The organism is Hymenobacter edaphi (assembly GCF_003258365.1).
Lineage (GTDB): Bacteria > Bacteroidota > Bacteroidia > Cytophagales > Hymenobacteraceae > Solirubrum > Solirubrum edaphi.
The window spans coordinates 288,358-517,337 of the sequence record NZ_QHKM01000001.1; the positions used below are offsets into that span (position 1 = coordinate 288,358).

General features: G+C 66.3%; 187 protein-coding genes, 1 tRNA gene, 2 other RNA genes and 1 riboswitch (2 of these 191 only partly in view). Of the genes, 85 read left to right on the forward strand and 105 right to left on the reverse strand.

What is annotated here, in order from left to right; translation table 11 throughout:
- On the forward strand, positions 1-1,021 hold the 3' portion of the coding sequence (locus tag DLM85_RS01065) for an oligosaccharide flippase family protein (protein WP_165821961.1). Its footprint begins 371 nt before the window's first position; the window shows 1,021 of its 1,392 coding nt (coding positions 372-1,392); its start codon lies beyond the left edge, outside the window; the stop codon is at positions 1,019-1,021.
- Between the two features lie 115 nt (positions 1,022-1,136).
- Positions 1,137-2,279: a glycosyltransferase family 4 protein gene (locus DLM85_RS01070; protein WP_111476223.1), complete on the forward strand. Its 1,143-nt coding sequence runs from the start codon at positions 1,137-1,139 to the stop codon at positions 2,277-2,279.
- 35 nt (positions 2,280-2,314) lie between these two features.
- On the opposite strand, the gene DLM85_RS01075 is transcribed toward DLM85_RS01070, so the two are convergent.
- Positions 2,315-2,812 (reverse strand): hypothetical protein, encoded by a 498-nt coding sequence (locus DLM85_RS01075; RefSeq protein WP_111476224.1) that lies wholly within the window; start codon positions 2,810-2,812, stop codon positions 2,315-2,317.
- 107 nt (positions 2,813-2,919) lie between these two features.
- Here DLM85_RS01075 and DLM85_RS01080 point away from each other — a divergent pair, with 107 nt between their 5' ends.
- The 5 genes from DLM85_RS01080 (at position 2,920) to DLM85_RS01100 (ending at position 7,237) form a co-directional block, all read left to right on the forward strand.
- The gene (locus DLM85_RS01080; protein WP_165821962.1) at positions 2,920-3,549 is read left to right on the forward strand and encodes a polysaccharide deacetylase family protein; all 630 of its coding nucleotides are present in this window, start codon (positions 2,920-2,922) and stop codon (positions 3,547-3,549) included.
- 216 nt (positions 3,550-3,765) lie between these two features.
- The gene (locus DLM85_RS01085) at positions 3,766-4,869 is read left to right on the forward strand and encodes a glycosyltransferase (RefSeq protein ID WP_165821963.1); all 1,104 of its coding nucleotides are present in this window, start codon (positions 3,766-3,768) and stop codon (positions 4,867-4,869) included.
- Between the two features lie 267 nt (positions 4,870-5,136).
- Entirely contained in the window at positions 5,137-5,904 is a 768-nt protein-coding gene (locus DLM85_RS01090) for a TatD family hydrolase (RefSeq protein ID WP_111476226.1), read from the forward strand.
- 88 nt (positions 5,905-5,992) lie between these two features.
- Positions 5,993-7,096 carry an asparaginase gene (locus tag DLM85_RS01095; RefSeq protein WP_243635836.1) on the forward strand — a complete coding sequence of 368 codons (1,104 nt, stop codon included), beginning with the start codon at positions 5,993-5,995 and terminating at the stop codon, positions 7,094-7,096.
- Positions 7,097-7,149: 53 nt separating this feature from the next.
- Positions 7,150-7,237: transfer RNA gene (locus tag DLM85_RS01100), tRNA-Ser, on the forward strand.
- 243 nt (positions 7,238-7,480) lie between these two features.
- Here DLM85_RS01100 and DLM85_RS01105 read toward each other — a convergent pair.
- Positions 7,481-8,443, reverse strand: a complete 963-nt coding sequence (locus tag DLM85_RS01105; protein ID WP_111476227.1) for an RCC1 domain-containing protein — start codon at positions 8,441-8,443, stop codon at positions 7,481-7,483.
- Positions 8,444-8,991: 548 nt separating this feature from the next.
- On the opposite strand from DLM85_RS01105, the gene DLM85_RS01110 reads away from it, so the two are divergent.
- Positions 8,992-11,706 carry an ATP-binding protein gene (locus DLM85_RS01110; RefSeq protein WP_207890938.1) on the forward strand — a complete coding sequence of 905 codons (2,715 nt, stop codon included), beginning with the start codon at positions 8,992-8,994 and terminating at the stop codon, positions 11,704-11,706.
- A 551-nt stretch (positions 11,707-12,257) separates the two neighbouring features.
- Here DLM85_RS01110 and DLM85_RS01115 read toward each other — a convergent pair.
- From DLM85_RS01115 to DLM85_RS01145, 7 genes are all read right to left on the reverse strand, one after another.
- Positions 12,258-13,082: a universal stress protein gene (locus DLM85_RS01115; RefSeq protein WP_111476229.1), complete on the reverse strand. Its 825-nt coding sequence runs from the start codon at positions 13,080-13,082 to the stop codon at positions 12,258-12,260.
- 74 nt (positions 13,083-13,156) lie between these two features.
- Complete coding sequence (locus DLM85_RS01120; RefSeq protein ID WP_111476230.1) at positions 13,157-13,372, reverse strand: YgaP family membrane protein; 216 nt, start codon at positions 13,370-13,372, stop codon at positions 13,157-13,159.
- 75 nt (positions 13,373-13,447) lie between these two features.
- Positions 13,448-14,659, reverse strand: coding sequence for a BON domain-containing protein (locus DLM85_RS01125; protein WP_111476231.1), 1,212 nt, complete (start codon positions 14,657-14,659; stop codon positions 13,448-13,450).
- A gap of 85 nt (positions 14,660-14,744) precedes the next feature.
- The gene (locus DLM85_RS01130; RefSeq protein WP_111476232.1) at positions 14,745-15,620 is read right to left on the reverse strand and encodes a universal stress protein; all 876 of its coding nucleotides are present in this window, start codon (positions 15,618-15,620) and stop codon (positions 14,745-14,747) included.
- Between the two features lie 30 nt (positions 15,621-15,650).
- Positions 15,651-16,511, reverse strand: coding sequence for a universal stress protein (locus tag DLM85_RS01135; protein ID WP_165821964.1), 861 nt, complete (start codon positions 16,509-16,511; stop codon positions 15,651-15,653).
- Between the two features lie 145 nt (positions 16,512-16,656).
- Positions 16,657-18,177 carry a L,D-transpeptidase scaffold domain-containing protein gene (locus DLM85_RS01140; RefSeq protein ID WP_133256824.1) on the reverse strand — a complete coding sequence of 507 codons (1,521 nt, stop codon included), beginning with the start codon at positions 18,175-18,177 and terminating at the stop codon, positions 16,657-16,659.
- Complete coding sequence (locus DLM85_RS01145; RefSeq protein WP_111476235.1) at positions 18,174-19,199, reverse strand: 2-hydroxyacid dehydrogenase; 1,026 nt, start codon at positions 19,197-19,199, stop codon at positions 18,174-18,176. The genes DLM85_RS01140 and DLM85_RS01145 overlap by 4 nt, the downstream gene beginning before the upstream one ends.
- A 589-nt stretch (positions 19,200-19,788) precedes the next feature.
- Here DLM85_RS01145 and DLM85_RS25290 point away from each other — a divergent pair.
- Entirely contained in the window at positions 19,789-20,142 is a 354-nt protein-coding gene (locus DLM85_RS25290; protein ID WP_165821965.1) for a hypothetical protein, read from the forward strand.
- Between the two features lie 70 nt (positions 20,143-20,212).
- Here the strand turns inward: DLM85_RS25290 and DLM85_RS01155 are convergent, their stop codons facing one another.
- Together DLM85_RS01155 and DLM85_RS01160 are read right to left on the reverse strand one after the other, a co-directional pair.
- Positions 20,213-20,806: a glutathione peroxidase gene (locus tag DLM85_RS01155; RefSeq protein WP_111476236.1), complete on the reverse strand. Its 594-nt coding sequence runs from the start codon at positions 20,804-20,806 to the stop codon at positions 20,213-20,215.
- A 69-nt stretch (positions 20,807-20,875) separates the two neighbouring features.
- A complete protein-coding gene (locus DLM85_RS01160; protein ID WP_133256825.1) occupies positions 20,876-21,997 on the reverse strand; it encodes a hypothetical protein in 1,122 nt (373 codons plus the stop codon).
- A 136-nt stretch (positions 21,998-22,133) separates the two neighbouring features.
- On the opposite strand from DLM85_RS01160, the gene DLM85_RS01165 reads away from it, so the two are divergent.
- From DLM85_RS01165 to DLM85_RS01175, 3 genes are all read left to right on the forward strand, one after another.
- Positions 22,134-22,847 carry a 3'-5' exonuclease gene (locus DLM85_RS01165; protein WP_165821966.1) on the forward strand — a complete coding sequence of 238 codons (714 nt, stop codon included), beginning with the start codon at positions 22,134-22,136 and terminating at the stop codon, positions 22,845-22,847.
- Complete coding sequence (locus tag DLM85_RS01170; RefSeq protein ID WP_111476239.1) at positions 22,832-24,739, forward strand: DUF294 nucleotidyltransferase-like domain-containing protein; 1,908 nt, start codon at positions 22,832-22,834, stop codon at positions 24,737-24,739. The genes DLM85_RS01165 and DLM85_RS01170 overlap by 16 nt, the downstream gene beginning before the upstream one ends.
- 669 nt (positions 24,740-25,408) lie before the next feature.
- Positions 25,409-26,599, forward strand: a complete 1,191-nt coding sequence (locus DLM85_RS01175) for a galactokinase (RefSeq protein ID WP_133256827.1) — start codon at positions 25,409-25,411, stop codon at positions 26,597-26,599.
- A 45-nt stretch (positions 26,600-26,644) separates the two neighbouring features.
- Here the strand turns inward: DLM85_RS01175 and DLM85_RS01180 are convergent, their stop codons facing one another.
- The gene (locus DLM85_RS01180; protein WP_111476241.1) at positions 26,645-27,061 is read right to left on the reverse strand and encodes an EamA family transporter; all 417 of its coding nucleotides are present in this window, start codon (positions 27,059-27,061) and stop codon (positions 26,645-26,647) included.
- A 60-nt stretch (positions 27,062-27,121) separates the two neighbouring features.
- A complete protein-coding gene (locus DLM85_RS01185) occupies positions 27,122-27,721 on the reverse strand; it encodes an HD domain-containing protein (RefSeq protein WP_111476242.1) in 600 nt (199 codons plus the stop codon).
- A gap of 121 nt (positions 27,722-27,842) precedes the next feature.
- On the opposite strand from DLM85_RS01185, the gene DLM85_RS01190 reads away from it, so the two are divergent.
- On the forward strand, positions 27,843-30,590 hold the full coding sequence (locus DLM85_RS01190; RefSeq protein ID WP_111476243.1) for a cyclic nucleotide-binding domain-containing protein: 2,748 nt from the start codon (positions 27,843-27,845) through the stop codon (positions 30,588-30,590).
- A gap of 178 nt (positions 30,591-30,768) precedes the next feature.
- On the opposite strand, the gene DLM85_RS01195 is transcribed toward DLM85_RS01190, so the two are convergent.
- The 4 genes from DLM85_RS01195 to DLM85_RS01210 form a co-directional block, all read right to left on the reverse strand.
- Positions 30,769-31,815, reverse strand: coding sequence for an adenylate/guanylate cyclase domain-containing protein (locus DLM85_RS01195; protein ID WP_111476244.1), 1,047 nt, complete (start codon positions 31,813-31,815; stop codon positions 30,769-30,771).
- On the reverse strand, positions 31,805-32,194 hold the full coding sequence (locus DLM85_RS01200) for a response regulator (RefSeq protein ID WP_207890977.1): 390 nt from the start codon (positions 32,192-32,194) through the stop codon (positions 31,805-31,807). The genes DLM85_RS01195 and DLM85_RS01200 overlap by 11 nt, the downstream gene beginning before the upstream one ends.
- A 153-nt stretch (positions 32,195-32,347) precedes the next feature.
- Positions 32,348-33,718 (reverse strand): ATP-binding protein, encoded by a 1,371-nt coding sequence (locus DLM85_RS01205; protein WP_111476246.1) that lies wholly within the window; start codon positions 33,716-33,718, stop codon positions 32,348-32,350.
- 18 nt (positions 33,719-33,736) lie between these two features.
- Positions 33,737-34,048, reverse strand: a complete 312-nt coding sequence (locus tag DLM85_RS01210; RefSeq protein ID WP_133256829.1) for a hypothetical protein — start codon at positions 34,046-34,048, stop codon at positions 33,737-33,739.
- 190 nt (positions 34,049-34,238) lie between these two features.
- On the opposite strand from DLM85_RS01210, the gene DLM85_RS01215 reads away from it, so the two are divergent.
- Positions 34,239-34,976 carry a hypothetical protein gene (locus DLM85_RS01215; protein WP_133256830.1) on the forward strand — a complete coding sequence of 246 codons (738 nt, stop codon included), beginning with the start codon at positions 34,239-34,241 and terminating at the stop codon, positions 34,974-34,976.
- Between the two features lie 12 nt (positions 34,977-34,988).
- On the opposite strand, the gene DLM85_RS01220 is transcribed toward DLM85_RS01215, so the two are convergent.
- Both DLM85_RS01220 and gltB read right to left on the reverse strand, forming a co-directional pair.
- Positions 34,989-36,458, reverse strand: a complete 1,470-nt coding sequence (locus tag DLM85_RS01220; protein ID WP_111476249.1) for a glutamate synthase subunit beta — start codon at positions 36,456-36,458, stop codon at positions 34,989-34,991.
- A gap of 209 nt (positions 36,459-36,667) precedes the next feature.
- Positions 36,668-41,188: a glutamate synthase large subunit gene (gltB, locus tag DLM85_RS01225; protein WP_111476250.1), complete on the reverse strand. Its 4,521-nt coding sequence runs from the start codon at positions 41,186-41,188 to the stop codon at positions 36,668-36,670.
- 224 nt (positions 41,189-41,412) lie between these two features.
- On the opposite strand from gltB, the gene DLM85_RS01230 reads away from it, so the two are divergent.
- The 8 genes from DLM85_RS01230 to preA all read left to right on the forward strand — a co-directional run bounded on the left by DLM85_RS01230 (position 41,413) and on the right by preA (position 50,989).
- Positions 41,413-41,919 (forward strand): hypothetical protein, encoded by a 507-nt coding sequence (locus DLM85_RS01230; RefSeq protein ID WP_111476251.1) that lies wholly within the window; start codon positions 41,413-41,415, stop codon positions 41,917-41,919.
- 100 nt (positions 41,920-42,019) lie between these two features.
- On the forward strand, positions 42,020-43,492 hold the full coding sequence (locus DLM85_RS01235; RefSeq protein WP_243635837.1) for a CoA-acylating methylmalonate-semialdehyde dehydrogenase: 1,473 nt from the start codon (positions 42,020-42,022) through the stop codon (positions 43,490-43,492).
- Between the two features lie 220 nt (positions 43,493-43,712).
- A complete protein-coding gene (locus DLM85_RS01240; RefSeq protein ID WP_111476253.1) occupies positions 43,713-45,065 on the forward strand; it encodes an aminotransferase class III-fold pyridoxal phosphate-dependent enzyme in 1,353 nt (450 codons plus the stop codon).
- Between the two features lie 206 nt (positions 45,066-45,271).
- Positions 45,272-46,648: a dihydropyrimidinase gene (hydA, locus tag DLM85_RS01245; RefSeq protein ID WP_111476254.1), complete on the forward strand. Its 1,377-nt coding sequence runs from the start codon at positions 45,272-45,274 to the stop codon at positions 46,646-46,648.
- Between the two features lie 259 nt (positions 46,649-46,907).
- Positions 46,908-47,765 (forward strand): nitrilase-related carbon-nitrogen hydrolase, encoded by an 858-nt coding sequence (locus DLM85_RS01250; RefSeq protein WP_243635838.1) that lies wholly within the window; start codon positions 46,908-46,910, stop codon positions 47,763-47,765.
- A 9-nt stretch (positions 47,766-47,774) separates the two neighbouring features.
- Positions 47,775-48,092, forward strand: coding sequence for a hypothetical protein (locus tag DLM85_RS01255; protein ID WP_133256831.1), 318 nt, complete (start codon positions 47,775-47,777; stop codon positions 48,090-48,092).
- Positions 48,093-48,186: 94 nt separating this feature from the next.
- Positions 48,187-49,515 (forward strand): FAD-dependent oxidoreductase, encoded by a 1,329-nt coding sequence (locus DLM85_RS01260; protein ID WP_111476256.1) that lies wholly within the window; start codon positions 48,187-48,189, stop codon positions 49,513-49,515.
- A gap of 61 nt (positions 49,516-49,576) precedes the next feature.
- A complete protein-coding gene (gene preA, locus DLM85_RS01265) occupies positions 49,577-50,989 on the forward strand; it encodes an NAD-dependent dihydropyrimidine dehydrogenase subunit PreA (RefSeq protein ID WP_111476257.1) in 1,413 nt (470 codons plus the stop codon).
- 63 nt (positions 50,990-51,052) lie between these two features.
- Here preA and DLM85_RS01270 read toward each other — a convergent pair whose 3' ends face one another.
- From DLM85_RS01270 to DLM85_RS01310, 10 genes are all read right to left on the reverse strand, one after another.
- A complete protein-coding gene (locus DLM85_RS01270) occupies positions 51,053-51,583 on the reverse strand; it encodes a hypothetical protein (RefSeq protein ID WP_111476258.1) in 531 nt (176 codons plus the stop codon).
- 64 nt (positions 51,584-51,647) lie between these two features.
- The gene (locus tag DLM85_RS01275; RefSeq protein ID WP_133256832.1) at positions 51,648-53,588 is read right to left on the reverse strand and encodes a T9SS type B sorting domain-containing protein; all 1,941 of its coding nucleotides are present in this window, start codon (positions 53,586-53,588) and stop codon (positions 51,648-51,650) included.
- Positions 53,589-53,739: 151 nt separating this feature from the next.
- Positions 53,740-53,904: a hypothetical protein gene (locus tag DLM85_RS25295; protein ID WP_165821967.1), complete on the reverse strand. Its 165-nt coding sequence runs from the start codon at positions 53,902-53,904 to the stop codon at positions 53,740-53,742.
- A gap of 427 nt (positions 53,905-54,331) precedes the next feature.
- The gene (locus DLM85_RS01280; protein WP_111476260.1) at positions 54,332-54,943 is read right to left on the reverse strand and encodes a tetratricopeptide repeat protein; all 612 of its coding nucleotides are present in this window, start codon (positions 54,941-54,943) and stop codon (positions 54,332-54,334) included.
- Complete coding sequence (locus tag DLM85_RS01285; RefSeq protein WP_111476261.1) at positions 54,931-56,307, reverse strand: hypothetical protein; 1,377 nt, start codon at positions 56,305-56,307, stop codon at positions 54,931-54,933. Before DLM85_RS01285 ends, DLM85_RS01280 begins: the two co-directional genes overlap by 13 nt.
- The gene (locus DLM85_RS01290; RefSeq protein WP_111476262.1) at positions 56,289-58,496 is read right to left on the reverse strand and encodes an urea transporter; all 2,208 of its coding nucleotides are present in this window, start codon (positions 58,494-58,496) and stop codon (positions 56,289-56,291) included. Before DLM85_RS01290 ends, DLM85_RS01285 begins: the two co-directional genes overlap by 19 nt.
- A 137-nt stretch (positions 58,497-58,633) precedes the next feature.
- Entirely contained in the window at positions 58,634-60,043 is a 1,410-nt protein-coding gene (locus tag DLM85_RS01295) for a type III PLP-dependent enzyme domain-containing protein (RefSeq protein WP_111476263.1), read from the reverse strand.
- 169 nt (positions 60,044-60,212) lie between these two features.
- A complete protein-coding gene (locus DLM85_RS01300; RefSeq protein ID WP_243635839.1) occupies positions 60,213-61,283 on the reverse strand; it encodes an ATP-grasp domain-containing protein in 1,071 nt (356 codons plus the stop codon).
- A gap of 142 nt (positions 61,284-61,425) precedes the next feature.
- Positions 61,426-61,665, reverse strand: a complete 240-nt coding sequence (locus DLM85_RS01305) for an HPr-rel-A system PqqD family peptide chaperone (RefSeq protein WP_111476264.1) — start codon at positions 61,663-61,665, stop codon at positions 61,426-61,428.
- 403 nt (positions 61,666-62,068) lie between these two features.
- Positions 62,069-63,235, reverse strand: coding sequence for a glycosyltransferase (locus DLM85_RS01310; protein WP_111476265.1), 1,167 nt, complete (start codon positions 63,233-63,235; stop codon positions 62,069-62,071).
- Between the two features lie 685 nt (positions 63,236-63,920).
- Between DLM85_RS01310 and DLM85_RS01315 the strand changes: the two genes are divergently transcribed.
- Together DLM85_RS01315 and DLM85_RS01320 are read left to right on the forward strand one after the other, a co-directional pair.
- Positions 63,921-65,030 (forward strand): sensor histidine kinase, encoded by a 1,110-nt coding sequence (locus DLM85_RS01315; protein ID WP_111476266.1) that lies wholly within the window; start codon positions 63,921-63,923, stop codon positions 65,028-65,030.
- The gene (locus tag DLM85_RS01320) at positions 65,027-65,791 is read left to right on the forward strand and encodes a LytR/AlgR family response regulator transcription factor (protein WP_111476267.1); all 765 of its coding nucleotides are present in this window, start codon (positions 65,027-65,029) and stop codon (positions 65,789-65,791) included. Before DLM85_RS01315 ends, DLM85_RS01320 begins: the two co-directional genes overlap by 4 nt.
- A gap of 135 nt (positions 65,792-65,926) precedes the next feature.
- Here DLM85_RS01320 and DLM85_RS01325 read toward each other — a convergent pair whose 3' ends face one another.
- From DLM85_RS01325 to DLM85_RS01355, 7 genes are all read right to left on the reverse strand, one after another.
- Positions 65,927-66,115, reverse strand: coding sequence for a PID-CTERM protein-sorting domain-containing protein (locus tag DLM85_RS01325; protein WP_111476268.1), 189 nt, complete (start codon positions 66,113-66,115; stop codon positions 65,927-65,929).
- 15 nt (positions 66,116-66,130) lie between these two features.
- Complete coding sequence (locus DLM85_RS01330) at positions 66,131-69,670, reverse strand: LamG-like jellyroll fold domain-containing protein (protein WP_111476269.1); 3,540 nt, start codon at positions 69,668-69,670, stop codon at positions 66,131-66,133.
- A 198-nt stretch (positions 69,671-69,868) separates the two neighbouring features.
- Positions 69,869-70,504: an NUDIX hydrolase gene (locus DLM85_RS01335; RefSeq protein ID WP_111476270.1), complete on the reverse strand. Its 636-nt coding sequence runs from the start codon at positions 70,502-70,504 to the stop codon at positions 69,869-69,871.
- Between the two features lie 208 nt (positions 70,505-70,712).
- On the reverse strand, positions 70,713-72,962 hold the full coding sequence (locus DLM85_RS01340) for a xanthine dehydrogenase family protein molybdopterin-binding subunit (protein ID WP_111476271.1): 2,250 nt from the start codon (positions 72,960-72,962) through the stop codon (positions 70,713-70,715).
- Positions 72,963-72,968: 6 nt separating this feature from the next.
- On the reverse strand, positions 72,969-73,952 hold the full coding sequence (locus tag DLM85_RS01345) for an FAD binding domain-containing protein (protein ID WP_111476272.1): 984 nt from the start codon (positions 73,950-73,952) through the stop codon (positions 72,969-72,971).
- A 112-nt stretch (positions 73,953-74,064) separates the two neighbouring features.
- On the reverse strand, positions 74,065-74,703 hold the full coding sequence (locus tag DLM85_RS01350; RefSeq protein WP_111476273.1) for a (2Fe-2S)-binding protein: 639 nt from the start codon (positions 74,701-74,703) through the stop codon (positions 74,065-74,067).
- Between the two features lie 174 nt (positions 74,704-74,877).
- Positions 74,878-76,218 carry a chloride channel protein gene (locus DLM85_RS01355; RefSeq protein WP_207890939.1) on the reverse strand — a complete coding sequence of 447 codons (1,341 nt, stop codon included), beginning with the start codon at positions 76,216-76,218 and terminating at the stop codon, positions 74,878-74,880.
- Between the two features lie 163 nt (positions 76,219-76,381).
- Between DLM85_RS01355 and DLM85_RS01360 the strand changes: the two genes are divergently transcribed.
- The gene (locus DLM85_RS01360) at positions 76,382-76,987 is read left to right on the forward strand and encodes a nucleotidyltransferase family protein (RefSeq protein WP_111476274.1); all 606 of its coding nucleotides are present in this window, start codon (positions 76,382-76,384) and stop codon (positions 76,985-76,987) included.
- A gap of 236 nt (positions 76,988-77,223) precedes the next feature.
- Here DLM85_RS01360 and DLM85_RS01365 read toward each other — a convergent pair whose 3' ends face one another.
- Positions 77,224-78,435: a PAS domain-containing sensor histidine kinase gene (locus DLM85_RS01365; protein ID WP_165821968.1), complete on the reverse strand. Its 1,212-nt coding sequence runs from the start codon at positions 78,433-78,435 to the stop codon at positions 77,224-77,226.
- A gap of 579 nt (positions 78,436-79,014) precedes the next feature.
- On the opposite strand from DLM85_RS01365, the gene DLM85_RS01370 reads away from it, so the two are divergent.
- The 3 genes from DLM85_RS01370 (at position 79,015) to DLM85_RS01380 (ending at position 81,919) form a co-directional block, all read left to right on the forward strand.
- Positions 79,015-80,439: an MFS transporter gene (locus tag DLM85_RS01370; protein WP_111476276.1), complete on the forward strand. Its 1,425-nt coding sequence runs from the start codon at positions 79,015-79,017 to the stop codon at positions 80,437-80,439.
- A 129-nt stretch (positions 80,440-80,568) separates the two neighbouring features.
- On the forward strand, positions 80,569-81,081 hold the full coding sequence (locus DLM85_RS01375) for a DinB family protein (protein WP_165821969.1): 513 nt from the start codon (positions 80,569-80,571) through the stop codon (positions 81,079-81,081).
- Between the two features lie 265 nt (positions 81,082-81,346).
- Positions 81,347-81,919 carry a hypothetical protein gene (locus DLM85_RS01380; RefSeq protein ID WP_133256833.1) on the forward strand — a complete coding sequence of 191 codons (573 nt, stop codon included), beginning with the start codon at positions 81,347-81,349 and terminating at the stop codon, positions 81,917-81,919.
- Positions 81,920-81,979: 60 nt separating this feature from the next.
- On the opposite strand, the gene DLM85_RS01385 is transcribed toward DLM85_RS01380, so the two are convergent.
- The 3 genes from DLM85_RS01385 to DLM85_RS01395 form a co-directional block, all read right to left on the reverse strand.
- Positions 81,980-83,659 carry an amidohydrolase gene (locus DLM85_RS01385; RefSeq protein WP_111476279.1) on the reverse strand — a complete coding sequence of 560 codons (1,680 nt, stop codon included), beginning with the start codon at positions 83,657-83,659 and terminating at the stop codon, positions 81,980-81,982.
- Between the two features lie 33 nt (positions 83,660-83,692).
- On the reverse strand, positions 83,693-84,121 hold the full coding sequence (locus tag DLM85_RS01390; protein ID WP_111476280.1) for a hypothetical protein: 429 nt from the start codon (positions 84,119-84,121) through the stop codon (positions 83,693-83,695).
- A 119-nt stretch (positions 84,122-84,240) separates the two neighbouring features.
- Complete coding sequence (locus DLM85_RS01395) at positions 84,241-85,014, reverse strand: AMP nucleosidase (protein ID WP_111476281.1); 774 nt, start codon at positions 85,012-85,014, stop codon at positions 84,241-84,243.
- A 226-nt stretch (positions 85,015-85,240) separates the two neighbouring features.
- On the opposite strand from DLM85_RS01395, the gene DLM85_RS01400 reads away from it, so the two are divergent.
- From DLM85_RS01400 to DLM85_RS01415, 4 genes are all read left to right on the forward strand, one after another.
- Positions 85,241-85,720, forward strand: a complete 480-nt coding sequence (locus DLM85_RS01400) for a type I restriction enzyme HsdR N-terminal domain-containing protein (RefSeq protein ID WP_111477467.1) — start codon at positions 85,241-85,243, stop codon at positions 85,718-85,720.
- A gap of 3 nt (positions 85,721-85,723) precedes the next feature.
- On the forward strand, positions 85,724-86,308 hold the full coding sequence (locus DLM85_RS01405; protein WP_207890940.1) for an archaemetzincin: 585 nt from the start codon (positions 85,724-85,726) through the stop codon (positions 86,306-86,308).
- A gap of 121 nt (positions 86,309-86,429) precedes the next feature.
- Positions 86,430-88,277 (forward strand): sensor histidine kinase, encoded by a 1,848-nt coding sequence (locus DLM85_RS01410; protein WP_111476282.1) that lies wholly within the window; start codon positions 86,430-86,432, stop codon positions 88,275-88,277.
- Positions 88,274-88,666 carry a response regulator gene (locus DLM85_RS01415; RefSeq protein WP_111476283.1) on the forward strand — a complete coding sequence of 131 codons (393 nt, stop codon included), beginning with the start codon at positions 88,274-88,276 and terminating at the stop codon, positions 88,664-88,666. Before DLM85_RS01410 ends, DLM85_RS01415 begins: the two co-directional genes overlap by 4 nt.
- A 9-nt stretch (positions 88,667-88,675) precedes the next feature.
- Here the strand turns inward: DLM85_RS01415 and DLM85_RS01420 are convergent, their stop codons facing one another.
- The 5 genes from DLM85_RS01420 to DLM85_RS01440 form a co-directional block, all read right to left on the reverse strand.
- Positions 88,676-90,589, reverse strand: coding sequence for an LTA synthase family protein (locus DLM85_RS01420; protein ID WP_111476284.1), 1,914 nt, complete (start codon positions 90,587-90,589; stop codon positions 88,676-88,678).
- A gap of 91 nt (positions 90,590-90,680) precedes the next feature.
- Positions 90,681-91,280: an SMI1/KNR4 family protein gene (locus DLM85_RS01425; protein WP_111476285.1), complete on the reverse strand. Its 600-nt coding sequence runs from the start codon at positions 91,278-91,280 to the stop codon at positions 90,681-90,683.
- A 157-nt stretch (positions 91,281-91,437) separates the two neighbouring features.
- A complete protein-coding gene (ald, locus tag DLM85_RS01430; RefSeq protein ID WP_111476286.1) occupies positions 91,438-92,568 on the reverse strand; it encodes an alanine dehydrogenase in 1,131 nt (376 codons plus the stop codon).
- A gap of 345 nt (positions 92,569-92,913) precedes the next feature.
- Positions 92,914-93,405 carry a hypothetical protein gene (locus tag DLM85_RS01435; RefSeq protein ID WP_111476287.1) on the reverse strand — a complete coding sequence of 164 codons (492 nt, stop codon included), beginning with the start codon at positions 93,403-93,405 and terminating at the stop codon, positions 92,914-92,916.
- A 218-nt stretch (positions 93,406-93,623) separates the two neighbouring features.
- Positions 93,624-94,418, reverse strand: a complete 795-nt coding sequence (locus DLM85_RS01440) for a DUF1573 domain-containing protein (RefSeq protein ID WP_111476288.1) — start codon at positions 94,416-94,418, stop codon at positions 93,624-93,626.
- Between the two features lie 248 nt (positions 94,419-94,666).
- Here DLM85_RS01440 and DLM85_RS01445 point away from each other — a divergent pair, with 248 nt between their 5' ends.
- Positions 94,667-97,087, forward strand: coding sequence for an alpha-ketoacid dehydrogenase subunit alpha/beta (locus DLM85_RS01445; RefSeq protein ID WP_111476289.1), 2,421 nt, complete (start codon positions 94,667-94,669; stop codon positions 97,085-97,087).
- 84 nt (positions 97,088-97,171) lie between these two features.
- Here the strand turns inward: DLM85_RS01445 and DLM85_RS01450 are convergent, their stop codons facing one another.
- On the reverse strand, positions 97,172-97,711 hold the full coding sequence (locus DLM85_RS01450; RefSeq protein ID WP_111476290.1) for a hypothetical protein: 540 nt from the start codon (positions 97,709-97,711) through the stop codon (positions 97,172-97,174).
- 115 nt (positions 97,712-97,826) lie between these two features.
- Here DLM85_RS01450 and DLM85_RS01455 point away from each other — a divergent pair, with 115 nt between their 5' ends.
- Positions 97,827-98,846 carry an acyl-CoA synthetase family protein gene (locus DLM85_RS01455; RefSeq protein WP_111476291.1) on the forward strand — a complete coding sequence of 340 codons (1,020 nt, stop codon included), beginning with the start codon at positions 97,827-97,829 and terminating at the stop codon, positions 98,844-98,846.
- A gap of 87 nt (positions 98,847-98,933) precedes the next feature.
- Here the strand turns inward: DLM85_RS01455 and DLM85_RS01460 are convergent, their stop codons facing one another.
- The 7 genes from DLM85_RS01460 to DLM85_RS01490 form a co-directional block, all read right to left on the reverse strand.
- On the reverse strand, positions 98,934-100,091 hold the full coding sequence (locus DLM85_RS01460; RefSeq protein ID WP_111476292.1) for a sigma-54-dependent transcriptional regulator: 1,158 nt from the start codon (positions 100,089-100,091) through the stop codon (positions 98,934-98,936).
- Positions 100,092-100,255: 164 nt separating this feature from the next.
- Positions 100,256-100,716, reverse strand: an RNA gene (gene rnpB, locus DLM85_RS01465) — RNase P RNA component class A.
- Between the two features lie 45 nt (positions 100,717-100,761).
- Positions 100,762-101,064 carry a MafI2 family immunity protein gene (locus DLM85_RS01470; RefSeq protein ID WP_133256834.1) on the reverse strand — a complete coding sequence of 101 codons (303 nt, stop codon included), beginning with the start codon at positions 101,062-101,064 and terminating at the stop codon, positions 100,762-100,764.
- A gap of 5 nt (positions 101,065-101,069) precedes the next feature.
- Complete coding sequence (locus DLM85_RS01475; RefSeq protein WP_111476294.1) at positions 101,070-102,950, reverse strand: M1 family metallopeptidase; 1,881 nt, start codon at positions 102,948-102,950, stop codon at positions 101,070-101,072.
- Positions 102,951-103,142: 192 nt separating this feature from the next.
- Positions 103,143-105,713: a tail fiber domain-containing protein gene (locus DLM85_RS01480; protein ID WP_111476295.1), complete on the reverse strand. Its 2,571-nt coding sequence runs from the start codon at positions 105,711-105,713 to the stop codon at positions 103,143-103,145.
- Positions 105,714-105,910: 197 nt separating this feature from the next.
- Positions 105,911-107,038: a Smr/MutS family protein gene (locus DLM85_RS01485; RefSeq protein ID WP_111476296.1), complete on the reverse strand. Its 1,128-nt coding sequence runs from the start codon at positions 107,036-107,038 to the stop codon at positions 105,911-105,913.
- 366 nt (positions 107,039-107,404) lie between these two features.
- Positions 107,405-108,379 (reverse strand): YfiM family lipoprotein, encoded by a 975-nt coding sequence (locus DLM85_RS01490; protein WP_207890941.1) that lies wholly within the window; start codon positions 108,377-108,379, stop codon positions 107,405-107,407.
- Between the two features lie 178 nt (positions 108,380-108,557).
- On the opposite strand from DLM85_RS01490, the gene DLM85_RS01495 reads away from it, so the two are divergent.
- Positions 108,558-111,389, forward strand: a complete 2,832-nt coding sequence (locus DLM85_RS01495) for an alpha-amylase family glycosyl hydrolase (protein ID WP_111476297.1) — start codon at positions 108,558-108,560, stop codon at positions 111,387-111,389.
- A 399-nt stretch (positions 111,390-111,788) separates the two neighbouring features.
- Here the strand turns inward: DLM85_RS01495 and DLM85_RS01500 are convergent, their stop codons facing one another.
- Positions 111,789-112,649, reverse strand: a complete 861-nt coding sequence (locus DLM85_RS01500) for an N-acetylglucosamine kinase (protein WP_111476298.1) — start codon at positions 112,647-112,649, stop codon at positions 111,789-111,791.
- Positions 112,650-112,934: 285 nt separating this feature from the next.
- Here DLM85_RS01500 and DLM85_RS25300 point away from each other — a divergent pair, with 285 nt between their 5' ends.
- Complete coding sequence (locus DLM85_RS25300; protein WP_165821970.1) at positions 112,935-114,125, forward strand: T9SS type A sorting domain-containing protein; 1,191 nt, start codon at positions 112,935-112,937, stop codon at positions 114,123-114,125.
- A 370-nt stretch (positions 114,126-114,495) separates the two neighbouring features.
- On the opposite strand, the gene DLM85_RS01510 is transcribed toward DLM85_RS25300, so the two are convergent.
- The 3 genes from DLM85_RS01510 to DLM85_RS01520 form a co-directional block, all read right to left on the reverse strand.
- Positions 114,496-115,623: a SusE domain-containing protein gene (locus tag DLM85_RS01510; RefSeq protein WP_111476300.1), complete on the reverse strand. Its 1,128-nt coding sequence runs from the start codon at positions 115,621-115,623 to the stop codon at positions 114,496-114,498.
- Between the two features lie 80 nt (positions 115,624-115,703).
- Positions 115,704-117,341: a RagB/SusD family nutrient uptake outer membrane protein gene (locus DLM85_RS01515; RefSeq protein ID WP_111476301.1), complete on the reverse strand. Its 1,638-nt coding sequence runs from the start codon at positions 117,339-117,341 to the stop codon at positions 115,704-115,706.
- A gap of 11 nt (positions 117,342-117,352) precedes the next feature.
- The gene (locus tag DLM85_RS01520) at positions 117,353-120,361 is read right to left on the reverse strand and encodes a SusC/RagA family TonB-linked outer membrane protein (protein WP_111476302.1); all 3,009 of its coding nucleotides are present in this window, start codon (positions 120,359-120,361) and stop codon (positions 117,353-117,355) included.
- Between the two features lie 369 nt (positions 120,362-120,730).
- Between DLM85_RS01520 and DLM85_RS01525 the strand changes: the two genes are divergently transcribed.
- The 12 genes from DLM85_RS01525 (at position 120,731) to DLM85_RS01580 (ending at position 134,412) form a co-directional block, all read left to right on the forward strand.
- Positions 120,731-122,155, forward strand: a complete 1,425-nt coding sequence (locus DLM85_RS01525) for an alpha/beta hydrolase-fold protein (protein WP_111476303.1) — start codon at positions 120,731-120,733, stop codon at positions 122,153-122,155.
- A gap of 484 nt (positions 122,156-122,639) precedes the next feature.
- Positions 122,640-124,121, forward strand: a complete 1,482-nt coding sequence (locus DLM85_RS01530) for an anthranilate synthase component I family protein (protein ID WP_111476304.1) — start codon at positions 122,640-122,642, stop codon at positions 124,119-124,121.
- 50 nt (positions 124,122-124,171) lie between these two features.
- Entirely contained in the window at positions 124,172-124,756 is a 585-nt protein-coding gene (locus DLM85_RS01535; protein ID WP_111476305.1) for an anthranilate synthase component II, read from the forward strand.
- 91 nt (positions 124,757-124,847) lie between these two features.
- Positions 124,848-125,843: an anthranilate phosphoribosyltransferase gene (gene trpD / locus DLM85_RS01540; RefSeq protein WP_111476306.1), complete on the forward strand. Its 996-nt coding sequence runs from the start codon at positions 124,848-124,850 to the stop codon at positions 125,841-125,843.
- 185 nt (positions 125,844-126,028) lie between these two features.
- Positions 126,029-126,862, forward strand: a complete 834-nt coding sequence (gene trpC / locus DLM85_RS01545; RefSeq protein ID WP_111476307.1) for an indole-3-glycerol phosphate synthase TrpC — start codon at positions 126,029-126,031, stop codon at positions 126,860-126,862.
- A gap of 14 nt (positions 126,863-126,876) precedes the next feature.
- Positions 126,877-127,551, forward strand: coding sequence for a phosphoribosylanthranilate isomerase (locus DLM85_RS01550; RefSeq protein WP_111476308.1), 675 nt, complete (start codon positions 126,877-126,879; stop codon positions 127,549-127,551).
- Positions 127,552-127,616: 65 nt separating this feature from the next.
- On the forward strand, positions 127,617-128,804 hold the full coding sequence (gene trpB, locus DLM85_RS01555; RefSeq protein WP_111476309.1) for a tryptophan synthase subunit beta: 1,188 nt from the start codon (positions 127,617-127,619) through the stop codon (positions 128,802-128,804).
- A 160-nt stretch (positions 128,805-128,964) separates the two neighbouring features.
- Positions 128,965-129,774: a tryptophan synthase subunit alpha gene (gene trpA / locus DLM85_RS01560; protein ID WP_111476310.1), complete on the forward strand. Its 810-nt coding sequence runs from the start codon at positions 128,965-128,967 to the stop codon at positions 129,772-129,774.
- A gap of 80 nt (positions 129,775-129,854) precedes the next feature.
- Positions 129,855-130,883, forward strand: coding sequence for a bifunctional 3-deoxy-7-phosphoheptulonate synthase/chorismate mutase (locus tag DLM85_RS01565; protein ID WP_111476311.1), 1,029 nt, complete (start codon positions 129,855-129,857; stop codon positions 130,881-130,883).
- A 42-nt stretch (positions 130,884-130,925) separates the two neighbouring features.
- Positions 130,926-132,260 carry a helix-turn-helix domain-containing protein gene (locus DLM85_RS01570; protein WP_111476312.1) on the forward strand — a complete coding sequence of 445 codons (1,335 nt, stop codon included), beginning with the start codon at positions 130,926-130,928 and terminating at the stop codon, positions 132,258-132,260.
- Positions 132,261-132,350: 90 nt separating this feature from the next.
- On the forward strand, positions 132,351-133,391 hold the full coding sequence (locus tag DLM85_RS24870; RefSeq protein WP_133256835.1) for a DoxX family protein: 1,041 nt from the start codon (positions 132,351-132,353) through the stop codon (positions 133,389-133,391).
- 262 nt (positions 133,392-133,653) lie between these two features.
- Positions 133,654-134,412 (forward strand): phenylalanine-4-hydroxylase, encoded by a 759-nt coding sequence (locus DLM85_RS01580; RefSeq protein WP_111476313.1) that lies wholly within the window; start codon positions 133,654-133,656, stop codon positions 134,410-134,412.
- Between the two features lie 313 nt (positions 134,413-134,725).
- Here DLM85_RS01580 and DLM85_RS01585 read toward each other — a convergent pair whose 3' ends face one another.
- The 3 genes from DLM85_RS01585 to DLM85_RS01595 form a co-directional block, all read right to left on the reverse strand.
- Positions 134,726-135,586, reverse strand: a complete 861-nt coding sequence (locus tag DLM85_RS01585; RefSeq protein ID WP_111476314.1) for a dienelactone hydrolase family protein — start codon at positions 135,584-135,586, stop codon at positions 134,726-134,728.
- A gap of 153 nt (positions 135,587-135,739) precedes the next feature.
- A complete protein-coding gene (locus DLM85_RS01590) occupies positions 135,740-137,092 on the reverse strand; it encodes an ABC1 kinase family protein (protein WP_111476315.1) in 1,353 nt (450 codons plus the stop codon).
- On the reverse strand, positions 137,089-137,730 hold the full coding sequence (locus tag DLM85_RS01595) for a TetR family transcriptional regulator C-terminal domain-containing protein (RefSeq protein ID WP_111476316.1): 642 nt from the start codon (positions 137,728-137,730) through the stop codon (positions 137,089-137,091). Before DLM85_RS01595 ends, DLM85_RS01590 begins: the two co-directional genes overlap by 4 nt.
- Positions 137,731-137,884: 154 nt before the next feature.
- Between DLM85_RS01595 and DLM85_RS01600 the strand changes: the two genes are divergently transcribed.
- The gene (locus tag DLM85_RS01600; protein WP_111476317.1) at positions 137,885-138,976 is read left to right on the forward strand and encodes an OmpA family protein; all 1,092 of its coding nucleotides are present in this window, start codon (positions 137,885-137,887) and stop codon (positions 138,974-138,976) included.
- A gap of 81 nt (positions 138,977-139,057) precedes the next feature.
- On the opposite strand, the gene DLM85_RS01605 is transcribed toward DLM85_RS01600, so the two are convergent.
- The gene (locus DLM85_RS01605) at positions 139,058-140,380 is read right to left on the reverse strand and encodes a cryptochrome/photolyase family protein (protein WP_111476318.1); all 1,323 of its coding nucleotides are present in this window, start codon (positions 140,378-140,380) and stop codon (positions 139,058-139,060) included.
- Positions 140,381-140,464: 84 nt separating this feature from the next.
- Positions 140,465-141,178 (reverse strand): SDR family NAD(P)-dependent oxidoreductase, encoded by a 714-nt coding sequence (locus DLM85_RS01610; protein ID WP_111476319.1) that lies wholly within the window; start codon positions 141,176-141,178, stop codon positions 140,465-140,467.
- A 287-nt stretch (positions 141,179-141,465) separates the two neighbouring features.
- Between DLM85_RS01610 and DLM85_RS01615 the strand changes: the two genes are divergently transcribed.
- Positions 141,466-144,912, forward strand: coding sequence for a pyruvate carboxylase (locus DLM85_RS01615; RefSeq protein WP_111476320.1), 3,447 nt, complete (start codon positions 141,466-141,468; stop codon positions 144,910-144,912).
- Between the two features lie 116 nt (positions 144,913-145,028).
- Complete coding sequence (locus tag DLM85_RS01620) at positions 145,029-145,772, forward strand: hypothetical protein (RefSeq protein ID WP_111476321.1); 744 nt, start codon at positions 145,029-145,031, stop codon at positions 145,770-145,772.
- A 78-nt stretch (positions 145,773-145,850) separates the two neighbouring features.
- On the opposite strand, the gene DLM85_RS01625 is transcribed toward DLM85_RS01620, so the two are convergent.
- The 3 genes from DLM85_RS01625 to DLM85_RS01635 form a co-directional block, all read right to left on the reverse strand.
- Positions 145,851-146,315, reverse strand: a complete 465-nt coding sequence (locus DLM85_RS01625; RefSeq protein WP_111476322.1) for an META domain-containing protein — start codon at positions 146,313-146,315, stop codon at positions 145,851-145,853.
- A 205-nt stretch (positions 146,316-146,520) separates the two neighbouring features.
- Positions 146,521-146,853, reverse strand: coding sequence for a hypothetical protein (locus tag DLM85_RS01630; protein ID WP_111476323.1), 333 nt, complete (start codon positions 146,851-146,853; stop codon positions 146,521-146,523).
- Between the two features lie 110 nt (positions 146,854-146,963).
- Positions 146,964-147,779 (reverse strand): transporter, encoded by an 816-nt coding sequence (locus tag DLM85_RS01635; protein ID WP_111476324.1) that lies wholly within the window; start codon positions 147,777-147,779, stop codon positions 146,964-146,966.
- A gap of 184 nt (positions 147,780-147,963) precedes the next feature.
- Here DLM85_RS01635 and DLM85_RS01640 point away from each other — a divergent pair, with 184 nt between their 5' ends.
- Entirely contained in the window at positions 147,964-148,884 is a 921-nt protein-coding gene (locus DLM85_RS01640) for a DUF3078 domain-containing protein (protein WP_111476325.1), read from the forward strand.
- A 35-nt stretch (positions 148,885-148,919) separates the two neighbouring features.
- On the opposite strand, the gene DLM85_RS01645 is transcribed toward DLM85_RS01640, so the two are convergent.
- The 8 genes from DLM85_RS01645 to DLM85_RS01680 all read right to left on the reverse strand — a co-directional run bounded on the left by DLM85_RS01645 (position 148,920) and on the right by DLM85_RS01680 (position 159,158).
- A complete protein-coding gene (locus DLM85_RS01645) occupies positions 148,920-149,132 on the reverse strand; it encodes a hypothetical protein (protein WP_111476326.1) in 213 nt (70 codons plus the stop codon).
- 164 nt (positions 149,133-149,296) lie between these two features.
- Complete coding sequence (locus tag DLM85_RS01650; RefSeq protein ID WP_111476327.1) at positions 149,297-150,133, reverse strand: hypothetical protein; 837 nt, start codon at positions 150,131-150,133, stop codon at positions 149,297-149,299.
- A gap of 348 nt (positions 150,134-150,481) precedes the next feature.
- Entirely contained in the window at positions 150,482-153,643 is a 3,162-nt protein-coding gene (locus DLM85_RS01655; RefSeq protein WP_111476328.1) for an efflux RND transporter permease subunit, read from the reverse strand.
- Positions 153,644-153,784: 141 nt separating this feature from the next.
- Complete coding sequence (locus DLM85_RS01660; protein ID WP_111476329.1) at positions 153,785-154,891, reverse strand: efflux RND transporter periplasmic adaptor subunit; 1,107 nt, start codon at positions 154,889-154,891, stop codon at positions 153,785-153,787.
- 48 nt (positions 154,892-154,939) lie between these two features.
- Positions 154,940-156,247: a TolC family protein gene (locus tag DLM85_RS01665; protein ID WP_111476330.1), complete on the reverse strand. Its 1,308-nt coding sequence runs from the start codon at positions 156,245-156,247 to the stop codon at positions 154,940-154,942.
- A gap of 178 nt (positions 156,248-156,425) precedes the next feature.
- Entirely contained in the window at positions 156,426-157,796 is a 1,371-nt protein-coding gene (locus DLM85_RS01670) for a sensor histidine kinase (protein WP_111476331.1), read from the reverse strand.
- A gap of 127 nt (positions 157,797-157,923) precedes the next feature.
- On the reverse strand, positions 157,924-158,604 hold the full coding sequence (locus DLM85_RS01675) for a response regulator (RefSeq protein WP_111476332.1): 681 nt from the start codon (positions 158,602-158,604) through the stop codon (positions 157,924-157,926).
- A 212-nt stretch (positions 158,605-158,816) separates the two neighbouring features.
- Positions 158,817-159,158: a tetratricopeptide repeat protein gene (locus DLM85_RS01680; RefSeq protein WP_111476333.1), complete on the reverse strand. Its 342-nt coding sequence runs from the start codon at positions 159,156-159,158 to the stop codon at positions 158,817-158,819.
- Positions 159,159-159,231: 73 nt separating this feature from the next.
- Here DLM85_RS01680 and DLM85_RS01685 point away from each other — a divergent pair, with 73 nt between their 5' ends.
- The 4 genes from DLM85_RS01685 (at position 159,232) to DLM85_RS01700 (ending at position 162,624) form a co-directional block, all read left to right on the forward strand.
- Positions 159,232-159,972 (forward strand): electron transfer flavoprotein subunit beta/FixA family protein, encoded by a 741-nt coding sequence (locus DLM85_RS01685; RefSeq protein WP_111476334.1) that lies wholly within the window; start codon positions 159,232-159,234, stop codon positions 159,970-159,972.
- 126 nt (positions 159,973-160,098) lie between these two features.
- Positions 160,099-161,076 (forward strand): electron transfer flavoprotein subunit alpha/FixB family protein, encoded by a 978-nt coding sequence (locus DLM85_RS01690; RefSeq protein ID WP_111476335.1) that lies wholly within the window; start codon positions 160,099-160,101, stop codon positions 161,074-161,076.
- A gap of 119 nt (positions 161,077-161,195) precedes the next feature.
- A complete protein-coding gene (locus tag DLM85_RS01695) occupies positions 161,196-161,837 on the forward strand; it encodes a bifunctional nuclease family protein (RefSeq protein ID WP_111476336.1) in 642 nt (213 codons plus the stop codon).
- A 211-nt stretch (positions 161,838-162,048) separates the two neighbouring features.
- Complete coding sequence (locus tag DLM85_RS01700; protein WP_111476337.1) at positions 162,049-162,624, forward strand: YfiT family bacillithiol transferase; 576 nt, start codon at positions 162,049-162,051, stop codon at positions 162,622-162,624.
- A gap of 259 nt (positions 162,625-162,883) precedes the next feature.
- Here the strand turns inward: DLM85_RS01700 and DLM85_RS01705 are convergent, their stop codons facing one another.
- Together DLM85_RS01705 and DLM85_RS01710 are read right to left on the reverse strand one after the other, a co-directional pair.
- Positions 162,884-163,690 carry an ABC transporter ATP-binding protein gene (locus DLM85_RS01705; protein ID WP_111476338.1) on the reverse strand — a complete coding sequence of 269 codons (807 nt, stop codon included), beginning with the start codon at positions 163,688-163,690 and terminating at the stop codon, positions 162,884-162,886.
- A gap of 119 nt (positions 163,691-163,809) precedes the next feature.
- Positions 163,810-164,541 (reverse strand): MlaE family ABC transporter permease, encoded by a 732-nt coding sequence (locus DLM85_RS01710; RefSeq protein WP_111476339.1) that lies wholly within the window; start codon positions 164,539-164,541, stop codon positions 163,810-163,812.
- Between the two features lie 84 nt (positions 164,542-164,625).
- Between DLM85_RS01710 and DLM85_RS01715 the strand changes: the two genes are divergently transcribed.
- The gene (locus DLM85_RS01715) at positions 164,626-165,339 is read left to right on the forward strand and encodes an SDR family oxidoreductase (RefSeq protein WP_111476340.1); all 714 of its coding nucleotides are present in this window, start codon (positions 164,626-164,628) and stop codon (positions 165,337-165,339) included.
- Between the two features lie 76 nt (positions 165,340-165,415).
- Here DLM85_RS01715 and DLM85_RS01720 read toward each other — a convergent pair whose 3' ends face one another.
- The gene (locus DLM85_RS01720; protein ID WP_133256836.1) at positions 165,416-166,198 is read right to left on the reverse strand and encodes a head GIN domain-containing protein; all 783 of its coding nucleotides are present in this window, start codon (positions 166,196-166,198) and stop codon (positions 165,416-165,418) included.
- Between the two features lie 27 nt (positions 166,199-166,225).
- Here DLM85_RS01720 and DLM85_RS01725 point away from each other — a divergent pair, with 27 nt between their 5' ends.
- From DLM85_RS01725 to gldG, 6 genes are all read left to right on the forward strand, one after another.
- Positions 166,226-166,924: an SDR family oxidoreductase gene (locus DLM85_RS01725; protein WP_111476342.1), complete on the forward strand. Its 699-nt coding sequence runs from the start codon at positions 166,226-166,228 to the stop codon at positions 166,922-166,924.
- A gap of 3 nt (positions 166,925-166,927) precedes the next feature.
- Entirely contained in the window at positions 166,928-167,125 is a 198-nt protein-coding gene (locus tag DLM85_RS01730; RefSeq protein WP_133256837.1) for a hypothetical protein, read from the forward strand.
- A gap of 29 nt (positions 167,126-167,154) precedes the next feature.
- Entirely contained in the window at positions 167,155-167,388 is a 234-nt protein-coding gene (locus DLM85_RS01735; RefSeq protein ID WP_111476344.1) for a hypothetical protein, read from the forward strand.
- Positions 167,389-167,408: 20 nt separating this feature from the next.
- Positions 167,409-168,335: a gliding motility-associated ABC transporter ATP-binding subunit GldA gene (gene gldA / locus DLM85_RS01740; protein WP_111476345.1), complete on the forward strand. Its 927-nt coding sequence runs from the start codon at positions 167,409-167,411 to the stop codon at positions 168,333-168,335.
- Between the two features lie 181 nt (positions 168,336-168,516).
- Entirely contained in the window at positions 168,517-169,242 is a 726-nt protein-coding gene (gldF, locus tag DLM85_RS01745; protein ID WP_111476346.1) for a gliding motility-associated ABC transporter permease subunit GldF, read from the forward strand.
- Positions 169,243-169,259: 17 nt separating this feature from the next.
- On the forward strand, positions 169,260-170,999 hold the full coding sequence (gene gldG / locus DLM85_RS01750) for a gliding motility-associated ABC transporter substrate-binding protein GldG (RefSeq protein WP_111476347.1): 1,740 nt from the start codon (positions 169,260-169,262) through the stop codon (positions 170,997-170,999).
- 3 nt (positions 171,000-171,002) lie between these two features.
- On the opposite strand, the gene DLM85_RS01755 is transcribed toward gldG, so the two are convergent.
- Together DLM85_RS01755 and DLM85_RS25690 are read right to left on the reverse strand one after the other, a co-directional pair.
- Entirely contained in the window at positions 171,003-171,869 is an 867-nt protein-coding gene (locus DLM85_RS01755; RefSeq protein WP_111476348.1) for a DUF7003 family protein, read from the reverse strand.
- A 261-nt stretch (positions 171,870-172,130) separates the two neighbouring features.
- Positions 172,131-172,325, reverse strand: a complete 195-nt coding sequence (locus DLM85_RS25690; protein ID WP_207890942.1) for a cyclic-phosphate processing receiver domain-containing protein — start codon at positions 172,323-172,325, stop codon at positions 172,131-172,133.
- A 431-nt stretch (positions 172,326-172,756) separates the two neighbouring features.
- Here DLM85_RS25690 and dnaN point away from each other — a divergent pair, with 431 nt between their 5' ends.
- On the forward strand, positions 172,757-173,881 hold the full coding sequence (gene dnaN, locus DLM85_RS01765; RefSeq protein ID WP_111476349.1) for a DNA polymerase III subunit beta: 1,125 nt from the start codon (positions 172,757-172,759) through the stop codon (positions 173,879-173,881).
- 98 nt (positions 173,882-173,979) lie between these two features.
- Complete coding sequence (gldC, locus tag DLM85_RS01770; protein ID WP_111476350.1) at positions 173,980-174,318, forward strand: gliding motility protein GldC; 339 nt, start codon at positions 173,980-173,982, stop codon at positions 174,316-174,318.
- Between the two features lie 140 nt (positions 174,319-174,458).
- On the opposite strand, the gene DLM85_RS01775 is transcribed toward gldC, so the two are convergent.
- The 8 genes from DLM85_RS01775 to DLM85_RS01810 all read right to left on the reverse strand — a co-directional run bounded on the left by DLM85_RS01775 (position 174,459) and on the right by DLM85_RS01810 (position 181,866).
- Positions 174,459-174,941 carry a hypothetical protein gene (locus DLM85_RS01775; RefSeq protein ID WP_111476351.1) on the reverse strand — a complete coding sequence of 161 codons (483 nt, stop codon included), beginning with the start codon at positions 174,939-174,941 and terminating at the stop codon, positions 174,459-174,461.
- 207 nt (positions 174,942-175,148) lie between these two features.
- Positions 175,149-175,685: a dCTP deaminase gene (dcd, locus tag DLM85_RS01780; protein ID WP_111476352.1), complete on the reverse strand. Its 537-nt coding sequence runs from the start codon at positions 175,683-175,685 to the stop codon at positions 175,149-175,151.
- Positions 175,686-175,798: 113 nt separating this feature from the next.
- On the reverse strand, positions 175,799-176,680 hold the full coding sequence (locus DLM85_RS01785) for a hypothetical protein (protein ID WP_111476353.1): 882 nt from the start codon (positions 176,678-176,680) through the stop codon (positions 175,799-175,801).
- 361 nt (positions 176,681-177,041) lie between these two features.
- Positions 177,042-178,364 carry a glutamate-1-semialdehyde 2,1-aminomutase gene (gene hemL, locus DLM85_RS01790; RefSeq protein ID WP_111476354.1) on the reverse strand — a complete coding sequence of 441 codons (1,323 nt, stop codon included), beginning with the start codon at positions 178,362-178,364 and terminating at the stop codon, positions 177,042-177,044.
- Between the two features lie 233 nt (positions 178,365-178,597).
- The gene (locus DLM85_RS01795) at positions 178,598-179,050 is read right to left on the reverse strand and encodes a hypothetical protein (protein ID WP_133256838.1); all 453 of its coding nucleotides are present in this window, start codon (positions 179,048-179,050) and stop codon (positions 178,598-178,600) included.
- Positions 179,051-179,367: 317 nt separating this feature from the next.
- Positions 179,368-180,768, reverse strand: coding sequence for a dGTP triphosphohydrolase (gene dgt / locus DLM85_RS01800; protein WP_111476356.1), 1,401 nt, complete (start codon positions 180,766-180,768; stop codon positions 179,368-179,370).
- 88 nt (positions 180,769-180,856) lie between these two features.
- Positions 180,857-181,153: a hypothetical protein gene (locus DLM85_RS01805; protein ID WP_111476357.1), complete on the reverse strand. Its 297-nt coding sequence runs from the start codon at positions 181,151-181,153 to the stop codon at positions 180,857-180,859.
- A 23-nt stretch (positions 181,154-181,176) separates the two neighbouring features.
- On the reverse strand, positions 181,177-181,866 hold the full coding sequence (locus DLM85_RS01810; RefSeq protein ID WP_111476358.1) for a DUF1361 domain-containing protein: 690 nt from the start codon (positions 181,864-181,866) through the stop codon (positions 181,177-181,179).
- A gap of 383 nt (positions 181,867-182,249) precedes the next feature.
- On the opposite strand from DLM85_RS01810, the gene DLM85_RS01815 reads away from it, so the two are divergent.
- Positions 182,250-184,232 carry an ABC transporter substrate-binding protein gene (locus tag DLM85_RS01815; protein WP_133256839.1) on the forward strand — a complete coding sequence of 661 codons (1,983 nt, stop codon included), beginning with the start codon at positions 182,250-182,252 and terminating at the stop codon, positions 184,230-184,232.
- 362 nt (positions 184,233-184,594) lie between these two features.
- Here DLM85_RS01815 and DLM85_RS01820 read toward each other — a convergent pair whose 3' ends face one another.
- Together DLM85_RS01820 and guaA are read right to left on the reverse strand one after the other, a co-directional pair.
- A complete protein-coding gene (locus tag DLM85_RS01820; protein ID WP_111476360.1) occupies positions 184,595-184,843 on the reverse strand; it encodes a hypothetical protein in 249 nt (82 codons plus the stop codon).
- A gap of 100 nt (positions 184,844-184,943) precedes the next feature.
- Entirely contained in the window at positions 184,944-186,476 is a 1,533-nt protein-coding gene (gene guaA, locus DLM85_RS01825; protein ID WP_111476361.1) for a glutamine-hydrolyzing GMP synthase, read from the reverse strand.
- A 222-nt stretch (positions 186,477-186,698) separates the two neighbouring features.
- Here guaA and DLM85_RS01830 point away from each other — a divergent pair, with 222 nt between their 5' ends.
- From DLM85_RS01830 to DLM85_RS01855, 6 genes are all read left to right on the forward strand, one after another.
- A complete protein-coding gene (locus DLM85_RS01830) occupies positions 186,699-187,484 on the forward strand; it encodes a hypothetical protein (protein WP_111476362.1) in 786 nt (261 codons plus the stop codon).
- Between the two features lie 133 nt (positions 187,485-187,617).
- Positions 187,618-187,715: signal recognition particle sRNA small type (gene ffs / locus DLM85_RS01835), an RNA gene on the forward strand.
- Positions 187,716-187,870: 155 nt separating this feature from the next.
- Positions 187,871-188,527: a fructose-6-phosphate aldolase gene (fsa, locus tag DLM85_RS01840; RefSeq protein ID WP_111476363.1), complete on the forward strand. Its 657-nt coding sequence runs from the start codon at positions 187,871-187,873 to the stop codon at positions 188,525-188,527.
- 99 nt (positions 188,528-188,626) lie between these two features.
- On the forward strand, positions 188,627-188,830 hold the full coding sequence (locus tag DLM85_RS01845) for a fructose-6-phosphate aldolase (protein WP_111476364.1): 204 nt from the start codon (positions 188,627-188,629) through the stop codon (positions 188,828-188,830).
- A 102-nt stretch (positions 188,831-188,932) separates the two neighbouring features.
- Positions 188,933-189,643: a cell division ATP-binding protein FtsE gene (locus tag DLM85_RS01850; RefSeq protein WP_111476365.1), complete on the forward strand. Its 711-nt coding sequence runs from the start codon at positions 188,933-188,935 to the stop codon at positions 189,641-189,643.
- 90 nt (positions 189,644-189,733) lie between these two features.
- Entirely contained in the window at positions 189,734-190,630 is an 897-nt protein-coding gene (locus DLM85_RS01855; RefSeq protein ID WP_111476366.1) for a glycosyltransferase, read from the forward strand.
- A 138-nt stretch (positions 190,631-190,768) separates the two neighbouring features.
- On the opposite strand, the gene DLM85_RS01860 is transcribed toward DLM85_RS01855, so the two are convergent.
- Positions 190,769-191,680, reverse strand: a complete 912-nt coding sequence (locus DLM85_RS01860) for a hypothetical protein (RefSeq protein WP_111476367.1) — start codon at positions 191,678-191,680, stop codon at positions 190,769-190,771.
- 203 nt (positions 191,681-191,883) lie between these two features.
- Between DLM85_RS01860 and DLM85_RS01865 the strand changes: the two genes are divergently transcribed.
- The 5 genes from DLM85_RS01865 to DLM85_RS01885 all read left to right on the forward strand — a co-directional run bounded on the left by DLM85_RS01865 (position 191,884) and on the right by DLM85_RS01885 (position 196,629).
- Positions 191,884-193,041 (forward strand): DegT/DnrJ/EryC1/StrS family aminotransferase, encoded by a 1,158-nt coding sequence (locus DLM85_RS01865; protein WP_243635840.1) that lies wholly within the window; start codon positions 191,884-191,886, stop codon positions 193,039-193,041.
- 78 nt (positions 193,042-193,119) lie between these two features.
- Positions 193,120-193,947, forward strand: coding sequence for a M48 family metalloprotease (locus tag DLM85_RS01870; RefSeq protein ID WP_111476369.1), 828 nt, complete (start codon positions 193,120-193,122; stop codon positions 193,945-193,947).
- A gap of 336 nt (positions 193,948-194,283) precedes the next feature.
- Entirely contained in the window at positions 194,284-195,327 is a 1,044-nt protein-coding gene (locus DLM85_RS01875; protein ID WP_243635841.1) for a Gfo/Idh/MocA family protein, read from the forward strand.
- A gap of 9 nt (positions 195,328-195,336) precedes the next feature.
- Positions 195,337-195,867 carry a hypothetical protein gene (locus DLM85_RS01880; RefSeq protein WP_111476370.1) on the forward strand — a complete coding sequence of 177 codons (531 nt, stop codon included), beginning with the start codon at positions 195,337-195,339 and terminating at the stop codon, positions 195,865-195,867.
- 18 nt (positions 195,868-195,885) lie between these two features.
- Positions 195,886-196,629, forward strand: a complete 744-nt coding sequence (locus DLM85_RS01885; RefSeq protein WP_111476371.1) for an EcsC family protein — start codon at positions 195,886-195,888, stop codon at positions 196,627-196,629.
- Between the two features lie 321 nt (positions 196,630-196,950).
- Here DLM85_RS01885 and DLM85_RS01890 read toward each other — a convergent pair whose 3' ends face one another.
- The gene (locus DLM85_RS01890; protein WP_111476372.1) at positions 196,951-198,495 is read right to left on the reverse strand and encodes an alpha/beta hydrolase family protein; all 1,545 of its coding nucleotides are present in this window, start codon (positions 198,493-198,495) and stop codon (positions 196,951-196,953) included.
- Positions 198,496-198,590: 95 nt separating this feature from the next.
- Complete coding sequence (locus DLM85_RS01895) at positions 198,591-199,592, reverse strand: fasciclin domain-containing protein (RefSeq protein WP_111476373.1); 1,002 nt, start codon at positions 199,590-199,592, stop codon at positions 198,591-198,593.
- Between the two features lie 228 nt (positions 199,593-199,820).
- Here DLM85_RS01895 and DLM85_RS01900 point away from each other — a divergent pair, with 228 nt between their 5' ends.
- The 3 genes from DLM85_RS01900 (at position 199,821) to DLM85_RS25695 (ending at position 203,864) form a co-directional block, all read left to right on the forward strand.
- Complete coding sequence (locus DLM85_RS01900) at positions 199,821-200,717, forward strand: hypothetical protein (protein ID WP_133256840.1); 897 nt, start codon at positions 199,821-199,823, stop codon at positions 200,715-200,717.
- Positions 200,718-200,895: 178 nt separating this feature from the next.
- Positions 200,896-200,988, forward strand: a riboswitch (SAM riboswitch).
- A gap of 300 nt (positions 200,989-201,288) precedes the next feature.
- The gene (locus DLM85_RS01905) at positions 201,289-202,758 is read left to right on the forward strand and encodes an amino acid permease (RefSeq protein WP_111476375.1); all 1,470 of its coding nucleotides are present in this window, start codon (positions 201,289-201,291) and stop codon (positions 202,756-202,758) included.
- A 179-nt stretch (positions 202,759-202,937) separates the two neighbouring features.
- A complete protein-coding gene (locus tag DLM85_RS25695) occupies positions 202,938-203,864 on the forward strand; it encodes a CPBP family intramembrane glutamic endopeptidase (protein WP_207890943.1) in 927 nt (308 codons plus the stop codon).
- On the opposite strand, the gene DLM85_RS01915 is transcribed toward DLM85_RS25695, so the two are convergent.
- The 9 genes from DLM85_RS01915 to DLM85_RS01955 all read right to left on the reverse strand — a co-directional run bounded on the left by DLM85_RS01915 (position 203,800) and on the right by DLM85_RS01955 (position 214,187).
- The gene (locus tag DLM85_RS01915; protein WP_111476376.1) at positions 203,800-205,278 is read right to left on the reverse strand and encodes a lipopolysaccharide biosynthesis protein; all 1,479 of its coding nucleotides are present in this window, start codon (positions 205,276-205,278) and stop codon (positions 203,800-203,802) included. The genes DLM85_RS25695 and DLM85_RS01915 overlap by 65 nt on opposite strands.
- Before the next feature lie 82 nt (positions 205,279-205,360).
- A complete protein-coding gene (locus tag DLM85_RS01920) occupies positions 205,361-206,758 on the reverse strand; it encodes a DUF7033 domain-containing protein (protein WP_133256841.1) in 1,398 nt (465 codons plus the stop codon).
- 9 nt (positions 206,759-206,767) lie between these two features.
- Positions 206,768-208,084 carry a glycosyltransferase family protein gene (locus DLM85_RS01925; RefSeq protein WP_243635842.1) on the reverse strand — a complete coding sequence of 439 codons (1,317 nt, stop codon included), beginning with the start codon at positions 208,082-208,084 and terminating at the stop codon, positions 206,768-206,770.
- Between the two features lie 128 nt (positions 208,085-208,212).
- Entirely contained in the window at positions 208,213-208,923 is a 711-nt protein-coding gene (locus DLM85_RS01930) for a PIG-L deacetylase family protein (protein WP_111476378.1), read from the reverse strand.
- On the reverse strand, positions 208,913-209,851 hold the full coding sequence (locus tag DLM85_RS01935; RefSeq protein WP_111476379.1) for a hypothetical protein: 939 nt from the start codon (positions 209,849-209,851) through the stop codon (positions 208,913-208,915). The genes DLM85_RS01930 and DLM85_RS01935 overlap by 11 nt, the downstream gene beginning before the upstream one ends.
- A 182-nt stretch (positions 209,852-210,033) precedes the next feature.
- A complete protein-coding gene (gene pseI, locus DLM85_RS01940) occupies positions 210,034-211,083 on the reverse strand; it encodes a pseudaminic acid synthase (protein WP_111476380.1) in 1,050 nt (349 codons plus the stop codon).
- A 10-nt stretch (positions 211,084-211,093) separates the two neighbouring features.
- Positions 211,094-212,677: a UDP-2,4-diacetamido-2,4,6-trideoxy-beta-L-altropyranose hydrolase gene (gene pseG / locus DLM85_RS01945; RefSeq protein ID WP_111476381.1), complete on the reverse strand. Its 1,584-nt coding sequence runs from the start codon at positions 212,675-212,677 to the stop codon at positions 211,094-211,096.
- Positions 212,674-213,411, reverse strand: a complete 738-nt coding sequence (locus DLM85_RS01950) for a cytidylyltransferase domain-containing protein (protein ID WP_111476382.1) — start codon at positions 213,409-213,411, stop codon at positions 212,674-212,676. The genes pseG and DLM85_RS01950 overlap by 4 nt, the downstream gene beginning before the upstream one ends.
- Positions 213,396-214,187 (reverse strand): SDR family NAD(P)-dependent oxidoreductase, encoded by a 792-nt coding sequence (locus tag DLM85_RS01955; RefSeq protein ID WP_111476383.1) that lies wholly within the window; start codon positions 214,185-214,187, stop codon positions 213,396-213,398. The genes DLM85_RS01950 and DLM85_RS01955 overlap by 16 nt, the downstream gene beginning before the upstream one ends.
- A 167-nt stretch (positions 214,188-214,354) precedes the next feature.
- On the opposite strand from DLM85_RS01955, the gene DLM85_RS01960 reads away from it, so the two are divergent.
- Positions 214,355-217,411: a T9SS type A sorting domain-containing protein gene (locus DLM85_RS01960; RefSeq protein ID WP_111476384.1), complete on the forward strand. Its 3,057-nt coding sequence runs from the start codon at positions 214,355-214,357 to the stop codon at positions 217,409-217,411.
- A gap of 78 nt (positions 217,412-217,489) precedes the next feature.
- On the opposite strand, the gene DLM85_RS01965 is transcribed toward DLM85_RS01960, so the two are convergent.
- The gene (locus tag DLM85_RS01965; RefSeq protein ID WP_111476385.1) at positions 217,490-218,392 is read right to left on the reverse strand and encodes an aldo/keto reductase; all 903 of its coding nucleotides are present in this window, start codon (positions 218,390-218,392) and stop codon (positions 217,490-217,492) included.
- A complete protein-coding gene (pseC, locus tag DLM85_RS01970; RefSeq protein WP_111476386.1) occupies positions 218,389-219,561 on the reverse strand; it encodes a UDP-4-amino-4,6-dideoxy-N-acetyl-beta-L-altrosamine transaminase in 1,173 nt (390 codons plus the stop codon). The genes DLM85_RS01965 and pseC overlap by 4 nt, the downstream gene beginning before the upstream one ends.
- Before the next feature lie 246 nt (positions 219,562-219,807).
- Between pseC and DLM85_RS01975 the strand changes: the two genes are divergently transcribed.
- A complete protein-coding gene (locus DLM85_RS01975; RefSeq protein WP_133256842.1) occupies positions 219,808-221,757 on the forward strand; it encodes a T9SS type B sorting domain-containing protein in 1,950 nt (649 codons plus the stop codon).
- A 74-nt stretch (positions 221,758-221,831) separates the two neighbouring features.
- On the opposite strand, the gene pseB is transcribed toward DLM85_RS01975, so the two are convergent.
- Positions 221,832-222,851 carry a UDP-N-acetylglucosamine 4,6-dehydratase (inverting) gene (pseB, locus tag DLM85_RS01980; protein WP_111476388.1) on the reverse strand — a complete coding sequence of 340 codons (1,020 nt, stop codon included), beginning with the start codon at positions 222,849-222,851 and terminating at the stop codon, positions 221,832-221,834.
- A 170-nt stretch (positions 222,852-223,021) separates the two neighbouring features.
- On the opposite strand from pseB, the gene DLM85_RS01985 reads away from it, so the two are divergent.
- Complete coding sequence (locus DLM85_RS01985) at positions 223,022-224,908, forward strand: hypothetical protein (RefSeq protein ID WP_111476389.1); 1,887 nt, start codon at positions 223,022-223,024, stop codon at positions 224,906-224,908.
- A gap of 120 nt (positions 224,909-225,028) precedes the next feature.
- Here the strand turns inward: DLM85_RS01985 and DLM85_RS01990 are convergent, their stop codons facing one another.
- Complete coding sequence (locus tag DLM85_RS01990) at positions 225,029-226,333, reverse strand: glycosyltransferase family 4 protein (RefSeq protein WP_243635843.1); 1,305 nt, start codon at positions 226,331-226,333, stop codon at positions 225,029-225,031.
- A gap of 164 nt (positions 226,334-226,497) precedes the next feature.
- Here DLM85_RS01990 and ffh point away from each other — a divergent pair, with 164 nt between their 5' ends.
- Both ffh and DLM85_RS02000 read left to right on the forward strand, forming a co-directional pair.
- The gene (gene ffh / locus DLM85_RS01995) at positions 226,498-227,838 is read left to right on the forward strand and encodes a signal recognition particle protein (protein ID WP_111476390.1); all 1,341 of its coding nucleotides are present in this window, start codon (positions 226,498-226,500) and stop codon (positions 227,836-227,838) included.
- A gap of 218 nt (positions 227,839-228,056) precedes the next feature.
- Positions 228,057-228,605: a hypothetical protein gene (locus DLM85_RS02000; RefSeq protein WP_133256843.1), complete on the forward strand. Its 549-nt coding sequence runs from the start codon at positions 228,057-228,059 to the stop codon at positions 228,603-228,605.
- Between the two features lie 212 nt (positions 228,606-228,817).
- On the opposite strand, the gene DLM85_RS02005 is transcribed toward DLM85_RS02000, so the two are convergent.
- Positions 228,818-228,980: the final stretch of a nucleoside deaminase gene (locus DLM85_RS02005; protein ID WP_111477473.1), read on the reverse strand. 314 nt of this gene lie beyond the right edge of the window; only the last 163 of its 477 coding nucleotides appear in the window; its start codon lies off the right edge, out of view; its stop codon occupies positions 228,818-228,820.

Genomic DNA, 228,980 nt, shown 5'->3' on the forward strand with positions numbered 1-228,980 from the left:
CCAGCACTTCCGCACCGACGCCTGGCTGTCGGTGCTGGAAAAGGCCCTGATGCTCGGGCTGGTGCTGGCCCTGCTGCCCATTGGCATCACCCTGGACCGCTACGTGACGGTGCGCACCGCCGCCGCGGGCTTCACCTTCGTGCTGCTCTACGCGCTGGTCACGCGGCTGTTCGGGCGGGTGCCCTGGCGGCCGCGCCGCGCCCAGGCCGGCGAGCTGCTGCGCGGCAGCCTGCCCTTCGCCCTCATCACCCTGCTCTACGGTATGAATGAGCGCATCGACATGCTGATGATCGAGCGGCTGGCTTCGCCCCAGGAAGCGGGCTACTACGCCGGCGCCTACCGCTGGGTCGACGCCATCATGATGTACCTCTGGACGGTGCTGCCGCTGTTCTTCGCCAAGTTTGCCCACTCCTTGCACCGCCGCGAAGAGCAGCGCGAGCTGCTCTGGTTCGGGCAGCGGGTGGCCACCGTGCCGCTGCTGTTCGTGGTGGCCTTCGTGCTCTTTCACGGCGAGTTGCTCTTTTTCCAGTTCCGGCACAGCACCCCCGCCGAGCTGGCCCGCATGACCTTGTGCGCCCAGTTGCTGTTTCTGAACGTGCTGGTGCACGCCTTTTTCGCCATCTACAGCACCCTGCTCACCAGCACCTCGCACGAGCGGCCGGTGAGCTGGCTGGTGGCCCTGAGCATCGCGCTGAACATCGGGCTGAACGTGCTGCTGCTGCCGCGCTACGGGGCCGTGGCCGGGGCCCTGAACACGCTGATCTGCGCCATTATCGTGTCGGGCGGCTACGTGTGGCTGGTGCGCCAGCGCGCCGGCGTGGCCGTGCCCTGGAGCCTGCTGGCCCGGCTCGGGCTGACCTTCGGCGGCCTCTGCGCCCTGTGGTACGCCCTGCAAGCCTACGCCGGCCTGCCCTGGCTGGCGGAAAGCATTCTGGCGGGCCTGGCCTTCGTGGCGCTGCTGTTTCTGACGGGCGTGCTGCGGGTAGGGGAGTTGCGTGGGGCATTGAAATCCAGGAGCTGATGCCGTTCTCAGACGTTATTAGCCCGCAGAGGACGCCGAAGTTTGCGCAAAAGACGCGAAGGTCGTTCGGCATTCATTCGGCACATTCCATCACATTCGGCCACATTCCCGCACCTTGAATATCGCCGTCAACACCCGCTTCCTGCTGCCCGGCGACCAGCTCGAAGGCATCGGGCGCTTCACCTACGAAACGCTGCGGCGCCTGGTGCAGCAGCACCCGGAGCACACGTTTCACTTCCTGTTCGACCGCGCCTACGACCCGCGCTACTTGTTCGGGCCGAACGTGGTGCCGCACGTGCTCGGCCCGCCGGCCCGGCACCCGCTGCTGTTCGTGGCCTGGTTTGAGGGCGCGGTGGCCGCGTGGCTGCGCCGCCACCGCCCGGCTGTGCTGCTGAGCCCGGACGGCTTCACCACGCTCCGCACCGCGGTGCCGCGCGTGACGGTGGTGCACGACCTGGCCTTTGAGCACTTTCCGCAGGACGTGAGCTGGCTGGTGCGCCGGTACTACCACTTCTTTTTCCCGCGCTTCGTGCGCGCCTCGCGGCGCCTCGTGGCCGTGTCGGAAGCCACCCGGCAGGACGTGGTGCAGACCTACGGCATCGATCCGCAGCGCATCGACATCGTGTACAACGCGGCCGACGCGCACTTCCGGCCCCTGCCCGCGGCGGCGCAGCCGGCGGTGCGCCAGCAGTTCAGCGGCGGGCGGCCCTACATCCTGTTTGTGGGGGCCCTGCAGCCGCGCAAGAACCTGGTGAACCTGCTGCGCGCCTTCGACCAGTTCAAAACCCAGACCGGCTCCGACACCCAGCTGCTCATCGTGGGGCGCAAGGCCTGGAAAGCCGGCCCCATCTTCGACGTGTACCAGCAGATGCAGCACCAGCCGGCCGTGCACCTCACCGGCCGCGTGTCCGACCAGGAGCTGGTGCAGCTCTACGGGGCCGCCCGCGCCTGCGCCTACGTGCCGTATTTCGAGGGTTTTGGCATCCCGATAGTGGAAGCTCAACAGAGCGGCTGCCCCGTGCTGACCTCTGACCGCAGCTCCATGCCCGAGGTGGCCGGCCCCGGCGGCGCGCTATTGGCCGATCCGTTTTCCGTCGATGAGCTGGCTGCCGCCCTCGCCCGCCTGGATGCCGACGAGCCGCTGCGGGCCCAGCTGATTCGGCAGGGGTTTGCAAACGTGCGCCGCTTCAGCTGGGAGGAAAGCGCCCGGCGGCTGTGGGCGAGTATCGAAGCCGCTGTCGGTGAAGGTGGTAAATAAGCTTACTGATTTGATAAACTATCTTAATAAATGGCTTAATGCTCGCTCATAAAGCCAGCTAGAAAGCAATCCTCCTCGATTAGGCGTTGTTCTAGTAATAGGAGCAACTGCAATACGCTCTGTTCCGGTGCTTCCAGCCCGCGCCTGAAAGCCTGTAACTCCGGCAGCGGCATCGAAAAATACTGGCGCAGCTCCCGGAGCATGAGGGGCTGCCGGTCCCGTTCCGCGACCCGCTGCTCAAAGTACTGCAGCCGCTGCTGTAGCTTTCGGAGCGCGGAAAAATCAGCCCAGCCAATTTCCTGAACCCTCTGGCTGCGCTTGTCGATGACGTAGCCCGGCGCGCCGGCAAACTGCATACCCCGTTCCGCGAAGGGAAGGCCCGGACGAGACGCTATGCAGTTGTCAAAGTACCACCAGTGGCGGTACTCCACCGGTTGGCCCACTACCCAGTAGTAATCAGGATGCAGCGGTGTTTCGGCGTTGCATTGCGCAATGTGGCGTTGGGCCGCGCCAAGAGCCTCTTCTCGAGTCATGGAGCCGAAGATGGGGGAGCAGCCATGAAGATGCACGAAATTCGGCTACCGGCCAGTCTGCGCGGGTGGCCTTACCTTCGCGCCGCCACCATTCTTCCTCCTGCTTCATGCGCCTGCACCGCCTGCCCGACGTGATGCACCGCTGGCTGCCCGGCGCCGTCTGGCAGGGCCCGGCCGCCGCGCAGCCCACCGTGTACCTCACCTTCGACGACGGCCCCATTCCCGAGGAAACGCCCTGGGTACTGGAGCAGCTGGCGCGCTTCGATGCGAAAGGGCTGTTTTTCTGCGTGGGCGACAATGTGGAGCGGCACCCCGAGGTGGCCCGGCAGGTGCTGGCCGGCGGCCACCAGCTCGGCAACCACACCCACCACCACCGCAGCGGCTGGAGCACCCCGCGCCCCGAGTACCTGCGGGAGGTAGCCCGCTGCCAGCAGGCCCTCGACGCGCTGCAGCCCGGCGCCCGGCGCTTTTTCCGCCCGCCCTACGGCCGCATCACGCCCCGCCTGCACCGCACCCTGCACCCCGAGTACCAGGTAGTGATGTGGGACCTGCTCACCTGCGACTACGACCGCGCCTACGCCCCCGAGCGCTGCCTGCACGACGCGCTGCGCTTCACCCGCCCCGGCGCGGTGGTCGTATTTCACGATAGCCTCAAGGCCAGCCCCAACCTGCGCTACGTGCTGCCGCGCTACCTCGAAGCCCTGAGCGAGCAGGGCTACCGCTTCGGCGCGCTGTAGCATGCCGCGCCTGCTGAACGTGAGGTCTGAGCGAAGCCGAGACATCTTGCGGGATGGTAATTCCAATCGTCAGGCCCCCTGCGGGCATCAGCCCGCGAGATGCCTGGGCCTTGCCTGATGCGCGGCACGACGTTCAACGACGCCCGCAAGATGCCTCGGCTTCGCTCGACCTGACGTTTTACTAGTTTGATAATCAAAAACTCCTTTTAATTGCCCTTGGTCCTCCTGCTCGCCTTCTTTCTCGGCTGGTTTGCCGTGCTGTTGGGCTCCTGGCTGCTGTTTAGCCGCCGCCGGGCGCCGCAGGGCGGGCCGCTGCCCGGTCCGCCGCCGCGGGTGAGCATCCTCATTGCGGCCCGCAACGAAGAAGCCGCCATCGGCCGCTGCCTGCAGAGCGTCCGGGCCCTCGATTACCCGCCCGAGTGCCTGGAAGTGCTGCTCGGCGACGACGCCAGCACCGACCAGACGGCCGCCGTGGCCCAGGCGGCCATGCAGGGCTTCGCCGGCAGCTTCCGCATCCTGAGTATCACCGACACGCTGGGCTCGGCCCGCGGCAAGGCCAACGTGCTGGCCCACCTGGCCCGCGCCGCCTCCACCGACGTGTTCCTCATCACCGATGCCGACATCAGCCTGCCCGCCAGCTGGGTGCGGGGCCTGGTGGGCCACCTGCGCCCGGGCCTGGGCACCGTCACGGGCCTCACGCTGGTGGCGGGTCCGCGCCTGTTCGACCGGCTGCAGGGCCTCGACTGGCTGATGTCGCTGGCTTTGGTGCAGATGGTATCGGACCGCGGGCAGCCGGTCACGGCCATGGGCAACAACATGCTCATCACCCGCGACGCCTACGAGGCCGTGGGCGGCTACGAAAGCCTGCCGTTTTCCGTGACGGAGGACTACGAGCTATTCCGGGCCGTGCTGGCCAAGGGCTTCGGCTGGCTGAACCTGTTCGAGCCCGCCGTGCTGGCCGAGTCCTTGCCGGTGGCCACCTGGCGCGGGCTGCTGCACCAGCGGCGGCGCTGGCTGCGCGGGGTAGAGGGGCTGCCCTGGCACATTCAGCTCGGCCTGATTTACTACGCCGGCTACTACCCCGCGCTGCTGCTGGCCGCCGGGCTCTGGGGCGGGGCGGCCGTGCTGGGCATCCTCGCCGCCAAAATGCTGGCCCAGGGCCTGCTGGCCGGCAGCGCCTACCGCAAAGTGGGCCGCCGCGCCCCGCTGCACCTGCTGCCGCTGTTCGAGCTCTACACGCTGGCCGTCACTGCCGGCCTCACCGGCTTCCGCTTCAGCCGCCGCCCCTTCGAGTGGAAAGGCCGCCGGTATTCGCGGTGACACGTGACTTATAACACGTAACAGGTTTTGGGGAATGAACGGTGGCACGGGTGACGGGCTGCCGGCCATTTCCAGTGCCGACCTGCCCGGGGCTGAACCGCGCCACGCGGTATGCCTACCCGCAACCGGTCCCACGTCACCCCGCTCCTGCATCACCCCGTCACCTGATTACCCAAAACCCGTCACCTGTTACTTGTCACGTGTTACCCACTAGCTTTGCCCAATCGTCCACAACATCCGGGAAATCCGGAAAATTCGTCTAAATCCGTGGTCCTGACCGATTCCCACGCCCACATCTACGCCGAGCAGTTCAAGCCGGACCGCGACGCGGCGCTGGAGCGGGCCTACGCCGCCGGCGTGCGCACCATCCTGATGCCCAACATCGACCACACCAGCATCGACGTGATGCTGGAGACGGAGGCGCGGCACCCCGGCCACTGCCGGGCCATGATGGGCCTGCACCCCTGCCACGTGCTCAAAGGCTTCGAGCAGGAGCTGTACCGGGTGGAAGACTGGCTCTCGAAGCGCCCGTTCGTGGCGGTGGGGGAGTGCGGCGTGGATCTGTACTGGGACAAAACCACCCTGGCCTGGCAGCAGGAGGCGCTGAAAGTGCAGCTGGACCTGGCCAAAAAGCACCAGCTGCCCATCGTGCTGCACACCCGCGACGCCTTCGACGAAACCGCCGCGCTGGTGGAAGCCGCTCAGGATGGCACGCTCACCGGCGTGTTCCACTGCTTTTCGGGCACGAAGGAGGAAGCCGAGCGAGCCGTCAGGCTGGGCTTCAAGCTCGGCATCGGCGGGGTGGCCACGTTCAAGAACGGCGGCCTCGATAAGGTGCTGCCCCACGTCGGGCTGGAGCACCTGCTGCTGGAAACCGACTGCCCCTACCTGGCGCCCGTGCCCCACCGCGGCAAGCGCAACGAGCCCAGCTACCTGCCCCTCATTGCCCAGCGCGTGGCCGATTTGCTGCAGCGCGACGTAGCCGAAATAGCCGAAGCCACCACCCGCAACGCCGCGGCGCTGTTCAAGCTGTGAGCTGGTGAAATGGCGAACTGGTGCGTTGACGTGCAGCTTGCCCCGCCAGAACAGCAACTCACCAGTTCACCCTCTCACAAACTCACTTTTGGAGCCTCAGATAATTGTTGAAGCCCCGGCCACAGCGGCCGCGGAGCGGCCCGCCTCGGTGCTGGTGGTGTACACCGGCGGCACGGTGGGCATGTCGGTCAATAAGCGCGGCGAGCTGGTGCCGATGAACTTCAGCCAGATCCAGAAGCTGGTGCCCGAAATGCGCCAGCTCACCATGCAGGTGTCGGTGCTGAGCTTGCCCGAGCCCATCGACTCGAGCAACGTGACGCCCGCCGAGTGGCTGCTGCTGGCCGGCATCCTGCAGCAGCACTACGCGCACTACGACGGCTTCGTGGTGCTGCACGGCACCGATACCATGGCCTACTCGGCCGCGGCGCTGAGCTACCTGCTGGAGAACCTGGGCAAGCCCGTCATCTTCACCGGGGCGCAGGTGCCGGTGGGCCGCATCCGCACCGATGCCCGCCGCAACCTGGTGACGGCCCTGGAAATTGCCGCCGCCCGCCACCCCCGCGCCGGCACCGTGCGCGTGCCCGAGGTGTGCGTGTTCTTCAACGACGTGCTCATCCGCGGCTGCCGGGCCAAGAAGGTGGAAAGCCAGCGCTACTCGGCCTTCAAGAGCGAGAATTACCCGCCGCTGGCCCACGCCGGCATCGAGCTGGAATTCGACGACAGCCTGGTGCGCCTGCTGCCCGGCGGCCCCCTGCGCGTACACCCGCAGCTCGAAGACCGCGTGGTCGTGCTCAAGCTCTTCCCCGGTATCACCGAGCGCACCGTGCGCTGCATCCTCGGTGCCGACGACCTGCGCGGCTGCGTGCTCGAAACCTACGGCTCGGGCAACGCACCCACCAGCCCGTGGTTTCTGGAGTGCCTGCGCGAAGCCACCGAGCGGGGCGTGTTCATCCTCAACGTGAGCCAGTGCGAGGAGGGCCGCGTCATCCAGGGCCGCTACGAAACCAGCGCCCACCTCACCGACCTCGGCGTCATCGGCGGCGAGGACATTACCACCGAGGCGGCCATCACCAAGCTCATGTATGTGCTCGGTTTGGGCCGCGACGCGCACACCACGCGCCAGCTGCTACTGAGCGACTTGCGCGGCGAAATCTCGCTCGGCCAGGCCACCAGCACCAGGATCCGCTTCTAGCGGCTTGCAGATGTGCCAAATGCCGCGTTACTTTGCGCAGCTTTCCGCAACCTAGAGAGGTGTCCGAGTGGTCGAAGGAGCACGCCTGGAAAGTGTGTATGGCCCAAAAGGTCATCGTGGGTTCGAATCCCATCCTCTCTGCAGCAAAGCCCGTTCCTACTTCAGGAACGGGCTTTTTGCTTGCGCAGCGTGCCGCAAAAAGGGCATCGGCGGCGGTTCTGCCCGCCGGCTGACCCCGGGCGGGCGGCACGGCGGCGGCTCACCGGTGGGCGGCGAAGTCCCCGGTTGATAGCTTGCCGGGAAGGATGGCGCGGCCTTAAACGGCCGCGGCCGCTCCCCCTGGAGCGGCCGCGGCGGTGAAATAAACAAGACAAACCCACGGCCTTACTCGCGCACGAGCCGGACGCTTGCCCGCTGGCGCCCTTGCTGCACGCGCAGCAGGTAGACGCCGGCGGGCAGCGCCGCTGCCGCCGACCACCCCAGCTCCGCTGAGCCCGGCAGTTGCCGCTGCAGGCGCACGCGGCCCGTGGCGTCGACCACGCTGAGCGTGAGCGGCCCGGCCGGAGGCGCCGTTACGCGCAGCCGCGGGCCCGCGGCGCCGAAGCGCGTGGGCCAGGCCGTCAGTTGCAGCCCGGCGGCCGCGCCGGGCGCCGCCGCGCGCACCGGCAGCGCCATGCCGGCAAACAGCAGCAGGGGCTCCACGCTGAACTTCGGGGCCCCGAGCTGCCCGTACTGGTTGTCGCCCCAGGCCCAGAGCGTGCCGTCGGTGCGCAGGGCCAGGGTGGAGTTCCACCCGGCGCTTACGCTTTGCCAGCCGGCGCTGGTGCCGACCTGCGCCGGCGTGTCCCGGCCGCTGCTGGCCGCCCCGTCGCCGAGCTGGCCCAGGCCGTTGTAGCCCCAGGTCCAGAGCGTGCCGTCCGATTTAAGGGCCACCGTGTGGGTGCCGCCGGCACTCACTTTCAGCCAGGTGGTAGCCGTGCCGATTTGCTGGGGAGTGGTCTGGCCGAGGCTGGTGCCGTTGCCGAGCTGGCCGAAGCGGTTGTGGCCCCAGGTCCAGAGCGTGCCGTCCTGGCGCAGGGCCACGGTGTGGTAGCTCCCGACGGCCACGCTGCGCCAGGCGCGGCCAGTGCCGACCTGCACCGGCGTGACTTTGTCGCCGACTGTCCCGTCGCCGAGCTGGCCGTATTGATTGCGGCCCCAGGCCCAGAGCGTGCCGTCGGCCTTGACCACCGCTGAGTGGGAGGTAGCCATGGCCTGCGCGTGGGCTTGACCAGCCAGCAGCACCAGAAAGCAGGAAATCAGCAGCCCGCGTAACAACGCCGGCCAACCGGGTAGAGGTACTCGCATAGAAGATGGGTTGCGGCGCCCCGAACCGGCCTTGGGGTGATGATAAAGTACCCGAGTCGGGCGGCTTGCTCGTGATTAATCAGGGCAAGGTAAAGGACGGTCGGCAAACCGCCATGCGTCGGAGCAGCACCGCCGGCCCCGGTCGGCCGGGAGCAAATCCGCTCCTCGCCTGACGCCCCGGCCCCCGCCGTCCTGCCCGGTGCACGTCCGGTTGTGGCGGGGAATGAATGGCCGCGCAGGGGCACCGCACCGGTTGCGCAACGCGCCGGCGGGCGGGGTGGGCTTCGGGCTTCCCGGCGGCGGGCGCCGGGCCCGGGCGCCCGAAAGAAGGTATCTTACCCGGGTCGTGGCGGTGGGGGCGGCTTCCGGCCGGCCGTGGCGAAACAGGCCGGCTGCGGTTCCGCACCCGGAGCCCCGCTTTTCGAATACCCGGACGCAGGACCGCTGCCCCGGCCACCAAGTCAACGCCGGCCCGCGCGGCCGGCCCACTCCGCACCATGACGGAAAGCGAAACAAATGATTCGGGCCGCACGAAGGCCCGGCCGGATATGGAAGTTGCCGTCGGCCTGCAGGGCCGCATCCTGGCCTGCAACGAGGCGGCGCTGACGCTCACGGGCGCGGCCCGCGACACCTTGGTGGGGGCCGAGTTCTTTGGCTTGTTTACCGAGCCCGACGCCGTGCGCGAGCTGCACCAGCAGGTCGTGACCCGGGGGGCGGTCAGCGACGTGCCGTTCGTGCTGCGCCCGGCCCAAAACACGCCGGCCCCGGTGCTCATCAGCGGCGCAGCAACCAGGGACGAGGCGGGCCAGGCCGCGGGCGCGGTGTACCAGGTCCGCAATGCGGCCGAGCCAAACTGGGCTACGGCGCTGGGGCTGGCCAACCAGGAGCTGGCATTTCAGCAGCGCGAAAAGGCCAAACGGGCCGATGAGCTCAGCCTGGCCAACGAGGAACTGGCCTTTCAAAACGCGGAAAAGGAGAAGCGCGCCCAGGAATTGCGCGCCGCGAACCGGGAGTTGGCCTTTCAAAACGACGAAAAGGAAAAGCGGGCGGCCGAGCTTAGCATTGCCAACCGGGAGCTGGCGTTTCAGAACGACGAGAAGGAAAAGCGCGCCCAGGAGCTGCTCATTGCCAACCGGGAGCTGGCCTTCCAGAACGCGGAAAAGGAAAAGCGGGCCCAGGAGCTGGTGGTGGCCAACCGGGAGCTGGCCTTTCAGAACGAGGAGAAGGTGAAGCGGGCGGCCGAGCTGCGCGTGGCCAACTACGCCCGCGGCCTGATCGAGGCCAGCCGCGACCCGCTGGTGACCATCAGCCCGGAAGGCAAAATCACGGACATGAACCAGGCCACCGTGAACATCACCGGGCTGGCGCGGGACCAGCTCATCGGCTCCGACTTTTTCGTCTACTTCACCGATCCGCAGATGGCGCGCGAGGTGTACCAGGAGGTGTTTGCCCGGGGCACGGTGGCCGACGCGCCCCTGACCCTGCGCCACCAGGGCGGCAAGCTCACGGACGTGCTCTTCAACGGCTCGGTGTACCGCAACGACGAAGGGCGGGTGCTGGGCGTGGTGATTGTGGCCCGCGACGTGACCGAGCAGAAGCGCATTGCCACGGAGCTGATCGAGGCCCGGTTTGCGGCCGAGCGCGCCACCGTGCTGGCCGAAGAGGCCCGGGCCAAAGCCGAAAGCGCGGTGAAGGCCAAGCAGCAGTTTCTGAGCAACATGAGCCACGAAATCCGCACGCCCATGAACGCCATCATCGGCTTCACGAAGGTGGTGCTGAAAACCGACCTGACCGACAAGCAGCGCGAGTACCTGACGGCCATCAAGCTCAGCGGCGACACGCTCATCGTGCTCATCAACGACATCCTGGACCTGGCCAAGGTGGACGCGGGCAAGATGACCTTCGAGCAGATTCCGTTCCGGCTGGCCGCCTCGGTGGCGGCCATGGTACACCTGTTCGAAGCCAAGTGCCAGGAAAAAAACCTGGCCCTGGTGCTCGACTACGACCCGCGCATTCCGGACGTGCTGCTGGGCGACCCGGTGCGCCTGCACCAGATCATCCTCAACCTGGTGAGCAACGCCGTCAAGTTTACCAGCGCCGGCAGCATCACCGTGAGCGTGCGGCGGCTGGTGCAGGACCAGGACCACGTCATCCTGGAGTTTGCCGTCACCGACACCGGCATCGGCATCGAGCAGGCCCAGCTGAGCGCCGTGTTCGACGACTTTCAGCAGGCCAGCAGCGGCACCGCCCGCCTGTACGGCGGCACGGGGCTGGGGCTGGCCATTGTGAAAAACCTGGTGGAGGCGCAGGGCGGCACCGTCCACGTAAAAAGCACGGTGGGCGCGGGCTCGACCTTCGGCTTCGTGCTGCGCTTCGGCAAAACCACCGCCCTGCCGGAGGCCGACTCGCCCCCGGCCATCGAGCTGGAAACGGGGCTGCAGCACGTGCGCATCCTGGTGGTGGAGGACATTGCCCTGAACCAGCTGCTGATGAAAACCCTGCTGGAAGACTTCGGCTTTCACATGGACGTGGCCGCCGACGGAAGCCAGGCCCTGGAAATGCTGCGCGCCGCCTCCTACGACCTGGTGCTCATGGACCTGCAGATGCCGGTCATGAACGGGTTCGAGGCCACGGCCTATATCCGGCAGGAGCTGCGCCTGACCGTCCCCATCATTGCCCTCACGGCCGATGTGACGTCGGTGGACGTGGAGAAATGCAAGGCCGTGGGCATGAACGACTACATCACCAAACCCATCGACGACCGGCTGCTCTACAGCAAAATCATCAAGTTTCTGAAGCAGGGAGCCCCGGCGGCTCCGGCCGCAGCCACCCCGGCCGCCGAGGCCCCGCCGCAGCCCCGCCCGTGCGTCAACCTGGATTACCTGAAACGCATCACCAAAAGCGACGCGCGCCTGGCGGAAATGATTGGCCTCTACCTGCAGGAAATTCCGCAGCTGGTGCAGGCCGTGAAAAAGGCCTTGGCCGACAAGGACTGGCCGGGCCTGAAGCTCGCCGCGCATTCGCTCATTCCCACCTTTGCCACCGTGGGCATGCCGCCGGAATTCGAGCTCATCACCAAATCCATGCAGGGCACGGCCGAGCAGCTGCTGGCCAGCGGCACCGGCCCCAGCCAGGACACCATGATTGAGCTCCTCGCCGCGTTTTCCAAAATCGAAGCCGTCTGCGCCCTGGCCGCCCGCGAGCTGGAGGAAAAGCTGCGGGCACTAACCCCGCCCGCCCCCCCGGCACCGGAGGCGCAGTAGCCCCGCCGGCCGGGCCGTTGTTGGTGCGCTCAACGGGAGGCTGCCACGCGCCTCGCGGCAGTGCCAGCGGCCGGGCTGGCGCAGGTGGCCCCGGCACCGAGCGCGGCGCGCACCGCCAACCGGCTCCGGCCGCCAGGACCTTGCCTGACCACCGGAGCCGGATGCACGAGCCGTAGCGGCGCCAGCCGCTCCGCGTAGCCGGGCCAAACTCCTCGCAGTGAATGGCTTCGCGGAGCACGCCCAGGGTCGTCGGGTCCGGCACCTGCTTGCGGATAAAGGGCGCCGGGCCGCACACGTAGTAGTCGGCTGCGGGCGGCCAGATACCGCCGTTGAGCGGCTGCCGATAGATCCACGATGCCCGCGTAGTGCCCGGCGCCGGCGCGTCGGAGAAGAGGTGCTGCTGCGGGTTGCCGTAGCGGGCGGCCCAGTCGGCCACCGGCCCGCAGCGGGCGTGCACCGCGGCGTTGCGGCCGCCGGGCACCCACACGATGTCGCGGGGCTGCCGCTGCGCCCAGGATGACCGGCGGCTTATCGGCCCAAGCTGGCCGGCGTCAGTGCATGGTGGGAAGCACCAGCACGGGCACGGGGCTGTGCTGCAGCAGCTGGGCCGTGACGCTGCGGTGAAACAGCCCGTCGAGGAAGGTATGCGGGCGGGCCAGCACCACCAGCAGGTCGGCCTGCAGCTCGGCCACCGCGTGCACGATGCCGGCGGCGGTGGCTTCCTCGCGCACTTCGTAGAGGCTGTTGTCGGAAAGCGGGCCGAACAGCTCGCAGCGGCGCACGGCCTCGAAGCCCACCGTGGCCCGCGAGGGACCGTGCGCCGGGCCCACGTGGACCACCGTAGTACGGGGCTGCCAGCGGGCAATCAGCTCGCCCAGGGCCAGCGACTCGGGCGTGAGCCAGAAGCCGTGGCCGTCGGCGGCCACCACGAGGCGGCGCGGCGGGGCGTCGGCGGGCCAGCTTTCGGGCACCAGCAGCAGGGGGTAGCGGGCCGTTTGCAGAATGGGGCCGGCCTGGAGGCGCAGCAGGCGCTCCACCAGCGTGCTGTGCTGCTCGCGGCCCAGCGCCAGCAGCAGGGGGTGGTGCTGGGCTACCACCTCGGCCACGGCGTCGCTGAGCATATCGACGGAGAGGTGGGTTTCGGTGGGCAGTTCCAGCTGCCGGGCGCGGGCGGCCAGCTCGGCCAGCACCCGCTTGCGGCTTTGCAGCACCAGGGGCAGCGTCACCATGGCGGCCTCGGGCTCCAGCAGCGGGTCTTGGTACACGTGCAGCAGCACCAGGCGGCCATCGACCTGCCCGGCCAGCTGAATGGTGTAGCGCAGCGCCCGCTCGGCGGCGGGCGAAAAATCGGTGAGAACAACGAAGGCGGGGTGCATGGCGGCAGGGGGATGGGAAGGAGGAGGGCGGTGGAGCGGGGCAGGCGCCAGCGGGCAGGCGCCGGGGGGCGGGGTCAGCGCTGCCAGGGGCGGTGGGTGCTCAGGCCCAGCAGGCCGTAGAGCGGGCAGTAGCCGGTGGCGCCGGTCAGCAGCAGAAACAGGGGAATGAGCAGCCACGCCAGCATTTCGGGGCCGCTGAACTGGTTGCCGAGCACCAGCAGGCCGGCGGCAATTGCCGCCGCCAGCGCGATGCGAATCACCCGGTCGTAGGAGCCAATGTTCTGAGTCATGACGGAAAGCGAAAAAAGGTTGGACACAAGCCGGAGGGAAAAGCCGGGGCGCCGTGCGCGTTGCCGGGGCGGCGCTCAGGCCACTAGGGGCGGCGGAACATCGGCCGCCGCGGCTGGCCGCGGCGGCCGGCTGGTATGCGCCTGCACCAGCAGCGCGTTGACGACGCTGAGCACGCCGGCCGTGCCGACGGCCAGCTCCTGCAGGCGGGCTTTCTCGAAGTGCCCGGGCACGGTGCCGTGCAGGATGGCGCGGCCGTGCTCGACCGCCCAGTTCACCGGCAGGGCCTGCACGTAGGCATCGTGGGCCTGCGCCCGGTGCAGGCTGTGGAGCAGCTCCGCATCGTCGGGCAGGCGGCGCGGCCACACGCGCAGGTGGTTGTTGACGTGCCAGATGCCGGTGGCATTGCGGGCGTCCTGCTCGGCGGCCTGGCGGGCGCGCACGGTGCTCACGGCCCCGTTCAGCGTAGCCACGCCGTTGACGACCTCCACGGCGGGCAGGTCGGTGCCCAGGCGCTCATCCAGCTGCCAGGCGTCGTGAATGGCCTGCGCGCTGTCGCCGTCGGGCACGCGCAGGCGCGGGGCCCGGGGCTGGGCGGCCGGTCGCGCCCATACGCCCACGGCCAGCTGCCCGGCGTCGACGGCGGTGGCGCCGGCGGCCCAGGCCGTGGCCACCAGCCGGCTGCGGGTGCAGTCCGAGTCGACGGCCCCGCGCAGGCGCACCCGGCCGCGCTGCACCTGCACGTCCACGCCGTCGGCGCGCAGGTAGGCGTCCCAGGTGAGCTGCTCGTCGAGGTAAAGGCTCAGGTCGGCGTCGCTGATGCCCTGCGCGGCGGTGCAGGTCAGGCGGTCCTGCACGTGCCAGATGCCCACCACCTGCTTCACCACGCGCAGCAGCCACTGCTTGACTACCCACGAATCGACCACGCCGCTCAGGGTGGCGGTGGCGTGCTGCACCGCGAGCTGCACGGCGGGGTGGGGGCCGCATTCCGCCGCCAGCAGGGCCGCGGCCCGTTGCTGCAGCAGCTCGTCGGGCAGGTCGGCCGTGCGCATCTGCAGCTCGTTGACGACGCCGCGCACGCCGCCGACGGCCCGGGCCAGCTCCTCGGCGCGCTCCAGCGACAGAAGGTTGTCGGTGAAGCCCGTCAGGCGCACGATGCCCCGCACCACGGCCACCTGAATGCGGGTGTCGTGCACGCCGGGCTTGAGGGTGTATTGCCGGTGGACGGCGGCGGCCAGCTCCGCATCAGCGGGCGGCGGCAGGGAAAGGGTGTCGAGCAGGTGATTCATGGGGCAACAGGCTGTGGAGTAAGTGAATATCCATGTTTGCTGGTCCTGATTCCATGACGTGCGTTACCCGAATTCGTGACTTATATCATGCCGTCGACCGGTCGAAATCGGCGGCCAGGGGCACGGCATCGGCTTCGACGACCGGCAGCAGCAGCACCGGCACGGGGCTGCGCTCCACCACCGCGGCCGTCACGCTGCGGTGAAACAGCTCGCCGAGGTAGCTGCGCGAGCGGGCCAGCAAGACCAGCAGGTCGGCGCCGACTTGCGCGGCCGCGCTCAGCAGGCCGGTGGGCGCATCGGGGGCCAGGCAGCCGCGCAGCTCCACGGCGGCCGCGGGGGCCAGCAGGCCGCTGTCCTGCACCGCCCGCAAGGCCCGGGCGCAGCCCGCGTCGTCCTCCACCGCCGACACGTAGGCGACGGTGAAATCGGCCCCCAGCGACTGGAGCAGCCCGGTGGCGGCTTCGCTGGTCGGGGCCAGGCCAAAGGCTTCGGGGTCGGCGGCGATGAGCACGCGCTGCGGCAGGTCGGCCGCGGCGGCGGCTTCGGGCACGAGCAGCACCGGAAACTGGGCGGCCCGCAGCAGCTCCAGCGCGGCCGTGCTCAGCGGCCCGGCGTCGGCGAGGCCGGGGGCGGGCAGGCCCAGCACAAACAGGGCCGGGGCGTAGCGCTGCGTCAGGGCCGGGAGCATGGCCGGGAGCAGGTCGGTCACCAGCTCCACCGTGGCGGGGGCCCGGAGCTGCCCGGCCAGCTGGCGCAGCAGCGCCGCCGCGTCGGCATCCTGGGCCAGCTCCTGGCGGCGCCAGGCTTCCCCGGCAAACATGTAGGGGTCGTAGAGCGAGGCGCGGTGGGCGTGCAGCAGCAGCAGCTGGCCGCCCTGGGCGCTGGCCAGGGCGTCGGCGTAGCGCAGGGCCCGCTGCCCGGCCGGGTAAAAGCTGGCGAGAACAAGGAAGGTAAAGGCCATGGCGGCAGGGAAAAAACGATGGCGGAGAGCTTAGTCGGCGGCGGGCAGCAGCAGCAGCGGCACGGGGCAGGAGCGCAGCAGGCGGCTGGTGACGCTGCGGTGAAACAGCGCGCTCAGGAAGCTGTGGCGCCGGGCAATGAGCACCAGCAGGTCGGCGCGGGTGAGGGCCACGGCCTGCAGCAGGCCGGCCACCGGCGAGTGGTGCCGGATGGCTTCGACGTGGAGGTGGCCGGCAGCGGCCAGCCCGGCGGCCTGCACCTGCTGCCGGGCCGTGGCGCACACCGCGTCTTCCGCCGCCGCCGACACGGTGGCCACCGTCAGGCGCGGGGCCAGCTGCCGGAGCAGCTGTAGGGCCGGGCCGGGGTGCTCCAGGCTGAACGGGTCCCCGTCGGCCCCCACCAGCGCGTGCGTGGGCAGGGCCGCGCCCCGGTAGGCCTCCGGCACGATGAGCAGCGGAAACTCGCCGCTGCGCAGCACGTCCAGCACGGCCTGGCTGACGGGCACGTCCTGCACGGCCTCGGTCGCCAGGCCGAGCACGAACACGGCCGGGGCATAGCGGTGGAGCAGGGCGGCGGCCGTGCTCAGCTGCAGATCGGGCACCAGCTCGATGCTGGTGGGCACGTACACCTCGTCGGCCAGGGTTTGCACGGCCGTGCGCAGCTCCCCGTCGCGCTCCTTGCCGGGCTGGTCGAGCAGCTCTCCCTCGAGCACCGAAACCTCCCGCACGTGCAGCAGCACGAGCTGGGCCCCCAGCGGGGCAGCCAGCTCGGCCGCGTAGCGCACGGCCCGGTGCGCGGCGGGGAAGAAATTGGTCAGCACAATAAACGACAGGGGCTTAAGCTCGCCCGCCGGCGGCGCCGAGGGTGCGTTTTGGATCTGGTTCAGGGTCATGGCCAAAGCAGGTAAGGTGAACGGGTGTTGACGAGGACGAGCATTGCCCGGCCGCATCGGCCGGCTGCCTGGTAAAGGTGGCTCCGTGCCCAGGTTGTCAGCAATGATTTATGTCAGCCAGGAAATTGCCGCAAGCAGTGCGGGTTCAGGGTTGAGGCGGGGCCGTGGCCAGGGCCCGGCGCAGGGCGGCGTCGCGCCGGTAGATATCGGGGTAGAAGCGCAGCCGGCCCTGCGCCACGCCGCAAGTAGCGTAGCACACGTGCAGGGGCATGGGCCGGCGCAGCCACACGTTGCGGGCGCGGGCGTCGCGGGCGCAGGTGGCCTCGTCGGGGAGCTGCACCGGGCGGTCCTCGCGGCGCAGCAGGTAGGCGGCCAGGCGCATGGGCTCGGCCACCCGCATGCAGCCGTGGCTGAGGGCCCGCTGCGGCTGCTCGAAAAGCTGGCGCGCGGGCGTGTCGTGCAGGTACACGGCATAGGGGTTCGGGAAGCGGAACACGATGTTGCCCAGGGCGTTGTCGCAGCCCGCCGTCTGGCGGATGATGTAGGCGAAGTTGCGGGCCGTCACCCGCGACCAGGCCACCCGCCACGGGTCGAGCAGCCGGCCGCGGCGGTCGTAGAGCGCGTAGTGGTTGCGGGCCAGGTAGCCGGGGTCGGTCTGCACGCGCGGCAGGATTTCCTTGGTGGCAATGGAGCGCGGCACGTACCAGTCGGGGGCCAGGGTGAAGTACAGAATCTGGCTGCTGAGCGTGGGCGAGGGCGTCTGGGGCTTGCCCACCACCACGCGGTGCTGCTGCCGCACGGAGTCGGCGCGCACCACCAGCAGCTCGAAGGCGGGCAGGTTGACGAGCACGTACTCCGAGTCGGGCAGCGCCTGCCAGCGCCAGCGTTCCAGGTTCAGGGCCACCTGCTCGTAGCGGGCCTGCCAGCGGGCCGCCGAATCGGGGGAAACCGGCTCGCGCAGCCACCGGGCCAGGGCCGCCTGCAGCCGGCGGTACTCGCGGTGCCGGGGCTGGCAGCCGAGCACCGCCGCCCGCACGTCGGCGGCGGCCAGGGCCTGGCGCAGGGTATCGGCGGGGCTGAACGGGGTGCCGCTGGCGCGCTCCGCGGGCGAGGGTGTGGCGGGGCGCAGCCGGCCGCGGTGCAGGTCGCGCATCAAGCTCAGGGCGGCGTCGCTCAAATACACCTCGAAGCGGGCCTGCCGCGCCGGCCGCTGCGCATCGGCGGGGCCGGCCAGCGAGTCGCGCAGGGCCTGCAGGCGCGGCAGCTCGTAGTACGCCGGCTGCAGCCCGTAGGCCGGCGCCTGCTCCAGCAGGGTCAGCAGGGCCCCGGCCGCGGGCGCGGGCGCGCCGCCGGCGCGCGTCCAGACGGGTGTCGGTACCGGCCCGTAGAGCGCCCGCACGGCCTCCGCGCTCTGCAGGCGGGGCCGGCCGGCGGTCCGCACCGTGTCCAGCAGTACCCGCAGCCAGTGCGCCACCGGCGTTTCGCCCGGCAGCACGGCGTCCACCGCCACGGCCCGCACGGGCAGCCCGGGGGATACCGCCAACGGCGCCGCTACGGGCTCATCGGGGCGCCGCGGCGCCGCCAGCCACCAGCCGATCAGCAGCAGCCCGGCGGCGTACAGGGCCGGGCGCGTCAGGTGGCTGAGCAGGGAGTCGAAGGTTTTCACGGCGAGCAAACGGGCTGCAGCACCGGCGGGGCCGGCTGCAATTCGTGGGCGGCGGGCTGACCCTGCGCCCAGGCGTCGAGGTGGTCGACGGTGGTGGTGGCAATGTTGCCCAGCGCCTCCCGGGTGAGGAAGGCCTGGTGGCCAGTCACCAGCACGTTGGGCTGTTGCAGCAGCTTGTCCAGCAGCGGGTCGGGGGTGGCTTCCTGGCGGTGGTCTTCGAAGAAAAGGCCGCGCTCATGCTCGTACACATCGAGGCCCAGGTAGCCGAGCCGGCCCGACTGCAGGGCGGCCAGCGCGGCGGCCGTGTCGAGCACCGCCCCGCGCCCGGTGTTGATGAGCATGGCCCCGGGCTTGAACTGGGCCAGCAGGTCGGCATCGATCAGGTGGCGCGTTTCAGCGCTAAGCGGGGCGTGCACCGAAATGATGTCGGAAGCCGCGCACAGCTCGGGCAATGACACGTAGCGCAGGCCGGTGCGCTGGCTCAGGGCCGGGTCGGGCTGCACGTCGTAGCCCAGCAGGCGGCAGCCGAAGCCGTGCAGGATACCCGCCAGCACCCCGCCGATGCGCCCGCAGCCGATGAGGCCCACGGTTTTGCCGTGCAGGTCGAAGCCCACCAGTCCGTCGAGGCGGTAGTCGTGGCGGCGCAGCTGCTGGTCGGCCTGGCGCAGGCGGCGGTTCAGGGCCAGCATCAGGGCCACGGCGTGCTCGGCCACGGCGTAGGGCGAGTAGGCGGGCACGTTGGCCACGCGCAGGCCCAGGCGGGCGGCAGCCGGCAGGTCTACCTGGTCGTGGCCGGCGGCGCGCACGGCCACGTAGCGCACGCCCAGTTCGGCCAGGCGCGCCAGCACCGGGGCCGAGGCATCGTCGCTGGTAAAGAGGGCCACGGCCTGGCTGCCGGCGGCCTGGGCCGCGGTGCCGAGGGAAAGCGGCGTTTCCACAAAGCGCAGCGCATGCCGCCCGGCCGCCGCGGCGGTGAGGTGGGGCTGCTCGTAGGCGTGGGCGCTGAAAACGGTGACGTGCATGAGCAAGGGGAAGTTAGTTGATTGGGATGTAAGGTGTTTTGAATGAGCTGCTTGAATGGTTTTGCTTAAACAATGACAGCAGATTTGGCGTCAGCCCGGACGTAGCCGTCACAGCCCGGTGAACAGCACGTCGGACGCGCCGTATTCGGGCACTGTTACGTTGGGCCAGCCCCGTTCCAGGCGCAGCGCCTGGGCCAGGCAGGCGGCGGCCGGCAACGGGTAACAAGTATACCGGAGCCCACGCAGAAAAAAGATGACATAAATCATTGAATAACACGATACTTGTGCTGGTTTTGGGCGGCAGGAGCTGCGTGCTGGACGGCTGATCGGTACGGAGCCCGCGGGGCCGGCCCCGACCGGACCCGGCGGGTTTCCGCGGGCCGCCAGCCGGGTGCTGGGTGGCCGCGTCGTAAGCGTAAGTGCCTGCTTGACAACGCACCGCTTTGCCCCGGCAGCAGCCGGGCGCCGCGGCCGGGGCCGAATCGGCAGCCAAGCTCGGCCTTGTGCCGTATGAGGAAGCACCAGCCGGCCGGCTGCGCGTGCAGGCCGCCGGCACCGTTTTCGTCCCATTCCTTTACTACCCAGCAGCATGGCTACCACGCCCGACCCCGCTCAGTCCTCCTCGCCCAATGCCGCCGAGGAGCCGAAGCGCCCCAACCCCAGCAACAGCGGCGCCAACGATAACCCCGACGAGTTCAGCGAATTCCGCAAGCCCAACGCGCCCGGCACCGAAGACTACAGCTCGGAAAGCCGCCGGGCCGACCCCCGCGAGCAGCCCGGCCACGTGGAGCAAAACCAGGACCCCGACGCCGTAGCCGCCGCCCAGAACGCCGGCAACGACGAGCAGCGCGCCGCCTGGAAGGCCGACGACCCGCGCTACGGCAGCGGCCACCGCCCCGGCACCCAGCGCAGCCCCGCCGACGGCGGCGAAGACGCCGACTAAGCACCCGGCCGAACGCAAAAGGCCCGCCGACACTGCGTCGGCGGGCCTTTTGCGTTAATGGAAAGCGAGGTTAGCGGGGGCCGAGCTGGCTGGTCACCTCCGGGCTCAGCGGCGACACGGCCGGGCCGAAGTAGTGCGTCAGGCGGCCGTCGGGCCCGACGAGGTACTTGGCGAAGTTCCAGTCGGGGGCCTGCTCGTTCCAGCCGTTGCGGCGGGCGTCGCTGAGCCACTGGTACACGGTGTTTTGCTGGGGCTGCTTCACCACCACGCTCTTCTTCATCAGCGGGAAGGACACGCCGAAATTCACCTGGCAGAACTGGCTGATGGCGTGGTCGTCGGCCTGTTCCTGCTCGCGGAAGTCGTTGGCCGGAAAGCCGAGCACCACCAGCTGGTCGCCGTACTGCTCCTGCAGCTGCTGCAACTCGGCGTACTGGTTGGTGTAGCCGCAGTTCGAGGCCGTGTTCACCAGCAGCACCTGCTTGCCCTTCAGGTCCCGGAAGGGCAGGGGCTGGCCCGAGTTCAGGGTGCCCGCCAGGTCGTAGAACGAGGCCGGGGCGGCGGCGCGCTGTTTGTTTTCCAGCACCTTGCCCCGCTGGCCCGATTTGCTCAGGCGCATGATCAGGGGGTACAGCAGCTTAAGTAAGGTTTGGCGGAAGGAGGCCATAGGCAGAAGTCAGGCGTGAATGAACGCTGCAAGGTACTCTGCCCGCGCGGCCCGGGTTGCGGGGCGGGGCTACTGCCCGCCTTTGGGCGTGTGGAAGCTGGCCGTGTCGCGGTAGTAAAAGCCGGCCAGCGTGGTCACGAAGGCGTACCGGCCGCAGGTGTTGACGGAGGTAATCTGGTTGGTGGCCAGCCCATCGTTGTCCAGCTCCGTGAACACCAGGTCGTTGTTGCGGAAGCGCACGCGCCACAGCTGCGCCTGAAACGTGGCGTAGAGGGCGGCCCCCACGTTGTGAAAGGTGAGCAGCGCGTAGTCGGTGCCGGCCAGGCTGCGCAGCGGCGCCCAGGTTTCGCCCTGGTCGTCGGACACGACCAGCGTGGTCCCGCTCAGCGCGCAGAGGCGGTTTTGCAGGGTAAACATCTGCGTGACGAAGCCGTTGACGCCCGGCGCGGGGCCGTGGCCAAAGGCCTTGACGCTGCCCGTGGTATCGACCCGGAAAAACTGCCCGCCCAGCGACACGAAAAACTTGTGGTGATAAGCCGCCGCGAAGTAGCCCGCCTGCACAAACCCGGTCCCGGCCGGCGCCGGCCGCAGGACCAGCGGGCGGGTGCTTTTCAGCTCCAGCGACTCGCCGGGGCGGAAGCCGGCTATGGGCCCCACCCGCAGCAGGCTGCACTGCTGCCAGGCGCTGGTGCCCTCGGTGGGGGCCAGCACGTAGCGCCCGTCGACGACCGGGTAGCCCGAGTTGCCGAGCTGCGGCAGCGGAAAGGCCTTGTTCGTGGCCGGGTCGGTGGAATAGGTGGGGCGGAAGGTAAACCGGGCAATGTTGGACACCGGCGAGGCGGTGAGAAACACCGCCAGCAGGTTGTAATCCTGCAGCAGGACCCCGACGGTGGGGGTAATGGTCGGGGGCACCAGGTAGCCGTAGGTCGGCAGTCCGTTCAGAAAAGCGCCGTTGAGGCCGCGGTTGAGCCGGCGGGGCTTCACGTACCAGAGCGCCGTGTTGCTGGCCACCACCAGCGTCGAGTCGTTTTGGCGGGCCGAGGTCAGCAGCAGGCGGTTGTAGCTCGTCAGCGACGAGTCCAGCGTCCAGGACCGGGCCGGGGCGGGCTCCGCCACAAGCTTGATCCGTTCCTTGGTGCAGGCGCCGGTCAGCAGGGCCAGCAGGAGCAATAAACACGACAAACGGGACATGCGAATCGGCGTTAAGGCAGGATAGAAACCGCCGCAATATCGGATGCGCCCGGCATTTTCGGGCCGCGGCCGACGCGGGGCCGGCGCGCGGCCCGTACCTTTAGCGGGCCTGCCCCCCGATTACCCCAGCCCCTGCGTGGACGATTACCTGCTCTTCGTGGACACCGAAACCACCGGCCTGCCGCGCCGCTGGGACCAGCCCTACGCCTCGGGCCAGTGGCCCCACGTGGCGCAGCTGGCCTGGCAGCTCTACACCGCCGCGGGCGACTTTGTGAAGGAAGAAAACCACTTCCTGCAGATTCCGGTGGGCACCATGCCCGCCGCCGCCGTGGCCGTGCACGGCATCACGCCGGCGTTTCTGCACCAGCACGGGCAGGCGCCCGGCCCGGTGCTGCAGCGCCTGCTGGCCGATCTGGCGCGGTTTCAGCCGCGCGTCGTCGGCTACTTTCTGCAGCTCGATTTTCACGTCATCGGGGCGGCGCTGCACCGCGCCGGGCTGCCCAACCCGCTGCCCGCCCTGCCGCAGTTTTGCACCATGAAAGTCAGCGGCCGCCCCGACGACGGCACCCACCGCCGCTACCGCCGCCTGGCCGAGCTGCACGAGCTGCTGCTGGGCCAGGCGCTGCCCCGCCTGCACGACGCGCGCGAGGACGCCGCCGCCACCGCCCGCTGCTTTTTTGAGCTGCAGCGCCTCGGCCGCATCCCGCCCGCCGTACTCCGCGGGCAGCCGCCGCTGAGCCCGCCTACCGGCCCGCCGCCCGCCGTTTGGCCGCCCCGCTCCTTGCTGCTCGTGGGCGGTGCCCTGCTTCTCGTTCTGCTTTTTCTAGCCCTGCTATGGATACTCGTTTAGCCTTTCTGCGCACCGTGGAGCCCTTTGCCTTCCTGCCCGACGAGGTGCTGGCCGGCGTGGTGGAGCTGCTGGAGGAAGTGAAGCACCCCAAGGAAACCCTGCTCTACCAGCAGGACGTGTCGAAGCTGCGCCACCTCGACATCGTGGTAGAGGGCGCCTACGACACGTTTTTCCTCGACAGCGAGCAGCGCCAGCGCCTGCCCGAGGTGTACGGCCCGGGCACCAGCTACGGGGGCATGTCCATTTTGCTCAACAAGAAGCGCAGCCTGCGCACCGTGGTGGCCCGCGCCGGCACCCGGGTGCTGCAGCTGCCGCGCCGCGACTTCCGGGCCCTGTGCCTGGCCTACGAGCCGTTCTTTCAGTACTTCACCCACCGCTTCGGCCAGCGCATGCTCGACGACGAGTACGCGCACTTCGTCAAGCCCGCCTCGCCGCCGGAGGAGAATTTCCTCGTCGCCGACCAGCTCTTCTCTCGCCGCATCGACTCGCTGGAAGTGCGGCCCATTGTGGCCTGCCCGGCCAGCACGCCCATTTTTCAGGTGGCCCGGCGCATGGCCACCACCAAGGTCAGCTGCCTGTTCGTGACCGACGAGAGCGGCGACAACCTCACGGGCTACTGCACCGACATCACCCTGCGCGACGCGGTGGTGGCCAAGTGCCTCGACGCCCAGCGGCCGGTGGGCGAGGTGGCGGCCACCCCGCTGGTGTCCATTGCCAGCGCGGCCTACGTGCACGAGGCCATCCTGCTCATGTTTCAGACCAAGACGCGCTACCTGCTGGTGGAGCGCGCGGGGCGCTACGTGGGCTTTCTGAGCCGCAACAAGCTGCTCTCCGACCTGGCCCAGTCGCCGTTTATGTTCATTCAGGCCGTGAAGCTGGCCCAGAGCACCCGCGAGCTGAAGCGCCGCTGGGACATGGTGCCCGAGATGGTGAACCAGCTGCTCACCCGCGGCGTCCGGCCCGAAATCGTCAACCAGGTCATCAGCACCGTAGCCGACACCATTGCCCTCAAGGTCATCGAGCACGTGCTGGAAGCCCACGGCCCGGCCCCGGCGCGCTTCGCCTTCATGGTGCTCGGCAGCGAGGGCCGGCAGGAGCAGACGCTCGTCACCGACCAGGACAACGCCATCATCTACGAGGACAAGGCCAACGAGCAGCGCGAGCTGGTGCGGGCCTACTTTCTGCGCTTCGCCACGGCCGTATCCGACGAGCTGAACCACATCGGGCTGCACTACTGCACGGGCGGCTTCATGGCCAAAAACCCGAAGTGGACGCACTCCCTCTCGCACTGGAAGCGCAATTACCAGGCGTGGATTCGCGAGTCGGTGCCCGAGACGGTGATGCAGTTCGCCACCTTCTTCGACTGCCGCCACCTCTACGGCGACGCCTCGCTGGTGCAGGAGCTGCAGGCCTTCGTGCGCGACGAGCTGCAGGCCGGCAAGTCGGAGCGCTTCCTGTTTTTCCTGGCCAAGAACGCCCTGCAGTACGAGCCCCCGCTGACGTTTTTCCGCGGCTTCCGCACCTTCGCCCAGGAAGGCCAGCAGGTGTTCGACCTGAAGAAAGCCATGACGCCCATCGTGGACCTGGTGCGCGTGTACGCCCTGCAGCAGCAGGTGCCGGGCACCAACACCGGCGAGCGGCTGGCCCGCCTGCGCGAGCTGGGCGTGTTCAAGGAGCGTGAGTACGAGGAACTGCTGCAGGCCTACTACTACCTGATGGGCATGCGCCTCAAGAAGCAGGCCCGCCAGCTGATATCGGACCGCCGCGCCGCCACCAACTACCTCGACCCCAAGACGCTGACCCAGGTGGAGCAGGTCACGCTCAAGGAAATCTTCAAGGTCATCAGCGACTTCCAGGTGAAAATCAAGGTGGCGTTTACCAAGGCGCTGTAAAGGGGAGAGTTGAACGGAAGAATTAGAACGTCAGGCCGAGCATGTTGCGCATCAAGCAAGGGACCGAGGCATCTCGCGTGCTTCGTTGAACGGCCAGCAGTACGACCTACAAAGAACGTCATGCTGAGCCCCGCGAACCGAAGGTCGACGCAGTCAAGCAGCTCTCCCGCTTCGTCAGGTTGTCACTTCGAGCGAAGCCGAGGAACCGAAGGAAGGCGTAGCAAACCTGGCGGGCTAATGGCAGGTAGCCTGCTTCGGGTTGGAGTTACTCTTGGATGTCAGCGCGCGAGATGCCTCGGCTTCGCTCGATACAACGTCCTGCCGTTGTTGCCCCTAACAGCCCGCCAAACAATTCTTTTCCGCAACGCACGCTTGGCACCGAGCCACTAGCTGCCAGCCGGTTGCAGCGCAGCCGATTGCAAAACTCATCGGCTTTCGGCCGTTAGGCTGGGCAGGCTATATCGTCGGCTACTGATTTTCTTGTTATTTTTCCCCGGAAGAGTCTAGCCAGCAGCCAGCAGGGCCCGGCCAGACCTTCCCGCGCGCCCCTTCGTCCGAGCCCACCCCCGAAGGTTGTTACCGTCCCTGTTTCGGCTTTCAACTCCTTCCGCCCGCTGAGCAGCTGCGCCTTGCGTGCTGCCCGGCGCCGGCTTCGACTCCGACTTATTTATGGGTGCCTCTTCGTTGGCCGCCGACCTCGCGGCCGATTTTCAACTGCACTTCGGGGCTGCGCCCGTGGTGGTGCGCGCCCCGGCCCGCGTCACCCTGCTCGGCAAGCACCTGGAGCACTACGAGGGCTGGGTGCTGCCCGCCGCCCTCGACCGCGAAGCCGTGGTGGCCGTGGCCCTGAACCACACGGGCCGGGTGCGCCTCTATTCCTACGACTCCGATGTGATGGTGGAAGCCCCGCTGGCCGCCACCGGTCCGCCCGGCGCCAAGTCGTGGATGTACCGCCTGCTGGGCGTAGCCGCTGGCTTTCAGCAGCTGGGCTTCGCGCTGCCGGGCTTCGACTGCATGTTCGGCGGCAACATCCCGGTGGGGGCGGGGCTCTCGCCGGCCGCCGCCGTGGCCAGCGGCCTGGCCTACGCCCTCAATCACCTGCTGGGGGCCTGCCTCGATGGCCTGGCCCTGGCCCGCTTGGCCCAGCGCGCCGAGTACCTCGAAGCCGACCACCCCGCCGGCCTCATCGACTACGTGGCCGCGCTCTGCGGCAGCCCCGGCCACCTGCCCCGCCTCGACTGCCGCACCCTGCAGGTGGAGCTGCTGCCCTTCGACGCCGCGCAGTACCGCTTCGTGCTCTGCGACGCGGGCATTTCGCGCAGCCGGGCCAGCGCGGGCTACGCCGTGCGCCACCAGGAATGCGCCGCCGGGCTGGCCGTGCTGCGCCGCCACTACCCCGAGCTGCGCGGCCTGCGCGACGTGACGCCCATGCAGCTGCACCGCTACCGCCAGGAAATGGGGGAGTCGGTGTACCGGCGCTGCGCCTTCGTGCTGGCCGAACACCAGCGCGTGGAGCTGGCCGCCATGCACCTGCAGGCCGGCAACGTGCGCGCCCTGGGCCAGCACATGTACGCCGCCCACGCCGGCCTGCGCAACGACTACGCCGTGAGCTGCCCCGAGCTGGACGAGCTGGTGCTCATTGCCCAGGAATTCGCCGGCACGCTGGGGGCCTGCATGCTCGGCGGCCTGAGCAGCTGCACCCTGAACCTGCTGCCCGCCGCCGCCGCCGATGCCTTCGTGCGCCACGTGGCCGCCGCCTACCAGCAGCGCCGCGACGGGGCCCTGGTCACCTACCAGGCCGGCATCAGCCCCGGCGTAGGGCTGATCGACGAAGCCGCGCTGGCCGCCGTGGCGCGCTGAGCCGGGGCGGCGGCCGACTTGGGCTAAACCATGCCGGCTACCTGATTAGCCCCAGATCAGCACCAGGGTGCCCCCGATGATGAGTGCTGCGCCCAGGCCGGTCTGCCAGCTCAGCCGCTCCCCCAGAAACAGCACCGACAACCCGATGGCCAGGGCCACGCTTAGCTTATCCACCGGGGCCACCTGCGAGACGTTGCCCAGCTGCAGCGCCCGGAAGTAGCACAGCCACGACAGCCCCGTCGCCAGGCCCGACAGCCCCAGAAACAGCAGATTGGTGCGGGTGAGCAGCTGCAGCTGCCCCAGTCCGCCCCGCACGTACACCACGGCCCAGGCCAGCACCAGCACGACGGCCGTGCGCACGGCCGTAGCCAGGTTGGAGTCGACGCCCTTGATGCCGATTTTGGCCAGCACGGCCGTCAGGGCGGCGAAGAAAGCGGAGAGCAGCGCGTATATCCACCACATAGGTCGGGGCTGAAAAGGCCGGCCCGCTGTCCGGCACGGGCCTCGGCGGGAAAATGGGTATCAGCCGGCTGCTGCCAACTCGGCCAGGGCGGCCCGCACTTCGGCCAGCCGGAGCTGCTTCTGCGGCTCGCGCAGGCGGGTGGCGGCCGCGGTCCAGTAGCGGTGCTGGCTCAGAAACTCCTGCTGCAGCTCCAGCCAGCCCCGCTTGTCGTAGGCCTGGCCCCGGGCGGCCAGCTCCTGGCGCAGGGTCTGGCTGATGGGCCAGTAGTCGGGGCGGCCGAGGTAGTCCAGGTCGGCGTCGCAGAGCAGGCGGGCCAGCGGCTCGGGGCCGGGCGACTGGGGCATCTGCGTGGCCATGATCAGCCGGCAGATCAGCTCGATGTGGACCTCGGAAAAGCCGAAACCGGGCAGCATCTGGCGGGCCAGCTGGCAGCCGGCGGCCTCGTGGCCCTGGTAAGTAGTGAGGAAGCCCGCGTCGTGGTAGTGGGCGGCGGTGCCGAGCAGGGCCAGCAGCTCGGGGTCGGTCAGGCCCTCGGCGGCGGCCAGCGTTTGGACGGCCGTTACCACGTCGAGGGTGTGGTGCCGGCCGTGGTAGCTAAGGTCGGCGGGCAGGTGGCGGAGCTGGTCGAGCACGTAGGCTTCGGCGCGCGGGCAATCCATCGGCGGCAGCGGGGAAGTAAAGCGGGGGCGTAATTACCGGAAAAATCCGCGTCGGGCCGCGCCGGCCGCTATCTTGCGGTTTCAAATCCGGGCGGCCCGCCGCCCGCTTCACGTATCCGGAATGACACTACTTGCACGCTGGCGCCAGTTGCTGGGCATTCGCGCCGAGGAAGGGCGCACGGTGGGCTTGTTTTTCCTGCACAACTTCCTGCTGGGCATCGGCACCATCCTGGTGTACGTGTCGGCCAACGTCATCCTGCTCGAAAACCACCCCGAGCGCAACCTCCCGCTGGCCTACCTGGCCGCCGCCGGGGCCATGATCGGGGCCGGCCGGATCTACTCCCGCTACGAGCACCACCTGGGCCTGCAACGCGTGGCCGTGCGGGTGCTGCTGGCCAGCCTGGTGCTGACCGGCGTGCTGGCCGCGCTGGTCGCCTGGGGCCACTCGGCCGCTACGGCCGTGGCCATCATGGCCGGCTACCGCGTCATCTACCTGCTCACCAACCTGGAGTTCTGGGGCGTGTCGGCGGTGGTGTTCGACGTGCGCCAGGGCCGGCGGCTGTTCAGCGTCATCAGTTCCGGCGACATGCCCGCCAAGGCCCTGGGCGCCGTGCTGGCCATTCTCATCCATCACCACTCCGACCTGCTCTGGCTGCTGCTCACCGCCTTCGGGGCCTACCTCGGGGCCCTGCTGGTGCTACGCGCCACCGGCCGCGGCCACGCGGTGGAAGTGCGCGAGGCGGCCCGCGCCGCCCGGCAGCAGGCCGTGGCCCCGGCCCTGCAGCGCTGGTTTGGCAGCAGCCGCCTGGTGCTGACGATGTGCCTGGGCATGCTCAGCATTGCCGCCGTCACGGCCGGCATCGAGTACTCGTTTTTTGTCAACGTCAAGCACCGCTTCCACGACCAGGCCACGGTGATGCAGTACGTGGGCTCGGTGCTGGTGGCCGCCTACCTGCTGGCCCTGCTCTTCAAGCTCCTCTTCTCCCGCGCCGCCACCGACCAGGTAGGCGTGCGCCGGATGCTGGTGCTGCTGCCCGGCGTGCTGGCCGCCGCCATGCTGCTGGCCGTCTGGCTCTGGTACGCGCAGGCCGATGAAGGCACCCGGCTGCTGTACTTCTGCGGGGTGTTCGTGACCCTGGAAGTGCTGCGTCGGGCCGTGTTCGACCCGCTGTTTCTCACCCTGTTTCAGCCCCTCTCGCCGCCCGAGCGCCTGCAGGCCCACACCCTGGCCAAGGGCGTGTACGAGCCGCTGGGCCTGGGCCTGGGCGGCCTGCTGCTGCTGGGCCAGCACCTGCGGCCGGGCTTGTCGGCCTGGGCGCCGTTTGTCTGGATGAGCCTGTTCGTGGCCCTGGCCTGGTACTGCCTCTACCGCACCCACGGGCACTACCTGGCCGAGCTGCAGCACGCCCTGCGCCGCCGCTTCTCCGCCGGCCCCGACACGGCCACCACCCTGCGCTGGGCCGCTGCCGCCGATGAGGGCGGCAGCGCCGACCCCGCCTTCGACCCCACCAACTTCGTACCGGCCGAAACCAGCCAGCTCATTGCCGCCCTGCGCGACAAAACCACCCGCCCGGCCGCCACCCAGGCCCTGCTGCAGGGCGGCCCCGCCGTGGTGCCGGCCCTGGCCGAAACCCTGGAAAGTCCCGAGGCCGATGACGCGCTGGTGCGTCGCGTGGCCCTGCTCTGCGCCCGGCTGCCCCTGTCGGCCAGCCACCAGGCCCTCGTCACGCTGGCCTGGCAGCCCAACCTCTTCCGCCGCGAAGCCGCCCTGCGCGCCCTACGCGGCTACACCCCGCAGCCCTCGGAGGCGCCGGTGTTCGAGGCCCTGGTGCAGGAGGAGCTGACGCTGGCCCGGCACCTGCTCACCGGCCTCACCGAGCTGGCCCCCGCCGAGCCGCTGGCCCTGAGCCTGGAGTACGAGCTGATGCGGGTGCAGCAGCGTTTGTTCGGGCTGCTGGGCCAGCTCTACCCGCCCCAGCTCATTGCCGATGCCCAGCGCGGCGTGGCCCAGGCGGCCCGGGAGCGGCAGGCCAACGCCCTCGAAATCCTCGACAACCTGATTCCGCAGCCGGTGTACCAGGCCCTGCAGGCCCTGCTGGAAGTGGCCCCGCCCGCCGCCCGCCTGCGCACCTTCGAGCGGCTGCTCACCTACGACGAGCCCCTGGCCGCCATCGTGCCCACGGTGGTGCGCCGCGGCGAGACGGTCTTTACCGACTGGACCATTGCCCTGGCCCTGGGCCAGTGGCAGCCCACCGCCGCCCTGGCCGATGCCGCCGCCCTGCTCGCCCGCCTTGGCAGCAGTAGCCCGCTGGTGCAGGAGGCCGCCAAGGCCCTGACCCGGCGCGTGCAGCAGCAGGAGCCCGCGCTGTTTGGGCAGCTGCTGGCCCACCAACCCACCCTCGAAACCGTTCTTATGAGCCATTCTGCGCCCGAATCCCGCATTTCCGCCGCCGAGCGGGTGGCCCTGCTCAAGCACACCGCCCTCTTCGCCGCCACCCCCGAAAACGTGCTCAGCAGCATCGTGCCCATCATGAAGGAAGTCAGCTTCGGGGCCGGGGAGCAGATTTTCGCCAAGGGCGACCTGGGCACCTCGCTCTTCATCGTGCAGACGGGCGAGGTGGGCATCTTCTCCGGGGCGCAGCAGCTGGCCACCTTCGGCCCCGGCGACTTTTTCGGCGAGCTGGCCCTGCTCGACGCCGAGCCGCGCTCCGCCTCGGCCGTCACCCAGGGCCCCGTGCTGGCCTTCCGCCTCGACCAGGACGACTTCTACGACGTGATGGAGGAGCGCCCCGAAGTGCTGCGCAACATCCTGCGCGTGCTCTGCCAGCGCCTGCGCCGCCAGAACGAGAAGTCGGTAGCGGCGGGGTAGAGGTTCGTTTTTCGTTGTTGGTTGTTCGTTTTTCGACGAACGGCCCGGCTCCGACGCAAAAGCCCCCGACCGTGCTGGTCGGGGGCTTTTGCGTCGGAGCCGGGCCGATAGGAAGCGTGGTACGTCGTTCGTGAGTCGTCCGACGAAAAGCGAACAACCAACAACGAAAAACGCTCCCCTACGCCACCACCTCGTAAATCATCACCGGCTGGGTCTTGTTTTTCAGCGTCACCTCGTGCAGCGGGCGGCACTGAAACGACTCCTTCACCAGCTCGTAGGTGGCCTCGGTGATGATGACCTGCCCGGGCTGGGCTACCGACTGCAGGCGCTGGCTCACGTTCACCGTGTCGCCGATGACGGTGTAATCCAGGCGCTTGAGCGAGGCCGAGCCGATGTTGCCCGATACCATTTCGCCGGTATTCACCCCGATGCTCACCTGCGGCTGGTACTTGCTGCCGTCGGGCAGGGTGTACTCGTTGGCCTGCACCACCGCGCGCACCGCCAGGGCCGCGTCGATGGCGCGGTCGAGGTGGTACTCGCCGCGGAAGACGGCCATCACCGCGTCGCCCATGAACTTGTCGACGTGGCCGTGCTGGGCAATGATTTCCCGCACCATCTGGTCGAAGTAGGTATTGAGCATGCCCACGATGTCGCCGGCGGGCAGTACTTCCGAGAGGCTGGTGAAGCCGCAGATGTCGATGAACACCACGCTGGCCTGCACCGTCTCGCTCACCATCAGCGTGTGCTCAAACTCGGGCCGGGCCATCACGTTCAGCACCGTCTCGTCGACGTACATGCGCAGGATGTTGTTTTCCTGGATGGCGCGCAACGTGTCGCGCAGCTGCTGCACGTGCTGGGCGGTCTTGTCCATGGTGGTTTCCAGGTCGGCGAAGTCCACCGGCTTGGTCACGAAGTCGAAGGCGCCGCGGTTCATGGCGGTGCGGATGTTCTGCATGTCGCCGTAGGCCGAGACCATCACCGTTTTCACCACCGGGTTGGCCTCCTGCAGCTTGGTGAGCAGCGTGAGGCCGTCCATCACCGGCATGTTGATGTCGGAGAGGATAATGTCGGTATCGGGGTGCTGGGTGAGGGCGCGGAGGGCTTCCTGCCCATTGGCGGCAAATATGAACTCGTAGACGTTTTCGCGGATTTTGCGCCGGAACTTCTGCTTGATGAGCAGCTCCAGGTCCGCCTCGTCGTCGACGACCAGAATCTTAGTTTTCATGCGGTTCCATGGCGGCCAGCTTGGCCTTGAGGGCGGCAAAATCGACGGGTTTGGTCAGGAAGTCATTGGCCCCGAGGCGCAGGGCCTGGTCGTGGCTTTCCTGGTCGCCGTAGGCCGTAATCATCATCACCTGCGGGGGCGGCGGGGCGGGGTACTCCTCGCGGATGTGGCGCAGCAGCTCCAGCCCGCTCATGCCGGGCATGTTGATATCGGAGAGGATCAGCACGACTTCCGAGGCGTGGGCGTGCAGGTAATCCAGGGCTTCTTCGCCGGAGTAGGCAAAGGAAAAGGCGAACTGCCCGCTGCGGATTTCGCGCCGGAACCGCTGCTCAAACAGCGTGCGGACGTCCGCCTCGTCGTCGACCACCAGTATCTTCATCATAGCAAGCAAAGCTAGGGCAATTCGATGTAGCGCGAACTTTTAGTTCGCGTTTTCTGAAACGACCTCTTGAACCGCTAACGCAACAACATCAGCAACGATACGCGAACTGAAAGTTGGCTTCGCCGACCTTCGGTTCGCGCTACACTCGCGCTACGCCGGCAGGGTGATGATAAACTCGGTGCCCTGGCCGGCGGCGCTTTCCACCTCGATGGTGCCGCCGTGGCCCTTCGTGACGATGTCGTAGCTCAGGGAGAGGCCCAGGCCGGTGCCTTCGCCGGTGGGCTTGGTGGTGAAGAAGGGCTGGAAAATCTTCTGCCGCACGTCCTCCGGGATACCCGTGCCGTTGTCCTGCACCCGGATTTCGATGTCGCCCTGCGCGTTGCGGCGGGTGGCCACGCTCACGGTGGGCACGAAGCCGGCGCCGGCGGCTTCCTGGCGCTTCTGCACGGCGTAAAAGGCGTTGGTAAACAAATTCAGCAGCACCCGCCCCAGGTCCTGCGACACGGCCTCGATGCTGCCCACGGCCGGGTCGAAGAAGGTGGTGATGGTGGCGTTGAAGGCCTTGTTTTTGGCCCGCAGGCCGTGGTAGGCCAGGCGCAGGTACTCGTCGGCCAGCTGGTTGAGGTCGGTGGGCTGCCGCTCGCCGGTGCTCTGCCGGGAGTGCTCCAGCATGCCGCGCACGATGCTGGCGGCCCGCTGCCCGTGGTGGTGAATCTTCTCCAGGTTCTGCTTGAGGTCCTGCAGCAGCTCGGCCTCCAGGTCCGGGTCGCGGTCGGGGCGCTGCTGCTCCTCCAGCAGCTCCTGCACCAGCTCGGCCGACACGTCGGAGAAGTTGGTGACGAAGTTGAGCGGGTTCTGGATTTCGTGGGCAATGCCGGCGGTCAGCTCGCCCAGCGAGGCCATCTTCTCGCTCTGAATCAGCTGGTCCTGGGTGATTTTTAGCTCGTCGAGGGCGTGCTGCAGCTCCTGGGTCTGCTGGGTAAGCGTGGCGGTGCGCTCGGCCACCATGCGCTCCAGCTGGCTGTTTTCGGCCTCGATGCGCCGCTTATCCTCAGCCTCTTTTTCCCGCTCCAGCCGCTCCCGCTCCAAGTGCTTTTTCTGGTTGCGGGCGATGAGCACGAAGGTCACCAGCCAGATGATGGTGAAGCCCTGGGAGGTTTCGAATACATCGTCGTAGCTCTTGAGCAGGCTTTTGCCGAAGGCGGCCACCAGCAGCTCCACCAGCGAGTAGGCCACGAACGGGGCCAGGGCCAGCACCAGGGTGCGGGCGGGGCGGTGGTCCTGGCAGCGCAGCAGCACGTAGAGCACCACCCCGAAGATGAACAGCTGGTACACTTCGTCGAGCAGGTGGGAGTCCCAGCCCACCGACAGGGCCAGCAGGGCCACGCCCGGCGCCCAGATCCAGTCGAGCAGGCGGTTGAGGCGGGGCAGGCGGGTGGGCAGATCCAGCAGCTGCCGCAGCCAGCGCACGGCTACCAGGCTCAGCCCAATAGGAATGACGAGGGAGGTATTGACGTCCATAGCGGCCGGGCAGGGAAGTTAGTTTTTCTTGGGTTCGGACGAAGCTTCATCCTTTTTGCCGGATAGCAGCTGCGGCAGCGGCACCGTAAACACCAGCACCGGGTTGCTGGTGCGCGGGGCCGATTTGCCGGCGGGCTTGTCGTCCTTGCTCAGCAGCCGCATGGCGTAGCCCACGGCCGTGGGCAGGGTCACGCGCAAGGTCATGACCTGCTGGGCCGTGGCCGGCTGGGCGGCCGGCGGTGCGGGCTCCGGCCGGGTCTGGGCCCGGGCCGAGGTGGCCGCCAGCAGGAGCAGGGCAAGCAGCAGAAACAACCGGTGGCTGACAGACATTAAAAAGCTATTGGCGGCCAAAGATGCGACTATATGCGAAGCGGCACCAAAGCCGAAGCCCGGTGCCGCCGAATTAGATTCGAAAAGGTGCGGGGCCGTTGCCTGGGCGGCGGGTATTTGGGGGGGCTGGTGGCTAGTGGGGTAGAGCGTCCCTAGAATATCGGTAGCTTGTCGAACTACCTTGATACTCATGACCGACAAATCAAGCCGCGAGCTTTATCTGCTGGAGAGGTTTCTGCCTCAGTTGTTTCCCAATGAAGAGTATTCACTAACGCAGCCACTGCCACCATTGCCAGATGTGGTGGTGGAATTGAATAGCCGACGAATCGGTATTGAAATAACCGATCTGATACCAGATGAGGAAGCTCGACGTCAGGAGAAGCTTCAAGACATGATATTGCGGGAAGCGCAGCGGGCTTTCGAGAATAAATGTGAGCTGCCGCTCCACGTCACAGTTGATTTCTCGCCAGCAATTACCCAAAAAGGGATTCAGCGTCAGCAAGTAGGGCAGCAGCTGGCAGATATCATCTGGCAGTCAGTTGAGTCTGTAAAAGACCAGCCGGGTAATCAGGACCAGTTTTATATCCAAATAGAGAGGCAGCATGACGCCTATTTTCACGACATAGGTGTCTTCTACCTTAACCGAATTACGGATGCCTGCTGGTCACCTATAACGTCGTTCTGGGTGCCGGCAGCACCGATAGATTCTATCCAGGAAATCATTCGGCGCAAGAGCCAGAATGTGCCCGGCTACCTGTCCGGGTGCGACGAAGTATGGCTGCTAATTCTTGAAACGGGCAGTCCATCGTCGTATTTCGACCATTACGAGCAACTGCGAGAAAGCACCTTCGATAGTGCTTTCTCGCGCACGTTGGTTGGGCGAATTAGTCATGCTGAAATCGTTGAATTGAAGTCAGAAGCGCAATAATCCCGCTTCACACTACGCCCACATCCCCACCGCGTTCTTGCTGGGCAGCGCCGTTTTGCCCATCAGAAACTGGTCGACCTGCCGGGCGGCTTCGCGGCCTTCCGAAATGGCCCAGACCACCAACGACTGCCCGCGGCGCATGTCGCCGGCCACGAACACCTTCGCCACGCTGGTCTGGTAGTCCTGCTCCGAGGCCCGCACGTTGCCGCCCTCATCCAGGGCCGCGCCGAGTTGCTGGAGCAGGCCGCCCGGCTCGGGGCCGGTGAAGCCCAGGGCCAGCAGCACCCGCTGGGCCGGAATTTCGCGCGCCGAGCCCTCGATTTCCTGAAAGCCCAGGCGCCGGCCCAGCACGTCGGTTTCCCAGCTGATGTCGGACACCAGCAGGGCGCGCACCCGGCCGTCGGCGTCGCCCAGGAAGGCCTTGGTTTTGATGCCCCAGTAGCGCTGGCAGCCTTCCTCATGCGAGGTGCTGCTGCGGAAGATGGCCGGTTCCAGCGGCCAGGGCGTGTGGGCGGGCCGCTCGGCGGCGGGCTCGTTCATCTGGGCAAACTGCGTGACCGAGCGGGCCTGCTGCCGGTTGGCCGTGCCCACGCAGTCGGAGCCGGTGTCGCCGCTGCCGATGACCACCACGTCTTCGCCCGTTACCAGCAGTTCCTCCCCTTCGATGGGCAGGCCGGCTACGCGGCGGTTGTGCTGCGTCAGGTACGGCATGGCGAAATGGATGCCCGCCAGCTCCCGGCCGGGAATAGGCAGGTCGCGCGGGGCCAGGGCGCCGCCGGCCAGCACCACCGCGTCGAAACCTTGCAGCAGCTCCGTGGCGGGCAGGTCGCGGCCGATTTCCACGCCGCAGCGGAACTGCACGCCGTCCTGCGCCAGTAGCTCGATGCGGCGGTCGATAACCCATTTTTCCAGCTTGAAATCGGGCACGCCGTAGCGCAGCAGCCCGCCGGGACGGTCGTCGCGCTCAAACACCGTCACCGCGTGCCCGGCCTTCACCAGCTGGGCCGCTGCCGCCAGCCCCGCCGGCCCCGAGCCCACCACCGCTACCGTCTTGCCCGACTTGAGCACCGGCGCCGTGGGCCGCACGTAGCCCTTGGCGAAGGCTAATTCGATGATGTGCTTCTCGATTTCCTCGATGGCCACCGGCGCCCGGTTGATGCTCAGCACGCAGGCCGCCTCGCAGGGCGCGGGGCAGATGCGGCCGGTGAATTCGGGAAAGTTGTTAGTCGACGCGAGGATCTGGTAGGCCTGCTCCCAGTCCTGCCGGTGCACGGCCTCGTTGAACTCCGGGATGATGTTGCCCAGCGGGCAGCCCGAGTGGCAGAATGGAATGCCGCAGTTCATGCAGCGGGCAGCCTGCACGGTCAGTTGCGCCTCTTCGTAGCGGCCCACAAACTCTTGGTTGTGCTGCACGCGCTCCTGCGGGGCCGCCTTGGGGGGCAGCTCACGGGCAAATTCCTTGAAACCGGTGATGTGTGCCATGTGCGCCTCACCCCCCGGCCCCTCTCCTTGGGGAGGGGGGCAGCCTGACGACTGCGGGAGGCTAGTTTTTTGTCGTTGATGAATGATTTTGAAGAGGTGCTAATCCGCTCGTCACCTCAGCTGCCGTCCGCATGCTGATGTAGTAGAGCGCCGTTGCGGCCGGTTGGCACCTCCTCTCCTTTTTTGGAGAGGGGCTGGGAGTGAGGCGCCTACCGCTCGGCCGGCTCGTACCGGGCCGCCTGCAGCACCTTTTTGTACTCCGAGGGAAACACCTTCACGAAGCGGCTGGCTTCCTCGGGCCAGTTGTCGAGCAGGAAGGCGGCCAGCCGGGAGCCGGTGAGCTGCTGGTGGCGCTGCAGCAGCTGCCGAATCTGGTCTTCGTCGTCGGCGTCGAGCGGGTCCAGCTCCACCATTTCCCGGTTGCAGTTGGCGGGGAAGCTCCCGTCCGGGTCGTACACCCAGGCTAGGCCCCCGCTCATGCCGGCGGCGAAGTTGCGCCCGGTGCGGCCCAGGATGAGGGCCCGGCCGCCGGTCATGTACTCGCAGCCGTGGTCCCCCACGCCTTCCACCACCGCCGTGGCCCCGGAGTTGCGCACCGCAAACCGTTCCCCGGCCTGCCCGCGCACGAACAGCTCCCCGGAGGTAGCCCCGTACAAGGCCACGTTGCCGATGATGATGTTCTGCTCGGGCACGTAGCGCGCTCCGGGCGGCGGACCGATAACCAGCTGCGCCCCGCTCAGGCCCTTGCCCACGTAGTCGTTGGCCTCGCCTTCAAGCTTGAAGGACAGCCCTTTGGCGCAGAACGCCCCGAAGCTCTGCCCCGCCGAGCCGCGGAACGTGTAGTTGATGGTATCGGCGGGCAGCCCCGCGCCCTGGTAGCGCTTGGTTACCTCGTTCGAGAGCAAGGTGCCGATGGTGCGGTCGGTGTTGTGCACCCCGAACGTGGCGAAGACCGGAACCCGCTCGTTCAGCGCCGATTCGGCTTGCGCCAGCAGCTGCCAGTCGAGGATGTGGCTCAGGCCGTGGTCCTGCGCCTCGCTCTGATACAAGGTTCCGCCCGAGGGGTTGGGCACCGGTTGCAGCAGGTCGGTCAGGTCCAGAGTGCGGGCCTTCCAGTGCGTCAGGTTCTCGCGCACCTTCAGAAACTGCGGCCGGCCCACCATTTCCTGCACCGTGCGGAAGCCCAGTTCGGCCATGATTTCGCGCAGCTCCTCGGCCAGGAAGCGGAACAGGCTGACGATGTGCTCGGGCTGGCCGGTGAAGAGCTTGCGCAGCTCCGGGTCCTGCGTCGCCACGCCCACCGGGCAGGTGTTCAGGTGGCACTTACGCATCAGGATGCAGCCGCCCGCAATCAGGGCGGCCGTGGCCACGCCCCATTCCTCGGCGCCGAGCAGGGCCGCCACGGCCAGGTCGCGGCCGGTTTTCACCTGCCCGTCGGCCTGCAGCACCACCCGGCTGCGCAGCTGGTTGCGCACCAAGGTCTGGTGGGCTTCGGCCAGGCCCAGCTCCCAGGGCAGCCCGGCGTGCTTGATGGAGCTGATAGGGGAGGCGCCGGTGCCGCCGTCGTAGCCGGCAATCAGGATGACGTCGGCGTGGGCCTTGGCGACGCCGGCCGCAATAGTGCCCACCCCGGCCTTCGACACCAGCTTCACGCTGATGCGGGCCGCGCGGTTGGCGTTCTTGAGGTCGAAGATGAGCTGGGCCAAATCCTCGATGGAGTAGATGTCGTGGTGGGGCGGGGGCGAGATGAGCCCGACCCCGGGCGTGGCGTGGCGCACCCGGGCAATCCACTCGTCCACCTTGTGGCCCGGCAGCTGCCCGCCCTCACCGGGCTTGGCGCCCTGGGCCATCTTGATCTGCAGCTCGTCGGCGTTGGTCAGGTACTGGGCCGTCACGCCGAAGCGGGCCGAGGCCACTTGCTTGATGGCCGAGCGCATGGAGTCGCCGTTGGGGAGCCGCTCGTAGCGCATCGGGTCCTCGCCGCCCTCGCCGGTGTTGCTCTTGCCGCCGATGCGGTTCATGGCAATGGCCAGGGTGCTGTGCGCCTCGTGCGAGATGGAGCCAAACGACATGGCCCCGGTGGCAAAGCGCCGCATGATGTTTTCGGCCGGTTCGACCTCTTCGAGCGGAATAGCGGGCCGGTGCCGGGCAAAGTCCAGCAGCCCGCGCAGCGTGAACAGCCGCTCCTGCTGCTCGTTCACGAGGCGGGCGTAGCGTCGGTACACTTCGTAATTGTTCGTGCGGGTGGCGTGCTGCAGCAGGTGCACGGTTTCGGGATTGAACATGTGCGCCTCCCCGCGCCGCCGCCACTGGTACACCCCGCCCTCCGGCAGCAGCGGCTGCTCCTCCGCCGACGAGGCCTTGAAGCCCTGAAACTGCTTGTAGAGCGTCTCCCGCGCTATTTCATCCAGCCCCAGCCCGCCGATGCGCGTCACCGCCCCGGTGAAATACCGGTTGACTACCGCCTGGTTGATACCCAGAATTTCAAACACCTGCGCGCCCTGGTACGACTGCAGGGTGCTGATGCCCATCTTCGAGAAAATCTTCAGCAGCCCGTCGCACACCGCCTTGATGTAGTTCTGCCGCAGCTTTTCGGCGTCGAGGCTGGTGCGCAGCTGCCCGCCCGCGTGCATGGTCTGCACCGTCGACAGCGCCAGGTACGGGTTGATGGCCGTGGCCCCGAAGGCCAGCAGACAGGCGAAATGGTGGACTTCCCACACGTCGCCGGCCTCCACCACCAGGCCCACCGAAGCACGGTTGCCCAGCCGGATCAGGTGGTGGTGCACCGCCGACACGGCCAGCAAGGACGGAATCGGAGCGTGCTTGGAGTCCACGGCGCGGTCGGATAGGATGAGCACCTCGAAGCCGTCCCGCACCGCGTCCTCGGCGTAGCGGCACAGGCGGGCCAGGCCGTCGGCCAGGGCGCCGGGCTGCCCGTCGGCCTTGAAATAGGTCTGCAGGGTTTTGGCGTTGAACAGCCCCGTGTCGATGCTGCGCAGCTTTTCCAGCTCGTGGTTGGTCAGCACCGGCTGGCGCAGGGCCACGCAGTGGCAGTGCATCTTGTCCTCGTCGAGGATGTTACCATTGTTGCCGATAAAGGTGGCCAGGCTCATCACCAGCCGCTCCCGGATCGGGTCGATGGGCGGGTTGGTGACCTGGGCAAAAAACTGCTTGAAGTAGCTCGACAGGTGCTGGGGCTGGTCCGACAGCACCGCCAGCGGCACGTCCACGCCCATCGAGCCGATGGGTTCCTTGCCCTCCAGCGCCATCGGCGTAATCAGCGTGTCGATATCCTCGCGGGTGTAGCCGAACACCTGGTGGTACTTGAACACTGCGTCGGCCGCCAGGTCCGTAAACACCTGCCGGGGCTCGGGCAGCTCCTCCAGCCGAATCTGGTATTCCGCCAGCCACTGCCCGTACGGCTGCTGCCGCGCCGCCTGGGCCTTCAGCTCCTCGTCGGTGATAATCTTGCCCGCCCGCGTGTCAATGAGCAGCATCTTGCCCGGCTGCAAACGGCCTTTCTTGGTGATAATGCTTTCTTCGAGCGGCAGCACGCCGGTTTCGGAGGCTACCAGCACCCGGCCGTCGTCGGTGAGGGTGTAGCGCAGGGGGCGCAGGCCGTTGCGGTCCAGCATAGCCCCGAGCAGGTGGCCGTCGGTAAACAGCAGCGCGGCCGGACCGTCCCAGGGCTCCATAAACGTGGCGTGAAACTCGTAGAAGGCCTTTTTCAGCGGGTCCATCTGCTCGTTGCCGTCCCAGGCTTCGGGCACCAGCATCATCAGCACGTGCGGCAAGGGCCGGCCCGAGTGCAGCAGCACCTCCACGATGTTGTCGAGGCAGGCCGAGTCCGACTGCTGGCTGTCGATAACCGGCAGCAGCATGTCCATTTCCGCCCGCGTGAAGTAGGGCGACACGTAGCTGCGCACCCCGGCGTAAAACCAGTTCAGGTTGCCCCGCAGCGTGTTGATTTCGCCGTTGTGGGCCAAATGCCGGAACGGCTGGGCCAGCTTCCACGAGGGCAGCGTGTTCGTCGAAAAGCGCGAGTGCACCATCCCGAACGCCGACGTGACCCGCGCATCCGACAAATCCGGGAAGTAGCTGCGCACCTGGCTGGTCCGCAGCTGCCCCTTATAGACGATATTCTGGCTCGACAGCGACGTGAAGTAAAAGTCATCAGCCGTTGGCACTGTTTCGGCCACCGTCTTGGTGATGAAGCGCCGCAGCACGTACAGCTTCCGCTCGAAATCCTCGGCCGTAGCCAGCCCCGGCGGCCGCAGCACGAACACCTGCTCAATGCTCGGTTCCGCCGCCAGGGCCGTCGGGCCGATGCCGGCGGGGTTCGTGGGTACTGGTCGATACCCGAGGATGGGCAGGCCCAGCTGCTTACCCGCCGCGTTGATGATTTGGCGGCAGGCGGTTTGCGCCGTGGCGTCCTTGGGTAGAAACAGCATGCCCACGCCGTAGCCGCCGGGCTCGGGCAGCCGGATGCTCAGGGCGGTGCATTCTTCGAGCAGAAACCAGTGGGGGAGTTGGAGCAGCAGCCCGGCGCCGTCGCCGGAATCTGCGTCGCAGCCGCAGGCGCCGCGGTGCTCCATGTTTTCCAACATGGTCAGCGCGTCGCTGATGATCTGGTGCGACTTCTGCCCGTTCAGGTACGCGATGAATCCCGTCCCACAGGCGTCGTGCTCGAACTCCGGGCGGTAGAGGCCCAGGGAAGGAGTTGGCGTCATTGGTAGCTAGTGCTAAGCGGGAATGCGGTAGGCAGGAGCGGAGCGAATCAGTAAGGTAGGATTCCTGGCGTTAGCAGACAACGAGTGCCACCGCTTGGGTATTAACTTTTTGTCATGGATACCTATTCGCCCAACATTCAGTAGCTTAAAAGCTGAACTTGACCGCCGTGCCAACTCCTGCAAAATTCACGTTTGCTACGTCACTGACGCTTAACCTGTATGCTATGAGCATGGCGCTGCCCTTTGTGTTGCTCGTCATGGCCTCCCAACCTAAGGGCCTCGGCATTGGTGTGCTGTTGCTTGACTTCCTTGCGTTGTGTACCTTGTTGATTACCAGTATTATAATTACTGTTAAGGCCTGGAAGCGTGGGCGCGGGTGGCTTTATTCCGTTGGCGCAGTAGCAGCGGTGGTGCTGTTCTTTCTGTGCGTCAAGCCCATCCGCAAAACAGTGGACTACTTCGGGTTCAAACTCAAGCAGCGCCATCTAGAGGTGCTGGTGCTGAATCCGAATAATTCCCAGCAACTAGATGCCACTGGAATCATGCGCGTCGAAACGTCCCAGCCCGGCGTGCTTTTGTTCGTGGAAGATGGGGAGGCAAGTTACCAGTACTGGGGTGTGGCCTACTCCCCAATGGATAAAAAACCGAGCAGTCGTTACTTGGCCCATAAGCTGTATTACTGGCACCATCTGGAAGGTCACTGGTACAGTTGGGCACGGTATGATGATTGATAAATATTCTAGATAGCGACGATTTTTTGCAAAATTTTCAAAAATAGCTTGCACGTGTGCCGCAAACCCATTACTTGCATCGGCTTAACAATTCGGTAACATGGAAGTCGCAGTTTTGAAGTACCCGGCGGTCCGCAACTACGTCGCTGGTCAGTTTGTCGAAGACGCCGGGGCCCGCGCCCTCGACGTGTACAGCCCGCTCACCGGCGGAGTGATTTCTACGGTGCCCTTGTCGGGCGCTGCTGCCCTGGACAAAGCCGTCGAGGCCGCCAAAGCCGTGTTTCCCGCCTGGTCGGCCATGCCGATCAAGGAGCGGGTGCAGATTTTCTACCGCTACAAAACCCTGCTGGAGCGCGACATGAAGGCCCTGGCCGACCTGGTGCAGGAGGAAAACGGCAAGACCTTCGACGAAGCCCGCGCCGAAGTGGAAAAGGCCATCGAACTGACCGAGTTTGCCTGCTCCATGCCCCAGTTGATTCAGGGCGAGTTTCTGGAAGTGAGCAAGGGCGTGGAAGCCCGGGTGGAGCGCAAGCCCCTGGGCGTAGTGGCCAGCATCGCGCCCTTCAACTTCCCCAACATGGTGCCGCACTGGACCATCCCCAACGCCCTGGTGCTCGGCAACTGCATGATCCTCAAGCCCTCGGAAGTAGTGCCGCTGAGCGCCGGCCGCATTGCCGAGCTGCTGAAAGAAGCCGGCCTGCCCGACGGCGTGCTCAACATCGTGCACGGCGACCGGGAAATCGTGGAAGCCATCTGTGACCATCCGGGCATCGAGGCCGTGTCGTTCGTGGGTTCCACCAAGATTGCCAAGGTGGTCTACATCCGCGCTACCTCGAACCTGAAGCGCTGCGTAGCCCTCGGCGGGGCCAAAAACCACCTGATGGTGCTGCCCGATGCCCACCCCGACATGACCGCCTCCAACGTGGCCGCCTCGATGTCGGGCTGCGCGGGGCAGCGCTGCATGGCCGGCTCCACGATGGTCGGAGTAGGGGCCGTCGACCACATCGTGCAGAAACTGGTGGACGAGGCCCGCAAAATCGTGCCCGGGCAGAACCTGGGCTCGGTTATCAGCAAGGAAGCCAAGGAGCGTATCGAAAAGCACATCACCGAGGCTGAGGCTGCCGGCGCCAAGGTGCTGCTCGACGGCCGAGGCGCCCGCGTGGAAGGCCATGAGGACGGCTACTACGTGGGCCCCACCGTGGTCGACTACGTGACGCCCGACATGCGCATTGCCCAGGAAGAAGTGTTCGGTCCGGTGCTGGCCATCCTGCGCACCAATACGCTGGACGAGGCGCTGGCCATCGAAAACGCCAACCCCTACGGCAACGCGGCGGCGGTATTCACCCAAAGCGGCAGCATGGCGCGCTACGTGATGGACCACGCCAACGCCGGCATGATTGGCGTCAACATCGGCGTGCCGGTGCCGCGGGAGCCGTTTTCCTTCGGCGGCTGGAACGAGTCGAAGTTCGGCGCCTGCGACATCACCGGCAAAAGCTCCATCGAATTCTGGACCCAGCTCAAGAAAACCACGACCAAGTGGAACCCCGAGTCGCGGGTAAACTGGATGAGCTAGCACGGCTTCGTAAGAACGTCATGCTGAGCCTGTCGAAGCATCTCTACCGCTTCGTTGAATAAACCCAGACGAAGCGGTAGAGATGCTTCGACAGGCTCAGCATGACGGCCTGAATTATTACTGAGTGATTGTAGGCAGTAATAATTATTCGCCGCTTTTTTGCCTACATTTAAAGAACGCCGCAATGCGTTCCTGTTCCCCTTTTCTTCCACAGCCAACAATGGAAACGTTTACCGAAACCGACAAGGAGCAAATCCTGCGGGATAATCTGGACCATACCCTGTTTTCCTGGTCGAAACAGGCCGGGCTGAACCCGATCAGTGCCGAGCGTGCCGAGGGCGTGTATCTGTGGGACCGGGACGGTAAGCGCTACATCGATTTCTCGTCGCAGCTGATGAACGTCAACATCGGCCACGGCAACCAGAAAGTGACCGAAGCAGTGGCCGCCCAGATGCGGGAGCTGAGCTACGTGTACCCCGGCATGATTACCAAGGCCCGGGGGGATTTGGGCAAGCGGTTGGCGGAAATCACCGCGCCGAACCTGACCAAGGCCTTCTTCACTCTGGGCGGGGCCGAGGCCATTGAAAACGCCATCAAGCTGGCCCGCATCTACACCGGCCGGCACAAGATTGTGTCGCTGTACCAGTCGTTTCACGGCGCTTCGTACGGGGCCATCAGCGTGGGCGGCGACCCGCGCAAGTTCGCCGTCGACTCGCAGGCCATGCCCGGCACGGTGCACGTCGAAAACCCCTACTTCTACCGCTGCCCCTGGTACAGCAGCACGCCCGAGGAGTGCGCCGAGCGGGCCGCCGCGGCCATGGAGCGCATCATCGGCTACGAGAATCCCGGCAGCGTGGCGGCCATCGTGCTGGAGGGCGAGTCGGGCACCTCGGGCTGCATCAAGTACCCGCCCGGCTACTGGCAGCGGGTGCGCGAAATCTGTGATAAACACGGCATCCTGCTCATTGCCGACGAGGTCATGTCCGGTTTCGGGCGCACCGGCAAGTGGTTCGGCTCCGACCACCACGGCGTGAAAGTCGACCTGATGTGCATGGCCAAGGGCATCACCGCCGGCTACCTGCCCCTGGGCGCCGTAATGGTGGACGACGCCATTGCCCACTACTTCGACGAGCGGCCGCTGCCGCTGGGCCTCACGTACTCGGCCCACCCCGTATCCTGCGCCGCCGCCGCGGCCGTGCTCGATATCTACGAGGAGGAAAATATGCTGCAGAACGTGCAGGAGCTGGGCCACTACCTCGACGCCCGCGTCTGCGACCTGATGGGCCAGCACCCGAGCATCGGCGACTGGCGCAACACCGGCCTCTTCGGCTGCCTGGAGCTGGTGAAAAACCGCGACACCAAGGAGCCCATGGCGCCCTGGAACGCCACGGCCGAGCAGATGGCGGTGATGAACCAGGTGGCGGCCAAAATCCGGGAGCTGGGCATGTACACCTTCGTGCGCTGGAACCTCATCTTCATCGCGCCCCCGCTCAACATCACCAAAGACGAGCTGGACCAAGGCCTCGATATTATTTCCCAGGCCCTGCGCATCGCCGATCAGCACGTAAATTAATCGGCGCTGTAACATGCAATTCAGGAGTCAATTCAGGCTCCTGAATTTTCAGTCGCAATAATTATTGGTAGTGTTTGTCGTCTCGCACTGCGCGGGGTAGGGTGGCTATTTTCTGCGCGGTAATAATTATGGCCTTGAGTAAATTGAAATCAGCGCGGAAAAGCTTATATTTTCCATCTGATTCCGGTACTTCTTTTCCCCGTTGAATGGCGTCTTTGCTGATTAAAAATGGCCGCGTCGTGACGGCCGATTCCGACGCGGTGTGTGACATCCTGATTGAGGGCGAAACCATTGCCGCCATCGGGAAAAACCTGCCCGTGCAGGCCGACGAAGTCATCGACGCCACTGGCAAAATCATCGTGCCCGGCGGCATCGACCCGCACGTGCACCTGGATATGCCCTTTATGGGCACGTTCAGCTCCGATACTCACGAGACGGGCACCCGCGCCGCCCTGCACGGCGGCACCACCACCGTCATCGACTTCGTGCTGCAGAAACAGGGCCATAGTCTGCGGGAGGCGCTGGCCGAGTGGCAGGGCCGGGCCACCGGCACCGCCGTGGGTGACTACTCGTTCCACATGGCCGTGACGGACTTCAACCCGAGCACCAAGGAGGAAATCAAGGACATGGTGGCCGAAGGCATTACCTCCTTTAAGACCTTCATGGCCTACAAGGGCGCGCTCATGATTGACGACGCGCAGATGGTGGGGCTGATGCAGGAGGTGCGCCGGCACGGCGGGCTGGTAACGGCCCACGCCACCAACGGCGACATGATTGACACGCTTATTGCCCAGCACCGGGCCCAGGGCAAGCTTACGCCGCGCTACCACTACCTCTCCCAGCCCGAAGTGACGGAGGCCGAAGCCTCGGGCCGATTCGCCGACATTGCCAACTACACCGGCGTCAACGCCTACATCGTGCACCTGACCTGCGAGGGAGCCCTGAATCAGGTGCGCCGCGCCACCGAGCGGAATCAGCGGGTGTTTGTGGAAACCTGCATTCAGTACCTGCTGCTCGACGCCTCGCTCTACGGCGACGATTTTGAGGGCGCTAAGTGGGTGATGTCGCCGCCGCTGCGGGAGAAAAAAGACCAGCAGACGCTCTGGGCCGGCATCAACCAGGGGCTGGTGCAGGTGGTGGGCACCGACCACTGCCCGTTTATGTGGGAGCAGAAACGAATGGGTGCCGACGACTTCTCCAAGATTCCGAACGGGCACCCGGCCATCGAGCACCGCATGGAACTGCTGTTTTCGGAGGGCGTGAGCAAGGGCCGCATTTCGCTGCAGAAGTTCGTGGAAGTCACGAGCACCAACGCGGCTAAGATCTTCGGCATGTTTCCGCGCAAGGGCACCATCAGCATCGGCGCCGACGCGGATCTGGTGCTCATCGACCCCGAGAAAAAGCACACGATTTCGGCCACCACGCACCACATGAACGTGGACTACTCCGGCTACGAAGGCTGGGAACTGACCGGCAAAATCGACACGGTGCTGCTGCGCGGCAAGGTGGCCGTCGACGCGGGCGAGACGAAAGTCGGGCGCGGTTACGGGCGGTTTATCCGCAGAGGGCCAGTTAATTACTAACTTACTGAGGGCAGTTCTTCCGACCGCCGGGCAGAACGCAGCGAAGCATCTCGCTCGTTTCGTTGGCCAATCCTCTCAAAGCGACAATACCATCTTAGCTGACGCTGGCGCCCGGTTACGGCTCGACCGTCCAGCATGGTAATACCGGGAACGTCAGCACGCGCGGTGCTTCGCATGGCGGCCCTTTTCGGCGGCTAGCCAGTGCTGCCTACAGAAACCCTTTCCCAACCAAATAACCGCGTACCCCACAATGCCACGAATGATTAAATCCGGGCTCATTCAGATGAGCCTGCCCATGACCGAAGGCGAAGGCTCGATTGAGGAAATCAAGGAGGCCATGGTGCAGAAGCACATTCCGCTGATTGAGGAAGCCGGCCGGCAGGGCGTGCAGATTCTGTGCCTGCAGGAAATCTTCAATACGCCCTATTTCTGTCCCGGCCAGGACAAAGCCTGGTACGCCTCGGCTGAATCGGTGCCGGGCCCCACGACCGAGCGCATGGCCGAGTACGCCAGGAAGTACAACATGGTCATTATCGTGCCGGTGTACGAAAAAGAGCAGGCCGGCTTCCTCTACAACACGGCCGCCGTAATCGATGCCGACGGGACGTACCTCGGCAAGTACCGCAAGAACCACATTCCGCACACCTCGGGCTTCTGGGAAAAGTACTTTTTCAAGCCCGGCAACCTGGGCTACCCGGTGTTCCAGACCAAGTACGCCAAAGTGGGCGTGTACATCTGCTACGACCGGCACTTCCCCGATGGCGCCCGGGTGCTGGGCCTGAACGGGGCCGAAATCGTGTACAACCCCTCGGCCACGGTGGCCGGCCTCTCGCAGTACCTCTGGAAGCTGGAGCAACCCGCCCACGCGGCGGCCAACGGCTACTTTATGGGCTGCATCAACCGCGTCGGGGAGGAGAAGCCCTGGAACCTGGGCCGCTTCTACGGCTCCAGCTACTTCGTGGACCCGCGCGGGCAGATTTTTGCCCAGGCTTCGGAAGATAAAGACGAGCTGCTGGTGGCCGACTTCGACCTGGACATGATTGACGAGGTGCGCGCCACCTGGCAGTTCTTCCGCGACCGGCGCCCCGAGACTTACGAGAAGCTGGTGGAGCTGTAAGCCGCCTCTATGGAGCCAACGCCTCCGGCCGGTGCAAGCCGGGCCGCAATTGTAGGGTGGTACAAACGGGCAACAGTCTGCTACGCGCTTCCCTTTGGTTTGGGGTTGTTAGGAGCAGTTGCACCGCTCTTTTTCACGCTGGCGCTGCTTGGCCAGCTGCCGCTCACCCTGACGGGCCTCTTCTTCACGAAACGCGGCTGGACGCTGGCCGTCCGGAGCGGCGACGTGGAGAAAAAGGATGTCGGCTTCGCGAATTTCATTCTCGGGGCCATCCTCCTGGTGCTTGGCCTCCTCGGTTTCGGTCTTGCTTACGTCATGACCGGTTAGCTCCGGCAGCCCGGGCTATGGCGCGCAACGGAACAGCCCGGCGGCGCGCCATAGCCCGGGTCATATTTACCTTCTCTCCGCAACCAACGCCGCAATGGCAGAATTTTCTACCCCCACTACCGAGCAGGAGTTTGATGCGAATTTCGCCCAGATCAAGCCCCTGATGAGCAACACCGAGGCGCTCTATGAAAGCTCCCGGTGCCTGTTCTGCTTCGATGCGCCCTGCATCAAGGCCTGCCCCTCGGGTATCGACATCCCGCAGTTTATCCGGCAGATCAACACCGGCAACCCCACCGGCGCGGCCAAGACCATTTACGAGGCCAACTACTTCGGCAACGCCTGCGGCAAGGTATGCCCCACGGAAGTCTTGTGCGAAGGCGCCTGCGTGTACAACCTCAACGAGCAGAAGCCCATCGAAATCGGGCGGCTGCAGAGCCACGCCACCCGCAAGGTTATCGACAGCGGCCACAAGCTGTTCGGGCCGGGGCCGGCCAATGGGCGCAAGGTGGCCGTTATCGGGGCCGGGCCGGCGGGCATTTCGGCGGCCTGCGAGCTGCGGGCGTTGGGCTACGAGGTGGATGTGTTTGAGGCCCGGGCCCAGCCGTCGGGGCTGACGCTGTACGGCGTGGCGCCCTACAAAATCACCAACGCCGAGACGCTGGCCGAAATGGATTACCTGGAGCAGCAGTTTGGCTACCGGGTCCGCTACAACCAGCGCATCAGCCGCCGCGAGGAGCTGCAGGCGCTGGAAGACACCTACGACGCCATCTTCCTCGGCATCGGCCTGGGGGCGACCAACGCCCTGCTGCTGCCCGGCGAGGAGCGGCAGAACTGCGTGGGCGCGGTGGAGTTCATCGAGCAGCTGCGCATCGGGCACCAGCAGGTGCAGGTGGGCAAGAAGGTCGTCGTGCTCGGCGGCGGCAATACGGCTATGGACGCGGCCTCCGAATCGGCGCGGATGGGGGCCCAGGACGTGGTGCTGGCCTACCGCCGCGGCAAGGACGAAATGGGCGCCTACGAGTTCGAGTACGACCTGGCCAAGGCCGTGGGCGTGAAGGGCTTGTTCAACGTGGCGCCGGTGGAAATCGTGGGCAACGGCAAGGTGGAGGGCGTGCGGTTCATCCGCACCGCTACCGTCGACGGGCAGGTGCAGGCGGTGCCCGGCTCGGAGTTCGTGGAGCCCTGCGACATGGTCATCAAAGCCACCGGGCAGGCCAAGCAGACCGGTTTTCTGCACCTGATTCCGGGCCTGCAGCTCGACGGCAAGGGCCGCATCGTGGCCGATGCCCGCACCGGGCAAACTTCCAATCCGAAGTATTTCGCCTCCGGCGACGCGCTAAACGGCGGGGCCGAGGTCGTTAACGCCGCCGCCGAAGCCAAGCAGACGGCGCGGGGCATTCACGCATTCCTGAGCGGCAACTAACCTCCCTGGCCGTCATGCTGAGCGCAGTCGAAGCATGACGTTCATTTTCAACTGACAACCAATGCCTGACCTTTCCATAAATTTTGCCGGCATCAAGTCGCCGAACCCGTTCTGGCTGGCATCGGCGCCGCCCACCAACTCCGGCTACCAGGTGATGAAAGCCTTCGACGCGGGCTGGGGCGGGGCCGTGTGGAAGACCTTGGGCGTGCCCGTGGTGAACGTATCGAGCCGCTACGGCGGGGTGAACTACCGCGACAAACGCCTCATCGGCTTCAACAACATCGAGCTGATTTCGGACCGCCCGCTCGCGGACAACCTGCGCGAAATCGAGGAGGTGAAAAAGCGCTTCCCCCACCACGCCGTCATTGCCTCGCTGATGGTGCAGAGCCGGCAGGAGTGGCACGACATCGTGCGCGACGTGACCAATGCCGGCGCCGACGGCATCGAGCTGAACTTCGGCTGCCCGCACGGCATGTGCGAGCGGGGCATGGGCTCGGCCGTGGGCCAGGAGCCGGAGGTGCTGCGCACCATCGTGGAGTGGGTGATGGAAGTGGCCCGGATTCCGGTTATCGTCAAGCTCACGCCCAACATTTCGGACGTGACCGAGCCGGCCCGGGCGGCCCGGGCCGGCGGCGCCGACGCCATTTCGCTCATCAACACCATCCAGAGCATCGTGGGCGTGGATCTGGACTTGTTCGCGCCGTACCCCATCGTCGACGGCAAGGGCACCAACGGCGGCTACTGCGGCCCGGCGGTGAAGCCCATTGCCCTGAACATGGTGAAAAACTGCGCCCAGGACCCCGACGTGCGTCTGCCCATTTCGGGCATCGGCGGCATCGAAAACTGGCGCGACGCGGTGGAGCACATTCTGCTCGGCGCCTCCTCGGTGCAGGTGTGCACGGCGGCCATGCACTTCGGCTTTGGTATCATCCGCGAAATGACGGCCGGGCTGGAGCAGTACATGACCGAGAAGGGCTTCCATACGATTTACGATTTCGTGGGCAAGGCCCTGCCGAACGTAAAGCACTGGGAAGATTTGAACCTGAAGTACAAGGTCACGGCCAGCATCAACGAGGACAAGTGCATCGGCTGCCAGCTGTGCTATACGGCCTGCGAAGACGGCGCCCACCAGGCCATCCGGCTGCAGGAAGGCACCCGCACGCCCGCCATCATCGAGGAAAACTGCGTGGGCTGCAACCTCTGCTCGTTGGTGTGCCCGGTGGAGCAGTGCATTACGATGGAGCGCACCGACGACGGCACCCAGCACCGCACCTGGAAGGAGCGCACCGCCGCCGACGATATTCCGGTGACGTTCAACGACGAGCGGGCCGGCGGGCTGCACCACTGGGTGCCCGCGCCGGCCGCCGCGCTGGGCAAGGAGCGGCACAAGACGCTGCCCGGCAAAGCCCGCGCCCTGGGCAGTCCGCAGGACGCCGTGGCGTCGAAAGCTACGGACGTGCTCAGCGCCTCGTAAAGCAGCAAGCCCCTTCGGCCAGCGCGGTCGAAGGGGCTTTTTGCTGCTGGGGGCTCCTCGGGGTTAGGCCGGCACAGCCGCCGCGGCCGATAGCACCGATGTCAAATCCAGTACGTCCGACAGCTGCCGGATGCGGCTCAGCTGGCTGGGGCGAATGACCAGCCGGTGGGCATTCACGTGCGTGCTCATTTTCACCAAACCGGGTACAACCGCATGCGGGATTTGCAGTGCGTATTCGATGCCGAAATCCTCGTTGAACGCGACGATAATCAGGTATTCGAAATGCTCGTGGTGCAAACCCCGGATGGCACTGAATTCTACGTTCTTATCCTTGGAACGCATCCGCCGACCCTTGATCTGGTAACGGATTTTCGGGGCGGCAGGCGTGGCTTGCCGGTACGCGTCGTACCAGAGCTTCGAGTTGTTTTCAAGCCCCAGCCCCAGTTTTTGGGCGACCAGCCATTCGGTGTAGTCACCGATGGGGCTGTTATTCGTTCGGCAAACCTTTAGCTCGGTCAGGCGTCGGAGCACGGTCCCGTATTGTTGCATCAGGTCCAGGGCTTCGGTGGCGGACGAAGCGGCGGTTTCAGGCATAAAAGGTGGGATAATGGCGAGTTGGCTGGGGGCTAAGCTCCATTGCCTACCTGTGTAAACCAAGCTATTTCAGCACTTCCAGCCAGCCCTTGTACTTGCGGCCGTTGGTGTAGGTGACGAGGTAATAGTAGGTGCCCGCCGTACCCGCGCCGGGCCAGCGGAACGTGCGCTCGGGCGAGTGGTACACCTCGTTGCCCCAGCGCGTAAAGATGCGGACCCCGGCAAAGCGCTGCTCGCAGAAATCGGGCGGCAGGCTGGGCAGGGTAAAGGCGTCGTTGAGGCCGTCGCCGTTGGGCGTGATGACGTTGGGCGGCAGGAAGGCCACGGTATCGGCGCTGGGCAGCAGCTGGAAGCGCACGGTGCGCTGCTGCGGAAGCGGGGTGCAGGTGGCGGTTTCGGTGAGCTGAAACACCACGGTCATTTCCTGCCGGGTAGGGGCCGCGCAGTCGGCCCGCCACTGGAAGGTGCCGTCGGCGCGGCCGGTGCCGCCCTGGGCGCTGAACTGCATGCCCGCGGCCGCCAGGTCGAAGCCCTGGCCGGTGGCGGTGAGGGTGAGGGCGTTCTGGTCGGCGTCGGTGCCGAGCAGGGTGGCCGAGTACGTCTCGCCCAGGCGCACGGGCACCAGCACGGGCGGGTCGGCGGCGTCGAGCGGGGCGGGCGGAAAGGTGCTGGTCAGCAGCGGGGCGCGGTTCACGGCCGGGCGGGCCGTAAAGGCCAGGCGCACGGTGTCGCGCTTGGGCAGGGCGCAGCCGTTGTCGGCCACGATGAGGTCGAGCAGAAACACCTTACCCTGCGAGTCCATACAGTCGGGGAAGCAGAGGGTGGCGCGCAGGGTATCGGGGGCGCCGGCGGTGCGCACGGTGCCGCTGGTGGTGCCGGCGGTGAAGGTCGGGCTGTTGGCGGCGCTGGCCGTGAAGTTGACCGGCCGGGTCGTCAGCGTCAGTTGGGAGCTGGGGTTAGGGTCGGTGAAGACGAGCTGCACGCAGTGGTCGGCGCCGGGCAGCAGGCGCAGCGTGTCGCGGGTGGGCTGGTAGGCGCGGGGGCGGCCGGGCAGCTGCACGGCCACGCTCGGGGCCGCGTTCAGGGGGCAGGCCAGCACGTACAGCTGAAAGTCGCGGCGCGTCTCCCCGATTTTGACGCCCCGGCGGTACTCCGCGCAGCGCACTCCGAACACGAACAGGCCCAGGCGCGTGGGCCGCACCGTCAGGCGGCCCGTGCGGGCATCGATGCCGAGCGTGGGCGTCCCCGGAATCTGGTTCTGGGCGCTCAGACCGCTGCTCCAGGTGATGGGGCTGAAGGGCGCGGCCTGGCTGCTGGTCAGGGTGGGGGCGCTGGCGCTGGTGTGCCCGTTGAGCGGCGTCACCATGTCGTAGACCAGCGAGTCGCCGTCGGCATCCTGCCCGCCGAAGTCGTAGTAAAACAGCTCGCCCACGCAGGCGTAGTCGCCCAGCGGGGGAAAGATGCGCGGGGTGGAATCGACGAACGGCTGGCCGCCGCGCACCACGGCCGGAAACTCCAGGTAGAACGTCTGGGCCGCCGCGCCGGGCCCCACGATGTTGCCGATGGCCAGGTTGCGGCAGCAGCGCTCCACGGCCGCGTAGTAGCCGGCCGCGCCGGTGTACGTGGCCGCATCCAGGGTCACGGCGCGGCTGTAAACCAGCTTGCGCGTGCTCAGCGAGCCGGTGGTGCAGGCCGGGTTGGTGTAGCTGACGAAGGTATTGCTGACCAGCGGCAGCGTGAGCTGCTGCATGCGCTGGTTGGTGGCCTTATCGAAGATGCCGGCCAGCAGGGCGTTGTCGAGGGCGGCGGCGTTGCCGTTGACGGCGTCGAAGTACAGGTTCAGGGTGAGCGTGTAGGTGCTGCCGCTTTGGTGCGTCAGCTCCATCTCGCCGCCCACGATGTGCGTGGCGCGGGCCGGCCGCAGCAGCCCCAGGCAGCACAGCAGCAGCAGGCCGCGCAGGAAAAGAGAAAAGGAAGGCGCCATCACCACGTCAACGAAAAGCATATTGGCCGGGGCCGGGAGCAGGCCGGGGCACGGGTAAGAGAAACAGCATGCGGAAGCCGGAAAGCGCGACCGGGCGCGGCCGGCCGGTCGGTTGAGGGCGGGCAAACCCGCAAAGCAGCGGCCGGCCCGGATGCCGGCCGCTGCCCGGGGCTTAGCTGGCGCCGCCCGTGCCGGTGGTGGTGGGGGTGCTGGTGGGCGTGCCGCAGCCGCCGCCCTTGCCGCCTTTCGGGCTGACGTCGGGCGTTTCGCAGCTGCTAACCGCCAGCGCAAGGCCGGCCAGCAGCAGGCCGGAAAAACGAAGTGAAAGGTTGCGCATAAGGAAAACGGGTTGAAGGGTGAAACACGGGCTGAACTGGCATTGCCCGCGCCGGCCAGCCCTGTCGGCGCGGGCAGGTAGCAGAGGCTGTTCCCGCCGGCAGGGCGGGGCTACGGCTCCAAAGCAAGAGCAATGCGCGCGGGGCGCTAAACGCAATAGACGACCCGCCCCCGGACGCCGACGAATGGCCCTGATTCGGTGCTATATAAGCTCGGAAAAAATCACCAGATAGTTGCCGCTGAAAGGCGGCGGCGGTACAAAAAAAAGGCCGCCGGTATCAGCCGGTACCGGCGGGCCGCCGCGCCCCGCGCCCCGCCTCCCGGATGTCGCACACAAGGCAAGGCAGAAAAAGCGCTGGGGTAAGGTTTACGAGCGGGCTGATCGGGCTTTGGCAGCCTGCTCAGCGCATCGGAATGCCCCTGATTCCCTACTGGGTCCGTTTCAGGCCGGCGGTGGCGGTGGCGTCGCCGGGACGGATGAGCAGGGCTTTGCCGTAGAGCACGCGGGCCTCGGTTTTCTTGCCCAGGTTCAGGTAGGCCCAGGCCAGCGAGAGGTTGGCGTCGTAGTCGAAGGGGTAGAGGTTGACCACCTTCTCGAAGTAGCGGGCCGCGGCCTCGTAGCTTTTGCGGTTGAGCAGGATAACGCCCAGCCAGTAGTTGGCCTGGGTGTTCTGCGGGTCGATTTTCAGAATGGCCTGGTACAGCTCCTGCATGCGCTCCACCTTGCTCAGGGCGTTGAGCGGCTTTACCAGGCCCAGCTTCGGCTCGATGGCGTAGGGGCGCTGCTCCACGGCTTTCTGGTAATACGCCTCCGACACCGGGTAGTTTTTGGCCAGGAAATACAGCCAGCCCAGGCGCAGATTCTGCTCGTAGGTGCCGGCGTAGCCCTTTTTCAGGGCCGCAATGGCCTCGGCGTACTCGCCCTTGGCCTCGGCGGCGTAGCTGCTGGCAAAGGCAGCCTGCAGGTCCTGGGCGCGGGCGCCCAGGGGCACGGTGAGGGCCAGGAGCAGCGCAGCGGTGAAGGGTTTTACCAGGTCCATGTGGCGGCGAGGGTCAGCGTGTGTTGGGTGTAAAACGTAAGAGTCTGAATCTGGGTGCGCGCTTCGGCGCCGTAGTAAAGGCGCGTCTGCCAGTGGCCGCCGGGCAGCGGCACCAGCAGCCCCAGGCCCAGGCGGCGGCGCAGCGGGTCGAGCAGGTTGTACACGTAGGCCCCGTCCTGGTCGGCCAGCACCGGCACGCGCCCCCAGCCCGCGTAGCCTTCGGCCCACAGGCGCGAAGCCAGCCGGGCGCCGGCGCCCAGCAGCGCGTGCGGGTAGGTGCGCCCGGCCGAGCGCACGAAGGCCGCCCGCGTGAAGCCGTAGAGACGCAGGTTGCCCAGCGGCAAGACCGTCAGCTGCACCTCGGCCTGGGTGCGGCTGGTGTCGGTGAGGCGGCCGGCGTAGAGGCCGGCCTGCAGCTGCCAGTACGGGCGCCCGTAGCGCAGCGCCGCGTACGCGAGGTGGCCGGGGTAGCGCGTCTCGTGGAAGCGGCTGCTGGTGAAGTGGTAGCCCAGGCGCCCCTGCAGGTGCAGCGGCAGCGGCACCGTTAGCAGGGCCTGGTAGTCGAACTGCCGCACCGGCACCCAGCGGGGGCGCAGCGGCTCGGGGTAGGGGCTGGGGCGCGAGTCGGGGTCGGCCACGGCCACGCGCACCTGCTGGGCGTAGTGCGAGGCAGCCTGCCAGAGCGTCCAGCCGCCGCCAAACTGGCTGCCCACGCCCAGGCGCCCGAAGCTGGCCGTGCTGCGGTCGGGGCTGCTGGGCCACTGCGCGCCCAGCTCGGCTTCGGCGCGGGCCACGGCGCGGGGGCGCAGGCGCAGCGCCCGCCGCAGCGAGTCGGGCAGGGGCCGGGCCAGCCGGGCGGCGGTTTCGCGCTGGTTCAGGGCCAGCCAGCCGTAGGCCAGCCCCAGGCGCGCAAGCGGGTCGGCGGCATTGGCCCGCCGGGCGCGTTCGTAGTGCCCGATGGCCGCCGCGGGCCGGCCGCGCAGGGCGGCGGCGTAGCCCAGCCGCCGGCGCAGCACCGGGTAATCGAGGCCCAGGGCGAGGGCGCGGCGGCCGGCCGAATCCAGCGCCGCCCAGCGACCTTGCGCCAGCAGCGCGGCCGTCACACTGTCGGCAAAGGCGTAGTCCGACAAGTCCCGCGGGCCGGTGCGCTGGGGCCGCCGGGCCGAATCGGCCGCGGCCGGCGCCACGGGCTCCACCACCAGGCTGTCGGCGGCGGGGCGCAGGGTGTCGGCCGGCGGCGGCTCCACCACCAGGCTGTCGGGGCGGGCGGGCGGCGCGGTCTGGGCCCCGGCCGGCCGCAGGCGCAGCCCCGGCAGCAGGCCGAGCCAGAGCAGCAGGGGCAGAATCAGGCGACGGGGCGGCATACGAAGCGAAGAGGCGAAGACGAAGCGGGCAGTTGCACGCGGAAGCCGGCCAGGGCGCCGCCGGTCAGCTCGATTTCGGCCTGCTGCAGCGGGCGCACGCGGCCGAAGTAGCGCAGCTCGGCGCGGCTGCTGAGTTGCAGGCGGCGCGGGTGGTAGGCGTCGTCGGCTCCGTGGCAGCGCAGGGCGAAGCAGGGGCGCACAAAGCGCACAAAGGGCGCCACCACGTCCTGGGCCCACCGCAGCGCGGGGTTGCGCACCAGCGTCAGCGGAAAGGCGTCGAGCAGCTCGGCCTGGGGCTGGTAGCTGAGCAGCACCCGGTAGGCGGCGCGGTAGAAGAAGTAAAGCGCGGTGGTTTCGGGGCCGTAGTAGGCCGTGAAGCTGAAAGTCGCCGTGCTGCGCTCGAAGTAAGCCACGGCCCCGGAGTGGTGGCAGTAGAGGTAGGTGTGGTTGTAGGCATCGGTAAACACTTCCCAGCGCTGGGCCGGGGCTGCTTCGTCGTCGGGGTTGCGCACGTCGAGGCGGAAGCCGGGCGGCAGGTCGAAGGCCTGGCTGAGCAGCGGGCTCGGCGGCAGGTTCTGCACCGTTTCGCCCTCGGCCGGCACCCGGAAGCTGCGCACCTGCGCCTCGGGGCCGCGGCCGCTGAGGTAGTAGGCCAGCGGGTAGGCGAGGGTACGCGAGCCGATGTAGGGCGTAGCCTGCACCTGGAAATGCACATGCGGCTCGGCCGAGCGGCCCGAGTTGCCGCAGGTGCCCAGCAGGTCGCCGCGGCGCACCCGCTCGCCCACCTGCACCGGCGTGCTGTGCGGCCGCAGGTGCGACACCTTGCTGAACAGCCCCGGCCCGTGCTCCAGCACCACGGTGTTGCCCCAGTTCTGGCGCGTATTCACCTGCCCGATGGGGTTATCGTCGATGTGCGACACGACTTCCACCACCACCCCGTCGGCCGGAGCCAGCACGGGCTTGTTGTAGCAGTAGTAGTCGGCCAGGTTGGCGCCGGGGCCCCGGTAGGTGCGCCCGTCGACGTCGCGGATCATAAAGTCCAGCGCATCAGCCCATTCTCCCTGGTGCGTGGGCTGGCCCGCGTAGCCCTGCGTCACCTGCCACTCGCCCAGAAAGGGCAGGCTCAGGTGCACGTAGAGCTGGCTTTGCAGCCGCTCCCGGTCGTTGGTGTAGGCGTAGAGGTTGCGCTCGGGTGAGTAGCGCTGAATGGGCGTAAGCGGCAGCCAATCAGCGCGCTGACGCAGCAGCAGCACGTACAGAAACAGCTGCGACGTCAAGCAAAACGGCAGCGCAAAGGCCGGCAGCCCCAGCCGCGCCAGCAGGGTCGTCAGCCCCGCCACCAGCACCGCCGTGACGGGCACGCTCAGCAGCGCCCACAGGTACGAGGCCGCCGACGGAATGACGAACACCCCGCCCACCGCCACGGCCGCCATGATGTAGTTGGCGCCCAGGTTGTAGTGGTTGATGCCGCCCGGCGCGTAGGCCCCGGTGGCCATGCCGAAGGCGTAGGCCCCCAGAAACGCCACTATCGACAGCGAAAACGCAATGCGGGAGTGCCAGAGCAGCCCGGCGGCCATCAGCAGGCCCACCAGCGGACTGTCCTGAAAAAACACCGAGCTCAGGGCCCGCAGGTAGGTGTCGGGCATCAGCGGCAGGTGCCAGCCGTTGAGCCAGTGGATGACGTGCAGCAGCGGCGCCCCGCCCACGGCGTACATTTCGTTGAGCCAGTAGATGCCCCGCTCGTTCAGGGCCAGGGCGTGAAACTGCTCGGCCGCGGGCGTGAGCAGCCAGATGACCAGCAGAAACGGCAACGACAGCGGCGGCAGCCCCCGCGGGGCCAGCCAGCCGCCCAGGGCCACCGTCAGCAGCAGGGCCAGCAGCGCGCCCACCAGCAGCACCAGCCCGTAGGCCCAGCCCGGCTCGTAAAACGTGCCCAGCGCCAGCCCCACCAGCAGGGCGTTGAAGCTGTGGCCGCCGGTGGCCAGCACTTCCCGGTTGAAGCCCAGCAGCCAGCCCGCGCCCACCGCCAGTACCGCCGCCGCCAGGCCGGCCGCCCCCGCGCCGGGGTTGGCAAACGAGAGCAGCAGCAGCAGGGCTGCGAAACCCCGGTGCTGGGAAAAGAAAATCAGGCTGTAGCTGCGCAACACGGCCAAAGCGAGGGTGCGCAGGGGCGTATTGGCTCGGAGCATTTGGGGGCCTCGCCCCCGGCTTCCCACAAGAGTGAGGAAGCCGAGGCAGTGCGAACAATGAATTGGTGGAAAAGCAAATGTAGAACGGGCGGGGCCGCGCAGCGCGAGCGGAGCGGCCCCGCGGCGTCAGAACGACATCAGCCGGGCGTCGCCGTTGCTGACGGCTGGCTCCCCCTTGCTTGGGGAGAGGAGGCCGGAGGATGAGGCCCCAGGTGCGCCGGTACTTCCTCCAGCTGCTGCAGGTAGTCCAGCGTTTCGGCCTGGCGGATGCGGTGGGGGCGGCCCTGCTCGTCGAGCAGCACCACGGCCGGGCGCAGGGTGATGAACTGCATCCACTGGGTCATGTTGTAGGCGCCCACTTTGTGCACCACCACCTGGTCGCCGCGGTTGAGCAGGGGCAGGTTCACGCTGTCGCGCAGCACGTCGATGTTCATGCACAGCGGCCCGTAGAGCACCGTGTCCTCGGTGTGCTGCGAAAAGTCACCGGCCGGGCTTATCTTGTGGTCGTACCAGAAGCTGGTGAAGAGCACGTTCACCCCGAAGTCGAGGATGGTGGCGCGGCGGCCGTCGGCCAGGCGCTTGGTGGCCAGCACCGTGCCCAGCAAATAGCCCGCGTCGTCGACGAGCAGGCGGCCGGCTTCGAGGATGAGCAGGGGCAGCTCGTCGGGCCGGAAGCCCGCCCGCTGCAGCGTATCGGCAATGACTTCGGCAAACTCGTCGATGCCGGGCGCGGTGTCGGTGCCGGGCAGGTAGGCGCCCTTCAGGGTGTTGGTCGACGGGAAGCCGCCGCCCAGGTCGAGGTACTGAATGGGCGTGTTCAGCTGGGTGCGGCAGCTCCAGGCCAGGTCGGCCAGCTTCTGGGCGGCCACGCCGTAGGGCTTGGTTGTGAGCAGGTAAGTGCCCAGGTGGCAGTGCAGCCCCACCAGCTCCAGCCGCCCCGAGCCCACGATGCGGCCGATGGCGTTCCAGGCCTGCCCGTTTTCCAGGTTGAAGCCGAACCGGTCCCACTGCGGGTACACGCCCGCGTCGAGGTTGACGCGCACCGCCACCCGCGGCCGGCGCGGCAGCCCGGCGGCCAGGTCCAGCAGCTCGTACAGCTCGTCGAAGTGGTCGAGGTGAATCACCGAGTCCAGCGCGCAGGCCCGCTGCAGCTCCGCCCGCGACTTGCCCGGCCCGTTGAAGATGATCTGCGGGCCGGGCACGCCGTTCAGCAAGGCCTTTTCGTACTCGAAACCCGACACCACCTCGGCCCAGGCGCCCTCCTGGTGAAACACCCGGCACACGGCATTGAGGTAGTTGGTTTTGTACGACCACGCCAGCTGCACCCGCGGGTAGCGCGTGCGAAACGCCCGCACCGCCTGCTGGTAGTTGCGCCGCAGCTGCTTTTCGCTGAGCACGAACAGCGGCGAGCCGAACGCCCGCAGCAAGTCCTTCACCGGCGCCCCGTCGATATCGGGCACCGGCTGGGCCTCGGTGCGCGCGCCGAACTTGTTGAGCGGCCCGGCGCTGAGCTTTTTGATGAGCGGCCGTTCGTAGCGTTGTTTCATGGGGTTAGGGAGGAGTCAGAAGCTAGGAGTTAGGAGCTGGAATGGGAATAGGGAAGTGAGAATGTGGTTTTGTTATCTGGGCAGAAACCAAGCGCCGCGTTAGTCAGTAGCCTCCTAGCTCCTAGCTCCTAGCTCCTAGCTCCTAGCTCCTAGCTCCTAGCTCCTGGCATCACAGCTCGCCGAAAGCGGAAATCTGGTGAAACTCGTGGTTGTCGGTAATCAGGTCCCAGGCGTAGCGGATAAACATGCGGCCCACGGCGTACTCCGTCCAGGGCTCCGTGGGCAGGCCCAGGGCCAGGCGCACCAGCGCGGCGGGCTGGTTCTGGCCCGCCGCCGCCGTCAGGTAAATCCAGGCCGGAAAGCGCGGGTTGATTTCCAAGATGTAGGGCCGCCCGTCGGCGGTGCGCATGAGTTCCAGCTCGCAGCCGCCGCGCCAGCAGGTGCCCGCCACGAAGCGGCGCGCCAGCTGCAGCAGGGTCTCGTCTTCCAGCGTGATGCCGGCCCAGGCCTTGCCCTTGTCGGTGATGTAGAGCTTGCGCATGGGCACCACGCTCAGGGTGCGGCCGGTGCCGTCGCCCAGGGCCGCCACGTTGATTTCGTGGCCCTGCACGAATTCCTGCGCAATAACGGGCAGGCCCCACTTGGCGCTGAGCTGGTGAAAGGCCTGGCGCGCCTGCTCCAGCGTGTGGGCCACCGAGGCGTCGTAATACCGGCCCTTGATGACCAGCGGGTAGCCCAGCTGCTCGGCCGCCGGGGCCAGTTCGTCGGCGCGGTGCACGAGGCGCTGCTGGGGCACCAGCAGGCCGTGTGCCTCACCGAAAGCGCGCAGGTTCAGCTTGTCGCGGGCTTCCAGCTGCTCCATGGTGGGCAGGAAGGTGCGGATGCCCAGCGCCGCCAGCCGCGGGGCCAGACGCACGAAGTTGGGCAGCTCCGCGTCGAAATTCGGGACGATGACATCCAGCCCCTCCCGCTCGTGAATCTCGCCGAGGCGCTCCAGCAGCACCTGCGTGCCAGCCGAAGGGTAGGGTAGTTGGTAAGTTTTATCGACGAGGTCGTGCATGTAAATGCCCGGCTCCAGCGCCTCGTAGCTCAGCCCGATGATGCGCACGGCAAAGGCCGGGCTTTCGCGCAGGGCCCGGATGACGGCCACGCCCGGCCCGGGGCTGTCGATGGCGTTCAGCCCGGTCACGCCGATGACGTAGCGCGGGCGGTGGTCGGCAGGGGGATGGGCGTCGGACAAGGGGAGTAGGGACAGGCGTTTCGGGGAATAACAAGGCGGGAGCAGAGCAATATAGCGCGGGCATGGCTGCGCCGACTCTCAGTTCAGCCCGCGTCTGCCTGAACGATGACGGCCACGCAAACGCGGGCTGAAGCCCGCACTACTAGTCCAGCAGCTGATGGTCGCGCAGCTGGGCCACGAGGTCGTCCCAGTCTTTTTCCAGCTGGTTGGGCTCCACGTCGTAGCGGTTGAGCAGGTGGGTTTTGATGGCGGCCGGGCTCTGGTCCTGCTTGAGCAGCTGCAGGATTTCGGTGGCCAGCGCGTTGGCCGTGAACGAGTCACCGGTAGCGGGGTTGAAGATGAACCCGGTTTCGCTGGTGGCAATATTCTTCTTGAGTTTCATAGCAAACGCGGCTGCCGGCGCCGCGGCGGGTCGGGGGAAATCGGGGCAGTAGCGGCCGGGGCCGCCCCATCGGTCCGCTAAACATACGACGCCCCGCCCGCCAGGGCGGCCGGCCAATCGACCAGCTCCGCAAATGTGCCGACAATTTCGCCCCGCCGCTGCTCCGTCGCACGGGCTTTCCGCGTCCGGACGCTCGAAGTCGGGGCGACGATGCCCGGCCGACGCGACCGGACGCGGAAAGCCCGCGCTACATCGTCCGGATTGCCCCGATGACCGCCGCGCCGGGCGTTACCCGCAAAACCCAAGCAGCGTTGCACTCATTCACCACCACTGGGGCGGGGGGCGCAAACGCCAGCGCCGGGCGGCCATCGGGAAGCGTAGCGGTGGGCTCGATAGCGGGCGGTCAGGCGGTGAGGTACTGCACAATATCGGTGAGCAGCCGCCCCTGCTGGGCGGCCGAAAAGTAGCTGCTCAGCTGCGCGTGCGGGGCCTCGGGCGGGGCCTGGCGGCCGGCCTGCAGCACCGCCCGCGTCTGCATGGCGCCGAAAGCCACGTCGCGGGCCGGAAACAGGTGGCGCAGACCGGGGAAGTCGGCGGCGCTGAGGCCCTCGGCCGCCACCACCGGGCAGCCGGCCGCCAGCGCCGCCAGCAGCAGCGGGTCGTAGTCATCGGTGGGGGCGGGGGAGAGCAGCGCATCGAGGGCGGGAAAAAGCAGGCCGCCGGCCTCGGGCGCGTGAAACGGCCGCAGGTACACGGCCTGCGAGAGGCCCAGCGCGCGGGCGTGCCGGCGCAGCCGCTGCCAGCGGCCGGCGTCGGGCCCGGCGTGGGGGTGGCCCACGATGACCAGCTCGGCCGGCAGGTTCAGCTCGCCGCGCAGGCGGTAGAGCACTTCCAGGGCAAAATAGCCGCTGTGGCCATCGTCGGCCACGCCCAGCAGCGGGGCCGCGGCGGGTAGGTCGAGCAGGCGGCGGGCCTGGGCGGGCGGCGTGGCGGCCACGCGGCGGGCGGTGGCGGGCAGGCCGGGCGGCACCACCCACAGCTGCCGCGCGTCGAGGCCGGTACGAGCTTCCACGGCACGGGCCGTGCCGGGCAGCGGGGCCAGCCAGGCATCGAGCGGGCGGCGGCTCAGGCGGGCCCACCACGCGGCGGGGGCCGCCGCGGCCAGGGGCTCCTGCTGCTGAAACAGCAGGCGCAGGCGCCCGCCCAGCAGCCACTTGGCGGCGCTGGCCACCGGCAGATCGAGGGCGCGGACCACCAGCAGCGTGCCAATGCGCTGCCGGCGCAGCCAGCGGGCCAGCAGCCAGGCCGCGCGCGGTACGCGGCGCAGGCTCCGGGGGGCCGCCAGGGGCTGCACCGGCAGCCGGCCGGTGGCGTGGGGGGCCAGGGGCGAATCGGCGGCCGCCACCAGCTGCACGGGCTGGGCGGCGGCGCGCAGCGTGGCGCACAGCCGCAGCAGTTGCTCTTCGGCCGGACCCAGGTCAGGGGCCAGGCTCAGCACGGCCAGCGGCTCGGCCAGCCCGGCCGGCGCACTGGGCCCAACAAGGACGGACGCGGAAACAAACGTGGGCATAAGGCGGAAAGCGAGGCAGGAGCAGCGGCTCAAACATAGCCGCCCGCCCGGAGCCGCTTCCGCGAATCAGACCAGCCGCCCGATTGTCTCGACCAATCCGGCCCGGCAGCGGCCGGACGCCGGGTCCGGCGGGCGGCGCGGCCCGGCGCCCGGCCAGCTAGAAAAACCCGCCGTTCGTCTAGGTCCAGGGTCGATTGGGCGAATGCGCCAGCGCGGCAGCGGGCGGCTGCGTTGTTTTACCGCAGGTTTCTGCCCCGCGTCACCTGCGGCACCGTTCGGTCAGCTTCGCTGGACCCAGGGTAGCTGACCGAAGGCTTAAACTTTATTGTGTTGGGGAAAAGGCCGCTTCGGTTCGAGGCGGTTTTTTTATTGTCAACTATCTGAAAATAAGCCGGTAAATAAGGAGTATGTATCGGGAGCGGCCTTCTGCGCCGCGCAGGACGACGGACGACTACCCGAACACAGACTTCCTGGATGCAGGTGGTGCATCGACCGAGGAAAAGCCCGCGCCGGTCGGTAAACTTCGGCCGCTGGTGGAGTGCCGCTCCGGTGAAGGCGGCGCCGCCCGTAGCTTGCCGCCGATTGGCGGGGCCGCCCCGCCCGGGTGCCCGCCGCGGTCAACCCCGCCGGCCGCTCCTGCGTCTGAGGGCGCAGGGCCGGTGCCCGCTCCTCGATTCGCCTGCCCATGCCGCTGAATGCCGCATTCGTCCGTCACGCCTCCGCGCTGCTGCTGCACGCCCTCATCTGGGGGCTGATCGGGCTGCTGCTGGCCTCGCCGCCGCCGGGGCAGCCCAGCCCGCTGCCCACGGCCTTCTGGCTGAAGCAGGGCGCGGTGCTGCTGGCGCTGATGGTGGTGTTTTACGCCAACGCGCGCTGGGCCGTGCCGCGCCTGCTCTACCGCCGCCGGGGGTGGCTGTATCTGCCCCTGCTAGCGGCGGCCGTGGCGTGCGTGCTCGGGCTGCACCAGCGTCTGGAGGTGGCCCTGAACGTGCCCGAGCTGCTGGCCCAGGCCCGCGAAAACGCCCTGAACGTGAGTGCCTGGTGCGGCCCGCGCCCCCACGTGCAGCTCGGCCCCCAGGACGCGCCCGATCTGCTCAACCCCGGCATCCTGCTCATCACCCTGCTCACGCTGGCCATCAGCACGGGCACCACGGTGGTGCAGCGGGCCCAGCACGAGGCCCAGGTGCGGCGCGAGCTGGAGCAGGAAAAGCTGGCCACCGAGCTGAGCCTGCTCAAGGCCCAGATCAACCCGCACTTCTTCTTCAACACGCTCAACAACATCTACGCCCTCACGCTCATCGACGGCGAGCAAGCCCGCGCCGCCCTGCACCGCCTCTCGCGCATGATGCGCTACGTGCTCTACGAAACGCCCGCCGGTACCACCCTGCTGAGCCACGAATTGACGTTTGCCCGGGACTACATCGAGCTGATGCACCTGCGCCTGACCGACAAGGTGCAGGTGACCTTCGAGGCGCCCGAGCACGTGCAGGAAGTGCCGATTGCGCCCATGCTGCTGCTGCCCTTCGTCGAAAACGCCTTCAAGCACGGCGTCAGCGCCACGGCGCCGAGCCGCATCTACATCGGCGTGCGCCAGCCGGATGCGCAGACCGTGGAAATGGAAGTGCGCAATACCCTGTTTCCGGAGCGCCCGGGCAGCCTCGACGAGCCCGGCGGCATCGGCCTCGTCAACACCCGCCGCCGCCTGGAGCTGCTCTACCCCGGCCGCTACACCCTCACCGTCAACCCGCGCACCGCCCACCACGAGTACCAGGTGCTCCTAACCTTAGCCGTATGATTCTCAGCTGCATTGCCGTCGACGACGAGCCCCTGGCCCTGGGCATGGTGTGCGCCTTTATCGAGCAGACGCCGTTTCTGAAGCTGGCGGGGCGCTACGGCAGCGCCGTGGAAGCCCTGCGCGGCCTGCACCAGCCCGCCATGCAGGCGGACCTGATTTTCCTCGACATCCAGATGCCCGACCTCAACGGCCTGGAGCTGGCCCGCGTGCTCGGCCGCGGCGAGGACAAGGCCCGCATCATCTTCACCACCGCCTTCAACCAGTACGCCCTCGAAGGCTACAAAGTCGACGCGCTGGACTACCTGGTGAAGCCCTTCAACTACGACGAGTTTCTACGCGCCGCCCTCAAGGCCAAAAACTACTTCGAGCTGATTCGGCGCCCCGCCAGCGAGCCGGCCCCGGCCCCGGTAGCCGTGCCCGCCGCCCCGCCCGGCCCCGAGGACGAGTACCTCTACCTGAAAGTGGAGTACCAGCTGGTGCGCGTGCCCCTGAGCGACATCCTCTACATCGAGGGCCTGAAGGACTACATCAAGGTGTACCGCCGCAGCGAAACCAAGCCGCTGCTCTCGCTTTCCAGCCTCAAGGGCGTGGAAGACAAGCTGCCCGCGCGCCGCTTCATGCGCATTCACCGCTCCTACATCGTGGCGCTGGACCACATTACGTCCGTCACCCGCGGCACCGTGCAGATCGGCGGCGAAACCATCCCCGTCAGCGACAGTTACCGCGAGGCGTTTGATAAGTATTTGAGCCGGTGGAAGTAGGCCCGGCGCTGCCCTGACCGGAGCGATGCATCAACCCGAACCTCAGGCCGAGCGCAGCCAGGGTCTGACGCTCGAAAACCAGGAAAGGCCACCCGAATACGAGTGGCCTTTCTTAGTTCAATCAATTTGTTTGGGTTAGCGACGCTTGCGCAGGCCGCTCAGGGCGTAGGCCGCGCCGCCGGCCAGCAGCAGCGAGACCCCGCCGTCGAGGGGCACGGCCGTGGGCTCGGCGGGGGTACCGGGCTCGGGGCCGCCCGAGCCCGGCGTCTGGGCGGAAGCACCCGCGGCGCAGCACAGCAGCAAAAGCAGCAGATTGCGTTTCATCGGCGGCCCAGCAGGTTAGTTCAGCACGAGTTTGCGAGTGAGCGTGCCGGCCGCCGTGCGCACCTGCACGGTGTACACGCCCGCGGGCAGCTGCTCCACCGACAGCGTGTGCTCCAGCAGGCGGCCGCTGAGCGGGGCCGTTTCGCGGCGCACCAGCTGGCCCAGGCCGTTGAGCAGGCGCAGCTCGGCCTGCCCGCCCGGCAGCCCCGCGGCCGACACCGTGACCGTGCGGCCCTGGGCCGGGTTGGGGAACACATTTAGCTCGGGGGCGGCGAGGCGGGCGTTTTGCGTCGAGGTCACGCGCTGGGCGTTCAGGTGCAGCACGAAGCGCGTGGTGCTGGCCCCACCGGCGAGCTGGGCGGCGTAGTCGCCCTGGCGCAGGTCGTGCCAGGTGCCGCTGAGACGGTCCTCCAGGTAGAGGCCGGCCGCGGCGGGGAAGTTCAGCAGCTGCCGGGCCGAAAAGGTGTAGGTGCCGGCGGCGGGCGCGTAGAGGCCCAGCGGCAGGTCGACGGGCTGGGTGCCGTCGGGCAGGCCCTGAATGCTCAGCGCATCAGTACCGGCCTGCTGGTAGAGCGAGGGCTGCTGGCCGCCGTTGAGCTGCACCTTCAGCGCGTCGTAGCGGCCGTCGAAGTTCAGCGTGGCGCCGGCCTGCTGGTACACGAAAAGCACGTCTTCGCGGGCCGCCGCGCCGGCGGCGTTCGGGGCCGTCAGCGCCAGCGCCAGCAGCGGGCGGGTTTCCTGGGTGCGGTTCAGGGCCGGGTTTTCTAGCGTGGTGACGCGCACGGTGTTGTTCAGCGCCAGGGTGGGCGTGCCGGTAGCGGCCCGCACGAAGAAGGCCTGGCCCATCGGAATCAGCTGGGCGCCGGGGGCACCCACGCCGTTGACGTAGCTCACGTAGCCGCCGGCGTAGGGGCCGGTGCTGCGGTACACGTAGGCCGCCGCGTTCATGCCGGCCGGGATGGTCACCAGCGTCCAGTCCAGGGGCGAGGGGTAGGGGTTGCCCACCAGGTTCCAGCCGGGGGCCGCCGCGCCGCGGGTCAGCGGAATGTTCACCGCGCCGTTGCCCAGCGTGCCCACGAAGTCCACCGTCTGCGGGGTGAGCTGCACGGTGTAGCCGCGGCCGGGCGTAAGCGCGTCGCCCAGGCTGCCCGGCGACTCCCAGCCGGTGTCGAAGGTATTGCCCGGGCCGGGCGTCAGGCGCTGCTCGTTGTAGCCGAACACGGTGGGGAAGGGCGTCACCGTGCTGGGGTTGGTGGCCGCGTTGTAGGCCGGGTTCACCACCGGGCTGAAGCTGCCGGTCGTCAGGTCGGCCACCGTCGAGCCGCTGACCGGCGCCGAGAAGTGGCGGTAGCCGGGGCCGGCGTTGAGCGCGGGGCTGATCCAGCGCTGCACCGTGGCCGGGCCCTGCACCACGCCGCCGTTGTTGTAGACGGAAGCCGTGCCGGAGCTGTTCGAGAGCAACGTCAGCGCCTGTCCGTTGACGTTCAGGTTGCCGTTGAGCGTCAGCAGGCCCTGCACCCGCAGCGGGGCCACCAGCCGGGCGCCGGCCGAGCCCACGCTCAGGTTGCCGAAGTCGGTGCCGAGGCCGCCGAGGTCGTTGGGCGTGGCGCCGAGCAGGCGCACGGTGCCGCCGGTCTGGTTGAAGAAGCCGCTGTTGGTAAACTGGCCCATCACCGAGAAGCTGCCGCCCGTGAGCGTGACGGTGCCGCCGCTCAGGATGGTGATACCGCCCACCGCGGCGTTGGCGCTGATGACGGGGTAGCGCGGCATGCCGGCCGGAATGGTGATGTTGTCGGCGGCCGTGGGTACCACGCCGCAGGCCCAGTTGGCCGCGTTGTTCCAGTCGGTGCTCACCGCCCCGCTCCAGCTGAACTGCCCGCCCACGTTCACCACCACGGTAGCTTCGGCAAAGCAGCCGCTGTTCACGTTGGTGGCCCGCACGCGGTAGGTGGTCGTGGCCGTCGGGTTCACCAGTACCGCGGCGCCAGTGGTGCTGCTGATATTGGTGACCGGTGTCCAGGTGTAGGCAATGCCCTGGCGGATGGTGGCCGAGTTGTTGATCCAGCTCGGCGTGGTGGCGCCGCTGCCCAGAGTGCCGTTGTTGGCGTTGGCCGTCTGGTCCACGAAGGCCGAGCCGTTGCCCTCGTCGAGGCGGTAGTAGGCCACCAAGCCGGGCTGGGTGCCGAGCACGGTCTTGTTGTAGTCGGCCTGCACCTGGGCCTCGGTGCGGGCCAGGTTCCACACGCGCACCTCGTCGAGCTGGCCGTTGTAGTACTCGCTGAAGCCAGGCTGGTTGCCCAGGGCCAGGACGTTGCTGTTGGTCGTTACGGTGCCGGTCAGGGCCTGGTCCAGCACCTTGGCCCCGTCGATGAAAATCTTCACCCGGCTGCCGTCGTAGCTGGCCGCCACGTGGTGCCAGCTGCCCTTGTAGGCCGTGTACGGGGTGGAAAATACCCGCCAGCTGCCGCCAACGTTCAGCCAGATGGCCAGGTCGTCCCAGCGCGTATCGGTGCGGGGGAATATGTAGCCGGTGTTGGCGCTGTTGCTCGATTTGCACACCACATCCTGCGTGGCGGCCCCCGTGCCCACCGGGTTGATCCAGGCCTCCATCGTCAGGGCCGAGGTCAGGTCCAGCGAGTTGCTGGCCGGCACGCTGGCCACATCGTCGGTGCCATCGAAGCGCAGGCCGCGGCCGGCTACCGAGGCGGTGCCGTTGGTGCCGGTGGCGGTGAGCGTGGTGGAGCCGCCCGAGCAGATGGTAGTGCTGCCCGCGGGCGAAATCGTCACCGACGGGGCCGTGTCGGCCATGATATTGAAGGGCGCCGAGGTGGCCGTGCAGCCCGCGTCGTTGGTCAGGCGCACCGAGTAGGCCCCGGTGGTCGTGATGTTGGAGAGGCCCGGCCCGTTGGCGCCAGTGACGCTGGCGGCCAGGTCCACGCCGTTGAGCTGCCACTGGTACGTCGCCGCCTCGTCCGAGAGGGCCACGGCGTCGATTTCGTTCCAGCCGGGCACGGCCGCCGAGTTGATGGCCAGGCGCACGTCGCGCACGGCAAAGGCAGTCAGCGGGAAGTTGATGTTCAGAATGCGCGAGTTGGCGCCGGCCGCGGCGGCCGTGGCGGTGTACACCGGCACCCAGGCGTTGGTCGAGGGGTTGCGCACAAACACCGTATCGATGGCGCCGGGGTTGTAGGTTTCCCAGATCAGGATGCGCTTGGCCGGCACCGGGTTGTCGAAGCGCAGCACCAGGTACTCGCGGGTGCCGTCGGCCGGGCCGCTGGCCCAGGTGCCGCTCAGGTCGCCGTATTGCGGGTACACGTTGGGGGCGCCCAGGGCCTGGGCGGCGGCCCAGCTGCTGTTGTTGTACTCCGAGCTGAAGCGCAGCATCGAGGCAGCGTAGCGCACCGGATTAGCCCCGAGCGTGGTGATGAGGCTCACCTGCCCGTTGCAGACGGAGGCGGCGCCGTTGGAGGTGACGGTGGGCGCGGGGCACTGCGCCAGGGCAGCCTGCGCGCCCCAGGTGCTCAGCAACCCAAGCAGTGGTAAGATTCGGTTCATGCAAAGCGTGCGGTTAGATGTTCACGATGGCCGCCCGCCGGCCGCGCACAGCGGACCCGGCAAAGCCTGCGCAAAGGACGTTGCCCGCCTTGCACTCAGCAATGACATGATTGGGTTTAGGCCACGCCGAGGCATCACATCATCATGTGATGAATGCGGCTTTCGTGGGCGCAGCTCCGGGCGCTGCAGGGCGCCGGCTCAGTCGCAGAGCGTGGGCAGCTCGGGCTGCCGGGCAAAGCGGAACATGGCCGCCAGCTGCGCCGCCGTGGCCCGCGCTTCCGACAGCGGCAGCGCGGGAATTTCGCTTTCGTGCACCCAGCGCACCTCGCCGGTTTCCAGGGTGTGGCTCTGGATGGCGCCGCCCACCACGCGGCACAGGATAAAGCACTTGTACACGTACCACGGCTCGACGGGGTGGCCGTGCAGCTTTTTATCGAAGAGGGCCAGCAGGCGCACGGCTTCCACCGCCAGTCCGGTTTCCTCGCGGGCTTCCTTCACGGCCACTTCCTTGGGCGTCAGGCCGATGTCGGCCCAGCCGCCGGGCAGGGTCCAGCGGTTGCCGTCCACTTTCTCCTGCACCATCAGCACCTCCTCGGTGCCCCGGAACACGACGGCCCGCACGTCGACTTTGGGCGTCTGGTAGCCGGTTTCGGTGGCGAAAAGCCGGGTGAGCTTGTCCACCGGCTCGTCGGTCAGGCGGTGCAGAATGTCCACGCTGACAGCGCGCAGCTGCTCGTAGCGCTCCGTGTCGTACACGTTCTGGCTGTACGTGAGCCCCGTTTGGGCAATAGCTTGCAGCTGCTGGGCAATGCCGAGCCAGTCGAGATTGGTCATCAAGGAGGTGCGCCGAATGGGGCTGCAGGGCAGAAGTGGCCTTGCAGAACAAAGAACGTCATGCCGGGCGTAGCCGAGGCATCTCGCGAGTTTGGTCCGGTAGTAAACTCCTCGTTGGACGAGAAGAATGTTAGCCAGCATCAGCCCGCGAGATGCTGCGACAAGCTCAGCATGACGTCCAATATAGTTACAGTCTTTTGCCGCGCTACTACGCCAGCAGCACCTTGTCGGGCGTGACGGGCAGTTCGCGCAGGCGCTTGCCGGTGGCGTTGAAGATGGCGTTGGTAATGGCCGGGGCCACGCCGATGATGGCAATTTCGCCGATGCCCTTGGTACCCAGCGGGTCCACCAGCAGGTCGGGCTTGTTGACGAAGAATACCTCCACCGGCGGCGCGTCGGCGTGCACCGGCACGTGGTAGCTGGCCAGGTCCCGGGTTACGTAGCGCCCGTACCGGTCGTCGATGACGGCGCCCTCCGTCAGGGCCATGCCGATGCCCCCGATGGCGCCGCCGCTCATCTGGCTGCCGGCCGTTTTCTGGTTGACGATGGTGCCCGCGTCGGCGCACGATACCATTTTGGTCACGCGCACCTCGCCGGTCATCGTGTGCACGCGCACCTCGGCGAAGTGCACCGAAAACGAGTACATGGAATAGTTCTGCCGCGCATCCCCGCTGGGCTTCGACTCGACGGTCACCTCCACGTCCTGCCCGTTGTTGGCCTTGCGCAGGTCGGCGAAGCTCAGGCGCGGGCCGCCGTTGGCCTTCAGCCCGAGCTGCCCGTCGGCCAGCGTGAGCTGCTCGGGCTGCACGTTGGCAAACGAGGCGCCGCCCAGCTCCTGCAGCTTCTTTTTCAGGGCCAGGCAGGCATCGTTCACGGCCGAGCCCACGGTGTTCACCGTGGAGGAGCCGCCCTGCGAGGGCGCCTGCGGAAACAGCGAGTTGCCCAGCTCGAAGCGAATCTTGTCGGTGGGCAGCCCCAGCGCGTCCGAGGCAATCTGCACCATGGCCGTGCCCGTGCCGGGGCCGATGTCGGTGGTGGCGCTTTGCAGCAGCACCGTGCCGTCGGCCAGCAGGGCGGCGCGGGCCTTGGCCGCGCCGCGGTTGGCCCCGAACGTGCCCACGCCCATGCCGTAACCGATCAGCCAGTCGCCCTCGCGCAGGGAGCCGGGCTTCATCTGCCGCTTGTTCCAGCCGATGCGCTCGGCCCCGGCCTGAAAGCACTCTTTCAGGTACTTGGTCGACCAGGGCCGGTTTTTCTCCGGGTCGGTGTCGGTGTGGTTGCGCAGGCGGAACTCCAGCGGGTCCATGCCAATCAGGTGGGCCATTTCGTCGATGGCCGACTCCAGGGCGAAGGCGCCGGTGGCCTCGCCCGGGCCGCGCATCCAGATGGGCGTGCTCACGTCGAGCCCCAGGATGCGGTAGCGCGTGGTCACGTTCGGCGCCGCGTACATCATGCGCGTCTGCTGCACCGTCGACTCGGTAAACTCCTCGTAGGTCGAGGTCTGGCCCACCGAATCGTGCGAGATGCCCACCAGCTTGCCGTCCTTGGTGGCGCCCATGGCTATGCGCTGCCAGGTTTTGGGCCGGTACCCCACCATCGTAAACATCTGCTCCCGGGTCAGCATGAGCTTGACGGGCTTGCCCGTGACCTTGGCGGCAATGATGGCGGCCGTTTCGTGGGGCCAGTTGTGCAGCCCGTTGCCGAAGGCCCCGCCCACGAAGGTGGCAATGACTTTCACGTTCTGCTCGGGCAGGCCCCAGTCCTTGGCAAACGCCCGCTGCGTGCCTTTCACCGCCTGCACCTTGTCGTACACCGTGAGCCGGTCCGCGGCCTCCCAGTGCGCAATGATGCTCTGCAGCTCCATCGGGTGGTGCATCTCCGACTCGTGCCAGTACTCGGCCTCCAGCTTCACCGGGGCCGACTGGTAGCCGTCGGCCTGCCCGCGGGTGTAGTCGTTTTGCGCCGATTTGGGGTTGCGCCGGGCCTGCGTGGGCAGGAAGCCCTTGCTCTTGTTGGCCTCGAAGTTGGTCTGGTGCGCCTCGGCCGCGTACTGCGCCTTCACCAGCCCGGCCGCGTGGCGGGCCCGCTCCAGCGTATCGGCCACCACGATGGCAATGGGCTGGTCGTTGAAGTAGATTCGCTCGTCGTAGAACACGCGCAGGGGCTGTCCGATGGCCGGCGGCTCGTCGGGGTTGCTCTTGGCCGCGAAGCCGGGCACCTTGGGCGAGTTCAGGTGGGTGATAACGGCCAGCACGCCCGGGGCCCGCTCGGCCGCCTTGGTATCGATGCTGGTGATGCGGCCCTTGGCCACGGTGCTGCCCACCAGGGCGCCGTGCACCAGGCCCGGCAGTTCGTACTCGGCCGAGTACTTGGCCCCGCCGGTTACTTTCAGGCGGCCGTCCACCCGGCTCATCCGGTCCCCCACGGCCTTGCCGTCTTGCAGAAGTTGGTCTTTCATCGGGGCTTAGGCTGCGCTTGCGGCGTTTTTCAGCGCCTGCACGATGGCGTTGGGCGCTAGTTTGAGCTTGTACTGGTTGTGCTTGAAGGCCTTGGCGCCCTGCATGGCCACGCGGGCCGCTTCCTGAAACGCGGCTTCCGTGGCCGGCTTGCCGATCAAACTTTTCTCCGCGTCGAGCAGGCGCCAGGGCTTGTGGGCCACCCCGCCCAGGGCCAGGCGGGCGTCCTTGATGGTCGTACCGTCGAGGCTGAGGGCGGCGGCCACCGACACCAGCGCGAAGGCGTAGCTGGCCCGCTCGCGCACTTTCAGGTAGTGCACGTGCCGGGTAAAGGCCGAATCGGGCACTTCCACGGCGGTTATCAGCTCGCCGGGCTCCAGGTTGGTGTCGCGCTCGGGCGTGTCGCCGGGCAGGCGGTGCAGGTCGCCGAAGGCCAGGCGCCGCTCGCCCTTGGGCCCGCTCACCAGCACCGTCGCGTCGAGGGCGGCCAGGGCCACGCTCATGTCGGAAGGGTGCACGGCAATGCACTTGTCGCTGAAGCCGAAGAGGGCGTGCATGCGGTTGATGCCCTCCAGGGCGCCGCAGCCCGAGCCCGGCTCCCGCTTGTTGCAGGGCAGGGCCGTGTCGTAGAAATAGGGGCAGCGGGTGCGCTGCAGCATGTTGCCGCCCACCGTGGCCATGTTGCGCAGCTGGGCTGAGGCACCGGCGTTCAGGGCCTGAGCCAGCAGCGGGGCCCGCTCCAGCACCTGCCGGTCCTCGGCCGTGGTGCTGTTCAGGGCCAGCGCCCCGATGCGCAGCCCGGTGCCCTGCCGCTCAATCCGGTCGAAGGGCAGGCGGTTGATGTCGATGAGCCGCTGCGGCGTCATCACCCCGCGCTTCATCAAATCGAGCAGGTTGGTGCCGCCGGCAATAAACTGGGCGTTGGCGTCGGCGGCGCGGGCATCGATGGCGGCCCTGGCCTTGGTGGCCCGCACGTACTGAAATGGGTTCATAATCCGCTACTGGTGGTAATTTGAGGAGAGTATAGCGCGAACTTTCAGTTCGCGTATCGCAGCCCATCGGTCGTCCGGAAGGCAGCAACGATGCGCGAACTAAACGTTCGGGCTACACTTTCTGCCCGCCGCTTCTCACTTCCTGGATGGCCGCCACGATGTTGGGGTAGGCGCCGCAGCGGCAGATATTGCCGCTCATGTACTCCTTGATTTCGCCCTCCGAGTTGGCGTGACCCTCGCGGATGCAGGCCACGGCCGACATGATCTGGCCCGGCGTGCAGTAGCCGCACTGAAAGCCGTCGTGCTTGATAAAGGCCTCCTGCATGGGGTGCAGCTTGTCGCCGTTGGCCAGGCCTTCGATGGTGGTGATTTTGCGGCCGTCCTGCATCACGGCCAGCGTCAGGCAGCTGTTCACGCGCTTGCCGTCGACGTGCACGGTGCAGGCCCCGCACTGCCCATAGTCGCAGCCCTTTTTGGTACCGGTCAGGTGCAGCTGCTCGCGCAGCAGGTCGAGCAGGGTGGTGCGCGGCTCCACCGAGAGCTTGTGTTTCACGCCGTTGACGTCCAGCTTCAGGGGCACCTGCTCGAAGGCGGCGGCCACTTTTTCGTCCAGCTCAGCCGCGGCGGCCCGCACCACAGCGCCCGGGGCCAGGGCCAGGGCCGTCAGCAGCGACGACTGCTTCAGGAAGGTGCGGCGGGCTTCGTTGTGGCCCGGGCAGTCCGGGGCCGGCTGGGGCTTCTCGTTTTCCATCGGTGCGTAGTAAAAGGGGCAGTAAAGGCAACGGCGCCGGCAAAGCTGACGGCCGCCGCCGGCTTTGGTTGCACGGCCGCAGAGGCGCGCCGCTGCCAAACCTTGCTCATACGCGCCCGCGCCCGTTTCGTTAGGCAAAGGCCCCGCGGTTCGCGCTACGACGCGGCCGGCCCGCTACCGCCGGCCGCGCAGCTGGCTCAGGCGGCGCCCGGCGTCGCGGCCCAGGCGCGGGTGCTTGGGTGTGCCCACCACCTGCGCCCCGTAGATGCCGTGGTGGCCCGAGGTCAGGTAAGCCACCACGCAGCCCAGGGCCAGGTAGGGCGCGGCGGGCAGCCCAAATAGCTCCAGCCCCATCAGCGTGCAGGCCAGCGGGGTGTTGGCCGCGCCGCTGAACACGGCCACGAAGCCCACGCCCGCCAGCAGGGCCACCGGCAGCGGCAGCACCGCGGCCAGCGCTGAGCCCAGCGCCGCCCCCATAAAAAACAGCGGCGTTACCTCGCCGCCCTTAAAGCCCGCGCCCAGCGTAAGCGAGGTCAGCAGCAGCTTCAGCCCGAAGCTGTACCCGGGCAGCGGTGCTTCGAACGCGGCCACGATGGTGGGCACGCCCAGGCCCAGGTAGCGCATCACCTCGGGGCCGATGACGAGGTAGAGCAGCCCGACCAGCGCCAGCAGCCCGGCCCCGCCCGCTGCCGGCCGCAGCGGCGGCCAGGCTATCAACCGGCCAAACCAGGCCTGCCAGGCGTGCAGCGCCGCCACGAAGCCCCGGGCCGTGAGGCCGCTCAGTAACCCCAGCAGCAGCGTGGCCGCCACTCCGGCCAGCGACAGCGCCGGCACTTCGGGCACCAGGTAATGGGTGTGGCCCACGCCCCAGGCCCGCGTCACCCAGTCGGCGCCGAAGGCGGCCAACAGGCTGGGCAGCAGCGCCTCGTAGCGCAGCCGCCCCACCCGAAAAACCTCCAGCCCGAACACGGCCCCGGCCAGCGGGGTGCCGAACACCGAGGCGAAGCCCGCGCTGATGCCGGCAATGAGCAGCAGGCGCCGCTCGCGCGGGCGGTGCAGGCGCAGGCCGCGCGGCAGCCAGCGGCTCAGCTGGTCGGCCAGGGCGCCGCCCAGCTGCACGGCCGTGCCCTCGCGGCCCGCCGAGCCGCCCACCAGGTGCGTGAGCAGGGTGCCCAGCAGCACCAGCGGGGCCATGCGCAGCGGCACCACGTCGCGGGGCTGGTGAATTTCCTCGATGAGCTGGTTATTGCCCCGCGCTACGCTCTGGCCGACATAGTGGTAGAGCAGCCCCACCAGCAGCCCGACCACGGGCAGCAGCCCGATCAGCCAGGGCTGCGCCTCGCGGGTGCGGGTTGCCGCGTCCAGCGCCACCAGGAAGCCCGCCGAGGCCGTGCCCGCCAGCGCGCTGACCAAGCCGCCGAGCAGCAGCCAGCGCAGCACGAATTGCAGCTGGGGCAGCGGCTCGGGCCAGGGGCGGCGGCGGGCGGCGGGAGTGGGGGCGGCGGAGGTAGTCAAGCGGCGAAACGGAGCAGTAGGCGCAAAAGTAGGGGAGTTGGGCGGGCCCGAAGCGGCCTTTCGGCGCCGCGTGCGTATGTAGTCCACTATTATTGCCGGGCCAAAGCACCCCGACCGCCTTCACCCGCCGGTTGGGGCGGCCCATCTTTCAGCGCCTCCTCGCATGACCACCCCGCCCATTCCCGCCGTGCTCCTCGCCGCCGGTGCCTCCACCCGCATGGGCCAGCCCAAGCAGCTGCTGCCCTACCAAGGCCGCACGCTGCTGCGCCGCGCCGCCGAAACCGCCCTGGTCGCCGGCTGCCAGCCGGTTATCATCGTCACCGGGGCCCTGCACCAGGAGCTGGCCGCTGAAGTAGCCGACCTGCCGGTGCGGCTGGTGCACAACGCCGTGTGGGAAGCCGGCCTGGGCACCTCCATCGGGGTGGGCGTGCAGGCCGTGGAAGACGCCGCCCCCGAGGCGGCGGCCGTGCTCGTCATGCTCACCGATCAGCCTCTCGTCACCGCCGCGCTGCTGCGCGAGCTGCTGCACGCGTGGCAGCAGAGCGGGCTGCCCGTGGCCACCGGCTACGCCGCCACCGTGGGCGTGCCCGCCGTGTTTGGGCGCCTGGTGTGGCCGCAGCTGCTGGCCCTGCCCGCCGCCGCCGGCGCCAAGCTGCTGCTGCAGCGCCTCGGCGACGAGCTGGCCGTGGTGCCCTTCCCCGCCGCCGCCCTCGACGTGGACACGCCCGAGCAGTACCAGCAGCTGCTAGGGGAGGCGCCCGAGGTATAACCCTGGTTTGGTCAGGCTTCGGCAAATGCCCTGAGCCCGTTACGCAAGCCTCTTGACGGTGCGGAGTCGTTGAGCGGCCCCAGACGCCAACGCGCGAACCGTAGGAAGGCGTAGCGAGTACGCGTCGCGATGCCCCGTCCCCGGTCCGCCAACGGCCATGGCGCCGGGTGTCAGCCGGGCATGCTCTCGGTCGGTTGCGGACTGGCGGCCTCCGGACGCCGCGCAAGCACCCGACGCTACGCCAGCTCGATAAAGAAGGAGGTGCCCTGCTGCTCCTGGCTTTCCAGCCAGATGGCCCCGCCGTGCAGCTCCACGATCTGGCGGGCGATGAAGAGGCCCAGCCCGGTGGTGGTTTCGCCGTGCAGGCCGGCGCGGCGGGTAGGGTTGAACTTGTCGAACAGCTGGGCGTGGAGCTTGCCGGGAATGCCGATGCCGGTGTCCCGGACCATAAAACGGGGTTTGCCCTTCTCCAGGCGCAGGCCCAGGGTCACGGTGCCCCCGGCCGGGGTAAACTTCAGGGCGTTGGCGAGCAGATTGCCTATCACCCGGCCGAACTTGTCGGGGTGCAGGCGGACGTGCACCGGCTCGGCCGGCAGGTCCAGCACTAGGTTTATTCCCTTGGTGCGCGCCTCCAACTGGTGCAGCTCGGCCTGCGCCGCCAGGTACGCGTGCAGGTCGGTGGGGCGCTTTTCGAGGCCGTTCTGGTCCAGGTCACCCACGTAGAGCACGTCGTCGAGCAGGCTGCGGGCGCGGAAGCAGGCCGCCTGGATAAGGTCCAGGTAATGCACCATCTCGGGCGGGGGCGGCCCCTGCCCGCTGCGGCTGCTGACTTCGCGCTGCAGCAGGTCGGCGAGCAGCTCGATCTGGGCGATGGGGCCCTTCAGGTCGTGGGTGGCCAGCTGCAGGATGGTTTCCTGGGCGTCGTATACGCGCTTAAGCGAGGCTTCCAGGCTCTTGCGCTCGGAAATGTCTTCCAGGATGGTATAGCCCAGCTCGGCCCCGTCGTCGGGGAAGAGCACGGAGTGTACCTGGCACCAGAAGGAGGACCCGTCGGCGCGCACCAGGCAGGTTTCGAGCGAGAAGGCCGGCAGCTTGTGCTGCCACAGGCGCGTTTGCAGTTCCTGCCAGTCGGCGCAGTGGCTGGGGTGAGCAAACTCCAGGATTTTGCGCCCGACAAGCTCGGCGGGCTGCTCGTAGCCGAGCATGTTCACCACGGCCTGGTTGACCTGGCGAATGGTCAGGTCCGGGGTGATGATTTTCTGGCCGAGCGGGGCATTTTCGAACACGGTCCGAAAACGGGCCTGGCTTTGGGCATACTGATCGGGCTGCGCCGGGGGCTCCGGAGCCGCGGCGAGCTGGGCGCGCAATTCGCCGATTTCCACGCGTAAGGCGTCGTTTTCCGCCTGAAGCGAAGGTTCGGGGTCGGCGGCAGGGGACGGATGGGGCATGGGCGCAGGACGAGGGTACCGGCTATACGGGCTGCCCACCAAAACAACCGGCCGCGGGCAACCCCATTTTGGTACTTGCATCCCGCGACAAGCCCAATGGCGTAACCGGCTATAGAACCCTCTGTCCGTAAGGTGATTCGAAAGGCTTGGGGCAGGACCGCCCTCGCCCCCCGCGCGCCGCCCCGGTGTCCTGTTTTGGGACCGGCCCCGGACGTAATCAGCCCCCCAGCGCGGCCAAACGGCCATTCCTATCGTCTGCCCCGGAGGACAGGTTGTCCGGAAAAACTGCCGACGAGCCTGCCGCTACCCGCAGGCCCGTTATTTTTGGCACCCGCCGCCTGGCGGGCCTGTGGAGAGGCATAGTTGCTGCTCCTCGTCCGCGCCGCCCGGACCGCCCGGGCCTAGATCGTTCAATGACCAGACGCCGGGTTGCGTCTCTACGCCCTGATTCTGGGCCAAAACCGCTGCCGCTTCGCGGCGACGGGACACCAACTTCACGCATTTGCCAACTCGTGAACCACCGCCTGCCCCGATTCTGCGTAGTTTGCCCGTTGCCAACCCTCACCCCCCACGAGCTACATGACCACTGCCGCCGCGCCCGCCGCCGACTCGGGCTTTGAAAGCGTACCCAAGGACGACAAGCGCATCACCCGCGGCTGGACGTTCTACGACTGGGCCAACTCCGTCTACCCACTGGTCATCACCAGCTCGATCTTCCCCATTTACTGGGGCTCGGTCACCAAGGAGCTGAGCCCGGAAACCGATGTGGTGCGCTTTCTGGGCTTTGAGGTGCCCGGCTCCTCGCTGCTGACCTACGCCATTTCGGCCGCCTTCCTGCTCATTGCCCTGGTCAGCCCCTTCCTCACGGCCCTGGCCGACTACTCGGGCCGCAAGAAGCTGTTCATGCAGATATTCTGCTACCTCGGGGCCATTTCCTGCGCCGCGCTGTACTGGTTCGACAAGTCCACGCTGGTCGTATCCACGTTCATTTTCATTGCCGCCACGGTGGGCTTCTCGGGCTCCATCGTGTTCTACAACAGCTACCTGCCCGTCATCAGCTCCGAGGAAAAGTACGACTCGCTGTCGGCCCGGGGCTTTTCCATGGGCTACATCGGCTCGGTGCTGCTGCTGGTCATCTGCCTGGCGCTCATCATGGGCCACGAAACCTTCGGGCTCGAAACCGGGCAGGCCACCCGCATCGGCTTTTTGCTGACGGGCATCTGGTGGGCCGGCTTCGCCCAGATTCCCTTCGCCACCCTGCCCAAGGACCCCGGCCGGGCCGCCGGCGCCGCCACCTCCGACGCGGGCTGGGTGCTCAACGGCTTCCACGAGCTGGGCAAGGTGTGGGCGCAGCTCAAGCACCTGCCCAACCTCAAGCGCTTTCTGCTGGCCTACTTCACCTACAACATGGGCGTGCAGACGGTGATGTACGTGGCCACCATCTTCGGCGACAAGGAGCTGCACCTGGAAAGCACCGCCCTGATTACCACCATTCTGCTGCTGCAGCTGGTGGGCATTCTGGGCGCCTGGCTGTTTGCCAAGCTCTCCGAGCGCATCGGCAACACCCGCGCCCTGAGCTGGGCGGTGTTTATCTGGATGCTGATTTGCGTGGCGGGGTATTTCGTGCAGGCGGGCTGGTCGTTTTACGCCCTGGCTTCCGTCATCGGCCTCACCATGGGCGCCATCCAGAGCCTGTCGCGCAGCACCTATTCCAAGATTATTCCCGAAAACACGCCCAACACGGCCGCCTTCTTCAGCTTCTTCGACGTGACGGAGAAGCTCAGCATCGTGATTGGCACGGCCGTGTTTGGCCTCATTGCCCAGATTACCGGCTCGATGCGCAACAGCATCCTCTCGCTCATCGTGTTCTTCATCCTGGGCCTGCTGTTCCTGCTCACGCTGCGCGGCAAGAAGCTGCGCGACCAGGTGCCCACCGGCGACGCCGACGTGCTGGCCCCGCCGCCGGCCACGCCCAACATCGGGATGCCGGCCTCGGTGAAGTAAACCCTTCGATTGCAACGAAAAAGCCCCGCGACAAGAATGTCGCGGGGCTTTTTCGTTATTCCCGCCGTACTTGCGCCCGCCATGCGCCCCGCCCGGGGCGGGTGGCTGAACGTCCTTTCCCCTTTCCCCATGAGCACCGTTACCGAACAACCCACCCTGCAAACGGCCTTCGCCGCCGAGCTGAAGCAGGAGCTGTACCTGACCCGGCGCCTGCTGGAGCGCGTGCCCACCGCGCAGTTCGACTGGCGCCCGCATCCCAAGTCCATGCCCATTGGCAAGCTGGCCTGGCACATGGCCAACCTGACGGCCTTCCTCGAACTCTCGTTGCAGGGCCCGGAAACCGACATGACCACCGTGCAGTGGCCCACCGCCGCCACCACCACCGACGAGCTGCTGAGCCGCTTCGACGTCACCGCGGCCAGCGTGCAGCAAGCCGTAGCGGCAGTGGAGGACGAGCAATTGCACGGCCCCTGGACCATGCGCGTCGGCGAGCGGGTGGTGGGAACCATGCCCCGCACCCGCGTGCTGCGCACCCTGGTGCTCAACCACCTGATTCACCACCGCGGGCAGCTCTCCGTGTACCTGCGCCTGCTCGACATCCCGGTGCCCAGCATCTACGGCCCCTCCGCCGACGAGCAGTAGAGCGGGCTACCGAGTACCCCGTTGACAAGCGCAATACCCGGCCGGGAATCCACGTTCCAGCCGGGTATTGCTTTGTTGTTCCCGCATGTTGTCTCGTTTCACTTGCCGCTTCCGGGCAGCTGGGCTTCTCGTAGGGCTATGGCTGCTGACCGCTGCGCCCGCCCGGGCTCAGGAACCGATTTTCTATAATTCCGACGAAACCCGCTACCGGTACCCGACGCCGGAGTACTTGGCCTACGTGGTGGCGGGCCTGCAGCAACCGGCTTTGCGCACCCTGCCGGCTCCGCCGCGCGACCTGAGCTTTGGCCTGCTGCTCAACGCCGACGGCAGCATTCGGGACGTGGTGCTTAACAGCCCGGTGCCGGAGCCGCAGGCCACTACGCTCAAAACCTTGCTGCGCCAGGGGCCCGCCCAGCCACCGTACCGCTACAAGGGGCAGCCGGTGCCCACCGTCATTCCCGTAGCGCTGGACTGGGCGAAGGCGCTGACCATTTCGGCCGCAGCACCCGAACAGGTAGAGACGGTACGGCTGACCTCGGTGGTGCAGCTGGGCAGCCCGGCCGGTGGCGTGTTTCTGCAGGAGGCCGCCCTGAAACCGCTGCGTCGGCGGCTGGTCAAGGACCTGGCAGGTCAGGCCCTGCAACTGGAACTGGGCTTGAACAAGCGCGGGCAGGTCGAGCTGTGGCAGGCACTCAACATTACCGATCCGGCACTGGCGGCAGAAGTCAGCAGGCGGCTAATGGCGGTAGTGCGTAGTGCAGGAGGAAGTGGCATTGCGCTGCAGTTTGGCAAGGTCAAGTACGTCAGCCGACAGCTGTATTTCTGGCCTTTGCCCTAGAGCTGGCATACCGCAACCGAAGAATCGGATTTTGGCGCTTTGGGAACAGTGCCGGCCGGGCTATTTCGCCCCAAACACCTTTTCCCCCTGAATAAAAGTGCCGAGCACCTTGGCGTCGCGCAGCTGCGCGGCCGGGGCGGTCATGATGTCGCGGTCCAGAATAACGAAATCGGCCCACTTGCCGGGGGTGAGCGTGCCTTTCTTATCGTCTTCGAAGGCAGCCCAGGCGGCCCACTCGGTCATGCCGCGCAGGGCCTGCTGGCGGGTGAGGGCGTTTTCGGGCTGAAAGCCGCCTTTGGGGAAGTTCTTGCTGTCCTGCCGGGCCACGGCGGCGTGAAAGCCGAACAGCGGGTTTAGGTACTCCACCGGGAAGTCGGAGCCCAGGGCCAGGCGGCCGGTGGCGCGCAGCAGATCCTGGTAGGCGTAGGCCATTTTCAGACGCTCCGGGCCCAGCCGCTCGCCGGCCCAGTACATGTCGGAGGTGGCGTGGGTGGGCTGCACCGAGGGCACGATGCCGTAGCGGGCAAACTTGGCCACGTCGGGGCGGCTGACCACCTGGGCGTGCTCGATGCGCCAGCGCCGGTCCGTCTGCCCGCGCAGCACCTCGCCGTAGATGTCGAGCAGCAGGCGGTTGGCCGAGTCGCCGATGGCGTGGGTGTTCATCTGGAAGGGGCTGGCCGCCAGCCGCTGGGCCAAGGCGCGGTACTCCTGCACCGAGGAAAGCAGAAAGCCCGTCTGCTTGGGCCGGTCGGCGTACGGGTGCAGCAGGCAGGCCCCGCGGGAGCCCAGCGCCCCGTCGGCATACACCTTGAAGGAGTTGACGGTAAGCCGGTCGGTGCGGGTAGGGCCTTGCTTAAGGTAGTACCGCACGTTGGCCGGCGAGGCACTGATCATGGCATCGAGGCGCAACTTAAGCTTGCCGGCCCGTTGCAGTGAATCAATGCGCTGAATCTGGGCGGGCTCCAGGCCGGCGTCGGCGAGGCTGGTCAGGCCCAGGGCCAGGCACTCCTGCTGGGCCTGCATGAGCAGCTTGCCGGCTTCGGCGGGCGTGGGCTCCGGAATCTTGGCCGACACCAGATCCACCGCGTTGTCGACCAGCAACCCCGTCAGGCGGCCCTGGGCGTCCTTTTCCAGCACGCCGCCGCTGATGGGCGTGCGGGCCGTCACGCCGGCCAGGTCCAGCGCCTTCTGGTTGACCAGCGCCGCGTGCCCGTCGATGCGGATGAGGAACACCGGCACGTCCGGGAACTGCCGGTCCAGCGAGTCTTTGGTGGGGAACTGCTTGGTGGCCCAGTCGTTCTGGTCCCAGCCGCGGCCCGTCAGCCACCGGGCCTGCGGGTACTGCCGGCGCTGGGCGCGCAACTTCTGCAGCACGTCGTTCCAGGAAGTAGTGCCCACCAGCACGGCGTCGCGCAGGCCCAGGGCGTAGCGGTAGAAGTGGCAGTGCGCGTCGTAGAAGCCGGGGTATATGAACTTGCCCCGGGCGTCGACTTCCGCCTGGCCCTGGTAGCGCCGCCGAGCCTCGGCGGCGCTGCCCACAAACACCACGCGGCCGTTTTGCACGGCCAGGGCCTCGGCCTTGCTGAAGGTGGAATCGACGGGGTAAACGGTGGCGTTGTAGACCAGCAAATCGGCGGGTTGCCGGGCGCTGGGGCAGGCCGTGAGGCCCAGGAGCAGGGCGGGAAGGGCGGCCGGCAGCCAGAGCTGGCGCAGCCGCGGCAGGCGGAGCGGGCGAATCATGCGGCGAAGGTACTGCCCCGCCTGATTTGCCGCCTAGGCCACCGCCGCGTCGTGGCTGGCGCAGAGCTGCAGCCAGCGGCGGGCCTCGGCTTCGCTGGTGAAGCGGGCCAGCTGGTAGGGGCGCCGGTCGTAGTGCGAGAGGTCGGCAATGCGCAGGTCGGCCAGGGCGCCGGCCAGCTGGTGCGGCGCCATGAGCAGGGCCAGGTAGGTGATGCCGCCGAGGGTGGCCGGCAGCTGCGGCAAAAACTCCTCGCGCATCCACTGCACGTCGCCGGCGTCGAGGCCCACGCGGCGCGGGGAGGTGTCAATCAGCCAGTAGCGGCACAGGTGCTTGGTGGCTACGTCGAGCAGGCGGGCGTAGCCGCGGCCCAGCTCGAAGGGCATCACCATGCGCTGCCAGCGGCCGGTGAGCACACCGGTTTCGGCGTCGTAGTTGACGGTGAGGTAGTCGGACGTGGGCATGAGCAGGCTGACGAGAGAACGGCAAAAATAGCAAGACCCCGGCAATTTTGCCGAGGTCTTGCGGTAAATCAGCCAACAAAAACCGCGTTCAGTACCACGCGGCTCCGGCAGGCGCGGGCCTATTCGAAGCGCATGTGCTTCACCGATTCGCCCGAGTTTTTCAGCTCCAGCAAGGACTCAATGCCGATCTGCAGGTGCGAGGTAACGTAATCGGAGGTGACTTTCTTGTCGCTTTCGGCCGTTTTCACGCCCTCCGGCGTCATCGGCTCGTCCGACACCAGCAGCAGGGCGCCGTGGGGAATTTCGTTGGCGAAGCCCACCACGAAGATGGTAGCCGTTTCCATGTCCACGGCCATGGCCCGGATCTGGCGCAGGTAGTCCTTGAAGCCCTCGTCGTGCTCCCACACGCGGCGGTTGGTGGTGTACACCGTGCCCGTCCAGTAGTCCTTCTCGTGCTTCTTGATCATCGACGACACGGCCCGCTGCAGGCGGAAGGAGGGCAGGGCCGGAATTTCCGGGGGCAGGTAGTCATCCGACGTACCCTCGCCGCGGATGGCGGCGATGGGCAGGATCAGGTCGCCCACGCGGGTGTTGTGCTTCAGGCCGCCGCACTTGCCCAGAAACAGGGCCGCCTTGGGCTTGATGGCCGAGAGCAGGTCCATCACGGTGGCGGCCATGGCCGAGCCCATGCCGAAGTTGATGATGGTGATGCCATTGGCCGTGGCCGTCTGCATGGGCTTGTCGAGCCCGCGAATCGGCACGCCGAACTGCTGGGCAAACATTTCCACGTAGTTGATGAAGTTGGTCAGCAGGATGTACTGGCCAAACTCCTCCAGCGGCACGCCCGTGTAGCGTGGCAGCCAGTTCTTGACGATGTCTGGTTTGGTTTTCATGTATTGTGGGAAGGGGTCTTGGCTAAATTGTTGGATTGTTGCATTGTTAAATTGTTGACTAGTTGAAGTTTAGGTGCGGGCTTACAGAACAGCCAGCAATTTGACAATTCAACAATGAAGCAATGCTAATTGGGTACAAAAAAACCGTCGTGCATGTGCTGAACGACGGCTCTGCGAAGCGAAAAGCGGGTGCAGGAGCCTGACTTGTGCCGTACCTTTGGAGGTGATGCAAGCGTTGAACCTGCCGCCTTTCGCCCACAAACTTACGCAATCCGGCGCAAATCTGCTGATCTGGGACGCGCTGCGCCGCCGCCACGTGGTGTGCACGCCCGAGGAATGGGTGCGCCAGCACGTGGTCCATTACCTGGTGGAGCACCTGGGCTACCCCCGCGGCCTGCTCAGCCTGGAGCGCGGCCACACCTACAACACCCGCCGCAAGCGTACCGACCTGCACGCCCTCGGCCCCGACGGCCAGCCCCTGCTGCTGGTGGAGTGCAAAGCCGCCGCGGTGCCGCTGACGCCGGCCGTGACCATGCAGATTGCCACCTACAACCAGACCGTGGGCGCCCCGCTGATGCTGGTGACCAACGGCGTGCAGCACTACTGCTGGCGCGTGCACCCGCTGGCGCGCACCACCCAGGCCCTCACGTTCATTCCCACCTACGCCGAAGCCTTGGAGCTGCTGGCCGTGGCCCGGCCGCAGTAACCCATGCTGGTTCGGCTGCTGCTCACGGCGCTGCTGCTCGGCGCGGCCACGGGGTGCCGGCGCGGCCCCGAGGTGGTGTACCTCACCGCTTTCGAGGGCGTAACGCCGGCGCAAGTGACAATGGTCCAACGCGCTATCGGTGCGTTTTACGGCCGGTCGGTGCGCCTGCTGCCTGTGCAGCGCCACCGCCCGGCTAGCCTCTGCCCGGTGCGCCACCGCCACCGCGCCCGCCTGGTGTTGGAGCAGCTACAGGCGCTGCTGCCCGACAGCACCGACGGCAAAATCCTGGCGCTGACGACCCGGGACGTGGAAATCGAGGAGGGGCCGCGGCGGCCGCACTGGGGCGTGTTCGGGCTGGCCAATGAGCTGGGCGGCAATGCCGGCGTGGTGTCCACCTTCCGCCTGCAGGGCCGCGCCGACCGCCTGCGCAAAGTCAGCCTGCACGAAATCGGCCACCTGCTGAGCCTGCCGCACTGCCGCTCGGGCCTGGCTACCTGCGTGATGCAGGACGCCCGCGGCCGGGGCGCCACCGTCGACCGCACGCGGGCGCGGCTCTGCGCCGACTGCCGGGCCCGGCTGGCGTGGTAGGGTGCCGGATTGGTACCGAACCACGGACCGGCGGGATTATTTTGTGCCCAGCGGAGGCCAATCAGCGCCAAAATCGGCTACCTTCCGGCTAGGTGCCGCCGCAACCACTGCACCCCCGCTTATGGTCGAAAGCGACGTCACTCCCCTCGGGGCGCCACCGGCCGCCCTGGTTTACCTCAACGGCCAGGGCGAATTCGTGCACGGCAACGAGGCTTTTGCGGCCCTGACCGGCCATTTGCCAGCCGGCCTGCCCGGGCAATCGTTGCTGGCACTGGTCGAGCCCGCGGCGGCCGCGGCCGCACTGCCGGTGCTGCGCCGCGGCCTCGGCGGCGAAACGCTGACCTGCGAAGTGCCCCTGCGCACGGCGGCCGGCCGCTACGAGCGGTTTGCCCTCACCATGTTTCCGCTGCACCCCACGGCCGCGGCCGGCACCGGGGCCCTGGTGCGCCCGGCCGGCGCGCTGCCCGCGGCGGCCGTGCAGGAGCGCGAAAAGCAGCTCTCCATCATCTTCGAAACCATTGCCGACGTGATTTTCGTGCTGAAGGTGGAAGGCTCCGGCCAGTACCGCTTTCAGTTCGTGAACCACGCCTTCACGCGCATCACCGGGCTCAGCCCCGAGCTGGTGGTGGGCAAGCTGGTGACCGAGGTCATTCCCGAACCCTCGCTGAGCCTGGTATTGGGTCATTACCAGCAGGCCGTGCAAACCGGCCAACCCGTACGCTGGGTCGAAACCTCGGACTACCCCTCGGGCCGGGTGGTGGGCGAGGTGAGCGTGAAACCCGTGTTCGACGCCCGCGGGCAGTGCAGCCAGCTGGTGGGCGTAGTGCACGACCTAACCGAGCAGCAGCAGGCCGAGCACGCCCTGCGCGACAGCAACGAGCGGTTTCGCTACGCCCTCAAGGCCACCACCGACGCGCTCTACGACTGGGACGTGGCCGCCGACACGCTTTTCTGGGGCGAAGGCTTCGAGGAGTTGTTTGGCTACCACCTCGCCCAAAACCCGACGCCCTTCCACCAGTGGTCGGGGCACGTACACCCCGAGGATGCGCCGCGCACCGTCGACGACCTGCGCCACACGGCCCTGCACACCGCGCGCACCCGCTGGCAGCAGGAATACCGCTTTCAGCGCGCCGACGGCAGCTGGGCCGCCGTGTTCGACCGCGGCTACCTGCTGCGCGACGCCGCGGGGCAAGCCGTACGCATGATCGGGGCCATGCAGGATATTTCGGAGCGCAAGGAGGCCGAGCGGCGGCAGCAGCAGCTGGCCCAGGAGCTGTTTCAGCACAACGCCGACCTGCAGCAGTTCACCTACGTCGTGTCGCACAACCTGCGCGCTCCGCTGGCCAACGCCACGGGCTTTGCCGGGCTGCTGAGCCGCCTGCAGCCCGGCGCGCCCGAGTTCGGGCAGGCCATCGAGCACCTGCACACCAGCCTGCGCCGCGTCGATGAGGTGCTGCGCGACCTGAACACCATCCTGTCGGTGCGGGGCCAGGCCCTGCTGGCCGAGCCCGAGCCCGTGGCGCTGACCGACGTGCTGGGCGAAGTCACCGATCTGCTGGTGGAAGACCTGGCCAACTGCGGCGGCGAAATCCACAACGAGCTGCCGGCCGGCCTGCGCGTGCTGGGCCGCCGGGCCTACTTCCACAGCATCTTCTACAACCTGCTGGCCAACGCCATCAAGTACCGGGCACCGCAGCGCGCCCTGCGCGTGATTATCAGCGCCGAGCCGCCCGCCGAGGACTTCGTCACGCTCCGCGTGGCCGACAACGGCGCCGGCTTCGACGCCGGCCGGACCGGCACCGACGCTTTTCAGCTCTACCAGCGCTTCAACAAGGCGGTGCCCGGCCGGGGCATCGGCCTGTTTTTGGTGAAAGCGCACACCGAATCGATGGGCGGCCGCGTGACCGTAGTGAGCCAAGTCGGTCAGGGTACTACCTTTACGTTGCAGTTCCGCTTGCCCGCCGCATGACGATTTATTTGATCGACGACGACTCCCTGGGTAATTACCTGACCGAAGCCTTGCTGAGGCTGGAAAACTTTGCCAGCCAGATTCGCACCTACGAATCGGCCGAGGACGCGCTGGTGGAGCTGCTGCGGGCCCCCGTGCCGCCCCGCGTCATCTTCTTGGACCTGAACATGCCCGTGATGAGCGGCTGGGACTTTCTCGAAGCTCTGGCGCCCCACCGCCCCCGCCTGCTGGGCCAGTGCCACATCTACATCCTCACCTCGTCCCTGGCGTTGTCGGACATGGAGAAGGCGCGCACCTACGACCTGGTGAGCGGCCTCATCCACAAGCCCATCGACCGGGAGGAAATCCGCGCCATTCAGGCCGAGCTGACCGCCGAAGACCACAGCTAAAGCTAAAAGCTACGGCGCCGGCTGGCGGTACAGCGAGTTGTCGAGCAGGCCGGTGGTGAAGTATTGCGCCACGGCCCGCAGCTCGTCGCCGTACTGTTGCAGTTTGGCGGCCGGCGGGTTGGGCAGGGGCTGGGCGGGCAGCTGGTGGGTGCGGTAGGGGTAGAGGCGCACCTGATTATCGGCGGTCAGCTCGGTCACGTAGTCGTGGTGCACGAGGTAGTGCGCGCCGTTGGAGAGGAACAGAGCCCGGCCGGGTGCCTGCCCATCGAACACCGAGTAGCCGAAGGGCAGCAGCTGCCGGCTGTCGGCCCCGAAGCCCAGGGCGTCGAGCACGGTGGCGGGCACGTCGGCCTGCTGGGTGATGCGGTGCGCGTCGGCCGGGGGCAGCGGGCGGCCGGGGTGAAAGAGCAGCAGCGGCGTTTTATGCTCCCCGAGCAGGTTCTGGTAGGTGGGCGCCTGGCTCTGCGAAGTGTGGTCGGCCAACAGCACAAACAGCGTGTTGCGGTACCAGGGCTGCCGGCTGGCCGTCTGGAAAAAGCGGCGCAGCGCGTAATCGGCGTACTCGATGGAGGCGTGAATTTCCAGCGGGCCGGGCCGGAAGCGGCCCCGGTACTGCGGCGGCACCGGAAACGGGTCGTGGGAAGTGAGCGTGAAGACCGTGGAAAAAAACGGCGGCCGCTGCCGGCCGAGCTGCCCGGCAAAATACTGCAGGTAGGGCTCGTCGTAGATACCCCAGTGCCCGTCGAAATCCGGGCTTTGGGTGCCGCCGGGGTATTCTTCCAGGCCGTAGTACTGCTGCACGCCCGCCTTGCCGCTGAACACGTTGAAGCCCATCGTGCCGTTTTGGGCGCCGTGAAAGACGGAAGTGGCGTAGCCGCGGCGGCCCAGCAGCTCGCCCAGGCCGTGCAGCTCGTCGGTCTGGAAGTTGGAGGTGATAAAGGCCGACTCCATCAGCGCCGGCAGCCCCGCCAGCACCGCCGGCAAGGCCTCGATGGAGCGCTGCCCGTTGGCGTAATGCTCGCGCATGAGCAGCGCCCCCGGGCTCGTGGCCAGCGAATCGAAAAACGGCGTGTAGCTGCGCTGGCCAGGGTTTTCGACGCCGTTGTACTCCGAGGCGAAGCTTTCCACCAGCAGAATCACCACGTTGTCGGGCGTCGGGTTCGGCCGCGGGGCGGGGTAGTGGGCCGCCAGGGCCCGCTGCAGCTCGGCCGCCGAGGCAAAGTACGCGGGCCGCTCCAGCGTCTTCTGCCCGATGCTCTTGATAAAGGTGAAGGTGCTGTTCAGGGCCACGTGGCCGAGGGCGGGCGGCGTCTGCACGAAGGCGTGGCCGGGGCGCAGGGGCTTAAGCTGCAGCCCGCCACGGACGCCGAGCACCGCCAGCGCGGCCACCAGGCTCACTTCCGCCATGGCCCAGGCCATGCGCCACAGTGCCGGGCGCGGCTTGGGGGCGGGCGCCGCGCCGGGCATGGGGTAGCCGTACCACAGCAGCCCCAGCAGCAGCAGAAACGGCAGCAGCAGAAACCAGTAGTGCCCGACGAGCTGCCCGGCCTGCCGCTCAATGTCGCCGGTGATGGTGAACAGCTCGTCGGAGGTGCGCCGGCCGATGAACTTGAAGTACTGGCTGTCGATGATGTTCAGGGCCAGGCCCGGCGCATTCAGCACCAGGTACAGCCCGCGCAGAAGCTGCTGCCAGCCCCGCCCGTACGAGGGCACGAACGAGAGCAGGATAAACGGCACGTTCACCAGCAGCAGCGCCGACAAATCGAACCGGAAGCCGTGCCAGAAGGCCAGCGCCGTCTGCCCCGCCGAGGCCTCCGCGAAAGCGCCGTAGTTGGCCGCGTAGAACCCGAGGCGCAGCAGCAGGTACGCCGCCAGCAGCAGCGAAAACCGGCGCAGCAGCAGCCAAAGCAGGGGAGAGGGCATTAAGGTGAAATGGTGAAATAGGGAAATGGTGAGTGATGTTCTGGTGTGTCGAATGTCGAACTCACCAGTTCACCAGCTCACCAAATCACCACTAGTAGTCCTTGCGCAGGCGGATCTGCTGGCCGGGCTTGAGCTTGATGATCTGCTTGTAGAGGTGGGCCAGGGAGTGCAGGCGCACCTCCGTGGGCATGCGCGTCAGCTCGAAGCTTTCGTCCTCGCTCTTCACGCACACCGGCGGGTAGATGGCCAGCAGCTCGCCGGGCTGCAGCAGGGCGCCGTATTCCATGAATTGGCCCACCGGGCCCAGGTCCAGGGCCTTGTCGGGGAAGCGCTGCACGCCCTCGATGAAGCCGGAGAAGTTGACGCCCAGGGGCTGGATTTCGCCGGTTTCCGCGTCCAGGAAGATGACCTCGCCGCGGCGCATCAGAAACTGGTTGCCCACCGCGTCCTCGGCGAAGGGCAGGTCGGAGCGCTTCACGTTGCGGTAGTTGCGCCAGAAAGCGTTGGGGCCGTCCCAGGTTTCGCGGATGCTGTGCCAGAGCGGCTCCTTGCAGCAGCCGCGGATGTGCAGCGCGCCGTAGTACGCCACCAAGCCGTTATTCTGCAGCATAAACGACTGCATATCAAACGGCAGCAGCTTGAAGGTGGCCGCGTCGGATACGGGCTCCCCGATGTAGGTAATGTCTTTCATAAGCAAAAGGAAAGCAGTTCAGCAAAAAGCCTCCCCGGCCACAATTGGGCGGGAAGGCTTTGAGTAATTAACAATTAAGAATGAAGAATTAATTATTGAATCGGGCAGACGCCGAAACAGCAATTGTTAATTCTTCATTCTTAATTATCAATTGAAGTTAGGCTACGTACGCCGAGTCCAGCACCTTCGACACGTTGGTCAGGCCCAGGCCCCAGGCTTCGGCCACGCCTTTGTATACCACCTCGCCGTTCACCACGTTCAGGCCCAAGCGCAGCGCCGCGTCGCGGGTGCAGGCCTCGCGCCAGCCCAGGTTGGCCAGCTTCAGGGCGTAGGGCAGGGTGGCGTTGGTCAAGGCCAGCGTGCTGGTGTAGGGCACCGCGCCGGGCATGTTGGCCACGCAGTAGTGCACCACGTCGTCGATGATGAAGGTCGGGTTTTCGTGGGTCGTGGGGGTGCAGGTTTCAATGCAGCCGCCCTGGTCCACGGCCACGTCCACCACCACGGCGCCCGACTTCATGTCCTTGAGCATGTCGCGGGTGACGAGGTGCGGGGCCTTGGCGCCCGGAATCAGCACGGCGCCGATAACCAGGTCCGCCGTTTTGATGGCTTCGCGGATGTTGTAGTCGTTGGAGTACTGGGTCACCACGTTCTTGGGCATGATGTCGTCCAGCTCGCGCAGGCGGTTCAGGCTGATGTCCATGATGGTCACCTGGGCGCCGAGGCCGGCGGCCACTTTCGCGGCGTTGGTGCCGACCACGCCGCCGCCCAGGATGAGCACCTCGGCGGGGCGCACGCCGGGCACGCCGCCCAGCAGGATGCCGCGGCCTTTCAGCGGCTTCTCCAGGTACTTGGCGCCTTCCTGCGGGGCCATGCGGCCGGCTACTTCGCTCATCGGCACCAGCAGGGGCAAGGAGCGGTTGGGCAGTTCCACCGTCTCGTAGGCCAGGCAGGTGGCCTTGCGCTCGATCATGGCGTGCGTCAGCTCTTCCGACGAAGCGAAGTGGAAGTAGGTGAACAGCAGCTGACCTTCCTTGATCAGGCCGTACTCCTCCGAAATCGGCTCCTTCACTTTCACGATCATCTCAGCCTGCGCGTACACCTCTTCGATGGTCGGCAGCAGCTGGGCGCCGGCTTGCTCGTATTCGGCGTCGGAGAAGCCGCTGCCGAGGCCGGCGCTGGCTTGTACGTACACCGTGTGGCCCGCCTTGCGGAACTCAGCTACACCGGCCGGCGTCACGCCCACTCGGTTTTCGTTGTTTTTAATCTCCTTCGGAACGCCGATGATCATGGGAAAAATGCTGGGATGGGTTGACGGGGAAAACGCCGGCAAATATAGGCAAGGTTTCGCGCGGGCGGGCGAACAACAGTTAGTTTGTGGGGGCTGAGCGGCGGCCAACTCGTTGTAACAGCAGCAAGTCAGCGGCTTGCTCAGATGTTTCGGCGGCGCCTGACCACAGCCGCGGAGCGGCGCCATATTGGTAGTCCGGTTGGCTTAGAAGAAAATAGAGCGGCAGCGCAGCGGCACCTCTCCGCGCGGAAGGGTGTCGCTGCGCTGCCGCTTCGGTGTATTTATGCTCGCTCTAAACGACCAGTACGGCGCTGCTACGCGGCTGTATCCTGGTGCCCAGCCGCATTAGAATCGGTACCGGTTGCTCGGAATTTCGATGACCCGCGCGAAGCTGCCGGCCGGCGAATACACCCGCGGGTGGTAAAACAGCTGCAGCTGGTAATCGGCCTTCGACTGGGGCCGTGTTGGGCCGCCGAAGCGGCTCAGGGGCAGCTCGTAGGTGCGCGTGACGCTGCCGTGGGCCGGCACCGTGATGCGCTGGTCCTTGCCGCGGCGCATGTGCAGCTCCCAGGGCAGGGCCTGCCCGTTTACCCACACCACCGGCAGGCAGGCCTGCGTCTGCGCCGGGTCCGATACCACGAAGGGCAAGTCGTTCTGATTGACCAGCTCCACGGTGGCGCGCACGCCTTCCAGGTCGGTGCCGGGCGCGATGGGGGGCAGGCTCACGCGCACCTGCAGGCCGTACTGCGGCGTGACGCGGGGCGAGCGGACGTTGCGGGCGCAGCCGCCGAGCAGCGCCGCCGAAAACAGGAGCAGGGCGGGTAGGGAAAAACGCATAGCTGAAGCTTGTTGAGAGAAGAGGAGCAGAGCGCCGGGGCGCGTAAGCTGCGCCCTTAAAAAATGATGCCACGACCGGCGGCCGTGGCATCAAAACTGGCAGGAAAATTCAAATGCGCGTCAGAATCAGCGGGAAAGAGTTCAGCGTAACGGCCCAGGAACAACGGGCTGAATCGTTCACCGGCCGGCGGCGCCGAAAACCGCCGGCAGCCAGCGGCCTACTTAAACGGCACGGCCGCGCTGCCTTCCTTCAGCATGCTCTGCTGGGTAAGGCTCTGCACGATGTTGGCTTTCAGGGTAATCTTGGGGTCCGAGCCGGTGATGTCGTTGGAGTGCAGCGTCACCACGTCGGTCATCTGGCCCACCTGGCGCTGGGCGTACTGCAGCTCCAGCGTGGCCGACTCGCCCGGTTTCAGCGCCTTGGGCAGGCTCTTCACCGTCACGCAGTAGCAGCTGGAGGTGATGGGGCTCAGCTCCAGGTTGGTTTTGCCGGTGTTTTTCACCGTAAAGCGAGCTGTGGGCTGCTGGCCGGCTTCCATCTTGCCGAAGTCGTGGGCGGCGCGGTCCAGCGTGAGCTTGGGCGACTTGGCCAGCTCGGCCGGCGAGTAGGTCTTGGTCATCTCGCCCTTGTCGACCACCGTGCCGCTGATGCTGAGCACCAGGGAGGCGTCCTTGGCGTTGCTGGTCACCGTCACGGTTTTGTTGAACTGGCCCGGGCGGCCGGCGCTGTTGTAGGCGGCACGGATAAAGCCGGTTTTGCCAGGCAGCACCGGCGTCTTGGTCCAGTCCGGGGTGGTGCAGCCGCAGCTGGCCTGCACGTTGGCAATAACCACGGGCTGGTTGCCGGTGTTGGTGAACTTGAACTCGTGGGTGGCCAGGGCGCCCTCGGCCACTTTTTTGAAGTCGTGGGCGGTTTCGGTGAACGTGAGCACGCCTTGCGCGGCCGCGGCCACCGAGGTCAGAAGCACCAGGGCCAGCGGGCCCAGCAGAGAAGTAAAGATGTTGCGCACCATAGCGGAGAAGTTGAGAATCAGCGGAAGCCAGCCCGCAAAAACAGCGCCGGGCTGAGAGGCCGCGGGCAAGCTACGCCGCGCCGCCGGCCCCAGCAAATATAACCATAACCGGCGGCCAATGCACACGAGCGGGGCGGGCGCCGTACCCTAACGCTCGTTTTGCGTACTTTTGCCTGCCTGCCGTGCGGTCAGGCCGCCCCGCCCACCGGGCGTCTGCTCCCCCAATCTATTCCCCCAGTATCCACTGCATGTCCACCGCCGACTCGGCCGTAGCTTCGGCCGCCGCCACGCTTAGCAAGGAAGAGCTGCTCCGCGATTACCGCCTCGGCTGGGAAAGCCGGCAAGCCTCGCTCACCGGCCGCAAAGAAGTATTCATGGGCAAGGCCAAGTTTGGCATCTTCGGCGACGGCAAAGAGCTGCCGCAGCTGGCCATGGCCCGCGCCTTCCGCCCCGGCGACTGGCGCTCCGGCTACTACCGCGACCAGACCTTCATGCTCGCCACCGGCGAGCTGACCCTGCAGCAGTACTTCGCCCAGCTCTACGCCCACCCCGACGTGGAGGCCGAGCCCAGCACCGCCGGCCGCGCCATGAACGGCCACTTCGGCACCCGCATCCTCGACGAGGACGGGCAGTTCAAAGACCAGCTGGCCAGCAAGAATTCCTCGGCCGACATTTCGCCCACCGGCGGGCAGATGCCCCGCCTCGTGGGCCTGGCCTACGCCTCCAAGCTCTACCGCCAAAACCCCGAGCTGCACCAGTTCGCGCAGTTCTCGCGCAACGGCGACGAGGTAGCTTTCGGCACCATCGGCAACGCCAGCACCTCGGAGGGCATGTTCTTCGAGGCCATCAACGCCGCCGGCGTGCTGCAGATTCCGATGCTGATGAGCGTGTGGGACGACCACTACGGCATATCGGTGCCGGCCGAGTACCAGACCACCAAGCAGAGCATCAGCGAAATCCTGATGGGCTTCCAGCGCAACGCGCCGGGCGAGCAGGGCTTCGAAATCTTCGTGGTGAAGGGCTGGGACTACGCCGCCCTGGTCGATACCTACCAGCGCGCCGCCGAAGTGTGCCGCCGGGAGCACGTGCCGGTGCTCATCCACGTGACGGAGCTGACGCAGCCGCAGGGCCACTCGACCAGCGGCTCGCACGAGCGGTACAAGAGCAAGGACCGCCTGGGCTGGGAGCAGGAGTTTGACTGCCTGCGCCAGCTGCGCCTCTGGCTGCTGCAGGAAGGCCACGCCACCGAGGCCGAGCTGGACCAAATCGAAAACGAAGCCAAGGACACCGTGCGCCAGGCCCGCGCCGCCGCCTGGGAAGCCTTCTTCAATCCCATCAAGCAGGAGCGCGACGAAGTGGTGCAGCTGCTCAACCAGCTGGCCACCGAAGCCGGCCGCGAAAACGAGCTGCACGAGCTAATTCACCAGCTGGAGCACAACCCGACGCCCATCCGCGCCGACCTGATGCGGGCCGTGCGCCGCGCCCTGCGCCAGGTGCGCGACCTGAAGCGCAGCTTCGGCCGCGCCGAGCTGCGCCGCTGGCACGAGCAGGCCCTGGCCGACAACGCCGACCGCTACAACTCCCACCTGCACAGCCAGAGCGAGGACGCGGCCCTGCACGTGGAGGAAGTCAAGCCCGAGTACGCCGACGACGCCCCGCAGGTGGACGGCCGCGAGGTGCTGCAGGCCTGCTTCGACGCCATGTTCAGCCGCGACCCGCGCGTGTTTGCCATCGGCGAAGACGTGGGCCGTATCGGCGACGTGAACCAGGCCTTTGCCGGCCTGCAGGAGAAATTCGGCGAGCTGCGCATCACCGACACCGGCATCCGCGAGTGCACCATCGTGGGCCAGGGCATCGGGGCGGCGCTGCGCGGGCTGCGGCCCATCACCGAAATCCAGTACCTCGACTACCTGCTCTACGCCATCCAGATCCTGAGCGACGACGTGGCCTGCCTGCAGTACCGCACCAAGGGCGGGCAGAAAGCCCCGCTCATCGTGCGCACCCGCGGGCACCGGCTGGAAGGCATCTGGCACAGCGGCTCGCCCATTCAGATGATTCTGGGCGCCGTGCGCGGCATGTACCTCTGCGTACCCCGCGACATGACCCAGGCCGCCGGCTTCTACAACCTGCTGCTCAAGGGCGACGACCCGGCCATCGTCATCGAGCCGCTCAACGGCTACCGCCTCAAGGAGCGCCTGCCCGCCAACGTGGGCGAGTTCACGGTGCCGCTGGGCGTGCCCGAGGTGCTGCGCCAGGGCACCGACGTGACGGTGGTCACCTACGGCTCGATGTGCCGCATCGTGCTCGACGCGGCCAAGCAGCTGGAGCAGGTGGGCGTGTCCGTCGAGGTCATCGACGTGCAGACCCTGCTGCCCTTCGACCGCGAAGGCGTGATTCTGGAGTCGCTGCAGAAAACCAGCCGGGTGGTCTTCGCCGACGAGGACGTACCCGGCGGCGCCTCGGCCTACATGCTGCAGCAGGTGCTCGACGAGCAGGGCGGCTACCGCTACCTCGACGCGCAGCCGCGCTGCCTGGCCGCCCAGCCCCACCGCCCGCCTTACGGCTCCGACGGCGACTATTTCTCGAAGCCCAACGCCGAGGACGTGTTCGACGTGGTGTACGAGTTGCTGCAGGAAGCCGCGCCGGAGCAGTTTCCGAACATCTACTAGGCCCGGCCCGCGGCCGGAAACGCAACCGCCCCGCCATCGGCTACGCTGATGGCGGGGCGGTTTAAGTTCGCGGGAAGCGGCGGGTTAAGGCAGCACCAGCTCCTCGGTGGTAAGGACGTTGCTTTTGTGCTGAGCGCGGTCGTAGACGTAGATTTCGAATTTGACCTTGTTGCCGGGGCGGTACTGGGGGTAGTTAATCGGGAAGCCGTTGCCGTTGTTGACTTCGTAGGTCAGCTCGCCGCGAATGGGCTGCGACTTAGCGTCGACGGCCAGCATGCGCCCGAAGGCCCCGTTGAACGAAAGGTCCCGCTCGAACTGCCGATTCGTAGTGTTGTACACGTACATGGTCGCGTAGTAGTTGAAATTGTACGGCGGGGCGTTGAAGGGCGCCACTTTCTTGTCGTCGTCGGAAAGGCCCAGGTCGCCGTCGCCGTCTTTGTAGTTGAGCGTGACAAAGATGCGGTTGACATCGGTTTCGGGCGAGGGTTTGTCCTCGCGCTCGGCCCGGATGCTCTTGAACTCAATCGACGGTTCGTTGGGGTAAGTAGGCGCCGGCTCGCAGGCCAGAACGGCCAGGGCCGCGGCGGCGGTGAGCAGGCCCGAAAGTAGACGTGTGCGCAGCATAGGAACAGGGTAGGCTGGAGTGAGCAACATCCGGCGGCAAAAAGTACGCATTAATATCCTCTGAACGCGCAAGGGCCGCATTTGTTATGCTCTTTCCAAACCCGGTTTTTCCGCAATGAGTTTCCGCACCGATTACCTGTCTGACCTCGACCGGCTGACGCCCGCCACGGCCGAGGCGCTGGCCCTGCGCCTGTTTCGGCACCAGGCCGCGCACTGCGCCCCGTACCGCCAGTGGCTGCAGGCGCTGGGCTGCCGGCCCGCGCAGGTGCAGCGCCTGCTCGAGGTGCCGTTTCTGCCCATCGAATTCTTCAAAACCCAGGACGTCGTCACCGCCGAGCCGGGCGACGCGTGGCCGCCCGCGCAGGTGTTTCGCAGCAGCGGCACCACCCAGCAGCAGCGCAGCCGCCACCTCGTGCGCGACCCGGCGCTGTACCACCGGCACGCCGCCCGCATCTTCGAGCAGCAGTACGGCTCGCTCACGGGCTGGACGTTTCTGGCCCTGCTGCCCTCGTACCTGGAGCAGGGCGAATCCTCGCTGGTCGACATGGTGGAGTACTTCGTGCGTGCTTCCGGGCAGCCCCAGTCGACGGCGTTTTTCCTGCGCAACCACGCCGCCCTGCTGGCGGCCATGCAGCAGGCCAAACGGGAGCAGCCCGCGCGGAAGCTGATGCTCATCGGCGTGACCTACGCCCTGCTCGATCTGCTGGCTGCCTACCCCGACCACCCCGCGCTGCCCCTGCCCGACGCCGTGCTGGAAACCGGCGGCATGAAGGGCCGGCGCCGCGAGATGATCCGCGAGGAGCTGCACGCCGAGCTGATGGCAGGTTTCAGCCAAGCGGTTATTCACTCCGAGTACGGCATGACGGAGCTGCTCTCGCAGGCCTACAGCCCCGGGCACGGCCGGTTCTACGCCCCGCCGGCCCTGCAAATTCTGCTGCGCGAGCCGACGGACCCGTTTAGCCCCAGCTTCGAGCGGTCGGCCGGCGCCATCAATGTGGTCGATCTGGCCAATATCGATAGCTGCGCTTTCCTGGAAACCCGCGACCTGGGCCGCCGCCACCCCGACGGCTCCTTCGAGGTGCTGGGCCGCCTCGACAACTCCGATATTCGGGGTTGCAGCCAGCTGGCTTCCTGATTCGTTTATTCGCGAGTACCAGCAAAAAGGCCCGCCGTCGTCCGACGGCGGGCCTTTTTGCGGCATGATGATTCGAGCCCCAAACTCCTACTTACCGGCGTAGCTGCGGGCGTCGTCCTCGGTTATCGGGTCGCCGCCCATGATGACGAGGCGCTCCACCACGTTGCGCAGCTCGCGGATGTTGCCGCGCCAGTCGAGGCGTTGCAAGTAGGCCATGCCTTCGGGGCTCATTTTCTTGGGCTTGGTGCCGTAGTCGTTGCCGATATCGGCCAGGAACTTCTCTACCAGCGCGGGAATATCGTCGCGGCGGTCGTTGAGGGCGGGCACCTGGATGAGGATAACCGAGAGGCGGTGGTAGAGGTCTTCGCGGAAGTTGCGGTCGGCAATTTCCTGGAGCAGGTTCTTGTTGGTGGCGGCCACCACGCGCACGTTCACGCTGATTTCCTTTTCGCCGCCCACGCGGGTAATCTTGTTTTCCTGCAGGGCGCGCAGCACTTTGGCCTGGGCCGAGAGGCTCATGTCGCCGATTTCGTCCAGGAACAGGGTGCCGCCGTCGGCCTGCTCGAACTTGCCGATGCGCTGCTTCACGGCGGAGGTAAACGAGCCTTTCTCGTGGCCGAACAGCTCCGACTCAATCAGCTCCGACGGGATGGCGGCGCAGTTCACCTCCACCAGCGGGCCGCCTGCGCGGTTGCTCAGCTCGTGAATCTGCCGGGCCACCATTTCCTTGCCGGCGCCGTTGGGGCCGGTGACCAGCACGCGGGCATCCGTAGGAGCTACCTTTTCGATGGCGGTGCGCACCGTTTGCAGGGCCGCCGAGGTGCCCACCATTTCCGAGCTTTTGGCAATCTTCTTCTTGAGCGTCTTGGTTTCCGTCACCAGCTTGGTGCGGTCCAGGGCGTTGCGCACGGTGACGAGCAGGCGGTTCAGGTCGGGCGGCTTGGGAATGAAGTCGAAGGCGCCCTTCTTGGTGGCGTCGACGGCCATTTCGATGTTGCCGTGGGCCGACACCATGATAAAGGCCGTGTCGGGCGCAATCTTCTGGGCGCGCTCCAGCACTTCGAGGCCGTCCATCTTGGGCATTTTTACGTCGCAGAGCACCACGTCGTACTTGTCCTTGATGAGCATGTCGAGGCCGGCGGGCCCGTCTTCGGCCTGGTCGACGGTGTAGCTTTCAAACTCCAGGATTTCCTTGAGCGTGTAGCGGATGGCTTTTTCGTCGTCGATGATGAGGATGCGGGGCATAGGGCAGGAGGAGTGGATGGTAGAGACGCATAGTTGCGTCTCACTCGTGGCTGACGTTGGGAAGGCCCCAACCTGGTCGTTCAGCGACGAGACGCAAATATGCGTCTCTACGCTGATAAACGAACCGGCCGCCGCTGCGGGTTGCAACGACGGCCGATCTGAAGTTAGGTGATGCGCCTGTAAGCCGGGTTCTGTCCGCCCCCGAAGGAGCGGCCCCACCATTTATCTAGGCCCGAACTCGCGCGCGGGCTCCATCAGCCTACCCGCCGACCGGACGAGCCGCCCGTTGCCAAGCCTTGCGGCCTGGCGTGCCGGCCTATTTGGCCTTTCAACCCCTGAGGTTTACCCAGCCGGACGGTCACCCGCCCGCTGGTGCGCTCTTACCGCACCTTTTCACCCTTACCGGAAGGTGAGATGGTGAAATTGTGAAATGGTGAGTGTCGTTGGACGATTGACTCACTAGTTCACCAATCACCATTTCACCGCCCGGCGGTAGTTTTCTGTGGCACTGGCTGTCCGGCGGCCGTTCCCAGCCGCCGTCCTTCCCGTTAGGAAGCAGGGTGCTCTGCGTTGCCCGGACTTTCCTCTCCGCCCTTGCGGGCGCAGCGGTGGGGCGGCGCATCACTTGCGGGCAAAGGTAGGGAATGTATTGCCTTCGTTCCCGTTCAAGCTAATATTCGGCTCTGGCGTAGACCAAAGTTGGGTAGTGCCCTTGTTTGCAATAAACCGGATTTGAGCTTATAAAAGAGACATTGTGGGATTTCATGTGTACAAAGTCGCCGCTCACTTCGCCCGCTGCTTCGCTGCACATATCGATGTCATCCTGGGTTGGCTCCTTGTCGAACTGAAAGCACATAAAGAACTCATTGCTGTCAGACAAGAGGATTGAAATACATACTACAGAAGGACGGATGTTGAACAGCAAGGCCCGCTGTACAGAAGCTCTCAACTCATACCAATCAATTAGCTTCATACCGATTACTTCCCCGTCCACACGTTGTCCTGCGGGTAGCTGTCGGGCACCAGGGTGCTGCCCAGCTTCACTTGCTTCACCGGTTTGTCGCCGGGGATGGTGACAGTGACGCTGCGGGCGCCGGTTTCCCAGACGGCCACCGAGCGGTGGGCCTGCTGGGTCGAGCCGTCGGCGTAGGTGACGGTGAGGTCGACGGGGACGGGCTTCGTGCCTTTGGCTTCGACTACGATGTCGTGGCCGGCGCCTTGCTTGGTGACGCTCTGGATGCTGAGGTCGGGGTAGCCGCCGTCGAAAAACCAGCGCTGCCAGAACCAGTTCAGGTTGCGGCCGGCGCCCGCGTTCATCGAGTTGAAGAAGTCGAAGGGCATCGGGTGCTTGCCGTGCCAGGTCTGAATGTAGTGGTGCAGGGCCTTGGTGAACAGCTCGTCGCCGAGCATGTCCTTCACGTAGAGGTAGCCCAGGCCGGGCTTGGGGTAGGAGTTGAGGAAAAAGGCCCGGTCGGTCTGCTGGGTGCTGAGGGTGGTGATGGGCAGGTCGATTTCGGTGGCGGCCATACCGGCGTAGGGCGCAATGCCGTAGTCGTCCTGCAGCTTGGGGTCGATGATGCTCGAAATCAGCCACTCGCCGATGGTGGCCCAGCCCTCGTCCATCCAGCCGTATTTCGTCTCGTTGGTGCCCATGTAGAAGGGAAACATCGTGTGGAAGATTTCGTGGTCGGTGAGGGTAATGGCATCCTCGCGGGTTTCCACCGGGTTGTCGTTGACCATCATTGGGTACTCCATCTGGTCCAGCCCGTCGAACACGGTGATGTGCGGGTAGGGGAAGGGCCACCGGGGGAAGGTGTAGCTCATGGCTTCCACCGTTTTGCGCCCGAACTGCACCACCTCCTCGAAATCCTTGTGCTTGGGGTTGTACACGGCATCCACCCGGGTGCGGCGCTTGGTCTTGGGGTCGACCACCAGGCTGGTGGCCTGCCACACGTAATGATCCGACGTGGCAAAGGCGAAATCCGTCACGTCCTGGGCCTCGAAGTGCCAGGTGTTCTGCGCATTCGGGGCGGTGATGCCGCGGCGCTGGGCTTCCTGGGCGCTGACGATGGTCTGGTAGCCGTCCTTTTTCTCCGCCTCGCGCAGGCGCTTTAGGTAAGGCTTGGTCAGCACCTGCTCGGCGTTGGTCAGGTCGCCGGTGGCCCACACAAGGAAGTCCCGGGGCACGGTCACGTCGGCTTTGAAGGAGCAGAAGTCGTTGTAGAACTCCTGCTGGCCGTTGTAGCCGAACTCGTTCCAGCCGTCGATGTCGTCGTAGACGGCCACGCGGGGGAAGAAGTAGGCCACGAAATCGGCGCCCGGCTCCACCTCGCCGGTGCGCATGTGGGAGCCTTTGTTGAGCGTATACGCGTACGCAACGGACAGCTTCACCGCCTGCTTGGTGGCCAGCGGCTGCGGCAGCGGCACCGACATATTGGTGGCCTGAATGCGCAGCTTCGCCACGTCCACCGCCTGCCCGTTCACCGTCAGCTGCTCGATTTTCACGCCCTCGTTGATGTCCTCCGGGCTCATGCGGCCGGCGCGGGGTGCCCCCTTCTGATACAGGTTCGGGTAGAGCTTGAGCAGCAGCCGCGGCAGCTCGTCGGGGCTGTTGTTCTGGTAGCTGATGTCGACGGTGCCCTTCACCAGCCGCGTGGCGGGGTCGAAGTTGACCTTGATAACGTAGTCAGCCGTGTTCTGCCAGTAGTTCGGGCCGGGCTGGCCGTCGGGGCTGCGGGTGCCCTTGGTGTAGGTGGCCTGCAGGTTGCGCGGCACGGGCAGCGGGGGCGCCGGGGCGGCTTGCTGGGCGAAAGAGGCGAGTGGGCTGAGGGTGAGAAGGGCGAAAAGCAGTGCGCGCATGAATAATACTACCGGTAGGCAAGAAAAAGGCAGCCGGCTACCGTGGGGTACTACCTCACGGTAGCCGGCTGCTCTGCGGTAGCGGGCCACCGGCAAAAGTAGGCCCTGCGGAAGTATGGCCCCGCGCTAGCCCCTAAATATCCCCGCCAAGGAAGGCCGCAGACGCTGAGCCCGGCCGCCGCTCTGCCGCCGCTACCGGGCCCGGGCCTGGGGAGCGGCGGCGGCGGCCTGCTGCAGCAAACCGGCTACCTGCTCCTGAAGCTGCCGCAGGAGGGCGTGGTCGGCCTGGGCCTGGGCGGCTAGCGCCTCGGCGGAGGCCTGGGCCTGAGCGGCGCGGGCTTCCAGGGTTTGGTTGCGGGCCTGCAGCTGCTCAATCAGCGCCTGCTGCTCCTGCACGGCCTGCACCAGCGGCACCACGAACTGGCCGTAGTTCAGGCCGTAGATGTCGCGGGCGTGGGCCGGCTGATGCACCCCGTCGAAGGTGTAGCCCACGGCCGCCGCCGCCGCCGCCACTTCCTGGGCCAGAAAGCCGGTGCGCCGCGGGCCGGCTGCGGCCGGGTCGGCGGCGGGCGGGGGGGCACCGTGCTGGAAAGCCGTTTGCGCGGCCGCGTCGAGGTGGTAGCTGACCGGGCGCAGGCGTTGGATAAAGGCCAGGCCCGGCACGTCGGCCCGCACCTGGCGCTTGAAGCGCGCGTCGGAAGTCACCGTCAGGCCCACCTGGCAGCGCAGGGTCGTCACCGCGCTGTTGCCCAGCTGGATGGTGTTGCTGGTCGATACGGTGGCGGCGTAACCCAGGGCCGTGGTGTTGGTCAAGCTCCCGGTGGAGGGGCCGCTGCTCAGGCCCAGCGCCGTGTTGTTGTCGCCCGTCGTATTATTGAGGCCGCTGTTGGCGCCATAAAACGCATTGCCGTCCCCGGAAACGTTGTTGAGGCCGCTTAAAGAGCCCGTAAACGCGTTCAGATGGCCGGCAATATTAATGCTCCCGCTGGCGCGGCCGATGAACGTATTATCACTGCCGTTATCGTTGCCGTGGCCGCTCCTGTGCCCAATGAACACGTTACTGTTCCCGTCGGTATTCTCGTAGCCACTCTCCACCCCGCTAAATACATTGCGGGCGCCGGTGGTATTGCCGAAGCCGCTGCGGTAACCCGTGAACACGTTGTCGGTGCCGGTGGTGGTGGCCTGGCCGCTGAAGGCGCCGGTGAACGTGTTGCCCGTGGCCGCGGTGTTGCTGAAGCCGCTGCGGTAGCCCGCAAACACGTTGTAGTCGCCGGTGGTGTTGGCCTGCCCGCTGCTGGTGCCCGTAAACACGTTGCGGATGCCGGTGGTGTTGTCCTGCCCGGCCAGGTAGCCCGTAAACACGTTGCTGGTGCCGGTCGTATTCGCCTGCCCGGCCTCGTAGCCCGTAAACACGTTGAAACCCCCGGTGGTGGTGGCTTCGCCGGCGCGCGTGCCCACCATCACGTTGAAGCCTCCGGTGGTGTTGGTCCGCCCGCTCTGGTAGCCCACAAACACGTTGTTGCCACCGGTCGTATTCGCCCGCCCCGCTTCGTAGCCCGTAAACACGTTGTCGGCGCCGGTGGTGGTGGCCTGGCCGCTGAAGGCGCCGGTGAACGTGTTGCCCGTGGCCGTGGTGTTGCTGAAGCCGCTGCGGTAGCCCGTAAACACGTTGTAGTCGCCGGTGGTGTTGGCCGGCCCGCTGCTGGTGCCCATGAACACGTTGCGGATGCCGGTGGTGTTGGCCTGCCCGGCCAGGTAGCCCGTAAACACGTTGCCGTACCCGGTGGTGTTGAACTGCCCGGCCTGGTAGCCCGTGAACACGTTGCCGTAGCCGGTGGTGTTATCCTGCCCGGTGACGGCCCCGGTGAAGACGTTACGGTCGCCGGTGGTGTTACCTGAGCCCGCTTGGAAGCCTACGAACACGTTGCCCGTGCCCGTGGTGTTGTTCAGGCCGCTGCCGCGTCCGGCAAAGGTGTTGCTGCTGCCGGTGGTGTTCACCAGACCGGCCAAATAGCCCGTGAACACGTTGCTGTTGCCGGTGGTATTGGCCTCGCCAGCCTGTGAGCCGGCAAACACGTTATAGCTGCCAGCGGTGTTGGCCAGGCCGGCCCGCGCCCCGGTGAATACATTTTCCGCACCAGTGGTGGTGACTAGGCCGCTGCGGTACCCCACGAACACGTTGTTGTCGCCGGTGGTGACCCGGCCAGCCTGGTAGCCGGCGAAGGTGTTGCCCAGGCTCAGCCCAGTCAGGGCCTGCCCGGCTTCGAAGCCCAGCACCACGCCGTTGCCAGCCGTGTGCTGCCCCAGGTTTAGGCCGCCATCGGCGCGCACGCCTACGCCCACGGTGCCCGCTGGCAGGCTGGCGCCGCTGCCCACCAGCGCCTGGCTCTGGAGGTTCAGCGCCTGGGTGGCCGCGTGGCTACCCAGGTTGTCGCCCGCGCCGCCCACGGGGTTGAGCTGCTGCCAACTAGGGGAGGCAGCGGTACCGGCATTGTAGTAGAAGCCACTCGGGGCGTCGGTTTGGTACACCAGCAGGCCGGGGGCCGGCTGCCCGATAGCCGCCCGCTGAGCGGCCGTCAGGCGGGGCACAAGCACGCCTTTACCGGAACTGACGATGTCAAGGGCGGCCGAGGCATCGGGGGTAGTGGTGCCCAGGCCCACACCCTGGGCGCTGGCAGCCGGGGCGGCCCCCCCCAGCAGCAAAGCCAACAGCAGAACGGCCGGCAGCAGGCCACGCCGGGTAAGCGAGTAGGTGTGGTTCATAGAGGGCGGGGAGCGGAAATGAAAGCCAGGACCAGTTATGGCAACGGCGTCGCGCCGCCATAACTAAAGGTCCCGTTTCCGCCGCCGCCGCGCCACCACATGATGATGTGATGAGCGGCTCCGCCCGGTATACCTGGCCCGCTGCCCGTCTGAGGCCACCAGGCCGGGCTTGTAAACCAGCCTGGTGGGGCGTGGGCCTACTTCAGCCGCACCAGCGTGGCGCCGTAGCCGAACTTCTCCTTGCGCGCCTCCTCGAAGAACTTGATGTCCCGGTTGCGGCTCAGGCGCTTGTGCAGCTCCTTGCGCAGCGTGCCGTTGCCCACGCCGTGGATGAACACGATTTCGTGCATGTTGGTGGCCAGAGCGCGGCTCAGAGCGTCCTCGAAAGCGGCGGTTTGCAGCTCCAGCACGGCCGTATTGCTCAGGCCCTCGATGCCGCCTTCGGGCTGCAGGGCTTCCAGGTGCAGGTCCACCTCGTGGGGCGGGGGCACGATGGCCTTGGCCGGCTCCTGCTTGGGGGCGGGCACCACGGTTTTGGCGTCGCCGCGCAGCTTATCGGCAATCTGGTCGCGCAGCTTCGTGGGGTCCACGGCGGGGGCGGGCTTGGGGGCCTCGTCGGTGAGGGGCACGGCAATGGGGGCCACCGGCTTCTCGTCGAGCTGAAACAGGTAGGCCTCGCGCTTGATAACCGGGGCCTCGCGGCGCGAGGAGTAGAACGAGCTGGCCTTGAACGAGACGCGCTTGAGCAGCGTGTCGTAGAGCGTGGGCGCGTTCAGCTGGGAGGGCAGCAGCTGCACCACGGCGGTGGCCCACTGGTCGAAGTCCTTGAGGTGGCGGTGGCCCAGGGGCTGGCTCACGGTTTTGGGGGCCAGCTTGTCGGCGGCCAGGGCCCGGTACTGCCCGCCGCGCTCCTCCCCGAAGGTGAAGAGCACGTCGGCGTCGGTATTATTAATGAGGTGGGCCACCAGCAGCTCCGAGGTCTGCTGCACCAGGGCCAGGTACAGGCCCTTGGGCGCGGGCGGGGCGGGGACGGCTTTGGCGGGCGTGCTGGTGCTGCCGCTGGGCGTGGTGGTAGTGGTGGGCGCGGCGGCTTTGGGAGCGGGCTTACCGGGCTTGAGCGGGCGGGCCTGCGCTACCTGCGAAGGGGCCAGCTCGCTGCCGCCGAAGGCCTTAAACTCTTCCGCGGCCACCAGCACCAGCTCCGAGCGCAGCACCGGCACCGGGAAGTCGTCGATGGTCACTTCCACCAGGTTTTGGTCGAGGATGCGGGTAACGATGCCTTCTTCGCGGCCCGACATGAGGCGCACACGGTCTCCGATATTCATAGTAGTTGCGTGGGTGAGTGGTCCTTGCATACGCTGATTGGGGCTGAAAAAGTGCCGCCGCGGCGCCAGGCAAGGGGGTAAAGGTCGGCAGAGAATCGGGAATGTTGCCTGGGCCGCTGCTCGGGGCAGGTCGCTCGGGGCATTGCCGCCCGGGCGGCCGCCATTACCACCCCCACGGCAAGGCGCCGCACGCTGGAAGGGAGCGGGCAGCAGCAGCCCGGCTAAGCGCTTCGCCCGTTGAGCGGTCCGGCTGCGCGGCGCCCGGCACGACGGGCTTGCGGCTTGCGGTCCACACGGCCCGGCGGCAGGCAGAGCGCCCGCGCCGAGCACTTCCGGCAACGGCCCCGGGGGCCGTTGCCGGACGCTTTAGTAATACAGCCCGTGCAGCACCAGCCCGCGCTTGCGGTTCAGTTCCAATGCGGGGGCGGGCAGGTGAAAGATGCTGGCCACGTAGAACACCGTGCGCAGGGCCTTGCTGCGCGTTGGGATGCGGCGCAGGTCGAGGTCGAAGGAGAGGTAGTACTGCCGGTAGCTGTCGAGGCCGGCGGCGCGGTTGGTGGCCGCATCGTTGTACACCATCTGCTGGGCGCCGTAGCCCAAGGCCGGCTGCAGCCAGCGCGGCCAGCGGCTGCCCTGGGGCAGAAAGGCACCCACGTCGGCGCACAGCCAGTAGGTCTGCCCGTTGTAGTCCTTCAATAGCCGCTCCCCAAAGCTTTTACCGAGCACGTTGGGCCGGTAGGCGGCGTAGCGGGTGCGGTGAAACGACACCTTGGGCATCAGGCGCACTTCGCCCCAGGCCAGCTGCTGCCCGATCAGGCCCGCCGAGCCCAGGAAGTTGGCCGCCAGGTCGGTGGCCGAGGCGCCGTAGGCCGGGTCGCGCCCGTCGAAGTACTCGATGGGGCTCTGCAGCAGGAAGCCCACGAAGCCGCCGTACCACAGGGCTTTGCGGGCGGGCAGACCGGCCCAGCGCAGCAGATCCACCGCGCCCCGGCTTTCGTGAAAAGCACCCCAGAAATGCCCGGCTTTGTCGAGCTGCTTCCACTCGGGCAGGTCGTTGAACCAGTGAAACGAGCTGCGCGGGCCGGTGTACCAGCCCGCGGCCAGGGCCGAGTAGGTGCCGGCGTAGCCCGCCGCGAAGGTGCCGATGACCAGCGGCAGGCGGTAACGGGGCACGGTGGAGTCGGGCGGCACGGGCGGCAGGCGCAACGGCCGGCGAGCTGCCCGCACCGGGTGGCCCAGGCGCCCCCGCAGCGCCTCGGTATCGGGCCGGGCGGGCGTCGATGACTGCGCTGAGTCCAGGGCTGGGGTGCCGCTTTGAGCCGCGGCTGAGTGAGTACTCAATCCATTAAACAACATTAATAAACCACACAAATAAAAACCGGAGTAACTTAGAGCCGCCATAGCCCGAAAAGTACGCAAAAACGCTCGAAACGCTTAATTCGAGCGCAGCGGAACAAGCACCGGGTCGGGGCGCGTTGCTCTCGAAAACGATTTTTCCCTAACCATTCCCACTCATTAAATGAAAGCACTTCGACTCCTGACGGTGCTGCTGCTGGCGCTGACCGGCGTGGCGCGGGCGCAGGTGGTAACCACCAACCCCCCGTTCTTCACCGCCGCCGACGCGGTGACGCTGACCTTCGACGCCGCGCAGGGCAACCAAGGGCTCAACAACTTCGCCGGCGACGTGTACGCCCACATCGGCGTCATCACCAACCTGAGCACCTCGCCCTCGGACTGGAAATACGTGAAGTTCACCAACTTCAACGTCGCTGATCCGTCGGTGCAACTGACGCGCACCGGCACCAACACCTACACGCTGAGCATCACCCCGAGCGTGCGCGCCTGGTTCAACGTGCCCGCCGCCGAACAGATTCTGAAGCTGGCCATGGTGTTCCGCAACGCCGCCGGCACGCAGGTCGGCCGCGCCACCGGCGGCGGCGACATCTTCGTCGACGTGGCCCAGACCAGCGCCCTGGCCGTGCGCATTACCGCCCCGACCACGGGCCAGAACCCGACCTTCATCAGCGCGGGCGCCACCGTGAACGTGACCGGCACGGCCTCGCAGGCCGCCACGCTCACCCTGCGCCTCAACGGCACGCAGATCAGCCAGCAAACCAACGCCACCGCCTTCACCGGCAGCGTGACCCCGACCCAGGCCGGCCGCAACGTCATCCGCCTGACCGCCACTCAGGGCACCACCGCCGTGTCCGACTCGGCCATTGTGTACGTGCGCCCGGCCGTGACCACCGCCGCCCTGCCCACCGGCATGCGCGACGGCATCAACTACCTGGCCGGCGGCACCTCCGCCGTGCTGGTGCTGACGGCCCCGAGCAAGCAGTTCGTGTACGCCATCGGCGAGTTCAACAACTGGCAGCCGACCACGGCCGGCTACATGAACAAGACCCCCGACGGCAACCAGTGGTGGGTGCAGCTCAACGGCCTGACCGCCGGCCAGGAGTACGCCTTCCAGTACCTGGTCGACGGCGACCTGCGCGTGGCCGACCCCTACGCCGAGAAGGTGCTCGACCCGAACAACGACCAGTACATTCCGACCGTCACCTACCCCAACCTGAAGGCCTACCCCACGGGCCGCACCACCGGCATCGTGTCGGTGCTGCAAACCAACGCCCCGGGCTATACCTGGCAGGTGACCAACTTCCAGAAGCCGGCCAAGACCAAGCTGGTGGTGTACGAGCTGCTGCTGCGCGACTTCATTGCCCGCCACGACTACCAGACGCTCATCGACACGCTGGGCTACCTGCAGCGCCTCGGCGTGAATGCCATCGAGCTGATGCCGGTGGGTGAGTTTGAGGGCAACGAATCGTGGGGCTACAACCCCTCGTTCCACATGGCCCCCGACAAGTACTACGGCCCGAAAAACGAGCTGAAGCGCTTTGTCGACGCGGCCCACGCCCGCGGCATGGCCGTGATTCTGGACATGGTGCTCAACCACGCCTTCGGCCAGAACCCGATGGTGCAGCTGTACTTCTCCAACGGCAACGTAACCGCGGCCTCGCCCTGGTTTAACGTCACGCCCACCCACCCCTTCAACGTGGGCTACGACTTCAACCACGAAAGCACCCTCACCCGCAACTACTGCAAGCGCGTGATGGAGTACTGGCTGCAGGAGTACCACATGGACGGCTACCGCTTCGACCTCTCGAAGGGCTTCACCCAGGTCAACTCCGGCTCGAACGTGGGCCAGTGGGGCCAGTACGACCAGTCGCGCGTCAACATCTGGACCGACTACAACAACTACATCAAAACGGTTGATCCGAACGCGTACGTTATCCTGGAGCACTTTGCCGACAACTCGGAGGAAACTGTGCTGGCCAACGCCGGCATGATGCTGTGGGGCAACCTGAACCACAACTACGCCGAGGCCACCATGGGTTGGGTGAGCACCTCCAACCTCAGCTGGGGCTACTACGGCAGCGGCAACGGCGGCCGCGGCTGGTCGCAGCCCGGCCTGGTGACCTACATGGAAAGCCACGACGAGGAGCGGCAGGTGTTTAAGAACCTCACCTACGGCAACCAGTCGAACCCCAACCACAACACGCAGAGCCTGCCCGTGGCCCTGGCACGCAGCGAAGCCGCCGCGGCCTTCTTCTTCACCGTGCCCGGCCCGAAAATGATCTGGCAGTTCGGCGAAGTGGGCTACGACGTGAGCATCGACTTCAACGGCCGCGTAGGCAACAAGCCCATCCGCTGGAACTACTACCAGGAGCCCGCCCGCCGCAAGCTTTACGACGTGTACAGCTCGCTTATCGCCCTGAAGAAAAGCCAGCCCGTGTTCGACAACCCCACCAGCTACTCCCAGTCGCTGGCCGGGGCCGCCAAGTCGATTCACCTCAGCGACGCGGCCCAGAAGGTGACCGTAATCGGCAACTTCGACGTGAACAGCCTCACCATCGACCCGGCCTTCCAGCAAACCGGTAAGTGGTACAACTACCTCTCCGGTGACAGCATCAGCGTGACGAACGTGAATGCCCAACTGACGCTGCAGCCCGGCGAATACCGCGTCTACACCACCAGCCGCGTGCGCCGCCCGGCCACGGTGCTGGCCTCGAAAGCCGCCCAGCAGGTCGCGGCCCTCGGCCTGAGCGTGGCCCCGAACCCCGCCGCCGCCCGCGCCACCGTGCGCCTGACGCTGCCCTCGGCCTCGCCCGTCACGGTGAGCGTGCGCAACGTTATCGGCCGCGAGGTGCGCCGCGTGCAGCTGCCCGCCCGCCCGGCCGGGGCTGCCGTGGAAGTGCCGCTGACCCTCGACGGCCTGGCCGCCGGGCTGTACCTGGTGAACGTGCAGGCCGGGGCGGCCAGCGCCACCACCCGCCTCGTGGTGCAGCCCTAGCCAATGACTGAATGACCGAATGATTGCTGTCCGGTCCTTGTGGTGAAACACGAAACAGCCCGCCCCAAATTGCTCGGGGCGGGCTGTTTCGTGCTTGGTAGGCTGAAGAAGACGTCGGCGGTGGTCCTTGCCCGCCGCCGCGCGGCACCATATTGGTAGAACCTGCGCGTTAAATTATGGCGGGCTGAGCAGCAGCGCAGCGGCCTTGCGGAAGTTGCTGCCGTCAATCCAAGAGCTGACGTCCCGGCACCCGTTCCATGCCGCTGCGCTGCAACTCCTAACGTATCACCTCCGGCCTTCTGCCAACGTGGCTGTAGCCACGAGCGGACGGGCAATGCGTACAAGCCGAAGGGGCGACGCGTATACACGCGCCGCCCCTTCGGTAATTATTGTAGCCTGCTACTCCGCCGCGGCCATTTCCACGTGGTAGTCCACCAGCGAATCGATGGGGGAGCGGATGATCTTGCCCACTTCCATGCCGTGCGAGCGGGCCACCTGGGCCAGCGCGTCGCGGAAGTTGTAGCCCACCGAGCCCACGCAGTTGAACGAGTAGTTCTGGTAGCCCGGGTACTGAATCACCAGGTTCTGGAAGAAGGCCTCGAAGCCCTCGACCACGATGTCGCGGCAGTAGCTTACGTTGTTGTGGTCGTAGGCAAACTTGCTGAACGAGGCCAGGAAGCGGTTGGGCAGCGGCTGGTTGTAGACGCGGTCGAAGATCTGCTCGTTTTCCAGGCCGTACTGCTCGCGGAAGGCCTCCTGCAGGCCGTCGGGCAGCAGGTCGCGCATGTAGTCGCGCAGCAGACGCTTGCCGATCCAGGAGCCCGAGCCCTCGTCGCCCAGGAAGTAGCCCAGCGAGTCGATGTTGTGGGTAATGTCCTTGCCGTCGTAGATGGCGGAGTTGGTGCCCGTGCCGAGGATGGCCGCGAAGCCCGGCTTGTTGCCCAGCAGCGCCCGGGCCGAAGCCAGCAGGTCGTGGCCGACGAAGATGTTGGCCAGCGGAAACACCTGGCGCATGGCCTGCTCCACGATGGCCACATTGTGCTCGGTGGAGCAGCCCGCGCCGTAGTAGCTCACTTCGCGCACCGCCTGCCGGTTCAGCGTGTCGGGCAGGCTGGCATCCAGCGACGCCACGATGCCGGCCGTGTCGATGAAGTAGGGGTTGTAGCCTTCCGTGTTGAAGTGCACGCGCTGCTGCGGGTCGGCCAGATCAAGTTGGCACCAGCTGGTCTTGGTGGAGCCGCCGTCGGCAATCAGGATCATAGAAAGGGAGAGGTTGCGGTAAGACATATCCGCGACACCGGGGCGGCACGGGGCGGCTAAGTTACGGGCCGGCGCGGAAGTTGGCGCGGATTCCGCATTTCCAGGTCGGGTTTTTTCAAGCCCGTAAGTGAGCCTTTACACACGGCGGTCAATGAGTTAGGAATAATGCAGCTTTTGGTGAAAAAAACGCGCAACTTAAATGGGGCATTTTTGCGTAATATTTAACATCTTTCCTGCGTCATTACTGCATTTTCAACATTTCCCACCTCACTTCACACTACTCACATGAAGTACATCTCTACCCTGCTTGCAACCGGCGCACTGGCTACGATGGGCCTTGGCGCCCAAGCACAGGCCCCGATTACTGTCAACGGGCAACTGGCGGCCACGGAAGTAACCACCAGCGGCTACCAGCTGGTAGGCCGTTTCACCAACACGCGCGGCTTCGGCGACGCTGGCCTGCTGGCTCTTTACGCCGCCTCCGACGCCAACAACGTTTACTTCTTTCTCGCCGGCACGCTGGAAAACGGCGCTGGCGGCGTGAGCAACTCCCTGCAGCTTTACATCGACCGTCCCGGTACCACCACGGGCGTGCCGGTGGGCACCTCGCTGCCGGCCGGCACGGGCTCCTTCGCCGGCTCGACGTTCAAGCTGGACTTTGCCCCCGACATGGCCATCGGCATCCGAGGCACGGGCACGGCCAACCAGGTGCATGTTGACGGCGTGGTGTACACCTCCGCCACGGCCGCTACGGGCGGCACCCTGACGGGCACCACCCCGCTGGCCACCAACGGCACGGCCGGCACCGTGACGGCCGCCAACGCCGGCGGCAACCTGGCTCCGTTCGTCGGCGCGCAGGTCGCTTACACCAGCAGCAGCGCTCTGTCGACCAACCCCGGCTTTGCCAGCAACGGCAACGCGCCGAGCAACGGGCTGGAAATTGCCGTTAGCCGTACGGCCATCGGCATGCCCGCGGCGGGCGGCACGGTGCGCATCTTCGCCCTGCAGAACAACGCCGGCGGTGACTACCTCTCCAGCGACTTCATCCCGCAGAACAACGCCCCGATTCCGGCTTCGACGGGCTACCCGCTGCCCAACCTGGGCCCGGCCGGCGGCACCAACGGCGTGAACTTCGCCAACGTGCCCGGCACCCAGGCCGGCGTGCTGAACGTAACGACCACCTCGCTGACGGTAACCGGCAACCGCGCCGCCGCCGAGGCCGTGGCCCTGAGCGTGTACCCCAACCCGGTGCAGGGCGAGGCCACCGTGTCGTACCGCGTGCAGAACGCCCAGCAGCCCGTCAACATCGAGCTGACGGACCTGATGGGCCGCCGCGTGAGCACGGTGTTTGCCGGCTCGCAGAGCGTGGGCGTGCAAAGCCAGAAGCTGAACTCCGGCAACGTAGCCGCCGGCACCTACCTCGTGAAAGTGCGGGTGGGCGAGCAGGTCGCCACCCACAAGGTGACCCTGCTGTAAGCCGTTCGCGCTACCGATGCAAAAGCCTCCCGGGTTCGACCCGGGAGGCTTTTTTGTGCGCCCACAGTTCCGCCCGCGGCCTTGGCAGAAGCGTGGCCGCGCCCCGGTGTAGTTTGAGGCGGCGGCCGGGCCGCGTCAATGCCCGCAGCGGCCGGTGGCAGGGGAGGACCCTGCCGCCGCTGCCCGGGGTCTGTAGGCGTTTGCAAGCGGCTGCGCCGGCCGCAGCGCAGCCGCCCGGCATGTGGCTGTGCCGTCAGGACCGCCGCCGAGCCCTTGCTGGACGACGACGCGGCCGCTCGAACGGGCGGCCAGGGGCCAAAAAAAGCCCCGCCACAGGGTGGCGGGGCTTGTAGGCTCGGGGGCGTTGCGCTTAGCGCGACACCGAATACTTGTAGTTGCCGGCGTCGTTCAGGTCCAGCGACACCTTGTAACCAGTGCCCGGGCTGACCAGCTTGATGTTGTCCCCGCTGTAGTCGAGGACACCGTCGGGGGCTGAGCTCGGCGAATCGCCGAAGTTGATGGCCCAGTCGTTGTTGGCGCGGAATTTATACTCGTTGTTCGTGCCGGTGCCGGGCAGGTCAAACGTGCCTTCCCACTTCTTGGTCGTGACGTTGTAGGTCATCTGTTTCGAGGCGCTCCAGCCAGCCCCATCGTTGGTCGTAGCCGAGCCGACGATACCCCACACCACCGACGTGGCCTTGAAGGTATTGACGCCGGTGTTCAGGTCCAGCTCGATGCGGTACACGCGCCCGCCGGGCAGGGTGATGTCGTTGCCGGAGCCGGCCGCGCCCATCACGCCGTTCACCGTCACCACGTCCGTGCTCGACGTAGTCGGGGGGGCCAGCGAAGCAACGCCCGTCACCGTACCCGAGGTGGACGAGGTGTTCGAGAACTTAAAGGTGTTGTTCGGCGCGGCCGGCACGTAGATGTAGCCATCGTACTTGCGGGGCGTGGTTTCGCGCACGAAAGCCGAGCCGCTGCTCAGCGCGCCCAGCGCGCCGAACGTGTACAGCTCGCGCGAGTACGGCGTGGCCGAAATCGAGAGGGCGTTGGTGCTCATCACGATGCTCATGTTGTTGGCATAAGCAGCCCGCAGCCGAACCTCAGCCTGGCCCACCACCTCCGGCGTAAGGCCGGCGCGGATCAGGGCGGAGTTGATTTCGCCGACGGTCAGGGTGTCGCGGGTGGTGTTCGTCCCCAGGTCGACGGTAGTCGAGTTGGCGAAGTTGCTGCCGCTCTTGGCCACTTCCAGCGAGTAGGTCACCGGAATGATGGTGGTGGCCGACGTATTGAAGGAGAGGGGCGTCCAGGAGTAGATGATGCCCGGGCGAGCGGCGTTGGCGCTGGTCAGCACGCCATTGGCCGGCAGGCTGCTGGCCGCGGCCAGCGTCGGCGTGTTCGTGATGTCGGAAGTCACCTTGACCTCGTCCTTCTCGCAGGCGGCGAAAACAACGAGCAGGGAACCCAGGCTCACGAGCTTGAAGAAGCTGTTTTTCATATGGGAATGAGTGGGAAAAAACGTGGAGAGAAACCAGGCCGGTCGGCCCCCGCGTAACGAAGGCCGACCGCCAAAAGGTTCTAGTAACCCGGGTCGTTTTGCTGCAGGTTGGGGTTAGCCACCAGGTCCGTCGTCGGGATGGGGAACAGGTTGAAGCGTGCCGCCACGCCCTGCCCGGCCGTCGCGCCGCCCTTGAAGGGCCACACGTAGGTGCCGCTGGTGAAGAGGCCGAAGCGGATCAGGTCCGTCCGACGGTGCCCTTCCCAGTACAGTTCCCGGGCGCGCTCGTCGAGCACGGTCTGCAGGCCCTGCGCCCCGGCGGGCAGCGCGGCCAGCTGCGTGGCCCCGGCCCGGCGCCGGATGTCGTTCAGGTAGTTGAGGGCCTGGCCCGTGGTACCGCCGGTGCCGCCGCGCAGCACCGCCTCCACGTACATCAGCTCCACATCGGCGAGGCGGAACATCGGGAAGTCCGTGTCGATGAAGTTGCCTTCGCCGCCGTTCACCTTCGCGTCCGAGCCCTGCACCCCCGTCGAGGAGATGTTGCGGTACTTGGTCATCAGGTAGCCCTGGCTGAAGGTGAAGATGTCGGTGATGTCGCGCGACTGGCCGGTGGTGAAGAACATGGCGCGGCGGTCGGAGCTGTTAGCGCCGCCGTCGAACTTGTCTACCAGGGTCGACTTGGCGCGGATGCCACCCCAGCCGCCGGCAATGCCGAAGGAGTCAGCGGCAAACACATCGAGGGCGCCGCCCACCGGGGCGTGGACCAGGAAGGTCATGCCGCCGTAGGTTTTCGTGTTGCGCCCGTCCGACGTCACCGGGAAGATGATTTCGTTGCGCGCGGCCGAGCGGTTGTTGTCGGTGCGGAACAGGTTGCGGTAGGCCGGGGAGAGCGAGTAGCCGCCCTTGGTCAATACCTCGTTGGCGTAGAACACGGCCTCGTTGTAGCGGGGCGTGCCGGTGTACACCTGCGCGTTCAGGTACAGCTTGGTGAGCAGCGTCCAGCAGGCGCCCTTGTCGGCGCGGGCGTACTCGGCCCGGGGAGCCATCAGGTCGCCCTCGATGGCTTTCAGCTCGGTCTCGATAAAGGTGAACACCTCGGCGCGGCTGCGCTGCTGGGGCAGGTCGCCGCCCACGGCGGCCGTTTCGTCGGCGAAGGGCACGTTGCCGAACATGTCGATGGCGTGCCAGTAGCTCAGGGCGCGCAGGAAGCGGGCCTCGGCGCGGTAGACGCGGATGGTCGCCTTGTCAGCGTCCGACAGCCCGCGCTCGGTCATCCGGGCATCGGTGGTCTGGCGGATAAACTCGTTGCAGAGCGCAATCTGGTAGAAAATCCGGTCGTACATGGCCCGCACAAAGTTGTTGTTGGCGTTCCACGTAAGCTTGTTGTAGTCGGGCAGGTTGCCGTCGTTCCAGGCAATGATGGCCTCGTCGGTGGGCAGTTCCTGGGCCATCCAGTACTGGCGCAGGTAGTTGGAGAAGCCTTCGTCAATGCCCGTAATGTCGGGCTGGCCGGCCGGGCCCTGTTGGCCGCTCACGGCCAGGGTCGCGTACAGACGGGCCAGTACCTGCTTCACCTGGGCCGGGTCGCGGTAGACCACGTCCGGCACGGCGTCGAATTCCGGCGTCTGGTCCAGGTCGCCGATGCAGGAAGAAACAGCGGGGAGCAGCAGGGCCACCATGGCCAGGGCTCCCAAAGTCCGCGTGAATTTATTTTTCATCAGTGTGGGAATTAGAAGCCGAGGTTCAGACCAAGGGTGAAGGTGCGGGCACGCGGGTACACCACGTTATCGATGCCGAGGTTGCCGTCGCGCACGGCTTCCGGGTCGAGGCCGCTGTAGTTGGTGATAAGGAACGCATTCTGAACAGCGAAGGAAACCCCGAAGTTCGTGTTTTCACCGGCCAGCGAACCGAAGTTGTAGCCCAGCGTCACGTTCTCCAGGCGCAGGAACGAGCCGTTCTCCAGGAAGTAGTCCGAGAGCAGCACCTGGTCGGTGCCGGCGGTGAACCCGGAGGCGTTGATTTCCGGCGTCACGTTGTAGAGGTAGTTCAGCGAGTTCGACGAGAAGTTCGCGCCCGAACGCACGTTGTTGTACACGTAGTTGCCGAGCTGCGAGCGGAAGGTGAAGGCCAGCGAAGCCTTGCCGTAGTTCATGTTCGAGCCGAAGCCCAGCGAGGCCTGCGGGCGGGGCGACTTGTACTGGTAGCGGTCCGAGCCGTTGATGACGCCGTCGCCGTTGCGGTCGACCACCACGCCCTGCAGCGGGCGGCCGGTTTGCTGGTCGTACACTTGCTGGTACACGTAGAACGACTGGGCGGGGAAGCCTACCGAGTTGATCTGCACCGTGTTGCCCACGCCGCCCGAGATGCCGCCCACCAGGTTGCCCACCGAGTTGGCGTTGCTCACGCTGGTCAGGTTCTTGATTTCGTTGCGGTTGAAGGCCGCGTTGGCATTCACCGAGAGGTTGAACCGCTCGCTCTGCACGGCGTCCACGTTGGCCTGAATTTCAAGGCCGCGGTTCTGCAGCTTGCCCACGTTCAGGTTCAGCTCGTTGGTCAGGTTCACCAGGGCTGCTACCTGCGTAAAGCTCAGCAGGTCCTTGGTGTCGCGCTGGTACACGTCGACCGAGCCGTAGAAGCGGCCGCCGAAGAAGCCGAAGTCCAGACCGGCGTTGTAGGTGGTAGTGGTTTCCCACTTCAGCTGGCCGTTGTAGCCCGAGCTGCGCAGCGTGCGCAGGAACTGGTCGCCGAACTGGTACTGGGCGGTGGTGGTGCTCAACTGGTAGCGGGGCAGGTAGTCGTAGAAACCGCCGATGTCCTGCTGGCCGGTCTGGCCCACGCCCACGCGCAGCTTCAGGTCCGATACCGTCGAGTTATCCTTCAGGAAGCCCTCGTCCTTGAGGCGCCACGCGAAGGCGGCCGAGGGGAAGTAGCCGAACTTGTTGTCGGTGGGGAAGCGCGAGGAGCCGTCGGCGCGGAACGTGGCGGTGAAGAGGTACTTGCCGCTGAAGTTCAGGTTGGCGCGGCCGTAGAACGAAAGCAGGTTGTACTGCTGCCGGATCGTGGAGTCGCCGTTGTAGGCGGCCACGGCGCGCTGGAACACGGTGCGGTTGGCGCGGAACTCGGGGTAGTTGTACTCCGTGTTCTTGAACTGCTGCCAGGAGTAGCCGGCCAGCAGCTCGAGGCGGGTGGCGCCGAACTCGCGGTTGTACTTGCCGAAGGTTTCCAGCAGCAGGTTGTCGCGGTCCTGGCCGTAGTTGTTGTTGCGGCCGCCGCGGTTGAAGTCGGCCGCGGCGTCGGTGGGCACGAAGGTGGTGCCGCGGCCGCGCTGAATGTCGTAGCCGGCGTTGACGTTGGCGCTCAGGCCCTTCAGGAAGGGCAGCTGGTAATCAAGCTGAATGTTGCCGATGCTGCGCTTCACGGTGCTCCGGTCGCGGCGCTGGTTGACCAGGCCTACCGGGTTGCGCGGGGCCAGGGCCACCAGCTCGCCGTTGGGCTGCAGAAACTGGAAGTAGCCGCCGTAGGGGGCAAACTGGGCCTCGCTGGAGCGCACCGACTGGGTCGGGTCGAAGAATACGGCCCCGCCCACGGCGCCCTGGTCGGAGAAGTTGTTGTCGATCCACGAACCCTTCACGTTCATGTCCACGCGCAGCTTGCCGTCGAGCAGCACGGGCGTGAGGCCCACCGAGCCGGTGAAGCGCTTCAGGTCGTTGTTGATCAGCAGGCCCTGCTGGCCCAGGTAGCCGCCCGATACGCGGTAGGGTACCTTGCCCATCGAGCCGGTGACGCTGGCCGTGTTGTCGTTGGTGTAGGCGGTGCGGAAGATTTCCTTCTGCCAGTTGGTGTTGGCCGTGCCCAGCAGGGATTTGGAGAGGGCGCTGCCGCGGGCGTTAACCAGGGCGCGGTACTCGTCGCCGTCGAGCACATCCACGTACTTCACCGGGGTGGCGATGGAGTGCTGGCTCGTTACGTTCACGCGCAGCTTCTCGCCGGCCACGCCGCGCTTGGTGGTTATCAGCAGTACGCCGTTGGAGGCGCGCGAACCGTAGATGGCGGTGGCCGAAGCATCCTTGAGCACCGTGATGCTCTCGATGTCGTTCGGGTTGATGAGGGTGAGCGGGTTGGACGCGCCCCGCAGCGTGCCGTTGTCCACGGGCACCCCGTCGATAACGATAAGCGGGTCGTTGGAGGCCGACAGCGAGGAGCCGCCGCGGATGCGGATCTGCGAGGCCGCGCCGGGCTGGCCGCTGGTGGTGGTGATCTGCACCCCGGCCACTTTGCCCTGCACCAGTTGCTCGGGGTTGGTCACCTGGCCCTTCACGAACTGCTTCTCGGAGATTTGCTCAACCGAGCCGGTCAGGTCCTGGCGGCGGGTGGTGCCGTAGCCCACAACCACCGCTTCGTTGAGCAGGGTGGTGTTTTCGCCCAGGGCAATGTTGGTAACGCTGGCCGTCTGGCCGGCCGTGACGGTAACGGGAATGCGCTGGGTGGAGAAGCCCACGAACGAGGCCACCACGGTGCGCGGCCCGGCCGGCACGTTCTGGATCAGGTACTGCCCTTCGGCATTAGTCGAGCTGCCCAGCTGCGTCCCTTCGATGATGACAGTAACGCCCGGCAGGGGCTGCTGCTTCTCGTCGAGTACGCGTCCGCTCACGGCCCCGGTCTGGGCGGCGGCGCTCAGCGTGCAGCAAATGAGAAAAAATAGCAGAAACCAGAGTTTCGGCAGGTACGAGTGCTTCATGATGACATGAAAAGGGTTGTGGGAAAATGGCAGGGCTTGGGGAGGGTGGCTCCGGCCGCCGAATGCGCGGCGCCAACGTTTCCGGTAGCGCCCAAAATCGGCAGTCATCAGCCAGTTGGCATTAATAAACTGCGCAAGTTAAAGTTTTGATTTCGGCAAATACAACGAAGAAAACCAGCAAAAGGCCCTGATTTTTTGCAGATCAGACCTTCGGCCGGGGTGCCATGCTGTTGATAATCAGCCGAGACGAGAAAAGAAGCCTCCAAACGATTGCGCAGCGAATGTGAGTGAGCGTTTAATCACCGAACTCAATCGGTAGGCAAATTTCGCTGGTTTCTATCACTTTTGCGCTGTAACAACCTCGATTATATGCGTCTTTTTTTTGTCTTGCTGGCCTTGGTCGCGGGAAGCGCCCGGGCCCAAACCACTTTTCGGCTGACCAGCGTGCCCGCCAGCACGCCCGTCGGCGCCACGCTCTACGTAGCGGGCTCGTTCAATAACTGGAGCCCCGGCAGCGCCGCCCACGCCCTGACGGCGCAGCCCGACGGCAGCTACACCGTCACGCTGCCGGCCTCGGTCACGGGGGCGCTGGAGTTCAAGTTCACCCGCGGCAGCTGGGCCGCCGTCGAGTCCGACGCGCAAAACCAGGACATCGGCAACCGCCGCTACACCGCCACCGGGGCCGCCGTCACGGTGAACCTGCAGGTGGTGAACTGGAAGGACCTGGGCGGCTCGGCGCCTTGCCAGTCGACGGCCCTGCAGCCCAACGTGCAGGTAATCAACACGGCCTTTGCCATGCCGCAGCTCGGGCGCACCCGCCGCGTGTGGGTGTATCTGCCCGCCGGCTACGCCAGCAGCGGCACCCGGCGCTACCCCGTGCTGTATATGCACGACGGGCAGAACGTGTTCGACCAGTGCACCAGCTTTTCGGGCGAGTGGGGCGTGGACGAGGCCCTGGCCGCCTTGCAGCAGAGCGGGCAGGACCCCACCGGCTGCATCGTGGTGGCCGTCGACAACGACGGGGCGCAGCGCCTCAACGAGTATTCGCCCTGGAACAACCCGCAGTACGGCGGCGGGCAGGGCGACCAGTACGTGGAGTTCCTGGTGCAGACGCTCAAGCCCTACATCGACCAGCAGTACCGCACCCTGCCCGACCGCCTGAACACCGGCATCGGCGGCAGCAGCATGGGCGGGCTGATTTCGCTGTACGCGGCGCTGAAACACCCGGGCGTGTTCGGGCGGGCAGCCATTTTCTCGCCCGCGTTCTGGTTTGCCGAAGCCCCGCTGAAGGCCTACCTGCACCAGCACCGCGCCACCGCCGCCCAGCCCACGCGCTTCTACTTCGTGGCCGGCACCCAGGAAAGCCAGACCATGGTGCCCTTGATGCAGGCCGTGCGCGACTCGCTGCAGCGCGCCGGCTACGCCGCCTCGGACCTCACTACCCTCTCGCTGGCCGACGGGCAGCACGCCGAGTGGTTCTGGCGCCGCGAGTTCCCGGCCGCTTACCAGTGGCTGTATCGCCCCGGCACCACCACGGCCGCGCGGGCGGCGGCGGGCGCGGCCGCGTTCCAGCTGTTTCCGAACCCGGCCGCGCACGTGCTCACGGTGCAGCTGCCCGCCGGCTGGCAGCGTGGCCGGCTGGAAATTCTGGACTCGGCCGGCCGGGTGGTGCTGCGCCGCACCCTGCGCCAGGCAACCGAGGCCGTGAACGTGGCCGGGCTGCGCCGCGGCCAGTACGTGGCGCGGCTGCAGGGCGACAAAACTACCCTCAGCCAGCCTTTCGTGAAGGAATAGTTGGCGGCTGATGCGGCGCGGAAGGCCACTGGCCGCCGGAAAAAGCAATGCCGGGCCCCGCTGCAGCTGCAGCGGGGCCCGGCATTGCTTTTTCCGGCGGCCGACGTTAGCAGATCCGCAAAACGAACGGGTGTTCGTCGGGGGATTTTAGAAGCAGGCAATGATTTGGGGAGCTATTTTGCGAATTGTTAAAATTTTAGCCGTTTGGTTAAAATAATTTGATTTGGATTTGGCTTCTGCGGCCCGGCTACGGTACTTTTGCAGCGTCAACCATTCACTCACCATGACACTCGCTTCGAACATGCATCTGCCGCTTTGGTGGTGGCCCAGCCGTTTTGCCGGTCGGGACCAGTCCTCTGCGTGCGCAGCGTAATTCGGAGCAGTTGACCCTGCTACCCTTGAATGCTTAGCAGTGCAAGCCCGGCCCGCCAGCCGGGCTTGTTGCTTTTCAGCGCCGCCGCTCCGTATTCATTTCCGCCTTCCTATGCCGCCTACCATCACCCTGCGCACCCGTCACCTGCGCCTGCCCGCCGACACCGTCACGCCCGTGGGGCTGTATTTGCGGCTGCGCGACCAGTACCCCGGCTGCCTGCTGCTGGAAAGCTCCGACTACCACGCCCAGCAGAACGCGTTTTCCTACCTGGCCCTCGACGAGCTGGCCCGCTTCGAGCTGCGCGGCGCCGAGCTGCTGGAGCGCCTGCCCGGCGGCCGGGAGCAGCGCCGCACCCTGGCCGATCCGCGCCACGAGGCCCTGGACTGCCTGCGTCAGTTCGCCGGCCGCTTTTCGGCCCCCGACAGCGGGCAGCCTTTTATCAGCGGAGGGCTGTTCGGCTTCATGGGCTACGGCGCCGCCCCGTACTGCGAGGACGTGACCTTCGACGCCAGCAAGCCCGCGCCCTATCAGCTACCCGACGCGCGCTACGGCCTCTACCGCTACGTGCTGGCCCTGAACCACTACCGCCAGGAGCTGCACGTGTTTGAGCACACGCCCGAGGGGCAGGAGCCCGACGACGCGGCCCTGCAGCGCCTGCTGAGCGTGGTGCGCAGCCCGGTGCGGCCCTCGTTCAGCTTCGCGCTGGAAGGGGAGGAGGCCACCAACCAGACCGACGACGAGTTCCGGCAGGTGCTGGCCCAGGGGCAGCGCCACTGCCTGCGCGGCGACGTGTTTCAGATTGTCCTCTCGCGGCGCTTTCAGCAGCGCTTCCGCGGCGACGAGTTTCAGGTGTATCGCGCCCTGCGGGCCATCAACCCCTCGCCCTACCTCTTTTACTTCGACTACGGCAGCTACCGCCTGCTGGGCTCCTCGCCCGAGCCGCAGCTGCGGGTGGCCCACGGCGAAGCCAGCATCTTTCCCATTGCCGGCACTTTCCGCCGCACCGGCCACGACGCCGAGGATGCTGCCCTGGCCGAAAAGCTGGCCGCCGACCCCAAGGAAAACGCCGAGCACGTGATGCTGGTGGATTTGGCCCGCAACGACCTGGCCCGCCACGCCGAAACGGTGACGGTGCGCCGCTTCCGCGAAATCCAGTACTACTCGCACGTCATCCACCTCGTCAGCCACGTGCAGGCCACGCTGGCCCCGGGCACCGACTCGCTGCAGGTGGCGGCCGATACCTTCCCGGCCGGCACGCTCTCGGGGGCGCCCAAGGTGCGGGCCATGCAGCTGATCGACGCGCTGGAGCCCTCCACCCGTGGCCTCTACGGCGGCTGCCTGGGCCACCTGGGCTTCGACGGCAGCTTCAACCACGCCATTTTCATCCGCTCGTTCGTGAGCGTGGGCGGCACGCTCTACTACCAGGCCGGCGCGGGCGTGGTGGCCAAGTCCGACCTGGAAGCCGAACTCAACGAGGTGCACCACAAGCTGGGCGCGCTGCGGCAGGCGCTCAGGCAGGCCGCCCGCGCCGGCGAAGAAGTGGTGGCTACCGAGCTGGGCGAGCGGGCGCCGTTTCCCACTGCGGCCGTCTGATTGCCGCCGTCCCTGAGCCCCAGCTTCGCTTCTGCAACGTACCTGATCCGATGAATATTCTCGTTTTCGACAACTACGACTCCTTCACCTACAACCTCGTGCAGGTGCTGCGCGAGCTGGGCCACGGCGCCCGGCTGACCGTGCGCCGCAACGACCAGCTCGATCTGGATGAGGTGGCGGCCTACGACGCGGTGCTGTTGTCGCCCGGTCCCGGGATTCCCTCGGAGGCCGGCCTGATGCCCGCGCTGATTCAGCGCTACGCCCCCGCCAAGCGCATTCTGGGCGTGTGCCTGGGCCACCAGGGCATTGCCGAAAGCTTCGGCGCCGAGCTGGTGAACCTGACCGAGGTGCACCACGGCGTGGCCAGCCAGGCCACCGTCACGGTGCCCGAGGAGCGGTTGTTCCGGGGCCTGCCGGCGCAGTTCAACGTGGGGCGTTACCACTCCTGGGCGGTGCGCCCCGGCTCCCTGCCCGCCAGCCTCGAAGCCACTGCCCACGACGCCAGCGGCGAAATAATGGCTCTGCGTCACCGCCGCTACGACGTGCGCGGGGTGCAGTTTCACCCCGAGTCGGTGTTGACCGAGCACGGCCACCAACTGCTGCAAAACTGGCTCGAAGGTGAAATAGTGAGATGATGAAATGGTGAGTTGAGGCGCCGCTTGCGCATGTAACTCTTCTTCAACATCAAACTCGCCACTTCGCCACTTCGCCATTTCACCACCTGACATGAAAGAACTGCTCACTGCCTTATTCGACCACCACACCCTGAGCCGCCCGGAGGCGCACGCGCTGATGCTGCGGCTGGGGGAGGGCGAGGTCACCGACGTGGAAGCGGCGGCCCTGCTGGCCGTCTACCGCATGCGCCCGATTACCGTACCCGAGCTGGCCGGCTTCCGCGACGCGCTGCTGGAGCTGTGCCGCGACCCGCTGCTGGGCACCCACGAAGTGCTCGACATCGTGGGCACCGGCGGCGACGGGAAGGCCACGCTCAACATCAGCACCCTGGCCTCCTTCGTGGTGGCGGGGGCGGGCTACAAGGTGGCCAAGCACGGCAACTTCGGCGTGTCGTCGCCGGTGGGTTCCAGCAACGTGCTGGCTTACTTTGGCTACGACTTCGACGCCGACCCCGACCGCCTGCGCCGGCAGCTCGACACGGCCGGCATCTGCTTCTTGCACGCGCCGGCCTACCACCCGGCCATGCGCCGCGTGGCCCCGGTGCGCCGCGACCTGGGCGTGCGCACTTTCTTCAACATGCTCGGCCCGCTCATCAACCCCGCCCGCCCGGCGGCCCAGCTGCTAGGCGTGTACAGCCTGGAGCTGCTGCGTCTCTACCAGTACCTGCTCGAAGACGCCGGCACGCGCTACGCCGTGGTGCACGCCCTCGACGGCTACGACGAGCTGAGTTTGACCGGCGAGGCCAAAATTGCCACCTCGGCCGAGGGCGAGCAACTGCTCACGGCCGAAGCCCTCGGCCTGCCGGTGTGCCAGGCCGAGGAGCTGGCCGGCGGGCAGTCGGTGGAAGGCTCGGCCCGCATCTTCCGCGACGTGCTCGACGGCAAAGGCACCCGCGCCCAGTGCGACGTGGTGGCCGCCAACGCCGCCCTCGGCATCCGCTGCATCAATCCCAAGGTGTCGCTGCCCGACGCCCTCGAAGCCGCCTACGACTCGCTCGATTCTGGTCGCGCCCGCCGCGCCTTTATCGGCCTGCTGAACACGCAGTAAGCCTTGGTAGAGCAGCACGGGCGCGTCTGCTCGCGGCAGCCGCGGACGACTATCTGCCGCTGAGACGCAAGGCTGCGGCTTTGCACCCAGCATCATTTTCCCCAAACATCAACCCCGATTTACCTCCCTTGGTCGTCAGGCTCCCCCTCTCCCCTTGGAGAGGGGGTCGGGGGGTGAGGCTCTTTATGACAACAACCCTGAACACTCCCGACGTGCTGGCCCGCATTGTGGCCCACAAGCGGCAGGAAGTGGCCGAGCGCCGCGGTCTGCAGCCCGAAAAGCTGCTGGAGCGCAGCCAGTACCTCGACGCGCCCACGCTTTCCCTGCGCCAGTACCTGCGCCGGCCCGAGCTGAGCGGCATCATCGCCGAGTTCAAGCGCCGCTCCCCATCCAAAGGCTGGATCAACGAGTTTGCGCTGGTGGAGCGCACCACGCTGGGCTACATGCAGGCCGGCGCCGCCGCTTTGTCGGTGCTGACGGATACCGAATTCTTCGGCGGCAAAAACGAAGACCTGACCACGGCCCGACGCTTCAACCTGTGCCCGATTCTGCGCAAGGACTTCGTGGTCGATGCCTACCAGTTGCTCGAAGCCCGCAGCCTCGGCGCCGACGCGGTGCTGCTCATTGCCAGCGTACTCACCCCCCAGGAAATCCGTGAGCTGGGCCGGCAGGCGCGGGCGCTGGGCCTGGAAGTGCTGCTGGAAGTGCACGATAAGGCGGAGCTGGACCGCTCGCTCGACGCGGCCCACGACGCCCTCGACCTGGTGGGGGTGAACAACCGCGACCTGCGCGACTTCTCCGTGTCCTTGGAGCGCAGCCTGCAGCTGGTGGAGCACCTGCCCGCCGGGCTGGGCAAGGTGGCCGAAAGCGGCCTGCGCACGGCCCAGGACGTAGCCACGCTGCGCCGGGCCGGCTTCGAGGGCTTCCTCATCGGCGAAACGTTCATGCGCCACGGCCGCCCGGAGCGCGCCTGCGCCGCCCTGGTGCAGCAGCTGCGCGAACTATCGGCCACCCACTAGCCCTTACCAGCGCTATGACTGCCACTGCCGCATCCCGCACGCCCACCTTGCCCGCCCCGCGGCCCGACCGGCCGCTGCTGAAAGTGTGCGGGCTGAAATACCCCGCCAACGTGGCCGCCGTGGCCGCCTTGCCGGTGGATATGCTCGGCTTCATCTTCGCGTCGAAGTCGCCGCGCTACGCCCCGCCGGCCCTGGACGCGGCCCAGCTGCGGGCGCTGCCGGTGTGCAAAGTGGGTGTGTTCGTCGACGAGGCGCCGGCCGTTATCCGCCGCACGGCCCTGCACTTTGGCCTCACGGCCGTGCAGCTGCACGGGCAGGAGTCGGCGGCCGACTGCGCGGCGCTGGCCGCAGCGGGCCTGCCGGTGCTCAAGGCCGTCGGGGTGGGGGCGCAGCTCGACCTGGAGCGGCTGGCGGCGTACGCGCCCTTTTGTTCCTACTTCATCTTCGACACGGCCGGGCCGGCGGCGGGCGGCAACGGCACCGCCTTCGACTGGGAGCTGCTGCGCGCCTACAACCTGCCCACGCCCTACCTGCTGGCCGGCGGCCTCGGACCCGCGAATGCGGCGGCCCTGCGCGGGCTGCAGCTGCCCGGTTTGGCGGGCTTCGACGTGAACAGCCGGGTGGAGCAGGGGCCAGGGCTGAAGGATATCGGGCTGCTCCGGACCTTTATCGACGAAGTATACGGCTGAGTTTTTAGCCCGCCGAGGGCGCTGAGTCGTTCAACGCCGCCTCGCAACCAACAACCAGAATCACCATGAGCCAATACCACCCCAACGCCCGCGGCTACTACGGCCAGTTCGGCGGCGCTTTCATCCCCGAAATGCTCTACCCCAACGTGGAGGAGCTGCGGGAGCAGTACCTGGATATCCTGGCCGACCCCGACTTTCAGCGGGAGTACCAGCTGCTGCTGCGCGACTACGTGGGCCGCCCCACGCCTTTGTTCAAGGCCGAGCGGCTGAGCCGGCACTTCGGGGCCACCATCTACCTCAAGCGCGAAGACCTCTGCCATACCGGTGCCCACAAGGTCAACAACACCGTGGGCCAGATCTTGCTGGCCGAGCGCCTGGGCAAGAAGCGCATCATTGCCGAAACCGGGGCCGGGCAGCACGGCGTGGCCACGGCCACCGTGTGCGCCCTGCGCGGACTGGAATGCATCGTGTATATGGGTGCCGTGGACATGGAGCGGCAGAAGCCCAACGTGGCCCGCATGCGCATGCTCGGCGCCGAGGTGCGGCCGGCCGTCAGCGGCTCCCAGACGCTCAAGGACGCCACCAACGAGGCCATTCGCGACTGGATTTCGAACCCCACCGACACGCACTACATCATCGGCTCGGTGGTGGGGCCGCACCCGTACCCCGACCTGGTGGCCCGGCTGCAGGCCGTTATCAGCGAGGAAATCCGGCGGCAGCTGCGCGAGAAAACCGGCTCGGAGCTGCCCGATTACGTGGTGGCCTGCGTGGGCGGGGGCTCCAACGCCGCCGGCGCCTTCTACCACTACCTCGACGAGCCGGCGGTGCAGCTGGTGGCCGTGGAAGCCGCCGGCCACGGCGTCGACACCGATAAATCGGCGGCTACCTCGGTGCTGGGCCGGCCGGGCATCATCCACGGCAGCCGCACCCTGCTGATGCAGGACGAACACGGCCAGATTACCGAGCCGCACTCCATTTCGGCCGGCCTCGACTACCCCGGCATCGGCCCGCTGCACGCTTTCTTGGCCGACTCCCGGCGGGCGCAGTTCCTGAGCATCACCGACCACGACGCGCTGCAGGCCGCTCAGCTCTGCAGCCGCCTCGAAGGCATCATTCCGGCCCTGGAATCGGCCCACGCCATTGCCGCGCTGGAGGTCATGAACCTCAAGCCCGCCGACGTAGTCGTGCTGAACCTCTCCGGCCGCGGCGACAAGGACCTGGAAACCTACCTGCGCGAGTTGCAGCTGGCTTGATTGGAGCTGGCTCGTCATGTCGAGCTTGTCGAGACATCTCGCGAGCTGACAGCCGATAGTAAATCCTCGTTCAACGGAACAACTTGTGGAAGTCAGCACGCGAGATTCCTCGACTGCGCTCGGAATGACGTGCTGGTGTAACGCGACACCCTCTTTGCTCATGCAAAACCGCTTTGCCGACCTGCTGGCCCGCAAGCCCCAGGGCCTGCTCAACCTCTACCTCACCGCCGGCTACCCCGGGCGCCACGACACCGTGCCGCTGCTGCAGACGCTGGCCGACGCCGGCGCCGACATCCTCGAAATCGGCGTGCCTTTTTCCGACCCCCTGGCCGACGGCCCGGTGATTCAGCAAACCAGCACGACGGCCCTGCGCAACGGCATGACCCTGAAGGCGCTGCTGCAGGAGCTGCAGGGCATTCGGCAGGTGCTGCCCGATACGCCGCTGCTGCTCATGGGCTACCTCAACCCGGTGCTGCAGCTGGGCATGGAAGAATTCTGCCGCCAGGCTTCGGAAGCGGGCATCGACGGCGTCATCCTGCCCGACCTGCCGGCCGAGGAATACGCGGACTTCTACCAGGACACCTTTCGCCGCTACAACCTGCGGCCGGTGTTTCTCATCACCCCGCAAACCTCCGAGGCCCGCATCCGCCGCCTCGACGAGCTGACCGACGCCTTCCTCTACCTCGTCTCGGGCCCGGGCCTGACCGGCGGCAACCAAACCGCCGACCAGGGCGCCCAGCAGGCCTACCTGCAGCGCGTAGCGGCCCTGAACCTGCGCAACCCCCGCCTCGTGGGCTTCGGCATTGCCGATAAGGCTTCCTTCGACCAAGCCTGCCGGCACGCCCACGGCGCCATCATCGGCTCGGCCCTGCTGCGCGCCCTCGACGGGGCCGCCGACCCGCACGCGGCCGCCCGGCAGTTTGTGCACAGCATCCGGCCGGCTCAGACTTCGACTTCCGCCATTTCCTGATTTCCCCCAGCGTTTTTCCCCGCTGAACCGGCCGGTGCTCTTCGGGGCGCCGGCCACCTTTTTCCTTCATTCGCCGCCCCATGATTATTCACCTCGCCCCCGACCTTTCCGCCGCCGACCAGGATACGCTGGTGGCCCAGCTGCGCGAGCTGCGCTTTAAAGTAACCCCGGTGCGCACCCAGCGCGCCGCTTACCTCGTGGCCCTGGGCCCCCAGGACGTCGACATCCGCCGCATCGGCGCCCTGCCCGGCGTGCGCGACGTGCACCGCGTGTCCGACGACTACAAGCTGGTGTCGCGCAAGTGGCGCGTACACCCCACCGTGCTCGATCTGGGCGACGGTATTCGCCTGGGGGAAGGCTCGCTGAGCATCGTGGCCGGGCCCTGCAGCATCGAAAACGAGGCCCAGATGGAGGCCGTGATGCAGCACCTGGTGCAGAGCGGCGTGCGGCTGATGCGCGGCGGTGTGTTCAAGCCCCGCTCGTCGCCGTACTCCTTCCGCGGCCTGGGGCTGGAAGGCCTGCGCGACTTTTACCGCCTGGCCCGGCAGCACGGCCTGCGCATCGTGACGGAGGTCATGCAGGTGTCGCAGGTGGAGGAAATGCTCGACTACGTGGACGTGTTTCAGGTGGGCGCCCGCAACACCCAGAACTTCAACCTGCTCGACGCCCTGGGCCAGGTGGATAAGCCGGTGCTGCTCAAGCGCGGCGTGTCGGGCACCATCGAGGAGCTGCTGCACTCGGCCGAGTACATCTTTTCGGGCGGCAACGAGGACATCATCCTCTGCGAGCGGGGCATCCGCACCTTCGAAACGGCCTCGCGCAACACCCTGGACCTGAACGCGGTGCCCATTCTGAAGGAGAAAACCCACCTGCCGGTGTTCGTCGACCCCTCGCACGGCATCGGCATCCGGGAGCACGTGGCCCCGCTGGCCCTGGCCGGCGTGATGGCCGGCGCCGACGGCATCCTCTACGAAACCGCCCCCGTGCCCGAGCGCGCCGCCTCCGACGGGCAGCAAACCCTGAACTTCGACGAATCGGCGCGGCTGGTGGAGGCGCTGCGCCGCACCTACGCCCTGCGCCAGGAGCTGCAGGAGCTGGAGCTGGTGTAACGGGGCCGCTCCCCGGCGCGGGCCGGCGCCTATATTCGTGCCATGCCGCTCTTCGTCTTCAACGCCTACAGCAGCCTGCTCCTGCCGTTTTTCGTGCAGGGCGCGGTGGTGAGCGGGCTGCTGCTGGTGCGCGGCCGGCGCCACGGCACGCCCGCCGACGGCTGGCTGGCCCTGCTGCTGCTGCTGAGCACGGCCCGGCTGGCGCAGTGGATGCTGGGCTTCGGCGGCTGGTACGACGCGCACGACGCGCGCACGACCTTCATGTTCTACTTCCCGTTCAGCAACTGGCTGGCGCTGGGTCCGGCGCTGTACTTCTACTTCCGCAGCCTTACCAATCAGGCGTTTCGCTTCGGCCGGCGCGACGGGCGCCACTTCCTGCCCGCCCTGCTCTACCTGGCCGCGCAGCTGCTGCTCTGGGCCTACGACGTGGGCTGGCAGCACCTGGCGCTGGGCCGGCCGCTGCCCGGGCACTTCGGCACCAAGGGCACCCTGGCCACCTGGCTGGACGCGTCCGCGCTGAGCCGCGGGCCCGAGCTGCTGGGCTACGTCTCGGTGCTGGTGTACGCGGGCCTGACCTTGCGCCACTACCGCGCCTACCGCCGCTACGTCAACGACCATTTCAGCGACACCGAGCGGCTGCGTTTCACCTGGCTGCGCAACGTGCTGGTGGCCGTGCCGGCGGGTTTGCTCGTCACGTTGCTCTTCGAGGCATTGAATGCCGCCGCCGGCCCCCTCGACTACTACCAGGCCTGGTACGATTACCTCTTCACCGGCCTGCTGATTTACTACCTGAGCCTGGCCGGTCTGCTGGCCAACCACCGCCTCACCGCGCCCCTGCACTTTCAGCCCGCCGAGCCGGCCACCGATGAAGCGCCGCCCGAGCCCGCCGCCGGCCCCGGCCCCGCGGCCCCCGAACCCGACCTGCCAGCAGCCCCGATGCTCGACCCGGCGGATGCTACTGCGCCATCTGTTGCTTCGGCGGCGCCGGCCGGAGCGGGGCTCGTCACAGCGGCCGAAGCTGCCGTGCCCGACTCGGAGCTGGTGCGCTGGGCTGAAAAGCTGCGCGCCCACATGGCCGCCGCCCGGCCCTACCTCGCGCCCGAGCTGACGCTGAGCGAGCTGGCCGCGCAGCTGCGCACCAATACCTCCTGGTTGTCGCGCGTGGTCAATACCGGCTGCGGGCAGAACTTCAACGACTTCGTCAACGAGTACCGGGTGCGGGAGGCCGAGCGGCGGCTGCAAGACCCGCAGTTTCGGCACTACACCCTGCTGACGGTGGCGCTGGAGTCGGGCTTCAACTCCAAGTCCACCTTCAACCGGGTGTTTCGCAAGCTGCGCGGCCTGACGCCCAGCGAGGTAGCGGGGCGCAATCCATAAGTTGGGACGTCCCAACGCGTAATTCGGCGCGCACGGCGGGCAGGGGCGGGGCTCCTTTGGGGCATCGTTTTACCCTAGCCCCGCACTGCCATGTTGCGTCCCCTGTTCCTCGCCGCCCCGCTCGGCCCCCGCCTCCTCGACTTGGTCTACCTGCTCTTTCGCCTGCATCTGGGCCTCTCCATTGCTCTTGGCGCCGGCTGGGCCAAGCTCATCAACCTGAGCACCACCCGCGACCTGGCCAAGCTTCTCTGGCATCCCGGTCAGCTCAGCACGCCCGACTGGTTTGTGCAGCAGGTAGGCGGGCTGGGCTTCACCTTTCCCTCGCCTTACTTCTGGGCCGCGCTGGCCGTGTGGGGCGAGCTGGTGGGTGGCCTGCTCATTGCCCTGGGCCTGGTCACGCGCCTGGCCGCCGTTCAGCTGGCCGTACAGTTTCTGGTCATTGCCTTCTTTTGGTACGAAACGCCCGAGCCGGTGCTGGGCATGTACTACCAACAGCTGCTGTTTTGGGCCTTCGTGCTGGTGACGGCCCTCGGCGGCGGCCGGTTTTCGCTCGATTACCGGCTGAGCCGGCCGCGTCGCACGCCGGCGGTCCGGGCCCTGGGTGCACCGGCCCTGGCCGTCATCGGCCTAGGGTTGATCGGCGCCGCCGCGCCGGTACAGGCCGCGGAACCGGCCGGCGATGCGCCCACCGTGCGCCTGGCCGACTTCCGCCCGCTGCTGCGTTACGACTGGCAGGGCACGCTCACCTACCTCGATTACCAAAGCCAGCGCCCCGTCACGCTCCTCACCCGCCTCAACGGCATGCAGGTCGGCGCCGGCGAGCTGGTGCTCGACTACCAGTACCAGGAGCCCGAAGGCGGCCTGGTGAAGGGCTTCGAGCGGCTACGCCTGCGCCCCGACGGCCGCGGCCTGGAGTGGGACGGACTGCCCATGCGCCTGCGGCAGCGCACGGCGCTGCCCGACAGCACCCTGCAATTGGTACTGGTCGGGGAGGGGCGCGACGACAACCGCCCGGCCACCATCCGGCGCACGCTGCTCCTTGGCGCCCGCCGCTGCCGCATCCGCAAGGAGGTGCGCTTTGCCGGGCAGCCCGATTTTCTCCGGCGCAACGAGTACCAGTTCACCCGGTGAATATTACCGCCGCGTGAAATTTATTGGCTGGAACCCAGTTGGGTTTGCACACGTGCGAAATCCTGCTACTTTTGTAGTCACCATGCTGCACCAGTCCATTAATTGCAACTTTACCATGTGCGTCCTGCCCGTCAAATGGGCCGGAGCCGTGCCGTTGCATATCGTCTGGAAATAAAGCCCCGCAGCTAGTTTTTCCGACCTGAAATCAACCAAGCCCGGCTCCGCACCACGGAGGCCGGGCTTTTTTTCTGCCCAATGAGTTATGAAAGCCCCGCTCTTCACCGCCGAAGACCACCTCGTGTGGAAAGTTCTCTTCGACCGTCAGACTGCCCTGCTGCACCGCCGGGCCGCGGCGCCCTTTATGGCCGGCGTGCAGCGCCTCGGCCTCAGCCGCGACGCTGCCCCCGACCTCGACGCCCTGAGCCAGCGCCTGCACCGCCTCAGCGGCTGGGAAGTGGTGCCCGCCCCCGGCCGCGTCGACGACCAGACGTTTCTGGGTTTGCTGGCCGAGCGGAAGTACCCCGTCACGCACTGGGTACGCTCCATGCAGTTCTTCGACTACCTCGCCGGGCCCGACCTCTTCCACGATGCCTTCGGCCACCTGCCGCTGCTCACCAACCCCGAGTGGGCCGCCTGGCTGGCGCACTTCGGCCAGATAGCCCGCCACCACCTGCACGACGCGGCCGCCGTGCAGCAGCTGGTGCGCCTGTTCTGGCACACCGCCGAGTTTGGGCTCGTGCAGGAAGGCGAGGCGCTGCGCGTGTACGGCGCCGGCCTGCTCTCCTCGGCGGCCGAGTTGCACCACTGCCTGGCCGCCGACGCGCCCCGGCAGCCGCTCGAAGTCAGCACGGCGCTGGCCACGCCCATCGTGCGCGACGGGTTTCAGCAGCAGTACTTCGTGCTGCCCGCCTGGGCCGAGTTGGCCGACGTGACGGCCGAACTGGTGGTGCGCCTGACGGCCACCGCCGCGCCTTCGCCCGCTGCCGTGCCGCAGGTGGCCGCTGCGCGCGTGCAGCAATAACCGCTTCGGCCACCGAGCCGGTGCCGAGCCGCCGCAAAACGTCCACCAAAAAGGCCCGCTGCTAGCGGGCCTTTTTGGTGGACGTTTTGCGGCGGCGTGAATGGCGGGAAGACCCCGCCCGGGCCGAAATGAGCAGCGGTGTCAGTAGGAGAGGGTGCAGGCACTTGACGTCAGCACCGCGCTGGTCACGCCCATTGGCCAGCGCGGCCCGGGCGGGCAGCACGAAGTGGGTTGGGCGGCCAAAGAAGATACAAGCAAAAGCCGCCGTTCCCGGCAGGGAGCCGGCGGCCTGGAGCTGCTGCGGAAGCGGAGTTTAGGCCTTTAGCCGGAACTTCTTCAGCAGGTAGTTCAGCGCAATGGTATTGGCCTGGGTGGCTGCCTTGGCGTCGTACTTGGGGTTCGAGGGGTTGGCAAAGGCGTGGACGGCGTTGAAGCTGTGCACCGTCAGCTGCTTGCCGGCCTTTTTCATATCGGCCTGAAACTGCTTCACCACGGCCGGGCTGATGCCCTGGTCCTGGGTGGCAAACAAGCCCAGCACGTCGGTATTGAGGGTTTTGAGCTTGGCCACGTCCTTTTCCGGCATGCCGTAGTACATCACGCAGCCCACGGCCTGCTTGCCGGCCAGCATCGCCGCCTGCAACGACCAGCCTCCGCCGAAGCACCAGCCCAGGGTGGCTACCTGCGCCTTGGCCCCGGCGCGGGTGAGGGCTCCGCGCAGGATGTTCTTGGCGCGGTTGTTATCCACGGCCTGCACCAGGCGGCTGGCTTCTTCGGCGGTGGTGGCCAGCTTGCCGTCGTAGAGGTCCACGGCCAGCACCGTCACGCCGGGCAGCGAAGCGGCCAGCCGGTCGGCTTCGCGCTTGATGTAGTCGTTCAGGCCCCACCACTCGTGAATGACCAGCAGGTACTTGCCGTCCTTGGTGCCCGGGCCCACCTGGTAGGCGTGGGCCGTGCTGCTGTCGGGGGTGGGGTAGGTCACCAGCTTGCCGGCTTCCTGGTAGTCCAGCGGCAGGGGGGCGTCGTGGCCGCTCATAAAGGCCGGGTCGGCGGCCAGGCTGGCAAAGGCGACCAGGGCGTCCGGCGCCGGTTTGGCGCAGCACGAAGGCGCGGCTTGCTGGGCGAAGGCGGCCGTGGCCGTCAGCAGCGCCAGCAGCGAGACAAGCAGGTGCTTCATAGAATAAGGAGCTGAGAAGTGGGCTTGATGCCTGAATCGAAATCCGGCGCAATAGGTTGCGGGGCCGGGGCCGGGGCCACCAGCCGCTGCCAGCGGGCCCAGCCGCTGCCAGCGGGCCCGGCCGCTGCGGCACGGCGGGCGCGGCGGGGCCGGCTAAGAGGGCTCCGGCCCCGCGGCGCCCGTACGCACGGCGGCCTTCAGCTCGGTCAGCAGCGCGTACAGCCCCACGTAGGTGCGGTTCAGGTAGATGAAGTGCTCCGAGCCGCGCGGCTCCCGCTGCTGGCGCAGCTCGGGTTGCTGCAGCAGGTCGTCGCCGAGGGCGTAGAGGGCCTGCATAAAGGCCGGGTCGCCGAAGTCGAAGGTGGGCTGGCGAAACGGGCGGCCCACCAGCGCCAGCGAGTCGTGCAGGGTGCGCAGGTAGAGCTGACGCAGGGCGGGCGCATCGTGGGGGCGCAGCACGCCGGCTTGCTCCAGCAAAGCGGCCAGGCGGGCTTCATCCTCCAGGGTTTCGGGGGCGAGCAGGGCGGTGAAGAGCCGGTGTACCTCGGCCGGAATTTCCTTCACGCAGCCAAAATCGAGCACGCCCACGGTGCCGCCGTGCTCGGCGCGCAGCAGGAAATTGCCGGGGTGCGGGTCGGCGTGCACCTGCCGCAGCGTGTGCAGCTGGTGCATGTAGAAGTCCCAGAGCGCCTGCCCGAGCTGGTTGCGCACGTCCTGGCTCGGCTCGGTGGCCAGAAACTCGCGCAGGTGCTGGCCGCCGAGCCAGTCCATCGTCAGGATGCGGGCGCCCGACAGCTCCGGGTAGTACTGCGGAAACTCCAGGTGCGGCAGGTGGGCGCACCGGGTGGCAATGTGCCGGCCGCGGCGCAGCTCCAGGGCGTAGTCGGTTTCTTCCACGAGCCGCGTTTCCACTTCCTGCAGGTAGGGGCGCACGGTGGCTTCGTCGAGCCCGAGCACGCGCAGGGCCACGGGTTTCACCAGCCGGATGTCGGAGCGGATGCTGTCGGCCACGCCGGGGTACTGCACCTTTACGGCCAGGGCCCGGCCGTCCTTGCGGGCGAAGTGCACCTGCCCGATGCTGGCCGCCTGCCGGGCCTGCGGCTCGAAGGCGTCGAACAGCTCCGACGGCGAGCGGCCAAACGCGTCGCGGAAGGCCTTGACCACCAGCGGGCCCGATAGCGGCGGCGTTTGGTACTGGGCCTGGGCAAACTGCTCGGCGTAGGCTGCCGGCAGAATGTTCTTTTCCATGGCCAGCATCTGGGCCACTTTCAGCACCGAGCCTTTCATCTCGCTCAGGGCCCCGTACAGCTCGGCCGCGTTGGCCGCGTGCAGGTCCTCGGGGCGCACCTCGGCGCCGGCGGCCCGCTTGGCGTAGTGCTTTACGTAGTTGGCGCCCACTTTCAGGCCGGTTTTGGCAAAGCGCGCCGCCCGGGCCACCTTGGTGGTCGGCAGCGAAGCCAGCGGCTGGTTGTCGGGCCCCGGCTGGTTCAGGCCTGGCTCGCTCATCGGCGCCGGCCTGCTTGGAGGAGAAAGCGCGCCAGGTCCAGGGCCGAGTCGAAGGTGTTGCGGCCCACCAGGTCGAAGCTCAGCGTCACGGCCTTTTCCACGGCCGCGTCGGTACGCTCGAAGTTCAACGACTCGTCTTTGGCAAAGAAGCCGAGCACGAACAGCACCTGCTGCCAGAACACGCGCGGGTATTGTTCCTGCACCAGCGGGCGACTGGCCACCTCCTCGCTCTGCCGGCCCTCGCGCAGCACATCCGTCACGAAGGTTTCGAAGTCCTGGCGGAAGTCGTCGAGCACCCGGGGAGTGAAGCCAGGCACCGACGGCATCGAGCGCTGCAACGACTGCAGCGCGTAGCTGCGGTGCTGCTTCAGGATTTCGAGCAGGGTGAAGTAAAACGCCAGCAGCTTTTCGCGGGCCCCGTACTCGGCCCACACCGGCTCCTGCGCAGCGCGGGTGCGGGCGTCGCGCCCGAAGTCGGCCCACAGCTCCCGGTCGATGGCCGCGAACGTGGGGTAGAAGCGGTAAAATTCGGCTTCGGGCAGTGCCAGCTGCTGCGTGAGCTGGTACACCGAGGCCGGCGGCTGGTTGTGCCGGAGTACGTAGTCGAGGTAAGCCTGCTTGATGCGGTCCTTTTCCATAGCAGAAGCATAACCGGTGGGCGGGGCGAATAGTTGAGCAATCAAAAAGTACAGCCGTAATTTTTATGTATTTAAATAATATTTTATTGAACGTACTTGGTATTGTGTGCAAGCATCGTAATTTTGAACAAGCGTATTTTATGTCATCCGACCAATGATACATGCCCTTATCCCGCGTCCGTTGCTGTGTTGGGTGAGCCTGTTGCTCACCGTAGCGGCGGTGCAGGCCCAAAACCCCGGCAGCACCATCGCCGGCAGCGTGCAGTCGGCCGACCGACAGTCGCTTAGCAAGGCGCTGGTCACTGTGGTGCACGTGCCCTCGGGCACCAAGCGCGCCACCACCACCGACGGCAGCGGGCAGTTTGCGCTGGCGGGCCTGACCGCCGGCGGGCCCTACGTGGTGCAGGTCAGCCAGGCCGGGTTTCAGTCGCGCCTGGCCGACAACGTGTTTCTGACCACCGACCAGCCAACCCGGCTGGCCTTCACCCTGAGCCGGCCGGGTGCCCGGCCGGCCGGCGGCGCCACCCCGCCCACCTACATCAAGCAGGTGCCGCGCCCCGAGGAAAGGCCCGCCGCGGCTACGGCCCCGGCGCCTGCTCCGGCCACCCTTACGGCGTCGGCCGCGGCCCCCGCGCCCGCAGCGGGTGAGCCCCCGCGCACCTACCGCTACAAGCCGCAGTACGCGTCCTCGGCGCGCAAGCCGGCCCCGGTGGTGAAGCCCGCCACCAGCGGCCACTACGACGCCAAAACCGGCAACTACATCTACGAAACCGGGGCTCCCGTCACCCTGAAGCTGGCCGGCGGCAGCCAGCTGGCCGGCGTGGGGCAGCTTTCCACCGAAAGCCTGCTCCACCGCTTCCTCACCGACCCGGCCGCGCAGGTCGATACCGTGGACCTGACCAAGGGCTGGCTGAATTTCGACCGGGTGTTTTTCGAGCCCGGCAAGGCCACGCTCACACCCGATTCCAAGGTGCAGCTCGGCCACATTGCCCAGATCCTGCGGGCCTACCCCAAGGTGCGCATCAAAATCGGGGGCTACACCGACAGCACGGGTACCTATAAGGTGAACCGCCTGCTCAGCGAAGCCCGCGCCCAGGCCGCCTGGGCCGCGCTGGTGGAAATGGGCGTGGGCGCCAGCCGCATGGATGCCCGCGGCTACGGCCCGCGCTACGCCATTGCGCAGAATACCAGCGAGGAAGGTCGGGCCATGAACCGCCGCCTGAGCATTAAGGTGCTGCAGAAATAACCTCTGGCATCAAGCCCAACAGCCCGCGCCGAACTGCCGATGATGGTAGTTGGGCGCGGGCTGTTGGGCTTGGGCGGCGCCTCAGCCGCCCGCCGCAGTCTGGTAAGCCGCCCGGTAGGTATCAATGGCCCGCTGCCGGGCCCATTTGTGCTCCACCATGGGCGCGGGGTAGGCAGGCGTGCCGAGTTCGGGCACCCAGCGGCGCACATACTCATGCGTGGGGTCGAATTTCTGCAGCTGCGAATCGGGGCTGAACACCCGAAACCAGGGCGCGGCCACCACGCCGGTACCGGCCACCCACTGCCAGTTACCCACGTTCAGGGCCAGGTCATAGTCGAGCAGCTTGTCGCCGAAGTACCGCTCGCCCCAGCGCCAGTCGATGAGCAGGTGCTTGACCAGGAAGCTGGCCGCCGCAATGCGGGCCCGGTTGGGCAGGTAGCCGGTCTGGTTCAGCTCCCGCATGCCCGCGTCGATGAGTGGGTAGCCGGTCTGGCCCGCGCACCAGCGCTGAAAGTCCGCCTCGGCGTGGCGAAACGGCACCCCGCGCAGCCGCGGCTCGAAGCTTTGCTCGGGCAGCTGCGGGTAGTGCCAGAGCAGCATCATAAAATAGTCGCGCCAGATCAGCTCGGCCAGCAGCTTGGGGTTCAGCTCCTGCGCCTGCCGCATCAGCTCCCGCACGCTCAGCGTCCCGAAGCGCAGGTGTACCGAGCGCCGCGTGCTGCTGTCGACGAGGTGCAGCTGGTCGCGGGTGGCGTGGTAGTGGCGCACCAGCTGCTCGGCCGGCAGCTCCGCGGCGGGCACAAATTGCGCGTACCGCTCAAAACCCATCGAGGGCAGCGTAGGCCGCGGCGGCGCGGTGGGCAAGTGCTGCAGCCGGCCCCGCAACAGCTCGGCCGAAGGGGCCGGCTGCAGCATTTCGGGGCGCAGGGCCGCCAGCCAGGCGTCGCGGTAGGGGCCGAAGCTGCGGTGCGGGGTGCCGCTCTTGGTCAGCACCTCGCGCCGGTGAAAAATCACCTGGTCTTTCCGGGCCTCGAAGCCGATGCCGCGCTGCCGACACTGCTGCGCCACGGCGGCGTCGCGGGCGGTGGCGTAGGGCTCGTAATCGGTGTTGGTGTACACCGCCGCCACGTCCAGTTGCTCGAAGAGCTGCCGGAAAACCTCTTCCGGCCGCCCGTAATATGCCAAAAACGTGCCCCCGGCCGCGGCGGTCTGCTCCGCCAGCCGCTCCACCTGATCGTGAATGAACGTGACGCGCGCATCCCGCGGGCGCGTGACGTGGTCGAGAATGTCGGTGTCGTAAATGAAGAGGGGCACGACGGGCAGGCCGCTCTGCAGGGCGGCCGTCAGGCCCGCGTTGTCGTGCAGGCGCAGGTCGCGCCGGTGCCAGAACAGGGCTACTTGCATGGGGTAGGAGGGTATGCGGGTAGGAGGGTGTGAGGGTTATCGTTCGGCCAACTACTAAACTCCTGCCCCCATACCCTCACGCCCTTATTTCAGCGTCGAGTAACCCCCGTCGACCCGGATAATCTGCCCGGTGATGAAGCTAGCCGCGTCGGAGAGCAGAAAGGCGGCGGTTTCGGCCAGGTCCTGGGGCTGGCCCACGCGCTGCAGCGGGTGGCGCTTGGCACCGGCCTCCTGCTTTTCGGGCGTGTTGAGCAGCGCCGCGGCCAGGGGCGTAGCGGTGAGCGAAGGCGCCAGGGCGTTGACGCGCACGCCGCTGCCGGCGTACTCGGCGGCCAGGGAGCGGGTGAGGCCTTCGAGGGCGGCCTTGGCGGCGGCAATGCTGGCGTGAAAGGGCATGCCATTGTAAGCGGCCACCGTGCTGAAGAGCACCACCGAGGCCCCGCCGGCTTTTTTCAGCCGCTTGATGACGGCCTGCAGCACCTGCACCGCGCCCACCACGTTCAGCTCGAAATCCTGCCGAAACTGCTCGGCGCCCAGCCGCTCAAAGGGCCGCAGCAGGATGGAGCCCGGGCAGTACACCACGCCGTGCAGCACTTCGGGCAGCGCGTCCAGCGCCGCGGCCTCAAACTGGGTCACGTCCAGGCTGAGGTGCTGGGTGGCTAGCTCCGCCAGCTCGGCCGACTGGTGGCGCGAAGCGGTAACGAGGGTGGCACCGGCGGCCTGCAGGCGCCGGGCGGTGGCCAGGCCGATGCCCGAAGAGGCGCCGACGATAAAAATGGTTTTGCCGGTAAAATCCATGCGGTGGGAGTGGTTGCGGAACGAGGCATCAACCCGGCCGGTGCCCGAAGGTTTGCCCGCAGGCGCCCGCCCGCCGCAAATCAGCTGCTGAGCCCGGATGATACCAGCCGGCGGAACGCAGAAATATTCAGGTGTAACTAACTATCTTTTAGTCAACAACCTCTTGCCGGTGGAATATGAATTAACAACGCAAAAATACTCGGCATGCCGAGTATCTGGCCAGCAGAAGCAGCTCGTTTTGCGTAGCTTCACCACTCCCCATTCCCCAACCCCACAACCTCACTTTCATGAACATCCGCAAGCTGCTCGTCGCCAACCGCGGCGAAATTGCGATTCGCGTGCTGCGCGCGGCCACTGAGCTCGGCATTCAGACGGTGGCCATGTACACCTACGAGGACCGCTACTCGCTGCACCGCTACAAAGCCGACGAGGCCTACCAGATCGGCCGCGACGAGGACCCGCTCAAGCCCTACCTCGACATCGAGGAAATTCTGCGGATGGCCAAGGCCAACGGCGTCGACGCGATTCACCCCGGCTACGGCTTCCTCTCCGAAAACGCCGTTTTTGCCCGGCGCTGCGGCGAGGAGGGCATCACCTTCGTGGGGCCCCGGCCCGAGGTGATGGAGGCCCTCGGCGACAAGGTGAAGGCCAAGGAAGTGGCCGTGCGCTGCCAGGTGCCCATCATCGAAAGCAGCCAGCAGGACCTGACCTCGTTTGAAATAGCCCGGCAGGAAGCGCAGAAAATTGGTTACCCGGTGATGCTGAAGGCGGCTTCGGGCGGCGGCGGGCGCGGTATGCGCGTCATCCGCGACGACGAGCAGCTGGAAAAAGGCTTCTTCGAGGCCCGCAACGAGGCTCTCAAGGCCTTCGGCGACGACACGGTGTTCCTGGAGAAGTTCGTGGAGCGGCCCAAGCACATCGAGGTGCAGATGGTGGCCGACAACCACGGCAACATCATGCACCTCTACGAGCGGGACTGCTCGGTGCAGCGCCGTTACCAGAAAGTGGTGGAAGTGGCGCCTTCGCTGAATTTGCCCGACCACATGCGCCACCTGCTGTATGAGTACTCGCTGCGCCTGGGCCGGGCCGTGGGCTACAACAACGTGGGCACCGTCGAATTCCTCGTCAACCCCGAGCTGGACCGCATTTACTTCATCGAGGTGAACCCGCGCATTCAGGTGGAGCACACGGTGACGGAAATGATTACCGGCGTCGACCTGATCAAAACCCAGCTGCACATTGCCGACGGCCGCCACCTCTCGGACCCCGAAATCGGGCTGGGCGAGCAGAAGCCGCTGAAAATCGGCTACGCCATTCAGTGCCGCATCACCACCGAAGACCCCGAAAACGACTTCAAGCCCGACTACGGCACCATCGTGGCCTACCGCTCGGCGGGCGGCTTCGGCATCCGGCTCGACCAGGGCTCGGTGTACCAGGGGGTGAAGATTTCCCCCTTCTTCGACTCCTTATTGGTGAAGGTGTCGGCGCACGCGCCCACGCTGGAGGGCGCGGCCCAGAAGATGCAGCGGACCCTGGACGAATTCCGGGTGCGCGGGGTGCGCACCAACATCCAGTTTCTGCAGAACATCATTCAGCACCCGGTCTTCGTGAGCGGGCAGGCCAACGTGGACTTCATCAAGGACCACCAGGAGCTGTTCAAGTTCAAAGTCCGGCTGGACCGCGGCACCCGCCTGCTGGAGTTTTTGGGGGACCTGATTGTCAACGGCAACCCCGATGTGAAAGGCCACGTGGACGAGAAGCGGGAGCTGCCCAAGCCCCACCTGCCGTACTGCGAGCCGGGCCTTGCGGTGCCTGCCGGCACCAAGCAGAAGCTCACCGAGCTGGGCCCCGAGGGCTTTGCCCAGTGGCTGCGCGAGGACCCGCTGATTCACTATACCGACACCACCTTCCGCGACGCGCACCAGAGCCTGCTGGCCACCCGCATGCGCTCCTTCGACATGCTGAAAGTGGCCGACCGCTACGCCCGGCGCCATCCGCAGACCTTTTCGATGGAGGTGTGGGGCGGCGCCACCTTCGACGTGGCCCTGCGCTTTTTGCACGAAGACCCTTGGGACCGGCTGGCCAAGCTGCGCGAGGCCGTACCCAACATCCTGCTGCAGATGCTCATCCGCGGGGCCAACGGCGTGGGCTACAAGGCCTACCCGGATAACCTGACGGAGCGCTTCGTGCAGCAGGCCTGGGAAACGGGCGTCGACGTGTTCCGCATCTTCGACTCCCTGAATTGGATGAAAGGCATGGAAGCCTGCATCGGCTTCGTGCGCAACAAGACGCAGGGCCTCGCGGAAGCCGCCATCTGCTACACCGGCGACATTCTGGACCCCAAGCGCAACCAGAAGTACAACCTCGACTACTACCTGCGCCTGGCCAAGCAGATCGAGGACGCGGGCGCCCATATCCTCTGCATCAAGGACATGGCCGGGCTGCTCAAGCCCTACGCGGCCACCGAGCTGGTGACGGCCCTGCGCGCCACGGTGAAGCTGCCCATTCACCTGCACACCCACGACACCTCGTCGTTGCAGGCCGCTACCTACCTGAAGGCCGTGGAAGCGGGCGTCGATGTTATTGACGTGGCGCTGGGCTCGTTGTCGGGCCTGACCTCGCAGCCCAACTTCAACTCGGTGGTGGAAATGCTGCGCGGCACGCCCCGGCACCGCGAGTTCGATCAGCTGAGCCTGAACGAGTTCAGCAATTATTTCGAGACAGTGCGCGACTATTACTACCCCTTCGAGTCGGGGCTGAAGGCGGGCACCTCAGAAGTGTTCCAGCACGAAATTCCAGGCGGGCAGTACTCCAACCTGCGCCCCCAGGCCGCCGCGCTGGGCCTCCTGGACAAATTCGAGCTGATCAAGAAGACCTTCGCTGAGGTCAACCAGCTATTCGGCGACATCGTGAAGGTGACGCCGTCCTCGAAAGTCGTGGGCGATATGGCCCTGTTCCTGGTGTCGAACAACCTCACGACCGAGGACGTGCTGACCAAGGGGGACAGCATCGACTTCCCGGAGTCGGTGCGCGAGCTGTTCCGCGGCGACATCGGGCAGCCCGAGGGCGGCTGGCCCAAAAAGCTGCAGAAGCTGATTCTCAAGGACGAGAAGCCCTTCAAGGACCGCCCCAACGAGCACCTGCAGCCCATCGACTTCGAGCGGGAGTGGCCGAAGTTTCAGGAGAAGTTCGGGCCGGGCGCACGCTTCACCGATCTGTTGTCCTGGCTGCTGTACCCCAAGGTATTCGAGCAGTACTGGGCGCATTTGCAGCAGTACGGCGACGTGTCGGTGGTGCCTACGCGGGTGTTCTTCTACGGCCTGCGGCCCGGCGAAGAAACCATCATCGACATTGCCCGCGGCAAGAGCATCATCGTGCGCCTGCAGTCCATCGGGCAGGTGAATGACGACGGCTGCCGCACCATCTTCTTCACCCTGAACGGGCAGACGCGCAACTTGGAAATCCGCGACCGGTCGGTGGAAGTCAAGACCGTGTCGAACCCCAAGGCCGACAAGAGCAACACCCGGCAGATCGGGGCGCCGCTGCAGGGGCTGCTTTCCCGGGTGCTGGTGGAGAACGGGCAGAAGGTGAAGCGCAACACCCCCCTGTTTATCATCGAGGCCATGAAAATGGAAACCACCATCACCGCCCCGGCCGACGCGCTGGTGCAGGCCGTGAACCTGAGCGAAGGCACCCTGGTGAATGCCGACGACCTGGTGCTGACGCTGAACTAAGGCGGCGCCGACCGGCCGACCGGTGGGGCCGCGGGGCAAACAGCCCGGCGGCCCCACCGGTTATTTTTTGGCAGAATATTGGCTATGTTGCGTCGGTTTATCCCTGCTCTACTTCGATGAATACCACGTTTCAGCACCGCTTGGGGCGGCTTCTGCTGCTGGGGGCCAGCCTGACGGCCACGCCGGCCCTGGCCCAGCAAACCCCGGCCAACAGCCAGCCGCCCAACTTCAACAAAACCAACATCACGCCGGGCGAATTTCAGGCCTACAACACCTTCGACTACCGCTACGAAGGCCTGGTGGGCACGCCTTACCTGGAAAAAGGCTGGACGCGGGCCAAGCTGACCCTGGCCGACCAGCGCAAACTGGAAGGCACCCCCGCCCGCTACGACGTTTTCCGGCGTGTACTGGTGGTGCAGCCCTACGCCAACAAGAAGGATTCCGTGTGGCTCGATGCCAGCCGCATGCGCGAATTCACACTCGCGCCCGTTGTGCCCGGGCAGCCCGAGCGGCATTTCGTGCCCTTCGCCGAGGCGCCCGACGCCGACAAGCGCACGGCCTTCGTGGAGGAGCTCTACCGCGGCGCCAGCGGCTACGCGCTGCTGAAGCTGCCGCGCAAGGTGATGGTGAAGGCCAACTACCAGGGCGCCTACGCCGCCGACCGCCGCTTCGACGAGCTGGTGGACCGCACCGAGTACTACCTGCGCCGCCCCGACGGCTCGGCGGTGGAAGTGAAGCTCTCCCAAAAGTCCATTGCCGGCGCCGCGCCCGCCCTGTCGGCCTTGGGCCAGAGCAAGCGCAGCGTGAAGACCGAGCAGGAAGCCGTGGAGCTGCTGCGCTCGGCCGACACGGCCAAATAAGCCGCCCCGGCCCCACAGCACGAAGGCCGCCTCCCTGCGCAGGGGGGGCGGCCTTCGTGCTGTGGGGCGGTTCAGGCCCTATTGGGTATACACGGCTTCGAGCCGCAGCAGGGGCGTGGTTTCGGCGGGCGGGCCGGGGTAGAGCCGCAGCGTGTCCCCGACGATGCGGAAATAGCTGACCTGGCCCAGGGCGCCCAGAAAGCGCGTTTCGGTGTCGAGGGCCGGGCAAGCCATTCGGGTGGTAAGCAGCTTGCTGAAGCGCACCTGTTCGGGAGTGGGCTGCTCGTAGGTACCCGAAAAGCGGTTGCAGCCGGCGTTGCCCTGCACGCGGGTGTCGTCGGTGCGCAGCTGCAAGTCAACCTCGCGGCCCTCGGTGGGCGGCGGCACTGCGTCGGGGCCGAGTTGGCGCAGCACCCAGCGGGTATTGCGCAGCGAGGCGGGCGGTGTGGTCGGGCCGGTGCCGGTGAGCTTGGCGGGGCCGGCCGTCTGGCAAGCGGAAAGCAGGAGTCCGGCGGCCAGGAGGCGGAAACAAGTGGAAATCATAGCAGCAAGAGCAGGAATGAGCGCGGCAATCGGCCTTTCTTAACGCGGCGAAGCCGGCGGAGTTGGGCGTGTTTCGGCAACTGCCTGGTCTTGATATTATTACTGAATCGGCGGCGGGGCGTTGGTAGCAGCCCGCAAAGCCGACGCCCCCGCCACCCGCTCGAAGAGGGGCCACGGGGGCGCGCAAGCGGAAGAGCGCCGGGACTTAGTAGCTGCCCGAGGCAACGGGCGGCGTGCGCAGGGCCCGGACCCGGTTGGCGGGGCTGGTGGTCTGCTGCCGCTCCAGCTGCTGCAGCTGCGCGTTCTGGGCGTTGTAGCGCATCACCAGCTGGTCGTAGGCCTGCAGCAGGGTTTGCAGTTGGGTTTTCAATTCCTTCAGCTCGGCCGCCTGGGCGTAGCGTGGGTCCATGGGCTCCGGGTCGCCAAAGCCGGTGACGGTGGCCGTGGGACGCTCGGCGGGCGTTTGGGCGTGGGCAGAAGCGTAGCCGAGCAGGAGCAGGGCGAAAAGGAGCAGAAAGCGGAGGAGCGTGGCAGGCATTTTGTGTTGGATGGAGCGTGGTTTGAATGTGACAAAACTAGGTCGTCTGCATTCTGTCCACAATCACACGAACATGTGAGCCGGGCAACCGGCCGCCCCCGCCGCGCCCCTTAGTGCGGCAGCCGCACGCTCAGGCCCCCGCTGACCACGGCGCCGCGCTGGCCCGTAAAGGTCTGGCCCGCCCCCACATCGAGGCGCAGACCGGGCAGGGGGCGCCAGTTCAGGCCCACCGTGCCGCCGTGGGTAAAGCCCTGCCGCCCAAAGCCGTAGGCTTCGGTAAAGAAACCGAACTTGCCGGCCAGCGGCCCGTTCAGCGCCAGCGTGTAAAGAAACTGTCCCTGCTTGGTATCGGCGGCCCGGAAGCCGCTCTGGCTGAAGCCCAGGTTGGTTTCGAGGCCGAAGCGCTGCCCGATCTGCTGCGACACCAGGGCGCGGGCCGAGGCCAGCGGCTTGGCCAGGTGCAGGGCCTGGTCACCGGTTTTGGGCAGCGTCAGCTCGGTGAGAAACACCACCTGCGAGCGGGCATCCTGGTTGGTGGAAGCCAGCCACTTGGCACCCACGGTAAGCGGGGCCAGGCCGGCCGCCGTCGGGGCCACGTCGGCCCCGAGCAGGCGCGGGCCGGCGTGCTGGTAGCCCTGCGTGAGGCGCAGCTCCATGTGATTGAAGAAGCCCACGCGCAGCAGCCCCGCGGAAAGGGTACGGGCCTGGCCGCTGGCCGGTAGCTGCCGCTGGGTGCCCAGCTCCACCTGAAACTGGCCGGGCCGCAGCATGCTGGTCGTCACGGTCTGGCCCGGGCGGTCGGGCCGGATGTTGCGCACGAAGGGCGCGTCCTCGTTGTAGGTCGGATCGGTGGCGGGGGCCTGGGCCAAGGTGCGGCCGGTGGCAGCCGCAAACAGGGCGCCGGTCAGCAGGATGGTCGTACGCATGCTGTATCGACACGCAAGACCCGGTTGGTCGTTCAATAATTGTCCCGGAGAAAGGATTAACTTTAAAATCAAGGCAATCAGCCGGATTTAAATTGTTATTTTCAAAGAATTTGCCAAAAGTGGCAACATTGCTTGCCCGATTTCGTCAGCCGTGCGCAATGACCTCCTCCGTACTTTTCGCGCTATGAAACACTGTTACCTGCTGCTGACGCTGCTACTGGGCTCTACGGCGGCCCGGGCCCAGAGCCCCGCCGCGCCGGCCGATACTATTTCGCCCTGGAAAACCAAGTTTAAGGGCGCGCTGAACATCAGCGAAGCCCTGCTGTCGGACAACTGGAAGGGCGGGGGCGTGAGTTTTCTGGGCCTGAACGGGCTGCTGAACACGCAGGCCAACTACCGCCGCGACCGGCACAGCTGGGACAACCAGGCCGACCTGCTCTTCGCCTTCGCCCACAACAAGGGCCAGGGCTACCGCAAAAACCAGGACCGCCTGTTTCTCGACACCAAGTATGGCTACGGCATCAGCGGCGACTGGGACATGTTCTTCTCGCTGAACCTGCTCTCGCAGTTTGCCCGCGGCTACGAGTACGGCAAGGACGCCAGCGGCAACGAGCAGGCGCGGCTGGTGTCGTCGTGGTTTGCGCCGGCTTTTGTCACCGCCGCTTACGGCTTCGAGTACCACCCGGCCACCTTCTTCAAAGTACGCCTCGCGCCCTTCGCCCCGCGCATCACGTTTGTCAACCGGCCGGAGCGCTTTCTGGGCACCGTGGGCGCCGAGCCCTACGGCGTGCGGCCCCCGCGCGAGGTGCGCCGCGAGTGGCTGGCCGCGCAGGTGCTGGCCGAGTTCGACAAGGACATCATGCAGAACGTGAACCTAAAGGCGCGTTACCTGCTGTTTGCCAACTACCAGGAGCTGCGCTGGCGCAGCATCGACCACCGCCTGGAGCTGGCCGTGACGGCCAAGGTCAACCGCTACATCAACGTGGCCGTGACCGGTATCGGCCTTTACGACCGCGACCAGGACGCGCATATTCAGGCCAGCCAGGCCCTGTCGCTGGGCTTCCTCTACACCTTCCAGAACTACGAGGACAAAAAGCAGCCGTAGCGGCGGTTTCTCCGGCCCACCGCCGCGGCGCCGGCCTAGTGCATGGAGTGCGTCTCCGTCTTGGTGGCGAAGCGCCGCATAATGAACTCGGCATCGTCGGGAATGCCGGTGCGCAGGCGCGCCACGGCCGTGTCCTGCCAGTGGCGCAGCTGCTCGGGGTCATGGCGGCGGTTGTGCAGGCGGTCGGGGTGCTCATCGAGCCACTGCTTGACGAAGCTGCGGGCCTGCTGGTCGGTCATGGGGTTCATGGGCGTAGGGAGTTGAGTTGCCGATACCCATAATATACAGCCAATTATCCCCGAAACGAATGCCGCCGGCCGCCGATTTTTTCGGCCCCCGACGGCTCTGCCCACGCGGCCCGTACCACCGCCGGGTGGTACGGGCCGCGTGGGTACGCAAAGTCAGGCCGTCGTTAGCGACGGGGCTGGTTGTCGAGGTCGGGCGAGTCGGTCCAGCGGCGGTTCTGGTCGGGCTGGCGGCGCTCCTCCCACCGGTCCGCATCGGAAGGGCGGCGCAGGGCGCTGTTGCGGCTGTTGGGGTCGTAGAGGCTGCTGCTGTAGTCGTCGCCGTAGCCGTAGTCGGAGCGGGCCCCGTCGCGGTTGCTGCCGTCGTAGGGGCGGCGCGGCGCTGGGCGGTCGGCGGCACCGCGGCCCGCGGGCTGTCGACGGTCGTCGCCCCGCTCGGGGCGGCTAGCAAAATCGTCGCGGTAGTTTTCGTAGAAGCGGTCCGCGCCCCGGTCAAAGTCGCCGCGGGCGGGCAGGTTGCGGGCATCGTCGTAGCCCCGCTGACCCGCAGGAGCCCGGCCCTGGTCGCGGCGGGCGTGGGCCGGGTCGTCGGCGCGCCGGTCGCTGAGGTAGCCGGAAGTGCCTTCGGGGTGGTAGCTGCGGCTGCCGGCGGCGCGGCCCTGGGGGGCGTTGTCGTGGCGGCGGGTGTAGTCGGCGCGGCCGGCATCCGGGCGGCCCGGGCCGTAGCCGCGGCCGCGGTCGGAGCCAGCGTAGTCGCCGTAGTTGCTAAAGCCGCGGCGGCGGTCGTCGTCTTCCTGGTGGCGACGGCGGTCCTCGTCCTGGCTGCGCCGGGGCTGGTCCCAGGGGCTGTCGAAGTGGATGCGCTCCTCGCGGTCCGGCTCGCGCCAGTCAGGCCGGCGCGGCTCGTAGTTGTCGCCGAACCGGTCGTGGGGGCGGCGTTCGTGGGGACGGTTGCGGCTCCGGTCGTCGAGTTCGTCCGGGCGGCGGCTGCGGTGCTGGTTCATGGGGTCGAGCGGGTTTGGTTGATAAGTGGTTTTACCCGCGCAGCGGGCCAGGGGTTGCCGTCCGGTGCGGTGCCCACTAAATCGGGCAACGACGGAGGCGTGACGACCTGGCATGGATGCTCAACGTCAGCAACGATAGTGGTACTACTACTGCTTTAGCACCGCTGACCTGCGGTTGGAGTCGTAGTACCACTTCCGCCATTTCTACTACTGCTGCTGCTTCCGCCACTGCTGCTACTTCCGCCACTGGTGCTATTGCTGCTGTAGCCGGCGGCATTGCAAACAGAAAACCCGCCGTGAAACACGACGGGCTTTTCTCTCACCAAACCTTGAAATAAGGGCGCCGACTTACACGGCGGCCAGCTCGCCGTGCGGTGCCGGTTCGGGCTCCGGCTGCGGGCCGTATTTGCTGTGCTCGGCGCGGTAGGCGCGCTCGAAAATCAGGGGGAAGATGAACAGCGTCAGCAGCGTGCCGGTGATGAGGCCGCCGATAACCACGATGGCCAGGGGCTTGGAGGTTTCGGAGCCGATGCCGGTGCTCAGCGCGGCCGGCAGCAGGCCGATGGTGGCCATCAGGGCGGTCATCACCACGGGACGCACGCGGCTGGTCACGCCGTCGTAGATGCTGCTATCCAGGCTCATCTTCCTGAGCATGTTCTGCTTGAACACCGAAATGAGAATCACCCCGTTCTGAATGCAGATGCCGAAGAGGGCAATGAAGCCGATGCCGGCCGAGATGCTGAAGTTGGTGTGCGTGAGCAGGAGGGAGGCCACGCCGCCGATGATGGCAAAGGGCACGTTCAGCAGCACCAGGCCGGCGTCCTTGAGGTTGCCGAAGAGGATGAACAGGATGAAGAAGATCAGCCCGAGCGAGATGGGCACCACCTGGGTGAGGCGCTGGGTGGCGCGGCGCTGGTTTTCGAAGTCGCCGGTCCACTTCAGGGTGTAGCCCTTGGGCAGGTGCACGGCCGCGGCCACTTTCTGCTGGGCCTCCTCGATGGTGGAGCCCATGTCGCGGCCGCGGATGCTGAACTTGACGGCGGCGAAGCGCTTGTTGTCGTCGCGGTAGATGAGCGAGGGGCCGGTAACGGGGCCGATGCGGGCAATTTCCGATATCGGGATGGTTTTGCCGGCCTGCGTGGGCACCATTAGCTGGCCGATCTGGGCGGGCGTCTGGCGGTACTGCTGCTCGTAGCGGACGCGGATGGGGAATTTCCGCTCGCCCTCGTAGAGCTGGGTGGCCTGCTTGCCGCCCACGGCCATTTCCAGCACCGCGTTGGCGTCGGCTTTGCTCACGCCGTAGCTGGCCATCTTGTTCTCGTCCAGCTCCACGTGCAGCTCCGGCTGGCCGATGTTGCGCAGCGCCCCGAGGTCGTCGATGCCCTTCACGGTCTTGAGGATGGCGTACACCTCGCGGCCTCTCTCCTCCATCAGCTTCAGGTCGGTGCCGTAGATTTTGACCGCAATGGAGCCTTTCACGCCCGAGGCGGCTTCCTCCACGTTGTCCATGATGGGCTGCGAGAAGTTGAAATCGACGCCGGGGAAGCGGCCCAGCTTCGCCTTCATGTGCTCGATGAGCTGCTCGCGGTAGGCGGCCGACTTCATCTTGCTTTGCACCTGCTTGGTGTGCTTGATCTGCACCAGGAACTCGTTGTTGTAGAAGCCCGTCGGGTCGGTGCCGTCGTTGGGCCGGCCGGTCTGGCTCACCACGTCCGACACCTCGGGGAAGGAGAGAAACACCCGGCGCATCTCGTTGCAGAGCTTGTTGGACTCGTCCAGCCCGATGCTCAGCGGCAGCTGGGCCCGCACGTAGATGGAGCCCTCGTTCAGCTCCGGCAAGAACTCCGAGCCCAGGAACCTGAAGGCCCCGAGGCCGCCGGCCACCACCAGGGCCGCCACCAGCAGGCTGACGGTTTTGCGGGCGTACGTGAAGCGGAAGAGGCCTTGGGCGCCGCGGTTGATGCCGCGCACGAAGAAGTTTTCCTTTTCCCGCACGTTCTTCTTGAGCAGGATGCTGGCCAGCACCGGCACCAGCGTGAGGGTGAAGATGAGCGCGCCGAGCAGGGCAAAGCCGAGCGTCCAGGCCAGCGGCGAGAACATTTTGCCCTCCACTTTCTCGAAGGAGAAGATGGGCAGCAAAGCGGTGATGATGATGGCCTTGGAGAAGAAAATGGCCTTGCCCATGTCGCGGCCGGTTTTCTTGATCAAACCCAGCTTGGCCAGCTTGTTGAACCGCTCCATGCCCTTCTTATGCGCCTCGTGGTCGAGGGCCACAAAGAGGCCTTCCACCATCACCACCGCCCCGTCGATGATGATGCCGAAGTCGATGGCGCCCATGCTCAGCAGGTTCGCCGACATGCCCTTCAGGCGCAGGCAGATGAAGGCGAAGAGCAGGGCCAGCGGAATAATCACCGACACGATGAAGGTGGTGCGCCAGTCGGCCATGAACAGGAATACGATGACCGTGACGAGCACGATGCCTTCGAGCAGGTTGTGAATCACCGTCTCCGTGCTGAAGTCGATGAGCTGCTGCCGGTCGTAGAAGGTCTTGATCTGCACGCCCGGGGGCAGGATTTTCTCGTTCAGCTCCTGCACCTTGTCCTGGAGGCGGGCAATGACTTCGGAGGGGTTTTCGCCCTTGCGCATCACCACGATGCCCTCCACCTTGTCGTCCTGCAGCCCGCGGCCCACCTTGCCCAGGCGCGGCAGGGCCGATTCCTGCACCGCGGCCACGTTCTTGATCAGAATGGGCGCGCCGTGCACGTTCTTGATGACGGTGTTGTTGATGTCGCCCACGTTGTTCAGCAGCCCGATGCCGCGCACCACGAAATTCTGCTGGCCCTCGTTGATGACGTCGCCGCCCACGTTGATATTGCTGCGCTGAATGGCCTCGTACACGTCGAGCGGGGTGATGCCGAAGGTCTGCAGCTTGGTGGGGTCCACGCTGATTTCGTAGCTTTTCACCTCGCCGCCGAAGCTGTTCACGTCGGCCACGCCGGGCACGGCCTTCAGGTTGCGCTCAATCACCCAGTCCTGGATGGTTTTCAGCTCCCGGGTGGTCTTGTCCTTGCTCTCGATGGTGTAGCGGTAGATTTCGCCGGTAGGGCCGTAGGGCGGCTGCACCTCGGGGGCTATGCCGTCGGGCAAATCCGCGCCCGTGAGCAGGTTGTTCACCTGTTGCCGGGCGAAGAAATCCTCCACGCCGTCGTCGAAAATCACCTTCACCACCGACAGGCCGAACAGCGAGGTGCTGCGCACCGAGGTCTTCTTCTGCACCGGGTTCAGCGCAATTTCGATGGGTGCCGTCACGAACTTCTCAATCTCCTCGGCCGAGCGGCCGGGCCACTGGGTGATGATGGTAATTTCGGTGTTGGTGACGTCCGGAAACGCCTCGATGGGCGTGTTGCGGTAGCTCACCACCCCGGCCACGATGGCCACCGCCGTCATCAGGAAGACGAACCCGCGGTTTTTAAGCGAAAAGGCAATGATGCCCTGGATGAACTTGTTCATGACTCTTTTTTAAGAAGCTAGGAGTCAGGAGTTAGGAGCTAGAATAGGGTGGCGCGGGGCCGCTCGGGAAGGGCAAGGCGGTGGCCGTCAGCCCCATTTTGGCTGACCTCCTAACTCCTTGCTTCTAGCTCCTAGCTTCTTCTAATCATTCAGCTCGTCGTACACGAGCAGCTGGTTTTTGGCAATGATGACGTCGCCATCCTTCAGGCCCGCGGCCACGTAGCTCACCGGGCCCACGGTCTTGGCTACCTGCACTGCGCGGGTTTCCACGTGCTGCCGGTCGCGGTACACCATCACGTAGTGGCGGTCCTTGTCGAAAATGACGGCCTCGGCGGGCACGGCCAGCATCCGGGCGTCCTCGGTGTTGAGCACGTTGATGCGGGCGTACATTTCGGGCTTGAGCAGGTAGCCGGGGTTGGGGAGGCGCACGCGCACCTTCATCACCTTGGCATCGGGGTCGAGCACGTTGAACACCTTGTCTATACGGCCCTGGAAGTGCTTGTCGGGGTAGGCCAGGGTGGTCACGTCGGCCTGGTAGCCCTCCTTCACCTTTGCAATGTCCGACTCAAACACGTTGGCCATAATCCACACGTCGTCGAGGTTCGACACGGTGAAGAGGTTCTGCACGTTGTCGGCGTTGAACTGCATGTGGTCGGTCACGTTCTTCTCCGTAATGAAGCCCGAAATCGGGGCCCGCAGCGTGTAGGTGCCGTCGGCCGAGACGCCGTAGATGCTCAGCTGCTTGCGCGACTTACCCACGTTGCTCTGGGCCTTTTGCAGCTCCTTGCGGGCCAGCGTCACTTCCCGCTCCGAGGCCAGGCCGGCCTGAAACTGGTCTTCGGCCACCGCCAGGTTTTTGCGGGCAATGTCGAGGTCGGTGCCGGCGGTGCTGCTCTGGTTCTGTAGGTCGGCTATTTCGCCCGAGCGGATGACGGCCAGTACTTGGCCCTTCCGCACATGGTCGCCCAGCTCCACGTGGAGCTGCTCCACCACGCCGCCCACCAAGGGGAATACCTGCACGGTTTTGTCGCCGTTGCCGGCAATCTGGCCCGATAGAGTCAGCTCGTTGCGCACCGGCTCGGCGCGCACCGTATCGAGCCGGATATCCTTCATCATCGTGTCGGACAGGGCGAAGGGCGCGGCCTCGGGTGCGGCGGGGGTGGCGTCGGTATCGGAACAGCTGCTGAGCAGGCCCGCGGCGGCCAGCGGAAACAGCAGGGCAGGAAGGGAGCGGGAGGAGCGAAGCATGGCGGTATTGGTGAGGAGGCGCGCCGGGGGCGCTGGCGGTTGAATGACTTAGTTGGCGGGCGTTAGCACGGGGCGGCCCACGGCGTAGTTGAGCTGCTCGTAGGCGCGGATGCGGTTGTTGCTGCGCTCATTGCGCTGCAGCAGGTTTTCCTTGTAGCTCTCGTAGAAGTCGAGGAACTCCACGATGGTGATGTTGCGCTGGGCGTAGCTGCGCTCGATGCCGTCGATGAGCTTGTCGAAATCGGCCGTGTTGCGGTCGGTGTTGGCCGACAGCTGCTCGGCCTGCTGGGCCAGCGTGTAGGCTTGGTACACTTCCTGGCGCACCTGCAGCTGCTGTTGCTGGAGCAGCGCCTGGCTGCCCTCCATCTGCGCCTTGGCCGTGCGGATATTGCCCTGGTTGCGGTTGAAGACGGGAATGGCCATGCCCAGGGTCACCGCGTTGTAGTTCTGGATGTAGTTGCCGGCGCGGTCGTACACGTAGCCCACGGCCAGGTCCGGGGTGGCCAGGGCGTGCTGTAGGCGCAGGTTGGCCTGCTGCTGCTGCACCTGAGCGCGCCGGGCCCGCACGTCGGCCCGCACGTTCTGGGCCGAGTCGGCCAGGGCGGTTTCGCCCGGCGCCTGGGCCAGCGAGAGGGCCCGGATGGCGGCCACCGAGGCTTGGGGCAACAGGAAGGAGGCGGTTTCGTCGCGCAGCAGCACGTGCAGGTCGGCCTGGTCCTGGGTCATGTCGCGCAGCAGCGTCTGCCGCTCGGTTTCCAGGTCGAAAAGGAAGGCCTTGAGGCGCACCACGTCCTTCAGCGCGATGTTGCCCTTCTGGTACTGGCTTTCATACAGCCCGATGGTGCGGCGAAATTCCGCAATCTGCCGGTCGTACACCCGCAGGCTCTGCTGCTTGAAGTACAGGTCGTAGAAGGTAGTGCGCAGCTGAAAGCGCAGCGTGCGCAGCAAGTCCTGCAGGTTGTACTGCTCGGCCAGGGCCTGCTGCTGGGCCACGTTGGCGGCGGCCTTGCGGCGCCCGGCAATGGCAAACAGCTGTTGCACCTGCACGATGCTGTTGCCCTGCTTGGTCACGTCGAGCACCCGGCGCGTCTGCGGGTTGTAGGTGTTCTGCTCGATGCTGATGGTGGGATTGTCCCACAGCCGCGCCTGCAGTATCTGCGCCTCCGCCGCCGACACGTTGTAGCGCTGGGCCAGCAGGGCGAAGTTCTGGTCGGCGAACTGCCGCTCGGCCTGCGCGAGGTCGAGGCGGGTGGTATCGGCGGGCGCCGGCAGGGCCGTCTGGGCGGCGGCCGTGGTGGCGGCCGTCAGCAGCAGGCCAGCGGCCAGGGAAAGAAAACGGAGCGAGGCACTAAGCATTGTCGTCTGGTGAGTTGACAATGCAAGTGTACCGGCGCGGTATTAGGGGGTGATTAGAGGTGGATTAGAAACGGATTAGAACCGGAATATTTTTTCAAGAAAGCGGCTCCCGGCGTTGCAAACGCCTGCCGGCGCCGGCCCGAAACTTCGCGTATTTTGCCGGCGGCCCCGCCGCCGCTCAGGCCGCTGGCCCAAACACCACCTCCGCCACCGTGCCGCCGCCCGGCCGCGGCACGAGCGTGAGCTGCCCACCGTGCCGCCCGATGATGTTGCGCGCCAGCGGCAGCCCCACGCCGTGCCCCACCACGTGGCGCGAATTGTCGCCGCGGAAAAAGGGCTGAAACAGCCGGGCAAAGTCCTTTTCGGCAATGCCGATGCCCCGGTCGAGCACGTGCAGGCGCAGGGTGTGCGGAGCCGCGTACTCGAGGCGCAGCTCCACGCCTTGCTCGGCGGAGGAGTATTTCAGGGCGTTTTCCACCAGGTTGCTCACCGCCCGCCGCAGCAGCGCCCGGCTGCCGCGCACCACCAGCTGCTCGGCGTCGTCGGGCAGCTGGCCCAGCTGCACCTGCACCCGGCGCCGCTGCTCGGCGGGCAGCCCGTCGCGCACTTCCCACACCAGCTCGTCGAGGCGAATTTCTTCCTTGGGCAGCTCGGAAGCGTCGCCCTGGGCTAGCTCCAGCAGGTTGTTGACCAGCACCCGAAACTGCAGCAGCTCCGTCAGCACCGAGCCCAGGGCCTCGCGGTAAGCCGGCGCGTCCCGTTCGCGCGCCATCAGCACCTGCAGCTCGCCGATGGTGGCCGTGAGCGGGGTGCGCAGCTCGTGGGAGGCGTTGCGCACGAAGGTGCCCTGGCTTTCAAAGGAGTCTTCCAGGCGCTCCAACATGCGGTTGAAGGTGCGGGCCAGGCGCGAAATTTCGTCGGGCTGCTCGTTGGGGCCCTCGTCGAGGCGCAGGTGCAGGTCGCGGGCCGTGATGCGGTCTGCCTGGTCGTTGATGTCGGCAATAGGGGCCAGGGCCCGGCCCGCAAACAGGCGCCCGGCCCCGTAGGTCAGCAGCAGGCTGATAACGAACACGGCCACCAGCGAAAGGGTCATGTACTCGGTGCGGGCCTGGCCGGAGGCGTTTTCGGCCGCCGCCACGATGACAAACTCGCCCTGGTTGTCGCGGTAGAAAATGCCTACGGCCTGCCGCCGGCCCATGGTGAAGAACACTTCTTTTTCGGCCACGATGCGCGCCAGCAGCGCCTCCGATACCTGCACCCGCTCGTCTTCCTCGATGAACGTGGGCTGCTTATGCGAGTCGTACACCTGCAGCACTTCGTTGGGCAGCGTCTGCATAAAGCGGCGCTGAAAGTCGCGGAAGGCATTGGCCCGCAGCTCGTCGCGCTCCAGGAAGATATAGCCCGTCACGTCGGCCCGGTCGCGCAGCCGGTCGTTGAACTGCTCGTGGGTGTAGTCGGCGTGGATGAGGAGCGTGGCCGACAGCGCCCCGAGCAGAATCACGCCCACCAGGCCCACAAACAGCAGCGTAAGGCGGTTGCGGATGGTCATTCGGGTGAGATGGTGAAATGGTGATATAGTGAGTTGACGTCCTGGCGGCGCGGACGGCACACAAAGCTGCGGAAAAGCACAACCATCCGGCTGCGGGCGATATACGCTATTTCACCATTTCACCATTTCACCGCTCATCTTCCCGCATCACGTAGCCCATGCCCACCACGGTATGGATGAGCTTGGAGGGGAAGGGCTTGTCGACTTTGTTGCGCAGGTAGTTCACGTACACGTCGATGACGTTGGAGCCCGCGTCGAAGGAGTCTTCCCAGCTGTGCTCGGCTATTTCGGCCCGGCTCAGCACCCGGCCCTGGTTGCGCAGCAGCAGCTCCAGCAGCGCAAACTCGCGGGCGGTGAGCTTGAGCGGCTGCCCGGCCCGGGTCACGGTTTTGGCGGCCGTATCGAGGATCAGGTCGGCCAGGGCAAGGACGGCACCCTTCACCACGTGGCCGCGGCGGCGCACCAGGGCCCGCACCCGGGCCAGCAATTCCGGAAAGTCGAAGGGCTTGACCAGGTAGTCGTCGGCGCCGGCGTTGAAGCCTTCCAGCTTGTCGGTGGTGGTGCCCAGGGCCGTGAGCAGGAGCACGGGCACCTGCTGGTCGCGCTGCCGGATGGTTTTGAGCACCTCAAAGCCGCTCAGGCCCGGCAAAATCACATCGAGGATAATCAGGTCGAAGGCGTGCGAAAGGGCCAATCGGGCGCCGAAAGGACCGTCGTAGGCCACTTCCACGTCGAAATGCTCCTCCTCCAGCCCCTTGCGGATAAACGCCGACACCTTCGGCTCGTCCTCGACCAGTAGGATTTTCATAGGCGGGCTTGGGGTTAGTGCGTCGTCCGTGCTATGTAGCGCGAACCGCAGGTCGACGGGGGCAACTTGTAGTTCGCGAATCGTTGCTGACGTGCGGGCGTTACTTGTTCTGAAGCATCGTTCAACGATACGCGAAGCAGCGCTTCGCGCTACGGCGCACGCGGCCCGATCCGTCCATTGGTGACCTATTTGTTAGGCGTGCCGAATAAATTTTAGTCGTCCTCGTAGTCCAGCCCGAGCACGTTATTGAGGGCACCCTGCAGCTCCGAAGCAGCGTGCATCTGCCCGGCTTTGCGGGCCACGGTGAGGCCCGTACGCAGGATGTTTTCCGCCTCGTCGAGGTGGCCCTGTTCCTGCCGGAGCTTGCCGGCGTGGTAGTAAGTGCCCACGTAATCAGGGTGTTCCGTCAGAAGCTTCTGGTAGTACTGCCAGGCCGTGTCCACGTCGCCGGCCGAGCGGTACTCGGTGGCCAGCGCGTACACGGTAAAGGCGTCGGTCGGGTCTTCCTTATAGAAGGTGAGCAGTTGCTCCAGGCGGCTAGGTGCGGTTTCCATCGGCGGGATTTTCCAGTATCTTCGGCCCGAAATTAGGGCATTGCCCGCATCTTCTGACCCTTAAGTCGACCTGATGAAGTTCCTCGTTTGCATTAGCAACGTCCCGGACACGACGACCAAAATCACGTTTACCCCGGATAATAAGGAGTTTAACAAGGCGGGCGTGCAGTTCGTCATCAATCCGTGGGATGAGTATGCACTCACTCGCGCTATTGAGCTCAAAGAAGCCCAGGGCAGCGGCACCGTCACGGTGCTCAACGTCGGGGAAGCCGACACCGAACCCAACATCCGCAAAGCCCTGGCCATCGGTGCCGACGACGCCATCCGCGTCAACGCCGCCCCCAAAGATGCCTGGTTTGTGGCCCAGCAGATTGCTCATTACGCCAAGGAAGGCGGCTACGACGTTATCCTGATGGGCAAGGAAAGCATCGACTACAACGGCTTCCAGGTGCACGGCATGGTGGGCGAGTTGCTCGGCATCCCGACGGTAGCCCCGGCCATGAAGCTGGACATGAGCGGCAACACCGCCACGCTGGAGCGCGAAATCGAAGGCGGCAAGGAAATCGTAGAGGTTGCGGCCCCGTTCGTGGCCAGCTGCCAGCAGCCGATGTGCGAGCCCCGCATCCCGAACATGCGCGGCATCATGACGGCCCGCACCAAGCCGCTGAAAGTGGTGGAAGCCGTGGGCGAAGGCGCCGCTACGGCCGTGGCCGAGTACCAGCTGCCGCCCAAAAAGCAGGGCGTGAAGCTCATCGACGCCGCCAATGCCGGCGAGCTGATCAAGCTGCTGCGCAACGAAGCCAAAGTCATCTAGTTTAAGAGTTTATGGGTTTGTGAGTTAATGAGTTATTGTTCTTGCGTAGCGCAAGCCATGCTCATTGCTCCTGGATCCATATCCCTCCTTAACTCTTAAACTCCTCAACTCTCAAACTCAAACAGCATGTCTGTTCTCGTAGTAGTAGAATGCGATAAGGGCGAAGTGAAAAAATCTTCGCTGGAAGTAGCGTCGTACGGCGCGCAGGTGGCCCAGATGCTCGGCACCACGGCTACGGCCGTGGCGGTGGGCGAGGCCACCGAAGCCAACCTGGCCGCCCTGGGCGAGCAGGGCATCACGAAGGTGCTGTTCGACGCGGAGCCGCGGCTGAAGGACTTCGTCAACGGCGCGTACACCAAGCTGATTGCCGCCGCCGCCGACAAGGAGCAGGCCAAGGTAATCGTGCTGGCCAACTCGAACGTTGGCGCTTCGGTCGGCTCGCGCCTGGCGGTGCGTCTGAAGGCTTCGCTGGCCACCAACGTGGTGGAGCTGCCCAAAACCGACGGCGGCCAGTTCACGGTGAAGCGCGGCGCCTTCTCGGGAAAGGCCTTCGCTGATGTGACCCTGTCGGGCGACCGGAAAATCATTGCCGTTAAGAAAAACAGCATCGAAGCCCAGCACAACGGCGGCCAGACGGCCCAGGTGGAGCCGTTCACGGCCCAGCTGTCGGATGCCGACTTTGCCGACGCGCCGAAGCAGGTTATCATGCAGGATCAGGCCGGGGGCATTCTACTGCCGGAGGCTGACAAAGTGGTATCGGGTGGCCGCGGTATGAAGGGCCCGGAGAACTGGCACCTCATCGAGGACCTGGCCAAGGCGCTGGGCGCGGCTACGGCCTGCTCCAAGCCGGTGTCGGACGTCGACTGGCGCCCTCACCACGAGCACGTGGGCCAGACGGGCATCACCGTGTCGCCGAACTTGTATATTGCCTGCGGCATCTCGGGCGCCATCCAGCACCTGGCCGGCGTCAACTCGTCGAAGGTTATCGTGGTCATCAACAAGGACCCCGAGGCTCCCTTCTTCAAGGCGGCCGACTACGGCATCGTGGGCGACGTGTTTGAGGTGCTGCCCAAGCTGACCCAGGCCGTAAAGGAACTGGGCTAGCCGAGTGACTGCGCAACAGTGCGGGCGGGAAAAAATCAGCTAACATTTTCCCCCCGCCCGCATTATTGCGTTAGAAGCAATTCAGTCACCCATCACCCATTCGCATACATTTCTCCCTCGTGAAGAAAATTCAGCTCGAAATTCTGGGCTTGTCCTCCAGCCAGTCGCAATCGGGGTCGTTTGCCCTGATTCTGGGCGAAAAGCACGGCAACCGCCGCTTGCCCATCATCATCGGCATGTTTGAGGCGCAGAGCATTGCCATCCAGATCGAGAAAATCAACCCCAACCGCCCGCTCACGCACGACCTGTTCAAGTCGTTTGCCGAGCAGGTGCACGTAACTATCCTGGAAGTTCTGATTTCCGACCTCAAGGAAGGCGTGTTCTACTCCAAAATCGTGTGCTCCGACGGGGCCACCACGTTTGAGCTGGACTCGCGGCCTTCCGACGCCATTGCCATCGGCCTGCGCTTCGGCGTGCCGATTTACACGGTGGAAAGCGTGATGAGTGAAGCCGGTATCATCCTCTCCGACCTCGACGAAGGCGCTGAAACCGACGACGAGGACGATGACGACGAGGACGACGACACCCCGAGCACCCCGCGCAGCGAGGTGGCCGAGCACAAGGAGCCCTCGGGCCAGGTGTCGCAGGAGGAGCTGACCAAGATGCTGGCCCAGGCCCTGGAACGCGAGGACTACGAGAAGGCCGCCAAAATCCGCGACGAGCTGAACAAGCGCGGCGACAAGGATAAAGGCCACGAATAGCGGCCCGGCCGGCTGTTCCAGCCGTTCGATTCAGAAACACCACGGCCCGTTTCCGGTAAGGGGACGGGCCGTGGTGTTATCGTGTCGAGCAAGGCGAGCAACCAGGGTGAAAATAACCAGGCAGCATCCTGGCCCAGATGTCTTGCTTTGCTCGACCCGACAGGTTCGTTGGCCGCAATTCCGTAGACTTGCGGCGCTTAATTTTGCCCCTATGTCGACTCCCGAAACCCAGCCTGCCGCCGAGCAGGATCTGCGCTACCCCATCGGCCACTACCAGCTGCCCGAGCAGCCGCTGACGGCCGAGCAGCGCCACGGCTACATTCAGCAGCTGATGGCTTTGCCCACCGAGCTGCGCATGGCCCTCGACGGGCTCAGCGGGGAGCAGTTTGATACGCCCTACCGCCCGGGCGGCTGGACGGTGCGCCAGGTGCTGCACCACCTGCCCGACTCGCACGTGAACAGCTACACCCGCTTCCGCCTGGCGCTGACGGAGGACAACCCCACCATCCGGCCCTACAACGAAGCCGCCTGGGCCCAGCTGCCCGACGTGACCATCGTGCCGCCCGACGTGTCGCTGATCCTGCTCGACGCGCTGCACGCCCGCTGGGTGGTGCTGCTCAGCCAGCTCACCGACGAGCAGTGGCAGCGCACCTGGTACCACCCGGAGTCGGAGCAGACGATTCGCCTCGATCAGGCCCTGGTGATGTACGCCTGGCACGGCCGACACCACATTGCGCACATCACCAGCCTGCGCAAACGCATGGGCTGGGGCAACTTTCAGCAGTAGGTAGAGCCCGGCGGCGGCGGCGCAAGCAAGCGGTTCACCTCGCTGTCATTGCGAGGCGCAGCCGTGGCAATCCTTCCTCCAGTAGAACCGCCGCTACAACGGGCACTACCCCAAGACGGCACCGCCCGAAACTGGTATCAGCAGTTTCGGGCGGTGCCGTTTTTGCTTTGTAGGCATTGCATCGGCGTCCCGTTGACCAGGACCGATTGCCGCGGCTGCGCCTCGCAATGACAGCGGGTGCGGCCGTTGGCTCGTGCGGCTAGATGTCCTTGGAGGGCTCCTGGCGGATTTCTTCCAGGCTGCCGCCTTCCATCTCGATGCGCTTGGCGGCGCGCACCAAGCTGCTGCTGAAGATAAACTCCTTCAACTCGGGCACCTGGGCGTTGAGGATTTCGTCCTTGGTGCCGTCCCAGAGCTTCTGGCCCTTGTGCAGGTACACGATATGGTCGCCGATTTCCACCACCGAGTTCATGTCGTGGGTGATGATGACGGTGGTGATGTTGTACTCGTGGGTAATTTCGTAGATCAGCTCGTCGATTTTGATGCTGGTGAGCGGGTCGAGGCCGGAGTTGGGCTCGTCGCAGAACAGGTAGGTACAGTTCGGGGCAATGGCGCGGGCGATGCCGACGCGCTTTTTCATGCCGCCCGACAGCTCGGAGGGCATCTTGTTGCCGGCCGCTTCGAGCCCCACGCGCTTCAGGCAGAACTCCACCCGGTCGCGCCGCTCGGCCCGGCTCATGTCGGGCGTGAGCATGCGCAGCGGGAATTCCACGTTCTCGAACACGTTCATCGAGTCGAACAGGGCCGAGGCCTGAAACAGCATGCCGATCTGCTTCCGGATTTCCTGGCGGATTTCGATTTTGTTGTTCGTGAAGACGGTGCCGTCGAAGGTAATGGAGCCGATGTCGGGCTTGAGCAACCCCACGATGCACTTGAGCAGCACCGATTTGCCGGTGCCCGAACCGCCGAGCACCAGGTTGCACTTGCCCGTCTCGAAGGTACAGGTGACGCCTTTCAGAATGGGTGCGTCGCCGAAGGATTTATGGATGTTGTGAATTTCGATCATGTCACAAGTGGTGAAATTGTGAGCTGGTGAACTGCTGAGTGTCGTTCTGGCTGCGCGAAATGCGTGGTCTGCGCCTCCCGAACGTCAACTCACCATTTCACCATCTCACTATTTCACCTTTAGAGAAGCGTGTAGGCCAGAACAAAGTCGCCGATCAGAATGGCAATGATGGAGTGCGTGACGGCCGTGGTGCTGCTGGCGCCCACTTCCAGCGCGCCGCCTTCGGTGAAGTAGCCGCGGTAGGCCGAAATGGCCGACACTAGGAAGGCAAACACCACCGACTTGATCAGCGCAAACACGATGTTGTAGGGAATAAACGTGTCGCGGATGCCTTCCACGTATTCCTGGGCGGTCATGGCGCCGGAGAGCGTGCCGGCCAGGTAGCCGCCCAGAATCGAGAGGACCATGGCCAGGATAACCAGCAGCGGAAACGTGATGATGGAGCCCAGAATGCGCGGCAGCACCAGGTAGTTGCTGGAGTTGATGCCCATGACTTCCAGCGCGTCGATTTGTTCGGTGATGCGCATGGTGCCTAGGCCGCCGGCAATGCTGCTGCCCACTTTGCCCGCCAGCACGATGCTGGTGATGGTGGGGGCCAGCTCCAGAATGGTCATTTCGCGCACCATGTAGCCAATGGTCGACTTCGGAATGAGCGGGTTGATCAGGTTGTAGGCAATCTGCACGCAGGTTACGGCCCCGATAAAGGCGGAAACGATGCTCACGATGAAAATCGAATCGATGCCGATGAGCACGGCTTCGTCGAGGGTGCGGTTCCAGATAACTTTGACGCGCTCGGTGCGCACGAGCATGCTCTGCAGGAAAAGCAGAAACTGGCCGAAAACTTTGACCATAGTGAAGGCTGGCGAGAAAAAAATGAAACCGCCGGAGCGGGGCGGGCTTACATACGTACAAACCGCGAAACAATCTTACGCGATATGCAGAAAACAATTGTGGTGACGGGCGGCAGCAAGGGCATTGGCCGCGCCGTGCTGGAGCGTTTTGCCCGCGCCGGCTGGCGCCTGGTTACCTGCGCCCGCTCGGCCGAAGACCTCGACGCGCTGCGCACCGACCTGGCCGCGCAATACCCCGACGTCGACTTCCAGGCCCTGCCCGCCGACCTGAGCAAGCCCAACGAAGCCCGCCGCTTCGTGGATTTCGTGCTCGGTCTGGGCGGCGACGTGGACGTGCTGGTCAACAACGCCGGCTCCTTCGTGCCCGGCCGCCTGCAGGACGACGCCGCCGACGGCTCGACCCTGCGCGACATGCTGGCCGTAAACCTGCTGAGCACCTACGACGTGACCCGCGGCCTGCTGCCGCAGCTGCTGGAGCAGTCGGGGGCGCACATCTTCACCATGTGCTCCACCGCCAGCCTGATGCCCTACCCCAACGGCGGCTCCTACGGGGTAGCCAAGTTTGCCCTCTACGGCCTGACCAAAAACCTGCGCGAGGAGCTGAAGCTCACCAACGTGCGCGTGACGGCCGTGCTGCCCGGCGCCACCTACACCGCCAGCTGGGAGGGCGTCGACCTGCCCCGGGAGCGGTTTATCCGGGCCGAGGACGTGGCCGAAGCCGTGTTCAGCACCTGGAGCCTCTCGCCCCAGGCCGTGGTGGAAGAGCTGCTGATCCGGCCCCAGCTGGGCGACATCTAAGGCGAGTTTAGGAGGGTAGGAGTTTAGGAGTCATTATTCGATAACTCATGGACTCCTACCCCCATACCCTCTTACCCTATTGCCTAACCGCCCGGCCTTTGCCCGTCACGCTGATGTCTTTCTGCGCGGCGGAGCCGTTGTAGTACAGGCTGCCGTTGCCGGCTACGCGGGCGCCGAGGAAGTCGGTGGCCAGCACGTGGGCGTCGCCGTCGCCGAGCTTGTCCAGGTCGACGCTGGCGCGGCGGGCGCGCAGGCCCTGGGCGTAGAGGCTGCCCAGGTCGCCGACGGTGGCCACCAGCTCGTCGGTGCGGCCGGAGAGGCGCATGTCGCCCAGCTCGTAGAGGTCGACCCACAGCCGCTTGCTGTCGACGTCAAATTCCACGTCGCCGGCGCGGGCCAGGTGCAGAAAAAGCGTGTCCTGGCGGAAGGTGCCCTGGGTACGCAGGGTTTTCTCGCCGGTGTGGAACACGTCGGTGAGGCGCGGGGTGTGCAGCGTGACTTGGCGGGGCACGTCGTAGCGGCGCACCCAGTTGCAGCGGCTGGTGTTGCGGATGGTCAGCGTGCCGTCCTGCTCGGTCAGCTCCAGGTCTTCCTGCAGGTTCTGGCCGGTGCGCACCAGGGCATAGGTTTCCGCGTCCTGCACCACGGTTACTTCCACGTTGTCGTAGAGGCGCAGCACGCGGAAGGGGGCCAGCTCGCGCCGCTCCTCCGTCACCTTGCCGCTGCTCTTGAAACAGTCGCCTTCGTGGTCTTTGCGGCAGCCGCCGAGCAGCACGGCCGCTACCAGCAGGGCCGGGGCCGCGTATGCCCCTAGCCGGCGGCGCGTGCTATCTTGCGCGCCCGTTTTGCAGCGGTTCATCAACACTTTTTCCAACCTAACAACGTCATGGATCTGAACGGCAAGGTAGCCATTGTCACGGGCGTCAGCAAAGGCATCGGCCTGGCCACGGCGGAGCTGCTGCTCCAGCGCGGGGCCGTGGTGGCCGGCTGGGGCCGCAGCCGCCCCGCCGAGCTGCAGCACGAGCGGTTTTCGTTTTTCGAATGCGACGTGCGCGACGAAGTGCAGGTGCAGGAAGCCCTGACCAATACGCAGCGGGAACTGGGCCAGGACGTGCACGTGCTCGTCAACAACGCCGGCCTGGGCATTTCGGGCGCCGTCGACGGGTTCAGCTCCGCCGACTGGCACCAGATGTTCGACACCAACGTGCACGGATTGTTCTACTGCACCAAGGCCGTGCTGCCGCCCATGAAACGCCAGCAGCTGGGCCACATCGTCAATATCTCGTCCATTGCCGGCCTGACGGGCATCGAAATGATGGCTGGCTACTGCGCCACCAAGTACGCGGTGCGCGGCTTTTCGCACTCCATCTTCAAGGAAGTGCGCAAGGACGGCATCAAAGTCACCTGCCTGTACCCGGGCTCCACGCAGACCAACTTCTTCGACGACATACCCGGCACCACAGCCAACGAGCACATGATGCAGCCCGCGGACATTGCCGGGGCCATTGTCTACGCCCTCGAAACGCCGTTCAACTTCCACGTCGTGGACATGGAAATGCGGCCCCTGCAACCCAAAGGCCGCTAAGCCGTGTTGCTGATCTGGGCCGCGTCGGTACTGCTGCTCTGGTACACGCTGCGCCAGTACCGGGCGGCGCGGCCGCAGCGGCGGCCGGTGCAGCGCACGTTCGTTATTCTGGCGCTGGCCTGGATTGTGCTGCTCGGCATCTGGGTGATTTTTCCGCTGGTGGCTTCCTGGGTCGGGGAGTACCTGCTGCGGAAGCCATAAGTAGTTGTCTGACTGATAGCTGATTTGATATGGGCCAGAAGTGGAAATTGCCGCTGCCGCAGCCGCAGGAAAACGGCACGGATTACCTGGTGGCGGAAGACGACATCGACGGCACGGGCGGCGCCTATATCTACTACCTCAGTAGCATCAACCCCGCGCAGGGCTTCGACAGCTGGCACGAAACCCTGGCCGAGGCCTTGGATATGGCGGCCGAGTACGGCTGCTGCCTCGAAGATTGGCAGCCCATGCCGCCCGAGGCTTAACGGACTTGTATCTTCGCGCAATGGTTGAAATTTCTCACCTGACCAAGCTCTTCGGCCAGCAGGCCGCCGTCAACGACATTTCGTTCACGGCCGGCCGCGGCGAAATCCTGGGCTTTCTGGGCCCGAACGGCGCCGGCAAAAGCACCACCATGAAAATTGCCACCGGCTACCTGCCGCCCAGCAGCGGCACGGTGCGCGTGGCCGATTTCGACGTGGTGGAGCAGCCCCTGGAAGTGCGCCGCCGCGTGGGCTACCTGCCCGAGCACAACCCGCTCTACCTCGACATGTACGTGCACGAGTACCTCGACTTCATCGGGCGCGTGCACGGCCTGGGGGGCAGCACGCTGCGCCAGCGGGTGCACGCGCTGGTGGGCCGCGTGGGCCTCACGCGCGAGCAGAACAAGCAGATCGGGGCCCTCTCCAAAGGCTACCGCCAGCGCGTGGGCCTGGCCCAGGCCCTCATTCACGACCCGCAGGTGCTCATCCTCGACGAGCCCACCACCGGCCTCGACCCCAACCAGATCGGCGAAATTCGCACGCTGATCCGCGAGCTGGGCCAGGATAAAACGGTCATCTTCTCGACTCATATTCTGCCCGAAGTGCAGGCCCTCTGCGACCGGGTGGTCATCATCAGCCGCGGCCAGCTGGTGGCCGACGCGCCGGTGCGCGAGCTGGCCGGCCTCACCAAGGGCGGCGCCGTCATCCGCGCCGAGTTCGAGGGTACAATCGACCCGGCCCCGCTCTGGCAGCTGCCCGGCGTCAAAGCCGTAGAACAGGGCCAGGGCGGCGCCTGGATTATTCGCACCGAGGGCAAGGGCGACCAGCGCCGTGCCATTTCGCAGTTGGCCGCCCAGCAGGGCTGGCTGGTGCTGGGGCTGCGGCAGGAAGAACAGTCCTTGGAGCAGGTGTTCCAGGAGTTGACGACTTCCACGAAAATCGAAAAATAAGAACGTCATGCTGAGCTTGTCGAAGCATCTCTACCGCTTCGTTAGATAGTAAAATCACTCGGCACGATATCCTGACAGAGCCAACGAAGCGGTAGAGATGCTTCGACAAGCTCAGCATGACGGCCTAGTGGCCTGTATGCCAATCAGCGAAATCAAGTAAATCAGCGCTAACCAGCGGTTCATGTTCGCCGTCCTTCGCAAAGAATTCAACGCCTTCCTCAACTCCCCGGTGGCCTACGTGGTGCTCGGCGTGTTTTTGGTGGCCACCGGCCTGTTCGTGTGGGTCTTCCCCGATAGCAGCGTGCTCGACTACGGCTTTGCCGACCTGCAGACGCTGTTCAACCTGGCCCCCTGGATTTTCCTGTTCCTGATTCCGGCCATTACCATGCGCACCTTCGCCGAGGAAAAAAAGGCCGGCACCATCGAGCTGCTGCTCACCCGCCCGCTCACCGACGGGCAGCTGGTAGGAGGGAAGTACCTGGCCTGCCTGCTGCTGGCGTTGCTGGCCCTGGTGCCCACCCTGCTCTACTACTACTCCGTGGTGAAGCTTGGCGCCCCCGAAGGCAACATCGACTCCGCCGCCTTTGCCGGCTCGCTTATCGGCCTGGCCCTGCTGGCGGCCGTGTTTGCCGCCATCGGCGTGCTGGCTTCGGCCCTGACGCGTGACCAGATCATTGCCTTCCTCGTCGCCGTGGTCGGCTGCTTCCTCGTCTACTCCGGCTTCGATTCGCTGGCCTCGCTCTTCGACGGCGGCCCGGCCTACTACATCGGCCAGCTCGGCATTGCGGCCCACTACCGCGACCTGAGCAAGGGCCTGGTCGACTCGCGCGACCTGCTGTATTTCTTTTCCGTGGTAGCGGCCATGCTGCTGGCTACCCGCCTCGTGCTCCGCAGCCGCAACTGGTAATCCGGACCTTCTGACGCATGGAACCCACGCCCGCCGCCCCTACGCCCGCCCCGGTTGCCCCCGCCGCCTCGCGCAAGCAAAGTGACCTGCTCCGCTTCGGCCTGATTATCCTGGCCCTGGTGGTGCTCAACTTCGTCGCCCAGCAGTTCTTCTTCCGCCTCGACCTCACCGAGGACAAGCGCTACAGCATGGCCCCGGCCACCAAGCAGCTGCTCGAAACCGCGCCCGAGCCCATTACCGTGACGGTGTACCTGGCCGGTGACTTTCCGCCCGCTTTCCGCCGCCTTTCGCAGGCTACCCGCGAGACGCTGGATGAGATGCAGATTCACGCCGGCTCCAAGCTGCGCTACGTCTTCGTCGACCCCTCGGCGGCTTCTTCCGAAGCCGACCGCAACAAGGAGTACCAGCGCCTGGTGCAGAAAGGCCTGCGCCCCACCAACCTCGGCGCCAACGAGGGCGGCAAGCGGGTCGAGAAAATCATCTTCCCCTGGGCCACCATCACCGTGGGCAACCGCGAGGAAAACGTGCTGCTGCTGCGCGGCAACCAGGCCGCCCCGCCCGACGTGCGCCTCAACCAGAGCATCGAAGGCCTCGAATACGAGCTGGCCAGCGCCATCCGGCGGCTGGAGCCCTCGAAGCGCAAGCTCATCGGCATCGTGGAAGGCCACGGCGAGCCCGACAACGAGCACCTCTACGACCTCATCGGCACGCTGCAGCGCGACTACAACGTGTACCGCATCGACCTCAACAAGGTCACCGAGCAGAACATGAAGGCCCTGGCGGCCGTCATCGTGGCCAAGCCCGAGCGGCCGTACTCCGACCCCGAGAAGTACCAGCTCGACAAGTTCATCACCGAGGGTGGCCGGGCCCTGTTCTTCGTGGATGCCATGCGCGTGAACCTGGACAGCGCCAACCGCGGCGGCATGCTCTCCTTCCCGCAGGAGCTGGGCCTGACGGACCTGCTGTTCACCTACGGCGCGCGCGTCAACGGGGACCTGATTCTGGACGTCAACTCCGGCCTCATCCCCATGGTCACCGGCATGTCGGGCAACAAGCCCCAGGTGGAGCCCATGCCCTGGCCGTTCTACCCGGTCGTGAACAACTTCAGCCCGCACCCCATCACCCGCAACCTCGACGCGGTGTATCTCAAGTTCGTCAGCAGCATCGACACGGTGAAGGCCCGCGGCATCCGCAAAACGCCCTTGATGTTCACCTCGCGCTACACCCGCGTGCTGCCCGCCCCGGTGCCCATCAACCTCAACGACGCCCGCCTGCCCCCGGACCCCAAGCTGTATAAGAGCGGCCCCAAGCCTGTGGGCTATCTGCTCGAAGGCCAGTTCCGCTCCCTCTTCGCCAACCGCGCCAAGCCCGGCACCACGCAGTTTCAGCCCGCCCAGAGTCCCCAGGCCAAGCCCAGCAAAATCCTGCTCATTTCCGACGGCGACTTCGTGCGCAATGACCTCGACCCGAAAACCAAGCGCCCCCTGCGCCTGGGCTTCGACCGCCTCGCCACCACCGAATTTGCCAACCGCGAACTGACCCAGAACGCCGTCGACTATCTGCTCGATGAATCCGGCCTGATCGGTGTGCGCGGCAAGCAAATCACCCTGCGCCCCCTCGATAAGGTGAAAATCAACGCCGAAAAGCGCCAGTGGCAGCTACTGAACCTGGGTGCCCCGCTGGCCTTGCTGGCTGTGTTCGGGCTGGTAAGGGCCTGGCTGCGCAAGCGGAAGTACGCGTCGTTTGGAGTGGAGTAAAACCTACAACGAACCCGACTCCGGCCAGTCACGCCAGTGCGTGTTGGGCGCAAGCGTAGGCCGATAACAACTGGGGTCATTGGTCGCCAGGACAGTTGCCAGCATCGGCCAGGTTTCATAGCTGCTGGGCCGGTTATGTTCCCACTCGGCTTGGTTGTGGTCAGTTTGCAACTGTTGTTGCTGCTGTATCGAGGCCGCAAACGTCTCGAAACTCATGCCGCCTAATCCTGTCAGCTGTTTGTTGAAATCGTACGTCTGACGTATGGCATCGTCCGATAGGGCCGCGGGGGCTGAGAGGTCAAAATCCCGGTGATACCACTCATCCAGCACCAAAATCTTCGTTAGGTGCACCGGAATCGACTTATACAATTCCACGTCCGTGGCGCGGAATAAATCTTGGCATTGAGTTATCAGCAGCCGTCCGACTTCCTCCGGGCTGATGCGGTAGGGCTCGTATTCCACCAGGTCGATGTCCGCCGCTACGTAATCCGCTTTGCGCTGACTGAGTGGTACGGCTTGGCCGCGCACCAACAGGCTGGTGGCTGTTGGGGACAACAGTTCATCCGGAAAGGCAGTGGTGAAAGAGTCCCAGTCGACGGGAGCAACCTCGTAATAGTTGGTCGGACGGTCATTGTAGTGCTCTAGGTTGAGCAGGCAGTTGCCGTAGTAGTGAATATTCAACTCAAAACGGCCGCCGCGCGGGTTGTAACCGAGCCGCTCTATAGCTACCGCCCAGTCAGAATCATCCCGAAACAGGTTGATCCGAGCATCAATCAAGTAGCTGTACGCGTCTCCCAAAGACACGAACTGGCAGTAATAACCATCATTTGACTGGTCAAGGGCAGTGAGGATGTCTTGCGCGGAAAGCATGTAGTAAGAAGATGAAATACTCAAATTTGCTGATTTTTCCCCGTCTGGCGCGAGTTTAGCGTAGCGTTACTCGCGCCCCGCTATGACGTGGAGGTACAGCCTCCACTGCCGCGCCAGCGGCAATGCGGAACCGCGCTAAATATCCGCATCACCCGCCCGAAACCGCCGATAATTCTCCATTAGCCCCAGAATATTCGCCGCTCCCACCGGATTAGCCGAATGCACGTTGCAGCGCTCCACCAGCAGCCCCTGCGCCACCAGCTACTTGGCGCAGTCGTAGCCGCTGGGCCGCTCGCAGTTCCGGGCCTCGTCCCAGCCCAGGTCGTGGTCGAAGGAAATTTCCGTCGGCGCGCCGCGCTGCTCGATGGTGGCCACGAATTCCTCGAAGCTGCGCACCAGCACCCAGCCCTCGGTGCGGGGCGTGCGCAGCTCATCCAGATAGAGCTTGTAGGGCATCGGTAGGGGAGTACGGTTCGTAGAGACACAACCTGGCGTCTTATCGTTGAACGGCCCGTTGCTACAGTATACTCAGCAATGACGAAGACGCAAATAGGCGCTTCTACAGCGTACCACTGCTCATTACAGACCTGACTGAGCGGCTTACAAGCTCCGCCCAACGCGTCACAGGCTCGGCCAAACCCCTTACAATGTCTGCCAAGCCCGTAACAGGTTCGGCCAAACCACTCACACGGTCCGCCAAACCCGTAGCAGGCTCCGCCAAGTGCCTCGCAAGCCTGTCCGAACGCTTCGCAGGACTCACCGAGCGCCGCGTTGCCGCGCTTGGCCCCGTCACAAACCACGCCCATTCCCGCCCCGAAGCCCTAGTTTTCCGCGTATAGCCGTTTATCTTTGTCCTCCCCAAACCGACACATTTCCCAAAACCCTATATGAAGTTCATCGTCTCGTCCTCGGCGCTCCTCAAGCAGCTCCAGAGCATCAACGGCGTCGTCACGAGCAACCCCGTGGTACCCATCCTGGAGAACTTCCTCTTTGAAATCGAGAACGGCAAGCTCACCATCACGGCCTCCGACCTCGAAACCAGCATGATTACCGAGCTGCCCGTCGAAGCCCGCGAAGGCGGCCGCATCGCCGCCCCGGCCCGCATCCTGCTCGATACCCTCAAGAACCTGCCCGACCAGCCCGTCACCTTCACTCTCGACGAAGAGACGTACGGCATCGAAATCAGCTCGGCCAACGGCCGCTACAAGCTGGCCGGTGAAAACGCCACCGACTTTCCCCGCGTGCCCGTCGTGAAAGGCTCGGCTCCGGTCGAAATTCCCTCCTCGTCGCTGCTGCGCGCCATCACCAAGACCATCTTCGCCGTCAGCACCGACGAGCTGCGCCCGGCCATGACCGGCATTCTGGTGCAGCTGGCCGACAACCAGGCCACCTTCGTGGCCACCGACGGCCACCGCCTGCTGCGCTACCGCCGCGCCGACGTGGCCGCCGGCCAGACGGCCAATCTCATCATTCCGCGCAAAGCGTTCAACCTGCTCAAAGGCGCCCTGCCCTCCGAGGCTACCCCGGTGCGCATGGAGTTCAACCAGAGCAACGCCTTCTTCTCGTTCAACCAGATGCGCCTCGTGTGCCGCCTCATCGACGAGCGGTACCCCGACTACGAGAACGTAATTCCGGTGTCGAACCCCAACAAGCTCATCATCGACCGCGGCCAGCTGCTGAACTCGGTGAAGCGCATTGCCATCTACTCCAACAAGACCACCCACCAGGTGCGCCTGCGCCTGGCCGGGTCCGAGCTGACCATTTCGGCCGAAGACCTGGACTTCTCCAACGAAGCCAACGAGAAGCTGCCCTGCCAGTACGACGGCGAAGACATGGAAATCGGCTTCAACGCCCGCTTCCTGATCGAAATGCTCTCCAACATTGACTCCGAGGAAATTACCCTGGAGCTGAGCACGCCCAACCGCGCCGGCCTGCTGATGCCCACCCTGGCCGAGGAAAACGAAAGCATCCTGATGCTGGTCATGCCGGTGATGCTGAACAACTACGTTTAACTTTTGATGTGCGAATGTGCTTGAATGTGCTGATGTGCTAATTGGTCATTCTCATTAGCACATCGGCACATTCAAGCACATTCGCACATTTACAACGCATGAAAAAATCCGAAATCCGCTTCAGCATCGCCCTCGACGAGCAGAAAGTCCCCGAGGCCATCAGCTGGAGCGCTACCGACGCCGGCGCCGACATTCACTTCGCCAAGGCCATGAACATCTCGATCTGGGACCGGGAGGAGCGCGGCACCATGAAGATTGACCTCTGGACCAAGGACATGCCCGTCGACGAGATGAAACGCTTCTACGTGGACATGATCGGCTCGCTGGCCGAAAGCATCATCGCCGCTACCAACGACGAGTTCATGGGCGCCAAGCTGCGGGCCGTGGGCAAGGAGCTGGCCCAGCACGTGGAGCAGGAAGAACGCGGCCAGCGCTAAGCATCAAGCAAGCGCGCAACGCCGCTTCGCGCCCCCAGGGCACGCGACAAGGCCTGCAAGGCCGGGCTTCGCGCTCCAGCGCAAAAAAGCCCGCCCGGCGAATTGCCGGGCGGGCTTCTCATTTTCAGGCCGTGCTGGGCTTAGCGCGTACGGTCGGCCGTGGTCTTGCTGTCGTCGCGGGTCTGGCTGATGGTGGCCCCTTTGGCGCTGGCCGGCAGCGGGTTCTGCACCGACTTCACGAGCATGATATCCGAAGCCTGGGCCGCGTAGTCCTTATCATACTTGTAGTAGGCCGAGCGGTTGCTGAAGTAGTTGCTGTACTGATCGGTCGTCAGCACGGTGCGCAGCTCCCGGTCCCGCTCCTGGCACACCCCCTGGCACTGCTCGTCGATAACCCGGATGTTGCCTGCGTTGCGGGTTTCAATGGCCGCCATCTTGGCCACCTTATCCTCGTTGATGGCGCGCAAGCGGGTGGTCTGGTAGTTATTCAGCCGCAGCTCGCGGGCCATCTGATTGGAGAGGCGTTCGGCGCGCTGCTGCACGACCGGGGACTTTTTGGTTTGGGCCTGTACGCCGAGGGCTACTCCCGTTGCCAGCGCAGCCGTTGCTAGGATCTTCTTCATCGTCATGGCAAGTTCTATCGTTAGCGGGCCGAAGCCACGGAGTCGGAGTTGAGTGGAGGGCTGCCAAAGCAACCAACGCCCATTTCTAACGAAAAAGTGTGCCAACCGGTTCGGCCGAAACGGCTAAATGCCCAAAAGGCGGCCGGGCTGGTCGTTTCGGGAAGGAAAAAAATGACCAGCCCGGCCTCCTTTTGGCCAGCGGGCGGCTTAGAACTTGTTCATCCACATCATCGACTCCACGGGCTGGTCGGTGCGCTGGTTGTACTTGGCGTTGGGCTTGCGGTTGTAGTAGTTCTGGATGGCGCCCTCCACGGTGAAGTAGATGAGCTGACCGATGGGCATGCCGCGGTAGATGCGCACGGGCTGCGTCACGCTGATTTCCAGCGTCCAGGTGTTGGAGAAGCCCACGTCGCCCTTGCCGGCGGTGGCGTGGATGTCGATGCCGAGGCGGCCCACCGAGCTCTTGCCCTCGAGGAAGGGCACGTGGGCGTGGGTTTCGGTGTATTCCTCAGTCACGCCGAGGTACAGGGTGTTCTGCTCGAGCACGAAGCCCTCCTCCGGAATTTCGAAAACGTCGATCTGGTTGTGCCGGCGGGCATCGAGCACCCGGTCGCGGTAGGTGGCCAGGTAGCGGCCCAGGTGTACGTCGTAGGAGTTGGTGCCGAGGCAGGCGCGGTCGTAGGGTTCAATTACGATGGTGCCGCGCTCCATCTCGGCCAGGATTTGCTCGTCGGTGAGAATCATTTGGGTCAATTAAAAATCAAAAATCAAGAATGAAAAATCAGGCCTGAATAGCCTCCGCCAGCCCATTCCAGGGTTAGGGAGACGATTCATTTTTAATTTTTAATTCTCAATTTTTAATTGATTTCGTCGTCTTCGTAGCGGTCCTCGGGGAGGACGGCGGCGGGGCGCCGGGCGGGCGCGGGGGCCGCCTCGTCCTCGTCCTGAGGTTCGGGCTCCACCGTGAGGCTGTTGAGCTGGGCGCGCATGCCGGGCACGACCGACAGGGTCAGGTACAGCAGCAGCGCCAGCGACGCCACCGCGCAGAGCAGGGTGGTATAATCCAACCAGTCGTGGCGGGCGGCGCCGTACTCCCCGAGCGGACGAGGGCGGGCAGCGGGCTCAGCGGCGGCTATTTCCGCTTCGGCAGTGGGGGTGCCGTCTTCCAGCGGCTGGGTCAGGGGCGCCTCGGCGCTGGCGTCCACGTCGGCGGGGGGCACGTTGGCCGCGTCGACCAGCAGCTCCTCGGGCGCGGGGTCCTCGGAAGCGTTGAACTGGGCGCTGGCCTGCTTGATGTAGCGCTGCAGGCCGTGAATCAGGCCGGCGCGCTCGTCGCGGGGCAGGCCGCGGATAAAGAACTCGAAGTTGGAGTCGATGAGGATGCCGTTGAGCTGCTTTTCGAACTCTACCAGGTCGGTGCGGCCCTTGCCGAAGCGGTTTTTGTAGCGCTCGGCCACGCCGTTGTAGTTACGAAACAGAGTCTTGAGGTCGTCACGGCCGGGGAAGTCGTCAAACTCGCGGCGGGCCTTGGCCGTGCGCAGCGTGACGGGGAACTTGCGGCGGGTGAAGGCTTTGTCGTAGACGGCTTCCATGGTGCGGAAGTTCATCTCGTCGACGGCGCGGTCGTAGAGCTGCTTGTTCTGCGCGGCGGTTTTTTCGGTTTGGGCGCGCAGCGTCAGCGGCACTGCCAACAGCACGAGCAGCAGGCTCCAGAACCCCAAACGGTAGCGGTAAGGCATAGCGGGCAGCAAACGGTTTGGGGGCAAAGATAGACCGCGGATGGGGTATGATGCCAAACCGATGCCTACGATGCGGATAAATGAGGGCTTAGGGCTTGGAATAAGCTAAAATGCCGGGTGTCGCCCCTCATCCTGAAGCGTAGCCGAAGGGCCTTCCTGGCACCCCGTACCGCTGCTGCCAACAACGCGCAGACGCTGTAGCGAAGTGCACCAACGCCGAAGCGCCGCCACCGTCGCCCGGACGATTGGGCGTTGGTGGCGGCGCTTCGGCGTTGGTGCGCGGTTCGAGGCCGGTCCTTGGGCTACGTCAACCTGCGGCTTGCGGTGCTTGGGGTGAGGTTCGATTGCCCCTGCTGGCCTCCTACAGCCCGTGGGCTTCGCGCAGGGAGGCGCGGCAGGCCGTCAGGTACAGGTCCACCAGGTCGTCGGTGACGGCGGTGCTCACGAACAGGGCCTCGAACTGCGAGGGCGCCAGGTAGATGCCGCGGTGCAGCATGGCGCGGAAGTAGCGGCCGAAGGCGTCCAGGTCGGCGGTTTTGGCAGAGGCCAGGTCGGTGACGGGCTGCTGGGTGAAGAACACGTTCCACATCGAGCCGACGCGGTTGACGGTGTAGTGCAGGCCCAGCTCGGCGGCAATCTGCCGGGTGCCGTCGGCCAGCAGGGCGCTGGTGCGCTCCAGCTGCTGGTACACTTCGGGATGCTCGTGGAGGTAGCGCAGCTGGGCCAAGCCGGCGGCGGTGGCAATGGGGTTGCCGGAGAGCGTGCCGGCCTGGTACACCTTGCCGGCCGGAGCCACCTGGTCCATGATTTCCTTTTTGCCGCCGTAGGCGCCCACCGGCATGCCGCCGCCGATGATTTTGCCCAGCGTGGTCATGTCCGGGTCGATGCCGAACAGCTCCTGCGCGCCGCCGCGGGCGAGGCGGAAGCCGGTCATCACCTCGTCGAAGATGTAAACGATGCCGTGCCGGGTGCACAGCTCGCGCAGGCCCTGCAGGAAGCCCTCGGCGGGCGGCACCAGCCCGATGTTGCCCACCACGGGCTCCAGAATGATGGCCGCAATCTGCTCGGGGTTGGCCTCGATGGCGGCGGCCACGGCGGCGAGGTCGTTGTAGGGCACGGTGAGCGTGTCCTGAGCCACGCCCTCGGTCACGCCGGGCGAGTCGGGGGTGCCGAGGGTGAGGGCGCCCGAGCCGGCCGCAATCAGGAAAGAGTCGCCGTGGCCGTGGTAGCAGCCCTCGAACTTCAGAATCTTGGCGCGGCCGGTGTAGCCGCGGGCCACCCGGATGGCCGACATGGTGGCCTCGGTGCCGGAGTTGACCAGGCGTACCTTCTCAATGCTGGGCACCATCTCGATGATCAGCTCGGCCATTTCCACCTCGCGGCGGGTGGGGGCGCCGAAGGACAGCGACGCGGGCAGGGCCTGGGCCACGGCGTCGAGCACAATCTGCGGGGCGTGGCCCAGAATCATCGGGCCCCACGAGTTGATAAAATCGAGGTAGCGGTTGCCGTCCACGTCGGTGAGCCAGGCGCCCTGGGCCGACTGCATAAAGACGGGGTGGCCGCCCACGGCGCGGAAGGCGCGCACCGGCGAATTGACTCCGCCCGGAATCAGGTCTTTGGCGCGGGTGAAGAGCTGGTCGCTGGTCGAGAGGTTGAGGTCGGTAGCGGGAGAGGCTTGCTGCATAGGGGCCGAACACGCGCCGGGGAGGGTTGGTGCCGGCGGCGCGCGACAAAGATAGACCGCGACAGGTACTGACCTAGCAGCTGCAAAATCGCGCAGGAAGGGGCCCGGCAACGGGCTATGGCGCCGCGGTAACATCTGCTTGGCCGCACCGGACGGCAACTGCTTGGCCGGCAGCGGCCGTCGGCACTCAACCCCGGCCGGCACCGGCAGAGAAAGAGAAGAGGAGTTTTGCCTTACTGCTCGTGAGCGGAAGGGATATGCTCCTTGGGTCTTAGATTTCGCTGCCCGCGGCTTAGCTGCTTTGTTACAAACCGGCCCTGCGGGGTAACTGCGTAAGCCGTAACCACCGAGTCGAGCACGTTCGGCTCGTTCTGCGCATCCGAATCGTTTTCCTCGCGGGCGGTAACGAGCAGTTCCCCGTTGCCCGTGGGGCGCATCAACGCTTCGGCGTGCCACTGCCCATCCAGGCCCCGAGCCGCAATCCGTACCGAGTCCAGCACCGCCGAGCCGGTCGGCGACGTGGTCAGGTAATACAAATCCTCGCAGCAATCCTCGTGGCGCCAGAGCACGGTCAGCAAGTTGTAGGCCGGGCAGCGCAGGGAGTCGAGCAGGACCAAATCCACGTACTCGTTGTAGTCTTTGAAAAAGCCAGGCAGCCGGGGCGTGCGGCGCAGCATGGCCTGCACAACCTTGGGGCTGAGCCGCGGCTTCGCCCTGAGCTGCGCAAAATCGTACGCCGGCAGCGGGCAGGGAGCCGGGGCTGCGGTAACGGGGGCAGCGGCCGCCGGGGGCGAAACCACGGGACTAGCGGGTTTTTCTTCCGGGCCCGTGGTGCAGCTGACCACCGCCAGCACCAACGTAGCTGCCAGCCCCAGCGGGGCACAGGTTTGGGCTTTCTTCCGAATCATGTGCTTCTCTTGGCGTCTAGGCCGGGCTCTGGGTACCCTTTCGAACCAGGTGGTCAGCAGGGCGCTACACCCGTGCCGTACGGCGCGGCCTTACTTTAGAATCCCTTTGGCAAATCGATGCCCTTGATGGTGCGGAAGAGGCTAAGCGCGTTCTGGTCGGTGAGGGTGCCCACGTAGTCGGTGAGCAGGATGATTTGCTCGTAGGCCGAGAGGTCGGCCTGGGCACCGGTGGCACGGTGGTGGGCGGGCAGCAGCTCGAGCAGCTTGCGCGAACGGGCCGAGGCGGCGGGGTCGAAGGTGGCGTAGAGAAAGGCGTCGAGCAGGCCGGCCAGCACCTCGAAGCCGGCGGCTTCGATCTGCAAAACCGGCTGGCTGCGGTAGAGGTGCTGCACCGAGAGCTGCTGAATTTCCTGCAGCTGCGGCCAGCACTCCAGCTCCTGGATCAGGCAGTCGTCGTAGTCGCCGGTGAGCATGGCCGGGGCGTGGCGGGCAAACACCTGGGCGGTTTCGGCCACCAGCTTGCCGATCAGGCGGGCGCGCAGGTAGCCCAGCTCCTCGCGCCAGTCGTGCCACTGCACGGTGCGGGGGCGGTCGGCGGGGTCGGCCAGGATGACGCGCAGGCGCTGCAGGCCCTCGGCCGGGGGCAGCAGGCCGAGCTTGAGCGCGTCCTCGAAGTCGATGATGCGGTAGCAGATGTCGTCGGCGGCTTCGACGAGGAAGGCCAGCGGGTGGCGGTGGTAGAAGTCGGGGGCCGCCGCCTTGGGCAGCAGGCCCAGGTCCTGGGCCACGTGCTGGAAGCGGGCGGCCTCGGTCTGGAAATGGCCGAATTTCTTTTCGCTGGCCCCGCCGGTCTGGTCGCCGGCCTCCACCTGCGAAGGGCGCGGGTACTTGGTGAAGGCGCCGAGCGTGGCGTAGGTCAGGCCGAGGCCGGCCGTGCCGCTGCTGTGGGCCGGGTAGGTGTGGGTGAGCACGCGGAACCCGGCCGCGTTGCCGCCGAAGTGCTGCAGATCGGTGCGCTGGGCGGCCGAGAGGGTGCGCACGAAGGGCTCGGCGGCGGGGCTGCTGAAGTAGGCCGCCACGGCGTCTTCGCCGGCGTGGCCGAAGGGCGGGTTGCCGATGTCGTGGGCCAGGCAGGCGGCGGCCACGATGTCGCCGCAGTCGGCATCGAAAAAGGGCAGCTCCCCGGCCAGCGCGGGGTCGTGCTCCATCAGCAGGCGCCCGCCGAAGCGGCCCAGGGAGCGGCCCACGCAGGCCGTTTCGAGGGAGTGCGTCAGGCGGGTGTGCACGAAGTCGGTTTCGGGCAGGGGCACGTTCTGGGCCTGGCGCTGCAGGCGGCGGAAGGCCGAGCTGAACACCACCCGGTCGTAGTCCTGCACGAAGGCGCCGCGCACGGGCGCCGCGTCGGACACGACGTGCAGCTGGGGCTGAGCGGGGTAGCGGCGGCGCGAGAGCAGCCGCGACCAGGACATGGGGGCGGGGGAGGAGGCGAGGTGCATGCGGCGGGCAAGATACGCAGGCGGGGGCACCGCACCTCAGGCTCCCTCTTCCAGCGCAGGGAAGCCACGGCGCGGTGAGGGGCGGCAATCAGCCCGGGGCGGTGGCCACGACGTGCAGCAGCGCCAGGTGCGAGCCAAGCCGGGCACTGGCGCAATACACCTGGCGCAGGGTGTCGACGGGCGGCGGGGGCTCATGCGCGGCGGTCAGCAGAGCCTGAAGCTGCTGCCAGCCGGGCAGGTCCAGGCCCGCAACGGGCTGGTAGTCGAACGGCGCAACCCATACCCGAAGTGCCTGCGCCGGATTGTGGGCAGTTGCCCGGGAGATGTAACTGCCACCACGATAATCCAGGAAGAAAGTATAGAGGGGCAGGGTGACTTGTGGCAATCCTGGAACTGATTCGCAGAAGCTTACTCTTCCGCCGTCACCTGCAGCCGGCCCAGGGCCCGCAGCGTGAGGTAGCCCAGCAGCAGGAAGGCGCCGAATAGCACGGTCACGCCCCAGGCGCGGGGGTGCGAGGCTGGGTGCAGCAGGGTGCCCAGGATGTCGTAGGCCAGGCTGAAGGGGTTGGTCAGGATGTCCCAGCTGTTCCAGCGCAGAAAGCGGCCGAGGTACACGCCGTAGGAGCTGAGCGTGAGGGCCACCGTGCTAAACACCCAGCCCGCTGCCCAGCCCAGGCGCTCCTCCACGAAGCGCTGCATATCGAGCAGGGAGGCGTAGCCGAGCATCAGCCCGTTCCAGGCGGCGGTCAGGATGAGCGTCAGGTCGTACCAGCGCGGCACGCCGGGGTACTGGCCCAGGTGCAGCAGGTCGGTGAGGATGTAGGGCGCGTTGGGGAAGAAGAGCAGCCACAGCAGGCCCACCGGCAGCAGCCAGCGGCGCCGGGCAGTGGGCGTCAGCAGCCCCAGCGCCAGGCTCAGGCCGAGCGGGACGGCGGCCAGAAACAGATTCCAGAGCAGGAAAACGAAGGTGATGTGGTGCGTCCAGAACACGCGAAACACGATGAGCACCGTGCTCAGGGCCAGCGAGGCGCCCAGCACGAGCACCAGGCCGAAGCGCTGGCGCAGCAGGGCTGGGGCGGCGGGGGATAGAGTAGCCATAGCGAAAAGAGGATGGGCGAAGCCGCATCAACGCCGGCGCGGCGGCAATCGGTATAGCGGAAGATAACGAAAAGGCGGCAGGCCCGGGCGGAGCCCCGCCCGGGCCTGCCGCCGGCCAAAAAGATGAAGCGCCCCGCCCGGCTGGACGACGCGCTTCATTACTTGCACTCATTCACCTGCCAAGAAATGGGGGCCAGCTTAAGTTCAGATTAAGGGGAGCTTAAACCTGCGTTAAAAAAGCCGGGGCCGGGCCGGCCGCCGTCGGGGCTGAGGCGGGCCGGCCGCGCGCCGGGCTGTATCGTGGCGCAGGCCAACTGCGTACCTTTGCCCGCCGGGCCGGCCTGAGCGGCCCGGTTTGTCCTCCCCGTTGACCACTTTCCCTTATGCGGTCCTTTCTCGCGTGTTTTCTCGTGACGTCGGCGGCGCTGGCCGGGCCGGTGCTGGCCCAGCAGCCCACGCCCGCCAAGCCGGCCCCGGCCAAACCAGCGGCCACCAGGCCGGCACCCAGCGCCCCGCCGAAAACCTCGGCGGCGCCCGGCAAAACGACGGCCACGCCCGCGAAGCCCGGCAGCCCCGCCGCCAAGCCCGCGACAACCACCGCGCCCAAACCCGCCGCCAAGCCCGCGGCCGGCACCGGCACCCCGGCCAAAACGGCCACCACTGCGGCGCCCGTTACGGCCCCGGCCGCCCCGAAGCCCGCTGCGAAACCCGCGCCGCCGCTGCCCGCTAACCTCGGCTCCCAGGACCCGAACGTGCGCTACCGCAACGGCAAAACCCTTATCGACCAGGCCCGCTACGACCTGGCCCTGGAGGAGCTGCTGCCGCTCACGGCGCCCGCCGCCAGGTTTGCCAAGGCCCCCGAAGCCGCCTACCTCTACGCCGTGGCCGCCAGCCGCGCCCGCCGCTGGGCCGAGGCCGAGCAGATGCTCAACCTGCTGCGCACCGAGTACCCGCAGTGGCCGGGCCTGCCCGACGCCTACTTCCTGCAGGGGCAGGTGTCCTTTGAGCAGGGCGACACCGACAACGCCCTGCAGGTGCTCAGCCAGCTGCCGCCCACCCAGCTGCGCGCCCCGCGCACGGCCATGAAAACCACCTACCTGGCCCGCCTGCGCGACAAAGCCCTGTGGCAAAACCTGGTGCGCCGCTACCCCCAGGACACCGTGCTGGCCCGCTCCTACGCCGAGCAGCTGGTCTTCGGCGGCCTCTACACCGATGCCGACCGCCCGCAGCTCGACCAGCTGGTGCAGCAGTACGGCCTCGACCGCACCCGCTACGTGCCGCGCCCCCGGCCCCAGAAAAAGAGCAGCTACAACGTGGCCGTGCTCCTGCCCTTCGAGTTCGACGACCCGAGCTGGGAGACGCGCCGCCGCCTGCAGTTCGTCACCGATCTGTACGCCGGCATGAAGCTGGCCCAGGACTCCTTGCAGCGCGAAGGCCGCTTCGTGAACCTCTACGCCTACGACACCGGCGCCGACACCCTGCAACTCAAGCAGCTCTTGCTGCAGCCCGAACTGGCTGGCATGGACCTGATTATCGGGCCGGTGTACAAGCCCGGTGCCCGCATTCTGGCCCGCTACGCCCAGCAAAACCAGATTGTGGCCGTGAACCCCCTGTCGCAGGACGGGGCGCTGGTGCAGGACAACGCCTGGTACTACCTCTACGAGCCGAGCACCGCCACCCAGGGCCGCGCGGCGGCCGAATACGCCTACCGCACCTTCAACAATAGCCGCCCGGCCGTGGTGTTCCACGAAGACACCCGCGACGACGCGGCCTTCGCCGAAGCCTACCGGAAAACCTACGAGGCCCTCGGCGGTAAGGTCACGGCCCTGCGCCGCATCGACTCCGACAACGCCGAAAGCCTTAACGCCGGCTTCGGCGGCCTCGATCTGAAAAGCGCCGGGCACCTGGTGGTGGCCTCCGACCACCGCAAGGCCGGCCCCTTCGCGCTGGGCGTGATGCAGGCGCAGGGCCTGACTATGCCGCTGATTACCTACGCTTCCTGGCAGGAAAACCCCAGTATTAGCCTTGGCCAGCTCGACCGCCGCGACATCCACTTCCTGCAGCCCAAGTACCTCGACCTGAGCCTGCCGGGCGTGCGCCGCTTCCGCCAGCTCTACACCCAGCAGCAGAATATTCCGCCCTCGGTGTTTGCTGCCTCGGGCTTCGAGCTGCTCTACTATTTCGGGGCGCAGCTGCACCAGAACGGCCCCGCCTTCCAGCAGCCGCTGGCCAACTCCGGCCCCGTATCGGCGCCGCTGTTTCAGGGCATCGGCTACCCCCAGCAGGCCCACGACAACCAGTACGTGCCCATCACCAAGCTGGAGCGCCTGGAAATCGAGGTACAGAACCCGGTGGGAGTGCGCTAGGGTGGGTAGACGGTAACTGAAAATGGGCTTCTGCTGCTTCCTGGGCCCCTCGGCTCACTGTTCACCCCCTGGGCCACGAAGGCCTTGAGGACTGCCGTAAGCCGCCAGATCAAGCACAAGCCCGCTCCATCCGGTGCGGGCTTGTTCATTGGCTCCCAGGGGCCGCAACTGCTGCGTTGTTTAAATTTCCCTGACCGGCTCCCCGATGGTGTTTTGAGGGGAGCTGGGCGTCCGGCTGCGCCCCGAGCTGTTCCGCGTCGGCGTGGCCAATGCCGGCCCCACCTACGACCAGCTGTACCGGCAGGCCCGCGGGGCCGCCGCGCCGGGCGCACCGTAGCGACTTGGAACGGAGCCGGCAGAGCTTACATCGGCTGGCGCAGCCCGAGGAGGCCGTAGACCAAACTGGTCAGGTAGGCTACTGCCAGCAGCCCCGCCAGGCCCAGCAAAAACAGCAGCCAGAACGCGGCCCCCGCGGCCAGCATGCCCGGCAGGCCGCGGTACGGGTGCCGGAGCATGCGGCGGTGGTACCGGTAGGCCAGCCAGCCGTAGCCAGCCAGCAGCAGGTAGTTGCCGGGAAACAAAAACAGGAAAGACAGCAGATCCGCGCTCATATGGCCCTGCTTGTAGGCCCTGGCAAACTACGCAAAAAGCCGCTCCGGTTTCCCGAAGCGGCTTTTTTTACTTCTTAAGCTGCAAACTCGTAAACCAGCTCTATTCCCACTCAATCGTCGCCGGCGGCTTCGACGAAATGTCGTAGACCACGCGGTTGATACCGCGCACCTGGTTGATGATGCGGTTCGACACGTCGGCCAGGAAGTCGTAGGGCAGGTGGGCCCAGTCGGCGGTCATGCCGTCGACGCTGGTGACGGCGCGCAGGGCCACCACCTGCTCGTAGGTTCGCTCATCGCCCATCACGCCCACGCTCTGAATGGGCAGCAGAATGGCGCCGGCCTGCCACACCTTTTCGTAGAGGCCGGTCTGGTGCAGCGCGTCGATGAAGACGGCGTCGGCGGCCTGCAGCAGGCGCACTTTCTCGGGTGTGATGTCGCCCAGGATGCGGATGCCCAGGCCGGGGCCGGGGAAGGGGTGGCGGTGCAGGATGTGGTGGGGCAGGCCGAGGGTTTCGCCCACTTCGCGCACTTCGTCCTTGAAGAGCATGCGCAGCGGCTCCACCACTTTCAGGTTCATCTGCTCGGGCAGGCCGCCCACGTTGTGGTGGCTCTTGATGGTCACCGCCGGGCCTTTCACCGATACCGACTCAATCACGTCGGGGTAGATGGTGCCCTGGGCCAGCCACCGGGCGCCCTCCACTTTGTGCGCCTCGCGGTCGAACACCTCGATGAAGGTGCGGCCGATGGCCTTGCGCTTCTGCTCGGGGTCGGTGAGGCCCTTCAGCGCCGCGTAAAACGCCTCCGAGGCGTCCACGCCGGTCACGTTCAGCCCCAGGCCCTGGTAGGAGTGAAGCACGCTCTCAAACTCCTCCTTGCGCAGCAGCCCGTTGTTCACGAAGATGCCGTGCAGGCGCGGCCCGATGGCCCGGTGCAGCAGCAGCGCGGCCACCGAGGAGTCGACGCCGCCCGAAAGGCCCAGAATCACCTGGTCGTCGGGCCCGATGGTGCGCTGCAGCGCGGCCACCGAGGAATCCACGTAGTGCTCGGGCGTCCAGTCCTGGGCGCACTGGCAGATGTCGACCACGAAGTTGCGCAGCAGCTGCTTGCCCTGGGTGGAGTGCGTCACCTCGGGGTGAAACTGGATGCCGTAGGTCGGCTGCCCCTGGATGTGGTAGGCGGCCACTTCCACTTCCGGGGTGCTGGCAATGATGTCGTAGCCGGCTGGCAGGGTCTTGATGGTGTCGCCGTGCGACATCCACACCTGCGAGTCCAGGCTCAGGCCCTGCATCAGCGGGGAGTTTTGCTCGATACGGGCCAGACGGGCGCGGCCGTACTCGCGGATGGTGGCCGGCAGCACCTCGCCGCCGCCCTGCTGGGCCAGCAGCTGCGCGCCGTAGCACACGCCGAGCACCGGCACGCGGCCCAGGTACCTGGAGAGGTCGGGGTTGGGTGCCTCCGGGTCGCGCACCGAGCACGGACTACCTGAAAGCACAACGCCCCGGATATCCTCAGTGAGGTCCGGGGCGTGCGTGAAGGGGTGGATTTCGCAGAACACGTTCAGCTCGCGGATGCGCCGCGCAATCAGCTGTGTGTACTGCGACCCGAAATCAAGGATCAGAATCTGTTGAGGCATGGGCAAAGGTAGGGCCGCAAACCGTTGCCATCCAAGCCCGGGGCCGGGGCTAATGCGCCGACGCCGGGTGGCGGGCCGGCGCGGCGGGCCGGAGTTGGATGCGAAAAAGAACCGGCTTGATTATTCGGACAAGGTGCTGAAAACGCGGGAATTGGCTTGCATCGAATATGCAGAATTCGCTTTCTTACACCACGTTCCGAAATTCTGCCCTCTACCTACCGCGTGCAAAAACTTTTACTGCTTCTTCTCCTGACGACCGGCGCCGCCCAGGCCCAGTCGCTCGACCTGCTGCCGCCCGGCGGGGCCGTAGTGCCCCCGCCGCCCCCGGCCGCCGCGCCCCTGCCCGCCGCGCCGCCGCGCTCGACCTGGCAGGGCGGCCTGCTCATGGGCCACGATCTGTTTCGGGTTACCAACCAGCGCCCGGCCTTTTCGGTGGGCCAGTACCGCGTGGTGCCGCGCATGACCACGCCCGCCCCGGGCTTCCGCATCGGCTTCTGGGCCCGCTACAACTTCGGCCCCGGCCGCCGCTGGCTGCTGCAGCCCGAGGCCTCGTACTCACGCAGCCAGAGCTGGCACCGCGTCACCAACACGGCCGCCTCCACCGCCCCCGGCCCCCCGCCCAATGCCGACTTCAGCGCCATGTCGACCAGCCAGGACTGGCAGCGGCTCAACCTGGCGCTGCCCGTGGGCTACCGCCTCACGCGCCACCTGGTGGTGCTCGGCGGGCCGGTGCTGGCCCGGCGCATTCCCACCGGCTACGAGCGGCTCGACCAGGGCTACTCCCGGCGCATCGTCGAGAGCATCAACCACAGCATGCGCCGCAACGGGCTGGCCTGGCAGGCGGGCGTGGGCTACGAAGCCGGCCGGGTGCTGCTCACCGCCCGCTACGAGCGCAGCCTGCTGCACGTGGCCCGCGACATCGAGCTCGACGGGCAGCGCTACGCCTTCCGGCACTTTGCCAGCCAGGTGAGTTTTGGGGCGGCTCTGCGGGTGGCGCCGCTGCGCTGAGTTGCTTTTTTTCACGGCCCGGAGTACTTCTAAACCAGCCGGTTTGGCGGGCCAGGGCCGCTGCTGATGCAGTTTTTTGCGGCAATTCGGTACCCGAGCTTGTTTCGGGCCGAATTGCCGTTGTATCTTTGCACCGGCGAATCAGTACGACCAGCTCCCGCTGAACTCCCCCAGGACCGGAAGGTAGCAAGGGCAGGCGGTTGTAGCGGTGCGATACTGGTTCGCTTTTTTTTTGCCCTGGCCCGTCGCGGCCGGCTGCGAAACGTTTGATCCTATCGGCTTCGTTTGCGGAGTCGGGTCAGCCACAAAATCCGCGGAATCCGCAAAATCCGGCGAATCCGTGGTTAGCTTTGGGCCAGCATTTTCCTTTTTAAGCGTTTCCCCCGATGAAGTTTTTCATTGACACCGCCAACCTGAAGGACATTCAGGAAGCCGTGGAGCTTGGTGTGCTCGACGGCGTAACCACCAACCCCTCGCTGATGGCCAAGGAAGGCATTGGCGGCGTGGACAACGTGATGGCCCACTACAAGCGCATCTGCGAGCTGGTGGACGGCGACGTGTCGGCCGAGGTTATCGGCACCACCTACGAGGACATCATCCGCGAAGGCGAGGAGCTGGCCGAGCTGCACCCCAACATCGTGGTGAAGGTGCCCATGATCCGCGACGGCGTGAAGGCCATCAAGTACTTCTCGGAGAAAGGCATCAAAACCAACTGCACGCTGATTTTCACGGCCGGGCAGGCCCTGCTGGCCGCCAAGGCCGGCGCCACCTACGTGTCGCCCTTCGTCGGCCGCCTCGACGACATCGGCCACGACGGCATTCAGCTCATCGAGCAGATCGTACAGATTTTCGGCAACTACGGCTACCCCACGCAGGTGCTGGCCGCCTCGCTGCGCCACGTGCCGCACCTGATTCAGTGCGCCGAAGTGGGCGCCGACGTGGTGACCTGCCCGCTGAGCGTTATCACCGGCCTGCTCAACCACCCCCTGACCGACAAAGGCCTGGCCACCTTCCTGGCCGACCACAAGAAGGTTAACGGGTAACTCGCATAAGGAGCTAGGAGTGAGAAGATAGAAGCCAGAAGGTGCCAAATCTGGCCAGCTGCTCCTATCTTCTCACTCCTAACTTCTAGCTCCTCCTGCATGTACATCATCAAAGTCAAAGGCAAGGCGAAGATTCCGGACTACATCCAGCTCCGCGACAGTGACTTCGTGCTCATTGCCTACTTCCGCGCCGACCGCCCGCTGAAGGATTTGCACCGCTACGGGCTGGAGGGCAAGGAAACCGAGCTGGCCGCCGTTATCGAGCAGCTGGAGTTCGGCAAGCTGCAGCCGCTGGCCATTTAAGCCGACGGCTTTTCAGGTGTCCTGGGTGGCTGGCCGTGCGCCGGGCGCCCAGGATACTTATTTTAGCGCCCGGTCTCCACCGTTTCGCCCGCCAGACCCCGCATGGAAAATTCCCCCGCCGTAATCGAGCTGCGCGACGCGCGCATCATGCAGGACTTTCACACGGTGCTGCAGAACGTGTCGCTGACCGTGGCCAAGGGCGAGTTTGCCTACCTGGTGGGGCGCACCGGCTCGGGCAAAACCTCGCTGCTCAAGACGCTCTACGCCGATTTGCCGCTGCCCGAGGGCATGGGCACCGTGGTGGGCTACCCCCTGCAGAAGCTGGCTGAAGCCAAAGTGCCCTACCTGCGCCGCAAGCTGGGCATCGTGTTCCAGGATTTTCAGCTGCTCTATGACCGGAGCGTGGCCCAGAACCTGCTGTTTGTGCTGCAGGCCACCGGCTGGCACGACCGTGCCAAGATGAAGCAGCGCGTGCAGGACGTGCTCATGCGCGTGGGCCTGAGCAGCGTGGGCACCAAGATGCCCCACCAGCTCTCGGGCGGCGAGCAGCAGCGCGTGGTCATTGCCCGCGCCCTGCTCAATGAGCCGGTGCTGCTGCTGGCCGACGAGCCCACCGGCAACCTCGACCCGGACGTAACCGACGGCATCATGCGCCTGTTCCTGGAAATCAACAACGCGGGCACGGCCGTACTCATGGCCACCCACAACTACGACCTGATTCACCGCTACCCCAAGCGCGTGTTCCGCTGCGCCAACGGGCAGGTAGCGGTAATTAATAATGAGGAATTAAGAATTAAGAACTGGGAAGGGTAGGCCCTGTCCAAAGCGGAATGAGCTTAACACAAAAGCGCCGTAGAATGGCTTGAACGGGGTGATTTTTGATTTTTACTTCTCCATTTCTAATTGAACCCCGCTGGTCTGTCGGTGCTGATTCCGGTGTATAACTGGCCCGTGGAAGGGCTGGTGCGCGCCCTGCTGGCCCAACTGTCCGACTGGCCCGGCCCGGCGGAAATCCTGCTGCTCGACGACGGCTCGGCGCCGGCGTTTCGGCAGCGCCACCGGCCGCTGGCGGCGCTGCCCGGGGTGCAGTACGCGGAGCTGCCGCGCAACGTGGGCCGTGCGGCCATTCGCAACCAGCTAGCGGCGCGGGCGCAATACCCCTGGCTGCTGCTGCTCGACAACGACTCTTCGCTGCCCGATGCGCAGTTTCTGGCCCGCTACGCCGCCGCCGCGGCCCAGGCGCCGGTGCTCGTGGGCGGCACCTGCTACGCCCCCACGCCGCCCGCCGAGGCGACCCTGCGCCTGCGCTGGCACTACGGCCGGCAGCGGGAGCAGCGCCCCGCCGCCCGGCGTCAGCCGCAGCCCTACGCCCAGCTGACCATCAACAACCTGCTGATTCAAGCGGAAGTACTCCGCCGCTTCAGCCTCGATGAGCGCCTGACGCGCTACGGCCACGAGGACACCAAGTTCGGCTGGCACCTGCGCGCAGCGGGCGTGCCCGTGCTCCACCTCGACAACCCCGTGCTGCACGACGGGCTGGAGCCCGCCGAGGTGTTTCTGCGCAAGTCGCGCGACGCGGTGCGCAACCTGGCCGTGCTGTACCGCGCCGAGGGCCTCGGCACCGACACGCGCTTGTTGCACGCCGCCCTACGCCTGCGCCGCCTGGGCCTGGCCGGCGGCGCCCGCCGCACCTTGCAGGCGCTGGAGCCGCGCCTGCGCCGGCAGGTGCTCGGAGCCGCGCCCAACCTGCGCGCCCTGGACCTGCTGAAGCTGCTGTGGCTGCTGCAGGAATTGACGTAATCGGGTTTTTCGGGGCTCATTCCGAGCGCAGCGAGAAATGAAAAACGGCCGCTTCGGAAAACCGAAGCGGCCGTTTCACTCGAAACAATCGTCCACAAAATCTGCGGAATCCGGATGAATCCGCAGAATCCGTGGTCCTTAGTCGTTGTCGGTGTTTTTCACTTCCGACTTCACTTCCTTGTAGCCTTCCTTGGTTTTCTCGCCGACTTTCTTGGCGGCGTTGCCGATTTTCTGGCCCACCGTCTTGCCGGTTTCCTTTACGTCGGTGGCGGTGTTCGAGGCGGCCTGGCCGACTTTGCTACGCTCGTCGCGGGTTTCCATTTCGGCTTCGCTGGCTTCGGCGCGCACTTCGTTGGCGCCCTGCTCGGCGCGGATGCCGGCCTTGTCAGCCGATTTGAAGGCGGCGTATTTCAGCTTTTCCTTCTGAATTTCGGCCAGGTCCTTGGCCGGCACGTCGCCTTTCACCTTGTCGTAGGCTTCGTCCAGGGCGCGCCACTCGGCGTTGATGTAGCGCCAGTCCTCGATGTCGTACTGGTTTTCGCGGGCTTTCACGTTGGCCACAAACGACTCGTAGGTCTGGCGGGCGTTGGCGGCCGTGATGCTGGCGGCCGGGTTCACCGGCGTGTAGTACTTGCCGGGCTTGGTGGGCATGGCCGCGCTGCCCGAGGCGCCGCCGGCGCTCATGCTGGCCGTGTAGGCGGCGCTGCGCTTGTCGTAGGCCGTGGTGTAGCGCGTCTTGAGCTGCTCGTATTCCTGCTTGCGGGCTTCGTCCCAGTTGCTCATATCGGCCTCGGCGGCGGCCACTTTGGCGTCGTACTCGTCCTTGAGCTGCTTGGTTTCCTCGTCCCACTCGGCCTGGGTTTTGTTGCCCACGGCTTCGGCGTTGGTTTCGGTGTTGGTCACGAAGGTCTGGAAGTCTTCGTAGGCCTGGTCGGTTTCAGCGGCGGCCTCCTGGCGGTCGGCGCGGTTGCAGCTGGCGGTGGTGAAAGCCACGCCGCCGCCGAGCAGCAGCAGGGAGAGAGCGTGGGTGGTCAGGGTCTTCTTAAACATGGTCGTAGCTAGGTTACGGTGGGGAAGGAGACGCCCGCGTTGCGGCAGCGGGCATTTGGGCCGCATTAACGCAGCCTCAACATAGCAGGTTACGCATACACCCCACGAAAGGATCAGTCCGGGCGGATTTTCAGGCGGCGGCCGGCGTCGCCTATCTTTAGCGCCCCGCGCCGCGTGGTGCGGGTTCGTTTCGATTTCCCGCTTTGCCTGCCCTGTTGCCCGCCGCCCCGCCCGCGCCCATCCGCCTGCTCGATCTGCCCGCCCAGCACGCGGCCATTCAGCCCGACCTCGACGCGGCCCTGCGGCGCGTGCTGCAGGAAGGCGCCTTCATCCAGGGGCCCGACGTGCCGCTGTTCGCCGACGAGCTGGGCCGCTACCTCGGCGGGGCCCGCGTGGTGCCCTGCGCCAACGGCACCGACGCGCTGCAGCTGGCCCTGATGAGCCTCGCCCTGCAGCCCGGCGACGAGGTCATCGTGCCGGCTTTCACCTACGTGGCCACCGCCGAAGCCGCCGCCATCCTGGGCCTGCGCCCCGTGCCCGCCGACGTCGACCCCGCGACCTTCAACCTCGACCCGGCCGCCGCCGAAGCCGCCATTACCGCGCGCACCCGCGCCATTCTCTGCGTGCACCTCTACGGGCAGTGCGCCGACCTGACGGCCCTGCGCCAGCTGGCCGACCGCCGCGGCCTGGCCTTGATCGAAGACAACGCCCAGGCCATCGGGGCCACCTGGCAGCGGCCCGATGGCACCGTGGCCTACGCCGGCGCGGTGGGCGAGGTGGGCACTACGTCGTTTTTTCCCTCCAAAAACCTCGGCTGCCTCGGCGACGGCGGCGCCCTCATCACCCGCGACGAGGCCCGTGCCACCCTGCTCGACGAACTGGCCAACCACGGCCAGGCGCGCGGCCGCAAGTACGTGCACCAGCGCCTGGGCCTGAACTCCCGCCTCGATACCCTGCAGGCGGCCCTGCTGCGGGTGAAGCTGCGCCACCTGGCCGACTGGACCGCCGCCCGCCAGCGCGTGGCCGCCCAGTACGACGCGCTGCTGGCCGAAGCGCCCGGCCTGCGCACCCCGCAGCGGCAGGCCGGCAGCAGCCACGTCTTCCACCAGTACACCCTCACGCTCGATACCGAAGCCCGGCGCGACGGGCTGCAGCAGCACCTGCAGCGCCACGGCGTGCCCTCGGTGGTGTATTACCCGGTGCCGGTGCACCGGCAGCCCGCCTACGAGTACCTGGGCTACGGGGCCGGCCGGTTTCCGGTAGCCGAGCAGCTGTGCCGTACGGTGCTGTCGCTGCCCATTCACCCGGGCCTGACGCCGGAGCAGGTGGCGTACGTGGCGGCAGCGGTGCGGGCTTACTGAGGCCGGCCGCGCGGGTGGCGCCGCTGGCACCATTTTTTCCGGACGGCCGTACAAACCCCCATCGTTTCTCCACTGCCCATGTTCCGTTCCCTTTCCTTCCTTGCCGCCTCCGCCCTGGCCGTAGCCGGGCTGACGGCCGCCGCCGTGCACCAGCCCGCCGCCGCGCCGGCCCAGGGCTTCAACATCTTCTCCGTCGACCAGGACGTGGCGCTGGGCGCCCAGGTAGCGCACCAGACCGACTCCATGTACCAGGCCAAGGGCCAGCTGATGGCCCGCGGCAGCCATGCCCGCGCCTACCAGCTGCTCGACGGCGTGGTGAACCGCGTGCTCGACAACGGCAACCTGAAGTACCGCACGAAGTTTCCCTGGGACGTGAAGCTCATCAAGGACGACGCCACCCAGAACGCGTTTGCCACCCCGGGCGGGCACATTTACGTGTTTACCGGCCTGGTGAAGTTCCTCGACAACGAAAGCCAGCTGGCCGGCGTGCTGGGCCACGAAATTGCCCACGCCGACCGCCGCCACAGCACCCAGCTGCTGCAGCGCCAGTACGGGGTGGGCATGCTGGCCAGCGTGGTGCTGGGCAAAAACCAGGGCATGCTCGCCCAGATTGCCAACGGCCTGGCCGGCGTCACCTCGCTGAAGTTCAGCCGCACCTTCGAGCAGGAAGCCGATAAGTACTCCACCGTATACCTCAACGGCACCCGCTACTACGCCTGCGACGGCGCGGCCGGCTTCTTCATCAAGGCCGAAAAGCAGGGCAGCGGCAACCCGCCGGAATTCCTGAGCACCCACCCCAACCCCGGCTCCCGCATTCAGGCCATTCAGAACAACGCCCGCTCCTTGGGCTGCACCGGCCGCTCGGTGAGCAACAGCAACTTCGAGGAGCTGAAGCGCCTGCTGTAGAAGCCAAGACGTCAGCCTGCAGCTACGCCGAACCGAGAGTCGGCACAGCCAAAGACCTTCCTCGTATCCAGCGCCAACCAAGAAGCGCAGCCACCAACGTCCTTGATGTTGGTGGCTGCGCTTCTTGGTATTCAACCTTCAGCAAATCAGGAAATAGTATACAAAGCCGAGGTTAAATCGTGTAGACTATTTTCAACAAAGCTGAAAATAGTCTACAGTATGTGCTGACGGTTGGCAGATACCAGCAGCTAAGCAGCCGTTTGGTGCACTTGCCACGGCTTTGCCGCAGAGGTCGACGACTGGCCCGCATCCGGCGCTTTTTTCGGAGCTTGCGGCGTGCTGTCTTCTGATTCCACTTCTGCTGCCGCGGCGCCGGTCCGCTTCGCTATCTGCGGCGTGGGCCACATCGGCCGCCGCCATGCCTCGCTGGTGGCGCGCCACCCCGGCGCCACGCTCACGGCCCTCATCGATACCAACGAGGCGCTGCGGTCGGGCCTCGAAGCCGAGTTTGCGGGCGTGCCCTTCTTCACCTCCCTCGACGACTACCTCGCCCACGGCCCCCAGGCCGACGTGCTGACGGTGGCCACTCCGAATTACCTGCACGCCCCGCAGGCCATCCGGGGGCTGCGCGCGGGGCTGCACGCGGTGGTCGAAAAGCCCATTGCCCTGCGCAAAGCCGACGCCGAAGACCTCGTGCACACGGCTTTGCAGACGGGCCGGCTGGTGTTCGGGGTGATGCAGAACCGCTACTCGCCGCCCGCCGCCTGGCTGAAGCAGGTGGTCGACGAGGGCCGCCTGGGCCAGGTCTATCTGGTGCAGCTGAACTGCTTCTGGAACCGCGACGCCCGCTACTACCGCCCCGGCAGCTGGCACGGTACCCGGCAGCAGGACGGCGGCACGCTCTTCACCCAGTTCAGCCACTTCATCGACCTACTCTACTGGGTATTCGGCGACATCCACAACATCACGGCCCGCTTCCGCGACTTCAACCACCAGCAGCTCACCGAATTTGAGGACAGCGGGCTGGTGACGTTCGACCTGGTGCGCGGCGGCTCGGGCACCCTGCAGTACAGCACCGCCGTGTGGGACCGGAACCTGGAAAGCTCCCTGACGGTGGTGGCCGAGCACGGCAGCCTGCGCCTCGGCGGGCAGTACATGGACAAAGTGGAGTACTGCCACCTGCAGGATTACGTGATGCCCGCACTGCCGCCCACCAACCCGGCCAACAACTACGGGCCTTACCAGGGCTCGGCGGCCAACCACGTGCAGGTCATCGAAAACGTGGTGGACACAGTGCAGCGCCGCGGTTTTGCTACCACCAACGCGCTGGAGGGGCTGAAGGTGGTGGACATCATCGAGCGGATTTATAATTTGAAGTAAGCGGTGACAATGCGTGTATTGACGGATAGCGGTTTGGTGCTGAAGCAGCTACGTTGGGACGAGTGGTTGATTGTTGGCTTGTACGCAGTACTGGTTGCATGGCCTGAGTGGCTACTCTCGTTGATGCTTAGGCGCCAGCTGCACTACAGTGCAAAAGAAGTATTGTCATTAAGCTTTGTCGGCTTCATCGTTGGACTCTTGATGATTGCCTTCGCGCCCGGCACGCGGTTCCGCAATGTGTATTTTTCGCTTGGCTGGCTGGGGCTAAGTAGCTGGCTGGCGGTGCGCAGTCATGGGGTAGCGCTGGAGCCGTTGGTTCTTTTTCTCTTGTACCAGGCTGTGCGGTGGCACTTCTGGAACCGGTATCAACGCGAACTAGTGCCAGCCAGCGTTAGCCGCGCAGGATATGAACACGATTATTATCGGCTGGAAAAACGTTATGGCTCCTCCGAAGATATTGGCTACACCAAATTCTTGTTTCGTACCGGAATGGTGTTGCTTTTTCTGCTGTCATGGATGGGCATTCGTCTGGTTTCGTAATGGCCAGTTAGAATTGTTATGAACTTCAACGAACCCCAAGCCCTGACCGAACTCTACCGTTGGCAGCAGAAGATGCAGGCCACGCCCGGCCCGCTCGACCGCCTCACCCGCACGGTGCAGACGCGCCTGAATGGCCTGCTGCCCGAAAAGCTGCACCAGGCCATTACCGCCACCATCAGGCAGATGGTGCGCGGGGTGCTGTTCGGCTCCACCCACCTCACGCGCCGTCCGCTGACCGAGGGCACCCTGGCCGAGCGGGAGGAAGTGGTGCGCCAGCGCATCCGCCGCTACCGGCACGTGGCCATGGTGGAAGGCGCCGCCACCGGTGCGGCCGGCTTCTTCGTCGGGCTCACGGATTTTCCGCTGCTGCTGGGCATCAAGCTCAAGCTGCTCTTCGACGTGGCCGCGCTTTACGGCTACGACGTGCAGGACTACACCGAGCGGCTGTACCTGCTGCACGTGTTTCAGCTGGCCTTCAGCAGCCAGCACACCCGCAACGCCACCTACCAGCGTCTGGCCCACTGGGACGAGTACCGCCAAAGCCTGCCGCCCGACGCCGCCGACTTCGACTGGCGCACCTTCCAGCAGGAGTACCGCGACTACATCGACCTCGCGAAGCTGGCCCAGCTGATACCGTTCATCGGCGCGGCCGTGGGGGCGGTGGCCAACTACCGTCTGCTGGAACAGCTCGGCGAAACGGCCATGAACTGCTACCGGATGCGGTATTTCGAAGCGGAAGCGGCGGAAGACAAGGCGGAATAGCACTGGCTGACGGCGCGGGTGGCCGTCCTTGCGAGCAACGCGAAGCAACCGCAGGAAGGCGTAGCCAATCGTTCCTTCAGCAGCACCGCCGCCGTAATGCCCTCCAACCGAAAACAGCGCCGCCCGAACCTGCAGATACCAGGTTTCGGGCGGCGCTGTTATGGTTTTCTGCCAATTGGGCCTGTTGCGCCGAGAGGGGAACGATTGGCTACGCCTTCCTGCGGTTGCTTCGCGTTGCTCGCAATGACCGCAATGACCGCAATGACCGCAAGGACTGCCGGTGTGGCCGTGGTCGGCCGGCTGGCACCGCTGCTTTTCAGCCTAGCCCTTCACCTGCTTGCGGATCCACTCCAGAATCGTGAGCTGCACCTGCTGCGACACGACGGGCTGCTGCTGGCCGTTGATGAGGGGCCACTCCTGCGGCGGGGCCTGGAACGTGTGATTGAAGCCCTCAAGGCGGCGGAACTGGGCGCGCTTGTTGTCCTTCAGCGCCTTTTCCAGCGCGTTGAGGTTGCTGGGCTGCAACTGCTGGTCGTCGGTGCCGTGGAGCAGGAGCAGGGCCGCGCGCAGCTGCCCGAAATTGGTGGTGGGCAGGTAGTTGAGGTAGGCGCGGTACCAGGGCGCGGTCATTTCCGTGGCCAGGGCCTGGGCGTCGGCGGCGGGCAGGTCGGGCTGCTGCTGGCGCAGCATGTTCAGCACGATGGCCTGGGCCTGGCCGTTGTCGGCGGTGTGGCGCACGATTTCCATCATCGGCCGCTGGCGCTTGTAGCGGCCGTCGAGCTGCTTTTTATCGGCGGCGCGCTGGCGCATCTGCTGCTGGCCCACGTAGGTGTCGATCTGGGCCGAGTTGGCGCCTTTGGTGCGCAGTTCAGCCACTTTTTCGGCCGTGGCCTGCTGCTGGCGCAGGCGGCGGCGGGCGGCGTTTTCCTGGGCCGTATCGGCTTCGCCGGCTTTCAGAAAGCCCAGCGTGGGGCGCTGCGCCATTACCTCGTAGCCAGGCGTGCCCGCCCCGGCCAGCGACACCACGAAGGCCGGGCCCAGCGGCTGGGCCGCCACTTCCAGGGCCACGTTGGCGCCGGTGCCCACCCCGATGATGCCCAGCTGGGCAATGTCGATGCGGGGGCGGGTGCGCAGAAAGTTCAGCGCCACCTGGGCGTCCTTCTGCAAGTCGAGCGGGGTAGCGCTGCGCCAGTCGCCGCCCGACTGGCCCACGCCGCGGTCGTCGAGGCGGAGCACGGCCACGCCGTGGCGGGTGAGGTAGTCGGCCATGGCTCCGAACAGCTTGTAGTCGCCCTGCGAGGCGTCGCGGTCCTGGGGGCCGAGGTCGGAGAGCAGCAGCACGGCGGGGAAGGGGCCCTCGCCGGGCGGCACGGTGAGCGTGCCGGCCAGCTTGGTATTGTCGTGGGCGCTGGTGAAGCTGATGTCCTCGACGCGGTAGGGCGGCGGAAACTTAAACGTCTTGGGCTGGGGCGGCAGCGGGGTAAACTGCAGCGTGAGCATTGTCGACGGGAAGCCCTGCTGACGCCACTGGCCCTGCAGCTGCTGGCCGTCGGCCGAGCGCAGGCACACGTAGCTGCAGCCCAATTCCTGCGAGTCGAAAATAATGGTGTCAGCCTTGAGGTCGACGGTGAGCAGGGCGCGGTTGATGCGCTGAGCGGGCACGCTGAGCACGGCAAAGCGGGTGCCGTTGGCCAGCTCCGTCACGGTGATGCTCAGCGGCAAAGAGCCGCCGGGCACCGTCAGCGGGCCTTTCCATTCGCCTTCGAGCGTGGCTTTCACGGCCGGCGGCGTTTGGGCCACGGCCAGTAGCGGGGCGAGTAGCACGAGCAACAACCAGCCGAACGCGCTGGCAAGCAACTTCTTCATGCCGTAAAAGTAGCAAGGCCCGCCGCTGCAGCCGCACCCGGGGCGACCAATCAGCGGCGGGCGTCGCCGAAAAGGAATGCAGCGTGGCCGAACGGCTAGGGCAGCAGCACCCGGTCGATGACGTGGACCACGCCGTTGGTGCACTGAATGTCGGGAATGACCATGTTAGCCGTCTGCCCGTTGTTGCCATTGGCGCGCACCGTCAGCGTGCCGTCCACGAAGGGGCCGAAGGTGACGTTGCCGCCGCCGGCCGAGCCCGCCGGGGCGTTTTCGGGCAGCTCCGGGGTGAATCTGGCGCCGGGCAGGGCGTGCTGCAGCAGCACCGCCGCTACCGTGCTTTTGGGCAGCTTGCGCACATCGGCGGGCACGTAGCCGGCGGGCGAGCCGGGCGTCACCTGCGCGGCCGTCAGCAGGTTGCGGAAGGCCTGGTCGTTGGGGGCAAAGACGGTGAACGGGCCGGGGCTGGAAAGCGTGGCGGCCAGGTCGGCGTAGAGCACGGCCTCCACCAGAAACGTCAGGTCGGGCTGCACGAAGACCTGGCCCTGGCTCACGGCCACGGCCGAGCCCACGATGTTGGCCCCCGTAGCCAGCAGCACTTTGTCGATGACGTGCACCGTGCCGTTGGAAGCGCGCACGTCGGTAGCCAGGATGCGCGAGCCGTTGACGTAGGTGCTGCCGCCGCGGGTGATGACGCGGCGCGTCAGGCCCTGGAGGGCCGAGGGCGAAGTGCTGCCGGCCTGCAGGGCGCTGCCCGCCAGCGTGCCACCCGTCACGTGGTAAAACAGCGTGTTGGTCAGGAACTCCCGGTTGAGCACCAGCAGATCGGGGGCGCTGCGCAGGCCGAGGCGGGCAAAGGCGGCGTTGTTGGGGGCAAACACGGTGTAGTTGCCCTGCGAGGCCGGGTCGGGGTTGCGGTTCGAGAGGATGCCCACCACGCCGCCGCGCACGGCCGCATCTTCGAGCACGCTGAAGTCGTCGTTGGCCACGGCAATGCCGGCAATCGACGGGTTCGACTCGGTGTTCTTGTTGCAGCCGCTGAGCACGGAAGCGGCGGTTAATCCCAAAATGGGAAGCAGGAGGCGTAGGTGTGCAAGCATGGAGGCGAAAGGGTTTTTGGCGGATTGGCGGCGAAGCCGACTACAAACGGGGCCTGTTGGGCGAGTGGATTTACCCGTTCAACAAATTTTTCTCCCGCTATGGGAATCCGAAGGTAATCTTGTTGCCGTAGCTAGCGCGCTTCAATTAGGCAAGCACCGGAAACTGCCCTCTCAACGGCCCGACTTACTCGCTGAAGCGCCTAGTCCTCCACCACTTCCTGCTCCTCCATGCAACAACCTCTCCTCTCGACCTTTTTGGCCGGGGCGGCCCTGCTGTGCGCCGTCACGGCCGGTCAGGCCCAAAGTCTGATTACCGGCTTCATGGCCGGTAAGGGCCACGGCTCGGTGGTATTTACCGGCACGGCCGAGCGCTACCGCAACGTGTTTCTGGTACCCGAGAAAGTCGACGCCGTGCCGATTTACCGGGAAGTGCGCGTGTCCTCGGTCAGCCTGTTTGCCAACTACGGCCTCACCGACAAGATTGAGGCCGTGGTGAGTTTGCCGTTTATCCAGTCGACGGGGCGGGCCAACAAGACGGTGCTCGATTCGCTGGGCTCGACCTACACCAACACCCGCAGCGGCCTGCAGGACTTTTCGGCCTTTGTGAAGTTCAAGGCGTTTTCGGCGCCGGTGGGCAACAGCCAGCTCGATCTGCTGGGCGCAGTGGGCGTGAGCACGCCCGCCAGCAGCTACCAGAGCAAGGCCGATTTGGGCTACATCATTGCCATCGGCAACCGGGCCACCAAGTATACCACGGTGGGCGTGGCCCACCTGCGCACGCCCTCGGGCGTGTTCGTGACGGGGCAGGCCGGCTACAGCGTGCGCACCAACCCGGTGCCCGACGCCTTCGTGGCCGACGGCAAGGTGGGCTACGCTGGCCTGAAGCTCTACGGCGAAGCCTGGGTGTCGTACCAGCAGTCGAGCAGCCAAGGCACCGACATTCTGCAGCCCGGCTTCACGGGCTTGTTCACCGCTACCCGCGTCAACTACACCCGCGTGGGCGTGAGCCTCTACAAGCCGCTCAGCAAGGGCGTGGGTATCATTCTGGGCGCCAGCCAGTACTTGGCCGGCCGCAACGTGGGCCAGTCGACGGGCGTGTCGGCGGGCGTGTCGTACAACTACTAGCCGCGCGTTTTCTGAGCTAGAAACGCAAACTTGTTAAGTCAGCCCGGTGGGGCGGTGGTCGTGCGGCCGCCGCGCCGCCGGGCTGCCGGCGTTTCGGGGCGAGTTGGCGGCTGAAGTTGCAAGTGCCGGCGACGCGGGCGTACCTTTGCCGCATCAATTCTTTACTGCTGAAGGATTGTTTTTATACAGAGGCGTGGAGAGACAGGCTCCGTGAAGCGCCGGCAACCCCCGGGAACGTCCCGAACGGTGCCAAGTCCTGACCATATAAAAACAAGTTGCTGTGGGCTTTTTGCACCCGTTTCCCGCTTCGTTTGCCAACCACCCTGCTGCCGCCGCGCTGCACGGCTGCTGTTGTTGCTGAAGCTCCCCCTCGGCGGCGCCGACTGATTTGCGGCCTACAGGTTCCTAGCGGTGGCTAGCGGGCCGGCCATTTCCCCGTTTCTTATTGTTCATCACCCGCTGCCCCGCACCCCGCGCGGGCGTGCGGCTGCTTCGTCGTCTGCGGGCGGGCGAAGCAGCGCGGCGGGCTTACTGCTGCCCCGGCCGTGGAAGCCGGGGCGCTACCTCATTTATGCTCAAAAAATCCTTGGAGCTGCTGCGGCTGGAAGCCGCGGAAAGCGGCTCGCACACGCTCAAGCGCAGCCTCGGCCCGCTCAACCTCATTGCCATCGGCGTGGGCGTCATCATCGGGGCGGGGCTGTTTTCGCTCACCGGCATTGCCGCCGCCAACCATACCGGCCCGGCCGTTACGCTTTCGTTTATCGTGGCCGCCATTGGCTGCGCGTTTTCGGCTTTGTGCTACGCCGAGTTTGCCTCCATGGTGCCGGTGGCCGGCTCGGCCTACACCTACTCGTATGCCACGATGGGGGAGCTGTTTGCCTGGATTATCGGCTGGGATTTGGTGCTGGAGTACTCGGTGGGGGCGGCCACGGTAGCCATCAGCTGGTCGCAGTACCTGGTGAAATTCCTCTCCAAATACGGCCTGCATTTGCCGCCGCAGCTGGTGATGTCGCCCTGGGAAACCGCGCAGTTGGCCGACGGCTCGGTGGTGCAAGGCTGGGTGAACCTGCCGGCGGTGCTGGTGGTGCTGGCCATTACGGCCATCATCGTGCGCGGCACGCAGGGCTCGGCCTGGTTCAACGCCGTGGTGGTGGCTCTGAAGGTGGCGGTGGTGCTGGTGTTCATCGGCCTGGGCTGGCAGTACATCGACCCGGCCAACTACCACCCTTACATTCCCGAGAATACCGGCAAATTCGGCGAGTTCGGCTGGAGCGGCATTCTGCGCGGGGCGGGCGTGGTGTTCTTCGTTTTCATCGGCTTCGACATCGTGGCCACGATGGCGCAGGAGGCGCGCAATCCGCAGCGCAACATGCCCATCGGCATCATCGGCTCGCTGCTGGTGTGCACGGTGCTGTTCGTGGTGTTCGGCTACGTGATGACGGGGCTGGCCAACTACACCGAGTTCAAAAACAGCGCCGCGCCGGTGGCCGTGGCCATCGAAAAGACGCCCTACGGCTGGCTGTCGACGGCCATTATCGGGGCCATTCTGATCGGCTACACTTCGGTTATCCTGGTCGACTTGCTGGGCCAGAGCCGGGTGTTTTTCTCCATGAGCCGGGACGGGCTGTTGCCGCGGGTCTTCGCCGAAATTCACCCGCGCTTCCAGACGCCGCACAAGTCCAACCTGCTGCTGGGCGCTTTTATCAGCCTGTTCGCGGGCCTGGTGCCCATTCAGGTGGTGGGCGAAATGTGCAGCATCGGCACCCTGCTGGCCTTCGTGATGGTGTGCGTGGGCGTGCTCATCATGCGCAAGCGGGAACCCGACGCCCCGCGCGCCTTTCGCACGCCCTGGGTGCCGCTGGTGCCCATTCTGGGCATCGTCACCTGCCTGGTGATGATGCTGAGCCTGCCCGGCGACACCTGGATTCGCCTGTTCGTGTGGCTGGCCATCGGCTTGCTGATCTACTTCGGCTACGGCAAAAAGCACAGTAAGCTGGGCCGGCAGCAGGCTGCCACTGCGGCGGCTGGTAGCCAGCCGTAGCGCGGTTTTCGGCTATGCCTTGCTGCGGGTTTGGCTTGGGCCGGGTTTGGGTCGACAAGCTACAGGCCGGCGCTACGGTCCGGGTCGGCGCGCGTCCGCCCGAACGATTGTCGTTCACGCGGACGCGGGCTGAAGCCCGCGCTACGGGCTATCTTGCGGGCCGATTTTTATCGTTTCGTATGCAAACCGAACTGTCAGCTACCCCCGCCGCGCTGGGGACTACGGTCATTGAAGTTTTAGCCGCCGAAGCGCCGGCGCCACCCGCCCCCGCCCCGCCGGCTTACCCGACTTATAAGGAGAGCTGGCTGGCGCTGGGGTGGTTCCTGCTGGTGGCGCTGCTGGTGACGGCGGTGTTTTTCGGTGTGGCCAACCTGGCGGCCCTGCCGCCCCGCTATTCGCTGCTGGTTACGCTACTGGCCGGCGACGCGGCCAAGGCGCTCGTCGTAGTGTTTCTGACCTGGTACGTGGGGCGGGCGCGCTTGCGGCCGCTGCGGCTGCTGGCGCAGCGCGAGCGGCTGGGCGTGTACGCCGTGCTGCTGCTGGTGGCGGCGGCGCAGCTGCCGTTGCGGAGCCTGTTGCACCGACTGGGCCTGCCCACCTGGGGGATGGATGCGGTGATTACCCGCATGGAGCAGTTTCCGCTGGCGGCTGCCTTTACTATCTGCGTGGCGGCGCCGGTATTGGAGGAGCTACTGTTTCGGGGCGTGCTGTTGCCGGGGCTGCTGCGCAACTACGGGCCCGCGCGGGCCATCCTGCAATCGGGCCTGGTGTTTGGCGTGTTTCACCTCAACCCGGCCCAGGCGCTGAGCGCGGGCCTGCTGGGTCTGCTGCTGGGCTGGGTGTACTGGCGCACTGACTCTCTGCTGGCCTGCATGTGGCTGCATTTCCTGAACAATGCCGCCGCCTGGACGCTGGAGCAACTGCCCGCTTTCCGCCGCTACGATTCGGTGGCCGATCTGCTGCCCCGCGGCGGAGCCCTGGTTTTCACCTTAGCCGCGCTGCTGGGGCTGCTGGCCCTGGGTATCTGGTTGCTAGCTGGGCTCACGCGCCCAGCCCGCCGCGCAGCTTCTGCAGCAGCGGCTGCACCTCCGGCACGGCCCGCGTGAACAGCACCCCGGCGGCGTACACCACCGTCAGGGCCGCAGAGCGCAGCAGCATGGTCACGAACAACGAATGCACCGGGGGCACGAGCCAGCCCGCCAGCGCGGCCGCCCCGGCAGCGCCCAGGATGAGCCCGATGCGGTAATCGAAGGGCTGCAGGCGGTAGGCGTGCCACACAAACCAGGTGCGGGCCACGTTGATGCTCGTCAGCGCCAGCAGGGCGGCCCAGGCGGCGCCCACCATGCCCAGCGGCGGAATCAGCAGCAGATTCAGCCCCACCGTGCCCGCGGCCAGGGCCACGTTGAACACCAGATCGAAGCGGTAGCGCGGGGAGGTGACGACGATCAGGCCGTTGACGCCGGTAATGCCGTCGAGCAGGCGGCCGGCCAGCAGAATCCAGACGATGGTGGTGCCGGCGGCGTACTCGGGCTTCATCAGCGAGTAGATAAAGTCCAGGTTCAGGCCGATGCCCAGGGCCAGGTAGCAGCCCAGCACGGTGTTGAGGCGGGTGGTACGGCGGTAGAACTCGGCCATGCGGGCCATGTCCTGCTCCTTCCAGTAGTCGGCCAGCAGCGGAAAGGCAATCTTGTAGAGCGAGCGGAACGGAATGGTGAGGGCCGTGCTGATGAAGAAGGCCGTGGTGTAGATGCCGGCGGCCTTCAGGTTCACCTTCGAGCCCACCATCAGGGCGTCGATGGAGCTGATGACGGTGCCCGAAATATTGGAAAGCAGCGCAAAGGCCCCGAAGCTGAGCAGCTCGCGCACCGGCCGCACTTGCAGCGCCGCCCGCGTGGGCCGCAGGTGCAGCTCGCCGATGTAGGCCAGGTAGCCGGTGAGCAGCAAGGCGAGGACGCTGTTGACCAGGATGTAGGCCAGCACGAACTGGTGAAACGTGAGGTAGCCCAGCCCGAACAGCAGCGTGACGCCGGCAATGAGCACGCGCAGCAGCACTTCCTGCAAAAACGAGGAAAACGCGGTGTGATAGAGGCCCTTCAGGTAGGCATCCTGCAGCGAGTAGAGCAGGGTGAACAGGGCCAGCAGCGCGCACCAGCCGTAGTAGGGCCCGAGCAGGGCCGCGTCGGCGTCGTAGGCCCGCAGAATCAGCGGCCGGCCCAGCCAGTAGGCCAGCGAAATGACGGCGAAGCCGAGCATGGGCAGCCCCAGCAGCAGCGGCAGAAAGCCCTGGTGGCCGGCCTCCCGGTTGCGGAAATAGGGAAAGAAGCGGATGCCCGCGCTGGCGAAGCCAAAGGCCGCCAGCTGGGCGTAGATGGTGGCCAGGCTCAGCAGCACCCGCGTCAGGCCCACCTGGTCGGCCGCCAGGAAGCGCGGCATCAGCAGGGCCGTATTGACGAAGCCCAGCCCCAGCCCGAAGTAGGAAATAATGGTATTGCGCAGCCCCTGGCGCTGAACGATGCCCAAATGGTGAAATGGTGAAATGGTAAAATGGTGAGTGACGGCCTAGCGGCGTGGCTGTTGCCAGAACGACAAACTCACCATTTCACTATTTCACCATCTCACAAATTGCCCGTCCCGTCAAGAAAGCGGTTTGGCGGCTGCGAAGGTAGGCCATGATGCGGTGGAACTCGCGCGGGCCGTTCACCGTGTTGGCCGGGTCGAAGTTCTCGTTGTGCCAGAGCAGGGTGAACACGCCCCCGAACCGCTCGATTTCCCGCAGCATGGGCTCGACGGCGGGCAGGATTTCGTCGGGGGCCAGCTGCAGGTAGCGGGGGTGGTGCAGGGTGGCGTCCATCAGGTTCAGCGGAATTTCGAGGAAGCCGCAGGGGCGGTTATTGGCGAAATCGTAGGGATGAAACGGGTGGCAGTAACTGTGGCGGAAGCCAAAGTGCTCGGCAAAGCCCAGGGTAGAATCGTATTCGAAGCCGGTCGTTTCCAGTGCAAACGGCGTGTGGCGCGGCTCCCAGCGCAGATAATGGAAGCGGTTGCCGCAGACTTCCCGCGCCTCCGGCATCAGCTCCAGAACTTCAAGCAGAGCAAGGTGTTCCAGCGTCAGGGCGAGGTCAAAATCAGACGTGCCGATACTGCCGTGAACGGCTATTTCATTGCCCCAGTCGCGTAGCAGACGTATTTGCTGCTTGATGTCCCCGGCATTGATGCGGTAGTCGGCATTAGGCGTGCCCGTCTCGCTCGGCCGATGGCTACCCAAAAAAAAGAACGCGCTTTTCGCGCCATAGCGGGCTACTTCTTCCCCAACCTGCTTGAGGTTGTCCCAGGCATCGGGCCGCGTCCAGCGCCGCCATAGTTGCTGGCCGAAGCCAAGCCAGTTCCGCCGGCGCAGCGCCTCCTTGGCCGGCTCCTTCCAGGCGCTGTACAAGTTGTCGATGTCGTGGGTGACGAAAGTGGCGAAGGGGGCATCGGCGACCCAGCGGCGCGGACGCAACGGCTGGCCCGTCACGTGCTCCACGGCCACCCGTAGGACGTCGAAGTAGTAGTTGACCACCGGCACTTCCACGAAGCCAAAGAAGTCCTGCACGCTGGCGCTGAACGGAAAGCGGCCATGCTGGTCGCGCTTGTTCGAAAAGTATTCCTGCCAGCCACTGAGCAGGTAAAAAGCTGCTGAAACGATGTCGACGTGGATTTCGGCTCGGCCTGGTGCCAGCGTTAGCAGCGACCCTTCGATATGCGGTGTGAAGAAAAACGGTAGCTCCCGGCCCATCCACGCCAGGAAGGCCGGCGGCGACGGAAACGGCTCCGTTTGGCTGAAAAAGTCTCCGGCGCCGTTCGCTATTTCGATGCTCGGCCGTGTGGCGGCGTAGCCGATGGTCGGCAGCTCACCCTCGACTTCGTAGGCCATGCGAAAATGCCGGAGCACGTAGGCCAGCCGAGCTTCGGCCGAAACCGGTTGGGCATTCAGCGGCGGAAGGGAAGATAAATCAGCCATGCCTGCAAATTACGCCCCGGCGGCCAGCCAGGCGTCCAGCTCGCGCAGGGCCAGCTGCTGGCTGCGGCCTTCGTCGGGCGTGCCGAGCGTGGCGCAGTAGTAGGCGGCGCGCCGGTAGTGGTCGGTGGGCTTGCGGGCCACGTAGCCGCGCAGCAGCTGGCCCAGCTCGTCCAGCGAAAAGGCGCGGTCCACCAGGCCGTGGGCGGCGTAGCCGTAGTAGTCGTCGGCCACGCCGTGCTGGCCGAAGCGGTAGTAGAGGCTCACCAGGTTCAGCAAAGTGGCTTCGAGGTGGGTGGAGGTGTCGGCCGCAATCAGCGCGTCGTGGCGCTGCAAAAACTCAAACACCGACTCCTGGCGGGCATCCGAAAACGCCAGCTGCGGGAAACGGGTGCGTAGCTCCTGGAAGCTGCGCGAGTCGCTGGGGTGGGCGCGGAAAGTGAACTGCAGCGCCGGAAACGCGGTCAGCAGGTACGTCACCGCCGCTTCGATGCCGGCCGTGTCGTCGAGCGTATTCGTCGCCAGGGCCACGCGCTGCACCCGCGGCTGCTCGTTGCGCTGCCGCACGAAGGCGTCGGCCTTGGGCATGCCTACCAGCCGCGTCTGCCCGCGCACGGGGCCGCAGAGCCGGTACTTGTCCAGCGCGTCCTGGCCTTCGAGCAGGCTCAGGTCGAAGCCCAGGGGCGGGAAGTTTACGCTGACGCTGGCGTGCTGCACGTAGGCCGTGGGCACGCCCTCGCGGCGGCAGGCCAGCAGCAGGGCGCGGGCGTCGTCGTTGTGGTCGTTGGCGAAGACCACCGCCCGCGGCCGGTAGTGGCGCAGCGCCCGGCGGTACACCTCGTAGTAACCGATGGCGTTGAAAATCAAGTCGAAAAACCGCCAGGCCCGGCGCCCTTCCGTGCGCAGCAGCCCAACCAGCACCAACGGCAGCTGCCAGTAATACAGCAGCTTGCGCCGCAAGGAAAGGCGGTTGACCTGCTGGTTGTAGCGCCCGATCTGCTTGGCCTGCCCCGCCAGCAGCACCGCATCGGCCCGGTGCTCCCGGATAAAGCGCAGCGAGTCGTAGTTGTTCTGGCTGACCACGTATAGCCACACCGCCCCGCGCAGCTGCTCGGGGTTGCGGATGGGCTTGAACGCGTTGCCCACAAGTCGCACGGCCGCGTAGCCCAGCACCTTGGCCAGGCGCTTGAGCGGGTTGCCGGGCGAAATCGACTCCAACAGCGCCCGCGGAAACGCTTCGAAGTGGTCGGTGAAGCGCACGTACAGCAGGTCGCGCAGCCGGGCGGTGCGGGTGGGCGGGACGGCGTCGGTGGGAGTGGTGCGGGGCAAAGCTGAGTGTAGCGCGAACTTTTAGTTCGCGTTTAACGGAACAACGAATCAGAGCCAGAAGCGGCACATGCGCAATACGCGACCTGAAAATTGACTGCGTCGACCTTCGGTTCGCGCTGCATACGCTGCTACCCGATGTGGCGCACCAGCATAAACGCCTCGGCAAACGGCTGGCCGATAACCACGCCCCAGCGCTGAGCCAGGATGCGCAGGGCCTCCGGGGAGCGGGGGTGCGGGTACGGCCGCTTCTCAAACTCGTAAGCCTCCATGCCGCTAATCTTGGCCTGCACGTCGTCCTCCGTGACGGCCAGAAACACGTTCGGCAGAAACGGATTCGGGTAGCTGGCCGCCTGCCATTCGGTGCTGGAGGGGGTCTCGCAGGCCAGGATGGTGCGCATCGGCTCGCCCGGCACGGGGCGGCTGCCCGTTACCACGGCCTCGAAGGTGCGGCGGTGGTCGATGTTGGTGTCGCCGCCGTGGTGGGTGAAGATGTAGTCGGGCTGAAACTGCTCCTTTTCCTGCTCGAACACCTTCACCAGATCCAGCAAATCCACCGAGTCGAAGCGGTTGTCGGCAAAATCGTAGATGCCGGTGGAGCCGTAGCCGATGGCCGCCGCTGCCCGCTCGATGTTCGAGCGGTGCACGCGCAGCTCCTCGGCCCACTTTTCCGGGTCGCGCACTTCCGAGCGGGAAGTAATACCCTCGCCCAGGATGACGGCCCGGGCCGTGCAGCCGTGGCGGTGCACGAGGCGGTGAATGGTGGCGCCCAAACCCAGCAATTCGTCGTCGGGGTGGGCTACCACGACTAGGACTTTCTTCCCTTCGAAATCAAACGGCATCGGGCGAAACGGCTAGCAGACGGCGGTATTCCTCGGGCAGTACCGACGAGAACGGGCGGCCGGTGTAAAACTTGATGCCCCGGCGGCGCAGGAAGTCACGGAAATCCTCCTCGACTTCGCCGAAGGCCCCGGCGGCTTGCATAGTGGTGAGGTCGAACACCGCCGCGTTGCAGTGAATGCGCTGGCTGTCGGCGTCGAAGCGCAGCTGCGCGCGGAGCTGCTTGTACTCGGCCAGCTCCTGGTAGTCGGCCAGCACGCGCTGCACCAGCTGGTCGTTGCGCTGCGCATCGTGGCTGGGGTACACGTTTTCGCGCAGAATCTTTACCGGGATGCCACCGGCCAGGCAGCCGTCGGGCAGGTCCTTGTTGATGAGCGAGTTGGTGCCGATAACCACGTTGTTGCCGATGCGGCGGTTGGGCAGCACCGTCGACTTGGCGGGCAGCCACACCCGGTTGCCGATGCTCACCGGCCCGAAATCGGCCGGGAAGCCCTCCAGAATGGGCAGGTAGGAGCCGTGCGTCCACACGGCCACGTCCTCGCCGATGCCCACGTACTCCCCGATGTCGATGTGGTGGTTGACGTTCAGCGTGATGCGGGCGCAGATCATGGAGTAGCTCCCCACGGTCAGGTGGGCATCCGGGCTGAACTTGCCGCCGTGCCCGACCACCACGTTCGAGTCCCAGTACACGTAGCGGCCCACTTTCACGGTGCGCGCCGTCACGTTGTTCTGGTTGCCGAAGATGGTCAGCTCCTCAATTTCCAGCCGCTGGCTGACCAGGAACGCGTTGCCCGCCCCAATGCTCACGTTGTCGCCGATGATGCACTCCGAGGCCCGGATCGTGGTGTTCGGCCCGATGCGGAAGTTCGCCCCGATGCTCAGGCGGTCGGCAATGATGTAGCTGCCGTTATCGAATTTGCGGATTTCCATAGACCTCACCCCCCGGCCCCCTCTCCTTGGGGAGAGGAGGAGCCTGACGATTGGCGTGGGGGTGGTTTTCGTCAGTGAATGACTTGCAATAGTAAACAGAAGAATCAGCCCGATAGCGCAGAAACCATTCCTGGTCGTCAGGCTCCCCCTCTCCCTAAGAAGAGGGGGCCGGGGGGGAGGTTCTACAACAGGTCCCAGCTGAGCGCGGTGCCGCGGCGCACGGCCTGCCGCACCGGCCGGCCAAGCACCTGCTCCAGCAGGTGCGGTGGCAGGCCGTGGCCGGGCCGGATAACGCGCACATTCTGGCGCGTCAGTACTTCGCCCGCGGCCACGTCCTCCACCACGTAGAGGGAGCGGCGGAAGGCCAGGGACTTCCGCTCGGCCTCGGTGGGGCCGTACTGCACGGTGCCCAGGGCCTGCCAGGCCTGCCGGCACTCCTGTACGAGGCGGGCCATTTCGTCGGGCTCCATCGAGAAGGACGAGTCGGGGCCGCCGTCGGCGCGGCGCAGGGTCAGGTGCTTCTCGATGACGGCGGCGCCGAGCACGGTGGCGGCCACGGCTACTCCCGTGCCCATGGTGTGGTCGGAGAGGCCCACGTGGCAGCCGAGCATCTGGCGCAGGTGCGGAATGGTGGCCAGGTTGGTGTTGTGCGGCAGGGCGGGGTAGGTGCTGGTGCACTTGAGCAGAATCACTTGCTCGTTGCCCTCGGCCCGCACCGCGGCCACCATGCGCTCCAGGTCGGCCAAATCGGCCATGCCGGTGCTGATGATGACCGGCTTGCCGGTGCGGGCGGCGTGGCGGATCAGCTCGGGCCAGTTGTTTTCGAAGGAGGCAATCTTGTAGGCCGGGCAGCCCACGGATTCCAGAAAATCAATGGCCTCGGTACCGAAGGGCGAGCTGAAGGCCACCATGCCGTGCTCCTGGGCGCGGGCGAAAATGGCCGCGTGCCACTCGTAGGGCGTGTAGTTGGTGGTATACAGCTCGTAGAGCGACTGGCCTTCCCAGTCCTGGTTGGCCCCGCGCACGATGAAGTCCGGCTCGCGGCTGTTCAAGGTGAGCATGTCCGGGGTGCTGGTCTGAATCTTCAAACCCTGGCAGCCCGCGGCGGCGGCGGCATCCACAATTTCCAGAGCCTTTTCCAGGCTCTGGCCGTGGTTGCCCGACATTTCGGCGATGATGAACGGCAGGTGCCCCGCGCCGATGCGGTAGTCGCCGATGAGTATTTCCTGCATAGAAGCGCAATCAAAGGGGCCGCCCAAACGCGGCGGCCGTCCGCAAAAATACGTCGTAGGGCTGACCGTGCAGCCACGCGGCCGGCTGCCGCTGAAAACCCAGCCGCTCAAACACCCGCGCCGAGGCCTGGTTCTGCGGTTTCACCTGACCGACAACGGTCCAGTCGCCCGCCCGATCCTGCCGCAGCTGCCGCAGCGCCTGGTGCAGAAGAGCCGTACCCAGGCCACGCCCACGCCAGGCCGCATCCACCGAGTAATCAATGAGGCCGGGCGCCGCAGGGCGTTCGGCCTCGAACTCAATGCGCACCTGCCCGACGGGCGTGCCGTCCTGCTCCAGCACGTACAGGTAAGCGTCGGCGTCGGCGAGGCGGCGCGCAAACCAGCCCCGGTGCCCTTCCCATTCGATGGGCTCGGTCTGCACCGCGTTCTGGCGCACGGCCGGGTCGTTGGCCCAGTCGAAGTACAGGCGGGCATCGTCGGCGGTGGCGCGGCGAGTGGTGAGGCCGTCGGTGGCAGCCGGTGCAGAACGGGCGGCGGGCGTAACCACAGCGCCTTGCTCAGCTGGCGGCTCAGCCGATACCAGCTCGGCAAAAGCCTGGCGCAGGCGCTCCGCCACGCGGCCATCGAAATGCCGGCGCTGGGCCTGACGCATGCGGTCGGCCACGCGGGCTGCTTCGCCGGAGGTCAGCACGTTGGCGGCCGAGTGGTAGGGCAGGGCCAGGCCCTGTTCGCGCAAAAACCGGTCGATGCCGCGCTGGTTGTCGGCCAGGGGCTGGGTGAACAGCAGGCCGCCGCCGGCCGCGCAGTACTCGTAGCTGACGGTGCTGGGGGCGCACACGGCGGCCCCGCAAAGCTGCATCAGCGCCACCATGTCGGCCGCGGCAAGGTTGCGGTGCAGCAGCAGGCGCGGCTGGTCGGCGGCCCATTGCTGCAAGGTGTCCCAGCCCTGGTAGGCACTGCCCACCACGGCGTGTACCTGCCGCACCGGAGCCAGGGCCAGCAGGGCTTCGGCCACGCGCTGGGTTTGCTGCGCCGGGTCGGCGCCGCCCAGGCAGATGAGGATGGTATCGGGCGCGGCGGCCGGGCGCTCAGCCGCCGTGGCTGCCGCAGCCATGTAGGCCGGACGCAGCGGGGCGTAGGCCGGGCCGCTCAGCAGCCGGGCGCCGGGCTGGCGCAGCTCGTAGTCGGCCGCCAATACGCCCCCGGCGGGATTGATAACCAGATCGGCCGCCGAGGGGAAGCTGTGCAGGTCGTCGAGGCAGACGAGGCGGGCCACGTGCGGGCGCACTTCCTGCTGATAGCTGTACTCGAAGCCGTAGCCATCAAGAATCAGAATATCATGTGGTTGTAATACGTGCTGTGCTAACCAGGCTGGTTCGCCCGCGGCCGGCTGCGGGGTCATGTCCACCACCTCGTCCACGGCCGCGGTCAGCAGTTGCTGCAGCTCCGCGGAGGGCTCCTGGATGACGAATACGGTGCGAAAATCCGGCCCGAGCATATCGGCCAGGGCCAGCAGGCGCATCACGTGGCCCAGGCCGATACGCGGGTTGCCGTCGGCGCGGAGCACCAGGCGGGGAAGGGCAGAGCGGCTCATACGCGTACCTGTTGGTTGTCGTGGTTGATGTGCGGCAGCCAGGGCTGCGCCGCCAGCAGCGCCCCCACCTCGGCCAGTCCAAAGCCGGCCGGCAGGGTGGTGAACAGCAGGTGCAGCAGGGCGTAGTCGCTGGGGTAATCCAGGGTCAGGCGCAGGCTGGCCGGGGCGCCCGGGGCCGTCAGCGGCAGCGTCTGCAGCCGGAACTGCTCGGGGTGGCGGCGCAGGTAGGGCGTCACGTGTTCCCGCTCCTCGGGCAGCCGGGCTTGGGCCGCGGCGCGCTCCAGAGCAGCCCGACTGATGATTTCCAGATTGGTGCCCAGGGGCAGGCCGGTCGTGAGCGTGTAGTCGGCGCCGGCGGCCAGGTGCCCGCCCACGGCTTCGTCGAGGTAGTGCGGGTCGAGGGCGGGGTTGTCGCCGGTGAGCCGCACGATGACGTCGAGCCCGTGGGCGGCGGCGGCCTGCTGGAAGCGGCCCAGCACATCGGCCTCGTCGCCGCGAAACACGGGTACGCCCAGCGCCGCGGCCGCAGTGGCCAGCACGTCGTCGGCGGGCAGGGTGGAGGTAGCTACCACGGTGGTGTGCAGCGTGGCGGCGCGGCCGGCGCGGGCCAGCACCTGGGCCAGCACCGAGGTCGGGCCGCCCAGCGGCAGCGGCAGCAGCGCCTTGCCCGGCAGCCGCGTCGAGCCCATGCGCGCCTGCACCAGCGCCCCGAGGCGCGTTACTTGATGGTCCATCCGCCGTCGACTACGAGGTTGTGGCCCGTCACGAAATCCGAGGCCCGCGAAGCCAGAAACACGAACGCCCCGGCCAGGTCCCCAGGCTGCCCGATACGGCCCAGCGGAATGCGCCGGGTGAGCTGGTCGACGAATTCGGCGCTCTGCTGCTGCACCGCCGGGCTGGGGAAGGCGCCGGGCGTGACGCAGTTGACCTGGATGTTTTCGGGGCCGAGAAAGGAGGCGAAGTATTTGGTGAGCTGAATCACGCCGGCCTTGGCCGCGCCGTAGTGCGGCGGATTGGTAAACTGCGGCGTGGCCGCGTAGGCGCTGAAATCGGGGGCCACCACGCCGTACATCGACGCTACGTTGATGATTTTGCCGCCGCCGCGCCGTCGCAGGTAGGGCAGCGCCTCCCGAATGCAGCGGTAGGTGCTGCCCAGGGAGCCGTCGAGGCCGAGGGCAAACTCCTCGTCGGTGAGCTGGTCGGGGCGGCTGCCGCGGCTGTAGAAGGCGTTGTTGATGAGCACTGCCGGCAGCCCGTGCTGCGCCTCCACGGCCGCCAGCGCCGCCTGCACGGAGGCGGTATCGGCCACGTCGCAGGGCTGGAACCGAATGGTGGGTTCCGCCGCGAAGGCCGTTTGGAAAGCCGTTGCGTCGCGGCCCAGCACCACCACGGTGGCCCCGTGGGCCGCCAGGCCGCGGGCCACGGCCTGGCCCAGGTAGCCGTAGCCGCCGGTGAGCAGCACGAGCTGGCCGGCGAGGGAAAACAAATCGGTAGGAGGGAATTCAGGCATGTGAAAAACCGGCGGACCTAGCGAGGGGACGCGTGGCCGCAGCCGGAGCAGCGGGTGAAAGCGCAAAGGTGACGAAATAGCCGAAGCGGTGCCAGATAGACTTACCTTTGTTTGCTAGCGTTTATGGTGTCACCATCATTGTTTTATTGAATCTAAACCGATTAAGGATGCTCAACAATTACTTACGCCGGCTGCTGCTGCTGTGGCTGACCACGGGCTGGCTCTGCGCAAACGGGCAGGGCTACAACAACAATTGGTACTTCGGTACGCAGGCGGGCCTGCACTTCAGCGGCGGCAGTCCCAGCCCGCTCACCAACGGGCAGTTTGTTTCCTACGAGGGCTGCGCGTCGATTTCCAACGGCGCGGGCGTGCTGCAGGCTTACAGCAACGGCATCAACGTCTGGAACCGCAACCACCAGGTGATGCCCAACGGGGCCGGCATGGGCGGGCACGAATCGGCTTCGCAGTGCAGCCTGTTTCTGCCCTATCCCGGCGACCCGACCAAGTTCGTGTTCCTGATGGTCGACGCCATCGACAACAACCTGATCTACGGCCTGCGTTACTCCGTGCTCGACATGACGCTGCAGAGCGGCTTGGGCGACGTGACGGCGACCCGCAACGTACGACTGCCCACGCCCACGCCGAGCGGCAAAGTCACGGAAAAGCTCACGGCGGCCCTGCACGCCAACGGCCGGGACTACTGGATTATCGTGAAAGGCTGGCAGAACAACGAGTTCTACAGCTTTCTGCTCAGCCCCAGCGGCGTGAGCAGCACGCCGGTCGTCAGCGCCGCCGGGCCGGTGCACCAGGGCGGCGGCAGCTTTTTCGGCGCCGGCAACGCGGTGGGCTGCATGCGCGTGTCGCCCAATGGGCAGTGGCTGGCCCTGGCGCAGCGCGACAACCAGTTTGCCCTGCACAACTTCGATAACGGCACGGGCGTGGTGTCGAACTACGTCAGCCTGGGCCATTACGGCTACAACTACGGGGTGGAGTTTTCGCCCAACAGCTCCCGTTTGTACTGCTCGGCCAGCCCCGGCGGCAGCATTGGGCAGTACAACCTGCAGGCCGGCACGCCGGCGCAGATTGCCGCCTCGCGGGTGAGCATCTACAGCGGCGACATCAGCGGCCTGCAGCGCGGCCCCGACGGCAAGATTTACGGCGCGATGCTGTTCAACAACGCCCTCAGCGTCATCAACCACCCCGATGCGCTGGGCGCCGCCTGCAACCTGAGCGTGGGCACCGTGGGGTTGGGCGGCCGGCAAAGCCAGAACGGGCTGCCCAACTTCCCCAACGCCTTCCCGCGCGTGGTGAACGAGTGGACCGGGGTCGTCAGCACCGCTTACACCGACGCGGCCAACTGGAGCGCGGGCTACGTGCCCGGCGCTGCCGACGACGTGACCATCCCGGCCACGGCCGTGCGCATGCCGGTGCTCGGCGCGGCGGCGGCGGCGGCCGGCTTCACCGTGGCCAGCGGCGCGTCGATGACGGTAGCCAGCGGCGGCGACCTGACCCTGGCCCGCACCCTGACCAACAACGGCACCTTCGGCGGCGACGGCACGGTGCGCATGGGCGCCAGCGGCACCACCCAGCTGCTGGGCACGAGCCCGGTGCGCATCGGCAGCCTGGCGGTGGGCGGCAGCCCGCTCAACATCGTGCAGGACGTGGATGTGCAGACGCCGCTGTTCGTCACGCGGGTGCTGACGCTGGGCGGCAACCTGACCATGAGCGGCGCTGGCTCCCTGACGCTGGTTTCCGATGCCAGCGGCACGGCCATGATTGTCAACCAGAACGGGCTGGTACGTGGTACGGCAACTATTCAACGCTGGATTGATCCGAGTCTGAATCCCGGCCTGGGCTATCGGCACCTGGCGGCACCGGTAACGGGCAGCACGCTGGCCGACCTGTCGACGACTACTTTTACGCCTACCTTCAATTCGGCCTACAACACCAGCCCGTATCCCGGCTCGGTAACGCCGTTCCCCACGGTGTTTGCCTACAACCACGAACTGCTCAATACCAGCGTTGCCGCGGGCATGAGCGACTTTGACAAAGGCTGGTACTCGCCCAACGGAGCCGCGGCGGTTATGCAAAACGGCGTCGGTTACACCGTGAACATGGCCGGTGGGCAGACGGTCGACTTTGTCGGCCAGCCGTCGGCTTCCGGCTTTTTCGTGCAATTCCGGCGGCGTGGCAGCTCCCCTGAATCCGGCTGGATGCTCTGGGGCAACCCATTCCCGTCCCCAATCGACTGGGACGTGCTCCACACCAACGGCAACGCAGGCGGGGTTGCCTCGGTCGACAATGCCGTGTACGTCTACAAGTCCAGCGGGCAATACACGGGCGCCTACGCCAGCTACGTCAACGGCGTCGGCGCCAACGGCGGCACCAACATCATCCCGCTGGGCCAGGCCTTCTTCGTGCGCGCCAACACCGCGGGCTCCGATGCCGTGCGCAACAACTTCTTTTTTAGCAGCACGGCCCGGGTAACTACGTATCAGAACCCGCCCCTGCAGCGCGGCCGGGAAATCCGCCCGTTGATTGCCCTGGAGCTGCGCACGGCTGCCGGCCAGCGCGACGAAGCCGTGCTGTACGCCGAAGCCGGCGCCACGGCCGGGTTTGATGCGGCGTTCGACGCGGCCAAGGTTATGGCCGGCGGCAGCACGCTGAGCCTGCCCGCGGGCGCCGGGCAGGAGCTGTCCATCAGCGGCCTGCCCGCGCTGGGCACCACGGCGCAGACGATTCCGCTGACGGTGCGCGTGGCCTCGACCGGCACTTACTCGCTCACGGCCACCGGGCTGCTGAACCTGCCCGCCGGCTGCCGCGTGCACCTGCTCGATGCCCAGACCGGCACCAGCACCCCGCTCACCGCCCGGGCCGCATACTCGTTCAGCGCCGCGGCCGGTACGCTGGCCGGGCGTTTCGCCCTGGTTATCGACCCGGCCCGCCCGACGGCTGCCACCGGGGCCCTGGCCCGGCAGGTAAGCGTGTACCCCAATCCGGCCCACGGCCAGCTGTGGGTGGCGCTGCCGGCCGGCTACGCCCGGCAGGCCGTGCGCGTGACGGTGCTGAACCTGCTCGGCCAGACCGTGCTGACGCAGGAGCTGCCCGCCGGCCGGGCCGCCGCTGCGGCCCTGACGCTGCCGGCTACCCTGGCCCGGGGCGTGTACGCCGTGCGCGTGCAGCTGCCCGACGCGGTGGTCGACAAGCGGGTGGTTATCGAATAGCCCGGACGGCATGAAACGGCCAACGGCCGGCCATTCCGCGGAATGACCGGCCGTTGGCCGTTTCATGCGGCAAGCCCGTTAGTCGGCCGCGTGGGTTTTGGGCCAGCGGTAGGGCAGGAGTAGTTCCTCCCGGGTTTCCAGCAGCCCGGCCAGGGACGGCCGCAGCGCGCTGAAGGGCGTCAGGTACTGTGCCGCCGCCACGTTGGCCCGCAGGTTGGCCGCCGTATCGACGCCGATAACCACCCGGCTCACGCCCGGCGCCGTGGCGGCGAAGAGCAGCAGGGTGGCTTCCAGCGGAATACCCGCTTCGGCGGTCAGCGTGCGTAGCTGCGTCAGCCGGGGCCGCAGCGGCTCGAAATACGTCGGCAGCGCGTCCAGCGGGCGGAGTAGCAGGCCCTGCAGAAACGCCGAGCGCACGTGTACTTCCACACCCCGGGCCGCCAGCGCGGGCAGCACCGTCGCGAAGCGCTGGTCGAGCACGTTGTAGGGCACCTGCAGCAGGTCCACGTCCCAGCCGCGGCGGTCGAGCAGCCACTGGGCCTGCCAGGGGTGGTAGAGCGAGATGCCGATGCGCGCGGTCAGACCGGCGGCGCGGCTGGCCTGCAGGCCTTGCCAGGCGGCGGGCTGCTGCTGCAACGCGTTGAAATCGTGGAAGAGCACCCCGTACACCTGCGGCAGCTGCAGCCGGGCCAGGCTGGCCTGCACGGCGCTGCGCACCACCGCCGGCGCGGCCGCGGCTACTTTGGTCACTACCCCGAACGACGCTTCCGCCTGCTCGCTCAGCCACTGGCCCAGGCGCGCCTCACTGTCGCCGTAGGCCGCGGCCGTGTCGAGCAGCGTCAGGCCGGCCGTGCGGGCTTCGGCCAGCACGGCGGCCACGGTGGCGTCGGCGGGGCGGCCGTGGGTGTTGTTGATGCCGTAGGCCAGGCCAAACTGCGCCGTGCCCAGGGCTAGCTTCTGCCGGAATTCCGCCGCCGTCATTGGCCCACAAACTCGCGCACGCAGTCGATGACGTACTGCTGCTCCTCGTCGCGGAGGCTGGGAAACATGGGCAAGCTCAGGCAGCGGGCGTAGTAGGCCTCGGCCGCCGGAAAGTCGCCGGGCTGCCAGCCCAGCTGCTGGTAGTAGGGCATGGTGTGCACCGGGATGTAGTGCACCTGCGCGAAAATCTGCTTGCTGCGCAGAAAGTCGTAGAGCCCGCGCCGGTCCTGTACCTGGATGACGTAGAGGTGGTAGGCGTGGCCCGCGGCGCCGGCCAGCGGCGTCACGCCCGATACCTCGGCAAAAGCCGCGTCGTACTGCCGGGCCAGCTGCCGGCGGCGGGCCAGGCCCTCGTCGGCCCGCGCCAGCTGGGTCAGGCCCAGGGCGCAGAGCATGTCGGGCATGCGGTAGTTGTAGCCCAGCTCCTGCATTTCGTAGTACCAGCCGCCCTCGTCGGGGTGCTGCAGGCGGCCCGGGTCGCGGGTGATGCCGTGGGTGCGCAGCAGCAGCAACTGCTCGTACAGGTCGCGGCGGTTGGTGGTAATCATGCCGCCTTCACCGGTGGCAATGTGCTTGACGGGGTGAAACGAGAAGATGGCCAGCTCGGCCAGCTGCCCGTTGCCGCAGCGCTGCGCCCGGCCCTCCGCGTCGGTGAAGAAGCCGCCGGGGGCGTGGCAGGCGTCTTCGATCAGCCAGAGCCCGAACTCGTCGGCCAGCTGCCGGGCCAGCTGCAGATCCACGGGCAGGCCGGCGAAATCCACCGGAATCAGGCCGTGAAAGTGCCCCCGCGGGTGGCTTTCGAGCAGGCGCCGCACGGCCTGCAGGTCGATCAGGGCCGTGGCGGGGTCGATGTCGACGAAGTGCACCTCGCCGCCGCAGTAGCGCACGCAGTTGGCCGAGGCGGCGAAGGTGATGGGCGTGGTGATAACGCGCTGCCCCGGCTGCACGCCCAGGGCCAGCGCGCACAGGTGCAGGGCCGCCGTGCCGTTGCTCACCGCCACGGCGTACTCCGCGCCGATGTACTGGGCGAAGCGGCGCTCAAACTCGGCCACCTGCGGCCCCTGGGTCAGAAAATCGGAGTGCAGCGTGCTGATAACGGCCTGCACGTCGGCGTCGGTGATGTGCTGGCGGCCGTAGGGGATGGGGCGGGTCGGAGTGAAGGCGGACATAGTAACGCCAAAAATACGCGGCGAAAGGCTTGGGCCCAGCCCGGCCGCCGCTAACTTCCGCCGGGTCCCGCACTGGGCGCTTGGCCGGCGGCCCGCGCAGCGGTGGAATACGGCGCCGGGCTGCGTAATTTTAAGCCCTTGATTACAAGCCGGCCGTGCCGACAGGGCCCGCGGTCGGCCAGCCGGCGGGCAAGAGTTGCCCAATTCTTGCGGTTGCGGGCCAGACTGTACCTATTTGTCAATTTTATGATCCAATCCTTACGCCGCTGGCTGATACTGGCTTTGCTGGGTCTGGGGCTGCTGGCCCCCGCCCGGGCGCAGGGCGTCTACGCCCGCTGGGACTTCGGCCAGCGCGCCGGCCTCTACTTCGGCGCCGATTCCGTGCGCGCCCTCACCGACAGCCAGCTGCAGTCGGAGGAGGCCAGCGCCACCGTCTGCGACGAGCAGGGCGGCCTGCTGTTCTACGGCAACGGCGAGCAGCTCTGGAACCGCCAGCACCAGCCCATGAGCAACGGTCAGGCCCTGGGCGGCAGCCACCGGGCCGCCCAGGGCTGCGCCATCGTGGCCAAGCCCGGCCAGCCCGGCCGCTACTACGTCTTCACCCTCGACGCCCTCGAAAACCAGCCCCGCAACGGCCTGCTGCTGGCCGAGGTGGACATGGCGGCGGCCGGCGGGCTGGGAAGCGTCGTCAGCAAGCGCGGGCGCGTATTGCCCGATACCCTGCTGCAGCGCTTTGGCACCACCGGCATGGCCGAAGAAATGGCCCTGGTGCGCCACGCCAACGGCCGCGACTATTGGCTGGTCACGCACCTGTACTACGCCAACGTCTTCGTGAGCGTGCTGCTGCGCGCCGGCGTGGCCCCCGGCAGTCAGTACGTGGTCAGCGCCGTGGGCCGCACCATCGGCTTCAGCGGGGTCATTCCGTTCGCGGGCGGGGGGAGCATGGCCGTCACGCTCGATGGCCGGCGCCTGGCCTACACCTACGCCACCGCCGCCACCGAGCTGCTGAACTTCGACCCGGCCACCGGCCGCCTGAGCAACCCCGTGCGGCTGGAAATTCCGCCCACCGCGCTGCGCACCGACATGAACCCCTACCACTACGGCGCCGCTTTTTCGCCCGACGGCCGCTTTCTCTACACGTCGCTGGTGCAGCCCGACTCGCGCGCCGAAATCGACCAGCGCCCCAACGTGTTCGTGGTGCAGTATTTCCTGCAGCCGGTGGTGACCAGCGTGGCGCAGTCGGGCCTGGTGGTGTACAGCACGCCCCAGTCGCAGCAGCGCGGGCTGGTCAGCCGCTTCGTGCGCGGCCTGCAGCGCGGCCCCGACGGGCTGATTTACGCCGCCGTCAACAACGGCCGGCGGCTCGACGTCATTCGCCAGCCCAACCAGCGCGGCGGCCTGTGCGAGTACACCGTCGACGGCCGGCCGCTGGCGGGGCGCGTGGCGCAGCTGAACCTGCCCCTGCTGCCCAACGACGTGTTTTATCCCTCTTTGCGGCTGGCCTCGCTGCCCTGCCCGGGCCTGACGCGCACGCTCACGGTGAGCGGCACCGCGCTGGGCGTGCTCGGCGACACGCTGCTCTGGCAGCTCGGCGACGGGCAGGTGCGCCAGACCACCACGGCCTCGCTCACCTACACCTACGCCCCGGGCCAGTACACGGCCACGGTGCAGCTGCTGCGCCACCGCCGGCCCCAGGCCACGGCCACGCTTGCCTTCACGGCCGAGCCCGCCCTGCGCGTCCAGCTCGGCCCCGATACTTCGTTGTGCGCCACCAGTGAAGTGCTGCTGCTCCCCGGCGCGCAGCCCGCCGGCACCACCTACCGCTGGCAAGACGGCAGCACCGCGGCGGCCTTGCGCGTCACCGCGCCGGGCACCTACTGGCTGGAGCTGCGCACGCCCGCCGGCTGCACCGCCCGCGACACGGTGGTGGTGGGCGGGGAGCCCTGCCGCACGCTGGTGCCCAACGTCATCACACCCAACGGCGACCGGCAAAACGACGCGTTTGTGCTCAAGGGCATGAACGCGGCCGAGTGGCGCTGCCGCGTCTTCTCGCGCTGGGGCCGTCTCGTGTACCAGGCCGAGGCCTACGCCAACGACTGGGACGGCGCCGCCCAGCCCGCCGGTACCTACTTCTACGAGCTCATCAACCGGCGCACCGGCCAGCGACTCAAGGGCACGGTGGAAGTGGTACGCTGATAACTGCCAATCCACGAAAAAAGCCCGGCTGTTCTGCACAGCCGGGCTTTTTTCGTGGATTGGCAAAGCGGCGCTTACGCCTGGAACGCCGGGTCGACGTGTACGCGGATTTCCTCGCGCAGCTGCTCGGCGCTCAGCCACTCGGTGTTGTTGGCCGAGTCGTAGTGGAAGCCCAGCGGCACGCGCTGCCCGCCGAAGTGCTCGATGAACTTGTCGAGGCTCCACGGCGGCGTGGCGGGCAGAATCACGTAGTAGCGGTCCAGCTCCACGGTGCTCAGCGCGTCGGTTTCGGTAATCATTTCCTCGTGCAGCTTCTCGCCGGGCCGGATGCCCACGATTTCCTGCTGGCACTCGGGCCCGATGGCCGTGGCCAGCTCGGTGATTTTGTAGGAGGCAATCTTCGGCACGAAAATCTCGCCGCCCCAGGCGTGCTCCAGCGCGTACAGCACCAGGTCGACGCCCTCTTCCAGCGAGATGTTGAAGCGCGTCATGTCGGGGTGGGTGATGGGCAGCACGCCCTTGTGGCGCTGCTGCAGGAAGAAGGGCACCACCGAGCCGCGCGAGCCGATAACGTTGCCGTAGCGCACCACCGAGAAGCGCAGGTCGCGGGCGCCTTTCATGTTGTTGGCGGCCACAAACAGCTTGTCGGAGCAGAGCTTGGTGGCGCCGTACAGGTTGATGGGGGCGGCGGCTTTGTCGGTGCTCAGGGCCACCACGTCCTTCACGCCGCAGTCCAGGGCGGCGTTAATCACGTTTTCGGCCCCGAAGATGTTGGTCTTGATGCACTCCATCGGGTTGTACTCGGCGGCGGGCACCTGCTTGAGGGCCGCGGCGTGCACGATGATGTCGATGCCCTCGCAGGCGCGCTTCATGCGCTCCGCGTCGCGCACGTCGCCGATGAAGTAGCGCATGGCCGGGTACTTCTCGGTGGGGAAGTGCTGGGCCATTTCGTACTGCTTCAGCTCGTCGCGCGAAAACACGACGAGGCGCCGAATCTGCGGAAATTGGTCGAGCACCGTTTGCACGAACTGCTTGCCGAACGAACCGGTGCCGCCGGTTACCAGGATGGATTTATGGTTGAGGTCGAGGGCCATGTGAATTACGCAGTGCCGGCCGGCGGGGTGGGCGGCGGCAAGGGCGCAAAAGTAGGCAATCTTTGCACCACAGTTTATAGTTGTTAGTTGTCAGTTGCGAGTTGTTAGTGCATACTGACCTGAACAGCCTGACAACTCGCAACTGACAACTGATAACTAGCTAAACCCAGATGGCGCCCGATCTGACTACTGACAACTTCCAACTGTCAACTGAAAACCCCGTCAAGCTCATCATCTGGGACCTGGACGACACGTTTTGGCGCGGCACGCTCTCGGAAGGCGAAATCGAAGCCATTGCCGACAACGTGGAGCTGGTGCGCGCCACGGCGGCCCGCGGCATCATCCACGCCGTGGTCAGCAAAAACGACCTGGCCCCGGCCGAAGCCAAGCTCCAGGAGCTGGGCGTGCGCGACCTGTTCGTGTTCCTGCGAGTGAGCTGGCAGCCCAAGGGTCCGATCATCAAGCAGCTGCTGGAGGATATGCAGCTGCGCGCCCCCAACGCGCTGTTCCTCGACGACAACCCCATCAACCGGGCCGAAGCCCTGCACTACAACCCCCGGCTGCAGGTAGCCGACCCCGCCGAGCTGCCGCGTCTCGCGCCCGCGCTGCTGGCCCTCGGCAAGCCCGACCCCACGTACGCCCGCCTGGAGCAGTACCGCCTCTTGGAGCGCCAGCAGCAGGCCCGCGCCGACTACCAGGGCGACAACCTGGCCTTCCTGCGCGACGCCCAGGTGCGGGTGGAGCTGCGCGAGGGCAAAGACGCCGTGTGGCCCGACTTCAACCGCATCGAGGAGCTGATCAACCGCTCCAACCAGCTGAACTACACCAAGAAGCGCGTGGTGCTGCAGCAGCTGGAAGCCCGCTTGGAGGCCACGCGCCTGCGCTGGGGCACCGTGCGCGTGCGCGACCGGTTCGGCGACTACGGCCTGGTGGGTGTGTACGCCCTGAACACCTTCACCAACGAGCTGGAGCAGTTTACCTTCAGCTGCCGCATCCTGCACCTGGGCGTGGAGCAATGGACGTACGCGCACCTGGGTTTCCCGAAGCTCGACGTGCAGGGCGACGTGGCCACCCCGCTCAACCAGACCGAGCAGCCCGACTGGATTACGCTGGAAACCCCGGCCGAAGCCGCGCAGGGCCGCGAAGCCGCCGCCCTGCCGCCGGGTGCCGACAAAGGCCGCCTGCGCATCCTGCTCAAAGGCGGCTGCGACCTGGGCCAGCTCACGCCCTACCTGCAGACCTACCAGGTCGACGTGACGGAGGACTTCAACTACGTGAACGACCACCAGGTGCCGGTGCACACCGAGCACACCGAGCTGCTGCGCCTGAGCCACACGCTGCCCGCCACCGAGCAGCACCGCCTGGCCGACGCGCTGCCCTTCCTCGACCGCGAAGCCTTTCAGCCCCGGCTCTGGCAGCCCGGCCCCGGCTACGACGCGGTGGTCTACAGTCCGCTGATGGACTACACCCAGGACCTGTACCGCGAAAACGCCACCGGCCTGCTGATTCCCTTCGGCGGCTACCAGGACCTGACCCAGGCGGACCCCGCCGAACAGGCCCGGCGCTACGCCCAGCGCAAGTTTCGCGGCATGGATGAAGCCTGGCTGCGCCGCTTCCGCGAGGAATTCAGCTACGCCGGCCCGCTCACGCCCGAGCGGTTTCAGGAGAATCTGCAGTGGCTGCGCCAGCAGCTGCCCGCCGCGGTGCCGCTCATCCTGCTCACCGGCGCCGAAATAGAGGTGCCCGGCTCGCCCGAACCCGGGGCCGTACAGCGCCATCAGCAAATGAACGCCGCCCTGCTCGACTTCGCCGCCCGCACGCCCAACGTGCTGGTGGTCGACGTGCGCGAGGTGGTGCGCACCCGCGCCGACGTGACCAACAACCTGCGCCACTACCAGCGGCCTTTATACAAAGCCCTGGCCGAGAAGCTGGCCGCCGAGCTGGCGCAGTGGCAGGGTCGGCAGCTGAAACGCTCCACTGTGGGGCAGCTGCGGGCCGCCCTGCTGGACGCTCTGCCCAAGCCCGTGCGCAAGGTGTGGGACCGGCTGACGCAGTAGCGCGCAGCGGACAGTGGTTGTAGCGCGAACGTTTAGTTCGCGTATCGTAGCTGACGTCCGTCCGATTGCCGTTTGACGGCTTCGTTCAAGATTACGCGAACGGAAAGTTCGCGCTACAGCCTATCTCCGAATCAGCTCCACCAGCCGCTCGGTCAGGCCGCGGCGGGAGTAGCGGGCGCTGCTGAAGGCGGGCAGGTCCTGGTTCGGGTTCTGCTGCCAGCTGGCCACCAGCTGGTCGAGGTAGGCGCGCATAGCGTCCCGGTCTTCGTAGTCGAAGTTCTGCCCGGCGCTGGTTTCGTCCAGGATGTGGGCCGCGTCGGAGCCGGTGGGGCCGATGCAGATGACGGGCTTGTTGGCGGCCAGGTACTCGAACACCTTGCCCGGCAGAATGCCGCGGTTGTGCGGCACATCGGGAATGCCGAGCAGCAGCGCGGTGCTGCGCAGCATGTAGCCCACGGCCTCGTCGTGCGGCACGAATTCCACCAGCTCGGTGCGCTCCAGCAGGCCCGCATCGGCCAGCTGCTGCGCCACTTCCTTGGCCACGCGCCCCACGAAGCGCAGGCGCAGCGGCACCTGCGGGTGCCGGACCGCGCAGGCCGCTACTTCCGCCAAGAACGGCCCGACGTGGTACTGCCCGGTGATGGTGCCCACGTAGGTAAGCAGCAGCGTATCAGCGGGTGGGAGCGAGGGATGCTGAAAATCGGCTTCGTCGTAGCCGTTGGGCAACACCGCGAACTTATCCGAGTGCAGCCCGGTGCCCTTGCCCTGCAGCAGCCGGCCCGTGTCGGGGCTGGTGGTAATGACCACGTCGGCGGCTTCCAGCACCTGCCGCTCGTAGCGCTGATCCAGCCAGCGGGCCACGGCGGTGCGCATCAGGGTCTGGGTGTAGTAGATGTCGGTCCACGGGTCGCGCAGATCGGCCAGCCAGCGCCAGCCGTAACGCTTTTTCAGGGCCAGGCCGATGAGCTGGGTGGAGTGCGGCGGCGAGGAGGTCAGCACCGCGTCGAACTGCTCGCCGGCGGCCACCAAGGCCGCTACTTGCTTCAGCACGAAGCTATTCCAGCCCCGGCGCGGGTCGGGCAAAAACACGTTGCCGCGCACGAAGCGCGCCACCCGCTGCGCCACCGAGGGCCGGCCTTCGTTGGCAAAGCCGCCGTGCGGAATGGGCCGGTTGGTGAGCTTCTGGTAGGCCCCGAACGGCTCCCGCGTGCCCGTGCGCAGCACCCGCACGCCCGGCGGCACGTCGGCCTCCAGCGAGTAGTCCAGCACCGGATACGCCGCCTGGGCCGGGTCCACGGTGATGACCGTCGGTTCGACGCCCAGCGCGGGCAGGTGCTTCACCCACTTCAGGCAGCGCTGCACCCCGGCCCCGCCCGAAGGCGGCCAGTAGTAGGTGATGACCAGCAAACGAAGCGGGGCGGGCACGGCGGGGTGGTTTTTAATGTTACGGGAGGGCGAAAGTAAAGCGCAGAACCGGCTTTCATGGTTTTGTGGCTATTTTTGTGCCTGGTGCTCCGGCCCCGCGCTTGGGGCGCGGCTTCCCAGCCTGCACTTTTTCGCCCGAAGCAGCTCTTTGCTACTCCCGACCCATGTTTGATAATTTATCTACCAAGCTCGACCGCGCCTTCAAAACCCTCAAAGGCCAGGGCAGCATCACCGAAATCAACGTCGCCTCGACGGTTAAGGAAATCCGCCGCGCGCTGGTGGACGCCGACGTGAACTACAAGGTGGCCAAGGAAGTCACCGACAAGATCAAGGACGAGGCCATGGGCCGCGAAGTCCTGACCGCGGTGTCGCCGGGCCAGCTGATGGTCAAAATCGTCTACGACGAGCTGACCGAGCTGATGGGCGGCGAGAAAAAGGACATCCAGATCAAGGGCGACCCGGCCGTGGTGCTGCTCTCGGGCCTGCAGGGCTCGGGCAAAACCACCTTCGCCGGCAAGCTGGCCGCCTTCATCAAAAAGCAGAACCGCACCGTGCTGCTGGTGGCCTGCGACGTGTACCGCCCGGCCGCTATCGACCAGCTGAAGGTGCTCGGGGAGCAGATCGGGGTGGAGGTGTACGCCGAAGTCGAGAACAAGAACCCCGTTCAGATTTCGCAGAACGCCATTGAGTACGCCCGCAAAAACAACAAAAAGGTCGTCATCATCGACACCGCCGGCCGCCTGGCCGTGGACGAGCAGATGATGCGCGAAATCGAGCAGGTGAAGCGGGCCATCAACCCGTCGGAGACCCTGTTCGTGGTGGACTCCATGACCGGTCAGGACGCGGTGAACACCGCCAAGGCCTTCAATGAGCGCATCAACTTCGACGGCGTGGTGCTCACCAAGCTCGACGGCGACTCCCGCGGCGGCGCGGCCCTGAGCATCCGGGCCGTGGTCGAGAAGCCCATCAAGTTCATCTCGACGGGCGAGAAGATGGAGGCGCTGGACTTGTTCTACCCCGACCGCATGGCCCAGCGCATCCTGGGCATGGGCGACGTTATCAGCCTGGTAGAGCGCGCCCAGCAGCAGTTCGACGAGGACGAGGCCAAGCGCATCAACGCCAAGATCCGGAAGAACCAGTTCAACTTCGACGACTTCCTCTCGCAGCTGGACCAGATCAAGAAGATGGGCAACCTGAAGGACCTCGTCGGCATGATTCCGGGCATGGGCAAGGCCATGAAGGACGTGGAAATCGACGACGACGCCTTCAAGCCGATTGAGGCCATTATCAAGAGCATGACTCCGCAGGAGCGCGCCAACCCGGACATCATCAACGGCAGCCGCCGCAAGCGCCTGGCCGCCGGCTCGGGCCAGGGCATTCAGCAGGTCAACAACCTGATGAAGCAGTTCGACGAGATGCGCAAGATGATGCGCACCATGAACAAGATGAGCCAGACCAAGGGCGGCATGGCCCAGATGGCCAAGATGATGGGCATGCGCCGCTAATCACGGATTGGCTACGCCGAACTTCGTTTGTTGCGGATTCGTTCGGATTGCACGGATTGTAGCTCCGCTGACCTTCGGTTGTAGACGATTAACGGGCGCCCCGGCTAGCAGCCGGGGCGCCCGTTTTTTTACCGGCGGAAGCCAAGGCCTGCGCAACGGTTGAGCTAACCCTGGCGTACCAGACGGCGTTTGCGGACGGGTACCAGTCTTGTCTGCCGATGATTTTTCTCCCCCGAATACTGCCCGGATTGTGTCTGCTGAGCCTGCTGGGTGGCTGCAACGGCCCCGCTGAGCAAACCGCCACGACTGCGCCGCCGGCTGATTCTACTGCTTCTGCCGCCGCGCCAGCCGCGGATACTGCTGCCCGGCCAGCTGCCCAGGGCCAGCCCGTGGCGTTGGGCGGCCAGACTTTCCGGCTGAAAGCGTTTCCGCTGGGGCAGCCCAACGCCGATGCGCCGCAGTTCAACATCTACCTCTACCCGAGCCAACGGCCCGACAGCGTGCTGGTGGCCCAGGACACCGAGCCCTCGGTGCTCGACCGGGACCAGGGCCCGCGCATGGGCGTGCCCAAAACGGCCGTCATCCTGTTCCAGACCTACAACGCCGGGGCCGGCTACCATTATTACGCCACAGCGGAAGGCCACCAGCTGCGCATCTACCGCAAGCGGCTGGAGGAAGCCACCCCGGAAAACGAGCACGCCGCCCGGCCCGCGTGGCAGCTGGTCAAGACGTTTGGCTTCTTCACCGATGGCGCACGGCCGCTATAGAAGGCCATATAATAGGAGTGGTGCCACGGCTCAAAGCCGTGGCACCACTTTTTTAAGCTACAAGTAATTTCAGCCATCAGAACGGCGCGGCGTAAACGTAGTGGTGCCACGACTTTTGGCGTCGTGGCACCACCCTGGGCGTTAGTCTTCCACAACCGAAGGTTAGCGGAGCTACAATCCGTGCAATCCGAAAAATCCGGACGAATCCGTACTTAGTACTCCGTCTTGCCTTCCTGCTGCTCCCAGGCGCCGAAACCTTCCAGCGCTTCGTCGCGCAGCAACTGCTGCATGGGAATGCTGCGCTCGGCCAGGGGCTTCTCGATTTCGTCGTAGATAAACTGGTCGTCGAAGCCGATGGCGGCCGCGTCCTGCTTG

Bases quoted from the DNA above. Each gene is read 5' to 3' on its own strand.
- DLM85_RS01075 (WP_111476224.1), bottom strand. From the start codon at position 2,812: ATGACTCGAGAAGAGGCTCTTGGCGCGGCCCAACGCCACATTGCGCAA.
- DLM85_RS01080 (WP_165821962.1), top strand. From the start codon at position 2,920: ATGCGCCTGCACCGCCTGCCCGACGTGATGCACCGCTGGCTGCCCGGC.
- DLM85_RS01105 (WP_111476227.1), bottom strand. From the start codon at position 8,443: ATGCGAGTACCTCTACCCGGTTGGCCGGCGTTGTTACGCGGGCTGCTG.
- DLM85_RS01110 (WP_207890938.1), top strand. From the start codon at position 8,992: ATGGAAGTTGCCGTCGGCCTGCAGGGCCGCATCCTGGCCTGCAACGAG.
- DLM85_RS01115 (WP_111476229.1), bottom strand. From the start codon at position 13,082: ATGCACCCCGCCTTCGTTGTTCTCACCGATTTTTCGCCCGCCGCCGAG.
- DLM85_RS01120 (WP_111476230.1), bottom strand. From the start codon at position 13,372: ATGACTCAGAACATTGGCTCCTACGACCGGGTGATTCGCATCGCGCTG.
- DLM85_RS01125 (WP_111476231.1), bottom strand. From the start codon at position 14,659: ATGAATCACCTGCTCGACACCCTTTCCCTGCCGCCGCCCGCTGATGCG.
- DLM85_RS01130 (WP_111476232.1), bottom strand. From the start codon at position 15,620: ATGGCCTTTACCTTCCTTGTTCTCGCCAGCTTTTACCCGGCCGGGCAG.
- DLM85_RS01135 (WP_165821964.1), bottom strand. From the start codon at position 16,511: ATGACCCTGAACCAGATCCAAAACGCACCCTCGGCGCCGCCGGCGGGC.
- DLM85_RS01145 (WP_111476235.1), bottom strand. From the start codon at position 19,199: ATGCACGTCACCGTTTTCAGCGCCCACGCCTACGAGCAGCCCCACCTC.
- DLM85_RS25290 (WP_165821965.1), top strand. From the start codon at position 19,789: ATGGCTACCACGCCCGACCCCGCTCAGTCCTCCTCGCCCAATGCCGCC.
- DLM85_RS01155 (WP_111476236.1), bottom strand. From the start codon at position 20,806: ATGGCCTCCTTCCGCCAAACCTTACTTAAGCTGCTGTACCCCCTGATC.
- DLM85_RS01160 (WP_133256825.1), bottom strand. From the start codon at position 21,997: ATGTCCCGTTTGTCGTGTTTATTGCTCCTGCTGGCCCTGCTGACCGGC.
- DLM85_RS01170 (WP_111476239.1), top strand. From the start codon at position 22,832: ATGGATACTCGTTTAGCCTTTCTGCGCACCGTGGAGCCCTTTGCCTTC.
- DLM85_RS01175 (WP_133256827.1), top strand. From the start codon at position 25,409: ATGGGTGCCTCTTCGTTGGCCGCCGACCTCGCGGCCGATTTTCAACTG.
- DLM85_RS01180 (WP_111476241.1), bottom strand. From the start codon at position 27,061: ATGTGGTGGATATACGCGCTGCTCTCCGCTTTCTTCGCCGCCCTGACG.
- DLM85_RS01185 (WP_111476242.1), bottom strand. From the start codon at position 27,721: ATGGATTGCCCGCGCGCCGAAGCCTACGTGCTCGACCAGCTCCGCCAC.
- DLM85_RS01190 (WP_111476243.1), top strand. From the start codon at position 27,843: ATGACACTACTTGCACGCTGGCGCCAGTTGCTGGGCATTCGCGCCGAG.
- DLM85_RS01195 (WP_111476244.1), bottom strand. From the start codon at position 31,815: ATGAAAACTAAGATTCTGGTCGTCGACGACGAGGCGGACCTGGAGCTG.
- DLM85_RS01200 (WP_207890977.1), bottom strand. From the start codon at position 32,194: ATGAAGATACTGGTGGTCGACGACGAGGCGGACGTCCGCACGCTGTTT.
- DLM85_RS01205 (WP_111476246.1), bottom strand. From the start codon at position 33,718: ATGGACGTCAATACCTCCCTCGTCATTCCTATTGGGCTGAGCCTGGTA.
- DLM85_RS01210 (WP_133256829.1), bottom strand. From the start codon at position 34,048: ATGTCTGTCAGCCACCGGTTGTTTCTGCTGCTTGCCCTGCTCCTGCTG.
- DLM85_RS01215 (WP_133256830.1), top strand. From the start codon at position 34,239: ATGACCGACAAATCAAGCCGCGAGCTTTATCTGCTGGAGAGGTTTCTG.
- DLM85_RS01220 (WP_111476249.1), bottom strand. From the start codon at position 36,458: ATGGCACACATCACCGGTTTCAAGGAATTTGCCCGTGAGCTGCCCCCC.
- gltB (WP_111476250.1), bottom strand. From the start codon at position 41,188: ATGACGCCAACTCCTTCCCTGGGCCTCTACCGCCCGGAGTTCGAGCAC.
- DLM85_RS01230 (WP_111476251.1), top strand. From the start codon at position 41,413: ATGAGCATGGCGCTGCCCTTTGTGTTGCTCGTCATGGCCTCCCAACCT.
- DLM85_RS01235 (WP_243635837.1), top strand. From the start codon at position 42,020: ATGGAAGTCGCAGTTTTGAAGTACCCGGCGGTCCGCAACTACGTCGCT.
- DLM85_RS01240 (WP_111476253.1), top strand. From the start codon at position 43,713: ATGGAAACGTTTACCGAAACCGACAAGGAGCAAATCCTGCGGGATAAT.
- hydA (WP_111476254.1), top strand. From the start codon at position 45,272: ATGGCGTCTTTGCTGATTAAAAATGGCCGCGTCGTGACGGCCGATTCC.
- DLM85_RS01250 (WP_243635838.1), top strand. From the start codon at position 46,908: ATGATTAAATCCGGGCTCATTCAGATGAGCCTGCCCATGACCGAAGGC.
- DLM85_RS01255 (WP_133256831.1), top strand. From the start codon at position 47,775: ATGGAGCCAACGCCTCCGGCCGGTGCAAGCCGGGCCGCAATTGTAGGG.
- DLM85_RS01260 (WP_111476256.1), top strand. From the start codon at position 48,187: ATGGCAGAATTTTCTACCCCCACTACCGAGCAGGAGTTTGATGCGAAT.
- preA (WP_111476257.1), top strand. From the start codon at position 49,577: ATGCCTGACCTTTCCATAAATTTTGCCGGCATCAAGTCGCCGAACCCG.
- DLM85_RS01270 (WP_111476258.1), bottom strand. From the start codon at position 51,583: ATGCCTGAAACCGCCGCTTCGTCCGCCACCGAAGCCCTGGACCTGATG.
- DLM85_RS01275 (WP_133256832.1), bottom strand. From the start codon at position 53,588: ATGCTTTTCGTTGACGTGGTGATGGCGCCTTCCTTTTCTCTTTTCCTG.
- DLM85_RS25295 (WP_165821967.1), bottom strand. From the start codon at position 53,904: ATGCGCAACCTTTCACTTCGTTTTTCCGGCCTGCTGCTGGCCGGCCTT.
- DLM85_RS01280 (WP_111476260.1), bottom strand. From the start codon at position 54,943: ATGGACCTGGTAAAACCCTTCACCGCTGCGCTGCTCCTGGCCCTCACC.
- DLM85_RS01285 (WP_111476261.1), bottom strand. From the start codon at position 56,307: ATGCCGCCCCGTCGCCTGATTCTGCCCCTGCTGCTCTGGCTCGGCCTG.
- DLM85_RS01290 (WP_111476262.1), bottom strand. From the start codon at position 58,496: ATGCTCCGAGCCAATACGCCCCTGCGCACCCTCGCTTTGGCCGTGTTG.
- DLM85_RS01295 (WP_111476263.1), bottom strand. From the start codon at position 60,043: ATGAAACAACGCTACGAACGGCCGCTCATCAAAAAGCTCAGCGCCGGG.
- DLM85_RS01305 (WP_111476264.1), bottom strand. From the start codon at position 61,665: ATGAAACTCAAGAAGAATATTGCCACCAGCGAAACCGGGTTCATCTTC.
- DLM85_RS01310 (WP_111476265.1), bottom strand. From the start codon at position 63,235: ATGCCCACGTTTGTTTCCGCGTCCGTCCTTGTTGGGCCCAGTGCGCCG.
- DLM85_RS01315 (WP_111476266.1), top strand. From the start codon at position 63,921: ATGCCGCTGAATGCCGCATTCGTCCGTCACGCCTCCGCGCTGCTGCTG.
- DLM85_RS01320 (WP_111476267.1), top strand. From the start codon at position 65,027: ATGATTCTCAGCTGCATTGCCGTCGACGACGAGCCCCTGGCCCTGGGC.
- DLM85_RS01325 (WP_111476268.1), bottom strand. From the start codon at position 66,115: ATGAAACGCAATCTGCTGCTTTTGCTGCTGTGCTGCGCCGCGGGTGCT.
- DLM85_RS01330 (WP_111476269.1), bottom strand. From the start codon at position 69,670: ATGAACCGAATCTTACCACTGCTTGGGTTGCTGAGCACCTGGGGCGCG.
- DLM85_RS01335 (WP_111476270.1), bottom strand. From the start codon at position 70,504: ATGACCAATCTCGACTGGCTCGGCATTGCCCAGCAGCTGCAAGCTATT.
- DLM85_RS01340 (WP_111476271.1), bottom strand. From the start codon at position 72,962: ATGAAAGACCAACTTCTGCAAGACGGCAAGGCCGTGGGGGACCGGATG.
- DLM85_RS01345 (WP_111476272.1), bottom strand. From the start codon at position 73,952: ATGAACCCATTTCAGTACGTGCGGGCCACCAAGGCCAGGGCCGCCATC.
- DLM85_RS01350 (WP_111476273.1), bottom strand. From the start codon at position 74,703: ATGGAAAACGAGAAGCCCCAGCCGGCCCCGGACTGCCCGGGCCACAAC.
- DLM85_RS01360 (WP_111476274.1), top strand. From the start codon at position 76,382: ATGACCACCCCGCCCATTCCCGCCGTGCTCCTCGCCGCCGGTGCCTCC.
- DLM85_RS01365 (WP_165821968.1), bottom strand. From the start codon at position 78,435: ATGCCCCATCCGTCCCCTGCCGCCGACCCCGAACCTTCGCTTCAGGCG.
- DLM85_RS01370 (WP_111476276.1), top strand. From the start codon at position 79,015: ATGACCACTGCCGCCGCGCCCGCCGCCGACTCGGGCTTTGAAAGCGTA.
- DLM85_RS01375 (WP_165821969.1), top strand. From the start codon at position 80,569: ATGAGCACCGTTACCGAACAACCCACCCTGCAAACGGCCTTCGCCGCC.
- DLM85_RS01385 (WP_111476279.1), bottom strand. From the start codon at position 83,659: ATGATTCGCCCGCTCCGCCTGCCGCGGCTGCGCCAGCTCTGGCTGCCG.
- DLM85_RS01390 (WP_111476280.1), bottom strand. From the start codon at position 84,121: ATGCCCACGTCCGACTACCTCACCGTCAACTACGACGCCGAAACCGGT.
- DLM85_RS01395 (WP_111476281.1), bottom strand. From the start codon at position 85,014: ATGAAAACCAAACCAGACATCGTCAAGAACTGGCTGCCACGCTACACG.
- DLM85_RS01400 (WP_111477467.1), top strand. From the start codon at position 85,241: ATGCAAGCGTTGAACCTGCCGCCTTTCGCCCACAAACTTACGCAATCC.
- DLM85_RS01405 (WP_207890940.1), top strand. From the start codon at position 85,724: ATGCTGGTTCGGCTGCTGCTCACGGCGCTGCTGCTCGGCGCGGCCACG.
- DLM85_RS01410 (WP_111476282.1), top strand. From the start codon at position 86,430: ATGGTCGAAAGCGACGTCACTCCCCTCGGGGCGCCACCGGCCGCCCTG.
- DLM85_RS01415 (WP_111476283.1), top strand. From the start codon at position 88,274: ATGACGATTTATTTGATCGACGACGACTCCCTGGGTAATTACCTGACC.
- DLM85_RS01420 (WP_111476284.1), bottom strand. From the start codon at position 90,589: ATGCCCTCTCCCCTGCTTTGGCTGCTGCTGCGCCGGTTTTCGCTGCTG.
- DLM85_RS01425 (WP_111476285.1), bottom strand. From the start codon at position 91,280: ATGAAAGACATTACCTACATCGGGGAGCCCGTATCCGACGCGGCCACC.
- ald (WP_111476286.1), bottom strand. From the start codon at position 92,568: ATGATCATCGGCGTTCCGAAGGAGATTAAAAACAACGAAAACCGAGTG.
- DLM85_RS01435 (WP_111476287.1), bottom strand. From the start codon at position 93,405: ATGCGTTTTTCCCTACCCGCCCTGCTCCTGTTTTCGGCGGCGCTGCTC.
- DLM85_RS01440 (WP_111476288.1), bottom strand. From the start codon at position 94,418: ATGGTGCGCAACATCTTTACTTCTCTGCTGGGCCCGCTGGCCCTGGTG.
- DLM85_RS01445 (WP_111476289.1), top strand. From the start codon at position 94,667: ATGTCCACCGCCGACTCGGCCGTAGCTTCGGCCGCCGCCACGCTTAGC.
- DLM85_RS01450 (WP_111476290.1), bottom strand. From the start codon at position 97,711: ATGCTGCGCACACGTCTACTTTCGGGCCTGCTCACCGCCGCCGCGGCC.
- DLM85_RS01455 (WP_111476291.1), top strand. From the start codon at position 97,827: ATGAGTTTCCGCACCGATTACCTGTCTGACCTCGACCGGCTGACGCCC.
- DLM85_RS01460 (WP_111476292.1), bottom strand. From the start codon at position 100,091: ATGCCCCGCATCCTCATCATCGACGACGAAAAAGCCATCCGCTACACG.
- DLM85_RS01470 (WP_133256834.1), bottom strand. From the start codon at position 101,064: ATGAAGCTAATTGATTGGTATGAGTTGAGAGCTTCTGTACAGCGGGCC.
- DLM85_RS01475 (WP_111476294.1), bottom strand. From the start codon at position 102,950: ATGCGCGCACTGCTTTTCGCCCTTCTCACCCTCAGCCCACTCGCCTCT.
- DLM85_RS01480 (WP_111476295.1), bottom strand. From the start codon at position 105,713: ATGAACCACACCTACTCGCTTACCCGGCGTGGCCTGCTGCCGGCCGTT.
- DLM85_RS01485 (WP_111476296.1), bottom strand. From the start codon at position 107,038: ATGAATATCGGAGACCGTGTGCGCCTCATGTCGGGCCGCGAAGAAGGC.
- DLM85_RS01495 (WP_111476297.1), top strand. From the start codon at position 108,558: ATGAAAGCACTTCGACTCCTGACGGTGCTGCTGCTGGCGCTGACCGGC.
- DLM85_RS01500 (WP_111476298.1), bottom strand. From the start codon at position 112,649: ATGATCCTGATTGCCGACGGCGGCTCCACCAAGACCAGCTGGTGCCAA.
- DLM85_RS25300 (WP_165821970.1), top strand. From the start codon at position 112,935: ATGAAGTACATCTCTACCCTGCTTGCAACCGGCGCACTGGCTACGATG.
- DLM85_RS01510 (WP_111476300.1), bottom strand. From the start codon at position 115,623: ATGAAAAACAGCTTCTTCAAGCTCGTGAGCCTGGGTTCCCTGCTCGTT.
- DLM85_RS01515 (WP_111476301.1), bottom strand. From the start codon at position 117,341: ATGAAAAATAAATTCACGCGGACTTTGGGAGCCCTGGCCATGGTGGCC.
- DLM85_RS01520 (WP_111476302.1), bottom strand. From the start codon at position 120,361: ATGAAGCACTCGTACCTGCCGAAACTCTGGTTTCTGCTATTTTTTCTC.
- DLM85_RS01525 (WP_111476303.1), top strand. From the start codon at position 120,731: ATGCGTCTTTTTTTTGTCTTGCTGGCCTTGGTCGCGGGAAGCGCCCGG.
- DLM85_RS01530 (WP_111476304.1), top strand. From the start codon at position 122,640: ATGCCGCCTACCATCACCCTGCGCACCCGTCACCTGCGCCTGCCCGCC.
- DLM85_RS01535 (WP_111476305.1), top strand. From the start codon at position 124,172: ATGAATATTCTCGTTTTCGACAACTACGACTCCTTCACCTACAACCTC.
- trpD (WP_111476306.1), top strand. From the start codon at position 124,848: ATGAAAGAACTGCTCACTGCCTTATTCGACCACCACACCCTGAGCCGC.
- trpC (WP_111476307.1), top strand. From the start codon at position 126,029: ATGACAACAACCCTGAACACTCCCGACGTGCTGGCCCGCATTGTGGCC.
- DLM85_RS01550 (WP_111476308.1), top strand. From the start codon at position 126,877: ATGACTGCCACTGCCGCATCCCGCACGCCCACCTTGCCCGCCCCGCGG.
- trpB (WP_111476309.1), top strand. From the start codon at position 127,617: ATGAGCCAATACCACCCCAACGCCCGCGGCTACTACGGCCAGTTCGGC.
- trpA (WP_111476310.1), top strand. From the start codon at position 128,965: ATGCAAAACCGCTTTGCCGACCTGCTGGCCCGCAAGCCCCAGGGCCTG.
- DLM85_RS01565 (WP_111476311.1), top strand. From the start codon at position 129,855: ATGATTATTCACCTCGCCCCCGACCTTTCCGCCGCCGACCAGGATACG.
- DLM85_RS01570 (WP_111476312.1), top strand. From the start codon at position 130,926: ATGCCGCTCTTCGTCTTCAACGCCTACAGCAGCCTGCTCCTGCCGTTT.
- DLM85_RS24870 (WP_133256835.1), top strand. From the start codon at position 132,351: ATGTTGCGTCCCCTGTTCCTCGCCGCCCCGCTCGGCCCCCGCCTCCTC.
- DLM85_RS01580 (WP_111476313.1), top strand. From the start codon at position 133,654: ATGAAAGCCCCGCTCTTCACCGCCGAAGACCACCTCGTGTGGAAAGTT.
- DLM85_RS01585 (WP_111476314.1), bottom strand. From the start codon at position 135,586: ATGAAGCACCTGCTTGTCTCGCTGCTGGCGCTGCTGACGGCCACGGCC.
- DLM85_RS01590 (WP_111476315.1), bottom strand. From the start codon at position 137,092: ATGAGCGAGCCAGGCCTGAACCAGCCGGGGCCCGACAACCAGCCGCTG.
- DLM85_RS01595 (WP_111476316.1), bottom strand. From the start codon at position 137,730: ATGGAAAAGGACCGCATCAAGCAGGCTTACCTCGACTACGTACTCCGG.
- DLM85_RS01600 (WP_111476317.1), top strand. From the start codon at position 137,885: ATGATACATGCCCTTATCCCGCGTCCGTTGCTGTGTTGGGTGAGCCTG.
- DLM85_RS01605 (WP_111476318.1), bottom strand. From the start codon at position 140,380: ATGCAAGTAGCCCTGTTCTGGCACCGGCGCGACCTGCGCCTGCACGAC.
- DLM85_RS01610 (WP_111476319.1), bottom strand. From the start codon at position 141,178: ATGGATTTTACCGGCAAAACCATTTTTATCGTCGGCGCCTCTTCGGGC.
- DLM85_RS01615 (WP_111476320.1), top strand. From the start codon at position 141,466: ATGAACATCCGCAAGCTGCTCGTCGCCAACCGCGGCGAAATTGCGATT.
- DLM85_RS01620 (WP_111476321.1), top strand. From the start codon at position 145,029: ATGAATACCACGTTTCAGCACCGCTTGGGGCGGCTTCTGCTGCTGGGG.
- DLM85_RS01625 (WP_111476322.1), bottom strand. From the start codon at position 146,315: ATGATTTCCACTTGTTTCCGCCTCCTGGCCGCCGGACTCCTGCTTTCC.
- DLM85_RS01630 (WP_111476323.1), bottom strand. From the start codon at position 146,853: ATGCCTGCCACGCTCCTCCGCTTTCTGCTCCTTTTCGCCCTGCTCCTG.
- DLM85_RS01635 (WP_111476324.1), bottom strand. From the start codon at position 147,779: ATGCGTACGACCATCCTGCTGACCGGCGCCCTGTTTGCGGCTGCCACC.
- DLM85_RS01640 (WP_111476325.1), top strand. From the start codon at position 147,964: ATGAAACACTGTTACCTGCTGCTGACGCTGCTACTGGGCTCTACGGCG.
- DLM85_RS01645 (WP_111476326.1), bottom strand. From the start codon at position 149,132: ATGAACCCCATGACCGACCAGCAGGCCCGCAGCTTCGTCAAGCAGTGG.
- DLM85_RS01650 (WP_111476327.1), bottom strand. From the start codon at position 150,133: ATGAACCAGCACCGCAGCCGCCGCCCGGACGAACTCGACGACCGGAGC.
- DLM85_RS01655 (WP_111476328.1), bottom strand. From the start codon at position 153,643: ATGAACAAGTTCATCCAGGGCATCATTGCCTTTTCGCTTAAAAACCGC.
- DLM85_RS01660 (WP_111476329.1), bottom strand. From the start codon at position 154,891: ATGCTTCGCTCCTCCCGCTCCCTTCCTGCCCTGCTGTTTCCGCTGGCC.
- DLM85_RS01665 (WP_111476330.1), bottom strand. From the start codon at position 156,247: ATGCTTAGTGCCTCGCTCCGTTTTCTTTCCCTGGCCGCTGGCCTGCTG.
- DLM85_RS01670 (WP_111476331.1), bottom strand. From the start codon at position 157,796: ATGACCATCCGCAACCGCCTTACGCTGCTGTTTGTGGGCCTGGTGGGC.
- DLM85_RS01675 (WP_111476332.1), bottom strand. From the start codon at position 158,604: ATGAAAATCCTACTGGTCGAGGACGAGCCGAAGGTGTCGGCGTTTATC.
- DLM85_RS01680 (WP_111476333.1), bottom strand. From the start codon at position 159,158: ATGGAAACCGCACCTAGCCGCCTGGAGCAACTGCTCACCTTCTATAAG.
- DLM85_RS01685 (WP_111476334.1), top strand. From the start codon at position 159,232: ATGAAGTTCCTCGTTTGCATTAGCAACGTCCCGGACACGACGACCAAA.
- DLM85_RS01690 (WP_111476335.1), top strand. From the start codon at position 160,099: ATGTCTGTTCTCGTAGTAGTAGAATGCGATAAGGGCGAAGTGAAAAAA.
- DLM85_RS01700 (WP_111476337.1), top strand. From the start codon at position 162,049: ATGTCGACTCCCGAAACCCAGCCTGCCGCCGAGCAGGATCTGCGCTAC.
- DLM85_RS01705 (WP_111476338.1), bottom strand. From the start codon at position 163,690: ATGATCGAAATTCACAACATCCATAAATCCTTCGGCGACGCACCCATT.
- DLM85_RS01710 (WP_111476339.1), bottom strand. From the start codon at position 164,541: ATGGTCAAAGTTTTCGGCCAGTTTCTGCTTTTCCTGCAGAGCATGCTC.
- DLM85_RS01715 (WP_111476340.1), top strand. From the start codon at position 164,626: ATGCAGAAAACAATTGTGGTGACGGGCGGCAGCAAGGGCATTGGCCGC.
- DLM85_RS01720 (WP_133256836.1), bottom strand. From the start codon at position 166,198: ATGAACCGCTGCAAAACGGGCGCGCAAGATAGCACGCGCCGCCGGCTA.
- DLM85_RS01725 (WP_111476342.1), top strand. From the start codon at position 166,226: ATGGATCTGAACGGCAAGGTAGCCATTGTCACGGGCGTCAGCAAAGGC.
- DLM85_RS01735 (WP_111476344.1), top strand. From the start codon at position 167,155: ATGGGCCAGAAGTGGAAATTGCCGCTGCCGCAGCCGCAGGAAAACGGC.
- gldA (WP_111476345.1), top strand. From the start codon at position 167,409: ATGGTTGAAATTTCTCACCTGACCAAGCTCTTCGGCCAGCAGGCCGCC.
- gldF (WP_111476346.1), top strand. From the start codon at position 168,517: ATGTTCGCCGTCCTTCGCAAAGAATTCAACGCCTTCCTCAACTCCCCG.
- gldG (WP_111476347.1), top strand. From the start codon at position 169,260: ATGGAACCCACGCCCGCCGCCCCTACGCCCGCCCCGGTTGCCCCCGCC.
- DLM85_RS01755 (WP_111476348.1), bottom strand. From the start codon at position 171,869: ATGCTTTCCGCGCAAGACATCCTCACTGCCCTTGACCAGTCAAATGAT.
- DLM85_RS25690 (WP_207890942.1), bottom strand. From the start codon at position 172,325: ATGCCCTACAAGCTCTATCTGGATGAGCTGCGCACGCCCCGCACCGAG.
- dnaN (WP_111476349.1), top strand. From the start codon at position 172,757: ATGAAGTTCATCGTCTCGTCCTCGGCGCTCCTCAAGCAGCTCCAGAGC.
- gldC (WP_111476350.1), top strand. From the start codon at position 173,980: ATGAAAAAATCCGAAATCCGCTTCAGCATCGCCCTCGACGAGCAGAAA.
- DLM85_RS01775 (WP_111476351.1), bottom strand. From the start codon at position 174,941: ATGAAGAAGATCCTAGCAACGGCTGCGCTGGCAACGGGAGTAGCCCTC.
- dcd (WP_111476352.1), bottom strand. From the start codon at position 175,685: ATGATTCTCACCGACGAGCAAATCCTGGCCGAGATGGAGCGCGGCACC.
- DLM85_RS01785 (WP_111476353.1), bottom strand. From the start codon at position 176,680: ATGCCTTACCGCTACCGTTTGGGGTTCTGGAGCCTGCTGCTCGTGCTG.
- hemL (WP_111476354.1), bottom strand. From the start codon at position 178,364: ATGCAGCAAGCCTCTCCCGCTACCGACCTCAACCTCTCGACCAGCGAC.
- dgt (WP_111476356.1), bottom strand. From the start codon at position 180,768: ATGCACCTCGCCTCCTCCCCCGCCCCCATGTCCTGGTCGCGGCTGCTC.
- DLM85_RS01810 (WP_111476358.1), bottom strand. From the start codon at position 181,866: ATGGCTACTCTATCCCCCGCCGCCCCAGCCCTGCTGCGCCAGCGCTTC.
- DLM85_RS01815 (WP_133256839.1), top strand. From the start codon at position 182,250: ATGCGGTCCTTTCTCGCGTGTTTTCTCGTGACGTCGGCGGCGCTGGCC.
- DLM85_RS01820 (WP_111476360.1), bottom strand. From the start codon at position 184,843: ATGAGCGCGGATCTGCTGTCTTTCCTGTTTTTGTTTCCCGGCAACTAC.
- guaA (WP_111476361.1), bottom strand. From the start codon at position 186,476: ATGCCTCAACAGATTCTGATCCTTGATTTCGGGTCGCAGTACACACAG.
- fsa (WP_111476363.1), top strand. From the start codon at position 187,871: ATGAAGTTTTTCATTGACACCGCCAACCTGAAGGACATTCAGGAAGCC.
- DLM85_RS01845 (WP_111476364.1), top strand. From the start codon at position 188,627: ATGTACATCATCAAAGTCAAAGGCAAGGCGAAGATTCCGGACTACATC.
- DLM85_RS01850 (WP_111476365.1), top strand. From the start codon at position 188,933: ATGGAAAATTCCCCCGCCGTAATCGAGCTGCGCGACGCGCGCATCATG.
- DLM85_RS01860 (WP_111476367.1), bottom strand. From the start codon at position 191,680: ATGTTTAAGAAGACCCTGACCACCCACGCTCTCTCCCTGCTGCTGCTC.
- DLM85_RS01870 (WP_111476369.1), top strand. From the start codon at position 193,120: ATGTTCCGTTCCCTTTCCTTCCTTGCCGCCTCCGCCCTGGCCGTAGCC.
- DLM85_RS01880 (WP_111476370.1), top strand. From the start codon at position 195,337: ATGCGTGTATTGACGGATAGCGGTTTGGTGCTGAAGCAGCTACGTTGG.
- DLM85_RS01885 (WP_111476371.1), top strand. From the start codon at position 195,886: ATGAACTTCAACGAACCCCAAGCCCTGACCGAACTCTACCGTTGGCAG.
- DLM85_RS01890 (WP_111476372.1), bottom strand. From the start codon at position 198,495: ATGAAGAAGTTGCTTGCCAGCGCGTTCGGCTGGTTGTTGCTCGTGCTA.
- DLM85_RS01895 (WP_111476373.1), bottom strand. From the start codon at position 199,592: ATGCTTGCACACCTACGCCTCCTGCTTCCCATTTTGGGATTAACCGCC.
- DLM85_RS01900 (WP_133256840.1), top strand. From the start codon at position 199,821: ATGCAACAACCTCTCCTCTCGACCTTTTTGGCCGGGGCGGCCCTGCTG.
- DLM85_RS01905 (WP_111476375.1), top strand. From the start codon at position 201,289: ATGCTCAAAAAATCCTTGGAGCTGCTGCGGCTGGAAGCCGCGGAAAGC.
- DLM85_RS25695 (WP_207890943.1), top strand. From the start codon at position 202,938: ATGCAAACCGAACTGTCAGCTACCCCCGCCGCGCTGGGGACTACGGTC.
- DLM85_RS01920 (WP_133256841.1), bottom strand. From the start codon at position 206,758: ATGGCTGATTTATCTTCCCTTCCGCCGCTGAATGCCCAACCGGTTTCG.
- DLM85_RS01930 (WP_111476378.1), bottom strand. From the start codon at position 208,923: ATGCCGTTTGATTTCGAAGGGAAGAAAGTCCTAGTCGTGGTAGCCCAC.
- DLM85_RS01935 (WP_111476379.1), bottom strand. From the start codon at position 209,851: ATGGAAATCCGCAAATTCGATAACGGCAGCTACATCATTGCCGACCGC.
- pseI (WP_111476380.1), bottom strand. From the start codon at position 211,083: ATGCAGGAAATACTCATCGGCGACTACCGCATCGGCGCGGGGCACCTG.
- pseG (WP_111476381.1), bottom strand. From the start codon at position 212,677: ATGAGCCGCTCTGCCCTTCCCCGCCTGGTGCTCCGCGCCGACGGCAAC.
- DLM85_RS01950 (WP_111476382.1), bottom strand. From the start codon at position 213,411: ATGGACCATCAAGTAACGCGCCTCGGGGCGCTGGTGCAGGCGCGCATG.
- DLM85_RS01955 (WP_111476383.1), bottom strand. From the start codon at position 214,187: ATGCCTGAATTCCCTCCTACCGATTTGTTTTCCCTCGCCGGCCAGCTC.
- DLM85_RS01960 (WP_111476384.1), top strand. From the start codon at position 214,355: ATGCTCAACAATTACTTACGCCGGCTGCTGCTGCTGTGGCTGACCACG.
- DLM85_RS01965 (WP_111476385.1), bottom strand. From the start codon at position 218,392: ATGACGGCGGCGGAATTCCGGCAGAAGCTAGCCCTGGGCACGGCGCAG.
- pseC (WP_111476386.1), bottom strand. From the start codon at position 219,561: ATGTCCGCCTTCACTCCGACCCGCCCCATCCCCTACGGCCGCCAGCAC.
- DLM85_RS01975 (WP_133256842.1), top strand. From the start codon at position 219,808: ATGATCCAATCCTTACGCCGCTGGCTGATACTGGCTTTGCTGGGTCTG.
- pseB (WP_111476388.1), bottom strand. From the start codon at position 222,851: ATGGCCCTCGACCTCAACCATAAATCCATCCTGGTAACCGGCGGCACC.
- DLM85_RS01985 (WP_111476389.1), top strand. From the start codon at position 223,022: ATGGCGCCCGATCTGACTACTGACAACTTCCAACTGTCAACTGAAAAC.
- ffh (WP_111476390.1), top strand. From the start codon at position 226,498: ATGTTTGATAATTTATCTACCAAGCTCGACCGCGCCTTCAAAACCCTC.
- DLM85_RS02000 (WP_133256843.1), top strand. From the start codon at position 228,057: ATGATTTTTCTCCCCCGAATACTGCCCGGATTGTGTCTGCTGAGCCTG.